Raw genomic sequence first — 229,475 nt, 5'->3', positions numbered from 1 at the left:
AGCAACCTGTTCGGTCGGCTGAGCGCCGACGCTGAGCCAGTACTGCGCCCGCTCGGACTTGACCTCGATGACCGAGGGCTCCTCCGTGGGGTGGTAGATGCCGATTTCTTCGATGACACGACCGTCGCGCTTGGTGCGCGCGTCGGCAACGACAATGCGGTAGTACGGAGCACGGATCTTGCCCATGCGCTTCAGACGAATTTTGACAGCCACAATTCTCCAGTGTTGATTCGGTGTTTGGCGAACCTTGGGCCGTGAGCGTGGGGGCACACTCGGCATAAGCTCTATAGGACCACGTTGCACCGAGATAGAGGGTCGGGCACAACGGATCGCGACTAACCATTCTGTCAGAGATTGCTCACTGAGTGATAATCGATCAAAACGGCTTTCACCAGCCGACCCAAGGAGCGCCCGTGCCACTCGAATTCGCCCGATCCGCCCGCTCCACCGTGGGCATCGAGTGGGAGGTCGCCCTTGTCGACCGCCACACCGGCGATCTGGTGTCGATCGCGGACCAGGTGCTTGACGCCCTACGCGGCCCCGACGGCTCGGCGCACGCCACCATCACCGGTGAATTGCTGCTCAATACGGTCGAGCTGGTTTCCGGGGTGCACGACTCGGTGGGCCACGCGGTCGAGGATGTCGCCGGTCAGCTCGGCGAGGTGCGTCGCGTTCTCGCCGGCCGCGACATTGATGTGATCTGTAGCGGATCGCATCCGTTCGCGCAATGGTTTGACCAGACCGTTACCGACCAGGCGCGGTACCACAAGCTCATCGACCGCACCCAGTGGTGGGGTCGCAACATGATGATCTGGGGTATCCACGTGCACGTGGGCATCGACGACAAGGCCAAGGTCATTCCGATCATGAACGGCCTGCTGACCTACGTTCCCCACCTGCAGGCGCTGAGCGCGTCGAGCCCGTTCTGGGCCGGCGTCGATACCGGCTATGCGAGTAACCGTTCGCTCATGTTCCAGCAGCTGCCCACCGCCGGCCTGCCGTGGGACCTGCCCGACTGGGAGGCATGGGAGCGCTACGTCGACGATATGGCGGTGACCGGCATCATCGAAGACGTCACCGAGGTGCGCTGGGATATTCGTCCGTCACCACGCTGGGGCACGATCGAGGTGCGCGTCTGCGACGGCGTCTCCACCACCGTGGAGCTCGGCGCGATCACCGCGTTCATCCAGTGCCTGGTCGAGTGGATGTCCACCCGCCTCGACGCGGGACAAGACGTGCCGCGCATGCAACCGTGGTTCGTGCGCGAAAACAAGTGGCGGGCAGCCCGCTACGGGCTGGACGCCGAAATCATCCTGGACGCGGGCGGCGCCGAATGCCTCGTGACCGATGACGTGCGTCGCCTGATCGAGGTCCTCTCCCCCGTCGCCGAGCGCCTCGGCTGCTTGCCGGAGCTGCTCGGCCTGCACCGCATCATCGACGACGGCGGCAGCTACCAACGACAGCTCGCCGTCGCCGCCTCCAGCGGCGGCAGCCTGCATGCCGTCGTCGCGGCGCTCAGCCACGAGCTGGCACAGGGTCTCGGGAGCTGACCGGGCTGCACACGGAAGTGGGCAGGGCGTCCGCTCGCGTGCGCGGATCAGGCGTTCTTGCTGTCGCGCCAGGCCAGCCAGTCGGTGGCGTTGCCGAGGTCGTAGTCAGGGCCGGAGATTCCCACCGTGAACAGGCTGGTGCCGAGGTCAAAGAGCGCGTCGGCGTCGGCGACGGTGCGACCGCGCAGCTCGGTGGAGATCTCGATCTCACTCAGGTCGCGACCGACCTCGTCACACCAGGCGCTGAGCACGCCGAGCTTGTGCTCGAGCACTTCGGGGTTCGAGAACGAGTGCCAGATGTCGGCGTGCTGGGCGACGATGCGCAGAGTTTTCTTCTCGCCGCCACCGCCGATGAGCACCGGGATATCGCGGGTGGGCGGCGGGTTGATCCGGGCCCAGCGGGCCTCGATGCGGTTCAGGCTGTCAGCAAGCGCGTTGAGTCGGGTGCCGGGCGTGCCGAACTCGTAACCGTACTCCTGATAGTCGCGCTCGAACCAGCCGGCGCCGGTGCCGAAGATGAAGCGACCACCGCTGATGTGATCGATTGTGCGGGCCATGTCGGCCTGCAGGTCGGCGTTGCGGTAGCTGTTGCAGTTCACGAGGGCGCCGAATTGGAGGGTCGTGGTCTGCTCGGCCCAAGCGGCGAGGATGGTCCACGACTCAAAGTGCAGGCCGTCGGGCTCACCGCTGAGCGGAAAGAAGTGGTCCCAGTTGAAAGCGATGTCAGCGCCGAGCGCCTCGACCTCGGCGAGCGTGTCACGAATTTTGGAATACTGGGCGTGCTGCGGGGCGATCTGCACACCGAGGCGCACTGTACGGTTCGTCGCTGAAGTCATGAACCCAGCCTAGGACCGCCCCCGGGCCGGGCCGCGACCCCCGTCGCCGGATTGGGCAGAGATTTAGCGCGCAGTAGGCGCGCATTGCCAGCGCGTAGCCCCCCGCACAGCGGATGCCAGGCGAATGCTACCGGCCGAGCATTTTCTGCAGCGCGGCCATTTCCTCGTCCGTCGGGCCGCCGGCTTTTCCCTTGCCGGGCTGGGCACTGGAGCCGAGACCGAAACCGGAGCCACCGACATCCGCTTTCGCGTTCTCCCCGGCGGGCTTGACGCCCGAGGCGAGCGCGGCGTTTTCGGCGGCGCGCTTGGCCGGGTTGCCCGACTTGGAGCCCTTCTTCTTGGCCACCTGCTTGGGCTTGCCGCCGTAGCCGGCGCCGGGGATCGGGCCCATCCCGGGAATGTTGGGCATGCCTCCCTTGGCGACGGTCTTCATCATCTTGGCGGCCTGCTCGAAGCGCTGCACCAGCTGGTTGACCTCGGTGACGGTCGACCCGGAGCCCTTGGCGATGCGCAGGCGGCGAGAGCCGTTCAGCAATTTCGGGGTCGTGCGCTCAAGCTTGGTCATGGACTGGATGATCGCCTCGGTGCGCACGATCTCGCGCTCGTCGAAGTTTTCGAGCTGTTGCTTCATCGCGCCCGCGCCGGGGAGCATGCTCATCATCTTCTTGATCGAGCCCATGTTGCGCAGCTGCTGCATCTGGCCGAGGAAGTCATCGAGGGTGAAGGTGTCGGTCGCGAATTTCTCGGCGACCTTGCGGGCTTCGTCTTCGTCGAACGCTCCCTGAGCCTGTTCGATCAGGGTGAGGATGTCACCGAGGTCGAGAATGCGGCCTGCCATTCGGTCGGGATGGAACGGCTCGAAGTCGTCGAGCCCCTCACCGGTCGAAGCGAACATGATCGGTCGGCCGGTGAGGCTCGCGACCGAGAGTGCGGCGCCACCGCGGGCATCGCCGTCGAGCTTAGTGAGCACGACGCCGGTGAAGTCGACGCCGTCCTGGAAGGCCTTCGCCGTTGCTACCGCGTCCTGGCCGATCATGGCGTCGATGACGAAGAGCACCTCGTCTGGGTCGATCGCCTTGCGAATGTTAGCGGCCTGCTTCATGAGCTCGGCGTCAACACCGAGGCGTCCGGCGGTGTCGACGATGACCACGTCGTGCACCTTCTGCAGGGCGTACTTCACGCCGTCCCGGGCGACCTTGACCGGGTCGCCGACGCCGTTGCCAGGCTCGGGGGCGTAAACGGAAACGCCGGCTTGCTTGGCGACGACCTCGAGCTGGGTGACGGCATTGGGGCGCTGTAGGTCGGCAGCGACGAGCAGCGGGGTGTGGCCGTCTTTGGCGAGCCACTTTGCGAGCTTGCCGGCGAGGGTGGTCTTACCGGCTCCCTGCAGGCCGGCGAGCATGATGATCGTCGGCGGCTTCTTGGCGAATTCCAGCCGACGCTGCTGGCCACCGAGAATCGTGACGAGCTCGTCGTTGACGATCTGCACAACCTGCTGGGCCGGGTTCAGCGCCTTGCTGACCTCGTCGCCGAGGGCACGTTCGCGCACCTTGCCGGTGAACTCCTTGACGACCTCGAGGGCGACGTCGGCGTCGAGCAGGGCGCGGCGAATCTCACGAACGGTGCCGTCGACATCCGCTGCGCTGAGTTTGCCCTTGGTACGGAGGTTTTTGAACGTCTCGGCAAGACGATCTGAGAGATTTCCAAAAGTAGCCATGATGGGTTTAGTTTATCCGGCAGCCAGCAGTGCCCCGTTGCACCACCCGGGCCCACCTTATGACCGCGGGCCCACGATAGAACATGGGCCCGGCCGGGGCCCGGTGGCTCCTCTGGGCTAACTGTCCAGGGCCACCAGGATGGTGTCGCCGTGCACGTCGATCGTGACGACGAGCAGGCCGTCGGAGTCGTCGGGGCTGATGGCGTACTCGAGTACCGCGAAGTGCGCCTCGCTGCCGCTGTGGTGCGGGTGAAAGCCGATGCGTTGCAGGCGCAGAGAGCGCAGAAAGTCGATCTGCTGGTCGCCGGAATCCCAGATGATGGCGTCTTCGATCGCCTCCTGGTCCATCTCGTCGAGTTGCTCGGCGATGTATCGGCTCGTCACCGAGACCTCGGCCGACAGATCGGCGACGAGGGATTCGCGCACCTGGGAGTCGAGGTCTTCGATCGAGCCGATCATGGCCGCGGCGATATCGAGCGCCTCGGCGGTGACCGAATCTTCATCGGGCGAGCTGAGGTCGATTTCGACGCTCTGGTCACCGAGTTCGGCCGATTCCGACCAGTAGACCTCGCCCTCGTCTTCGTCGCCGAGAATTCCGAAGAAATCGTGTTCGATGCTCATGCTGCCCTCACTGTCCCTTGAATGTAACGATGATCGATCAGCCGACGAGTTTTTGTGCGAACACGTGCGGGGTGAACCCGGTGAGGTCGTTGATACCCTCACCCTGCCCGACCAATTTGATCGGAATGCCGGTCTTCTCCTGCACGGCCAGCACGAAGCCACCGCGCGCTGAGCCGTCGAGCTTGGTCAGTACGAGCCCGGTCACCCCGGCGTGCTCGATGAATGCCTCGGCCTGGGCGAGCCCGTTCTGGCCGGTTGTGGCGTCGAGCACCAGTAGCACCTCGGCGATCGGCCCCTGCTTCTCGACGACCCGGCGAATCTTGGTGAGCTCGTCCATAAGACCGCCCTTGGTCTGCAGCCGCCCAGCGGTGTCGATGAGCACAATTTCGATGCCCTCGTTCTTCGCCTTTTCGACGGTTTGAAAGGCGACGGATGCCGGATCCTGGCCGGTCATCTGCGGCTTCACAATCTGCGCTCCGGCGCGTTCGGCCCAGGTTGCCAGCTGTTCGACGGCCCCGGCACGGAACGTGTCGGCGGCGCCGATCACGACGCTGCGGCCGTAGGTGTGCAGAAACTTGGCGAACTTGCCGATCGTCGTGGTCTTGCCGACGCCGTTGACGCCGACGACGAGCACGACGGCGGGCCGCTCGGAGAGCGTCAGGGTGGAGTCGAGAATGGACAGCCGCTCTTCGATGCCTTCTCGCAGCATCCGTTGCAGGTCGGTCGGGTCGGTCGTGTTGTATTTGGCGACCTTGGCGCGCAGGTCGGTGATGACCGCATCGGTGACGGTGGGGCCGAAGTCGGCCTGCAGCAGGGCATCCTCGAGGTCGTCCCAGGTATCGGCGTCGATGGTCTTCTTCGTGAACATTCCGCGCAGTGCGCCGGAGAGGGACCAGGGGGTGCGTTCAGCCATGTCCCTAGCCTACGGGGGCGGGGCCCAGTAACATCCCTCGTATCGTTCACGACAGGACCCCCTGTCAACTCATCAACGTCAGCCCGATTGCGCCCGGCTCAGTGCCGTTGGCCGCTGACCCGCACGGTTGCCCCGTGCCGTCCGGCGAGCCGGGCAGAGCAATCACCCGCGCTCCGCCCGGCGCTCAGCGCGATCCACGCAACCTGTGTGACGCCGCGTGACAGTCTGTGACAGCACGTGACCGGCTTTAGTTTCCCCATTCGTGCGGCGCGGTAGCGTCAGTGTCGTTGCTTCGGGTCACAAACACCGGGGCGGCGCCGCCAACCGAGGGAGCCGACGTGCCGAACGAAACCGAGACGGTGCACACCACTGCGACAGGGGCCGCGACCGCACCGGTAGCAGCGACCAAGCCGGCCACGGCCCGCCCGCCGCGGCCGTCAACGCGTCCGAACGGCCAGTGGAAGATCGACGGCACCGAACCGCTCAACGGCAACGAGGCCTGGAAGCAGGTCGACAACGGCCTCGCCGTGCGCGGTCGCATCGAGGAGATCTACTCCAGGCAGGGGTTCGACTCCATCGACAGCACCGACCTGCACGGCCGTTTTCGCTGGTGGGGCCTCTACACGCAGCGCAAGCCCGGCATCGACGGCGGCAAGACCGCCACCCTGGAGCCGGAAGAACTCGAAGACCGCTACTTCATGCTGCGCGTGCGCATCGACGGCGGCCAGCTCACGACCGAACAGGCCCGCGTGATCGGTGCGGTCTCCCGCGACTTCGGCCGCGATACTGCCGACATCACCGACCGCCAGAACATCCAGCTGCACTGGATCCAGATCGAGGATATGCCCGAAATCTGGCGACGTCTCGAAGCCGTCGGCCTCGAGACCACCCAGGCCTGCGGCGACGTGCCGCGCGTGTTCCTCGGCTCCCCCGTGGCCGGCATCGCCGCCGACGAACTTATCGACCCGACCGAGGCCATCCACGACCTCGCCCGCAAGTTTCTCGGCACCGACGAGTTCGCCAACCTGCCGCGCAAGTTCAAGACGGCCATCACCGGCCATCCCAGCCAGGACGTCGTGCACGAGATCAATGACATCGGCCTCGTCGCCGTCGAGCACCCGGAGTTGGGTATCGGCTACGACCTCTGGGTTGGCGGGGCGCTGAGCACCACCCCGCGCCTGGCCGAACGCCTCGGCGCTTTCGTGGTACCCGACCAGGTCAACGAGGTCTGGCGCGGCGTCGTTTCCATCTTTCGCGACTACGGCTACCGCCGCCTGCGCGGCAAGGCCCGCCTGAAATTTCTGCTCGCCGAATGGGGTACAGAAAAGTTTCGCCGCATTCTCGAAGACGAATACCTCGGCTACACCCTGCCCGACGGCCCCGCCGCACCCCGCCCGAAGACGCAGGGCGATCACGTGGGCGTGCACAAGCAGAAGGACGGCCGCTTCTATATCGGCGTCGCCCCCTTCGTCGGCCGCGTCTCCGGCCAGACCCTGATCAAGCTCGCCGACCTGCTCGAAGCCCACGGCTCGACCCGGCTTCGCACGACCCCGCACCAGAAGATCGTCGTGCTCGACGTGGCCGACGAGCACGTGGAACCCATCATCGCGGCCCTCGACGAGATCGGCCTGTCGGCCCGCCCGAGCCTGTTCCGCCGTTCCACCGTCGCCTGCACCGGCATCGAATTCTGCAAGCTCGCCATCGTCGAGACTAAACAGTCCGCAACGGATGCCATCCTCCAGCTCGAGAAGCGGCTCGCCGACATCGACGCCCCGCACCCCATCACGCTGCACGTGAACGGATGCCCCAACTCGTGCGCTCGCATTCAAACCGCCGACATCGGGCTCAAGGGCCAGCTGCTGCCGGATGGCAGCGGCGGCTCAACCCCCGGCTTTCAGGTGCACCTCGGCGGCGGCCTCGCCTCCGTCGATCGCGACGAGGCCGGCCTCGGCCGCACCGTGCGCGGACTCAAGGTGACCGCCGACGACCTGGCCGACTACGTCGAACGCCTCGTGCGCCGTTTTCTGGCCGCCCGCCTCAACGAAGAAACCTTCGCCCAGTGGGCGCACCGCGCCGACGAGGAAGACCTCAAATGAGCGCCATCAACCAAAGCGCCCGCGCCGCGGCATCCGCTGTCCCCGCTCGCCAGCGGTCGCCGCATCGGCCGGCCAGCGAGCTGCAGGCCCTCGCCGAACAGGGCTCGGCTGAACTCGTCGCGGCCCAGGAAGCCGCTGGCCGCGAGGCGACCGCCGCCGAGGTCGTCGCCTGGGTCGCCCGCAACTTCAGCGGCGATGCCGTGGCTGTCGCTTGCTCCATGGCCGACGCGGTTCTGCCCGCGATCGTATCGCAGCAGCTGCCCGGCGTCGACGTGCTCTTTCTCGACACTGGCTATCACTTCGCCGAAACCTATGCGACCCGCGACGCGGTCGCCGCCGCCCTGCCGATAACGGTCGTCGACGTGCTGCCGCTCACAACAGTGCCGGAGCAGGATACCCTGCACGGCGCCGAACTTTTTGCCCGGGACCCCAACGCCTGCTGCGCGATGCGCAAAGTCGAACCGTTGCAGCGTTCACTCGGCGGCTACGAACTGTGGTTCACCGGTGTGCGGCGGGACGAAGCGCCCACCCGCGCCAATACGCCCCTGATCACCTGGGATGAACGTAACGGCCTGGTCAAGGTGAACCCGGTCGCCGCGTGGAGCTACGACGAATTGATGGGCTACGCCAGCGAACATCACGTGCCGGTGAACGTGCTGCTCTCCCAGGGCTACCCCTCCATTGGCTGTGCCCCCTGCACCCAACCCGTCGCGGCGGGCGCTGATCCCCGGTCCGGCCGCTGGGCCACCCTCGAGAAGACAGAATGCGGGCTCCACCTGTGACCACTGCGCTGGTTTCAACACCGGCCACTACCCACCGCCTGTCTGAACTCGACGTGCTCGAGAGTGAAGCGATCCATATCATTCGCGAGGTCGTCGCCGAGTTCGAACGCCCCGTACTGTTGTTCAGTGGCGGCAAAGACTCCGTTGTGGTGCTGCACCTTGCCGCGAAGGCGTTCTGGCCGGGCAAGATTCCGTTCTCCCTGCTGCACGTCGACACCGGTCACAATTTTCCCGAGGTGCTCGAGTTTCGCGATAAAACCGTCGCCACGCACGGGGTGCGCCTGATCGTCGCCACGGTCGAGGATTACGTGGCCGACGGCCGCCTCGTTGAACGCGCAGACGGCACCCGCAACCCGTTGCAAACGCTGCCGCTGCTCGACGCGATCGCGGCTGGCCGGCACGACGCCGTCTTCGGCGGCGCCCGCCGCGACGAAGACAAGGCTCGCGCCAAGGAACGCATCCTCTCGCTGCGCGACGAATTCGGGCAGTGGGACCCACGCAACCAGCGTCCCGAGCTGTGGAACCTCTACAACGGCCGGCACACCGTCGGCCAGCACGTGCGCGCCTTTCCGATCAGTAACTGGACCGAACTCAACGTCTGGCGTTATATCGAACGCGAAAACATCGACCTGCCCCCGCTCTACTACGCGCACGAGCGTGAGGTATACCGCCGCGACAACATGTGGCGCGCGGTCAGCCCGGTCAGTCCGCCCCGCGTCGACGAAACCGTCGAGCTGCGCACGGTGCGCTACCGCACGGTCGGCGACATGAGCTGCACCGGCGCGGTCGACTCGAATGCGGCATCCGTCGCCGATGTCGTGCGCGAGGTCGGCGTGAGCACCATCACCGAACGAGGCGCCACCCGCGCCGACGACCGCATCTCCGAGGCAGCCATGGAAGACCGCAAGAAGGAAGGATATTTCTAATGAAGAATTCGCTGCGTTTAGGCGCCCTCATCTTCGGAACGACCCTTCTTTTAGGCGGATGCGTCGCCACGGTCAGCACCGAGCCCGCCACCGACCAGGGCCCCGCAGCGAAACTGCGCCTCGGCTATTTCGACAACGTCACCCACGCCGCTGCGCTCGTTGGGCTACAGAACGGCTTCTTCGAAGAGGCTCTGGGTGATACGACCCTGAGCACCCAGATCTTCACCGCCGGCCCGGCCGCCGTGGAGGCGCTGAGCGCCGGCGCCATCGACGCCGCCTACATCGGCCCGGGCCCGGCCGTCAACACGTTCGTGCAGAGCGGCGGCCAGTCGGCCACGATCGTGGCCGGTGGCTCGAGCGGCGGCGCGGCGCTCGTCGTGCGCGACGGCATTGACGGCCCGGCCGATCTCGCCGGCACCATCCTCGCTACCCCGCAGCTCGGCAACACCCAGGACGTCGCTCTGCGCTCCTGGCTCGGCGACGAAGGCTACGAGACCAGTACGACCGGTGGCGGCGCTGTCACCGTGTCACCGACCGATAATGCGCAGACCCTGGCCCTGTTTCAGAGCGGCAAAATCGACGGCGCCTGGCTGCCCGAACCGTGGGTCTCCCGGCTCGTGCTGCAGGCCGGCGGCCACGTTCTCGTGAACGAGGCCGACCTGTGGGACAACGGCGACTTTCCCACCACCGTGCTGCTCGTGCGCACGGACTTTCTCACAGAGCATCCCGACACCGTGAGCGCCCTGCTCGAGGGGCACGTCACCGCGGTCGACTGGCTCACCCAGAACCCGGCCGACGCCGCCACGGTCATCAATGCAAAGCTGACGGCCGACACCGGCAAGGCACTCGATGGAGCTGTTCTGACCCGGGCGCTGACCGACGTCACATTCACTGTCGACCCGCTGGCTGCGACCTTTCCGGTCTCGCTCGCCGAGGCGGTCAAGGCCGGCACCGGCAAGGACGGCGACCTGAACGGTCTGTTCAACGTGGCACTGCTCAACGCCGTCCTGGCAAAGCGCGGAGAAGCACCGGTCTCGGCCGGCGGATTGGGAACGGAATAAGCGCATGACACTCGCCATTGAGAGCCAGAACCTGGGCACGGAAGTCGCCGTCACAGGTACCCTGTTTCGCTTCGCGACGGCCGGATCAGTCGACGACGGCAAGTCCACCCTGGTGGGGCGGCTGCTGCACGACTCGAAGGCCATCCTCGCCGACCAGCTCGAAGCAGTCACCCGCACCTCCACCGAGCGCGGTTTCGGCGGTGAGAGCGGCGGCATCGACTTCGCACTGCTGACCGACGGCCTGCGCGCCGAACGCGAACAGGGCATCACCATCGACGTGGCCTACCGCTACTTCGCAACTCCGGCCCGTTCGTTCATTCTGGCTGACTGCCCCGGGCATGTGCAGTACACCCGCAACATGGTGACCGGCGCCACCACAGCGGATGCCGTCATCATGCTCATCGACGCCCGCAAGGGCGTGCTCGAGCAGACGCGCCGTCACCTCAGCGTCGTCGCCCTGCTGCGCGTGCCGCACGTGATCGTCGCGGTCAACAAGATCGACCTGCTCGGCTACGACGAGGCGGCCTACCGGAAGGTGGAGGCATCCGTTCGTCTTGTCACCGCCGAACTCGGTATCGGTTTGCTCGGAAACGGCGGCGTGCACGTCATTCCCGTGTCGGCCCTCGTTGGCGACAACGTCGTGGACCGCTCAGAGCGAACCCCCTGGTATGCCGGGCCGAGCCTGCTCGAACTGCTGGAAACGCTCACCGTGATCGACGATCGGGGCGAGTCCGGGCGCGCCGCCGAGGCGTTTCGCCTGCCCGTGCAGCTTGTACTGCGCCCGCAGGGCGCGGTTGTCGTCGCCCCCGAACTCGCCGACTCGTACCGCGACTACCGTGCCTATGCCGGGCAGGTTGCGAGCGGCAGCATCAGGATCGGCGACACCGTGAATGTCGAGCCCGGTGGCGGCACCAGCACCGTCACCGGCATCGACTTCGCCGGGGTCGACCTCGACGAGGCCTTCGCACCGCAGTCGATCGCCCTGCGCCTGGCCGACGACCTCGACATTGCCCGCGGCGCCGTGATCGCCGCCGCCGACACCCTGCCACCCGTCACCCGCACCCTCGAAGCCGACCTGTTCTGGCTCGACCCGCGCCCGCTCGCACCGGGAGCCCGTGTGCTCGTGAAGTTCGGCACGACCGTCGTGCAGGCCCTGATCAGCGCGGTCACCGGTCGACTCGACCTGACGACGCTCGCCGTCGAGCCGGCCACGGGCCTGGCCGTGAACGACACTGGGCAGGCCAGCATCCGCCTGTCGCGCGATCTGCCCGTAGAACGCTACGCGCAGAACCGCCGATCCGGCGCGTTTCTCGTGATCCACCCGCAGGACGGCGCGACCCTCGCCGCCGGCATCGTCACCGCCCCCGGCGAGCCCACCCACGCCGGTGATGGTTCGGGTGCCGGGTTGGAAGTCTCGCCGTGACCTCGCCCACGAACGTTGCTCTTGCTGCGGCCCGGAGTGAAGCGGTCGCCCCTTCGTCGCTCGAATCATCCGCGATCACCATTAGCGCGCTCGGCAAGCGCTACGGTACCGGACCGCTCGTGCTCGAGGACATCACCCTCTCGATCGACGCTGGCCAGTTCGTCTGCCTGCTCGGAGCGAGCGGATGCGGCAAGTCCACGCTGCTCAACATCATTGCCGGCCTGGAGAAGCCGACCGAGGGCGCCGTCACCGTGGCGAGCGGCAAGGCCGCCGTCATGTTTCAGGACGCCGCCCTGTTTCCCTGGCTGACCGCCGGCCGCAATGTCGAGCTCGCCCTTAAGCTGGGCGGCCTGGCCCGACCGAAGCGCAAAGCCGCCGCGCTCGAACTGCTCGACCTCGTCAACCTCGCCGATGCAGCCGACAGACGCCCGCACGAGCTCTCGGGCGGCATGCGCCAGCGCGTCGCCCTGGCCCGTTCGCTCGCGCAGGACCGCAAGGTGCTGCTCATGGACGAACCCTTCGCCGCGCTCGACGCCATCACTCGCGACCTGCTGCACGAGGAGCTGGAACGGGTCTGGCGCCAGACCGGTCGCACCATCGTGTTCGTCACGCACAACGTGCGGGAGGCCGCCCGGCTGGGCGAACGCATTCTGCTGATGTCGTCGCGCCCCGGGCGCATCGTCAATGAGTGGACCATCACCGACACAGGCTCACGCCGAATCGAATCCCCCGAAGTTGCCCGTCTGGGCGATGAGATCACCGACCAGCTGCGAGAGGAGATCCGCAGCAATGCCGCGTGACACTCATTCCGACACCGCGAAGAGGCACGACCCCCGCCACGACGAACTGCGCCGCTTGGAAGAGGGCCTGGATTCGTTGCAGGCCGTACCCGAAACACCCCGCGGCGCTTTTCGCCGGACGCTCGACGGTGTCGTACCGCCCATTCTGCTGCTCATCGCTCTCGTCACGGCCTGGCAGGTCTACATTCTGGTCGCCAAGCCCCGCCCCGATCTGATTCCCGGCCCGTTCGATGTGTTCGAAGCCCTGGTCAGCGCGTGGTCGAACGACCGACTGCAGCTCGCGGTTGTGACGAGCCTCGAGCGCGGCGGTCTCGGCTTTCTCATCGCCGTCGCCATCGGAACCCCGATCGGACTGCTGCTCGCCGAATGCCGTCCGATACGACGGGCCGTCGGTCCGCTCTTGTCCGGCCTGCAGGTGCTCCCCTCGGTCGCTTGGGTGCCCGCCGCGATCATCTGGTTCGGCCTCACCGACGCCACCGTATACTTCGTCGTACTGATGGGCGCGGTGCCGTCGATCGCCAACGGACTCGTCTCCGGCGTCGACCAGATTCCGCCGCAGCTACGCCGCGTCGGCACGGTGCTCGGCGCCTCCCGCGTCGAGATGGCCACCCTGGTCGTGCTGCCGGCCGCCCTGCCGGGCTATTTCTCCGGACTCAAGCAGGGCTGGGCCTTCGCCTGGCGCTCGCTCATGGCCGCCGAGATCATCGCCATGGGCGGTACGATCGGTTTTGGCCTCGGCTCGATGCTGCAGCAGAGCCGGGAACTCGCCGACCTCTCCGGCGTGCTGGCGACAATCCTGGTGATTTTATTCGTCGGTATTCTGGTAGAGCTCGTCGTTTTCGCTCCGACCGAACGTCGCCTGCTGCGCCGCCGCGGACTGATGGCTGCCGGACTGCGCTGAACCGTGCGCATCCACTTCTGTGAAATGCTCGTTGAAAGGCCTGTTATGACCCCCAATCCCTCTGCACTGCGTGTTGCCATCATCGGTGCCGGCCCGGCCGGCATCTACGCCGGCAACATTCTGAACCGGCTCGTGCTTGAGGGCGGCCACACCGTGGCCATCGACCTGTTCGACTCGCTGCCCGCCCCGTACGGGCTCATTCGGTACGGCGTCGCCCCCGACCACCCGCGCATCAAGGGAATCGTCACGTCGTTGCAGGAGATGCTCGACGCCGACACGATTCGCTTCATCGGAAACGTCACCTACGGCGCCGACGTGAACCTCGCCGACCTGCGCGAGCACTATCACGCGGTCATCTTCGCGACCGGTGCCATCCTGGATGCACCGCTTGTCATTCCCGGCATCGACCTGCCCGGCTCGTTCGGCGCCGCGAACTTCGTCTCCTGGTACGACGGCCATCCCGACGTGCCGCTAGAGTGGCCGCTCGACGCAACCGACGTGGCCGTGATCGGTAACGGCAATGTCGCCCTCGACGTCGCCCGCATTCTCGCCAAGCACGCCGACGATCTGCTCACCACCGACATTCCCGCCTCGGTCTATGCCGGGCTCGCCGGATCGCCGGTGACCGACGTGCACGTGTTCGGCCGTCGTGGACCGTCCCAGGTGAAATTCACGCCGATCGAGCTGCGAGAGCTCGCCGACATTCCCGACGTGGACGTTATTGTCTACGCCGACGATTTCACGCCCGATTCGCACAGCGAACAGCTCGCAGCGAGCAACAACCAGGTCAAGATCATGACCCGCACGTTGAACGACTGGCTGACCCGCGCTCCGAGCGCCGCCTCGCGCCGCGTACACCTGCACTTTCTGCACGCACCGCTCGAGGTGTACGGCGACGGGCGGGTTGAAGGCATCCGTTTTGAACGCACCGAACACACCGGAGACGGTCGCGTGCGGGCGACCGGGCAGGTCGTCGACTACCCGGTGCAGGCCGTGTATCGCGCGGTCGGCTACCGGGGCAGCGCCCTGACCGAGGTGCCGTTCGACGCCGTTCGCGGCGTCATTCCCAACGACGGCGGGCGGGTGCTCGACGCTGCCGGCGAGCCGATCACGGGCCTGTACGCCACCGGGTGGATCAAGCGCGGCCCGGTCGGCCTCATTGGCCACACCAAGGGTGATGCTCTGGAGACCGTGACGCGGCTCGTGTCCGACCTGCCCGCGCTCGTCGTCGGACAAACGGTCTTCGGCACGGCGGATACGATTCTGGCGCTGCTCGAGGAGCGCGGGGTGGAGTTCACCACCTGGGCTGGCTGGCGCACCCTGGACGCGCACGAGCAGCTACTCGGCGCCCAGGACCTGGTCACACCGGGCCGGGAGCGCGTCAAGGTCGTCTCACGGGCCGAACAGGTCGCGATCTCCCGTACGAATGCGTTGCTGAGCCTGTGACGTATGTGATCGCTCTTCCGTGCGTCGATGTGAAAGATCGTGCCTGCATCGACGAATGCCCGGTGGACTGCATTTATGAGGGCGAACGTTCCCTCTACATTCACCCCGACGAGTGCGTCGACTGTGGCGCCTGCGAACCGGTCTGCCCGGTCGAGGCCATCTACTACGAAGACGACCTGCCCGAACAGTGGGCCGACTACTACAAGGCCAACGTCGAATTCTTCGACGACCTCGGATCCCCGGGCGGCGCCGCCAAGATCGGCGTACTCGCCAAAGACCACCCCGTCATCTCCGTGCTGCCGCCGCCGGTGTGAGCAGACGCTCAGGCATTACGCCGTGGGTGAAGCCGGCCGCAGATCGCGAACGTCGCCCGTTGAGAACACGCGGGCGTAGGGCGCTTTGGCATTAGGACGCCGCAGCGGACTCCCGCTGGTCGGCTCGGGTGCCGACACGCTGACCGACGACGGCACTGACCCCGTCGTGCCGCATGCTGACGCCGTAGAGGGCATCCGCAATCTCCATGGTGCGTTTCTGGTGCGTGATCACGATGAGCTGGCTGGTCTCGCGCAGGTCTTCGAAGATGGTCAGCAGTCGGCCGAGGTTGGCGTCGTCGAGGGCCGCTTCCACCTCGTCCATGATGTAGAACGGGCTCGGGCGGGCCTTGAAGATGGCGATCAGCAGCGCGACGGCAGCGAGCGAGCGTTCGCCGCCGGAGAGCAGCGACAGGCGTTCGATCTTCTTGCCGGCCGGTTTGACCGACACCTCGATACCGGTTGTCAGCAGATCATCGGGGTCGGTGAGCCAGATGCTCCCGCTGCCGCCGGGAAACAACACCGGGAACACCTCGGCGAAGGCCGCTTGGGTGTCGTCGAACGCGACCGAGAAGATGGTCTGCATCTTCTCGTCGATGTCGGCGATGATGGTGAGCAGGTCGCTTCGGGTCTCGGTGAGGTCGGTCAGTTGCTCGGTGAGAAAGCGGTGCCGTTGCTCGAGCGCCGCGAATTCCTCCAGCGCGAGCGGATTGACCCGGCCGAGCTGGCCGAGTTTGCGTTCGGCGGCGGCGAACCGTTTCTGTTGCTCGGCCCGATCGAAGCGGATGCCGTCGGCCCCGCGGGTATCGGTCGCGTCGGTCCATTCGGTGTCGCTGACGCTTCTGATGTCTTCGGCCTCCCCTCCTCCTGCACCGGTGCCGTCGGGCGGAATGAGCTGGTCTGGTCCATATTCGCCGACGAGCACGTCTTCGGTCAGACCCAGTTCGCTGCCCGCGCGTTCGAGCAGGGCCGAGAGGTGCAGTTTCTTTTGGTAGATCTCGAGTTCAAGGCCGTGCACGTTCTCGGTGATTGAAGCGAGGCGCTCACGCAGGGTGTTTTCGTCCCGCCGCAACTGCTGCAGCTCCGTGTTCTGGCGCGCTCGTTCTGCTTCGGCGCCGGCGAGGCGAAGCCGCGCCTCCGCGCCGGAGCGGTCGGCGGCGGCGAGCACGGCCGGAAGTGCCTCGGCGACGCGGGAGGCGGCATCCACGTGACGGCGGCGAATGACGGCCAGGCGGGCTGCGGCGGCAGCGGCCGCGCGATCGGCCTCGACTTGACGGGTCAGAGTAGTCACGTGCACCTCGCCCGCGCGCACGCGTTCGCGGGCGGTTTCCACCTGCAGCCTGGTCTCAACCTCGGTCTCGCGGGCGGACTCACGTTCGGTGTCGAGCGCATCGCGCAGGGTCGCGTCGAGGATGGGGCGTGGCTGCGACCGAGCGGTCATCAGGGCGTCGGCGGCCCGTGCAGCGACGGCCTCTGCTTGGTCGACGGCGCTGCTCGCCAGTTGGAGCGCGGCGGCGACCCGGTCAACGTCGGCGGCGGTGGCGTCCGCCTGCACCACGAGTCGTCCGCGACGTTCGGTCTGGGTGGCGAGCTGGGTTTCGAAGGCGCGCAGGGCCGCGCGCGCGCTGACCGACTGCTCTTTGTGCGCCTGCAGCAGCGTGCGCTGTTCGGCGAAATCGAACCGCACCCGCTCGATCAGCGAGGTGACGGCCGCGAGCTTCTCGGCGGCGGTATCGCGTTCGGCGACGAGTTCGAGCTTGCTCTGCTTGGCGCCTGACCCACCACGCACGACCCAGGGGCTCAATACCTCGCCGGCGAGAGTGATGAGGGTGAGGCTGCCGGGCAGTTGTGCGGCGCGGGCCAGGACGAGATCGTCGGCGATGACGGTCTGTGCGAGCAGACCGCATACCCCGGCCGGGCCCTCGATGACCGACGTCGCCCACCGGATTCCCGCCCACGCACTGAGATCGCAGGTCGAAGCGACCGTGACGTCTCCGTCGCCGTCGGCCACGATCAGTTCCACCCGACCGAAGTCGTCATGCTCAGCCTGCGCGATCGCAGCGAGGGCGGCGACGCGGTTCTCGGCCAGCACGGCGTCGGCGAGTGAGCCGAGCGCGGCGGCGATCGCCGTCTCGAACCCCGGCTGTACGCGCACATGGTCGGCCACCAGGCCGCGAATACCAGCCAGTTGCGCACCGAGCAGCGCGGACGATCCGTCTTTCTGGTCGAGCGCGAGGGAAAACGCACCCCGCCGGGCCGCCTGGGCGTCGCGTTCCCGCTCGTGCTGGTGCAGCTCCTCGCGCAGGCGCTCCACCTCCGCCTCGACACGCTGCACCGCAGTCTGCGCAAGCTCGAACGCCAACTCGACGGCTTCGGACAGCTCGCCGGAGTCGATTTCACCGGCGGGCATTGCGGTTTGCAGTTCGTCGAGCTGCTCCTGCGCCTTCCGGCTGCGGCCGGTCGCCGCGTCGAGAGCGTTCTGATGCCGCAATTGCTCACCACGCATGGCCGACAGCCGCGAGAACGCCGTCTCGGATTGGCCGGTCAGATCGGAAATTTCAAGATCGTGCCTGGAAACGAGCACGGCCTGCGCCGCAATATCTTCGTCGACCGCGTCGAGCCGCACACGCGCGGCCGCGCTCTGCTCTCCGGCACTGCCCCACGCGATTTCGGCCACCCCGATGCTCGCACGCAACTGCTCGACCTCGGCCGCGGCCTCCGCCAGCATGGTGGGAGTGACACTCGAAACGAGGCCGGTCGACTCGGCCTGCGAGCCCAGCAACGCCAGTCGCTGGTTGGCGAGGGTGAACAGGCTGCGCAGGCGTTCCTGCACCGATTCGAGGCCGTAACTGGTGCGGCGGGCCAGGTCAACGGCGTCGCCGACCTGGGCGAGCTCGAGCCGCTGCACCCGCCCCTGTTTCTGCAGGAGCTGCTCCTCCAACACGACCCGTTCGGTGTGATGTTCGCTCGCGGTGCGGTTTTGGGCGTCGAGGTCGGTGCGCAGCGTGACGACGTCGTCGGCGAGCAGTCGGGCGCGGGCGTCCCGCACGATGGCAGCGATGGTCTGGGCTTCGCGGGCGATTTCGGCTTGGTGGCCCAGCGGTTTGAGCTGGCGGCGAATCTCCCCGGCGAGGTCGCTCAGCCGGGTGAGGTTGGTCTGCATGGCATCGAGTTTGCGCAGGGTTTTCTCTTTGCGGCGCCGGTGTTTAAGAATGCCGGCGGCCTCCTCGATGAAGCCGCGGCGTTCCTCCGGGCTGGCGCGCAGCACAGCGTCGAGCTGGCCCTGCCCGACGATGACGTGCATCTCGCGGCCGAGGCCGGAGTCGCTGAGCAGTTCTTGCACGTCGAGCAGCCGGCAGGTGCGCCCATTGATGGCGTACTCACTCGCACCGTTGCGAAACAGCGTGCGCGCGATGGTGACTTCGGAGTATTCAATCGGCAGCGCGCCGTCGGAGTTGTCGATGGTGAGGATCACCTCGGCCCGACCGAGCGGGCCGCGAGTCGACGTGCCGGCGAAGATGACGTCCTCCATCTTGCCACCGCGCAGGGTTTTCACTCCCTGCTCGCCCATTACCCAGGCGAGGGCATCGACGACGTTGGACTTGCCCGATCCGTTCGGACCGACGACACAGGTGACGCCGGGCTCGAATGCGAACGTCGTCGCCTGCGCGAACGATTTGAACCCCTTGAGGGTGAGGCTCTTCAGATACAACGGGCACCCTTTCGGTCGGCCGGCCGGGAGTACTGGTCGCGGACTGATTCAACGGTACCGCGCCCCACCGACAGTGGCCGGGACATCCGCTTGTCGCGGAGTGTGGCGGGCACGGCTGCAAAGACTCCCGCGATTACGACCACGCCCGACCGGCCCGACTTTGAGGCGGTGGCCGCACGGCGCAACGTCGTCGAGGCCGACGGGTTCGACGCCGCCGAACTCAACTTGGGCGTGTCTCCTAAAGTCTGGTGGGGGTTTTTGGCAGGCTCGATGCATGTCTCGTTCTGCCGTGTTGTCTGACAGTGAGTGGGCTCGGATCGAGCCGTTGGTACCGTCGTCGTCGGGTCGACCTGGTCGTCCGTTTTTCGGATCATAGGCGGGTGATGGAGGGCATCACCTACCGGTAGGCCCACGCCGGGTACGCACCCGCCCTATCCGGGTGCTGGCCGACACGGCCTACTCGTCTCAAGCGAACCGGGCCATGCTTTTTTATCGCGACATCCTGGTCGTGATCCCCGAGCGTTCAGATCAGGTCGCGAACCGAGAAACGCCGTGGACGAAATGGTGGCCGCCCGGTCGACCTCGACCAAGAGGCCCACAAGCGTCAAAACGTCATCGAACGTTCATTCAACACGCTCAAACAGTGGCGTGGCCTCGCCACCCACTACGACAGACTCGCCCTCACCTCCCGGGGCGGAGCCGTCCTGAGCGCCATCGTCGTCTGGCCACACGAATTAGGAGACACGCCCTAGACGGGTTCCCCCGCGGCCTCGGTCGCCGGGATGCTCTCGCCGGGGGCTGCCTCCTTGGGGCGCGGCTCCGCGTGCGGCGCGGTGCCGGACAGGCGCAGGGTGGCCAGGAAGCCGAGTACGAGGAACCCAGCGGCGGCGTACGCCGAGTAACGGGGTGCCGTCGCTGAATGCCTCGCGGGCGGCATCCGCCAGCTCGGGGCTCTGCTCCTCCAACGACGGGATGACCGAGCCGGCGCTGTCGACGACGGCGGCGACGACCTGGCTCTGGGTCTCGATGGACAGTCCGGGGACCTCGGCCAGTTTCGCGTCGAGCGACGCCCCAACCGAGGTGAACAGCACCGTGCCGAGCACCGCGATGCCGAGTGCCGAGCCGATCTGCCGGGCGGTACTGGAGGTTCCGGAACCCTGGCCGCTCTGTGACACGGGCACGTCTTTGAGCACGACGCCGGTCAGCTGGGCGGTCGCCAGGCCCACACCAATCCCGTAGACGAACAGGAACGGCACCACGACGAGCCAGGTCGACTCAACAGTGATGACCAGTCCGAGGCCGGCGACGCCGATGATCTCGGCAACGATTCCGTATCGCACGATGGTCTCGGGTGAGATCCTGTTGCCGAACGCGCCGGACACCCCGCTGGCCACGAAGGAGCCGAGCGCGAGGGCAAGCAGCACGAACCCGGTCTGCAGGGCGTCGTAGCCGAGCACATTCTGCAGCCAGAGCGGCAGGGACAGGATGATGCCGAACTCGCCCAGCGAGACGATCATGGCGGCGATGTTGCCGTTGCGGAACGACGGGATCGTGAAGAGCGTGAAGGCGAGCAGCGTGGTCCTGCCGCCGCGTTGGCGGTGGAGCCCCCAGGCGACGAAGGCCACGCCGGACACGACGGTGACCAGGAAGACGAACGGGATGATCGACAGCGAGTACGGCCAGGTCCAGTCACCGGCCGCGGGCGGGTTGTTGGTGATCCACCAGCCGTAGGTGCGGCCCTCGATCAGCCCGAAGACGAGCGAGGCGCTGGTAATCACCGAGAGCACGGCGCCGACGACGTCGATGCGACGCGGTTCGCCGGCATCCTTGGATTCGAGCACGAAGACGAGCACTCCGATGACGATGACGACACCCAATGGCACGTTGATGCCGAACGCCCAGCGCCAGGAGAAGTAGGTGGTGAGCCAGCCTCCGAGCAGCGGGCCCACGGCCACCATGCCGCCGATGGTCGAACCCCAGATCGCGAACGCGATCCCCCGGTCTCGGCCGCGGAAGGTGGCATTGATGATCGAGAGCGTGGTGGGCAGCACCATGGCGCCGCCGACGCCCTGGATCAGGCGCGCCAGGATCAAGAGCTCGCCCGTCTGCGACAGCGCGGCGAACACGGATGCCGTGACGAAGACGATCACGCCGAAAATCAAGATGCGCCGCCGCCCGAAGCGGTCCGCGAGGGTGCCGAACACCAGCAGCAGCGCCGCGAAGACGAGGGTATAGCTCTCCTGCACCCACTGCACCTGCGTGGATGTGATCGCCAGGTCGTCGACGATCGAGGGGATGGCCACGTTGATGATCGTGGAGTCGACGATGATCAGGGCCACCGCGACGCTGATGAAGACCAAACCGGCCCAGCGCCGCCGCGCCGATGCGGAGACGGCACCGGTGGCGGCCAGGATGACGGGGTTGCTCATGCGGAGACCAACCTGGTTACGGCGGACCTGGGCGTGCGCAAGCGCAGGCTGATGGTGACGATCACAATGGCGGCCACCGCGATGATGGCCGCGATCGCTGTGGGGGTGGAGAGCAGGTTGCCGGTCAGCCGAGCCACGGCCACCCAGGCCAGCCCCCACGACAGCGACACGGCAGGGGCGAGCCGACCCCGGCCGTAAACGGCGAGCAACACTCCGACCAGTCCGGCGACCGCGATCACCAGGACCGCCCACAGATCGGCGCTCAAGCCAAACCCCTCGAAGCCGGAGGCCACGAGCACGGCGGTCACGTTCGCGGCCGTCGCCACACTGACCCAGCCGAGGTAGAGGCCCACCGTGCCATCGGCGACGATCGTCTCAACCAGGTTCTTCGGTCGGGAACGCAGCGTGAGCTGGAACGCCCGGATGAGAACGATCAGCAGCAGCACGATCACGGGCACGCTCAGCACGAGCAGGTCGAACTGGATGCTCAGGATCCAGGCCGCGTTCAGCAGGAGCGAAGCGGCGATCGGGTAGCCGAGGGTGCGCTGGCGGGCATCCGTTTTCTGCGCCGGCAGGAACTGCCAGATGGCGTAGGCAATGAGGCCGAGGTAGATCGGGGTCCAGATGCCAAAGGCCGGCCCGTCCGGGGCGATCGGCGTGGCATCGGCCGCGAGCGCCCCGCCCGACGCGTTCTGGATCGGGGTTCCGCCGGCGGCGCCCGACCCGATGAATGATCCGGCGATGGCCAGGATCGAGCTCAGCAGAACCACCGTTTGACGCAGCAGATCGCGACTCTTATTCATCTCAGACTCCTAACAATCAGCTAGCTGATTAGTTGACGCTAGCACTAGATTGGGCATATGACCACACCTGATCCCGGGCTCCCGGTCGAGCGGGATGCGCTGGCCTCCTGGCCAACCGGACGCCTGCTCTCGACGGCCGCCCGGCTGGTTGAGCACGCGTGGGTCGAAGCCCTCGACCGGCTCGGACTCACCCATGCCGGCATGGTCGTGCTGCACCTGCTCGCAGACGGATCGCTCAATCAGACCGAGCTGGCGCAGCGCGCCCGGGTGCAGACCCAGACCATGTCCCGCACGCTCGAACGGCTGGAGCAGGGCGGCTACGTGGTGCGCACCCGCGACGAGCGCGACGCGCGCCGCCATGCGGTGGCCCGAACGGATGCCGGCACCCGGGCCTGGCAGCAGACCCGCACCCTGGAGGCCGACCTGTTTCCGCCGCTGGAGAATGCCGAGGCCCTGCGCGACGCCCTGCTGAGCATCATCGCCGCGTCCTCCGCCCCGCGCTGGTAAGCGCAACGGCGCCGTCCGGGTCTTCGGAGACGCTGCTAGGGCGTGTCTCCTAATTCGTGTGGCCAGACGACGATGGCGCTCAGGACGGCTCCGCCCCGGGAGGTGAGGGCGAGTCTGTCGTAGTGGGTGGCGAGGCCACGCCACTGTTTGAGCGTGTTGAATGAACGTTCGATGACGTTTTGACGCTTGTGGGCCTCTTGGTCGAGGTCGACCGGGCGGCCACCATTTCGTCCACGGCGTTTCTCGGTTCGCGACCTGATCTGAACGCTCGGGGATCACGACCAGGATGTCGCGATAAAAAAGCATGGCCCGGTTCGCTTGAGACGAGTAGGCCGTGTCGGCCAGCACCCGGATAGGGCGGGTGCGTACCCGGCGTGGGCCTACCGGTAGATGATGCCCTCCATCACCCGTCTATGATCCGAAAAACGGACGACCAGGTCGACCCGACGATGGAATGACCGTCATCGAACCGTTTAACGCGGGCGCTGGCAGCGCGGGCAGAAGTGCGAGCCGCGGTTCATGAACTGCTCGCGCACCAGCAGGGTGCCGCAGCGGGAGCAGGGTGTGCCCTGCCGACCGTAGGCCTCCAGACTGTGTGCGAAATAGCCGGACTGTCCGTTTACGTTCACGTACTGGGCGTCGAAGCTGGTGCCGCCCTCGGCGAGGGCGCGGTGCAAAATGGTGCGCACGGCCGCGAGCAACGCCGTCGCCTTTGCCCGCGACAGCGAGGCGGCCGGCTGCTCGTAATGAATGCGCGCGGCGAACAGCGCTTCGTCCGCGTAGATATTGCCGATGCCGCTGATCAGGTTCTGGTCGAGGAGCACCCGCTTGATGCCGGTCTTCTTGCGCGCGAGCGCTACGAAGAAGGCGTTCGAAGAAAACGACGGGTCGATCGGGTCGCGGGCAATGTGTGCGACCTGTGTGGGAATGCGGTGCTGCCAGTCGGCATCCACTTCGATCGTTCCCGAATAGCCACCCGGGAGTCCGTCGTCGGTGGGAATCATGGTGTCGATGGCCATACTGCCGAAGATACGCTGGTCGACGAAGTTGACCCACAGTTCGCCGTGGGTCGGGTGTTCCAGCGACAAACGGATGCGCAGCATGCGATCCAGCGCGGCGCCCGGTGTGCGCAACAACACCTGGCCGCTCATGCCGAGGTGGATGACCAGTGCCCGGCCGCTGTCGAGGGGCAGCCAGAGAAACTTGCCGCGGCGCACGGCGGCGAGAATTCGCCGCCCGCTGAGCTGGTCGGCGAAAGGCCCGGCTGCCGGCGCGTGGCGGCGCAGGGATCGTTCGTCGAAAATCTCAACCCCGGCGACGACGGCACCGGTCACAGCCGGCTGCAGGCCGGCGCGCACGACCTCGACTTCGGGGAGTTCGGGCATAGCGTGAGATTAGAGTGCTTTGAGCCGGTCGATGGCCTCGCGGGCTGCGGCCATCTCGGCGAACTTCTTACTCGGGCCAACACCCTGGGCGGTCACGATCGTGCCGATGACGACGGTCGCGACGAACTCCCGGGAGTGGTCGGGGCCGCTGCCCTCGAGGGTGTAAACGGGAACACCGACACCCGAGCTTGCGGCGAGCTCTTGCAGGCTCGTTTTCGGGTCCATGGACACGCCGAAGTGGCCCGGTTCGGCCACGAGCGGCTCAATCAGGCGCAGCACGAACGCGGTGGCGACGTCGCCACCGGCATCGAGAAACGTGGCGCCGATGAGCGCCTCGACGGTGTCGGCCAGAATGGACGCCTTATCGCGCCCGCCGGTGAGGATTTCACCGCGACCGAGCCGAATGTACTCGCCCAGACCCAGCCCGCGGGCGATCTGCGCGAGCGCGGCCGTGGACACCAGGCTGGCCCGACGCTTGGCCAGCTGGCCCTCGTCGAGGTCGGGGTAGGTGCGGTAGAGCATCACCGTGACAGCTTGGCCCAGAATTGAGTCGCCGAGAAATTCCAGGCGCTCATTGGTGGCAATGCCGCCATTTTCGTAGGCGAAGGACCGGTGGGTTAGAGCAAGCTCCAGAATCACCGGTTCAATCTGTACGCCGAGGGTCGCCAGCAGGGGCGACCGCTCGGTGTTCACGTTTGTCATCTACACAGCGCCATCGACCGAGTGTGCGGCCTGCTGAGAAGAGATGTCTTAGACGTCGGCGACTTTACGGCCCTTGTATTCCATGAACAACGCTGTGCCGGCGGAGTCGGTGACAACCTTGGCGCGGTGCGGCAGGCTGTAGACGACCTTGCCGCCCTCCATGGTCTTCACGAGAGTGGGAGGCGTGGCCTTCCACTGCGCGCGACGCGAGTGGGTGTTGGAACGCGACATCTTGCGCTTCGGTACTGCCATGACTACTTCTCTTCTCTGCTGTCGGAAACATAGGTGTCCACACCCATGTCTTTGTCTGTGGAAGCCGCAAACCCCGCAAGCGCTGACCACCGGGGATCGGGCGCATCGTCGGATACGAGTTCAGGTAGTTCGGCAAGCGGCTGCCCGGTCTCACTGTCAAGACCAGGGCAATCCCGCCGACATACTGGTTGGAACGGAAGTGATAACACTACCGCGTCCCGGATCAAAGATTCCAAATCGACATGGTCGTCCAGAATCTCAAACTCGAAGGCCTCCTTCTGAGGATAACCGAAAAGCTCGGCAAACTGAACTCGGACGGGCAGGTCGATGTCCTTGAGGCACCGGCCGCACTCGCCGAGCGCCCGCGCATACACCTCGATACTCACCAGGATTCCCTCGTGCATCGCCTCGAGGCGCAGCTCGGTCGACAGGGTCGACCCGGCTTTCACGGCCACGAGGCCAGCGCCGAGGTCGTCGGGCACCACAATATCGAGGTGGCGTTCGTGCATGGTGCCGGGGCGGTTGATGAGGTCACGCACGTCGACCGTGTACGGCGTCTTCTTGAACTTAGTCACGGTCGTATATTGTACGCGCTCTGCTTGTTCGCGCTGTTCAGGGGGCGAGCGTGCGGGCGCGACGTTCTCCGAGCAGTACCGCACCGAGCGCGGCGAACAGTGAGGTAGGAGCGAACGTGGCTCGCAGACGGATGCCGACGCTCGCGCTGGCGTGCAGCGCTCGCAGTACCAGGGTCAGATCGTCGGCGAGGGTGTCAGCCCGTTTCGGCGACCGGTCGAACCGGGAGCGTTCCAGGGACAGCAGTACCCGGTCGAGCGCTTCCGTCGACTCCGTGTCGAGCCTTCGAAGGCGCTCCAGGCGCATGGTGAATGCTCGCGGAGTTTCGGTGACCGGCACGGGTATGCCGTGGTCGAGACTGGTGTGCTGCAGTTCGATCCAGGCGAGGGCGGCGGCGCCGCCGGCGGAGTGGATGCGGCGCATCCGCGACAAGCGCAGCATCCGCCTGGTAATTCCTGGCAGGAGCAGCACAAGCAGTCCCAGCGCGCTGAATCCGATGATGCCGAGCAGGTTAGTGGACGCCGCGCTTGGGGCTGTGGCACCACGTTCGAGGGCGGAATCGTCGGCCAACCGGTCGACGCTGAGGCCGGGTGCGCTGTTAGCGGCGGCTCCGCCCGGCCCGCTTGTCGGCGTGCCGGCATCCACAGCCTGCTCGAAGTTGGGCACGCTGCCGCGGCCGGGCGTCGGTTCGAATTTCACCCAACCGATGCCGACGAAGTACAGTTCCGGCCAGGCGTGCAGGTCGTGCGAGTCAACGTCGTACTGTCCGAGACCCTGCTGGAAGTCTTGGGATTTGACGCCGGGCAGGTAACCGAGCGACACCCGGGAGGGAATACCGAGGGTGCGTGCCATCGCGGCCATGGTGGCGGCGAAGTGCACGCAGTAGCCGCGCTTTTGCTGGAGGAACACTCCAATCACGTCAACGCCGCCACCGTCGTAACCGTCTTCAACGGGAGCTTCCGTGTCGTACGTGAAGGCACTGCTGCGCAAGTAGTTCTGCACGGCGACCGCGGCGTCATAACCTGACGACGTTCCCTCGGTCACTTGCCGCGCCGTTTGCTCGATTATCGGTGGCGGATTGACGGGCAGTTGCAGGTTGCCGAGAACACTCGCCGGATAGTCCGTGCTCGATCGACGCAGTTGGTCGGCCGTCGGCTTGATCTCCAAGGATGACACGGTGTACGTCTGGCTGAGGGTGTTGCCGGTGGTGCTGGCGATTGCCCGGGTGCGGCTGTCCCAATACCACCGGCCGATCAGCCCCTCGACTTTCGTTGCACGGGCCGGTGCAGGCAGCCAGTGGCTGTTGACGCCGTCGATGACAACCGAGGTCGACGCTTTGAGCGTCTCCACACTGTTATCCAGCCCGAACGGCCTCGCAATATCGTCGACGGTGTTGCGCGTGTCCGCCCCGTCGATGCGTGCCGTCCAGGTCAGCCCAATGACCTGGTCGAGGGTCAACAGGGTGAAATACGGCTGCTCCGTGCCGGTCGAGGTGTAGTGGAAGGCCGGTCCGGCCTTGGGCCGGCGCAGGTCCTGACCAAGATTGATCAGGGGGCTCACTCCGCTGCCGAACAGCAACCCGGCCGGCCCGGCCGTGACCAGGCCGCTGGTCGTAAGTGCCGGAGTGAGTGTGCTCAGAATCAGGGCTCCCACGATTGTGAGGGTTCCGACCAGGACTGCGCCCCCGATCGACCCGGTGCCACGGGGCCGCTGCGTGCGGTAGACACGCGGCGCGCGTACTCCGGCCGGATCACGCGCGGACTCCTGCGCGGACTCCTGCGCGCGGCGCACGTACACGTCAACCCGCAACAGCAGCAGAAAAGCGATGGCAGCCGCCGTGAGCGCGGCAATATCGGCCCCGTCGTCGATGATGAAGCCGGGCGCCAGGAGCGGCACGAGTGCACCCACGGCAGCCAGGGCCGGCCACCGCAGGGTCACGGCGAGCAGGTCCATGGCAATAGCGATCAATCCCGTACCACCGGCCAGTAGAAAGAGAATACCGAGGGTCACTTCGGCCGGCGTGCTCTGTTGAGCGACGGAGGCTCTACCGGCGTCGATCAGGCCGGCGAACGTGTCGACGGTTTGCGGCGTCGGAATGAACCAGAACACTGCGGTTCCACCGCCGAACAGCAGCGTCAGCGTTGCTACCAGCAACGCAATGTTTGCCACCGGAACAAGCGGACGAGGCAGTCCCAAGCGACGAAACACCGCCGAGCCGAGCAGAACTGCGCTGGCAACGGCAGCGCAGACCCACCACCACGCGCTTCCCCGCAGCAGTGGACCGAGTGCAGCACAACAGATGAGCAGCAGGAGCAACAGGCTGACAACGAGTGGCCACACCGCGGCATCTCGTGTGCCACGCCGGCTGTGCGGCAGACGCGGAGGGCGTGCCCGTTGGGACGGGAGAGTGTCCATGCTCAGGGCCGGCTTGGTGGACAGGCTAGTCATGACTGGCGCCTCGCTCCCCACTCAGGTCGTTCCATGTCTCGTCCAGGTCGTCGATCGTCGTGAGCGCCAGAGTGCGCCAGCCGGCGTCCTGTAGGCGTTCTCGGGCGGCGGCAGCGACGGTGCGCTGCACGAACGCGACTGCAGGCTCGCAGTGACGCGCAAGGGCGACCAGATCGTCAACATCCGCGTCGGACACGCTGACGAGCATCGCGAATGTCGGCACCGATACCTGCGCACTGCGCAGCGCGGCACGCATCGGCACTCGGCGCGAGGCGACCAGGCGGGCACCGCGGCTCGGCCACGGCACCGGAACCACGCTCGCGAGGGCCTCCAGAAGTGCGCGGTCGCCGCCGGGTGCACGAAAGGTGGCGGGCACGTCGCCGTGCAGTCCGCCGATGGACTGTTGGCCGTTCGGCATCAGCTGGCTGGCGCCAAGTTCGATGACCTCGAGGCGGTATCCAGCTTCAAGCAGGTGAACACCAACGGATGCCGCCAGCTCAATCTCAAGTTCGAATGCGGCCACGAGGTGCGGGGGAACGTGCCCGGCACCCAGTCCGGCAGCGCCGGCCAGGGTTGTGTCCAGCACGATGCGGGCCTGCGGATTGCTGCGCTGTTCCTCCTGCCGCACCATGATTTCACCGTGCCTGGCCGTGGCCGGCCAGTTCACCCGGCGCAGGGCATCTCCCGGACGGTATTCGCGAGCGATGAGCTCGTCAGAGGTCGGGGTTGCCTGACGAACCAGTTCTCGGATCGCGCCGTCATCACTGGACTGGGCGAGGCCGCGACCGGCAAGGGGCGTCACTCGCGGCGTGACGATCAGGTCGTGGGGCGCTCCCGCAATTCTCTCGCTGCGAGCGAAGCCGAACGGATCCTGGCGCAGCACGCGCAGCGGGCCAACATCGTAGACGCCGCGTTGGCGCGGCACGATGGAGTACTCCAGGCGCACACTGTCGCCAGCGGCGCCGTTGCGGCCCAGGAGCGGCAGGACAGCCGCCGACGGAGCATCAATTCCGGGAGAGGGGGTGTCGGCCCACCAGGCGCCGCCGAGCGGTATCGCCGACAGGTTGCGCGCGTGCAGCGAGACCACAGTCTCACCGCCGACCGACACAATGGGCGGCCGAAAGACGCGCGTAACCTCGACCCGGGCCGGACGGAGCGACACGTACCCGGCCGCAACGAGCGGCGCCATGATCAGCACGCTGGCCACGAACAATACGTCGCGGCTGCTCACCAGCACCGCGTTGGCGAACAACACGACCCCGGCCGCTAGAAAGACCACGCCGCGCAGGGTGAGCCGCGTGGCGAATCGGGCGGCCAACCGCGTAAACCAGTCGGAATTGACCGGTGGCCCCGAACCTCTCACCCCGCGTGCGGCCATGGCTACGACTGTCCGGTGGAACCAACTGGCCGGCTGGGAATGATTCGCACGGGCGGCATCGATACGGGCAGAGCGGATGCCCCGAGGCCGACCGGCACGGGAGTATCGGCCAGAATGCGGCGCACGATGTCGTCGATCAGGGGGCCGCTGTTTTGGTGATGGTGGCCCAGCGCCCGGCTGGTGGGAACCAGCCGATGGCCGAGAACAGCCACGGCGAGCGAGTCGATGTCGTCGGGCAGCACATAGTCGCGACCGTCCAACGCGGCCCGCGCCTTCGCCGCACGAATCAGCTGCAGAGTCGCCCGCGGGCTGGCGCCGAGGCGCAGGTCGCGGTCGTCGCGGGTGGCCCGAACCAGAGTGACCGCGTATTCCTTGACCGCACTGGAGGCGAAGACAGCCCGGGCCGTGAGCATCATGTCACGCAGGGTATCCCCCGACACCACGGCGGAGATCAGTGCCAGCGGGCTGCCGGTGTCGCGCGAGTCGAGCATCGCGAGCTCCGATTTGGAATCGGGATAGCCCATGGAGATGCGGGCCATGAACCGGTCCCGTTGCGCTTCCGGAAGGGCGTAGGTGCCCTCCATCTCGATCGGGTTCTGGGTGGCAATCACGGTGAAGGGCAGGGCGAGCGGGTAGGTGACGCCGTCGACGGTGACCTGGCGTTCCTCCATCGATTCGAGCAGCGCCGACTGGGTTTTCGGGCTTGCCCGGTTGATCTCGTCCCCGATGACGATGTTTGCGAAGACCGGGCCCGGTTTGAACTCGAACCGGCGCTCAGCCTGGTTGAACACCGACACCCCGGTCACGTCGGAGGGCAGCAGGTCGGGGGTGAATTGGATTCGTCCGACGGTGCAGTCAACCGACCGGGCGAGCGCTTTGGCGAGCATGGTCTTGCCGACACCGGGAACATCCTCGATCAACAGGTGGCCCTCGGCCAGCAGAACGGTCAGTGCGATCTTCACGGCCTCACGTTTGCCGTCTATGACCGTCTCGACATTGTGCATGATCGCGCGCCCGGCTTCTTGCAGCTCGCTCAGATCAACGGCGGACTCATCGTCGGCCGACGGAACCGACGCCAGTTCCGCAGAGGAGCGAGTCGGTTTGAGGTTCATACCCGCGAACGCTCCAGGTATTGGGCGACGGCTCGCGGCACGTAGGGCGAAACGTCGCCGCCGAGGCTGGCAACCTGGCGCACCAGCGAGCTGGAGACGTGGGCGTTGGCTGGATCGGGCAGCAGAAAGACAGTCTCGACCGCGGCCAGATTGCGGTTGACGATCGCCATCGGCGTTTCATAGGCCACATCGACCTGCGAGCGGATACCCTTCACGAGCACGCTTGCGCCCACATCCATGCAGTAGTCCACGAGCAAACCCATGCTCCAGCTGGCGACCACGATGTTGGTCGGCAGCCCGGCTTCTTTGATCGCCTGTTCCAGAAGCGACACGCGCTTGCTGATCGGCAACAGGGCCGATTTGTCGGGATTGTGCACCACGAGCACATGGAGCTCGTCGAACAGGCCGGCGGCGCGATCGATCACGTCCAAGTGGCCCAGGGTGACGGGGTCAAATGATCCAGGGACAACGGCGATCCTGCGCATGATCACACCATACTGCCAGAGGCTGACCGGCGCTGCCCGGTGCATCTGCTTCGAATCGTCATAGTCAGCCTTTGTTGAGCCAGGTACGTTCGGATTCGGTCAACCGCCGCGCAATTGCCTCCCGTAGTGCCGGGTTGGTGCGGATGCCCGGATCGCCCGTCACGAGGTGGAAGGCGGCTTGCCGGGCCGCGGCGATAATATCGCCGTCGACCGCCACCCGCAGAAAGCGCAGTTTTGATCCGTCGCCGGATTGCACGTCGCCGAGCACGTTGCCCTCCCGCCGCAGGGCGAGGTCGAGTTCGGCGAGCACGAAACCATCGAGAGTCGCGGCGACGTCGCCGATGCGCTGGCGGGCCGGCGACCCGGCCCGGGAGTTGGTCACGAGCAGGCACAGCCCGGGCACGCCGCCACGCCCGACCCGGCCGCGCAACTGGTGCAGCTGGGAGACACCGAACCGGTCAGCATCGAGCACGACCATAGCCGAGGCATTGGGCACGTCAACACCGACCTCTATGACGGTCGTCGCGACGAGAACGTCGATCTCGCCGGCGGCGAAAGAGCGCATGATGCGATCTTTCTCGTCGCTCGTCATGCGCCCGTGCAGTGCCTCGATGCGGTATCCGGCCAACGGAGCAAATCCGCGCAGCCTCTCGTGCACGGTCTCCACATTGGCGAGCGGAGTCTTCTGATCGTCGGGCAATGGTGCCGTCTCGGCGTCTGACCCTTCTTCAACGTCGAGGGGGGAAATTGCCGGGCACACCACAAAACCCTGCCGTCCGAGAGCGAGTTCCTCGGCAAGCTTGGTCCAGATCCGTTGGAACCAGTTCGGGTGATCGGCCAGCGGCACAACGATGCTGGTGATGCCCTGGCGGCCGGCCGGCAACATGCGGATGATGCTCACGTCGAGGTCGCCAAACACGGTCATGGCGATGGTGCGCGGTATCGGTGTCGCCGTCATGACGAGAACGTGCGGTGGTTCGGCGCCCTTGAGCCGGAGGGTTTCGCGCTGCTCGACGCCGAACCGGTGCTGCTCGTCGATCACGATCAGACCGAGGTCGAAAAAGGCCACCGTGTCACTGAGCAGCGCGTGGGTACCGATCACGATACGCGACTGGCCCGACACGGTGCGCAACAGAGCCTTGCGTTTCTGCGCGACCGGCAGTTTGCCGGTCAGCAGGGTCGGCATGAGTTCGGCCGCGAGATCGGGGCCGAGCAGGGTTGTGATCGACCGCAGGTGTTGCCCGGCCAGCACCTCGGTCGGTGCGAGCAGCGCCGTTTGGCCGCCGCTGTCGGCCACAGCGAGCATGGCCCGCAGCGCGACCACGGTCTTGCCCGATCCGACCTCGCCCTGCAACAGCCGATTCATCGGGCCCGACTGGGACATGTCGGTGGCAATTTCGGCCGCGCAGATCTCCTGGTCGACCGTGAGCACGAACGGCAGCGCCGCGTCAAAGCGTTCGAGGTACCCGCCCGGGGCGGGTACGCGCGGCCGGGTACGGCGCTCGCGCGCACGATTGTGCCGCTGCATGAGGGCACACTGCAACACCCAGGCCTCGGTGAACCGCAGGGTGTCCTGGGCAGCCATCCACTGTTCTTGATCATCGGGGCTGTGAATCCAGCGGATGGCCTGGGTGTGGTCGAGCAGGCTGTGTTCGACCCGCAAATCGTCGGGAACGGGTTCGGGCAGAGTGCCCACGCGCCGGAGCACCTGGTCGATCATGGTCTGCAGGTTCCAGCTGGTCTCCGCGGCCGTTGCCACGTAGATCGGTATGAGCGGCTTCTGTCGGAGCCGCAGGGTCGGGTCTTCGAGTGCCTCCTCTTCTTCACTTTCAAAAGTCTTGTAGGCCGGGTTGGCCAATTGACTCTCGCCCCTGTACATGCGTACTTTGCCCGAGAAACTGCCGCGCAAGCCGGGCCGCAATTGCTTCAGCCGCCATTCTTGGCTGTTTTTGCCGAAAAACGTGAGGGTGAATTCGCCTCCACCGTCGGAGATCACCACCTCGACGATCGTGCCCGGCCGGGAGGACATGCGCTTTTCGTGTACCGAAATGATGTCGGCGATGACGGTGATGTTGGCGCCGGGCGTGATTTGATTCAGGGGCCGGAGTACCTCGCGGTCGGCGTAGTCCCGCGGGTAGTGACTCAGCAGGTCGCTGACGGTCTGCATGGCGAAGGCCTTGTGCAGCGCCGTTGCCTGGGGTGCACTCAGAGCTTTTTTCAAGGGAGTGTCGAGAGTGAGCGGTTCACGTTGGGCCGCTGGCAGAGCAACACCATCGAATTCGGGGCCACTGGCAGCGCTCGAACCGGTCATGATTCCATCGTAAACCGGCGCCGGACATTAGTACTTGCGCGAACAACCCTCGACTCACGGGCGCCGGCAGGGAGGCAGCTAGGCTCTGAAGAGTTATGACACGAATTATTTCTGGTTTTGCCGGCTCCTTGACCCTGGCTGTTCCGAAGTCGGGCACCCGGCCGACCAGTGATCGGGTTCGGGAGGCGATCTTCTCGGCTCTCGACTCTCGGGATGCGCTGCACGGTGTGCGCGTTTTGGACTTGTATGCGGGATCGGGCGCGTTGGGGCTCGAAGCGGCAAGCCGCGGAGCGCGGGTGGTGACGCTCGTCGAGAACAGTTACGGTGCTGCGGCCATGTGCCGCAAGAACGGTGAGGCGGTGCAGCGGTCAGCCCCGAGGGGCACCGAGCTAAAGATTGCCGTGTCATCGCAGGCAGTTCAGTCCTTCTTGGCGGCGACCAAAGACGGCTTCGACGTCGTGTTCATCGACCCGCCCTACGACCTCAGCGAGGTGGAGCTGGGGCACAATTTGAGTGCGCTCGCTCCGCTGCTGGCCGACGACGCACTCGTGGTGCTGGAGCGCAGCTCACGGTCGCCCGAGCCGGAATGGGGCGAGACGCTCGTGCTCGAACGCCGCAGGGATTACGGCGATACGACCGTCTGGTATGCCTCGCCCGCCGGGCAGCCCGAGTCGTAGCTCGGCCGGCCACCCGTGCCGCCCGCCCTGGTTGTGCGGCGGCCGGCCCGGGTGATCTAGCCGGCCGCGCCGTCCCAGCCACGGTAGGGGTCCCAGCCGCCCTGGTCGTGCGGCGCACCATCGACGGTGATCGTTCCGGCCACAACACAAGCGGATGCCGCCACAACCGTACCGAGACGGCGAAAGCCGGGCGGCAGCACGGTGTCGGGCGAAAAGGTGGCGAGCAGGCCGTGGTCTTCGCCTCCCCCGAGGGCAACCTCGATGCGCGCGCCCAGGCACGCGGAGTCGAAATCGATGGCGACACCGCTGGCTCTCGCGATGCGTCCGGCGTCGATGGCGAGCCCGTCGGAGACGTCGAGCATGGCGGTGGCGCCGGCGAGGGCGGCGATCGGGCCGCTCGCTATTGGCGGCACGGGAGTGAGCTGGGCGGCAACCTCGAGCGGGTGCGCGAGCTTGAGCGCGCTGGCCCGCTCAAGGTCGGGTACTCCGTGGCCATCGACGCCCAGGCGGAACAGCAGTTCAAGGCCGATTCCGGCGTCGCCGAGCCGACCGGAGAGCCCCACCGTGTCCCCGGGGCGCGCCCCCGAGCGCAGCACGGGCGCACGGCCTTCCAGGTCGCCGAAGGCCGTCACTGCGATCGTGAGGGCGTCTGAGGCCGACAGGTCGCCCCCTACGACCCCGCAGCCGGGGGCAAGGGCCTCGCAGCAGTCACGCAGCCCGTCGGCGATGCCCTCGAGCACCGACACGGGCGTCGACGGCGGTGCGGCGATCGCCACGACGAGGGCCGTGGGACGAGCGCCCATCGCGGCAACGTCGGAAAGATTGGTTGCCGCGGCCTTCCAGCCGAGGTCGTGCGGTGTCGACCAGGCGAGGCGAAAGTCCGGCCCCTGAATCATCATGTCGGTCGTTACCACGAAGCGTCCGTCGGGCGCTGAAATGACCGCGGCATCGTCGCCGGGGCCGAGGAGTTCGGCCGCAGCCGTGGGCAGTCGGGGAAAGATTCGCTCGAGAACGGCCCCTTCGCTCAGATCGGCGAGAGTTTCGGTAGCCGTGGATGGCGGCGTGGCGGCTGTGAGCGGGGCTGGGCGCGGGGAATCCGCAGCAGTGGTCATGTAATAAACGGTAGCCTGAATACGATGTCTCACCCATTCCTGCTCCTGCGTTCAGCTCCTCTTCGCTCCGTCGCCGTCGTCACCGTGCTCGCGAGTTCACTGGTGCTGGCCGGCTGCGCCGCCGCCGTGCCGCTGAGCCCGGCCGCCGATGCCACCAACGTGGCCTGCGCTGACGTCATCGTGCACCTGCCCTCCACCGTCGCCGACCAGGCGTCACGGGAGACGAACGCCCAGTCCACCGGCGCCTGGGGCGACCCGGCCGCCGTGTTATTGCACTGTGGCGTGACGGTGCCGACGCCCACGACACTGCCGTGCCTGAATATCAACGGGATCGACTGGATCGAAGACGACTCCGACGCCCCGATGTACCGGTACACGACCTACGGTCGAGACCCGGCCATCGAGATCGTCATCGACTCCGAAGCGGTGAGCGGCTCGACGGCGCTCATCGACGTTGCCAACGCGGTTGGCTACGTGCCGGCGACCGGTGCGTGTGTCGGAGCCGAAGACGTGCAACTACCCACCGACGGGCCCACAAACGCCCCGTAGGTATCCTGCCGGCGCTCTCTCAGCGGCGTTCAGCAAGCCGGGTCGCGTCATACGGTGGCGGTCTCGACCAGCGACACCAGCGAGTGGGGATGTTTCGAAAGACCGCCAGCGCGGGCGGGTCAGGAACCGTGCTCAGCGTGGGCGATGGCCACGGCGATGAGCTCGTCGATGAGCTCGGGATAGGTGTAGCCGCTTGCCAGCCAGCAGCTCGGGAACATCGAAATGCTCGTGAACCCGGGCATGGTGTTGATCTCGTTGATCACCCAGCCGGTCGCCGTCAGAAAGAAGTCGACGCGGGCCAGTCCGGCGCCGCCGATCGCCTCGAACGCGGCAATGGCCATTCGTTGCACCTCAGCCAGTTCTGCCGCTGACAGGGGCGCCGGGCAGACCAGGGCGACACCCGGCGCGTCCAGGTACTTCGCGGCAAAGTCGTAGAAGTCGCGTCCGGTCACGACGACCTCGCCGGCCACGGAGGCGCGGGTCGGCTCCCCCGGGCGTCCCTGCAGCACCGCGATCTCGAGCTCCCGGCCGACGAGCCCGGATTCGATCAGCACCTTGCTGTCTTCGGCGAGTCCGACTGCCATGGCCTCGGCCAGCTGATCCGGCGTCGAGACACGACTGACGCCGACGCTCGACCCGGCACGCGCCGGCTTCACAAATGCGGGCACGCCGAGCTGCTCGAGGGCCGCGTAGGCCATGCCGGGGGCCTGCGCCCAATCATCCGCTGTGAGGGTGCGCCACGGCGCAACCGGCAGCGCTGCCTGCTGAAAGACGGTCTTAGCGAAGTGCTTATCCATGCCCAGAGCGGATGCGAGAACCCCCGACCCGACATACGGCAGGCCGAGCAGGTCGAGCATGCCCTGGATGGTGCCGTCCTCGCCGAACGGACCGTGCAGAATTGGAAATATGAGGTCGACCGAGCCGAGTGAACGCTCACCGGACGCGTCGACGACGGTCAGTTCCCGGCTCGACGCGCCCTCCGGCCAGCGCACCCGGGTGCCGTTGTCGGCGACAACGGGCAACGCCGCGGCGTTCAGGGCGAACGTGGCCGGGTCGTTGTCTTCGAGCACGAACGCGCCGTCGCGGGTGATCCCAACCGGGATGACCGTGTACTGCTCAGGGTCGAGGGCTGCCAGGACTCCGCCCGCCGTTGCGCAGCTGATCGAGTGTTCGCTGGAACGCCCTCCAAAGAGAAGCACCACCGTGAGCTTGTCCAACATCGTCAAGTGTCCTTTCGCCCTGCGGTTCGCCGGAATCAGTTGTGAGGTGCGGCGCAATGTCGCGGGGGTTGAGCGTGCCGTCGAGTACCTGGCGAACCTGTTCGACGATCGGCATCTCAACGCCCTTGGCACGGGCCAGTTCGAGAACAGGCTTCACCGACGCGAGGCCTTCGGTGGTTTGCTGCATCTGCTTGACGACGTCGTTGATGCTGTAGCCCTGGCCGAGCAGCCGCCCGGCCGTGTTGTTGCGGGACAGCGGGGATTGACAGGTCGCGATGAGGTCACCGAGGCCGGCCAGGCCGGCCAGCGTCTCGGCGTGGGCGCCGTACGCGACCGCAAAGTCGGTCATTTCGACCAGACCACGGGTGATGATCGAGGCCTTGGTGTTCTCGCCGTAGCCGACCCCGTCGACGATGCCGATGGCGACCGCGATGAGGTTTTTCAGCACGCCGCCAAACTCGGTACCGATGACGTCGGTGTTGACGTACGAACGAAAGTAGCGGTTGGTAGCCAGTTTGGCCACAGCCTGCGCGGTTTCGAGGCTCGCCGAGGAGACGACGGCACCGGTGGGCTGCTCCTTGGCGATTTCGAGCGCGAGGTTCGGCCCGCTGATCACCGCGATGCGATCGGGCTCGATGCGCAGTACTTCTTCGATCACCGTACTCATGCGCATACCGGTGGAGCGTTCGACGCCCTTCATGAGCGAAATGATGATCGCGTTCTCGGCCAGATACGGCTCGACCTGCTTGAGGTTTTCGCGCAACGACTGGCTGGGCACCGAGACGAACACCATTTCGGCGCCGGCCAGGGCCAGATCGAGACGGCTCGTGGCGCGCAGGCCGACCGGCAGGTTCACGCCCGGCAGGTAGTCGCTGTTGCGGCGCGCCTCCGAGATTTCCCGCGCCAATTCGGGGCGGCGAGCCCACAGAACGGCGTCGGCGCCGCCATCCGTCAGAATTTTGGCGAACGTTGTTCCCCAACTCCCCGCCCCGAGAACGGCCACCCGTGTGCCTGGTTGAATCTTGGGCTGCGGGAGGGTTCTATGCTTCAAAACGGCCGGTCTCTTTCTGGTTGTGCTCCGACGGGTTCCAGCGCTGGGCCGGGGCTTTTTCACCGCGCAGTTCTTCGAGCAGCGCCGTAATGGCCACCATCACGACCGCGGTCGCCTCGTTGAGTGTGGCCGTGTCGAGGCTGCGGCCGCGAAACTGGGCGAGGTCGATCGGGTCGCCGATTTTCACGGTGATGGTCTTGCGCGGAAACAGCCTGATCTTCTTGGAATACCGTTCCATCAAATGCTGGGCGCCCCAGTGAGCGGCCGGCACAATCGGAATCCCCTGCTCGAGCGCGATGCGCACGGCGCCGGTCTTGCCGCGCATCGGCCATAGGTCAGGGTCGCGGGTGAGCGACCCCTCCGGGTAGACGACCACGATCTGGCCATTTTCGACGAGGCGCTGGGCGGCCTTGACCGGTTCGCTGCCGCGCACCGATCCGCCGCGCTGTACCGGAATCTGGCCGGACTTGGTCAACACCCAACCGACGACGGGAATCTTGAAAACGGATGCCTTCGCCAGGAACCGAGGCAGCCGCCCCAGCTTCCACGCCACAACGCCCATGACCACGGGGTCGATCTCGCTGTAGTGGTTCGGCGCAAAGACGAACGCACCGCTGCGCGGAAACTTGTGGGCGTCGATGATCTCGTACCGAGCCGCGAGGTTCATCACCGGCAGAATCAGCCCGGCGAGAATCCAGAACGCCGACGGCCGGCTCTTCTCCGAACGGATTCGGATCGGTGACTCGGCGGCGGCTGGCACGTCGTTATTTTCAGGCACGCGCCTATTATCCTTCGAGATCGAAGTCCGCCCCCAAAAGCCGCAACTTGCCGATGAAGTTCTCGTATCCGCGGCTGATGATTCCCACGTTACTGACCGTGGAGGTGCCCTCGGCCGAGAGTGCTGCGATCAGGTGGCTGAAGCCGCCGCGCAGGTCGGGAACGACGATGTCGGCCCCGTGCAGTTTGGTCGGCCCGGTGATGACGGCCGAGTGGTTGAAGTTGCGCTGGCCGAAGCGGCACGGGTGTCCGCCGAGGCATTCGCGGTGAATCTGAATGGTCGCGCCCATTTCAACGAGCGCGTCGACAAAGCCGAAACGCTGCTCGTAGACCGTCTCGTGCACGATCGACGTGCCGTGCGCCTTGGTGAGGGCGATGACAAGCGGCTGCTGCCAGTCCGTCATGAAGCCGGGGTGAACATCCGTTTCGATGATCACGGGCTTGAGGTGGCCGCCGGGGTGATAGAAGCGGATGCCGTCGTCGCAGATGTCGAAAGCGCCACCGACCTTGCGGAAAACGTTGAGGAAGGTGATCATTTCGGGCTGGCGGGCGCCGCCGACAAAGATATCGCCGTCGGTCGCGAGGGCAGCGGCTGCCCAGCTCGCTGCCTCGTTGCGGTCGAACAGCGCACGGTGGTTGTAACCCAGCAGGCGATCGACGCCCTCGATGCGAATCACCCGGTCGGTGTCGACCGTGATGATGGCGCCCATCTTCTGCAGAATATTGATGAGGTCCATGATCTCGGGCTCGATCGCCGCGCCCTTGAGCTCGGTGATGCCGTCAGCCCGCACCGCCGTGAGCAGCACCTGCTCGGTCGCTCCCACGCTCGGGTAGGGCAGCTCGAGCTTGGCGCCCTTGAGTCCGTTCGGCGCCGACATGCGGATGCCATTGGGCTGCTTCTCGACGACCGCGCCGAACTTGCGCAGCACCTCGAGGTGAAAATCGATCGGTCGGTCGCCGATTCGGCAGCCACCGAGGTCGGGAATGAAAGCCTCGCCGAGCCGGTGCAGCAGCGGTCCGCAAAACAGGATGGGGATGCGCGAGGATCCGGCATGGGCGTCAATGGCGGCGAAGTGCGCGCTCTCCACGTCGACCGGATCGAGAATGAGGTCGCCCCGTTCGACACCCTCGGTCACCTTGACGCCGTGCACCTCGAGCAGCCCACGAACGATCCGAACATCACTGATGTTCGGGACGTCCTTGAGCACGCTCGGAGTTTCACCGAGCAGGGCGGCGACCATGGCCTTGGTGACGAGGTTCTTCGCCCCCTTCACCTCGATGCGACCGACCAGCGGAATGCCGCCCCGAATGGTGATTTTATCGGCGGTGAGGCCAACGGATGCGCCGTGGTTCTGTGCGATCCCCCGCTCGATCTTGTCGTCGTGGTTTCGAGCGTCGTTTAAAATCTTCGCCTCTTGATCACGCAGTGCTTCGCTGAGAGTGCTCACAAATTACCTGTCCTGGTGCAAATTAGTGCAGTGCAAATTAATGCGAATTAACGCATGGAGAGTGATTCCGGTGACAGCGCGGGAAGGGTGCGGGGCAGCCACGACTCTCGCGTCGCTTCGAATTCATTGATTCGCGCTTCGTCACGCATCGTCAGCCCAATGTCATCGAGACCTTCGAGCAGCCGCCATCGAGTGTAATCGTCGATTTCAAAATTCACGCTCAGATCGCCGACCCGCACGGTTTTACTCACCAGATCCACGGTCAACTCAACGCCCGGGTCGGACTCGATGAGGTTCCACAGGGTCTCCGCATCCGATTCGCTGATCTGGCCGGCGAGCAACCCCTGCTTGCCGGAGTTGCCACGAAAGATGTCGCCGAACCGGGGGCTGAGCACCACGTCGAAGCCGTAGTCGCGCAGGGCCCAGACGGCGTGTTCACGCGAGGAGCCGATGCCGAAGTCGGCCCCGGCGATGAGCACGCGACCGCCCTGATATTCCTTCTTATTGATGACGAAGTCGGGATCGAGGCGCCAGGCCGCGAATAGGGCGTCTTCAAAACCGGTGCGCGTGACGCGTTTGAGGTGCACGGCGGGGATGATCTGGTCGGTGTCGACGTTGGAACGTCTCAGCGGCACCGCGATGCCGGTGACGGTCGTGAATTTCTGCATGCTAGCGATCTCCATCCTGAACGAGGTCCCACGGGCTGCTGAGCGTGCCGCGAATAGCCGTGGCGGCCGCGACGAGCGGCGACACCAGGTGGGTACGCCCACCCTTGCCCTGGCGTCCTTCAAAGTTGCGGTTGCTGGTTGACGCGCAGCGTTCGCCGGGTTCGAGCTGGTCGGGGTTCATTCCGAGGCACATCGAACAGCCGGCGAAACGCCATTCGGCTCCGAAATCAAGGAAGATCTTGTCGAGCCCCTCGGCTTCAGCCTCGATCCGCACCCGGGCAGAGCCGGGAACGACCATCATGCGCAGTCCCTCGGCCTTGGTCCTGCCTTTGATGATTTCAGCGGCAGCGCGCAGGTCTTCGACCCGGCTGTTGGTGCAGGAGCCGAGGAAGACGGTGTCAACCCGAATTTCCTTCATCGGGGTGCCGGCCATGAGGTCCATGTATTCCAGGGCTCGTTCGGCCGCCGAGCGCTCGTTCGCGTCGATGATGTCGGCGGGGTTCGGCACCGATCCGCTCAGGGACACGCCCTGGCTGGGGTTGGTGCCCCAGGTCACGAACGGTTCGAGCCCGTTCGCGTCGATGATGACTTCGGCGTCGTAGCTGGCGCCCTCATCGGTGGCCAGGGTCTGCCAGTACGCGACGGCGGCGTCCCAGTCGGCGCCGCGCGGCGCGTGCGCGCGACCCTTCAGGTAGTCGTAGGTGGTTTGGTCGGGGGCGACCATGCCGGCGCGGGCACCGGCCTCGATCGACATGTTGCAGACGGTCATGCGCCCCTCCATGGAGAGGGCGCGAATGGCCTCGCCACGGTATTCGAGCACGTAGCCGGCTCCCCCGCCGGTGCCGATCCTGGCGATCACGGCGAGAATGATGTCCTTCGCGGTGACCCCGGTGCGCAACGCGCCATTGACCGTGATGGCCATGGTCTTGAACGGGTTCAGCGGCAGGGTCTGGGTGGCCATGACGTGCTCGACCTCACTCGTGCCGATGCCGAGCGCCATGGCGCCGAATGCGCCGTGGGTCGACGTGTGCGAGTCGCCGCAGACCACGGTGATACCGGGCTGGGTCAGGCCGAGCTGCGGGCCGACGACGTGCACGATGCCCTGCTCGATGTCACCGAGCGAGTGCAGCCGTACACCGTATTCTGCGCAGTTACGACGCAGGGTTTCGATCTGGGTGCGGCTGGTCGGGTCGACGATGGGCTTGTCGATGGCGAGCGTTGGCGTGTTGTGGTCTTCGGTCGCGATGGTCAGATCGGGGCGACGCAGCATTCGGTTGGCCAGGCGCAGACCGTCGAAGGCCTGAGGGCTCGTGACCTCGTGCAGGAGGTGCAGGTCGATGTAGATAAGGTCCGGCGTGCCGTCCTCGCCCTTGGAGACGAGGTGCTTGTCCCAGACTTTCTCGGCCAGCGTGCGCAGGTGGGTGTCGGAGCTAACGTGCGAAGTGGATATTACGTTGGTCATTTTGAGCGTCTTCCTCACGAATCGATGGCAGCCACGCCGAACTCCGCGACGAGGGAGGCCTCAGGACAGGGGCTCGTCGCGGCACAGAAGGAGTCGGCTCAGTACCACGGGTTCAGGGTAACACCTCGCCCGCCCCCGCCTCGCGAACAGTCAGTCGAACGCGGACTCCACGTAGACGACGCTCACGTTGTCATGCCCACCGTGTTCAATGGCTTCATCGACGAGAACGTCCGCGACGCTGCGCCCGGCTGCATCCAAACGGATGTCAATGGCCAGTACCCGCGCGATCGCCGTGTCGTCGAGTTCCTTGGTCAGCCCGTCGGAGCAGATCAGGAACGACTGCTCCCCCAGGGCCGGAAGCAGCCAGACGTCGGCATCGACGAACTCGTCGGCGCCGATGGCCCGGGTGATGACGTTGCGCTCGGGGTGTTTCTCGGCATCCTCGACCGAAATCAGGCCGGCATCGACCATCTCCTGCACGGCGGAATGGTCGACCGACAACTGGGCCAGAACGCCGTCGGTCCAGGTGTAGACGCGGGAATCGCCGACGTTGAAGGCCATCCAGTGGTAGCCGCCGGAATCGCCGGCGTCGACGAAGGCGATGCCGGCGAGGGTCGTGCCCGACACGGCGGTGCCGTAATCGTCGGCAGCACTGAGATCGCGCACGGCGTCGTTCGAGGAGTGGATGGCGTCGAGGATGCGTTCCGGCGTCGACGGCAGGTCGCGAGCGATGTGTTCGTCAAACACGCGCAGCACGGTCTGACTGGCGACCTCACCCTGGGCGTGGCCGCCCATGCCGTCGGCGACGAGAAAGACCGGTGACTGAGCCAGCACACTGTCTTCATTGACCTTGCGCACACTGCCGACATCGGTGCGCGCACTGAAAACGAGGCGAGCGGTGGCGGTGGAAAGTTCGATGGTGCTCTGCTGGTTCAGAGTCATGAGGACACCCCGTTCGCCGACGCCCGGCCGTCAGTCATCATTCCTTAGCGTTAGCCGAAATCTCCTCGGCCAGCGTGTGGCCACGCTTCTCGGCATCGTGGCGCGCTTTGATCAGGCTCGCGATGGTGGCCACTGCCATGCTACCGATGATCACGCCGAGCGAAGTCCAGGTGCCGATTTCCGGGGCCCAGGCCACGCCGTTGCCGCCGTTGATGAAGGGGACCTCGTTCTCGTGCAGGGCGTGCAGCACGAGCTTGACACCGATGAAGCCGAGAATGACCGCGATGCCGTACTTGAGGTATTCGAGGCGTTCGAGCAGCCCGCCGAGCAGAAAGTACAGCTGGCGCAGGCCCATGAGGGCGAAAATGTTGGCCGTGAACACGATGAACGGGCTCGTCGTGATGCCGAAGATCGCCGGAATCGAGTCGAGCGCGAAGATCAGGTCGGTCGTGCCGATCGCAATGAACACGATCAGCATCGGGGTGAAGACCTTTTTTTCGTCGATCAGCGTGCGCACCTTGGAACCGTCGAATTCCGAGGAGATGCGAATGCGACGGCGCAGAAGACGAATGACGCCGTTTTCCTGATCTTCCGTTTCTTCCTCCGAGGAGAACGCCTGCTTGACAGCGGTGTAGAACAGGAACGCGCCGAAGATATAGAAGATCCAGCTATAGCTTTCGATGAGCTGGGCGCCGAGCAGAATAAAGATTCCGCGCAGCACGAGAGCGATGATGATGCCCACCATCAGAACTTCCTGCTGGTATTTTCGCGGCACCGAGAACCGGGCCATGATGATCACAAAGACGAACAGGTTGTCAATGCTCAGGCTGTACTCGGTGAGCCAGCCGGCAAGAAATTGACCGGCGTGTTCGGCGTCGCCGAGCAGCAGCATCAGCAGGGCGAAAATCAGGGCGAGCCCCACATAGAACGCCACCCACAGGCTGGCTTCGCGCATGCTCGGAACGTGCGGGCGCTTATAGACGATGAGCAGGTCGGCGATGAGGATGAGGGTCAAAACGACCAGGGATCCAATTTCGAACCAAAGAGGGAGGGCAACTTCCACGGGGGCCTTTCAAGAGATGACGGGAGTCGGGTGTGACAGAACCCAAAAGTCTTTCCCGCACCGATAGGACCCAACCGGAACCGATCGATACCAGCGCGGCCCGTATTGACGATCGCGATATAGAACCCGATCGGGTCCAGAGGGATACTCCCCTTCGCTTCGAAAATTCTAACAGTGCGCCAGCCCCACGCGAACCCGGCGTACTCCAGGCGGCTGCCCGTGGCGGTCGCCACGATGCCGCCGACCGCCGACACTCGGTCCGACCGCGGCCTATAGTTGGAGGTTATGACCATGGACCCGGTTCGATGACGGCCCCATACTCCCCACGCGAATACCTCGACTGGTCCCACGATGGTCAAGCGGTTACCGCGCTCTGGCAATCGGCCAATGGCGCACCGGTCCCGAAGCGGGTCGTGCCCGTTGATGACACCATCACAGCGGATGCCGCCTACCGGCTGGCGTCACAGGGCGTCGCGATGCTCTGGAACGGTGACTTTCAGAATGCCCGCCAGATTCTGACGGCCCTGGAGCACCGCACACGGCCTCGCCCGGATCCCGCCGAGCGCACCACCGCCGAGCTGTTCTACCGGTACCGGCAGAACCGCTCGCACCGTGCCCGGATTCTCGGACTGCTGCTCGTTCCGCTGGGTCCCGGCAACGTCATCGGGTTGCGCCGGGCGCCCGACGTGGCGGCGGCCACGGTCGACGCCTATGGCAGCATCGGTGAGGCATCCGTTGTGTCACTGCACGAGGTGCTGGGCGCGATCGGTGCCCACCAGTGGCGCACCAAGGGCATTCCCGTGACCGCTCTGAACGCCAGGGTCTATCCGCACTACGGCACGTTCTTTCCGGTGCGCAGCGAATACGTCGACCTCGTGGCGAGCGCTCCCCTGGCCGCGCCACAGGTTGCCTTCGACATCGGAACCGGAACCGGGGTGCTCGCGGCGGTGCTCGCGACCCGTGGCGTGCTGCGGGTGGTCGCGACGGATATTGAGCCGCGAGCCGTCGCATCCGCTCGAGAAACGATCTCGCGACTGGGGCTCGATGATCGGGTCGAGGTGCGGCTGGCCGATCTGTTTCCTGCCGGGCGTGCCGATCTCATCGTGTGTAACCCGCCGTGGATCCCGGCTACCGCGCACTCCCTGCTCGACGCGGCCGTCTATGACCCCGGCTCGCGCATGCTCAAGGGGTTTCTGGCCGGTGTGATCGACCATCTCCAACCCGGGGGTGAGGTCTGGCTCGTGCTCTCCGACTTCGCCGAACTGGTCGGGCTGCGCTCCCGCGACGACCTCATGAACGTGATCGATTCGGCCGGTCTGCGAGTGATCGGAGCGCTGAGCACGCCCGCCGTGCACTCCCGGACGACCGATACGAGCGACCCGCTGCACGCGGTGCGCGTGGCCGAGGTCACCTCCCTCTGGCGCCTCGCGGCTCTCTAGCCCACGAGTACCCGAGCTTGGTGCCCGCTCGATAGGGGTACCGAGAACAGCGGCGGGGCACAGCGGTCCGCGTTGTCGAGGTCGCCTCGTCGAGGTCGCCTCGCGGCGTCATCAGCGGTCGCCGGGCAGGGTACAGACGTGACCGTCCGCGTCGACGGGGGTGCCGCACCGGGGACAAATCGGTCGGCCGGCCCCCACGACCTCGCGGGTACGCGTTGCGAATGCCTGGGCCGTGCCCACCGGGATGCGCACCAGCAGCATCTCTGCCCGCTGCCTGCTGACCGGATCGGGCGCATCGGGGTCGTTCTCGTCTTCGCTGTCGGCCCCGTCGTCGATGAGCGGAAAGGCCTCGATCACGACCTGCGCCGTGCGCGGGTCCCAGCCCAGGGTCATCGTTCCGGTTCGAAACTGCTCATCGACCGGCTGCGCCAGTGGATCGTTGTCGACCAGTTCGATGGGCGTTGTGGCGGGCACGCTGAAGGGGTTGCCCTCCTGCGTCATGAGCTGCTTCAACATTTCGTCGATTTTTTCAGCGAGCAGCGCAGATTGTTGTTTCTCCAGGGCGATGCTGACGATTTGAGCGCCCGAGCGCACCTGTAGGTAGAACGTGCGTGATCCAGGCAGGCCGACCGTGCCGATGACAACACGATCGGGCCAGTCAAATTCGTGGACGATGGTGGGCATACGTATATTTTAGGAGCGCATTGTCTAAGGCGCTTCAGAACCCGCCCCACCGCCCACCGGCGCGTCGGCCGGGATCGTCTTGATGAGGTCACCGTGACTGACCGCCATCCCACGGCGTCAGGCCCATATTCCGATTCCCAGTGAGCGTCGTGGCGGCGAATGGCGCGACCGACCGGGCCGGCATTGTTGCCATCGCCTCGCCGCCGGGAAAAACGACGGCTGAAGGTTTCGTCTGCACGAGCCGGGCAGCACTAAAATTCACTCCACGGACTCCGCTAGCCTCGCACTAAGCCGATGTGCGGCGAAGGTGGGGGCGCATGAAACTCAAGCTGACTCTGGGGCTGCCAGACGGAGAAACCGATGTGATCCTCACTGTGGACGTTCTCGCCTCCATCGGGGAGATCTCACGAAACCTGGTGGTCGGAGTTCCCGGTTCGTCGCAACATCGGGAGGCGGCGAGGAACAACAGCGCAGCGCTGACCCTGCGGGTCCAGTACCCCAATACTTCCACCTATAAAATTCTCGATCCACTTGCCTCCGTCCTCACCTCGGGGCTGTGCTCCGGATGCTGGGTCGAGGTGATCCAGCCGAGCCAGGCCCGTCCGTCGGACGTGATGCTGTACCAGCGTTCTGCGATGGCCACCGTGCTGACGGGACCCCAGTGTGGCCTCGAGTTCGCGCTTGTCCCCGGATCAAACACTGTCGGCCGCGGCCGCGGCTGCCGGATACTGCTGGTGGACGGAGCCGTCTCGCGCCGGCACGCCGTGATCGAAGTCGGCACGAGCATCACAATCACCGACCAAAGCTCCGGAAACGGCGTCTATGTCGATGACCGCCTGGTTGCCGCTGCACAGCTCAGTCCCGACACCATCGTCGCCGTCGGTGACACCACCTTCTCCGTCAGGCCGGTACAGGTTCAAACACCCCCGTCGCCGGCCAGCTCACCGCTTGCAATCGTGGAATTCGCTCGATCGCCCCGCGTCGACCAACGCTACCTCGACCGAAAATTCTCCGCTCCGGTGCCACCCCGCCGTGGCGAACCGCAAAAGTTTCCCTTTCTCGCCGTGATCGCACCGCTCGTGATGGGAGGAGTGCTGTTCGCCGTCACCCGATCCCCATTGAGCCTCGTGTTTGTCGCTCTCTCCCCGCTTATCATGCTGGGCACGTACCTCGATAACATCTTCACGGAGCGCCGCAAGAAGAAGAGCTCAACTGCCGAGTTCGAATCTGCCCTGGACCTACTCCGCGACCGGCTGTCCACCGAACGGGAACGGGAGACCGCGGTGAGAAAGGGTGAATCGCCGAGCACAATGGACGTGTGCACGGCGATGCTGTCACGCACCGCCTTACTCTGGACCCGCAGACCCGAGCACCAGACATTCCTTGAGGTGCGCCTCGGCCTCGGCGGCCAACGGAGCCGCATCGAGATCGAACTCCCAAACCGGAACGAATCGGAGGAGCGATTCTGGACAACTCTCGAGAACCTCAAAGAGGAGAATACGAACGTTCTCGGGGTTCCCGTGCTCGAGAAGTTCGAGCGGGCGGGCAGCATCGGTGTCGCCGGAAGCTCGCTGTGGTCGGAGGGTGTGCTGCGCTCCATTATCGTGCAGCTGTGCGGGCTGCACTCTCCGTCCGACCTCGTTCTGGCGTGTTTCGCGGGCCCCGGCAGCCAGCACGAGTGGCAGTGGCTCAAGTGGCTACCCCACGTGGGGAGCGTCTACAGTCCGATCACGACCAGCCACCTCGCCGCCGATGAGACCACGAGTGGCCACTTACTCGCACAGCTGGAAGAGGTGCTCGCCCAGCGCAAGGCCGAGCACTCTGCCGCGGGCGGCAACATCCGCTCACACCTCGACGAGACTGCGAGTATCGACGAACTGCATGCCAGGCGGTGCGGGCGCTCCCGATGACGCCCGTTATTGTCGCCGTCGTGCTGAGCGACAGCCAGGCCGATCGCGGCAGGCTCGTCACGCTCGCGGAGGAGGGCCCCGACTACAGCGTGCATCTGCTGTGGCACGCTGCGAGCGTCGCCGACCTGCCGGCGGCGTGCCGCACCTACGTCGATGTTGCCGCTGACGGCACCGGCGTCGTTGGGTTCGTGCGCTCGGCCAGCACGGTCGTCGTGAGCCCGCTCGAGACTGTGGGAGGGGCGGATGCCGCGGTGGCCGCCCGCCTGCTGTCTCCCGTTCAGGACAGCGGAGCCAGGCAACTCGACGAGAGCGACCTGCCCGTCAGCGTGTCGTACCACGATTTGCAGCCGGAAAACGTGATCTCCTCCGCCGCGGCAGTCGCGGCTCTGTGGGAGCGCAGCCACAGTCTGACTGCACAGTGGCGCGAGAATCCCCCGCACGAGGCGGGCACCCTCAGTGGCATCGTCGGTCAGGGCGCGACCGGCGTGCTGCGACTCGACCTGCGCGAGCACGGCCCACACGCGCTCGTCGGGGGTACAACCGGTTCGGGCAAGAGCGAGTTCTTGCAGACCTGGATCATGAGCCTCGCAAGCGAGTACAGCCCCGACCGGCTGACCTTTCTCCTGATCGATTACAAGGGCGGCGCCGCGTTTGCGGAATGTACCCAGCTGCCACACACGGTCGGCCTCGTCACAGACCTCAACACCCACATGGTGCGGCGCGCCCTCACCTCTCTGCGTGCCGAGCTGCACTATCGGGAGACTTTGCTCAACGACAAGGGAGCCAAGGACCTGATCAGCCTGGAGAAGCGGGCCGACCCCGACGCGCCGCCCTCTCTCGTGATCGTCATCGACGAATTCGCAGCCCTCGTTGGAGACGTCCCCGAATTCGTCGACGGGATCGTAGACGTCGCTCAGCGCGGCCGGTCCCTGGGGCTGCACCTCGTGTTGGCGACACAGCGCCCTGCCGGTGTCATCAAGGACAACCTCCGCGCCAACACGAACCTTCGGATCGCACTCCGCGTCGCCGACGAGCACGACAGCCAGGACGTCATCGGTCGAAAGGATGCGGCCGCCTTCGATCCGGCGACCCCCGGCCGCGGTGTGGCTAAACTGGGTCCTGGCAAGCTCATCCACTTCCAGACCGGATACCTCGGCGGGCGCAGCCGCACCGCTGCGAAACTGCCCGACATCGACATTGCCGAGTTTCCCTTCGAGGTGAGGGACAGCTGGCCGCTCGATCTGCCGGCTCCGCCGGTGCGCAGGGACTCCCCCCGAGACATCGAACTGATGTTGCTCTCCATTCAGCACGCTGCGGCGGGGCTAAACCTCAATACTCCGCGCAAACCGTGGCTCTCCCCGCTTGCGGGTGTGCTCGATCTGCAGCCGGCGGAAGCAGACGGCGGGTCGTCGATTACGTTAGGGATCCAGGACGAGCCCCAGCGCCAACGGCAGAGCGCGTTCGGATTCGACCCTGATGCCCAAGGCAACCTGGCGATCCTCGGCACGAGCGGTTCGGGCAAGAGCGCCGCGCTTCGCACCCTCGCGATTTCTGCATCGTGCAGCGCAAAACGGTTGCCCGTCGAGATCTACGCGATCGACTTCGCCGGAGGAGCCCTCGGGCTCCTCGGCGCACTGCCCACAGTCGGTGCGGTGATCCCCGGTGACGACAGTGAGCGCGTCGAACGACTGATCCGCCACCTCGTCGACGTCGCAGCAGAGCGCGGGCTGCGCTACGCGAGGGAGCCCGCGTCGACACTGACCGACTACCGTCAGCTCAGCGGCAAGACCGCAGAGCCGCGCATCCTGATCCTCATCGACGGCATGGCAAACTTCCGCAATACTTACGAGTTCCGAGCAGGAGACGGCACGTTCCAGGCCCTCGCCCAGTTGCTCTCCGTGGGCCGTCAAATCGGCATCCACTTCGCCGTGAGCGCCGACCGCGCGGGGGTAATTCCAACGGTCCTGAGCGCAAACATCCAGCAGAACATAGTGCTGCGGATGGCGTCCGCCGCGGACTACGGGATTCTGGGCGTCCCGGTGGACATTCTTGAGGATGCGCCGCCCGGGCGCGGAGTTTGCGACGGCCAAGAGGTGCAGTTCGCTGTTTTCGGTGGGTCTGGCAGCCTGAGTGACCAGTCCCTCGCGGCCCAAACCCTCGGTGATGAGCTCCGCGCGGTAGCGGTTCACGCGGCCGCACCAATCCAGCGTCTTGCGGAAAGCATCCACCTGGACGAACTCCCGCCGCTCGCAGCCAATCGCCCGGTGATCGGCGTAGCCGACGCAAACCTACTGCCGATCGGGATCAGCCCCGAGGGCCTCGTTGTCGTGACCGGCCCACTCGGCAGCGGCAAAACGGCGGCGCTGAAGACGTTGGTGCGCGCGCTCACTCGTTCCCTTACCGATGTCGACGCGATCCTGATCAGCCCACGCCCGGGCAGCGAAGTCGCCGGCTTCGCGACGTGGGGTCGAAAGTCCCTGGGGCTCTCCGATGCGGAAACGCTGGCCAGGGACCTCATCGCGAGCCTTGCCAGCGGCGCTTGGCCGGTCGCGGGCAAGCCCGGTCTGATCGTCGTCGAAACGGCGGGCGATTTCGAGGGCTCAACCGCCGAGAGCGCCGTTGCGACGCTCATCAAAGCTGCCAGGAAGGCCAACATTCTCATCGTCGTCGAAACAGACCTCGCGACCGGCCCAGCAGCATGGCAGATCCACTCCGAACTCAAGACGGCTAGGGTCGGGCTCGTCTTACAGCCGGAGGAGAGCGACGGGATCGCGCTGTTCCGGGTCGCGTTCCCCCGTGGAAGCCGCGCGGACTTCCCGGCCGGCCGCGGCTACCTCGTCGAGTCTGGCAGGGCGACCAAGGTCCAGGTCGCACTCCCCGAATGAGGTTCGGGGCTGAACCATTGGTGGGAAGTCATTCTCGATAGGCTGTGATCAGCGTGAGGGGGAAATCGCATGGCGACGAGGGACCAAGCGGACAGTGGGCGCCGCGCGCCTCGGTTTCTGTTGACGGCCGATGAGCTGCATCTGGTGCAGGATCACGTGCCTACGCTGCTGCTGCCCGCGCGGTTCCAACAGCGGTGGAACGAAGACCTCGACGCCGGAAAGTTCGCGGAGCGCGCGAGTGCGGCACTCGACCAGCTCGTTCTGAAGGGACTCGTCGCAGCCGATGTCCCGCGCGACCCGATTCCCGACGACCTGAGTGGCTGGCTCCTCGAGTCACTCATGGTCTTCCTCTCCCTGCATATGGCTCCCGCGTGCGTCTTCACGGTGTCCGCGTGGACCCGCGAGTCAACACTCCTGATTGTCGCCTCGGCGCGGGGTGGCTTCGCTTCCGTGCTCGCACGGGCCCAAAGCGTCAGCATCACCGGTGGGCGCGGCACGGCCGCCGACCTGGCCGGTGTCGAATTCGCGGTCGTGCCATTCCTGACCCTCGCCGACGAATTGACGGGCGCGATCCCCTCCGGCGGAGTTGTGGGCGACAACGGGCCGCTCGTGACGATGAGCCTCGCGGACAGCCGGGGCGGCATCGAAGTCCTCCGGGTCAACAACCCCGACCTGCTCGACGAACTCTCTAGCCGTATCGGCGGCAACTCCGCCGTTCTCGCGCTCTCGGGACTCGCTGGCGACCTCGACGCAGGTTTCGAACTTCGTCTTTCGACGGACGACGGCATTCCCGTTCGGGTGATCAGCTACGTGCGCGGGGCATCCGGCTGGCGCAGTGTCGACGTCGGGCTACCGGCCGGCCATGACGACGAACTGCCAACCCCGGAACAGATCGTGGACGCCGGGACCATCACGATCGCCGCAGTGACGCGAGCTGCCATCCAGGCTGAGGTTGCCTCGTTATGTGCTGGTCTGACACTCACGGAGATGGCCCATGGGTGACTTCTCGGTCAGCGGCGGAACCAACGCGTCCCCCCTCGTCGCGACCTTCGAGGACATGCGCACGTTCTCGACGGAGCTCGGGCTCGTGCAGGAGGACCTTGCGATCGAGAGCATCCGTACCGCGTCCCTGGCGACGAGCAGCGACCTGCTAGCGTCAGCGATCCTCTCCCCCCTCACGGCGGCGGATGCCGAGGCGAAAATACTCCAGGCTGCGGGCGTCTACTTGGCCCAGACCGCACGGGTCACGGTATTGCACCTCTTCATCGACGGGGCGATCGTCACCTACGAGACGGCGGAGTCCGCTCTCGCCATCGCGGCGGACGGCCTGTACTTCGTCGGTGGATTCGCTGTCGGCATCGTCGCCGTCGCCGGGGCCACGGTCGCGGCCGGGGCGGCCGCGCTCTACGCCGCCGGGGTCGAAGTGGCCCACCAGATCAACGAGGTGGCCGACTCCACCGGCGCGGCCGTCGACGCGATCGGCGACCAGATCCGAAATAACCCGTGGCTCCTCGCCGCTCTGCTGGTCCCCGGCGGCGCGTCACCACTTAGCGCTGCCAGTCTCCTTGACACCGGCGCACGCGCATTTGCGTCGACATATTCGCCCAGTGCTGCCGCGACCGCCGCCAACGATAGGCTCACGCGAGAGTTCGCGAGCCTGCTCACCCTTACCCCTTCCGAGGACGTGCTCCAGGCCTGGGCCCGCGAACACACCGACCTCGTTCAGACGCTCATCCGGTTTGCACCCGGCCTTCTCGCCGGTGCAACCTTCCTCGGAGGCCCGCTTGTGAACGGCGGCCTGTCCGGCCTCACGGGAGCGCCCTGGCCTCCCCTCAACTATGACCAGCTCGTGGAAGGTATCATCGCGGGCGGCGGCCGCTTCGGTGCCTTCAACGATGCCACCGGGCAGCCAACCGTCATTTCCAAAACTTTCCTGAATGTCCAGGGAGGCGTGGTTGACCAGATCGTACCGATCGACCTGAACACCCTGTTCCGAGGCGCCGGCGAGATCGACGCAAACGGTGATCCCAATGAGGACGGCGTCGCCGACTTCTCGAACATCCGAGTCGTCGACCGGGTCGGCGCGGACGGGGTGCATCACTGGATCGTACAGATTCCGAGCACACAGTCCTGGTCGCACGTCCCCAGCGCGGTTTTGAACGACCTCACGAGCGACCTCGCAGCCGAAGCGCAGCACCAGACCGCCCTCATGCAGGCTGTCAAGGATGCCATGGCGCAGGCACACGTGGGCTCGAGTGACCCCGTCATGCTCGCCGGTTTCAGCCTCGGCGGTATCACGGCGGGACTGATGGGCTCCGATCCCTGGATGAACGACCACTACAACATCACCAGCGTCGTCACTGCAGGGGCGTCGATCGGGAACTTTGACGTCCCCTCCAACGTGAACGTCCTGTCGTTTGAGCACAGGGGGGACCTCGTCCCCGCAACAGACGGCACCGACAATCCGGCGACCACCAACCTGATGACGGTCCACGCCGCAGCCCCGGTGATTGGCCGCGATCCCGACCCGGGCGACCCGCACAAAGCCGTCACGTACGCGGTGACGGCCGACGAATTCCAGAAGTCAGAGGACCCCAACGCCGTCGCGTTCACCACATCCACGCAGGGATTCTTCACCGGTGGCACCGCGACCGTTCACGATTATGCAGCAACTCGATGAGGACCACGACATGAGTTTCCAACATCGCGCGATCGGTTTGCTGGCCGCGGCCGTGGCCGCGCTTGTCCTCCTCGGCGGCTGCTCCGCCCTGCCCACGGGTACATCATCCGTCGCACCAACACCATCCGTCGCACCAACACCGTCCGGTGCCACAGGGGGCCTGAGTCGCTCTGCAGCCGAAGCGCTCATCAACGCCGTGCCCGGGTTGAGCCTGGCCAGCGTGGGCACACACATTTCCGGGCTCGGACACGAGGGAGTCATCGAGGTTTACGTTGACGATGATGCGGCAATCACAGCACCCGGGGTCCTGGACTATGTCCTCAGAGTTGGCTGGGCAATGACCACCTACGACGAGCCGGAGGAGCTGAGCCTCACCGTGTACAGTCACGGCAGAAAACTCAACCTACAACCCCAGGCGAACGCCCTCGCTGGAGTCGACTACCCGGACCCAGGCGGCAGCCCCAGCGTCTCGCTGAGTGCCCCCTCTTTCATGGGCCCCTGGCCGGGCGCCGTTCCCGCGCCTCCGGCCGGGGTTTCCGCGCCTCCGGCCGATTAGTTCGGGTGATCCGTGCCACACCATTCCTGTCGGCACCCGACAGGTCTCGCCGGAACCGTCCACGCCTTCGCGGTGACCCGCTGAGGACCACGATATGAAGCGACTCGATGAGGACCGGACATAAATTTCCGCCCCCGATCGATCGTCACGCTGGGAGCGGCCGTGACGCTGCCAGCCCTTCTGACCGCCTGCTCACCAAACGCGGACAACGCCACTTCGACGCCCTCCGGACGGGCTGGGCAACTTCGGTCGCCTGGCAGCCCTCGCCGCTCAGCCTCACCGTCTGGAACGAGGGCACGCGGCTGCACCTGCAGGCGCGGGCGCAGCCGAACGTGATTCCGAGGTCGCCTGGGCGATATTCTCATTGCTCTACAGCGTCCACTTGGACGGTCCGGCATACCTGGGCCCCGGCCGGACGGACTGGCCTAGCGGCGCGCGCCGTTGAGGAAACGCTGCACGTCGAGCCAGTCCGGGGATTGGTCGGCTGGCCGGTTCGGAACCGCCCGCATGATGTCCTGCGCGCGGGCAACAGTCTCCGGGGCGATGTCCATGCCGAAGACCCGGAACACGGAGACTGTGACGTTGTTGATCTGGTCAGGGATGGTCGCGAGTACGGTCATGAAACCGGTGACGGCGTTCTCCGAAATATCGTGAACAACCTTGACTGCATTGGCGGCGATTGAGCGCGCCTCGTCCAGTCGGTCGCCCGCCCACTGCTGGGCCTGGTGGATCAGCGCCTTGACCTCGTCGACGGCCCGCGCGTGGTTCGCGAGGGCATCTGCTGCCGCATCGAGCGCGGCAGCAGAGCGGCCGAGGGCGTCAGCGGTGACGGTGATCTCGGCGCGGAACGCGGTCGCGGCGACTGAATTCCAGTTCATCGCCTCCGCGCGTGCCTTGATCGTCATCGCACGGGCGCGAACATCGTCGCCCTGGGCGCGGAGCCTGGCCGCGTCGGACCTGACGACGGACATGTCTCCGTACATACGTGCCTCCAAACAGAGGCGGCCGCTAAAAAACGGCGACCGCAGACGGCGAGAGGCTAGCGGGACAACCGCGCGGCGAGCTGGGCGTCGACCTCGGACAGCGTGGTCGCCGTGGTTCGTAGGTAGTTGGAGAGGCCGTCGAGACCATTGATCGTGGCACGGGCGCCGTTGGTGAATTGTTCGTAGGACGCGTTGAACGCGCCAGACGACTTGTCGGTGACGAAGCCGGAACTCACGAGAGACCCGATCAGGCTCTGCAACTGGGCAAGCTTGGCGTTGATGTCGTCACGGCCGGCCACGAGGCGATCGGCAGACGAGTTGAGCTCCTGGTACGAAACGTTGATGTTGGCCATGTTGACACTCCCCACATGTGGACTGCATCGTGCAGTCGACGTAACGCTAGCATTCGGAGGGCAGGACGCCATAAATTTTGTCAGAGAGCTCGGTCGAAAATCCCAGATGGACCAGACTTTTTTCTCAGGCTGGAAACGAGCAGCGCCCTCGCTCCGAGTTCAGCCGGCCGGAGTCGGGTGGTAATGACGTTTATAGCCCCGAATCGAGGAATAAAAATGGCCCGGCACCTTTACGAGAGAAGGGAACCGGGCAATTGTGACCCCAGCGGGATTCGAACCCGCGTTACCGCCGTGAGAGGGCGATGTCCTAGGCCGCTAAACGATGGGGCCGTTTGTGCAACTTTTCGAGTATGCCACACGGAGCAGCGCAGTTCCAAACTGAGCGCACGCGGCGCGTCGCATCGGGTGGGCGCAGCCCCGCCGGTGCAGGTAGACACATCGTTCAAGAACAGCGGATGCTGTTGCGCCACGACCCGAATCGGGGTTAGCTCGGGGCATGAAACTGACCAAGCTGGAGCATGCCGCCCTGATCATTGAGCTCTCGGGCAAGAAGCTCTTCATCGATCCGGGTTCGTTCACCACGGCCCTTACCGAAACGGCGGGCGCCGTGGCCGTGGTCATCACCCACGAACACGCCGATCACTGGACTCCCGAACAACTGGGCCGCATCGTCAAAATAAACTCCGACCTGCGCATCTTCGCGCCAGCCGGCGTTGCCCGGGCCATCGCCGCCGTTGACGCCGATCTCGAGGTCACGTCGGTGCAGGCCGGCGACACCGCCCTGGTCGCCCCGTTCACCCTGCGTTTCTTCGGTGCCACGCACGCGGTCATCCACGAATCGATCCCGGTCGTCGACAACGTCGGCGTGCTCGTCAACGACGAGCTGTACTACGCCGGCGACGCTTTCACGATTCCTGAGGGAGTCGATGTGGGCACGCTCGCCGTTCCCGCCGCGGCGCCCTGGATGAAAATCAGTGAGGCGATGGACTACGTTCTGGCCGTCAAGCCGAAACGCAGCTTTCCGACCCACGAGATGCTGCTCTCCCGGGCCGGAAAAGACCTGTCCAACGCTCGAATTCGAAACGTCACCGAACAAGGCGGCGGTGAGTTCTTTCCGCTCGAACCCGGAGACAGCCTCGATTTGTAGACCGGACCGCCCCAAGCATCCGCTCGGAAACGACCAACCCTCAGATAACTTGCAGTAACTGCACCTTAGAGTGCAGTTACTGCATATGTGGCCCGTGTGGGTTACACAGAACCGAGGGAAGCACGATGGACTCCGAGTGGGTAATTGATGCGCAAGGCCTGGAGAAATCCTACGGATCGGGTGCGAGTCGTTTCGACGCGCTGAAAGGCGTGTCCGTGCAGATCGCGCCCGGTGAGACCGTCGCGATCGTCGGCAAGAGCGGGTCGGGCAAGTCCACCCTCATGCATCTGCTCGCGCTGCTCGACGAGCCCGACACAGGAACACTGCACGTCGCCGGTAAAGACGCCAAGTCGCTGTCGAAACGCGCGGTCAACGAGCTGCGCAACAAGGAGTTCGGCTTTGTTTTTCAGCAGTTCTTTCTCACCCCCAACGTGAGCGTGCTCGACAACGTCATTCTGCCGCTGAAGATCGCCGGCATGGGCGGCAAGGAGCGCCGCCGTCGCGGCATGGCGGTTCTCGAACAGCTTGAGCTGGCCGACAAGGCGGGTAACAAGGCCACGACGCTCTCCGGCGGGCAGAAGCAGCGTGTCGTGATCGGTCGTGCCCTCGTCAACGCGCCGCGCGTGATCTTCGCCGACGAGCCCACCGGAAACCTCGACACCGCCACCGGAGCCGTGGTCGAAGACATTTTGTTTGAACTCAACCGCAGCCAGGGCATCACGCTGGTCATCGTCACCCACGACGAAGACCTCGCCGCGCGCTGTGACCGCCAGATATACATTCGCGACGGACTCGTCGTGTCGCAGACCGGTGCGAAACACAACACCGGCGCCCACGCGCTGACCACCGCTGGAGGCGCAGCATGAGAGCCAAAGACCTCATCACCTCAGCGATCAGCAATACCTTTCGCAGCAAGCTCCGCACGACCCTGACCGTTCTGGCCATCTTCGTCGGCGCGTTCACACTGACCCTCACCAACGCCGTCGGCGCGGGCGTCAGCCAGTATGTCGACGCCCAGGTGGGCACACTCGGTTCCCCCGACGTTTTCATTATGACCCAGGCCAACGACCAGACAACGGCCGGCGGCGGTCCGGTCAAGTATGACGCGGGTAGTTCGGCCTCGGTGTCGAGCCAGCAGGGACCTCCCGGCACCACCACCAAGGCACTCACAGAGAAAGACCTCACGACCATCGGCGACACGGCCGGCATTGTCTCGGTCGATCCGATCCGATCCGTGCAGCCTGACTACATCGAATCCGACTCCGGCACTCCCTACGAGTTCAGCATCAACGCCACGTCGGCAGTCACCACGGCCAACCTCACCGCGGGCGCGCAACTCGATGGCGGTGCCACCCAGACACAACTCGTGTTGCCGGACACCTTTGTGGCCCCGCTCGGGTTCGCGTCGGCGAACGACGCGGTGGGGGCATCCGTTTCGATCGGGATCACCGATATTCTCGGCGCGAAACACACCGTGAATGCCACCGTCGTCGGCGTCTCGCTGGAGAGCCTGCTCGCTGCGGGCGCCGGGGCCAACGACGCCCTGATTGCCGAGTTGGCCGACGCGCAGTCCGGCGGCATCGAGACCGCGGTCACCAGCTACGGGGTGGCCGTCGCCCATTTTGATACCGCGCTGTCAACGGATGCCGTCACCGCGCTCAAAGCAAACCTCGCGACCAAGGGCTACACCGCGAGTACTATCGCGGATCAGCTGGGCGCCGTGCAGACGGTGATCAATGGCATCGTCGGCGTACTCAACGCCTTCGCCGTGATTGCCCTGATCGCAGCGGCATTCGGCATCATCAACACCCTGTTGATGAGCGTACAGGAACGCACCCGTGAGATCGGTCTGATGAAGGCCATGGGCATGAGCGGCGGCAAGGTGTACACCCTGTTCAGCCTCGAGGCCATCGTCATCGGGTTTCTTGGCAGCGCCATTGGTGCCGGCGTGGCCATCGGGCTTGGCTCCGCGCTGAGTGCCGTGCTGTCTCAGGGCCTGCTCTCCGGGCTGCCCGGGTTGAATATCCTCTTGTTTGAGCCGGCGTCGGTGGCCTTCGTCATCGGCCTGGTCATGTTGATCGCGTTCCTGTCCGGCACCCTGCCGGCCCAGCGGGCGGCCAAGCAGAACCCGATCGAGTCCCTGCGGTACGAGTAGCGTCCGCACGTCATCGATAAGCGCAGTACGGATGAACCAGGACGAGGCATGATCGCCACTCCCCCGCCACACACGACGCTTCCCATGCGCCCGCAGTCTCGTGAAGACAAGCATCACGAGACGAGCTTGCGCGTGGAGCGGAGTGCTGTCAGCCTCGTTCTGGAACACGGTTTCGACAACGTCACCGTGGACATGATCTGCAGCCGGAGCGGCATCTCGCAGCGCACCTTCTTCAACTATTTCAAGACCAAGAAGGCCGCCATCATTGGCGTCGGCCCGCCAACGATCGATGAAAGCCGCGCCCGGGCCTTCATCACCGCCCCCGGCGACGACCTGCTGCCCGACGTGCTAACCCTGATGAGCGCGATCGGCCCCCGCGACGGCATCGACGAGCACCTGTTCACCGACCGCCTGCGAATGTTTGGGCTGCATCCCCAGCTCATGCAGGAGCAGATGGAGCGGATGACCAGGGTCGCCTCCGAAATCACCGAGCTGGTCTACCTGCGCCTCGGCCGCGGTGCACGCGTACACACCGACACCGGACACACCAACGCCGGGCACGCCGAGAACGACGCAGACCGTGCGTTCCGGCACGGGCAGGCAGAGCTGCTCACACACGCCATGCTTGGCGTCGTGCGCTTTATGGTCCTGCAGTGGATTCCCGCTCGAGCGTGTCCGACCGATGCCACGCCACATGCCGAACCGAACCAAACCGACCAGGTCTTGGCTCCGACCCTGGCCGCGTCGCTCGATCGAACGGTCGAGCTGCTGCGCCGCACGCTGAGCATTCCGGGCCTGTAGACGCTGGCCGGTTATTGGTCGGAGTCCACGGGCAACCATTTCAGCAGGGCTGCCCGCAACTTTGCCAGGTGCAGCGGGCGCATGAGGTATTCGTTCATGCCGACCATGCGGGTGCGGTCGGTATCGCCGGGCACGACGCTGGCGGTCATGGCCAGAATCGGCATGCGCGTTCCCGGCACCTCGGCCGCCCGAATAGCCGATGCCAGCTCATAGCCGTTCATCTCCGACATCTGCAGGTCGGTGATCACGAGATCGTAATCGCCCGTCTTCCACCTCGCGAACGCCAGCGCGCCGTTGTCCGTGAGGTCGGCCTCGTATCCCAACAGGTTCAGTTGCCACAGGATGAGTTTCTGGTTGGTCGGGTTGTCTTCGGCCACGAGAATGCGGGTCGCACCGGGGGCGCGAGGTGTCAACCGCGCCTGCTGCGCGGGTGAGACATCCGTTCCCGCCCGGAGACGCTCGGCCGCACTGCGGTGCGACGCGATCGGCTCCAGAATCCTGCGGGTCAGCGAAAGCGCCCCGTCAGACTCGACTTTCTCGTCGGCCCGCGGCATGAGCCAGTTGATCGTGTCCTGCAGCTCCTTGTAGTGCAGCGGTTTGGTGATGTAGGCATCGCAACCGGCCGCACGCGCCCGGTCCTGATCGCGCGACATGGCCATCGCGGTCAGGGCAATCACCGGGATATCGGCGGTGATGGGGTCATTCTTCAACTCCGAGGTAGCGGCAAATCCGTCGATCCCCGGCAGCTGGACATCCATAAGAATCACGTCGGGCAATTCGACCCGAGCGAGCAGCAGGCCACTTTCGGCGTCACCGGCCCCCAGCGTTGAGTGGCCGGCCCTCCGAACGAGCAGCGTGGCGAGCTTCATATTGATGGGGTTGTCTTCAATGATCAGAATTCTCGCCATGCCATCACCCGCCCAGCTCGTCGCCGGACTTCAGGGCGCGCTTGACCTCGGCCATGAAGGCCGTTCGATTGAAGCTCTTCCTGCCGAGCACTCGAACCGGTTGACTCGGGTCGCTGTCGACCGCCGCCAGTTCCTGGATGGTGAGCTGCTTACCGGTCACGACGAGCACGGGAATATGCTCGGTTCTCTCGTCGCTCTGCAACGCCAACACGACCTGATAGCCGCTGAACCCTTCCATCATGAGGTTCAGCAGTACGAGATCTGGACGCAATCGCTGCGCCAGCTCGATAGCCTCATTCTTAGTGAAGGCACGTTCTACCGCGTAGTCCGGTCGGGTCAAAAATCGTGCGATGACATCGACGGTTTCGCGATCATCGTCGGCCACCAGAATCCGTCGGGTGCGCAGGGCATCGGGGCTGAGGCCGAGTACGTTCAGCGACTGCTGCAATGCCGCCCGGGTGATTGGCTTCTCCAGCACGGCGGCCGCGCCGTGGGTCAGGGCCAGGCACACGTCGGTGTTTCCCGCAATGATAACGATCGGAACGGCGGCGAGATCCGAGAACTCGTGCAGGCGAATGAGAAAGCCCCAGCCGTCTATTCCGGGCAAGCGAATGTCGAGGGTAATGAGGCTGAGGTGGTGATGCGGGGCAATGGCGAGGCCTCGCTCTCCACTGGTCGCGATGATGACGCGAAAACCTTCAGCTTCGAGCAGCAGTCGAAGCACTTCAGCACCTTTGGCGTCGTCTTCAATGACCAGGGCAACGTGTTTCTCCGACCGCGCCTCGTAGTCCTGTTGCGGTCGAGACTTCGCAGCCACGGCGAGGGATTCTTCAACCCGCTGGCCGGTCGTGGTCGAGTACACCTTCACATCGCGTACCGCTTCCCCCGTTTCCGGTGCGGCCGATGGTGACGGCGTGGCGGCGGCCGCATGGGGTCGAAACGGATGCGGTTTCGGCCGGTCACCAGGAGGCGCCTGAGTGCTGGGTGAACCCACCGGCACAACCAGGTCTCGATCGGTCTGAGCCGAGTTCTCCGAGCCCGGCGCCGACCAGGCGGGAGCGATCTGGTCGGTGATTCCCAAGGGAAGCCAGACAGCAAAACTCGCGCCCTCGCCCTCGGCACTGGCGACAGCGACCGTGCCGCCCTGAATTCCCACCATCTGCTTGACCGTGGCCAGACCGAGGCCGGTGCCTTCGAATCGTCGAGCCAGGGTGCTGTCAATCTGACTGAACGCCAGAAAGAGTTTCGACATGTTCTCCGACGAAATTCCCGGTCCCGTGTCATCGACGCGAATCTCGAGAAAGTCCATGATGGTGCTCTTGGGCAATGGAAAATCGTGCACGGGCCAGGAGCCGGCAATCTTTCCGACGGCGCTGCGCGGTACACGTTTGGCCATGAGAATGACCCGGCCCTGGTCCGACGTGAATTTCACGGCGTTCGACAGTAGGTTGTACACGATCTGTTTGGTCTTGCGCATGTCGAGCAGCGGCACGCCCAGGTCATCGGCACCTTCAAAACGAAGTTGAATACCGTGTGCCGCGGCGCCATCGCGCACGATCGACAGGCTCTGCTCGAGCAATGAACGCACGTCAACGGCCTCCAGCTCGATGTCCATCATTCCTGCCTCGACCTTGGACAGGTCGAGGATGTCGTTGATGAGTGCGAGCAGGTGGTGTCCACTGGTGAAGATATCGCCGATGTACTCGCGCTGGGATTCGCTCATATCGCCCATGAGACCGTCTTTGAGGGCTTCGGAGAACCCGATGATCGCATTCAAGGGCGTGCGCAATTCGTGCGACATGGTGGCCAGAAACTCGGTCTTCATTCGGCTGGCGTGTTCCAGCTCGATGTTGGTCTCTTTGAGCGCCCGCTCGAACCGCTTGCGTTCGGTGACGTCACGGGCTGACGCGAACACGCCCTGCACGACCCGATCGCGGTCGTAAAAGGTTGCTGCGTTGTAGGAGACATCCGTTTCATCACCGTTGAGCGCTCGCACCGTGAGCTCGTAGTCGCTGACCTTGTTTTCGGTGAGAGCCCGTCGAATTGCGGTATCCGCTCGAACCGGGTCGGTGAAGAAGTTGCGGCATGGAGCGCCGATGAGCTCATCCCGGGATCGCCCCGTGAGCTCGATCATCTGTTGATTGACATCGGAGATGATCCCCGTGGTGTCGGTCGTCATGAGCGCGTCGATATTTGATTCGATCAAGGAGCGCGTGTAGAACTGTTGGTCGCGCAGCCGCTGGTCCAGCACCGATTGAGCGATCTCCACTTGCTTGCGCGAGGTGTTGTCGGTGCCGATCAGCAGGTAGCCGATAATCGCCGCATCGACGTCGCGCAGGGCGGTGACCGACACGATCGCCGCGAATCGGCTGCCATCCTTGCGCACCTTGGTAAGTTCATAGATGTCCTCGATGCCGCGACTGGCCTTGTAAACGAGGGCTTCGAAGCCGGGCTTGATGGTGGTGCCGAACTCCAGGCTGAGTTGGGCGGCGCGCAGAATGATCTCTTCCGGATCATGCATCTCAACCGGCGTGAGCTTGTTCACGACCTCGTCGGCGGAGTAGCCGAGCATCCGCTGCGCCCCGACGTTGAAAATCTGAATGACGCCATGAGCATCGGTGGCGATGCTCGAGAAATTAGCGCTATTGAAGATGGCATCCTGCAGGCTCACGGTCTGCTGCAGAAGGTTCTTCTCCAGTGCAGCGTTCTGCGCGAAGGCACTGTCGCCGCCCGCAAGGCTCGCGTTGACCAGAACCGTTCCATCGTCGGGGGCGGCTGGCTGTGAGCGATTCTTGCGCCTGTGGGGTGTCATGGTCATCACGCCTTCCGAGATCTTTCGATGAGCAGCGTGCGTCACGAGCACGAAACGCTTACGGGAAGGCAGAAGAGGCACGCGGTCGGCAACTTCGCCTCGTTTGAATGCCGCGAGTCGACCGGGGGAAATTTCCCTCACGTAAATCTACATCACGAAACATCCTCCAATGGCCCCCTCTTGGGGGTGGTCAAGATTCCCCAGCGGCCAGGTGGTAGACCTCGGTAAAAAAACCGTCGTTGACGTCGTACTCCACGTTCAGGACACCATACGTATCAGTGGAGACCGTCAAACCGCCGTCCTCGTCCGAGAGGTCGACGGTGAGCTCGAAGACGGCTTATGACGCGGCGGTATCGCATGCCTCGACGAACGCGGTGACGTCAGTGGCCGACACCTCGGTTCCGGAGTCGGCGACCTTTCGCATGCTGTCGATCAGGTCGGTGGCCAGCCCGGATTCCTCAGCCAGCGCGAGCAGATCGGTCAGCCGCGCCCGGTCTTCGGCGCTGATTGTTCCATCCGTCAGGGGTGCGCAGATACGTTTGGTCAGCTCAGCACTGGCGGTCGCTGCGGCGCTGTCAGCGACGCCCTGGGCACCATCCGACACCGCGGTCTGAATCTGAGAGCAGCCGACGAGAGCGACGATTATCGGTAGAATCAGCAACGCTCGCAGACGTCGTCGGGCGGATGAAGAAGTTTTCACCGTGCGCTCATTTCTTGAATTGTCAGCACTCTGTCGTTGCTTCAATCGCTTATCCGAAGAGCTCGCCGAGCCAGTTTTCTCGCTTCTTCGGGCGGTACCCATCGCGGTTGTCGCGGTCCCGGTTGTCGCGGTCGCGGTTGTCGCGGTCGCGGTCGCGGTTGTCACGGTCGCGGTCGTCGTATCCGCGATCACCGGGCTGGGAAGAGCGCGGTTGTTGAACCGGGTATGGCTGCTGGGGAATAGCGCCGACCACAGGGGCGGCCGGCGCTGCAGCTGCGAATTCTTTCTCCGCACGGTCAATGATCTTGTCCAGCTCACCGCGGTCGAGCCAGACACCGCGACACTCCGGGCAGTAATCGATCTCAACGCCACCGCGTTCGCTCATCACCAGGGTGGCAGAATCAGTTGGACACTTCATGGAGTTCTCCTGCAGGTCGTGGTCTTCCCCAGCATACGGGTACCCACTCAGGCACTTCCTGAGTGGGTCAAGCATCCGAATTGACTGTCGACTTCAATATCGATATTTCACTGAGAGGCGCTGCCAAGTGTCACTGATTCACAGCTACTGCCGCGTTTAGCAGCTCGTGGAGCCAACGATGTTCATCGAGTACACCCCGGTCTCGTCCAGCACGAGGTGTACTTCTCATGCCGCTGCGTGGTTGCCCGCTGGCTCCTCGGCGATCGAGCGCACCTGCCCACAGCCGGTCGCGAGGAGGAAGTTCAGGCCGTAGATCGTGCCTACTTCACGTCGAAGCGGTCGAGTTCCATCACCTTGACCCATGCCGCGACGAAATCCTCCACGAACTTATTCTTCGCGTCATCGCTTGCGTACACCTCCGCAACGGCCCGCAGCTCGGAGTTCGAGCCGAAGAGCAGGTCGACCCGGGTGCCGGTGAGGGTCGGTGCGCCCGTGGTGTAGTCGCTGCCTTGGTACGCATGCTTGCCGGGATCGAGGGCCGTCCACTTTGTGCTCATGTCGAGCAACTTCACGAAGAAGTCGTTGCTCAGCACGCCAGGGTTCTCGGTGAACACGCCATGCTGTGACCCGTCGTAGTTGGTACCGAGCACGCGTAGCCCCCCAATGAGTACCGTCATCTCGGGGGCGCTCAACACGAACAGGTTCGCCTTGTCGAGGAGATGATACTCGGCCGGGAGCGACGCGAGCGGACCGTAGTAATTGCGGAATCCGTCAGCGACTGGTTCAAGCCATCCGAACGATTCTGCATCGGTTTCCTCCTCGAGGGCGTCAACGCGCCCCGGCGTGAACGGAACCTCGATGGCGACGCCGGCGTCCTGCGCCGCTTTCTCGACCGCCGCCGAGCCCGCAAGCACGATAAGGTCGGCAAGAGAGATCGGATTGACCGCTGAGGCGTTGAAGATGGCCCGGATGCGTTCGAGGGCGTTCAGTACCAACGCCAGCTGGTCGGGGTTGTTAACCTCCCAACTCTTCTGGGGTTCGAAGCGGATGCGTGCCCCGTTCGCGCCGCCGCGCTTGTCGCTGCCGCGGAAGGTGGACGCTGCGGCCCATGCGGTCGATACCAACTGAGAGACGGTCAGGCCGGAGGTGAGGATCTGCGCCTTGAGCGCGGTGATCTGCTCGGCATTGACCGGCTCGCCGGACGCCTCGGGCAGCGGGTCCTGCCAGATCAGTGCTTCCATGGGCACATCGGGGCCGAGGTAGCGCGCTTTGGGACCCATATCACGGTGGGTCAGCTTGAACCAGGCCCGGGCGAACGCGTCCGCGAACGCGTCCTGGTCATCCTTGAAGCGGCGCGAGATCGGTCCGTAGATCGGGTCGACGCGCAGAGCAATATCAGAGGTGAGCATGCGCGGCTCACGTCGCTTCGAGGCGTGGTGGGCCAGCGGCACCATGTCGGCGCCGCCACCGTCTACCGGCCGCCACTGGTGGGCGCCCGAGGGGGACTCCATCAGCTCCCATTCGTAGGCGAACAGGATATGGAAGTACTCGTTATCCCAGCGGGTCGGATGATACGTCCACGTCACCTCGAGGCCCGAGGTGATCGTGTCATCGCCCTTACCAGTGCCGAAACTGTTCTCCCAACCCAGACCCAGTTCCGCGAGGTCTGCATCTTCGGGGCTCGGGCCGACGTGGCTGTCGGGGGCCGCGCCGTGGGTTTTGCCGAAGGTGTGGCCGCCGGCGATCAGGGCCACGGTCTCTTCGTCGTTCATCGCCATGCGCTTGAACGTCTCGCGGATATCGACTGCCGAGCCGAGCGGGTCGGGTTTGCCGTTCGGTCCTTCCGGGTTGACATAGATGAGGCCCATTTGTACGGCGGCCAACGACTTCTCCAGCTCATGGTCTCCGTGGTAGCGCTCGTCGCCGAGCCAGGTGGTTTCCGGACCCCAGTAGACATCGTCGTCAGGTTCCCACGCGTCGACCCGGCCGCCACCGAAGCCGAAGGTCTTGAACCCCATCGTCTCGAGGGCGACGTTGCCGGCGAGGACCATCAGGTCGCCCCAGGAGATGTTGCGGCCGTAGGTCTGCTTGACCGGCCACAGCAGCCGGCGAGCCTTGTCGAGGCTCACATTATCGGGCCAGCTGTTCAGCGGCGCGAAGCGCTGTTGGCCAGTGCCGGCGCCCCCGCGACCGTCATGGATACGGTATGTGCCCGCGGCGTGCCACGCCATCCGAACAATGAGAGGCCCATAATGGTTGAAGTCGGCCGGCCACCATTCCTGAGAGGTCGTGAGCACCTTCTCAATACTCTTCTTGACCGCAGTCAGATCCAGGGACTCGAAGGCTTGGGCGTAGTCGAAGTCCCCGCCGAACGGATTCGCCACGGTGGGGTTCTTGGCCAGGATCTTCAGGTTGAGACGGTCCGGCCACCATCCGCTATTCGCTGAACCTCTGGTCGGATGCGGCGAGTTCTGCCCGTGGGGGACGGGGCAGGCGTCTCCGATCGGCTGGGTTGTGTCGTCGTCAGTCGTGACGACCCCGTGTTCTTCGGTCATGGGATTCCTTTCAGGGTTGCTGATCGTTGTGATCAGCAACGTTGTGAGGTCGAGCAGGTGGGGCATAAACCCCAGAAGATGACATCCGCTGTTTCGATCACGAAGCCGTGATCGTCGGACGGAGTCAAGCAGGGTGCCTCGCCGACCACGCAGTCGACGTCGGCGATGAGACCACAGGAGCGGCACACGACATGGTGATGATTGTTCTCGACGCGGGTTTCGTAGCGCGCCCGAGATCCGGCCGGCTGGATGCGCCGCAACAAGCCCACGGCTGTCAGAGTGTGCAGGGAGTCGTACACGGCCTGGTGGGACAGTTCGGGGAGTACAGCGCGCGCGGCACCGATGATCGATTCGGTGTCCGCGTGCGGATGTGTGTGCACAGCGCTCAAAACTGCCATCCTCGGACGCGTCACCCGCAGACTCGCCTCCCGAAGCAACTGTTGAACCTCCGGCGACGTAAGCACCATTCAAGTCTGCCTCGTTTTCTGGAATCAGTCAAAATTGGGTAGCAGGGGGTCTCCATGCAGATGCCGTGGATTGGGCGAGTCGGGTTCTGCTCTTGCCAGGACAGCTGTGGTCATCCCACGTTTAAGCTGGGCGGGGATGGTTGTGCCCGACGCGAAGGTTGCGGTGCTGGTCGGGTCCGTCTGGCCCTCCGGAGGGACTTGTAAGTCACGGGTTGGCCGCCGACCGCTTGGCAGGGATACACCTTCGTCTATCAAGGAGACGTCATGACGCACTATCACGGGTTCGTCTCCCGATGCCGGGTACTGCGCCCAATCGAGGAGTGTCATACGCTCAGAGGCCGTCAAACCAGCCAGAGCCCGTCAAACCATCCGCTCCTGGAATCCACGATCGGCGATCACTGTGAACACGCTGTGACCACACAGTGACCACACAGTGGCGCGGTTCCCACATCGCGACGTGCTCGTCGAGGTCGCGACCGGCAGGCAGTGGAGCCATACCGGAGTGAATTCGGTCGTGGACCGGCTAGCCCTGGGGCTCCTCACCGTCGGTATCGATAGCGACGCCGCAAGCGACTTGTTCGCGGTCCTCGCGAACCGCGAACACCGCCTCCCCCCACTGACAAGACCCCCTGGGGGTAGACAGACGCAACCGGTGGTGCTGGCCTCACCCAACCCTGACACGCAGGGCCGCACCGAGCTTGGGAGGCGCCCCTGCAGTGGTCGCCCGGAACCAGCTCGGTATTCAATCGTCAGGACAACGTGATGGCCACGCCGAGCGCCTAAAATGAAGTACCGCGAGACAACGTTCTTCGGTTGCCACCCTCGGCTAACAGCCCGATCTTTTTGTCATGTTTCACCGCCTCAATCCCGTGATCGCCAAACTCTGAGCCGAAACGATCGTCACGGTGAAAGATGCACCCGTCAACCACCGGGCCAATTCGGTGCCACCCCAACCCAAGAGAAGACTTATGCGCCTCCGCTGGCTCGCTGTAGTTGTACTGCTTTTCGCTTCCTTCATGGACCTGCTCGACACGACGATCGTCAACGTGGCTCTCCCCTCGATCGAGAAAGATCTCGGCGCCACCCCAGCACAGCTCGAGTGGATCGTGTCGGGCTACGTGCTCACCTTCGCCGTCCTCCTCACCACGGGCGGTCGACTTGGGGACATCTTCGGCCGGAAGCGACTCTTCCTGATCGGAGTAGCAGGGTTTACCCTTGCGTCGGCGTCCTGCGCGGTTGCGACGAGCGGCGACATGCTCGTGGTTTCCCGCCTGGTGCAGGGTGCCTTCGGGGCGATCATGATTCCCCAAGTGCTCTCGATCATTCAAGTGCTGTTTGCGCCGAAGGAACGCGCCGGGGCATTCGGCGCCCTCGGCGCGATCTCCGGACTCGCGGCCGTCGCTGGACCCCTCATCGGTGGGCTCCTCATCTCACAGAACGCGTTCGAGCTCGGCTGGCGGAGCGTGTTCATGATCAACGTTCCGGTGGGTATCGTCTTGTTCATCACAGCCTCACTCTGCATTCCCGAGTCTCGTGCCACGAGGCGGGTACGACTCGACGTGCTGGGCGTCGTACTGATCTCGGCGGCACTGTTCTTGCTCGTGTATGGATTGATCGAAGGCCGCGCCCTCGAATGGCCGGTCGGCATCTGGATCATGATCGGTGCCAGCCCCCTGCTACTGGCAGTATTCATCTGGTATCAGAACTGGCTTGATAAGAAGTCCGGCTCCGCCCTTGTGCCACCCTCCCTCTTCCACAGCCGCGGCTACTCGGCCGGGGTGCTCACCTCGTTCTCGTTTAGCGCCTCCATCGGAGGTTTCTTTTTGATTCTGGTGCTTTACCTGCAGATCGGGCTCGGCTTCTCCGCGATCGAGGCCGGCCTGACAACTCTGCCCTTCAGCCTCGCCGCTCTCGTCGGTAGCGGCGTCGCCGTACGTCTCGGCCCACGTCTGGGAAAAGGGCTGATCTTTCTCGGGGCAATCGCCCAGATCGGCGGTTACCTCTGGATCCAGAACATTATCGGAGCCCAGGCCAACGCCCTCGTCGGCACCGATCTGATACCGGCGATGGCCCTCGCCGGTCTCGGGCTGACCCTTCTGGTCGTGCCCCTGACAGACGTTGCCCTCGCCCAAACATCGATCGCCAACGCCGGAGCAGCGTCAGGGGTACTCGGCACCTTCCAGCAGGTTGGCGGAGCGATCGGCATAGCTGTAATCGGTGTGGTCTTCTTTGGCATCGTTGGCGTTACCTTTACGCCGACTGTTCTTCGGGATGCTTTCCTCGCGAGCATCTGGGTGCCCATCTTTGCCCTGGCACTGGCTGCACTCTCCAGCACCCTGCTCCCGAGCGTCACCCAGGTCGCAAGCCACAAAGCCGACGCAGAACGCTCCTTGGAAACGCAAGGTATACACCTGAAACAAGACTTATCGACTTCCTGACCGGCGCCCTGGAGCAGCGCCCAAGCGACCGGTCTCACGTACGCCCGCTACGCGCCCTGGAAGAACCCGGAAAACCGCACCGAGAAACAGCAGGCCACGGCCAGTGCTCCCCGGCCGTCTTTGACCCACGGTCACGTCAGGAGAGCCCGTTTCTGCATTCATTTAGTCCCGAGCGCTGCGGGACAGACGGCCTACCGGCGCGCAGCACGCACATGCACAGGACGTCACCGAGAGCCCGAGAAGCCCGGGCGAGAATGAAGCCCGCGCGGGCTTCGACGAGCGTGGTCGCGGTCCGGCGAAAGATGTGCCTGATGAACTCCCCCACCTCGATCCGAGCGTCTCTCAGCGGGTGCTCGTTGTCGTCAACGAACGTGCGGAGCAACCGAACAATATTGCTGACGCTGCCCGGTCTGCCCGTCTTTGTCGCGAAGGGATACGACGGGGCGTCGTGCCCTGTTTGGGCGAATTGACGGCGGATCGCGGCCGCCGTGAAGCTCGGCAGCGCGATGCGCCGCTTCGGGCGCTGGTCGGGGGCACCGGCCCCACGGTACTCTAGAGACCCTTGCCGTTGCCCAACACGAGGACGACGCCCCACCCGAGGAGAACCAGATGTCGGTCGGTTTACTCGCCGTAGTCGATGACATACTTACCGCCGCCCTCAAGGCGAGTGCGAAAACCGCCGGCGTCGTCATCGACGACGCGGCCGTCACCCCGCAGTATGTTCAGGGGCTCTCGCCGGCGCGCGAGCTCCACGTCGTCTGGCGCATCGCGCAGGGCAGCCTGTTCAACAAGTTCGTCATCATCATCCCGCTCGCACTACTCCTGTCCGCGTTCGCGCCGTGGGTGTTGCCGTGGTTGCTCATCCTCGGCGGCACCTATCTGTGCTTCGAAGGTGCGGAGAAAGTCACCGAATGGTTTGGCGCGCATCACAGCAGCGACGAGTCCGAAGCGCGCGATGAGGGCAAGCTCATCTTCGGCGCTATTCGCACCGACCTCATTCTCAGCACCGAGATCATGCTGATCGCGCTGGCCAGCCTCGACCCCGATTTTGGCCTCTGGAACACGCTCGGCGCGTTGGTGGTCATCGGCCTCGGCATGACAGTGCTTGTCTACGGCGCCGTCGCTCTGCTGGTCAAGATCGACGACATCGGACTGTCACTAATGAAGAACTCGGAACGACGGGTACGACGCACCGGCGCACGCATCGTGCGTTCGATGCCCACCGTGTTCCGGGTGATCGGCGTCATCGGCACGGTCGCCATGTTGTGGGTTGGCGGCCACCTCGTGATCGCGAACCTGGCCGAGACTTTCTGGCACGGCCCCTACGATGTGCTGCACGCCGTGACGCAGGCTGTCGAATCTGCCGGACCTGTCGTCGTCTGGGTCACCGACACGGCGATGTCGGCCGTGTTCGGCCTCATTCTTGGTCTGATCATCGTCGGTATCGTTTTCGGAATCTCTCGCCTTCTCGGGAGCAGATCCGAGCGAAGCGTCACGCAGGTCACCGGGTCAAACAACGTTCCATAATGGTCGGTCGCACGGTTTCCGAACGGCCGTGGGATTCTGCCGACGTGACTCGGTGACGTGACCCGCGTTTGCCGAACTCCGCATTTAGAAGGCGACCGTGCGGAAGCGTTGCGCGACCGTGCCCTCCCATACGGATAGTCGGAAACGGCAGGAGAGCTCAGGGCTCCCAGCCGCGTCGCGCCGGTGGGATCGGTGTCGCGTTGGTACTTGCCCGATAACCATCCGCCGCCCAGCGGCGACCAGGGCAAAAGCCCCAGACCCCCATCGAGGGCCGCCGGCACGATCTCGGATTCGATCTTGCGAACGAGCAGGCTGTACTGCGGCTGGAGTGTGACCGGCGCCGTGAAGCCCAAAGCCTTCGCCACGTGCACGGCTTTCGTCAGCTGCCATCCGAGAAAGTTGGAGAAGTGTAGTAGCCGATCTTGCCGCTTCGGATGGCATCGTCGAGAAAGCACAGCGTCTCCTCCAACGGCGTCACCGGTTCCCAGGCGTGCATGTGATACAGGTCGATGTGCTCCGTTCTGAGCCGCCGCAGTGAATCGTCGAGGGCCCGGTGCAGGTGCCGACGACTGGTACCCCGATCGTTGGGGCCGTCGCCCATGGCGAACCGGCCCTTGGTGGCGAGACCGATCTGCTCCCTCTCGGTCGGGTGAGAAGCCAACCACGACCCGGTCATCTCCTCCGAGGTTCCGGAACTGTAGACATCCACTGTGTCGATGAGGGTGCCGCCGGCGCCCACATACGTGTCCAGGAGCGCGTTGGCCATCTCCTCATCGGCTTCCGCCCCAAAGGTCATGGTGCCCAGTGCGTAGGTCGAAACGACTGCGCCGCTGTTGCCGAGTGTGCGATATCGCATCTGCCGGTCCTGTTCTTCTCCGAGGTGGGAGACCCGCAGGGGGACGTTCTGACAGGCACGAACATTGTCCCGCAGTCCATTATCCGCCGGCGACATGACCGCGTTGGGTGCGTGTTGTCCACGCAGAGGATTACATTTGCGGATTATGCATTCTGGCGACGTGGTTTCACGCTCAACGGCCGAGGAAATCGTCTAGCCCTGGGAGGTTAAAGTCGGATCCGAATTCGTTCACCTGCTCGCCAAGGCCCGAAACGGTTTCGCCCGCGCTGGCCGCGAACTCGTCCACTCCCCCGGTTACGCCTTCGAGGTCGATACCGCTAGCCAAGGCGTCGAAATCAACTCCGAAGTTCGCCGCCTGCTCGAGGAGGGGGCCTGCGACAGAGGTGACGACGGCTCCGCCGGCGACGGCGGCGAGAACACCACCTGCTGCGAGGCCGGCTCCCGCGGCGGCGCCGCCCAGCAGCGCTCCACGGCCGATACCCCCGCCCGAGCGTGACTCCTGGCCGTCGGCGCGGGCGAGGAGGCCTCGGAGAAATCCGGGGCGGCTGGACTCCGTTCGGGTGGCCGCCCGGGCGAGGTCATCGGCACCTGAGGTGCGGGGCACTACGTGGGCGGGGAGCTCTGCGCGCATCCGCTGTTGGATCTGATCGCGCTGGGCCGGAGTGAGTCTCTCGAATGCCTCGCGGTGCACCTGCTCGATCTGGTGCGGGTCGGCGGTTTGTAGGAGGTAGTCGTAGCGCGCGATCGCCGCCCGATCGGTGTTGTCGATCGCCCCGGATGAAGCGGATGACACGGCTGAAGCGGATCGAAGAGACTCGGTAGCGGGTCCGCCGTCGGCGCGGCCGGATTCAGCAGTGCGGCCCTCTCCGGTCAACGCATCTGCTGCATTACGAACGATCGCGCGCCAGTCGCTCTGGCCAGCGTTCGCACTCTGGTTCGACGAACCTGACTTGTCGAGAGCCTTCTGAGCGAGGCCGGTGAGTTTGGAGATTATGCTCATTTCGCGTGTTCCTTCCGGGTTGAGGGATCGATCGGCGTGGATGTTTCGATTGTTGAATGGTTTCCGCGGGTCTTGACCAGGCTCAGCACGGTGGCCACGGCGATCGTGGCGCCGATGAAGAGCAGGGAGAACGAGATCGGGATCTCGGGGACCCACAAAAGCGGCTGACCGCCGTTAATGAACGGCAGCTCGTTCACATGCAGGGCGTGGAAGACGAGCTTCACACCAATAAAGGCAAGGATGACGGCGAGGCCCTGCGCGAGGTAGACCAAGCGCTCGAGCAAACCCCCGATGAGAAAGTAGAGCTGCCGCAGCCCCATCAGCGCAAAGACGTTCGCCGTGAACACGATGTACGCCTCGCTGGTGAGCCCGTAGATGGCGGGGATGGAGTCGACCGCGAACACCAGGTCGATGAAGCCGATGGCGACGATGGTGAGGAGCATTGGGGTTACGAACCGCTTGCCGTTTATCTTCACGGTGAGCTTGTCTCCGTGATATTCGTCGGTCACCGCGAGGTGGCGGCGCACGAAGCGCATAAGCCGGTTATTGGCTGGGTCGGTTTCGTGGTTCGAGAATGCCTGCCGGTATGCCAACACGAGGAGCAGGGCGCCGAAGAGGTAGAAGATCCAAGAGAAGTTCTCGATCAGGGTCGCGCCGACGGCGATGAAGACGCCACGCAGGATGAGTGCGATGATGATGCCCACCATCAGTACCTTCTGCTGGTACGCCTTCGGCACGGCGAACGCCCCCATGACCAGCAGGAAAACGAAGAGGTTGTCGATCGAGAGCGCCTTCTCGGTGAGGTAGCCGGCGAAGTACTCGCCGCCATACGTCCAGCCCGAGACCATGCCGATGCCGACGCCAAACAGGAGCGCGAGACTGATGTAGAACGCCGACCAACGAGCCGACTCACCGATGGTGGGCTCGTGCGGCTTGCGCACGTGGGCGAAGAACTCGTAGACGAAGAAAGCGATCGTGACAGCGATCGTGATGATCCAGATCAAGAGCGTGACCTGCATGAGGGATCTCCAAAGGGGTTGGCGTGGATATGGCACCAAGGTCTCCTCCGCTCTGATCAAACAGAACCGGCGGCCCGGAATGCAACAATGCATTCGTATTGACGGGCCGACCGCAGACGGGAGTACTCCCCTTGTTATGCGCGAGCTTACAAGACATCCGCCCGATTGCTAATTCCGAACCCGGCAATTTCGGGATTCAGCCCTCATTCTCTCGTTACGTCCCGGTGAGTGGACTTTCTCTCGTTGCTCGGTAGGAACTCCCGCAGGTATGCCCGAAGTGCAGGATCGCAGGCATAGACATACGTGCCTTGGATGCCGCGGGTCAGCAGAACCGCGTAGATATTGCTGACGAAACGGAGAAGGTCGTCGTCGCTGTAGATCTTGCCCAGGCGGGAATTGTTCTCCTTGCCCTTCTTGTCGAAGTACGATCCCCGGTCAACGACTAGCCGGCCCTTGACTGCGTCGTATCGCAGGTCCTCACCGATGATGACTCCGGCATAGTTGAGGTCGTAGCCCTGCACAGTGTGGATTGACCCGACTTCCTCGAGAGACTTCGGCGAGGCAATCCAGTCGGTCGCGACGCTGTTCCACCGAAGCTGACAGCCGTCGATCTCGATGTCATACGCGGTCTTGTCGTTCTTGGTCTTCCACTCCCACGCGTAGCCGGCGACCAAACGTGAGAGCCCACTTTCGGCATCCTTGCGCCGGATCTCATCACGCATCTCGGCGACGCTATCGAACATGCGTAGATCGTAGCTATCGAACCATTCGCGAGTCAGTGGTTGCGGCACCCCGGAGGTGGATGCGGTCCCCAGGACACGTCGGACGTAATCGACGTAGTCCGAACCAGCCTTCACCCGCATTTGCGACAGCAGCGGATAGTGGCGTTTTGCGCGTCGCGCATCGCTTACGAGTGCGGCGAGCAGTTCGGGAGGTACGTCGGCGGGCCGGATGCTCTGCGCCGCGTCGAGCAGAAAGATCTGGTGATCACTCTTCGCGCGGACCCAATCGAGCTGGGTCTTGCCCCCATCGTCCCAGCCGAAGAGTTTCTCGGTGATGTCACGGAATTTCTTGTTCTGCATGCCTGAGGGCTGGTTGGCACGTTGGTTGAGACGGTGGGCTTCGTCAACGATCAGCAGGTCGAAGTGCTCGTCCGAGAGCCCCACCTCGAACGGAGTCAGGACCATCTCGGGGCTCAACCCGGGGGTCTTCCGGAACACCTTTTTGATGGACTCTCGCAACGACTGCTGGGGGATGACGAACCCGATGCGCTTACCAGCGAGCAGTTTCCGATAGCCATCGACGAAGAACTCGGAGAACAGGGAGTCGCTGTCGAGATCCTCTGCGGGTGTCGTCTTCGCGATATCCATCAGCAGCTTGAGCAGGTAGATCGCGACGACGGTCTTGCCCGTTCCCGGGTCACCCTGGATGACGATGGTGCTGCTGGCGCCGGCCTCAAAATCCTGAAAGAGTCCCTCGAGGATGTCCTCAACGGCGACAGCTTGATCCTGGCTCAGCGCCTTGAACGGAGAGAGCTTGAAGAGGTCGCTGTTCTCGATCTCGGGAATGCTTCGTGTGAAGACTCCGTCAAGCCTGAGCTGGTCGAACACCTCACGGAAAGTCTCCTGGTAGAGATCGCGGTCGTAGTAGTCGGCCTCTGTGATTCCGTCGTTCCGATTCAGGACCCGGTACGTGCCGTCACCGGCAAGCATCCGGATGAGGTAGGACTCGAGGTCGAGGCAGACGGATTTATTGAATCTCTCGTCGACAATGACCCGGATTGTGCGGAGGTGTTTCTTCTCGGGGGAATCGAAATGCTGCCGCATTCGTGCTGCTGCGTTCAGCGACTCCCCGACGTAGACGTCGTCGAGACTGACACCACGCGCCGCTTGGCGCCCGGCCTTCGCATTGTCCAAGACGTACACAACCGGCCAGTTCGTGTTGCGATGGTCGCGAGGCGCCCAGGTCGTGACGGCTTCCCTGGTGAAGTCGACCCGTTTGATTTCAGAGGGAGTCATACTTCGTACTTCGCCCCCGCGCTTTGTCGACCGGATACTTCTCCCCCGTTACCGCGAGCTTGTCGCGCACGATCTGGTCGGGGTCCACGCCGATGCGATCAGCCAGCAAGAAGCAGTAGGTGAGCACATCGGCCAGTTCTCCCCGCACTCGATCGGTGTCGGCATCCGCTCCCCACTGGAAACACTCCAGCAACTCCCCCGCTTCAATGGCGATGCTCTTCGAGAGATTCTCGGGGGTATGAAACTGCGCCCAGTCCCGCTCTGCCATGAAAGCCGCAATCTCATCGCGGACAGAAGTATCGCTCATACCGTCAACGTATCAGCGGAGCGTTCCGTGCCCGACACACGAACGAGCGATGAGGGCGCGATGTGCATTTTTTCCCGCCTTGATCTTGCCCATCCCGCGGATGTTCCGGGTACCGTCCATCCTGCTTCGAACTTGCGACCAGCTCGTCAACGGGTGCGGCTGCGGGCGTCCTGGCCGGCGGCCGTTCCGTCAGAGAGTGTTCTCCGAGAGGCCATCTGAGGGTGTTTCTGCCGCCAACCGGGCTGCGAACTCATCCATACCCCTGGCGATGTTTTCTTGGCGCGAATCGTCATCTTCGGGGTCTTGTGGGGCGTCGTACGGCCAGGACAGATACACGTTGGGGTCGATGATGAGGAACGCGGAAAGTGAACTGCGCGGGATCGCTTCATAGTCGCGCACCTGATCTTCGGAGTCGTCCATGCTCATCCACGCGATGCCCGTGTTTTTCGGCAGGACAACCCAGCCTTGACCGCGGAACACATCGGCAAGGTCTGGTGGCACGCTGGCATGCACTTGAGCGAAACCGCGGTTGGTGAGGGCCGGCGTGAGAGTGTTGAGAAGCGCCTTGCACACCTCCTCGGAGCCGCTGGCGATCAGTAGCTCGATGACTGCGGTGCCGTGGTCGCTGACTATCGCATCGTCAATATCGTCGTCGGTGGAGTCTTCGTTGAGCTGATTCTCGTCAACGTAGCTGTCCGGTTCGGTGACGATAGCGCCCAGAAGCGGGCCGTCTTCGGTTTCGGCGACCAAAGCGAAGGCCTCAGACTCGACTTGCATTTCAATGGTGTCATCGAAATAGACCTCAGGCGCGTCATCGACTGCGGCCTGCGGGAACTCCGTGAGTAACGCGACGAAGGCCGCCCGATGCTTTTTGTTGAGGCGTCGGACTCGGAAGCTCGGTTGCTCGCTCATGCGTGAGCCTCTCGACGATGTACTCCGTGATGTAACGCTCCGAAACCGGAGCACTCGAAACCATTATCCCCGTATGACGCTGGCCCACCGCTCCACGTCACTGCGCTCATCGTCAACGTGGCCGCTACGACTGCGCCGCTGTTGAATCGCACTGGGCAGCCTGGTCAACAAGTTCGTCATCATCATTCCGATCACTCTGCTCCTGACCGCATTCGCGCCCTGGGTTGACAGTGCTCGTGTACGGCGCGGTCGCATTGCTGGTCAAGATCGACGATGTCGGACTGGCGTTGATGAAGAACCCGCACGACGGATGCGACGCACAGGTGCGCGCATTGTGCGCTCAATGCCGGCCGTGTTCCGGGTAATCGGCATTATCGGAACAGTCGCCATGTTGTGGGTCGGTGGCCACTTGGTGATCATCAACCTGGCCGACACGTTCTGGCACGGCCTTTGCGATGTGCTGAACGCCGTGATGAAGGCGATCGAATCTGCCGGTCCCGTGGTCGTCTGGGTCAGTGACACCGCGCTGTCGGCCGTGTTCGGGCTCATTCTGGGTCTGATCGTTGTCGCGATCATTTCCGGAATCTCCCGCCTTCTCCGGAGCGAATCCGAGCGTAGCGTCAGGGCAGTCCCCGGGCCATACAACCTTCCGTAGCGGTCGGTGCGCGCAGCCAATTTTGGTCCCTAGTCGGTGTCACTCGAGAGCGCTTCACTGAGCGCACAACGTAAGCAGCAACGCCTAGAGGAGGCGCACGATGGACACTCCGACGTACCTCGGAACCGATATCGCAGGGCTGATGCACGCCAGCCGCGCGGAGGCCAGGCGCATCATGGATGCGAACAAGGGCGATGTGGTCAGCAACCACAAAGCGATCCCGAACCGGTTGGAAACGGGCGGCCTGATCACCGATGAAGAACCGCAAACGCTTTTGGAGTTGTACAAAATCGGTTACGAGGCAGGCGAGCCAAAAGCCGATGCCCAGCGGGCGTACTTCCAGTCGCGGGACATATACAGCAAACTGGCCGCAAGCGGCAAAGCCAGCCCTGTCGCGCTGGTCGTGGCGTCCGCAGCAGTCGGATCGTTCGAGATCTCGGAGAATCCCGAAGGATCGACGACGGTCACGATCGCTCGAGTGAACTACGGTTCCAGCCTCGCGGGCATCGGAGCCGGTATCGGATCGCTTCTGGGCATGCCCGCTGGCGGCGTCCTCGGTGGAGCGATTGGCGGCCTCCTCGGCGGAATAGTGGACGACAAGAAAGACAAAAAGTAGCGGGCACCGATTCGTCGCGACGTCGTGACACTCGACGCCTCGCGGATGTCAGCCAATAGTTCTCTGCCATGTGCGCCAGCAGAGCGGTCCTCGTCTTAATCGGAGGCGCCCACTCGCAAGCGATAGCGATTTTTCCGGCGTTGCCCTCGTTTGGTGCGGTTCGGGCCAGCATTAGAACAACTTTGTACCGTTTGATGAAACTACCAGGTTGCTGCCTGCGACAGCGTCAGCCGCGGCCTTCTGAGCGGCCGCGGCTTCGCGTGCCACTGCGGCCGGCTCGAGAGACGTGAAGGATTGTTAGGGCCTGCGCGGTGATCCGCCGATCATCAGGTGTCGCAGCCAATGCCATCCCCATCGCGGTCAAACTTGGTCTGGAAGCCCGGCGATCCCGCGGAGAGCGGTGCCGCTCCCACAGCGCGCACAGCGTCGCAGTTCTCGTAGTAGACCTCGACTGGTGCAGGTGCCGGGGCAGGTGCTGGTGCTGGTGCCGGAGCTGGTTCAGGGGTTACGACGACAGGGGCCGGAGCTGGCGCCGGAGGGGCAACAACAACCGGAGCCGGTGCAGGCGTGAACGAGGACGTCAGCGCCATTTCACCCGCGCAGGCACCGAGGATGCGGGTCATAACGTCGTGCTCAGCCTGAGTGACCCACAGACCATAAGTTGCTTTGACGGACACCTGACGAGCAACATAGCCGCAGCGGATCGCCTTATTCGACGGCAACCAGGTTGCGGTGTCGCCGTCGCCCTTTTGAGCGTTGGACCGACCATCGACGGCGAGGAGGTTGAGGGGATCGTTTGCCAGAGAAATACGTTGAGCTTGAGTGAGCTGCTGAGCACCCGTCTGCCACGCATTCGACAGAGCCACCACGTGGTCGATCTGCACGAGAGCTGACGTAACCTGACCTCGCACGAAGGCGATCGACGTGGCCGTGTACGGCGAGACGAGGTAACCGGTCATCACCCGGCAGGTTCCCGACTTCGTGATAGGGCTCAGGTCCCGGGCAAGGATGTCGTTGCGGGTGTCGCATCCGTTTCGGTCCACGTCGATCCAGGCGGAGCCGAACATGCCGGTGCGCTCGTAGCCGGTCTTGGCCGCCTTGCCCTTCACGGGGATGGTCGCGAGGAGCGAGAGCGCTGTCGTGTCGGTGGAGCTGGAGTCAGCGGTTACGACTGATGCGGCTTCATTCGGAGCGGAGACTGTCGAGGGGTCAACCGGTGCTTCTTCAGAGAATTCCGTTCCAGGTGTTGTTGTCGGGATGGGGGTTGGGCTTGGGGTTGCACTCGGTGTCGCGCCTGCCGTGGGTTGCTCGGCGACAGCAGTTTTAACTGCACCTGGCGCCGCAGCAGCGACCCCACCGGAGATGAAGAGGGCAAGGCTGGCAGTCAGCGCGATCGCAGTTGTCTTGCGGGCTGATACAGATGCCCACGGTCGGCGACCAGAGATCGCGTACACGCCCGTCACCAGGGCAGCCATTCCGAGAATGACGAGAACTGCGGGGAATCCACCGACGATTGCGTACATCAGAGCGAAGAAGGCGACCATGCCGCCGAGGATCCAGATGCTGAAGGTCGGCTTGGACCACTTCGTTTTGGCGGTGAATGGCGTGCCGATAGGAGCCTTCGTCGGCTCCGGTTTTTGCCTGCCAAATTTCATCATCTGATCCCCCAGTTTCAACGCGCTCAACGAGAGTGCAGACATGCCTATTAGAAACTTACCGGAGGCAAAGATTGGTCGGACACCGGGCGCACACCCCAGAACGGGGAGTCCAGACCAGCTACACAGCGATCGGTATGAAGCCCCGCAGATAGGCCGAAATGCTGGATCGCACACGTATACGTAGGTCCCCCGGAGGCCATGAGTCAGCAGAACCACGTAGATGTTCGTGATACGGCATTGGAGCTCGTCGTCTGTGTATTTCTTGCCGGCGTAATTGACGTCATACCCCTGAACGGTGTGGATCGAGCCCACTTCGTCCACGGATTTCGTTGAGGCAGTCCAGTCGGTCTGCGTGCTTTTCCACCGGAGCCGACAGCCTTCCAGCTCAATGTCAAAGGCGGTCTTGTCGGTCTTGGTTTTCCAGGACCACGAGTATCCGGCGAGCAAGCGGGATAGGCCGACATCGGCATCCCTGCGAGAGCGATCTCCCCCAGCCTCTGGTGCGCGAGCGCCCGCAGCACCAGGATCTCGATGACGCTAGCCGTCCTCTTTCCTTCTTCCGCGGCCAGCAGGAGTCGCTCTAAAAGTCGGCTAGCCGCAGGCAGGGAGCGCTCCGCACTCTCGCCCCGGTGCCGCGCCAAGAGCGCCTTGGCCAGGGTGTCGTGCTCGAACTCCCGCAGGTAGCTGAGCTCGTCACCAACGAACAGGCCCTGCTCATGCGCCCAGGCGAAAGCGTCATCCACCTTCCCCTGCTTGATCCTCGCCCGCGCCCTCAGCGCTGGAACCGGCCGCACATTCGGGAAAGAGTCTCCGACATACGCCCGCTCCGCCTCGTCGAGCAGGCCGAGCGCACCACCCAGATCTCCTTCGGCCTCCTGGATGCGAGACATCGCCACCCGCCAGCGATATCGGTTCTGCGGCAACCCGTGATGTTCGCCCAGCTCCTCGCTTCGCAGCAAGAGCTGCCTGGCGATGGGCAGGTCGTTCCGCTCGCGGTGGATCGCACTCATCCCCACGTACATGTCCGCTGTTCCCCGCGGAACCAGCCCGCCCTGCTCAGGGGCAAGCTGCAGGGCCTGCTCATAGATGCGGATCGCGTCGCCGAGACGTCCCTGAACAATCCGGATGTCCGCCAACGCGACCGCGCAACCAAGGACGTCGGAGATGTGCCCGGCCTTCTGCAGACGTGCCGTGCAATCGGCATACGCCTCATACGCAGCCTCGAGATCCCCGCTCGCCCAGGACGCGAGTCGCATCAGCGCAGCAGCCGCTCCATGCCCGAAAAGATCGTCCTCATCGAGGAGGTTGAGAGCCCGCTGGGCGTAGGTCACTGTCGTGGAGGCATCGCCGAGCGCCATGGCCTGTCCCGCCCGGTAGACGGCGACCCACCCCGGAAGACGGCGAAACTCCTCTTCGTCCACCACGACCGCCTGGGCCGAGCGCACTTCCGGGCCCGCGCGGCTGTCCGCGGCCGCATCCACCCACCGCTCTGCGTCCCGCAGGCGCGCCTCGACACCTTCGATCTCATTGGTGGCCAGAAGCGCCCCAACATAGCTGATGCTGAGCACGGCGCGGTCGTGAAAGAGATCTTCGGGAAGCATCTCGAGCCAGCCACGCAGTGTGGCCTCCCGTCGGTCCCGGCGCATAGTCGGCACCGCCCGCTCGACGAGGCCCGCCGCACGCTCGAAATCCCCTCCGGCCAAAGCGTGATCGATGGCCACAGCCGGTTCGCCGTTGTGCTGATACCACGCGCTGGCCCGTCGGTGCAGGTCCGGCACCTGGTCGGGCTCCTCGTCCAGAAGACGCGCGCGCAGCACGTCGGCAAAGAGATGGTGATAGCGATACCACCGGCGGCGGTCGTCGAGCGGGACCAGGAACAGGTTCCCTCGATCCAGCGCCTCCAGCATGGCCTTGCCTCCACCCTGCCCGGTGACGGCGTCGCACACCGGACCGCTCAACCGGCCCAGGATAGAGGTCTGCAGCAGGAAGGTCCGGACACGGTCAGACTGACGCTGCAGCACCTCCTCGACCAAGTAGTCAACAACGTAACGATCATCCCCCGCGAAGCCGGCAATGAAGCCTTCGATGTCGTCTCGCCCCTGCATCGAGAGCGCCGCCAACTGGAGCGCCGCGATCCAACCCTCGGTGCGCGCCTCGAGCGCGGCCACGTCCCGCGCCGTCAGCTGCAGGCCCATCATCTCGTTGAGGTAGGCCGCGGCCTCATCAGCGGTGAAGCGCAGCTCGGCCGCGCGAGTCTCGACCAACTCGCCGCGCACTCGCAACCGGGCCAGCGGCAACGCGGGATCGGCCCGGCTGGCGATCACGATGTGCAGCCCCGGAGGCAGATGGTCGAGCAGAAACGCCATCCCGTCCTGCACGTCGCGCGCGTCGATGACGTGGGAGTCATCAAGCACCAGCACGATGTCCCTCGAGACAGCGCCCAAGTCCTGGAGCAGCGTGGTGAGCATTGTTTCGATAGGAGGCGCTCGGCGCGACTGGAGGAGTGCCAGCGCGCTCCCGCCGACCCCGCCTGCCATCTTCTGCAGCGCGGCGATCACATAGATCCAGAAAGTTGCGGGATCGTTGTCGGCCCGGGCGAGCGACAGCCACGCGACCAACCGCTCGTCGGCCGGCGCTGCTGATCCTGCCGCAAGCCATTCGGCCAGCAGCGTCGTCTTGCCGAAGCCAGCCGGTGCCGAGACGAGCATCAGCTTCGACGCGGTTCCGCGGTCCATCCGCTCGATCAGTCGGGGACGGGGCACCAGGCCAAGTCTCGACCTCGGGACGTCGAGCTTCGTCTCCAGCAGGGCGGTTGGCACGAGACCACCTCCAAGTGCGAAAGCATCAGGCGAGGATTCCACCGCATGGCCGCGTCGATCAATACAGGCCCCGTAGCGCCTCGCTGATGCTCCGGAAAACTCGGAACGTATACCCGGCAGAACGGACTCGCGCGGGCACTCCGGGAACTCGGCCGCCTCCAACGCACCAGGTTTGGCTCCAGAGCCCGGATCTGCGCCGTCGCACCACCGCGGGCCTGAACAAAGGCGAAGTCCGCAACGCCCTCGCCCGCGCCGTCTTCTTCAACCGGCTCGGCGAGATCCGCGACCGCTCCTTCGAGCAGGAGCGCTACCGCACCTCTCCCCCGCTCGGCTGGGAACACATCAACGTCACCGGTAACCACAAGAGCACTCTGCACAGCCACCCCGGACACATCTTCGGCAAGCTCGACGTCTACAGCATGCGGCAGCCGCGCGGCGGGCCGAGTCACCTGGCCTGATCTAGAAGCCAGGCCTGGCACAATCACCACATTTATCACCACACAGGGTGATGCCGAGTCACCACCTGCCTCCGTAGATTCGGGTCATCGTCAGGCTTCCGCCTGGGGAACCCAGAAAATCAGGAGCGCAACCATGAGCATCACGACGACCACTCTTACCCGCGCGGCCGGCATCGCCGCCGCACTATCCGGGCTGATCTACATCGGCATCCAGTTCATCCATCCCGCCGACCAGGTCGCCTCCCTCACCACCCAAAACTGGGTGACCGTGCACAGCCTCAGCCTCGGCATGGCCGTGCTCGGCCTGATCGGCCTGACCGGCATCTACCTTCGCCAAGTGAGACAAGTCGGCCTCCTCGGTCTGATCGCCTACGCGATGTTCGGGCTCTTCTTCATCCTCCAATCGGCTTTCGTCTTCGCCGAAGCGTTCATCGCGCCCCTGGTCGCGGCAGACGCACCGAAGTTCGCCGTGTCCTTCGTCGGCCTATTCGGCCGAAGCGCGGCCGTGACCGATCTCGGCCCCCTCGCCGCGCTGCCCCTGGTCGGCGGCCTGCTCTACATCGGCGGCGCCCTGCTGTTCGGTATTGCCATCGTCCGCGCCCGCGTTCTATCGCGCGGAGCCGGCATCCTGCTGATCGTCGCGGCCGCGGTGACGCCGGTTGCGGGAGCGCTCCTTCCGCACACGCTCGAACGGATGGCCGCCATCCCCATGGGCCTCGCCCTGATCTGGCTCGGCTACTCCCTCTGGTCAGACCAGCGCACAGTGGGAGCACAGACACTGTCAGACGGGCACGGCTCTCGCCTCGACCGCACGACGGCGGTCTGAGCCAACGAGTCCCGTGCAACAAGAAAGGAAGAACGATGAGTGAACTCAAGCGGTACGAGATCCGCCTCCTGGGGCAGCTGGACGAAAGGTGGAGCGACTGGTTCGAGGGCTTCACCCTGACCTGCGAGCGGGATGGAACGACCACCCTTACCGGCCAGATCATCGATCAGGCGGCGCTGCACGGGCTGTTGAGACGTGTCGGCAACCTGGGCGTGACGCTGATCGCGGTCAACGTGCTCACCGGCAGCCTGAGTCCCACGCTTCCAGGCAAACCCGAACTTTGAAAAGAACGCCACCATGCAAACAGGCACTAAAGGACCACTCGGCACGCGAACGAGCGGCAGTCGAGGGAGGGGCCCAGGGGCGAGGGTCCCAGGGGCGCAGTGGCTCGCGCCCACCGGGCTCATCCTCCTCAGTCTCATTCCGGCACTAGCGGGGGCGGCGCGACTCACCGAGCTGACCGGCGGAGCCATCGCCACCCCGGAGAACTCCCGGTTCCTCGACTCCCCCGTGCCGGTCGTGACGCACATCCTGACCGTGACCCTGTTCAGCCTGCTCGGGGCGTTCCAGTTCGTTCCCGCGCTACGTCGCCGCACGGGCGGCTGGCATCGCATCGTCGGACAGATACTCATTCCCGCGGGCCTGGTCGCCGCCCTGTCCGGAATGTGGATGGCGGTCTTCTACCCGCACCCGCCCGGGGACGGTCCGATCCTCGTGGTGCTCCGGCTGGTCTTCGGGACCGCCATGGTGGTGAGTATCCTTCTCGGTGTCCGCGAAATTGTGCGACGGGACTTCGCCCGACACGGCGAGTGGATGACCCGCGCCTACGCGATCGGAGTCGGCGCCGGCACCCAGGCCATCGTTCTCATCCCCGGTTCGATCATCTTCGGCTCCACCAGCGAGCTCTCCCGAGCCGTGTTCATGGGCGCCGCCTGGGTGATCAACCTCGCGGTTGCCGAATACGTCATCCGTCGTCGGCGCGCCAGGCCTGCCAGCCGGCGACCCCGCTTGTCGGTTAGCGCAAACGTGCTCCGAGTCACGGAGCCGGAATGACACTCCTCACGGAGGCCCACACGCACGCGCAAGACCTCCAATGCGAGCCGCGGGTGGCCCTGATAACTCCACACCCCCAAAAAAAGGAACGAAATGACAACGACGACAGCACATCCCACCGCTCCCGTTCGTCTGAGCGGCGAGCTCGATCCAGAACTCTCACGCTGGCTCTGGCTGGTGAAGATGTTCCTGGCCATTCCGCACTTCGTGGTGCTGGCCTTCCTCGGGTTGGCATTCCTACTCACCACAGTGGTCGCCGGCCTTGCCATCCTGTTTACCGGCCGTTACCCGCGGCCCCTCTTCGATTTCAACGTTGGCGTGCTGCGCTGGAATTGGCGCGTCGGCTTCTACGTCTATGCCGCCATGGGCACCGACCGCTACCCACCGTTCACCCTGGCTCGCACCGACTATCCGGCCGATTTCGATGTCGACTATCCAGAACGCCTCTCCCGCAGTCTGGTGCTGATCAAGTGGGCGTTGGCCGCCCCCCACCTGGTCATCGTCGCGCTCGTAATGGCCAACATCCTGTACTACCCGTGGACCGCCGGCAGCGGCCAGGGGGCCGGTCTTCAGCCCGCCGGCGGATACTCGGTGCTCAACCTGCTTGCCGTGGTCGCCGGCATTTTCCTGTTGGTAACGGCGCAGTACCCCCGGGTTCTCTTTGACCTGCTCATGGGCATCAACCGCTGGATCTACCGCGTGCTTGCCTACGTCGCGCTTCTGCGCGACGAATACCCGCCCTTCCGGCTCGATCCGGGTGCGCAAACGTCGGAGGAAGCTTCCACTCAGAAACGGATGAACCCCCTCGCCTTCCCGTGAGAACAGGGAATCGGGAGGGTCACTCGTGGCGGAACCGGGGAGGAGGTCTGAGCCTTGCGGCCACGTCCGAGGTCGACATAATGCGCGGTCCGACGCGATCTGTTTTCGCCCTTCCGTCGGTCGGGGCGTCTCGCGACCGCTTGTGGCCCTGGACCCGGCTAGTTCGCATCCGTGAGGCCTGCTGCTGCCTCCCGGCCGACTAGCCAGGCACGCACGGAGTCGTTGAACAGCTCGACATTCTCGATGTTCCACTGGTGATGCAGCGCCGGGGCCGTCTTGACGATACTGCCCCGGATACCCGCGGCCACTCGGTCGAGCGAGGCGCGCACGATCGCGGCGGAGTCGGCGCCTCCTGCCACTGAGATCGTTGGGGCGGTCACGCTTTCGAGGAGGACGGAGGGAATACCGAGCGCGACTTCGTCCAGAATTGCGCGAGCCGTTTCCCGCTTTATCCCGAGACCGGTCGTGACGAACAGTTCCGCGTCGTCGCCGGTCAAACCATAGCCTCGAGCCTGGGTCGTCCAGAAGCCGCGCTGATTCCAGAGCAGAAGCATCAGGCGCCCAATCATGACGTCGCGTCTGGCGGGCGGTGCGACCTGGGCGCTGGCGAGGAAGAGGCTCGCGACTTTTCGAGGGTGTCTGGCCGCAAGGTGCAGGGCAATGCTCGCGCCCAGTGAGAGCCCCACGATGTGCGCTTCGTCAGGCAGCAGAGTGGCGATCTCATCGGCTGTCGCCTCGATCGATCTCCACTCCACATGGTTGCTCGCACCGAAACCGGGTAGGTCGGGCACGAGGATGCGGTATTCGGGGAATGCTGGGACTTGTTGTCCCCACATCCAGCCGGCCACGTTCCCGCCGTGGAGGAAGACGATGGTTTCGGTGGAGCCGGTTTCCCCGGCTGTGCGGGGAGCGAACGTGAGCATTTTCATAATGCGAGGATCCTGATTCCGTTTAAAATGATGCCTGCCGAGTTGGCTGACGTTTGAAACCTACGGAGCATGATGATGATCGAGCAATCCCCACGTGTGGTGATCTCTTAGCTGAGAGCCTTGGGGCTGGCCAACGTCACCCCGACGTCACTGTCCGTGCAGACGCGTCGGACACAGGCACGGAGCCATCGATGCGCCGGGTCGACCTCCAGCCTCGGGTGCCAGAGCATCGAGACTGTGATCTCCGGTGTCGGGAACGGGAGGGGGAACGTGTGCATATCGGCGCGCAGATTACTGGTGTGCCGTTCGGGAACAGTCGCGATCAGATCTGACGTCCGAGCCAGTGCCAGTGCAGCTGCAAAACCGCCGACAATCACGGCGATCTGTCGTTCCATTCCATACGGCCTGAGCGCGTCGTCGATGGCCCCTCTCTCGACACCGCGCCGCGAGACGCGGATGTGACTGCCCGACGCATACCGCACGGGGGTGATCCTGGCACGGGTCAGGGGATGCCCCATCCGAATGACGCCGACAAAATGGTCCGTGAACAGCGGCTCAGTGCGCACCTCATTCGTCTTGTCGACGACGCCGATTTCGAGGTCAGTCGTGCCGTCGCGGAGGGAAGCAACATCCGTGTTCACCTTCTGCATGAAGCGCAGCCGAACACCGGGGGCTTTCTCACAGACCCGGCTGACGAGGTCGGGTCCAAAGCTCTCGACGAACCCATCGCTGGTGCGCAGGGTGAACGTTTTGACTAGTCCGGCGAGGTCGACCGTTTCGGGCGGCCCCAGTGCGGCCTCAGCCTCCTGCACAAGCTGACCGACGCGCTCGCGCAGCTCGAGCGCGTGCGGCGTAGGAACAAGCCCACGGCCGGCCCTGACCAACAGCGGATCGCCCGTCGTCATGCGCAAACGGGCAAGCGCCCTGCTCATCGCAGAGGGGCTGAGGTTCAACCGTTCCCCCGCCCGAGTGACATTGCCTTCCTGGAGCAGGACGTCCAGTGTAACCAGCAGGTTCAGGTCGGGTCTTGTCATGAAATCACCAATCGCACATTAGTCCGGACTATGGCGTGAGCCGCAACAATAGATTGTAAATGTTGCGTCTTTCGCCAGCTTCGGTGCAACCATACGCTGAAAAAAACAATCAAGAAAATCGCACGGAAGCAGGATCCAAAATGAGAACGACCACCGTGGAACATGGCACTGAGAACGGGGCGAAGACGTACCGATGGGCGCTGCTCACCCTCTCGCTGACCATGTTGCTGCCCTCCCTCAGCACCAGCATCGTCAATGTCGCCCTACCCACGATGGCGGAGGTATTCTCGGCCTCCTTCCAGGAAGTCCAGTGGATTGTCCTCGCCTACCTCCTCGCCATCTCCACCCTGATCGTCGGCATCGGACACCTCGGCGACATCACAGGGCGCCGACGGCTGTTGCTGGCCGGAATCGCCCTCTTCACCGCGGCTACGTTCCTCAGCGGCGTTGCGCCGACACTCGGGCTGCTCATAGCCGCCCGAGCGGCCCAGGGCCTCGGCGCTGCCAGCATGATGGCGCTCAGTATGGCATTCGTCGCAGAGACAGTTCCGTCAACACGGACCGGCACCGCCATGGGCCTGCTGGGGACGATGTCCGCGATCGGCACCGCCCTCGGGCCATCGCTGGGCGGCGTCCTGATCACCGGGTTCGGATGGAGGGCGATCTTCCTCGTCACCGCACCCCTGGGCATCCTGACCCTCGTTCTCGCTTATCGTCACCTGCCCGCCGCCAGTCCGACACCTAAGGCCGGACGAGTCGGTTTCGACTACCTGGGGACGCTGCTGCTCGCCCTGACGCTGGGGGCCTACGCACTCGCCATGACCATCCAACACAGTGGTTTCGGTGTGCTCAGCCTGGCCCTGCTCCTGGCCGCCGTCGTCGGCTTGGGACTGTTCGTGCTCGCCGAGAGGAGAGCGACATCACCTCTGATCCACCTGAAGAACTTACGAGACCCAGTGCTCAGCTCTGGTCTTCTGATGAGCGCGCTCGTCTCAACGGTGATGATGGCGACACTGGTGGTCGGTCCGTTCCACCTGTCCCTCGCGCTCGGAATCCAACCGGCCCTCATCGGGCTCGTCATGTCGGTTGGTCCCGTCGTTGCCGCACTTACCGGCGTGCCCGCCGGACGCATCGCCGACCGCCTGGGCACCCAACGCATGGTTATCGTCGGGCTCATCGGCATGGCCATCGGGTCCATCGCCCTCTCTCTGGTCCCGGTATCTCTCGGCATTTCGGGCTACATCGTCACCCTCGTCATCATCACCGCCAGCTACGCCTTGTTTCAGACGGCCAACAACACCATGGTCATGACCGACGTCCGCGCAGACCAGCGCGGTGTAATCTCCGGCATGCTCAACCTGTCGCGCAACCTCGGGCTCCTCACCGGCGCATCGGTCATGGGCGCTATCTTCGCGTTCGCCTCCGGGGCGAGCGACATCACCACCGCGGGGCCCGGTGACGTCGCCACCGGTACAAGGTGGACATTCGCGGTCGCCGCAGCACTCATCACCGTCGCGCTCGCGATCGCCGTCGGAAGCAGAATTCGCGCAACGCCCAGCTCGTCGCCCACGGCAATACCACTTTTGAGGGCCCGAACACTTCTTCACGGTTGGTGAACTCGGTGACCCGGGAGCCGATCACGACGGCACTACCAGAGTCATTGCCATCGCCGCAGTTCCGATGGGAGGGGATAGAAGCGATGGAGCGTGCTGTTCCGAGCATCGAGCTAGCCAACCTCGGCGCATCGATCGATCACCTCACTGCGGCGAGCAATACTGCAGCGCTAATCGAAACAGTGGCCGGCTCACCTGGCGCACGGATACTGAACAGTGCTGACCCGGACACACCCACGGCCGGGCAGATCGTGAGGGCAATTGTTGATCGCATCGACTGGCGCGGCCGGATCGAACTCGTCGACGTCGCGCAGGACCCGGACCGTAAACACCACCCTGGCGAACAGCGCACCCAATCATCCTCGACACGACCGCTGGGCGGCAGCTCGGCTACGCACCAGTCGGCACCAGCCTTGAGCTTCTTGCCGAGGAAATCGACTGGCTCCGCACTCGACTATGAGAGGCGTCGGCGGCAGGTAATTCCATTCCTCCACGACCCCAACTGCGCCTACCCGGTCAAATTCCCAGCCGTCATTGACTCATATCCCTAACGATCTGCGGTTGCGCCGTTCGCTGCCGTGCTTGTCCACGTGCGACTCCCGCACTCTGACTGCATGACCGAAACACCAGATCCGCTCACACCACAATTATGTGAACATTCATCATGATTTTTACTGACGACACGCCATATATTCTGTCTACAGAATTACGGCCAAACGACCCCGCAACCGGCGCCACGGCAACGAACCGGCCTCAAACCCCGTCGTAACTTCGGGTTAATAGAACCTTTGCCTGAGACGGTGGAAGCAAACCAGCGATGGCCCGTCTTGGAAGACGGGCCATCGCTGTTTGTGCCCGGGAAAAGACTCCTGGGTGTGCTTCTTATTTCAAGACGCCGCAGGCGGCCGGGTCCGTCGCTTCTGACGGCAGGGTCGGGTCGAGTTCACTCTTACCCTGGCTGAAGTCGTACTCGCCGTTGCCGTTGAAGTCGACCCCGTGGATCACGACGACGCCTTCGCCCTTGCGGATGGCATGCGCGATTTCCTTGGCCGTTCCGGTTCCCGCTACCTTGGTTATGCGGATGTTGTCGCGACTGTAGTCATAACTGCCGTCCTCAGAAACGGGGAAACGGGTGACGGCCACGACACTGGCCGGACTCGTGTCGCCTGTCGTGGTTAACGATACGACGACCGGTCCGTATGCCGGAATGCCTTCCACGGTGTTCAGGCGGCCATTACCGCTTGTGTCCTGTGCCAGGGTGGGGCACTCGTGCAGCGCTTTCTTGCCGAAGTGGATGTGTTGGGCGTGCGGAGCGTCTGGTGTGAGCCCGGAAGCATGCACTTCTACGTGCTTGATCTTCTGGTTGCGCACTACCACGGTAGCGGTTCCGAATGCCTTGGAGCCGTTGAGCTCCGTAAGATCTGCGTGCAGCGAAACCGTCTTGTTGGCGCCTCTAGTTTCAGGACTCTGCGCTTGAGCCGCGGTGGATCCGAGTGCAGCCGCGGCGAGTAACGCAACGGTCGAGGCTCCGAGGATCCCCATGCGATATCGTTTCACGATCTTCTCCTTGATCATCAGCCAACGAGGAGGTCCCGTTGGTCATACGTGGTCAAAACGGACACTACCCCGGTTCGATCAAGGATGTAATTTTTTCTCTGTTACCGTGTCTGAGCATTGCTCGTTGACGTCTCCGTCCTGTGCGCCGATCGCCGAGCTGTTCTCTGTGATGTCAACGGCCAGACGGTCTGGTGAAAGAGTTCTGGCGTTTCCTGCTGGATTCCTCAGAACGCGAGGTTGAGCTTGCCGACTCCGCCGTGCCGGCATCCGTCCGGTGAACGGATGCCGGCGGGCGCAACACGTCGAGGTGAACTTTGTAATAACTACTTGACATTGTTTGGGCACGTGGACAGGCTCCAAAACGGGGGTTGAGCACTGCCTGACCTCGCCTCGCACAGACGAAGGAGACACTTATGTTTTTCAAAGCCGCGACTTCGGCCCTCATCGCCGTTCTTGCCGTCGCAACCGTCACGGGCGCCGCAGCCGCTTCCGATGCTTCCGGCCCGCCGCGCGGGAACCCGGGTGGGCACGGCACTACCATGGTGCTCGGCGGACCGCTCGAGGGCACTCACGCCCACAACGACTACGAGCACGAGCGCCCGCTCTTCGACGCTCTCGAACATGGTTTCACAAGCGTCGAAGTCGACGTCTGGCTCGTCGATGGCGAACTTCTCGTCGCCCACAGCCTCGCCGACGTGCGGCCAGGGGTCACCCTCGAAAGCCTCTACCTCGACCCGCTGACCGATCTCGTGCACGGCAAGAGTGTCTACCCCGGGTGGGACGGCAGCCTCCAGCTGTTGATCGACATCAAGAGCGAGGCCGAGACCACCTACGCAGCGATCGAAACGGAATTGGCCGCCCACCGGGGCATCATGAGTCGCTTCGACAACGGCACGACGAAGACGGGAGCGGTCACTGCGGTCGTCAGCGGCAACCGTCCGCTTGCAACCATGCAGGCGCAGCAGGAGCGCTTCAGTTTCTACGACGGCCGCTCCGGCGACCTTTCGATGGGTATACCGGCCAGTCTCATGCCGCTCGTGAGCGACAACTGGACCAAGCTCTACACCTGGAACGGCGAAGGTGAGATGCCGGATGCCGAGCGGGCCAAGTTGACCGCGTACGTTGAGGCGGCGCATACCCAGGGGTACCGAGTGCGGTTCTGGGCCACTCCCGACGCGGCTGGCCCAGCCAGGGACGCACTGTGGACCGAGCTCCACGCGGCCGGCGTCGACAACATCAACACGGATGACCTCGCCGGGCTTCAAGAGTTCCTCACGAACATAAATTTGAGCGCAACTTCAACAGACTGATCGAGCCGCGCGACCCAGGCGTCTAACGAACACACGTCTGGGTCGTCGGCAGCGGGGCAGCAACGAGACGATGACGCAATTTCGTGGCCCTCAACTGCCTCAGCCTGTTTCGATCTATCGACGTGAAGTCACTCGTGCGACGGTGTTGCCCTGTACTCGGGCGACGATTCCCTTCCAATGGGCCAGGTGCCGGGTCACAGCCGCGTTTTCTCCCGTTCGCACTTCGCCTCAACGAACTGAGCGGCGGGTCCGTGTGGGTGGTCCTCGAACCTTTGCGGTGTCTCCCCTGTTCAGACCACTGCGCCCGATCGATCTGCGTCAGCGTACGGTTTATTCCGTTCTCTGAGGTGACCCCCGTCTGAACCACCGCCTCATGCAACGCACCGAACGCCGTCTCAAATGCCACGTCACCCGTTCGCTGGGATCGCAACCATCGGTCATGTTTGCCCGTGCAAGCGGCGCCGTCGGAATACACGAAACCGTGGCGTAGCAACGGCATCGACATACGATGCCGGGCACTCATCACATCCTGCCGGGTATCTTCTCGGGACCGCACCAAGTGCCGCGCGGCCTCTTCCTCGGTGCTGCTCGTGCGCTCTACCGAGTCCGGCTAAAACGGGCCTAATTTAGGGATGCGGGCCGAGTTTCTAGACTGAGCCCACGTCCTTAGTCCGGGCCTGACTCAACCCGGTCCGACCTCGGGTAGCGGTGGTACCGGCCAGCGGATGGGCCAGTTTTGGCGGAATCGGCCAGGATCATGGCCATAACCGCTGAATCGGATGCTTTGACGCGCCCACGCTCATTATCTGGCCTGCCGGAAACCAGACTTCTACCCACCGGCAATGCGCCGGTCTATCGACCAAGCCGCAGGGACGAACCGTGACCGACCAGATTACCGAGCTATCAGCATCCGCCCTCGCGCTGGCCATTCGCAAGCGCGAGGTGTCGGCGAACGAAGCCCTTGACGCGCACTTCGCCCAGATCGACCGGGTGAACCCCCACATCAACGCCATCGTCACCCTGGACCGCGATGTGGCCCGGCACCTCGCCGTTGCTGCCGACATCCTCACCGCCAGCGGCGCGGACCTGCCATCCCTGCATGGTGTGCCCATGACCCACAAGGACACCCACTCGACCGCGGGTATGCGCACCACCTTCGGCTCGCCGCTGTTCGCCGATCATGTACCCAGGCACGATGACCTGATCATCGAACGGTTCAAAGCAGCCGGCGTGGTCACCACCGGCAAATCCAACGTGCCGGAATTCGCCGCCGGGTCGCACACCTTCAACGAGGTGTTCGGAACCACAACCAATCCATACGACCCGCGCCTCAGCGCTGGCGGCAGCAGCGGCGGGGCCGCCGCGGCGCTGGCCGCGCGCATCCAGTCCATCAGCGACGGGAGCGACATGGGTGGCTCGCTGCGCATTCCGGCATCATTCTGCAACGTGGTGGGGTTCCGCCCATCCCTCGGCGTGATTCCCCTGCAGCCGAGCCGCGACGCGTGGAGCTGGCTGGCCCGCAGCGGGCCGATGGCGCGGGAAGTGACCGATATTGCGCTGGTTATGTCGGTGCTTGCCGGGCCAGACGTGGCAGCTCCGTACCCCTGCCCGGTGCCGGCCAGCCGGTTCCGCGAACCGCTGCAGCGCGACCTCACCGGGCTCGTCATCGGCTGGTCCGACGACTTCGGGCTGGACATCCCGGTGCAAAAAGACGTGCTACGGGTGCTGCATCAGCAGTTGCGCGTATTCGAGGACCTCGGCGCGACCGTGGAGCAGGCCGCCCCCGATCTACAGGACGCCGACGAGGTGTTCAGCACCGTGCGCGCATTCGATTTCGCCCTGGCATATAGCGAGCTCGTCGCTCAGCACGGCGACCGGATCAAGCCCGAGGTGCGCTGGAATGTGGAGCAAGGCCTCGCCCTGACCGGCGCCGACGTCGTCTCCTTGGCGCTGGCCCGCACCCGCCTGGCCGAGAAAACCCGTACCTTTTTCTCTCGCTACGACGTGTTTGCGAGTCCGGCCACCCAGCTGCTGCCCTTCGACGCGGCCTTGCGCTACCCGACCGAGATCGACGGAATGGCATTCGAAACCTACCTCGAGTGGATGCGCTCGGCCTGCGTCGTCTCGGCGACCGGGCTCCCCGCGCTCTGCGTACCGGCCGGCTTCAGCGAGTCCGGGTTGCCGGTCGGCATGCAACTGGTCATGAACCACGGGCAGGACTTCGAGCTGCTGCAGGTCGGCTACGGCCTTGAACAGGCCAGCCGGCATGCCTGGCGGGCGCCGGAACTCCACCGCCTGGACACCCGCCCCGACATCCGCTCCGACATCCCGGCCGGGCAGCTGAAATGAACCGTCACCGGTTAAGTTCGCGGGAGCTGCAGCATCCGTCCGCCGCGTTTGAAGGCTTCGAGCAGCATGCTGACGTCGATGGATTTGGTGTGTGCGACCCAGGGCGCCGCCGTGACACAGCCGTAGAGGGCCGCCTGATCCCTCGCGGTGACGTTCGCCACGATCTGGTAGTCGCCCGCGACCGCAACCGCGTAGCGCACCAGCGGCGAGGCGGCGAGCTCGCGACCGACCGCTTCGACGTTCTTCGGGTCGCAGCGGATCCAGAGGAAGGCCTCGACCGGCAGGCCGACGCTCGCCGGCTCGACGACTGCCCGAATGTAGACGTGATCGTTCTGCAGCAACCAGTCGGTCCGGCGACGGGCGGTTGCGTTGGACACCCCGGTCAGTCGGGCCAGTCGTTCACAGGACACCCGCCCGTCTTGGCACAGGGCCTCCACGATCTCGTTGTCGACCCGGCTCAGCCGTTGTGGTACCTGCAGGCTCCAGGTATCCATCGTGACACCGACGCGCAGAGCGTCCGCCTCGACCTCAGTCAGCAGGTCGGGCTGCCAGCCACGGATGGTACGGAAGTAACGCAAGATCGGGTAGCTGACGGCGCGAACCAGACCCACCGTGCCCGGGATTTCGTCCGTGAGCAGCGCCGGCATGCGCTCAGCCTCGGTCAGCACCTCGACGACACAGTCCACGCCGCCGGTCATTGTGTACGCGAAGGTCGAGTCCCGGCGCTGGGCCAGCGCGTTCGCGGTCGCGCGGGTGGTTCCCGGTGTGGTTTGCACCCGGATGATTACCGACGTCGACTGCGGCCGGAGTGCAGCCACCTGCACCAGCTTCGCCTCGAGCAGTTCGCTCCCCCGACGGGCGACGGTACGCTCCGGCTCGCCCAGCACATCGGCGATCCGACTCCAGGGGCTACGTCCATCGAATTGCAGGGCGGCCGCGATCCGCCGTTCCAGCGGGTCCAATAGTCGCATTGTCCACCCCTGCCTGATCCCGATCCTGTGGGACCACGAGGATTCACGTACCGCCGAACTTATCATCACGCCCTGCCCCACCCGCATTCCAGCACTGGAGCACCCATGATCACCTCTCTTCCCGGCGACCCCGGCTCAACCGAGATCCTCACGATTGCGAACCTGCCCGTTCTATGGATCTTCGCCGTCGGCGTGTTCGCCGCCATCATCCTGCAAACGATCATCTACGTGCGCGCGGCTCGGATCGCCGCGCCAGCAGCGGGCATCAGCCCGACCGAACTGAAGACCTCGTTCCGCGCGGGGGCCGTGGCCGCAATCGGCCCCTCGCTGGCCGTCGTCCTGGTCAGCGTGGCCCTACTCAGCCTGTTTGGCACCCCCGCGGTACTGGTGCGGGTCGGCTTGGTCGGGTCCGCTGCGACGGAGACAGCCTCGGCCAGCATCGCCGCTACGACCATGGGGGCAGCCCTCGGCGACGCGAGCTACACCCAGAGCGTGTTCGCGGTCGCGTTCATGGCCATGAGTCTTTCCGGAGCGATGTGGATGATTGCCACCCTCGTGCTCACCCCGCTGCTGAAACGCGGTGACTCACGGCTGCGCAGCGTGAACCCGGCACTGATGGCCATCATTCCCGCTGCGGCGCTGCTCGGGGCGTTCGCCAGTCTCGGCATTGGCGAGTTCGGCAAGACGCCCGTGCACATCCTCACCGTCCTCGCCTCGGCGGCAGTGATGGGGGCCTGCCTGCTGGTGGCGCGACGCTTTGACCAGGGCTGGCTGCGGGAGTGGGGACTCGGCTTCTCTATCGTGATCGGCCTGATCGTCGCCTACTCGGCCCACACCACCGGCCTTGCGCCGGTCGCCTGACCACCGCCACAAGACTCTGAGAGAGGCCAGCATGTCTTCCACCACAGTGATCACCACCTCGTCCGCCGACCTGGCAGCATTCGACCGCACCACGTCCCGCTGGGGTCGGATCACCATGATCGCCGCACTGGTCCTGTCCCTCGCCGCGCCGCTCTACTTGGTGCTGTTCGCCGACCTTGGCATTACGCAGACGCAGGTCTGGATCGCGTTTTTGGCTGTCGCCGCCGTGTTCTCCGTGCTGTGGGTGGTCGAACCGATCACCTACTATCCGATCCTCGGCCCCGCGGCGATGTACCAGGCCTTCATGATCGGCAACATCGCGAACAAGCTCCTCCCCTCCGCACTGGTCGCCCAGGCCGCCATTGGCGCCAAAGCGGGCACCAAACGCGGAGAGTTCTCGGCCCTGATGGCCATCTGCGGCGCCGCCATGGTGCACGTCTTCTTCATGCTGGTGTTCGTGGGCCTGCTCGGCTCCATGCTGGTGAGCATCGTGCCGACCGAGGTTATTGACGTGGCGCGCCTATACATCTTCCCCAGCATCATCGGCGCGGTGATCGTGCAGCTCATCGTGTCGCTGAAGCAACCACGGGTTACCATGATCGCCGTCGGCACAGCAGTAGTCGTCTTCTTCGTTCTCGTACCCGCCGTCCCCGCCATCGCAAACCTCGCAACCGGCATCACGGTTGTGACCACCGCTGTGCTGTCCTGGTTTTTGCGAAGCAAGCGCCGTTCCGACTCGACGAAAGAGAACTCATGACCGTGACCCTGCCCTCGACCCACGCCAGCACTACCCGCTCGATGCAGAAGCTGTACCGACATCTGCACGCCCATCCGGAGCTGTCGATGCAGGAATCTGAGACCTGCAAGTTCCTCACCCGGCGACTCGACGAGCTCGGGCTTGAGACATTCACCTGCGGAGGTACCGGGGTCGTCGGCATCCTGCGTAACGGCGAGGGTCCCACCGTGGCCTATCGGGCGGACACCGACGGTCTACCGATCGAGGAAGAAACTGGACTCGACTATGCGAGCGTGGCCCGCGGTACTCTGGCCGACGGAACTGACGTTCCGACCATGCACGGCTGTGGACACGACACTCACATGACGGTCGCCCTCACGGTGGCCGAGTACCTGGTCACTAACCGTTCTGCCTGGGCGGGAACCGTGGTCTTCATCTTCCAGCCCGGCGAAGAAACCGGGGCCGGGGCCCTCGCCATGCTCGCAGACGGCCTGTGGGACCGGGCGCCGCGACCCGAGATCGTATACGGCCAACACGTGTGGCCCGGTCTGGCCGGCACCATCGATATCAGCAGCGGAGTCGCTATGGCGATGGCCGACTCCTGGAGGGTGACCGTTCACGGTCGCCAGGCCCACGGATCGCAGCCCGACCAGTCGATCGACCCGATCGTGCTCGGCGCGCACATCGTGGTGCGCCTTCAGACGGTCGTGTCCCGGGAGGTACACCCGATGAAGGCCGCCGTGGTCACAGTCGGCACCTTCCATGGCGGTCTGAAAGAGAACATCATCCCCGCTACCGCCGAGTTCACCGTGAATGTGCGTACCTTCGACCTGGAGGTGCGCACCCGCGTGCTGGACTCGGTGCGCCGCATGATCACGGCCGAGGCACAGGCATCCGGTGCCCCCGAACCCGTGATCGAGGTGCTCTCCACCTTCCCCCGCTGCTACAACGACCCGGCGGCGACCAGGCAGTTGATCACCGAGCTCGGCGGCACGCTCGGTGCAGACGCCGTGATCGAGGTGCCGCCGGTGATGGGCAGTGAGGATTTCGGGCTGCTGGCCGAGGCCATCGGAGTGCCCTCGGTGTACTGGATGTTCGGTGGTTACTCACAGCAGACCATCGATGCCAGCGAGACGGTTGCTGGCAATCATTCCCCGCATTTCGCCCCGGACTCCGAGCCTGCCCTCGCGGCCGGGCTCACCGCCGCCCTCACCGCCATCCTGTCCCAGGTCGGGACGCTGGCGGGTACGTCGGGCAGCCCCCTGGGTGGCACCAAATGACCGGTGCGCCGGCCCGGATATCGGTGAACGCCCCCCGGCTGATCGCAGACTTGGAGGCCCTCGGACGGATCGGGCGAGGGCCGGGCGGTGGACTGGACCGCACCTCATTCTCCGCTGCGGATAGCGAGGCCAGAGCCTGGTTGCTCGGGCTCTGCAACGAGGCTGGACTCACTGTCCACACGGACGGCATCGGTAATTTCGTCATGTCGCCCGACTACGACGACCAGACCGCGGGCCAGCCCGCGGTCTGGTCGGGATCGCACATAGACACCGTGCCCAATGGTGGTGCCTTCGACGGAGCGCTCGGCGTTCTCGCCGCGGTCGAGTGTTTGCGCCGCATACAGGAGGAACATCCGGCGCTGGACCGCCCGGTGCGAGCGGTCATGTTTACGGACGAGGAGGGCAACTACGCCCACCTGTTCGGGTCGAGCGCCTTGGCACGGGGCTTCTCGCACGCCGAACTTGAGGCGCTCACCGGCCGGGATGGCGACCGTTTTGCCGACACTTTCGAAGCGGCCGGCGGTGACCTCGATGCCGCCGCGGCATCGAAGCTGGACCCGGCTGCGCTGCACGCGACGGTGGAGCTGCACATCGAGCAGGGACCCACGTTGGAGCAGCTTGGGCACGACATCGGTGTGGTCACCAGCATCGTGGCGCTCGGCGGCGGCGTAGTCTCCTTCCTGGGCCGGGCCGACCACGCCGGGACAACTCCGATGGACCGGCGCCAGAATGCGCTCACCGCCGCCGGCGCACTCTTGGTGGCCCTACCCGAGGTGGCCGCCGGTGTCAGCGGACGTGCAGTCGTTACCTCGGGAATCGTCACGGTCGAGCCGGGAAGCGCCAACGTGATTCCGGGGACGGCGCGGGTTACGGTGGACTTTCGGGAGGCCGAAGCGGAGCTGGTAGATGCCCTTCAGTCGGGCATCGTGGAGGCGACCAGGGAGATCGCGTTGCGGTACGGGGTGGAGGCGGAATTCGATTTCGAGACCACTATTCCGCCGGTGCTTCTGGACGCCGGGATCCAAGCGACGATCACCGCTGCGGCTACGGCCCGGGGACTCTCGCACAGCGCACTGCCCTCCGGCGCGGGGCATGACTCGCAGAACATGGTCCGGCTGGCGCCGACGGGCATGATCTTCGTGCCGAGCATCAATGGACGCAGCCACTGCCCTGAGGAGGAAACGGCGTGGGCAGACGTCGAGAACGGCGCCAACGTGCTGCTCGACACCCTGCTGAGTCTGGCGCGCGACTGAGGTGAAACCGGGCAGGCTTGCGGCGCAGGCATAATCCCGTTCGGGATTCGATAATATCGCTTCGCGCAAAGGGAGTACTCCCCGCGTTCACGTTTACAAGAGTTGTAGTGCGGCCCTTCGTTCACGGCAAGAGCCGACAGGTCAGGGCGCATCGACGGCAGACCGGTGCGCCGGCCCACGCCTTTCTGCTGGCGATCTTCGCCGTGCGGGTTTCTGGGTACTTCGTTGCTTGCGATCTGATGCGGCCTAAACACTGGCCTTGACCAAATTTCGTGGACACCTTCTAAGAGAAAATGTTCACTATGGCAAAGACCCGTCGGCAGTTCACTCCTGAGTACAAAGACGAGGCCGTGAAGCTGGTTATCAATACTGGCCGGGCGGTCGCGAATGTGGCCCGTGAGCTCGGCATCAATGAGGCCTCGCTTGGCCGTTGGGCGACCGCGTTCAAGGCTCGCAACGACACTGGCGAGACGGCGGTGACCGAATCTGAGCGGGCCGAGTTGCTGCGGTTACACAAAGAAAACGCTGACCTGAAACTTGATCGGGCGTTCCTAAAAAAAGCGGCCATCTTCTTCGCCCAGGAATCATCGGATACGAACGGAAAGCGTTCGAACTGATTGGAGCAAGAAGGACAACTTCATCATCGTTCGCACCGCCCGATTACTGGAAGTATCCCGTTCGGGCTATTACGCCTAGGCCGGGCGTGAGGCCTCGTCGGCCGAGCTCCGGCGGGTGCATATCGAACAGAAAGTCACGTTCCTGAACGGTGATTCCGATGAGGTAGAAGAGAAGCCCGGCTATTGCCGTCCAGCCATCGCCCGTGCTCAGATCCTGACCGACGTTTGCCCGAACATAAAATATCGCCATTCCGATGATTGACAACCCAAAGGCTGAAAAATAAACGCCAACAGGCGTCGGGACCAACGTGTACGATGCCAAACGAGCGGCCCCAATTTCAGCTGCCGCGGTGACCATTGGACGCACGGCCGATCCATCTGGCACTCCGGTTAGTATCGCTACATCGTCTTTCAGTAGCGCCCGCAGTCGATTCGCACGAAGGAAGACGGAACCTCCGCCGAGGATGAACGGCAGTGCGGCCGCAACGATACTTTCCCAGTGCATCGCTTAGCTCCCGGATATTTGAGGATGTGCTCAACATATCGGATCGCGGCGTTTCCACAACCATGCGGCGCACCCAGAGGAGCCGCAGTGGTACCTCAGAACTGCCGAGGTCGCGCGCCGCGGCGCGCAGGATCGCCTCGAGACTGGACCAGCCCGAAGGCGGGTTGACGAAGGTCCCAAGCCCGCGCCGAACGTATACAATTTTCTGCGCTTGAAGGCTCTTGATGGCTTCCCGAGCGGTCAGACGGCTGACGCCGGCCTCCTCGGCGAGGACAGCCTCCGGCGGCAGCGGCTCGTGGGCCGCAAACACTCCCCGAAGGATTCGGTCGAGGAGGCTTTCAACCAAGTCATCGATTAGGGACGTTCTATTCATGAGACCGATTCCTTTGCCCGGGCGCGGCGTCGGACTCGATTTAGTGTATCGGCGTCACACCCTCAACTCCGGCTCTCCCGACCACGTTCCGCAATTGGGGCCCGCGATTCTCCATCGGATCTACCCAGGACCGTCAGTCGAGAGAGCACTAACGGGCAGTCGTCGATCCCGCTCGGCGCCACGGTCGCAGCTAATAGGAGCGGTTCTTTCAGAATTTCCGGATTCCGCGGGTCCTGCTGCCACCCTCTTCTGGGGCTGTCCACGCTTTTGCGTGTCGCGTAGCTTCGATGGCGGGGGGGGGGTCATCATCGATAATCATTCTGACGTGGCCGTTCAACCGACGCTGCGCTCGCGCGGTCCCGCCTACTCCGTGATGCAAGAGTGCCTGCGGATTCAGGCGACCGCCCCGCCCTAAAGCGCGGCCGCAAGACTCTTCGGCCAAAATCCGCTAAACCCTGAAGCCCGCAGCTGGTACGGCGGTGCCCTTGGTGAAATCGAAGTTGCAGAGGTGCTCTCGAAGCTCGGCCCCGAATGGACCGTGCTCCACGCCGTACCCGTCGGCTCTGGCTCCTCCGACATCGACCACGTCGTGATCGGGCCAGCGGGGGTCTTCACGATCAACACGAAAAACCACACGGGAAAGATCTCTGAACTGTCTTGATCCGATCCGTGTCTCCGCGACGTTGCCCACATCTGCGGAGGCTCACAACGTGTCTCTGCGTTACTACGAAGACATCGTGGGTCGCTACTACGGGCGCCCCGCCACCCGACCGGAGGTCCTCGATGCGCAGGCCGGTTACCCCAGCGATGACCTGGCCCCACCCACCGGGCTGTTTCTGCTTGCTGAACAGGGATCGACCGTTCTCGGCTGCGCGGGAATGCGGATTCGGCCGGGCAATATCGGCGAGGTGACGAGAGTGTTTGTGGTTCCCATGAAGCGAGGGCACGGCGTGGGCAGGCTCCTCATGGAGGACATGGAGCGCAGGGCACGCGGGGTCAGACTCACTACCCTGCGGTTGGACACGCGCTCCGATCTCCTTGAAGCGCGAGGCCTGTACGCGTCGCTTGGCTTCATCGAGGGGGAAGCACACAATGCGGACCCCTACGCGAACCACTGGTTTCGAAAAGAGCTTGTGCAGGCAACGTCTTCGTGATCGCCGCTGTGAACGACGTTTTGTCACCCCTTTTCAGACCGCAGGTCATCACTGAAAGTGTCGGCACGAAGATCGCGCCAGGTCAGGCCGGAGGGTCTCGTTCGGTGCGAGAGTGGTTTGATGACTGAAACCTTTGAACCGGCGCTCGTCCCCGAGCTCCTGGTCAGCGACATCGATCGCAGCCTTGCCTTCTGGTGCGATCTGTGCGGTTTCGAGATTCGTCACTCGCGACCCAAGGAGCGCTTCGCGTATATATCGCTCGGCTCCGCCCATCTCATGCTGGAGCAAATCGGAATCGGTCGGAACTGGATCACTGGCCCACTCGAGACCCCCTTCGGTCGAGGAATCAACTTTCAGATCAATGTACCCAGCATCACGCCACTGGTCTCCGCTCTCGCAGATGCCGGTATCGACCTCCTCATGCAACCCGAAACGAAGTGGTACCGCATCGGAGACGATGAAGCCGGGGTGGAGCAGTCCCTCGTTACGGACCCCGATGGCTACCTCATCCGCTTCCAAACTTCTCGCGGCCGCCGACCTGTGCCCCGGTCGACCATCTAACTCGAAAGCACCCCTGCAGCGCTCAGGTACGCGGCAGAGATACCTCGCCGCTTTGCCCTCAACTGTGGCCGGACGGAGGACCCCTCGATCTTCTTCAACTATTAGTGGAATTGCCACAGCGAAAGTGCCTGCAGGGTACGCCGAGCACACCCGATCGCTCGCCCGTTGGCCCTTCGTTCACAGAATATGGTTTACCCGAACTGCTTACGTCGAACTAGTCAATGGAGTCAAGACGTCAGAATCGCCTTCGATGTGTCTCTTCACGACAGGCGCAGCACGCGGCAGATCTCAATCCAGAACCGCTGCCACCGCTTCAATTTCTACAAGCTGATCGGTGTAGCCGAGTACGGTAACGCCCATCAGTGTGCTGGGCACATCATGCGAACCGAACGCGGATCGAACGACGTCCCACGCTTGGATCAGGTCATTCTGATTAGTCGTGGCAACGAGAACTCGCGTGGTAATCACATCGGTCAAAGACGCGCCAGCTGCTTCCAGCACGACAATGAGGTTCTCGACACACTTTGATGCCTGCAATTCATAGGAAATCCTTCCCACCGTGTTCTCGTGCTGATCCAGCGGGCAAGCGCCCGCGAGAAAAATGAGCCGCGCCCCCACGGGGGCGGTGGCGGCGTACGCGTACTCGGCCAAACTCGAAAGGCGTGCAGATCGGATTAGCTCCACTGAGGTTGGCATGGCTTCAGACTACGAGAGCCAGCATCACTTGGCACATAGAAACCAAACTCGGGGAGATTTGTCGCCGGAGCGGAGGTATCTTGGATACACGGAGTAACGACATTGCATCATCGCACGTCTACTTCTGGAGGATGAGATGTCCCGCGCCACTGATCGCCCCGGCACCGTCCTTCTGGTCATCGACGCCCAGAACGGTGTCCTGGCCAATGCCGACCAACGCGACCATGTCGTGGCCAACATCGCGACTCTCGTTGAACGCGCCCGCGGCGAAGCAGTGCCGGTCGTCTGGGTGCAGCATTCCTCGGACGCCCTGCCCATGGACACCGCCGTCTGGCAGATCGTTCCCGAACTCGAACCAGCGAGCAGTGAAGCTGTGATCTGCAAAGAATACGGGGACTCATTCGAGGCAACCGACCTGGAACAGGTGCTCGAGGAAGCCGGTATCGGCCACCTCGTGGTGGTCGGTGCACAAACGGACGCCTGCGTGCGCTCCACCCTGCACGGTGGATTCACCCGCGGATACGATGCAACGTTAGTCTCCGATGCACACACCACCGAAGATCTCACCGAGTGGGGAGCGCCGCCTCCCGCAGAAGTGATTGCACACACCAATCTCTACTGGAGCTTCCAGACCGCACCCGGCCGCACTGGCAAGGTCGTGACGACGGCCGACGTCGAGTTCACGCGAAAGCCCTCCTCGCCAGCGAGCTAGAACCTCCACGCGCGAACGCCTGAAGGCGACAATCCCACACCACGTACCGGCACCAAATACCCGTCAGTACAAAATCACCCTAACCGCCGCCCAGGTCAGGCTCCTCCCCTCGGCCAATTTTGAGGCCGTACTCGTCGAGCTTATTCAATTCAGGCTCGCGATCTGGATGAGGTTGCCCCGAAGGAATCGTCGAGGACCGCAGTGGTGCTCGGCCCGACATCCGTGGGTGGTTGGGTGAAGGTGACGCCCGGTGCCGTGAGGCGTTTGTGTTGGGCACCGTCCTTGTCGCCCAAGCTGGCACTGGAAGTATCCCTGCCGCCGTAGTTCTACTCGTGGCCATCGTGAAAATTACCGGCCAAGTCAACGCGGCGGTCGCGGCGGTCGCGGCGGTCGCGGCGGTCGCGGCGGTCGCGGCGGTCGCGGCGGTCGGTACGGACCCACAGCGGCAGAATAGAGGGATGAGCGACGCCGGTGATTTTGTAGATCTCACGCTACAGAACGAAGCTACCTGGGAGCGCGCAGCGCAGGCGAACGCCCGGTGGGGATACGAACTGGACTTCTACGGTGCATCCGTCGGAGCCGTGCGAGGAACCATTCGTGACCTGACCCGCCGATATAAGAACATGACGCACGACGAGGTGACCGCGCTGAGCACTGAACTGTGGAACGTGCCGGTGTTCGAACGCCGTCTTGCGGCAATCGTGCTGCTGCAGGCGAATCTATCCCGGCTCTACAACACCGACCTCACCAGAATCGAGGGATTTCTGCGCGGCGCAATGCTGCCAGAGATCAGCGATCCGCTCACTTTCGACGTGGTGGTTCCCTTGATCGAGGCCCTGAGCGGGTCCAACCGCACACGGGCGGAGACAGCCCTCGAACGATGGGCCCACGATGGCAACCCTTGGTTGCGCCGGGCTGCACACGGTATAGCGGCCAAACTCGCGAGCCCAGAGATATCTGACCCACCGGGAAAGTCACCTTCGCAACGCTCCTGAGCGCTTCGCGGCCAGTTCACGTTGTTTATGCCAGTCGACCGCTGGGACATCATGCACTCCTGGCCTCGCGTGGCAGGGTGGGCGCGTTCACGTCCTGCGGCACCATTTGATCGGCTAGCGACTTCGATGGGCGCCGCGACCCGACAGCACACCCCCCACGTCGTGTCATCCGCAAAAGCAGTGTGATCTGTGGCGATTGTTTTCGGCCCCATTGTTCCCACCGGTGCGACCTGGGATACCACCAAAGGCTGGTTCTCCAATTGGGTCGCGTTCGGCCTCGCCCTAATCCTCTGCGCAGAATCGTCGACTGGTGGCCCTCGAAGAGAGATTGAAGCAGATGATCACCGAGCAGCGTTTTGCAGCCCAAAAGCGCCATGCCCCCGGTGCCCTGGCCTTTGTTCTAGTCCGGCGCTACAGGCCCCAGCTGCGGCCGAACATCCCCTCGAAATCGCCAGTACCGGGACTTGCCGGCCCCCGTCGAGAGCCGAGATAGGACCCGACCACCGCGGCGCCGAGATCGTCGAGCTCCGGTGCCACGACGGTACCGCCCACGCGCCTGGCCATCGAGTCGATGAACCTCGCGAGCCCGGCATCTTCTCCGAGGCGGAAGAACGTGGTCTGGGCCCCGAGCCGCATCGACCTGTCGAGCTCGCGCACCGAGTGGGCAATGGTGAGCGGATCGGGCGGGTAGCGGAAGTAGACCTCGCCGCCAGGCTCGAGGTGGGAGGTTGGCTCGCCGTCGGTGACGATGAGAAGCACCGGCTGCGCGGTCGGATGCCTGCGGAAGTGGCGGTTGGCGAGCATCAGCGCATGATGCAGATTGGTACCCTTGTCGTAGGTGGCATCGAGAGCGGTGAGGTGCTCGATGTCGAGCTCCTCCGCGTAGCGGCCGAACCCGATGAGCTTGAGGTCGTCCCCCCGGAACCGCGTGCTGATGAGGGTGTGCAGCGCGAGCGCCGTTCGCTTCATCGGCACCCATCTGTCCTCCATGGCCATCGAGAAGGAGGTGTCGACAAGCAGGGCGACACAGGCCTGGGTGCGGGCCTCGGTCTCCTGCACCTCGACGTCGCCGATTTCGATCTTGACGCCCGATCCGGTCGAGCCGCCCTGCCCGGCCATGCGGGTGATCGCGTTGGTGATGGTGCGCGTCACATCCCACGGCTCGGTGTCGCCGAAGTTCCATTCGCGGGTGGAGCCGGAGCGCTCCCCCGCAGTTCCCGCCCGAAGCAGGTCCCTGCGGCCTTGGCGACCGGACATACGCTCGGCAACGTCGCGCAGCAAAACTTTGCCTAGCTGGCGCATCGCTTTCGGCGTAAGCCGGAGCAAGCCGTCGGTCGCGCGTTTCAGAGTGCCCGAATCACGCAGCGCCTTCTCGAGCTGTTGGAGTGCGCGGGCGTCGGTTCTCGCCTCGTCGCCGAGTTGACGGGCAAGTTTGTCGAGGTCGAGATCTTCCATGCCTGAACCGGCATACGATTGGGAAAGTTGCTCGGAGAGGTCGTCGAGGTCGGCGATGTCCTGAAAGACCCCGGTACCGTCTCCGAGGCCGAGGCCCTCGGCGCCATCCATCTGCTCTCCTCCTCCCCAGTCCTCACCCGGGCGCAGCGCCTGGAGCGCCGCGTCGAGTCGGGAGAGCGATTGCATCAGCTGGGGAGAGCCGAAAGCCTGTTGCGAGAGCGCGTCGAGTTCGTTGAGCTGCTCCTCGGTCATCGAATTGCGCATACGCTGGGCGGCGGCAGCCCGCTGGGCGAGCGAGTCAATGAGCTCGCCGACGTTGGCCGGATTCTCGGGAAAGTTCTGCCCGTGCTTGGCCATGAACCGCTCGAACTGGGCGGCGGTGTCTTCTCCGCGCCGATGGGCCTCGAGCAGGTCGTTGAGGTCGTCGAGCAATTCGGTGATGGCTGCGCGGTCGTCATCGGTCGCGTTTTCGAGCGCCGTTTTCATGCCGGCGAAGCGCTGGTCGAGCATTTCTCGCCCGAGCAGGTCCTTAATCTTCTCGAAGTCGGCGCGGGCTTCCGCACTCTGCCAGTCGTAACTCCCAAGCTCGCTTACGGCCGCCGCGGGCGAGGCCGGGAGATTGTCCAGTTGCATTTCGGCGAGCGCACGGTCGGCGTCGTCGAGATCGACGTCGCGGGCGAGCTGTGCGCGTTCGGCACTGACCGCCTTGTCGAGCAGTTCGCGAATTTCCTGCAGGGTGCCGTTGAGGTTATGTTTGCTCGTCAGCTCGCGGCGGCGGGCGGCGACTAGACGGGCGAGGTCGTCGAGCCCGGTGCGGTCCGTGCCTCCGCGGCGCAAAAACTCGCGCATGGCTAGTTCCGGGGAGTATCCGGCCATCACATCCTCCCCGATGGCGTCGAGGGCTTCGGCGATGTCGACGGGTGGGGCGAGCGGATCGGGTCCGCCCGCGTACCGCCCGTAGCGGGAGGAGCCGGCGAGTCGGCGATTTGCCCTAGCCATAGATTACCTCGCCACTGCCGCTCTCCTTGCTGATGCGGCGCGTCAGATACAGACCCTCAAGAGAGAGTTCGATAGCGCTGGCCCGCTGCCCGTCGTTGGTGGCGCCGAGGCGGGCGCAGATCTCGTCGTACAGTTCGGATTCGCCGAGAGACGGCAGCCCGGCGAGAAAGTCGCGGGCGGTGACCTGCTCTCCCGTGATGACCATCACCCCGTTCTCGATCGCCTCTACGAGTGGATCGAAGTCGAGCCCGCGCAGGTGAGCTTTCACCGTCTCCGCCGTGGCCGAGCGCAGCAGGTGGTCGAGAATCTCGTCTTCCCGTCCGTCCTCGCCCGACTCGAATTCGATCTTGCCGCCGAGCACATCGACCGCCGTTTCGAGATCGACTGGGCGCGCGACGGCATCCACTTCTCCCTGACGCGTGGCCCGGTGGATCGCCGCCGCCGCGATGGTTTCGGCGCCCGCGATGGCGAATCGTGCGCTGACACCGCTGCGCTGGTCGACCGCGGAAGACTCGCGCAATCCCCGGGTGAAGCGGGCGAGGATTTCGACGAGGTAGCCGGGTACCTCGGCCATGAGCTCCGACTCCTGGCGAATGATCGCCACTTCGTCGAGAAGGTCAGTCGGATAGTGGGTACGAATCTCGGCTCCGAACCGGTCCTTCAGCGGAGTGATGATGCGGCCGCGGTTCGTGTAGTCCTCGGGATTCGCGCTCGCGACGACGAGCACATCGAGCGGGAGGCGCATCACGTAGCCGCGAATCTGGATGTCTCGCTCCTCCATAACATTGAGCATGGCGACCTGGAGCCGCTCGGCGAGGTCGGGGAGCTCGTTGATCGCCACGATGCCGCGGTGGCTGCGAGGGATCAGCCCGAAGTGGATGGTTTCGGGGTCGCCGAGGCTGCGACCCTCGGCGACCTTCATTGGATCGACGTCGCCGATGAGGTCGGCGACGCTCGTGTCGGGGGTCGCGAGCTTCTCGGCGTACCGCTCGTCGCGGCCGCGCCAGGCTACGGGCAGGTCGTCGCCGAGATCCGCGGCACGGCGCATGCTCGCCGTGGTGATCGGATCGTACGGATGCTCGCCGAGGTCGGATCCCTCGATTATCGGCGACCACTCGTCGAGCAGACCCACGATCGTTCGCAACAGGCGGGTCTTGCCCTGGCCTCGCTCACCGAGAAGCACGATGTCGTGGCCGGCGATTAGTGCCCGCTCGAGCTGCGGGATCACGGTGGCATCGAACCCGTGCAGTCCCGGCCAGGGGTTGCGGTGCTCGCGCAGGGCACCGAGTAGGTTATCGCGCAGCTCGGCGCGGAGGGTCTTGTGGATGTGTCCCGACGCTCGCAGGCCACCCACCGTTGTCGCGATTGGACGATTCACTCCTGTCATGTTACTCCCGCACGCCGACAATTCCGGTTGTGAGGATCCGGATGGTCAGGCGACTGTCAGCGCCGCCAAAAACTCATCGGCCTCGGTACGTATGGTGTACTCCACCCGCACGTCGGCGAGGGTCACGCTGCAGTCCGCAACGACGACGAAAATCGTCAAGGACGGGACGGCACACGTCGCATCCGCAGTGCTTTCGCTGCTCACCGAGAAATCGCGGGCCTTCCCGCCAACCTTGACGCGGCGAACAGCGCAACCAAGAGTGGCGCGCCCGGACAGATAAGTCTCAGCAAAGATTCCTCATACGCAAAATATCACGCCGGATCAGCGGGCCAATCGCTCCGATGAATGTCTAGAATTCCACACCACTACCTGGGACGTGACCCCACAAGGTCATCATTAACTCATTAAATTCATCTCTATTTGGCCCAAAACGACAACGTACAATTTGAGGCAGTCAACCGTCGAGACGCTCGGGGCGGGGCACCGAGCTCAGCGACTAGGTCCGGCTCAGCGTTTCCTCATCGGCCGCAACATTCTTCTGCACGGCGAACTGGGTCCGGTGCAATTCCTCGTACCGCCCACCCACAGCCAGCAGTTCCTCGTGCGTACCGCGCTCCACGATCGAGCCGTCCTCAACAACGAGGATCAGGTCCGCGCTGCGGATGGTGGAGAGGCGGTGTGCGATCACCATCGCCGTCCGTCCCTTGAGCGCCTCGCTGAGCGCCGCCTGCACGGCGGCCTCAGACGTCGAGTCCAGCGCCGCCGTCGCCTCGTCGAGGATGACGACGCGCGGCTGGGCGAGCAGGAGCCTCGCGATGGTCATCCGCTGGCGCTCACCCCCGGACAGCCGGTAGCCACGCTCTCCCACCATTGTGTCCAGCTGGTCCGGCAGGGACCGGATGAGCGGCTCGAGCCGCGCACGGCGGACGGCGTCCCACACCTCGTCGTCGGACGCCTCCGGCCTCGCGAGGCGCAGATTGGAGAGGATGGTCTCGTGGAACAGGTGGCCGTCCTGCGTCACCATGCCCAGGGTGTGCCGCATGGAGACGAAAGTGACTTCGCGGACATCCATCCCCGCGAGGCGCACGGCGCCGCTGTCGACGTCATACAGGCGCGCGAGGAGCTGGGCAATTGTGGACTTGCCGGCACCGGACGTACCAACGAGGGCAACGGTCTGCCCCGGCTCGATCCTGAAGGACACGCCGTGCAGCACCTCCTCGCCGCCGCGGGTGTCTAGCGTGGAAACTTCCTCGAGAGAGGCGAGGGACACTTTGTCCGCGGACGGGTAGGCGAAGCGGACGTTGTCGAACTCGACGGCCACCTGGCCTTCGGGGACGGCGACGGCGTCGGGCTTCTCCTTGATGAGCGGGTCGAGGTCCAGCACCTCGAAGACGCGCTCGAAGCTAACCACCGCGCTCATGATCTCCACCCGTGCGTTTGCGAGGCTGGTTAGCGGCGCGTAGAGGCGGGTGAGGAGGAGCGCCAGGGTGACCACGTCACCGGTGTTCAGCTGGCCGGCGAGTGCGAGGAAACCGCCGAGCCCATACACGAGCGCGAGGGCAAGAGCGGATACGAGCATCAGGGCGGTGAAGAAGACGAACTGCAGCATCGCGGTCCGGACCCCGATGTCGCGGACGCGGGCGGCGCGGACGCGGAACTCCTCGGCCTCCTCGTCAGGCCGGCCGAACAGCTTGACAAGGGTGGCGCCGGGCGCCGAGAAGCGCTCGGTCATCTGCGTGCTCATGGCGGAATTGTGATCGGCGGCCTCGCGGCGCAGTGCGGCGAGGCGGCTGCCCATGCGGCGCGCGGGTACCAGGAAGATGGGGAGCATGATCACGGCGAGAACCGTCACGAGCCAGGACGTGCTGAGCATGACGATCAGGGTGAGGATCAGCGCCACGAGGTTCGTGACCACGCCGGACAGCGTGCCGCTGAATGCCTGCTGAGCGCCGATCACATCGTTGTTGAGGCGGCTCACGAGGGCGCCCGTCCGCGTGCGGGTGAAGAACGCGATCGGCATCTTCTGCACGTGGTTGAAGACGGCGGTGCGGAGGTCCAGGATCACGCCTTCGCCGATCCGCGCCGAGTACCAGCGCGTCACGAGTGACACGGCGGCGTCGGCCACGGCTACGAGGGCGATGACGACGGCGAGCCAAACGATTGTGGTGACCTCGCCCTGGGCGACGATGACGTCGACCACCTGGCCGGCGAGTACCGGCGTCGCGACCGCGAGGAATGCTCCCACGGTGGAGAGGGCGATGAAGATCAGCAGCTTGGACCGGTACGGCACCGCGAACGTCATGATCCGCCGAACGGACTCACGGGAGAAGCCGTGCTTGCCGTCCTTGGCGGTAGAGATCTTGTACAGCGAGCTCCAGGCCGCGCCTTCCATGCTCATTGAGGTTCCTTCCGTGGGCAGAAGGCCCAGCTTAGTTGGCGACTTGCCCGAGCTCGGGGTTCTCCCCAGTGGCGGCGAGCCGGGGGTGTTTCAGGAAACGGGTCGGCCGGCAACGAACGTGTGGGCGGTATTTGCGACGCGGCTGCCGAGGTGACGTGCGGTGCGCCGATCGGCGTCATGGACGGCGTCGAGTCCGTGGTCCACGACTTCGCGCCGGCTCCGAGGTGGGAGCCAAGACGGTTGTCGTCGTGGTCGGTAGACGTGGTGGTGTTCCAGCCGGGGAGCAGCCCGAGGCTGACCCAATGGATGCCGTGCTGTTCGGCGAGGAGGGGGGAGGTGCTGCAGCGTGTGCAGCGTGTCGCCGCTCGTGGAGCCGGAGAAGGTGAATCGGCGAACTTGTCCTGCCACGTGCGTTGCATCCAGGGCTTGGAGGGGGCCTGAACGAAAGCATGGAATGCGCCTGACGCACTTCCCACGTAGGTCGGGGTTCTGAAGATGATGGCGTCAGCGTCGGCAACAACATGCGCCCGCCAAAAGCGGTTCAAATGGTCATCATTTAGTCATCAGAGATAATTGCAGCCGACCCAAATCGACCGAGTACAATCGGAGGCAGCGAACCGCCCGGTTCCCTGTAAAAACAAGGGAACCCACGAGTTTTCGGAGATGTTCGGCAAAACCCGAGTTAAGGCTAGAACCTTACAAGGGGTCGCAGGTTCGAATCTCCTTTTGGAGTGGGACCGGGGTGAGAGTTAGCTGCCGAGGACCGCGTCAAGGATCTCGGCCGTCACCGGGTCGACCATGTCGGCCGTGACCACGTAGCTGTTCCGGGTGGTCTGCTCGTTGGCGTGGCCGAGAAGTCGCGAGGCCAGTGTGATCCCGACCGCCCGCTCGATCAGCGTGGCGGCCGTGCGCCGATAGATGTGCGTCGTGTACTCGTCCACATCGATGCCCACCTTAACCAGCTGTGTGCGCTCATCCTCCACGAATGCGCGCAGCAGTCGCTCATAGTTGCTGACGTTCAGCGAGCGGCCTGTCTTGGTGGGAAACAGGAACGCCTCCGGATGCGGTTCGGCAAGCGCCAGCCGCCGTCGCACTGCCGCCGCGGCCATAGACGGCAGCGCAATACTGCGCCGTTGCCGCGACCGCTTGGGAGAGTTCTTGCGGTGCGTACCTTGGGCCTTGGTGCTGACGATCGTGCCGCTCACGATGAGGGTTGGCGGCAGAGTCGTCATGTCCACGTCGCAGCGGCGCAGACCAATGCACTCGCCGACGCGCAGCGATGTGCCGACCATAATGTCCATGCCGTCGATCAGGGCACGGTAGTTGGGTCGCGGGCCGTCATCGCGTGTAAGGCGCCATACCTGCATGCGCCCGCGGATGCCGGTGATCTGCGCCGGGGTGAGTGCAGATTCCTTGCGCGCTGACATCGGCAAGCGCTGTACGTCACGCACGGGATTCTGCACCAGAGCGTCGTCTCGCACGGCATAGCCACACACGAGACTAAGCACCGCACGCGCCCGCCGGGCTTTTGAGATGGTCTCTTCCTCCAAGATTCGCTGCAGGATGCGGTCGCAGCGACCGACGGTCAAGTGGTCGAGCCTCACTCCCCCGCACCGCGGAACGATGATTACGCGGGCTGTCGTCTCGTACGACTCGTAGGTCGAGTACGACAGGCTGCCCGCTTTGGCGCGGGTGAATACCTGTTGCAGCCAGAGGTCTAACGCGTCGGCGATCGTGTTCGACGGCGAGAGCGCACCGACACCACCGGTCGCCATCGCTCGAGCCTGTCGATGGACTTCGGCGCGTGCCTGGTCTTCCGTTTCGGCCGTGACCCCGATGCGATGAAGGCGACCGCTGTCGTCTCGAGTGGATGCACGAGCTCGGTATTTCCCGCTCGGCAGCACGTCGATGACGATGCTTCCCAGCTCCCCGGCGAGTATCTGCGGTCTAACCATGTCGATGCTCACGCACCCAGGTGAGCACGTCCTGCACGTCGTACCGCACGAGCCGGCCGAGCTTGATATAGGGCGGCCCGGTCTGCATTAGGCGCCAGTCCTCGAGCGTGCGCTCGGGCATTCTGAGCAGCTCGGAGAGTTCACGTTGAGTAAGAAACGTGGGAGTGATTTGCGTCGTGGCGTCCATGCACAGGAGGTGCGCCGCTGAAGCCGTGTGCGGTCCGACTGTGCCGTGACGGGACCGTATGGGCCTGGGCATGAGAACGTGTAACCCACCGCGCAGGGGGTTATTGGTTCGTTTCTGGTCACAGAGCCCGTTTCGGGCCGTGTCGACACGGTGGGCGATAGGTGATTTCGCCGCGGAATCTTGCGCCTGTTAGTGCTGGGGTACCTGGACTCGAACCAAGAACAAATGAACCAGAATCATCCGTGTTGCCAATTACACCATACCCCAATGCCTGATCCGAAGGTCGGGCCGAGTAGTAGCCTAGCTCACGGAAGCCGAGGGGGCCAAACCGAGCCGGCCCCCGGCGCGTCGCTGTGGAGCGGGCCGAGCAGGTCGCGGGTGATCGCCGCTGCGGCGGCCGCACCGGTGCCGGCCGCGACCATGAGCTGGGAGGAGCTGAGCCGGGTGGTGTCGCCCGAGGCGTAGAGGCCGGGCACATTCGTACGGCTCCAGTCATCAATCGACACGAAACCGGCGCCATCCAGTGCAACGGGTAGCTCGGCCAAAAAGTCGATCGCCGGGCGGCTCAGGGGCCGAACGAAACCGCCCGAGCGCGCCACGACCTCGCCGTCGACCAGTTGCACGCCGGTCATCGCGCCCCGCTCCCCCACGACGTCCTGAATGGCGCGCCGATCGACCCGCACACCCCGGCTCAGCAGGGCCGCCTCATCGCGCGCGGTGACGGTACCAACACCATTGGTGAACACGATCAGGTCGCTGCTCCACTGGGTCAACACCAATGCGTGGTGGGCGAGGTCGTCGGTCTCGCCGATCAGGGCGAGCGCCGCCCCGGTATTCTCGTAGCCGTCGCAGTCGATGCAACTGTGCAGGTTGGTGCCGTACCAGGCCCTGACACTCGGAAAAGCGGGCAGCGTTTCGATCTGCCCGGTCACCACAAGAACGGCACGAGAACGGATGACGCGGCTCGGTTCACCGCGCAGCCCGCGGGTGGACACCAGCAGGCGCGCGACACCTTCAGCGTCGTCCAGCGCAGTGACCGCGAGCACGAGTCCGGAATGAAACTCCCCGCCCGGGTAGCCCTGAAATTCCTCCCGCCCGAGGCGACGCAGCTCAAGCGGTGGGACGCCGTCGCGGGTGATGAACCCGTGCGAGTGCAGGGTCGGCGCATTGCGCGGCCGGTTGCTGTCGATCATGAGCGTGCGTCGGCGCGCGCGAACCAGGCTCAGCCCGGCGGCAAGGCCGGCCGGGCCGGCACCGATGATGACCACGTCGTAGGGTTCGTCGACGCGGGTGTCCTGCCCGGATCGCGCGGCCGTGTCGGTCACGCTGAGACCGACACCGCCGCCGCACGGTCGAGCCGGGCGAGAGTCTCGGCCTGGCCGAGAATCTCCATGGACTCGAACAGCGGAGGTGAGATCTTACGGCCCGAGACGGCGACGCGCAGGGGTCCGAACGCCACTCGGGGTTTCAGCCCGAGCCCTTCGATGAGCGTGTCGGCCAACGCCGTGTGCACCCGCTCGGTGTTCCATTCTGATTCGGGAATATTCGCGAGCGTCAGGCGACTGGCCTGCAGGATCTCGCTGGCATTCTGCGGAAGCGAGGCGAGAGCATCCGCTTGGTGCACGAGCTCATCGCTCGTGACGAAGAGAAACCCGAGCATGTTGGGTGCTTCGCCGAGCAGGGCGATGCGCTCCTGGACGAGCGGAGCGGCCTGAGCCAGCGTGGCCAGGTCTGCGGCGCTGGCCGGCTCGCTGAGCACGCCGGCAGTTACGAGGTAGGGAACAAGCCGAGCGGCGAAGTCGCCGGCTTCGAGCAGCCGAATCTGGTCGCCGTTTATCGATTCGGCCTTCTTCAGGTCGAATCGGGCCGGGTTCGGGTTGACATCTTTCACGTCGAACGCGGCGATGAGCTCTTCAATCGAGAACACGTCACGATCGTGGGAGAGCGACCAGCCGAGCAGCGCGAGGTAGTTGAGCAGCCCTTCGGGAATGAAGCCGCGATCGCGGTGCAGAAACAGGTTCGACTCGGGGTCACGTTTCGAAAGCTTCTTGTTCTTGTCGCCCATGACATAGGGCAGGTGCCCGAAGCGGGGCACGAACGTGGTCACGCCGATGTCGATGAGGGCGTGGTAGAGCGCGATCTGGCGCGGCGTCGAGCTGAGCAGGTCTTCGCCCCGCAGCACGTGGGTGACGCCCATGAGGGCATCGTCGACCGGGTTGACGAAGGGGTAGAGCGGATGCCCGTTCGGGCGCACCACGACGAAGTCGCTGAACGATCCAACCGGAAAGGTGATCTCGCCGCGTACGATGTCGTCGAAGCTGAGCTCGGTGCCTGGCACGCGCAGGCGGAGGGCCGGACTGCGGCCCTCCGCCCGATAGGCGGCCTTCTGCTCGTCGCTCAGGTCGCGCTCGAAGTTGTCGTAGCCCATTTTCGGGTCGCGACCCAGCGACACGTTGCGGGCCTCGATCTCTTCGCCGGTGACGAAGCTTTCGTAGATGTGGCCGGATGCCTTGAGCTGCTCGATGACGCCCTGGTAGATGTCATAGCGCTGCGACTGCCGGTACGGTTCGTTCGGGCCGCCCGCCTCGACGCCTTCGTCCCAGTCCAGTCGCAGCCAGCGCATCGCCTCGACCAGCTGCACGAAGCTCTCTTCGCTGTCGCGGGCAGCATCGGTGTCTTCGATGCGAAAGATCATCTTGCCGCCGGTGTGCCGGGCGTAGGCCCAGTTGAACATGGCGGTGCGGATCAGGCCGACGTGCGGCGTTCCCGTTGGTGACGGGCAGAATCGCACGCGAACGTCGGTTCCGGTGGCGGTTGAAAACGGGTGCGCAGTGGTGTCAGACATTACTCATGATTCTAGTTGCCCACGCAGTGCACGCAGTGGAGGCCCCTGATCATCGCAGCGAGAACCGGAACCCGCGCGGTTGTTGCATGGTTTCAAAAGGGGCAGTCTGGACTAATGAATATCGCAACACTGACCGTGCCCTACGCCCAGACCCAGTTTGTCGGCGGACGCGGCTACCTCGCCGCCTGCACGCTCGGCCTGCCGACGACCGAAACGATCGCCGCCATGCGCGCCGACGCAGAAGACTGGCAGCGCGGCCAGGCCGGTGCCGTGCACTACGGTCACGTGGTCGAACGGGTGCGGTCCGGCTACGCGCAGCTCGTGCAGGTGGACGTCGACCGGGTCGCGATCGGCTCCCAGACGTCCGTTATGGCGGGCGTCGTGGCGTCGAGCGTTCCCGATGGCGCCGAAGTGCTCTGTGCCGAGGGTGACTTCAGCTCGATGGTGTTTCCGTTTCTCAGTCAGGCCCACCGCGGCGTGACCGTGCGCCAGGTCGCTCTGGCCGAACTCGCAGCGAGTGTCACCGCAAATACCTGGCTCGTAGCGTGGTCGCTCGTGCAGTCCGCGACCGGAACCCGCTGCGACTCCAACGTGATTGTCACCGCAGCGGCGCGTCACGGCGCGTTCACGCTGTGCGACACGACCCAGGCGACCGGGTGGATGCCTGTTACTGCCGGCCTGTTCGACGCGACGATCTGCCATAGCTACAAGTGGCTGTGCGCACCACGCGGGGTCGCGTTCTTCACCGTTGGCGAGCGTCTGGCCACACAGCTGGCCCCGATCAACGCCGGCTGGTACGCCGGGCAGGACGTGTGGGCATCCTGTTATGGCCCGGCAATGCGGCTCGCCGACGATGCCCGCCGCTTTGACGTATCCCCGGCCTGGCCGAGCTGGGTCGGCGCCGAACCGGCCATCGACCTGTTCAATCGGCTCGACCTGGTCGAGGTCGAGCGCCACGCCACGAGCCTCGGCGATGCGCTCTGCGATGGCCTGGGCATCAAACGGCTCGGGCAGGCCATTGTCAGCTGGCCGGATGCCGCTGGCCACGATCTCGCCCGACTCACCAAAGCGGGTCTCACCGCGTCGGGCCGAGCCGGCCGAGCCCGGGTCGCCTTTCACCTCTGGAACGACGAGGACGACGTCGCGGACACCCTCCGCGCGCTCGACCGCTGACCGATGTTCGCCGACTGGCAGCGCTGGATTCAGTCCTGGCGCGCCACGCTCACGCGCACTCCGAGTGCGGAAATCTGAACCGGCACACCGCCTACTGCGCGTCGGTGACTGCGCTGATGATCGCCTCAGCGACGGCAGCAGAGGATGCCGGATTCTGGCCGGTGTAGAGAGTGCGGTCGATCTCCACGTGCGAGGCGAACGATTCGCCGGCAATGAAATCGGCGCCCAGGTCGACCAGTCGACTCTGCACGAGCCACGGGGCCTTCGGGGCCAGCCCGACGAGAACCTCTTCGGCGTCGGTGAAGCCCGTCATCCGGTAGCCGACGAATGGCCAGCTGCCGTCGGCGCGCGTGGCTGCGAGCAGAGCAGCGGGAGCGTGGCAGAGCACACCGACGATGCGCCCGCTGTCGAGGGCTTCGGTCAGGACGCGCCCGGAGACGGCGTCGACGGCGAGGTCTTCCATCGGGCCGTGTCCGCCCGGGTAGAAGACCACGTCGTAGTCGGTAACGGTGATGTCATCGAGACTGAGCGGCCCGTCGAGCTGACCAGAAATGGTTCGGATGTAGTCGATGATCTGCCCCGCGCGGTCTTCTCCGCCGGCCGCATCGGCACGCAGGCTGCCGGCGTCAATGGTCGGAGCTACACCGCCGGGCGTGGCGATGCTGATCTGCCATCCCGCGGCGGTAAACAGGCGGTGCGGTTCGGCGAGTTCCTCAGCCCAGTACCCGGTGGGGTGCAGGCTGCCATCATTGAGGGTCCAGTGGTCAGCGGCGCTGACGACGAAGAGTACGTGGGTCATGGTTCCTCCGGTGCGGTCGTGCTTCGAATCGTGCGTGGAATTGTGCTTGGAATGGTGCGTGGAATCGCGCGCCACAGTGATGGTCGGATCAGACCGTTGTAACAGGCCCGCGCGTGCGCACGACCATCTTGCCGATGTTCTCACCGCGCATGAGACCGAGGAACGCATCGACGGCGTTGTCGATGCCGTCGACGATCGTCTCGTCGAAGACGACCGCGCCAGAGGCAAGCCAGCCGGCCATCTCGGCGGAGAACGCCGGGAGGTGATCCCAGAAGTTGCCGACCGTGAAGCCGGTGAGGGTCAGACCCCGGGTGACGATGTTGGACAAGTTGTTCGGGCCGGCCGGGGCGTCTGTGCTGTTGTACAGGGAGATTGCGCCGCACATGGCCGCCCGACCGCCGTCCCGAAAAGCGGCCAGGGCCGCCTGAAGGTGCTCGCCGCCAACGTTGTCGAAGTACACATCGATGCCATCCGGAGCCGCAGCAGCGAGCTGTTCACTGACCGCCCCGTCCTTGTAGTTGAAGGCGGCATCGAAACCGTATTTGCCGGTGAGTAGGGCAACCTTCTGGGCCGATCCGGCGGAGCCGATTACGCGTTTTGCGCCCTTGAGCCGGGCGATCTGGCCGACCATGCTGCCGACGGCGCCTGCTGCTCCGGACACGAACACGGTGTCGCCCTTCTTCAGCCGGGCGACTTCGAGCAGACCAACGTACGCGGTGAGTGCGGTCATACCGAGTACGCCGAGATAGGCGGACAGCGGTATACCGGGGAGTTCGGGAACGACGCGGAATCCGGCGGCATCTTGCTGCACCAGATCGCGCCAGCCGTATTGGTGGGTGACGACGTCGCCGACGGCGAACGCCTCACTGGCCGAGGCGACGACACGACCGACGGCCCCGCCGGTCATCGTCTCGCCGATGGCGAACGGGGGCACATAGCTTTTGACGTCGTTCATCCGTCCGCGCATGTACGGGTCGACGGAGACGAATTCATTCGCGACACGAACCTGCCCAGCCGAAAGTTCCGGCAGATCGACGGTCACGGTGCGAAAGTCTGCGTGTGTGGGCCAGCCAACAGGACGGTTCACGAGCTGGATCTGCGTACTGAGGGTGGATGACACCACGAGGCTCCTCTGTTAATTTTGGAACAATGGTAAGTGTGGAACGGTTATTTTGCCAGCCTGAGCGCTGAATCAGGCCAGGCGAACCACCGGGTTGACGAGCGTTCCGATACCGGCAATCGACATCGTGATCGTGTCACCGGCGACGATGGCCGCCGCCGTGTCCATCGGGCCGGCCAGAATCACGTCACCGGGCAGCAGGGTGAACACGCTCGAAGCGAACGCGACAAGCGCCGCAACGGTCTCTTCGGTGGGCGTCGCGTTGTCGCTGCCGAGCTCCACTGCCTGAAATTCTTCGTCGTTGATCAGCCCGCTCAGCGGCGTGGCCGCTTCATCGAAGTCGGTCTCGATAATCGGGCCGAGCGGGCAGAAGGTGTCGTAGGCGCCGGCGCGGGTGGGGTCACCGTCGGCAAGGTCCGCCGCGGTGACGACCGTTGCGATGGTGTAGCCAAAGACACGGCTGGGGGCGTCCGTTGCCGAGACGTTTTTGGCGACCTTGCCGATGATGATCGCGAGTTGGCCATCGACCTCGACCCGATCTGACGCGCTGGGCAGCACAATGGCATCGCCCGGACCGACGACCGTGGTGTTGGGTTTCAGCACGAATACCGGCTCGGCAGAAGAACTCATGACGGCGACGATCTTTGAACGAGGAATGACCGGTGCGAGCAGTTTCACATCGGCCAGCGCGACCCGGTCGCCGGTGGTGTCGAATCCGGCAAACATCGGGTCGTTGGTCAGCACGACCAGCTCGTCGTCGTCGACAATGCCGAACGCGATGGCGCCCTCGTGGCTGAATCGCGCAATCTTCATGGTTCTCCGCTCATTCCTGCACAGCTCACTCGTGCACAGCTCACTCGTGCACAAGCTCACTCGTGCACAAGCTCAATCGTGAAAAGGGATCAGTCTACGCGTCGAGCCGCACCATCCAGCCATGACGGTCGGGCAGGCGGCCGTACTGAATATCGGTGAGCTCCTGGCGCAGCGACATGGTGATCTCGCCGGCCGGGGCATCGGGGTCGCCAATCGAGACGTTCTTGCCGACGAGCTGACTGATCGGGGTGACCACGGCGGCTGTACCGCAGGCGAACACCTCGGTGATTTCACCGGATGCCACCCCGTCGCTCCATTCGCCAAGGGTCACCGTGCGCTCCTCCACGGTCATGCCACGGTCGCGGGCCAGCTGCATGATGCTGTCGCGGGTGACACCTTCAAGAATCGAACCGGTCAGGCGTGGGGTCACCAGGGTGTCTGTGCCGTGCACGAAGAACACGTTCATGCCGCCGAGCTCGTCGACGTTGCTACCGGTTTCGCCGTCCATAAATAGCACCTGCGCGCATCCGTTCTCGTTGGCCTCCATCTGGGGCAGCAGCGATGCTGCATAGTTGCCGCCACACTTGGCCGCCCCGGTGCCACCACGGCCGGCGCGCGAGTACTCGGTCGATAGCCAGATCTTCACCGGGGCAACGCCGTTGGCGAAGTAGGCTCCGGCCGGGCTCGCGATGACGTAGAAGCCGACGCGATGCGCCGCGCGCACGCCCAGGAAGCTCTCGTTGGCGATCATGAACGGGCGCAGGTACAGGCTCGTCTCGGGGGCCGACGGCACCCAGTCGCCGTCGATCGCAAGCATCTGCTTGATCGACTCGACGAAATCTTCGACCGACAGTTCGGGCAGGGCAAGCCGGCGCGCTGAACGCTGCATGCGCTGGGCGTTCTTCTCTGGCCGAAAGGTCCAGATCGATTTGTCAAAGTGGCGGTAGGCCTTGAGCCCCTCGAAGATCTCCTGGCCGTAGTGCAGCACCGACGCGGCCGGGTCAAGCTGCAGCGGGCCGTAGGGAATGACTCGGGCGTCGTGCCATCCCTGGTCGAGGGTCCAGTCGATCGTGACCATGTGGTCGGTGAAGTGCTTACCGAAACCCGGGTCCGAGAGAATCTCGTTGCGTTCGGCCTCTGCTCGCGCGCTCGTTGACGGCGTCAGGGCAAAGTTCAGCGGATAGGTAACGGCAGTGCTCATTTCAATACCCTGTCTTTCAAAAGGTTCACGATCGCGTCGCCGATGTCGGCGGTGCTTCTCTGCACCGAGGCCGCCGAGCGCGAGGCCAGGTCGACGGAGACGGCCTCGGTGACCCGCCCCGCCGCATCCGCTAGACCGAGGTGGTCAAGCATGAGAGCGACCGAGAGGATGGCCGCGGTCGGGTCGGCGAGCTGCCGGCCGGCGATGTCGGGAGCCGAACCGTGAACGGGCTCGAACATGCTGGGGAATTCACCGGTCGGGTTGATATTCCCGGAGGACCCCAGACCGATGCCGCCGCTGATTGCCGCCGCGAGGTCGGTGAGAATGTCGCCGAAGAGGTTGTCCGTGACCAAGACATCGAACCTACTCGGATTCGTGACGAAGAATATCGTCGCGGCGTCGATGTGCAGGTAATCAACCGTGACCTGGGGGTATTCGAGCGCCACCTCGTTCACCAGACGCTGCCAGAGGCTGCCGGCGAAGACGAGCACGTTGGTCTTGTGCACGAGGGTGAGGCGCTTGCGGGGGCGACCCTGCGCCGTTTCGAAGGCATAGCGCACAACCCGCTCGACCCCGTAAGCGGTGTTGACCGAGACCTCGTTGGCGACCTCCTGCGGGGTACCGCGGCGAATGGCACCGCCGTTGCCGACGTATGGTCCTTCTGTCCCCTCGCGAACGACGATGAAGTCGACGGCGCCGGGGGCGCTGAGGGGGCTCGTGACACCCGGGTAGATCACGCAGGGACGCAGGTTCACGTAGTGGTCGAGCGAGAAACGCAAGCCGAGCAACAGACCGCGTTCGATGTTCGCGTCTTTCAGGCGAGGATCGCCTGGTACTCCGCCGACAGCGCCGAGCAGAATCGCATCGTGAGTCTTGATCGCCGCAAGGTTGTGGTCGGTGAGCACATCACCGGTCGCCAGAAACCGGGCAGCACCGAGCTCGAAGAAGGTCTGGTCAAAGGTCACATCATCGTGCGCGGTGACGGCATCGAGTACCTTCACTGCTTCGGCAATGACTTCTGGACCGATTCCGTCTCCGGGAATGACGGCGAGCTTGACTGTGCGAGACATGCGACTCCGAGCGCCTAAGAGAAAAAACTTCTAGTCAAACCCTACTGCCGTCGTAGATGTGTCTAGTCTGGGTGCTACCTATCCCCAACCGAAAGTGGGCAATCATGAGTATCGGACTCGGAATCTTCCTGTTCGTCGTCGGTGCCATTCTGGTCTGGGCCCTCAACATCACGGTCGATTGGATCAACCTCGACCTGGTCGGCTACATCTTCATGGGGGCCGGTGCGGTCATCTTTGTTCTCGGCATCGTCCTGATGACGCGTCGGCGCAGCAGCGTCAGCACGACACGCACGATTGCCGACCCGGCGAACGGCGAGCAGGTCACGCGTCGCGAGAACTCCGTCGACGACATTTAGGAGCGGTAACCGGTAAGCGCGGCGCTCAGATACTGCACGCAGCGTCCAGCTCACTGTGATAGGCACAGGTATGGAAATTGAGTACACCGCAAATGCCCACGCGTCCGGCGGTTTCGGTCTCGCCGTTGGGCTGGTCATCCAGGCACCCAACGTGCCCGCCGACCGCTATGCCGAACTGACCCAGGCCACCGACCAGAACTGCGCCTATTCGAACGCAACGAGCGGCAACATCGTCGTCACCCGCACCCGCACCGTCGCCCGAGTCGAGTAGAAAATGGTACCGGAAGCGGTTTCCCCGACCGACGGCGTGACGGCGCCCGTGGACAACCAGCAGGTGAACGACCAGCAGGTGAACGACCAGCAAGCGGTTGGCCGGCAAGCGCTGGAACAGACGCGCGAAGCATTGTGGGCAGTGTGCGAGCCCGTCAGTCCGCCGAAGTTGGCACGCGATTACGTGAACTACTTCAGTTCCCGCATTCGCACCAATGTCGACGCGGTTGCGAAAAACCAGCCGCGGAGGCTGAAATTCTATGACGCCATCGACACGTATTTGCGCGTCTATTCAGCCATGCAGAACGAACTCGAACAAGCCGGATACATCCCGCGGGAGGTGGCAAGCATCCAGAAAGAAGTCCGTTTCTTTGAGGACGTGGTCCGCGAGGTGAAGCAGGCCGCCGGAGAGTCCACCGACTAACGAGTCGACGAGCGGGCCAGGGAACGTCCCCGAATGGGGTCGCCGATCGTTCCGCACACTCCCTATTCGAGCAACGCCTCGCCGCGCAGCTCGGGTAGCGCGAACGCCGCAACGGCAGCGAGCACGAAGACAATGCCGAACACGACGAAGAGCAATATCGGCCCACCGAGAACGAGCAGCGGCGGCACGACGAGCGGCGCCGCAATCGACGCGATGCGGCCGAATCCGGCTGCGGATCCCGAACCGGATCCACGCAAGCGGGTCGGGTAGAGCTCGGGCGTAATCGCGTAGAGGGCGCCCCAGGCTCCGAGATTGAAGAACGACAGCAGCATACCGAACCCGATGATCTGGACGTCGCTAACGTTGACGGCGCCGAAACCGAACGCCACTGCCGAAACCGCTGAGCCGATCAAGAACGTGGATAAGGTGATGCGGCGTCCCCATTTTTCCACCAGATACGCTGACGCGACGTAACCGGGCAGCTGGGCAACGGTAATGATGAGCGTGAATTCGAAGGACTTCACGAGCGGGAACCCGGCCGCAACGAGCAGGGTCGGCAGCCAGATGAAGGCGCCGTAGTACGAGAAGTTGACCAGAAACCAGACCAGCCAGATCAGGATACTGCGGCGGCGTAATTCTGCCGAGAACAGATCGGCCAAGCGCAGGGCCGTCCGTGCGTTCGGTGCGTGCCCGACACTCGGCTCACGGTCGACGACGTCACGAGTACTGTCGGACGGTGGCGAGGCGAGGCCAGCCGACGCTTCGAATTGCACCACGATGCGTTCTGCCTCGCGATGTCGCCCCTGGGATTGCAGGAATCTAACGGATTCGGGCAGCCGCAGGCGAACGAACACGGCCCACACCGCTGGCAGCATTCCGATCAGCAGTGCCCAGCGCCAACCGTCGGCGCTGGTAGGAATGACCAGATATCCCACGACGGCGGAGCCCAGCCATCCGATGGCCCAAAATCCTTCGAGCAGCACGACAATTCGTCCGCGGATGCGACGCGGTGCGAACTCGCTCACCAGCGTCGACGCCACCGGAAGTTCTGCGCCGAGGCCCAACCCGACGATGAACCGCAAGACCAACAGGATTCCCACGGACCACGCCAGAGCGGATGCGCCGGTGGCGGCTCCGTAGAGCAGCAGAGTCAGCGCGAACACCTGTTTGCGCCCGAGCTTATCGGCGAGGAGACCGCCGAGGGCAGCTCCAACGGCCATTCCGGCGAACCCCGCCGACGCAACCCACGACAAGGCCGACGCATCGGCTGCCCACGTGACGGACAGCTGTGCAATCACAAACGAGATCAGCCCCACATCAAAGGCATCAAGGGCCCAGCCAATCCCGGAACCGGCCAGGAGCGAGCCGTGGCGACGAGTGAACGGCAACGCGTCCAATCGCTCGGTGAGCGATTTGCCAGTCGGAATGCGGTCTACATCAGCTGTTAACACAACATGAGCGTGAACTAATTCTCGGCCGTAGTCCAGTGAGGGTTGCCTTACCCGTGTCGATGCCCGGTGTGCCCGATAGGGACAATTTTTTACGACGACGACGTACCCGAAAAGTGGGCGGACGAGTACACCGCCAACGTAAAATTCTTCCACAATATCGATTCCCCCGGCGGTGCGACCGAGGCGGACGACCATGCCCTGGGGCCACCCCGTTGTCAGCCCACTTTTGCCGCAGACGACCGTCGGACGTCTCGGAACTCAGCTCTGCCGACTTAGTGTCCATTGGCCAGTGCCGCGAAATGGGCGCCGAGTAGCTCCCTGGTGAACGGATGCTGCGGCTTGCTAAACAGGGCCTCGGTGGCACCCTGCTCGACGACCTGCCCGTCTTTCATCACGAGAACTTGATCGCAAAGGCCGCGAACGACCGCGAGATCGTGCGAGATGAACACCATCGCCAGCCCCAGCTGCTGCCGCAGCGACACCAGCAGGTCGAGCACGTGCACCTGAATCAGCACATCGAGCGCCGACACCGGCTCGTCGAGCACGAGAATGCTCGGCCGGCGTGCCAGTGCCCGGGCAATCGCCACCCGCTGACGTTGCCCACCGGAGAGTTGGTGGGCGCGCCGCCCCAGCAGGGTCTCCGGCAGCTCGACCTGGGCGAGCAGCTCCAGGATTCGCCCAGGCCGCGCCGTACGCGACACTGATCGGTCCAGCGCGACGGCCTCGGCCAGGACGCGCCGCATCGAGTGCCGTGGGTCGAACGTACCGAGTGAATCCTGATGGATCAGCTGGATCTGCGCACGCCGAACCCGGCGTTTCGACTCGGGCACATCGCTCCACTGTTCGCCGTGCAACCGCACAGTGCCCGTGTCGGGCCGTTCGATACCGAGCAGCAGGCGCGCGACGGTGGTTTTCCCCGAGCCGGACTCGCCCACGATGCCGACCGTGCCTCCGGCGGCAAGATCGAACGACACGTCGCCGACGGCGCGCACCACGCGCCCTGTGCTGCGGTACGACTTGACCAAAGAATGCGCGGACAATACCGGCGCCGCGGCCTGACTCGGCTCAGTGACCACGGCTGCACGGTGCTGCGCTGCCGCAGCGAGCAGCTCACGGGTGTACGGATGCTGGGGCGCAGTGAGTAACGTCGCAGCCGGGGCGACCTCGACAAAACGACCATGCTGCATGACCGCGATGCGGTCGGCGAGGCTGTGGACGACAGCGAGATCATGACTGATCAGCAACACGGCGATCCCGGATTCCTTCAGCTCAGCCAGCAGGCGCAGGATCCTCGCCTGCACTGTCACGTCGAGGGCCGTCGTCGGCTCGTCAGCGATGAGCAGCGCGGGGCCCGCGGCCAGGGCTGCGGCGATCAGGGCACGCTGACGGAGGCCGCCGGAGAGTTCGTGCGGGTACTGCCGCGCCCGCAGTAGCGGCTCGGGCAATGCCACCCGCGCCAGCAGGAGCTGAACGCGGCGCTCGCGCGCTGCGCGGGGCATCCGTTTCTCGTGTACCTCGATCGGTTCGGCGATTTCACGGCCAATGCGGCGGAGCGGATCGAGGGCGACGAGAGCATCCTGGCTGACCAGGCTCACGACCCCACCGCGGAGGGCTTGCCAGTCTGATTCGCCATAGGCCCGCACGTCGAGGCCGCCGATGGTCAGGCGGTCGGCGGCGACCACGGCGCCGGCCGGGGTCAGGCCGATCAGCGCCCGCGCGAGCATCGACTTGCCGGCCCCTGACTCGCCGACAATGGCCAGGCACTCCCCCGGTGAAATCGAAAATGACACACCGTCGACGGCGGTGCCTGCAGCGCCCGGCAGCTCAACGCGCAGGCTTCGCACCTCGATCATGCGCGCCTGCGCTTCTGCGGCGCGTGCAGGGAACGCCCGACAACGCTCGTCGCGATCACGGTCGCGGTGATCACGAGGCCGGGAAAGACGGCGATCCACCAGGCCGTTGCCAGAAAGTTTCGCCCATCCGACAGGATCAGCCCCCACTCCGGCGTCGGTGGTTTCGGCCCCAGGCCGAGAAAGCTGAGCCCAGCTGCCGCTGCGATGGCCGTACCAACGCCCATGGTTGCCATCGACAGCAGCGGGCCGAGCGTGTTGGGAACGACGTGCCGCAGCAGCGTTGCAGTGCGAGGCACGCCGAGGGTACGGGCTGCCTCGACGTATCCGGCGCGCGTGACGACCAGGGTCTGTACTCGGGCGACCCGGGCGTAGGCAGGCATGACGGCAATGGCTACGGCGACAAGCAGGCTCGCCTCCCCCGGCCCGATGATCGCGATAACGATGAGCGCGAGCAGAAACTCCGGGAAGGCCATCACGATTTCGATGGCACGCGAGAGCACACCGTCGCCGAGCCGGTGCATCGACGCGGCGAGCGCACCGATGGCGAGGCCGACGACGAGCGCGATCGCCGTCGCGCCGAAACCGATGGCGAGCGAGTAGCGCGATCCGTAGAGCACGCGGGCGAAAACATCCCGGCCGGCCTGGTCTGTACCAAACGGATGCGCGAGGCTCGGCGCCTCGAGGGCGGCCGCGAGGTCGGTTTGCAGCGGGTCGGCCGAGGTGAGGAGCGACGGCGCGAGCGTGCACACGACGAGCAGCAGCAGAAATGATGCGGCGATCAGCGCCGATGCCCGCCTCACGAGTACACCGCCGCGGTCATCAGGCGCGGGTCGACGCGGTCGTAGAGCAGGTCTACCAGCAGGTTGATCACCGAAAAGACCACCGCAGCGAGCACGACAATGCCGAGCACGATCGGAATGTCGCGGTTGATGATGGCGTTGAGCGCGACCCGCCCGAGGCCGGGCCTTGCGAAGACGGTCTCGACCAGCACCGAGCCGCCGAGCAGGGAGCCGACGATGTACCCGGTCAGCGTGATGCTGTTGGCAGCGGCATGCCGAAGCGTGTGCCGCAGCACCAGCCGGCTGTGGCTGGCCCCGCGCGCACGAACAGTTTCAACAAACGGAAGAGCGGATGCGGCCTCCAGCCCCTGCCGAAACACCTGGCTGATGATTCCCGCAACGGGGAGCGCGAGGGTCACGGCCGGGAGAATCAGCGCGGCGAGCCCCTCGGTCGACACCACCGGAAACCAGCCCAGCCCGAACCCGAAGACGGTGATCAGCACGAGCCCGGTCCAAAACGTTGGCGAAGACACTGCGAACAGCTCCACCAGCGACAGGAGCGCCTTGCTGCGGGGACCGCGGGCGAGCAGGGCCGACCCGAGGGCGAGCAGGAGGGCGAAGACCATCGCGAGCGCCATCAGCTGCACGGTCGGGGCGAGCTGGCCCCCGATGACCTCGCCGACCGGGCTCTGCAGGCGGTATGAGGTGCCGAGGTCACCGCGAAGCAGACGCCCGAGGTAGGCCAGATATTGCACGAACGGTGGCTCGGCGAGGCCCCAGTCGGCGCGCACCTCAGCGCGCACCCGCTCGCTGACCTCGGCGTGGACGCCGAGCATAACGTCGACCGGGTCGCCCGGTACCAGGCGCAGGGCCAGAAACCCGACGGTCGCGGCGCCCCAGACGACGAGAACCATGCCGCCGAGGCGCCCGAACAGGCGCAGTCCCGAGTTCTTCACCGGCCCAACGCAGCGCTTAGCCGGCCGAGGTCAGCGACGCACCATAGAACAGCGGCTGCCCATACAGGTCGAAGGTCAGCCCGGTGATCGCGCTGCTGTGGGCCGTGATCGCCGACGACACCGAGATCGGTACGATCGCGACCTGCTCGGCGTTCCACTGCTGCAGTTGGGCATAGAGACCGGCGCGAACGGCCGGGTCACTCGAGGCGACCGCGCCATCGAGCAGGGCATCAACGGCGGGGTCGCTCACCGACGACCCGTTCTTGTAACCGCCGGAGTGCAGGTGCGCACGCAAGACGTCGGCATCGACGCTTGGAAAGCTCCAGTCCGAGAGGTCGTAACTGCGCTTCTCGAACTCCTTGTAGTACGAGGCGACCTCGAGGTTGTCGCGCACGATTTCGAAGCCGACCTCCTTGAGGTTGGACTGCACGACATCGCCGAGGCTCGCGTTGGCATCCGAGACGGGAGTCCAGGCGAGCCAGCGGGCGCTCAGCCGGGCGCCGTCCTTCACGCGGTAACCGTCTGGGTCCCGCTCGGTCCAGCCCGCCGCGTCGAGCAGAGCGTTGGCCTGGTCGGGGTCGAACGACCAGCTGTTTTCGAGGGTTGCGTCGTAGGCATCCGGTGTCGTCGGTGTCAGGATGCTCCAGGCGCGTTCGACTTGACCCTGGTAGATGGTCTTGACGGCCGGGTCGATGTCGATGGCGAGCGCAAACGCCCGGCGCACGTTGAGGTCGGCAAAGACGCCACCGCCCGGAGCCTGGGTATTGTTCTGGTTGAGGAACAAGGAGTACGGCAGACCGGGCATCGCGATCTTCTCGACCGTGAAGTCATCACCGATCTGGCTGACCGTGTTGGGAGCGATATCACTGGCGATCTGCGCGTCACCGCTCGTGAGCGCGCCGGTGCGCACCGACGACTCGGGCAGAATCCTGAACCTGAGCGTCTCGATCTCGGGCGGGCCCTGGTGGGTGCTGCCCTCTGGTGCCCAGTTATAGTCGGGGTTCGCGGTGAAGACGATCTCCTGATCGGGGGTGTACGACGTGAGCGTGTAAGGGCCGGTTCCGACGGAAATATCGGGACCGCCGGCACCGAGCTGAGCCGCCTTGGTCTTCAAGACTCCGGGCGCGTAGAAGCCCAGCTTGGCCGTACTGACCGCCTGGAGGAACGGAGCGTATGGCTGCGTGAAATCTACGCGCACGGTGTACTCATTGACGGCCTCTGTGCCGGCGTAGTACCCGCCGGTTTCGGCAAAGCCGATCAGGCTGGCCGCGTCGGCTGACGCGGTCTCGGGAGCCACGACGTGCTCGAAGTTCGCTACGACCGCGGCGGCGTTGAACTTTTCGCCGTTTTGAAACGTCACGTCGTCGCGCAGGGTGAACGTATAGTGCAGGCCGTCGTCGGAGACGACCCATGACTTCGCCAGCCACGGTACGAAGGTGCCGTCGGTCTCCTGGTAGACGAGCGAGTCGAAGGAGTTACGCATGACGAGCGCGGTCACCTGGAAGGCGGAGGAGTGAATGTCCATCTTGCCGGAGCTGAGCGTTCCGCCGGAGATCGCGTAGGTGAGCGTCGACGCGTCGCTGGCCGACGGCGCCGGTGAAGTGGAGCATCCGGCGAGCAGTGCGGCCGTGGCGAGAGCCGCAATCGCGGTGAAGACTCGCCCGCGGCGACGAGAGCTGGTGTGCAGGGGGGAACGGTTGCGGGCGCGAATGCGCATGAAAATGATCTCTCTGTGGTCAATACTGTCGTGGTGATTCGTGGTGATTCGTGGTGATTCGTGGTGATTCGTGGTGGACGGCAGCTCCGCACGACCCGGCCTCGGGCGTCTGGACGCGGTCGCCACTGACGCTGGGCCGCGGGCGGGTTAGAACATTCCGAGCTGGAGGCGGGCGGCCTCCGACATGCGGTCCTGACCCCACGGTGGCTCCCACACCAGCTCAACATCGACGTCACTCACTCCGGGGACCCGCTTGACCTCGGCCTGCGCGTCATTCTTGAGCACGTCCCCCATGCCGCAGCCCGGTGCCGTCATTGACATCTTGATGTCTATTCGGTAGGTACCATCTTCGAGGGGCTGCGCTTCACACCCGTAGATCAGCCCCAGATCCACGACATTGATGGGGATCTCGGGATCGAAAACGTTCTTGAGTTGCCCCATGACCTGCTCCATGTCAAAGGGCGCCCCGTCCACAAGCACGGTTTCGGCGACCGGATCCGTCAGTCCGAGCGCTGCAGAATCCTCGGCGCTGATTCGCACAAGGTACCCCATCGAGGTTTGCACTGTCGCGCTTCCCCCCAGAGTCTGCGTGACGACGACCTGCTCCCCCTCTTGGAGGAGCATCGGCTGCCCACCGGGAATGACCGTGGCCTGGCAGCTCTGCGGAAGGTCAAAGATTCTATATCTGCCTGAGTCCATGCGGCTCACTCCGTTCCGTTCTGGAGGTCACCCGTCATGGGTGCGCCCCCTCTTACGGCACCCTCGTGAGGGGCGCCTTCTTTCAGAGCGCTGTGCAAGGCCTGCCAGGACAAAGTTGCACATTTGACCCGTGCCGGGTATTCCCACACGCCCGACAGTACGGCGAGTTTGCCCACACCGTCCGGGGGGCCAGCCCCCTCAGGCTTCGTGGTGAGCATGGTGTGCACACGACGGAAGAGGGCGAAAGCCTCGTCGGTCTGCAGACCCTTCACCGCACTCGTCATGAGCGAAGCGGATGCCTTCGAAATGGCGCATCCGTCGCCCTCGAATGCGATATCGGCGATGCGGTCACCGTCGCGCTGCACATACAGGGTCAGATGATCACCGCACAGGGGATTCAACGCCTCAATGGTCTGGTGCGCTCCCTCCAGCTGGCGAAGATTCCGCGGGCTGTGGGCGTGTTCGATGATCATCTCCTGGTAGAGCCCCGCCATGCTGGTGCCCGTTGCCACGTTGGTACTCATTGCTGAACTCGATGGGCACCGCTTCCGAACCGAGTGGACACGAGCGCCTCCAGCGACGCGCGGAGCGGCTCCAACTCGATTCGATCCACCATCTCCTGCACGAAGGCATACACCAGCAGGCCCCGAGCGCTCTCCAACGGCAGACCGCGCGTGCGCAGGTAGAGCAGCGCCTCATCATCCATTTGGCCGACCGCTGCACCGTGCGTGCACTTCACGTCATCGGTGTAAATTTCCAGTCTCGGCCGGGTGTCCACCTGGGCGCGATCATTGAGCAGAAGGTTCTTGTTCTTCTGGTTGGCATCGGTCCCATCGGCCCCGTGCCGAACCATGATGTGTCCGTTGAAAACGCCGTGCCCACGATCGTCCAGCACACCCTTGTAGAGCTGATGGCTGGTGCAGTTGGTCGCGACGTGATCGACGAAGATCGTGTTGTCGTGAACCTGCTCGCCCTGGGGCAGGTAAATGCCGTCCAAACTTACCTCGGCCTCAACGCCCTCCAGACGCACCCGTATTTCGTGGCGAGCGACACTGGACCCCAGCATCACCGAGCGGGAGGCGAACTGGCTGCCACGAGCCTGGCGCACGTCGAGCAAAGCCAAATGGAAGGCGGTGGTGGGCTCGTTCTGCACCTTGTAGTGATCGATCCGGGCATTCTCAGCCAGAACAACCTCGGTGACGACGTTCGTGCAGTACACATCGCCGTCGAGACCGGCATAGGTCTCAACGATCGTCGCACGACTCCCGGAGTCGGCGATGATGACGGACCGCGGGCTCGTCATCAAGGGAACACCCTCGGTATCGGAGAAGAAGACCAACTGGATCGGTTCATCAACGACCGTGTCGTTCGTGAAGTGAATGAACGCGCCGTCCTCGGCGAAGACGTCGTTGAAGGCAGCGAAGGCGTGGTGCTCTCCCGGCGTATGCCCGAGGAACGGTTTGAGCCGGTCCGGGCTCGTCTCCAGTACGGCTGCCAGAGTCGTGACGACGGCACCGGATGGCAACCCGGTCAGTCGCGAGAACTCAGGCGAGAAGTGACCATTGACGAAGACCAGGCGGGGGCCGCCGAGATCGATCGCGGCCTTGTTGATGAGGTCTAATGTGACCCTGGGGCCAGGCCCCGCCCCGGCAGCCACAAACGGCACGGCCAGGATCCCGTCGAGCGCGGTGTACTTCCAGTCCTCGTCTTTCCGAGACGGAAAGCCATTCTTACCGACCCATTCGAGGGCTTTCAGGCGTGCCTCGGCGAGCCAGCCCAGATCGCGGCCATCACGCCCCGGCGACAGCTCTGAGAGAACACCCCCTGCTGCTCGCACTGGAACTTTCACCGCGGTCATGCTGTCGCCCCGACCCGCGCGGAGCCGGGCGTCAGGCCCGCATACCCATTGGCTTCAAGTTCGAGGGCGAGGTCCTTGTCGCCGGAATGCACGATTTGACCTGCGGCCATGACGTGCACGAAGTCCGGCACGATGTAGTCGAGAAGTCGCTGATGGTGGGTGATGACCAGCATGGTCCTGCCCTCACTGCGCAGGGCATTCACGCCGCTGGCCACGACGCGCAGCGCGTCGATGTCGAGGCCCGAGTCGGTCTCGTCGAGAATGGCGAGTTTGGGCTCCAGAATCGCCATTTGCAAAATCTCATTGCGCTTCTTCTCGCCGCCAGAGAATCCTTCATTCACCGATCGGCTCATGAAGGTCTGGTCCATCTCGACCAGTTTCATGCGCTCCTGGGCCAGGGCGAGAAAGTCCACCGCGTCGAGCTCTTCCTGGCCACGCTGGCGTCGCAGGGAGTTCAGGGCAGTGCGCATGAAGTACATGTTGCCGACACCGGGAATTTCCACCGGATGCTGGAAGGCCAGAAATACGCCGGCCGCAGCTCGTTCCTCGGGTGAGAGCGCGAGTAGGTCCTGTCCTTCGTAGGTAACGCTGCCGGAGACGTCATAGCCGTCGCGGCCGATCAGCACACTGGCCAGCGTGGACTTGCCCGACCCGTTGGGCCCCATGATTGCGTGCACCTCCCCCGGCTTCAGGTCAAGATTCACCCCACGGAGAATTTCTTTGCTGTCGATACTGGCGTGCAATTCCTTGATGTGGAGCATTAGCCAACACTTCCTTCTAGACTCACGGTCAATAATTTTTGGGCTTCGACGGCGAATTCCATCGGCAGCATCTTGAATACTTCACGGCAGAACCCGTTCACAATCATCGAGACGGCTTCTTCCTCGGGAATGCCGCGCTGACGGCAATACAAGAGTTGTTCCTCGCCGATCTTCGACGTTGAGGCTTCGTGTTCGACCTGCCCGGTCTGGTTCTTCACGTCGATATAGGGCAGGGTGTGCGCGCCGCTGTCCTTACCGATCAGCAGCGAGTCGCACTGGGTGAAGTTGCGAGCCCCGACAGCCGAGTGGCGAATGTCTACCAGGCCCCGGTAGGTGTTCTGGCCGTGACCGGCCGAGATCGCCTTCGAGATAATGGTGCTTTTCGTGTTCTTGCCGATGTGCACCATCTTGCTGCCGGTATCGGCCTGCTGGCGCCTGGCGGTCAAGGCCACCGAGTAGAACTCACCGACCGAGTTATCGCCCTTCAGAACCACGCCGGGATACTTCCAGGTGATCGCTGAACCGGTCTCGACCTGGGTCCAGGAGATCTTCGCGTTCTTCCCGGAGGCCATACCCCGCTTGGTGACGAAATTGTAGACACCACCATTGCCATCCGCGTCGCCGGGGTACCAGTTCTGAACGGTCGAATACTTGATCTGCGCATCATCGAGAGCGACGAGTTCGACGACGGCGGCGTGCAGCTGGTTCTTGTCCCGCACCGGAGCCGTACAGCCCTCGAGATAGCTGACATACGCAGCGTCCTCGGCGATGATCAGGGTGCGCTCGAATTGCCCGGTGTCTACGGCGTTGATCCGAAAGTAGGTGGAGAGCTCCATCGGGCAGTGCACGCCCTTGGGAATGTAGCAAAACGACCCGTCGGTGAACACCGCAGAGTTCAGGCAGGCGAAGAAGTTGTCGTTATACGGAACGACCGTGCCGAGGTAGCGTCGCACCAGCTCCGGGTGCTCCTGCACAGCTTCGGAGAAGGAGCAGAAGATCACGCCGACCGCTGCCAGTTTGTCTTTGAAGGTCGTGGCGACCGACACCGAATCAACGATCGCGTCCACCGCGACGCCGCTCAGCCGCTCCTGCTCGCCGAGCGAGATGCCGAGTTTGTCAAACATCTCCCGCAGTTCAGGGTCGACCTCGTCCATACTCGCTACCGTCTTCTTCGGCCGCGGATCGGCGTAGTAGATGATGTCCTGATAATCAACGGGCCCATAGGAGACGTGCTGCCAGGTGGGAGGCGTCAGTGTTGTCCAGTGCCGATACGCCTTCAGCCGCCAGTCGAGGAGCCACTCCGGCTCGTTCTTCTTGGCTGAGATCAGCCGGATGATGTCTTCGCTCAAGCCCCGGGGGGCAACTTCGGTTTCGAGATCCGTGCTGAATCCGTACTGGTACTCCTGGTTGGCGAGCTCACGAACCTCATCGGAAATACCTACCGTGGTCGTAGGTGCACTCATCTTTGTCTCCTTGTCACGTGTTGAAAAAAACCTGGGACTGCGCTTCGCCGACTTCGCCGGCGCATGCCGGAAGATCACCCGGCGCCCGGTGCGCGGGTGTTGAATTGGGAGAACGCCTAGGGGGCGGGCCCATCCAGTGGCACAACGGTGCGGCACAGGTGTTCCCCGTTGGCCATGGTTGTCACGCGTTCGACGGGTACTCCGAGGAGCCGCGAGAAGGCCTCGGTCTCGGCATCGCAAATCGCCGGGAACTCGGTGGCGACGTGCCGAACCGGGCAGTGTCCCTGGCACAGTTGCATGCCGAGCGTGGGCACAGCCGTTGCCGGCAGGCCCGTTGCCGGCAGGCCCGTTGCCGGCAGGCTACGGGCAGACTGGCTGGGTACCGGCAGTCCGTCGTCGGCGGGTCGAATAGAAGCGGCGAAGCCGTCGGCGGTCAGCGCCGCAGCGAGAGCTTCTGCGCGCGCTGCGGCGTTATCGTCAGCCGAAGCCACGCGGGCGGAATAACGGGCAACGAGCCCGTTAGCGCGTTCGCGGGCGAAGGCGGCGACGGCATCCGCGCCGGCGTGCTGAGCGAGAAAGCGCAGGGCCGAGGCGGCCATCTCGTCGTAGTGGTGTTCCAGGCCGGCATGCCCGGCTTCGGTGAGAACGTAGGCGCGGGCGGGGCGACCACGGCCACGGTTACTGGCTTCGCCGAGGGCCGGGTCGTATTCCTCGATCGCGTTCTGCTCGGTGAGCGCGTCGAGGTGGCGGCGCACCGCGGCCGGCGTCAGCCCGAGGCCGGCGGCGAGGTCGGCGGCGGTGACCGGGCCGTCCTGGGCGAGGGTCAGACGCACCCGGTCGCGGGTGGCGGTCGCAGAGGTGGCGTCACTCTCATTTATTAACACAACACGAGTGTGACCTAATTCACGAGCACTGTCCAGTCAGGGTCACCTAACCTCTGCATCCGGCCGGGCAGCGCCGCCCGTCGATCTAGCGCACAAACCTGTAGTACTCGATGCCGAGGTCGTAGAATCCGGGGCCATCCGCCGTGCCGACCCGATCGATGACGAATTCGTCGTGCGGTACGAGCGGCGGCAGGTCGCTGGGCCGCCCCTCGTGCAGGGCGAGGTAGTGCTCCTGGGTGAGGTCAACAGGGCTGTACAGTGACGCCTCGAAATTGATCTTGGCGGCAGCCTGCTCCCATCCGGCGGCGACACGCATCGGGATCGCCTCGGCGGCATCTCCGCTGCCATACCCGAGGGCGAGCCATTCCTGACCGGCCAGGTCGATGCCGCCCTGCTGGGCTTGGGTGAGCCCGGCGGCCAGCCAGGCCGGCAGCGCGCCGGTGTACAAATTGCCGAGGTCCTTCATCGCCTCGGCACCCAGCGACAACTTGCTCTCAATGAGGCGATCCCAGACCTCGGTGTGCAGAAGGTGCCCACGCAGCTTTCGCGCCCATGGGTAGGCATCGCCGTCCCCGGCCGCTTGCGCCTCGAACGGGTTGTCGGCCCGCAGCTCGGCGAGCACCGCTTCGTCGTCGAGGCCGGCATCCGCGGCGTACTCGCGCAGCTGTGCCTGACCGACCGCACCGTCAGCCGCGAGCTCGAACAGGTACGACATGACCCACCCCGTCGCTGGCATGCGGTGATACGGGCGGTGTATGAACACTGCGTCCACCTCGTCGAAGTAGTCAAGACTCCGGCCCGGGCGTTTCCTCAGCATCGCGGCCATCGCATGATGGGTGGCGTCAATGTAACAGGTCGTGGAGTAGCGACCGTTGAAAACGGGGAGGTCCTGCATCTGACCATCGTCGCGTGGCGGCTGCCGAAAACGGGCAAAGGGTTTTCTGAAGTCGGCTATGCGGTACTGCGAATCGCTGCCGACCGCCGCGAGGTCTACCTCCAGCAGGTCCCCGTCGCCGTTCACGAGCAGGGCTACCGCGCCTGCACCCTGCGTCGGCTCACCGGTGGAACCAATCGCATACTCGGCCACATCGGCGCACACGACAATGGCCTGCCGGCCGACTCCATCCGTCGCCAAATAGCGCAGCGCAGCCTTCACCCCGTACACGCCGCCGAGGCAGGCCTGCTTGAACTCGGGAACCTCGCAGTCCCGAGCCAGCTCGTTCTGGCCGTTGGCGAGCAGGGCGTCATTGATCATGCCCTTGATGATCACAGCACCGGCAGAGTTGTCGGTGGATGATTCCGTGCCGAGAGCCAGAAATCCCACTTGGGCCGGATCGATGTCGTAGTCGGTCATCAACCGCCAGACCGCATTGGCGGCGAGCGTGTAGATGCTGTGCTGCGGGCCGCGCATGCGGAAGGAACGCCCCACCACGGCACGAACTTTGCTCCACGGCTCGTCATTCCACCGACACCAGTCCTCCAACTGCACGCGATACGGCGGCAGATACAGGGACATTCCGCTAATTCCAGGTGCCAACAGTGCCCGTTTCGAGTTGTCTAGATAATCGGTTGAAAGAAAAATATACGCTAAATCAATTTAGCAAGCCGCAGGTTCGAAGGCGAGCAGCGGGAGCCGCTCCTCGCGCCGGGTAGAATCTGATGGACCCGATCGGAGCACAACTGTGGATACACCCGTTGGCGGTCCTACCGGCGCCGCAGCTCGCGCCCACAGCAATATCGCCCTCATCAAGTATTGGGGCAAGCGTGACGAGGCGCTGAACGTTCCTGCCGTTGGGTCGATCTCGATCACACTCGATGCGCTCTCGACCGATACCCGGGTGACGTTTGTTCCCGGCCTCCGTCACGACGAGTTTTGGCTCAATGACCAGCTGACCCAGTCGAAGCGTGTACTCGGGGTGCTCAATCTCGTGCGGGAACGGGCTGGCCTGTCGTTTCGTGCCCGGGTGACTTCGACCAATAACTTTCCAACAGGCGCCGGCCTGGCCTCGTCGGCATCAGGATTCGCAGCCCTCGCGGTGGCAGCGAGCGCGGCTGCAGGGTTGACGCCGAGCACGCGTGAGCTGTCAATACTTGCTCGCCGCGGGTCGGGGTCAGCCGCGCGATCCATCTACGGCGGCTACGTCGAAATGCACACCGGCACTCGTCCCGACGGTATGGATGCTTTCGCCGAGCCCGTTCTGGATACGGACCCCTGGCCGTTGAGCGTGGTCGTGGCCATTACCTCCCACACGGCCAAGACGGTGTCGTCCACGCTCGGTATGGCCGGAAGCCGGGCAACGTCACCGTTCTACCCGGCCTGGGTCGACACAGCGAAGAACGACCTCGCCGACATGCGAGCCGCCATCGCCACACTCGATTTTCCCCGACTGGGCGAGCTGGCCGAATATAGTTGTCTAAAACTGCATGCGCTGATGCTCACCAGCCGCCCACCCCTGATCTACTGGAATGCCGGCACGGTCGCGGCGATGCACACGGTGCACGAGTTGCGTCAGCAGGGCATCGCGGTGTACTTCACGATCGATGCCGGTCCCCAGGTGAAAGCCCTGTGCGCACCCGCGGATGCAGCATTGGTGGCGCGAGCGTTGGCCGAGACACCCGGTGTGCAGGAGACCCGCACAAGTGCCCTCGGGCCGGGCGCGTACCTCATGGGGGCGCAAGAATGATCCACACGTCCGCTCCCGGAAAGCTCTTCCTGCTCGGCGAATATGCGGTGCTGGAGGGTGCACCGGCACTGCTCACAGCGGTTGACCGTCGCGTTCGAGTCCGAATTGAAGAATCAGACTCCGACCGCTGGCTTCTCGACGCACCCGGCCTCGGAATCCATAACCTCAGCCTGCAGCCCGATGGGGCCCTGCCCCCTGCCCTCGATCGGTCCACCCGCGAGAAATTGCGACTCTTCGACGCGGTGCGCCGAGCGGTCGCCGAGTCGGGCGCCGCCGTGTCAACCGCTGCTCCTCGTGCACTCTCGATCAGCATCGACAGCAGCGAACTCTCGCTGGGCGGCTACAAGCTGGGTCTGGGCTCCAGCGCGGCTGTCGCGGTGGCGCTGACCGCCGGTCTGGCTCACGTTCGATCGCTGAACTTCGACAAAGGAGCCCTGTTCGAGGTGGCCGTTGCGGCCCACCGCCAGGCGCAGGATGGTGTCGGCAGCGGTGCCGACGTGGCCGCCGCGGTGAACGGCGGCCTCATTAGCTATTCGCGGGGAGCCACGGTGACCCAGGCCGCCTCACTGGCCGCCCTCGCGTGGCCGGAGGATCTCACCATGATGGTGGTGGTCACGGGAACCGGCAGCAGCACGCCCGAGCTGGTCGGTCGCGTATCCGAGTACGCGAAGCGCAACGATGCCGGCTACCGCGCCGATCTGGCCCGGCTGACCGCTTTGGCCCAACGGGCCACAGCAGCGCTGGGTTCGGCCGATACGTTTCTGACCCTGACCTCGGAGTATTTCGAGGCGTTGGAGACTCTCGATGCACACGCCGGAGCCGGCATCATCAGTGACCGGCACCGCGAGTTGCATGCCCTGGCGGCACAGAGCGGAGGCGTGTTCAAATCGTCCGGGGCCGGCGGCGGGGACGTCGGGCTCGCCTTCGCGCGCCGTGGTGCTCCCGCGCGTGACCTGGCGGCAGCGCTCCTGGCCGCCCAGGCACACATCGTGCCACTCGCTTTCTGCGCCGCCGGGATAAACACGGACGCCGACTTTGACTCGGTGCGCGGCACAGCCGACATTGACTCGATGCGCGGCACAATGGACTTCTTGTGAAAAACACCCACCTGTCCAAGTTCTACCAGCTCACCGTGACGGAACGGCTGCAGCTTCTCCACGACCGCGGAATCATCGGAGACGGTGACTTTGCCGCCCTGACCACGGACAGCTACCGCCTCGATGTGGAAACAGCCGACCGACTCACCGAGAACGTCATCGGGGTGTTTTCAATGCCGATGGGTCTTGGTCTGAATTTTCACATCAACCAACGGGATTATCTGGTTCCCATGGTGGTCGAGGAGCCCTCGGTCATTGCCGCCGTCAGTTCGGCCGCCGCCCTGATTTCGCGCTCCGGCGGGTTCATCAGCGTCGCCGAGACCCCCTTGCTGCTGGGGCAGGTGCAGGTGCTCGACGTTATCGACCCCGAGGCGGCCAAGGACCGCCTGCTGCAGGATAAAAGTGCGATTCTCAATCTGGCCAACGATCAGCATCCGAATATGGTCGGCCGCGGCGGCGGCGCCACGGATCTCGAAGTGTTTCTGCGCGGCGCCACAGCGGAGCACGGCGAGTTACTCGTGGTACATCTCATCGTCGACAGCCGTGATGCCATGGGCGCCAACCTGGTCAACACGATGTGCGAAGCGGTCGCGCCACTCATAGAAAAAATCACGGGCGGGCATGTGTTTCTGCGCATCCTCTCAAATTTCACCGACCGGGCAATGGTGCGCGCACGCGCCGTGATTCCCCTCGCACGGCTCGGTTCAGGCAGGTTCTCGGCCGAGCGGGTTCGAGATGGCATCATTCTGGCCAGCGAATTTGCCGCAATGGATGTCTACCGGGCCACTACTCACAACAAGGGCATCATGAATGGAATCGACGCTGTCGCCATCGCCACCGGCAATGATTGGCGGGCGATCGAGGCTGCCGCGCACGCTTATGCGGCGCGTAGCGGACACTATGCTCCCCTGACGTCCTGGTCAAAGCATGAGCGGGGCGACCTCGTGGGCGAACTGGAAATCCCCCTCAAAGTCGGCATTGTCGGTGGCCAGGTGGAATCCAACGACCTGGTCCGCATTGCACACACAATTCTCGGGGTCGACTCGGCGGCGGAGTTGGCGCAGGTGATGGCTGCTGTCGGCCTGGCCCAAAACCTGGCTGCGCTCAAGGCGTTGTCGACCGACGGTATTCAGTCCGGGCACATGCGCCTACATGCCCGCAGCGTGGCGGTCGCCGCCGGTGCCCAGGGTGTGAGGTTCAACGACGTCGTCGACGCGCTGGTCGCCAGTGGCGAAGTCAAGGTGTGGAATGCGAGGCACATTCTCGAATCGCTCGGCGGTGAATCGCTCGGCCGTGAATCGCTCGGCCGTGAATCGCTCGGCCGTGAATCGCTCGGCCGTGAGTCGCTCGGCGGCGCGGCGAGCCCGGCGCCGGTTGCGAGTGCACCGCCCATCGTGCCTCCCATCGCGCAGCCCATCGCGCAGCCCAGCGCACCCCTGACACTGCCGGTTGCCAGAGCCACGTCTCGCCCCGCCGCCACCCAAGCAGCTTCGGGTTCCGGGGCGGCCGGATTCGGCAAGATCATTTTGTTTGGTGAACACTCCGTGGTGTACGGCTACCACGCCATCGCCGCACCGATCGGGCTGTCGATCAGCGCCCAGGTGACCCGCGCGGCATCGGGAGTTGAACTGATCATTCCCGGCTCAGATTCTCCCGAATCGGCCGATTCCGCCCTTCCTGTTCGCATTGTTGCCCTGATCACCGAGCGACTGGGCATTACCGACACCGGTATGCGCGTCGAGGTGTTCCCCAACCTTCCCCGAGCCAGTGGGCTGGGGGCATCCGCCGCCCTCGCCGTCAGTATCATTCGCGCCATGACCCGCTGCTTCAATATTGCCCTGACCGAGGCCGAGGTAAGTGCGCTCGCGTTCGAATGCGAACAGATCGTGCACGGCACTCCCTCGGGCATCGACAACACCGTCGCGACCTTTGGCCAACCGATTCTGTTCCGCAAGGCCAACGGGGCTCGAGCGGCGGAGTTCTCGGTGGTCTCACCGCCGCATCCGATTCCTGTCATCATAGGGCTGACCGGAGTGCGATCGTTGACCGCGGGTACCGTCAGCATTGTGCGCAGCGCCTGGGCGAAGAACCCCGCGCGGTACGACGCGATTTTCGAGCAGATCGACAGTTTGGCGCTGGCTGGCGTTGGCGCCCTGCAGCGTGGTGATATTGCCGAGCTCGGCGACCTCATGAACATCAATCAAGGCTTGCTGAACGCATTGCAGGTGTCGAGCCCATCCCTTGAAGCGCTGGTCGACATTGCCCGGCGGTCCGGTGCTCTCGGAGCAAAACTCACTGGCGGAGGAGGTGGCGGCGCGATGATCGCCATTGCCGACCCCGACCGCACCACGGCCGTTGCCGCGTCAATGCGCGGGGCCGGGTACACCACGTACCTGACCGAGATTCGCGCGCCGGTCCAACCGCCCGCGACGCGCCTTCAGGCGGGGTAGTCAGCGGATTGTGTTGCTTTCTTGAGAAATATTTTCCGCGAAGACGTGGTAGACATCCCAGAACCAGCCCGTGACGTCTTTGTCCTCGAGCCAGGGTGCGAGCTCCTCCGGACTCGCCGCATGAATATCGGAAACTTCCTCCGGGTTCCACGTCGCGGTTCTCGAGTAGTAGCCAACGATCACATGGTTGAACTCGTGCTCAACAAGGCCGGTCTTGTAGTCTTCGAAACGATAGCTCACCAGCCCCAGCTGTTTGGCTGACCGAACACGAATGCGCAGCTCCTCATAGACGCGGGCAACGGCCTCGTCGATGACCGTTTCAGCGCTCTGCGGATGCCCGCAGCAGGAGTTTGACCACGCGCCGGGCCAGTGGTATTTACTCGCTGCCCGCTTCTGGAGAAGTACCCGACCGGAGTCATCAACCAAGAATACGGAGAAGGCACGGTGTAGTCGGCCCGGGGCTGTGTGGGCGGCTATTTTTTCCAGGCTGCCCTGGTGTTGGCCGTGCTCATCAACGAGTTCGACTAGCTGCAACGTGCACCACCATTTCGTCTGGCCCCTATTTCGTCTCGAGAACTCGCATCCGCAGGTACTCCCGCAAATCGACCAGCGTGGTGCTGTCGGCAAGGATATCATCGCCACGTTCGTGGACGAATTTATGAACGCAACAGTATGCTGAGGCACACGTCCGCCGGCAAAGCGGAACGCAAGAGAGGTGCCTGATGATGAAATCGTCGCTGACTGCCCTGGTGCGTCATGAGTTGGATCATGCTCGGCAAGGGAGCAGTGGTCGTAGCGCGAAGACCGTGTACGGGGGGAATGAGCGTACCCTTCGCCAGACTGTGATCGCGCTCCGTGCCGGTGCCAAGATGGAAGAGCACGAGTGCCCCGGTGAGGCGACCCTGTTTGTTCTCCACGGCCGCGTGATTCTGACCTCCGGTGAGAAGTCCTGGACCGGATCAACGGGCGATCTGCTGATCGTTCCGGAGGATCGTCACGCGCTTGAAGCGGTAGAGGATTCGGCGATTCTGTTCACGGTGGCCAAGATCCGATAACGAGGTCCCGGCTCAAACGAAGCCTGCGGTACTCAATTCTGTGGCGGAAGCGCGACGATCAGGGCGTGATCCTGCGCAAATACTCCCACTTTGGCGGCCCCTCCCGGGGATCCGATGTCTTCGAAGAATTCCACGTTGGCCCGGTAATAATCAGCCCAACGCTCCGGCAGATCGTCTTCGTAATAAATCGCTTCAACCGGGCACACGGGTTCACAGGCACCGCAATCGATGCACTCATCGGGGTGGATGTACAGCATCCGTTCGCCCTCGTAAATACAGTCAACCGGACATTCTTCAATGCAGGCCCGATCCTTCACATCAACGCAGGGAAGAGCAATGACGTACGTCATGGTGGCTGGGCTCCATTCACGCGAGGGGTGGTTTTTCAACCTACAACATCGTACTGATTACAATAACCCCACCACGGGAGCGCGCGCGTTTACTTTGCCTGGCGCTGGCGGTTCCGCACGTGCTGTCCTAGATTTGATACTGCTGCGAACCACTTCGCAGGAAGGCCACTATCGAGAACTTCTCGACGGTGTTCGAGCAAGGAGGCTCCAGTGTCACACAATGTCGCCCAGAAATTAATTGCTTCACATTTGCTCAGCGGCCAGATGACACCTGGTGCCGAAATCGGCTTGCGCATCGATCAGACTCTCACCCAGGACGCCACCGGAACTCTCGTCATGCTGGAGCTCGAGGCGCTCGGCCTGGATCGTGCCCGCACCGAAGTCTCAGTGCAGTACGTTGACCACAACTTGCTGCAGTCCGACAGTAAGAACGCCGAAGACCACGATTTTCTGCGCTCGGCCTGCCAACGCTTCGGCCTGTGGTTTTCCAAGGCCGGTAACGGCGTCTCACACCCGACTCACATGCAGCGCTTCGGCATTCCGGGCAAGACCATGGTCGGCTCCGACAGCCACACCCCGGCGGCCGGGTCACTCGGCATGCTGGCCATTGGCGTAGGTGGTATCGAAGTCGCACTCGCCATCGCCGGAGAACCGCTCTACATTCGGATGCCCGAAATCTGGGGTGTGCGCCTCACCGGCCAGCTCCCACCGTGGACGAGTGCCAAAGATATCATTCTGGAGATGCTGCGCCGTCATGGCGTCAAAGGCGGCGTGAACCGCATCGTCGAATACTACGGTCCGGGCCTGGCGAACCTCACCGCGATGGACCGGCACGTCATCGCCAATATGGGCGCTGAACTCGGTGCGACGACCACGGTCTTTCCCGCAGATGAGCAGGTGCGCGCGTTCCTGACCGCCGAGGCGCGCGCTGGCGACTTCGTCGAACTCCTGGCCGACTCGGACGCCACCTACGACGTCAATGAAGAAATCGACCTGTCCACGATCGTGCCGCTGATCGCGCTGCCCAGTTCGCCCGGCAACGTCGTGCCGGTGAGCGAAGTCGCCGGTCGACCGGTGGCCCAGGTTGTCATCGGCTCCTCGGCGAACCCGGGGCTGCGCGACTTCGCGATCGTCGGCGCCATCGTCAAGGGGCGCCAATCGCACGCGGGGGTCTCGTTCGACGTCAACCCCAGCTCGCGGCAGATTCTGCAGGATTTGACCCTGATGGGATCCACCCTGGACTTGATCGGGGCTGGCGCGCGACTGCACCAGTCGGGTTGCATGGGCTGTATCGGAATGGGTCAGGCGCCCGCGAATGGGAGCATCAGCCTGCGCACAATGCCACGCAACTTTCCCGGCCGCTCCGGCACCAAGGAAGATTCGGTCTACCTGTGTTCACCGGAGACGGCCGCGGCCGCCGCGCTCACGGGTACGATCACTGACCCCCGAGATCTCGAAGAATTGTACGGTCTGACCTACCCAGCGCTCGAATTTCCGGCGACGTCCAGTGTCAACCTGGGCATGTTGGAAGCGCCGTTGCCGCTCGCAGAGGCGATGCAGGTACAGCTGGTCAAGGGCGAGAACATCTCATCACTGCCCATGTTCACGCCCCTGGCCGATACCATCGCGGCCCCCGTCATCCTCAAGGTGGGCGATGACATTTCAACGGATGAGATTCTGCCGGCCGGCGCGCGCGTTCTGCCCTATCGCAGCAACATTCCCCAGCTCGCCCGATTCACGTTCGACCAGGTTGACCCGACCTACCCGACTCGGGCGGAGGAAACCCGGGATGCCACCGGCCACGTCATTGTCGCGGGCGCCAATTATGGGCAGGGCTCCTCACGCGAACACGCCGCCATCACGCCACGATTCTTGGGCTTGCGTGCTGTGCTGGCCGTCTCATTCGCCCGGATTCACTGGCAGAACCTCGCTAACTTCGGCGTGCTCGCCCTTGAATTTGTAGACCCTGCCGACCGAGAGCGCATTCAGCAGGGCGACGTGCTCGTGATCACCGGCATTCGGGAGTCCCTTCTGGCCGGCACCGAGATGTCTGTGCACAATCAGACCCGGAACGAAGAATACTCAGCACGGCAGCGGCTCTCCACACGGCAGATCGAAATGCTGTTGGCCGGCGGCCTCATTCCCTGGTTGCAGCAGCGCCGGGTGGCTGAAGCTGGCACCGGCGCCTGACACCCGCCACCGGGGATACGCCGACTACCGGGCGCGGCGCAGGGAGATGACGGCGACGAGTGCAGCGCTCAACACGAGGGCGACCCCGATCCAGGCTGCCAGGCCGACACCGCTGTCAAAGGCGTGCCGCGCCGACTGGAGCAGCGCCTGGGCGGCACCGGCCGACAGCTGCTCGGCGACGGCCACTGCGCCGCCCAGTGTCTCCCCCGCCGCGTGCTCCTGGGCGCGGGTCAGCGTGTCGGGCAGGGCGACGGCGCTGCGGTACGAGGCGGTGAGGATGGTGCCGAGTACCGCGGTACCGAGCACAGCCCCGAGTTCGTAGGCCGTCTCTGACACAGCGGATGCCGCGCCCGCCTTGTCAGCGGGAGCGTTGGCGATGATCAGCTCGTTCGAGATAGTCTCTGCCGCGCCGATTCCGATGCCCAGCAGCACGAATGCGATCGCGATACCAGCCGCGTCGATCCGACCACCGGTGATGGCAATGAACCCGAAGCCGGCGGCCGAAATGAACAGCCCCACCGGCACCACCCGCGAGGGCCGCACCCGCCGAGCGATCGGCACGATCACGAGCCCCGCGACGATCATCGCGGCGAGCCCGGGCACGAGCACGAGTCCTGCCGCCAGGGGCGACAGGCCGAGCACGAGCTGCAGGTGCTGCGAGACGAAGAACAGGCATCCGACCAGGGCGGTGACGCTGAGCAGGTTGATCACCACGGCGCCACTGAAGGCGCCGAGGCGAAACAGGCTCATGTCCAGCATCGGGTTAGGAAGGCGCAGTTGGCGGCGCACGAACCAGACACCGAGGGCGAGACCGACAACGATCGGGGCGAGGGCCAGGGCAGTCGGCCCGTACTGGGCGACCGATTTGATGCCATAGACGATCGGAAGCATGGTCGCGAGCGAGAGCACAATGCTCACGATGTCGATGCGGCCGGGGTGCGGGTCACGCGATTCAGTCACGAACAGCGGCGCGAGCACGAGCAGCGGCAGCAGCAGGGGCACCGCAAGCAGAAACACCGAACCCCAGGCGAAGTGCTCAAGCAGGATTCCGCCGACGACCGGGCCGAGGGCGCTTCCGGCGGCGAAACCGGTCGCCCAGATGGCGACCGCCAACCGACGCTGGTCGCGATTGGTGAAGGTGGAACGCAGCAGCGACAGGGTCGAGGGCATCAGCATGGCGCCGAAGAAACCGAGCACGGCGCGGGCGACGATGAGCCATTCGATGGTCGGCGAGAATGCCGCCGCAACCGAGACCGCACCAAACCCGGCCGATCCGATGAGCAGCAGGCGACGGCGGCCGATGCGGTCGCCAAAGCTGCCCATGGCCACGAGCAGACCGGCCAGGACGAGCGGGTAGATGTCGACCATCCAGAGCAGCTGCACGCCGGTCGGTTTCGTCGCGGTCGAAATCGCCGGCAACGCGAAGTTCAGCACGGTGTTATCTATCGATACGAGCAGCACCGGCAGCATGAGCACGGCCAGCGCCCACCAGCGGCGGCGGTCGTGCCGCGCCTCTGCAGCGGATGCGCCTGGCGTCGCTCCGGCGCGGACGATACGGGTGCCACTGGGCAATGAAATGGGGGCAGACACGATCTCAGTCGCTTTCTTTGAGTTCCCGGACACCCGGCTGGGCACCAAAAGTGGGAACGTCCCAACTATACCGTCTAGACGGTATAGTTGTCGAATGCCTCCGACTGTTGTTCGTTACCATGACTGCATGCCCGCGACCCTGCCCGCCCGGCCCGCTTCAACCCGGGATCGTCTCCTCGACGCGTTCGAGGAGCTCCTGATCGAGGGCGGCGAGCGGTCAGCGACACTCGATGCCGTCGCTGCCGCCGCCTCGGTCTCCAAGGGCGGTCTGCTCTACCATTTCGGATCGAAAGACGCCCTGGTCGACGGCCAGCTTGAGCGTCTCGACGCTTTCGCGGCAACGGATGCCGAGAATATTCGCTCGGCTCCAGCCGGCCCGGTGGACTATCTCATACGCACCTCAGTGCACGGTGGCAGCCCTCTCGACCGCGCCTACGTGGCGAGCAGCCGGCTCGCCCAGGGGCGGCATCCGCGGGCCATTCAGATTCTCGGCGACATCCGCAGGCGCTGGCTCTCGGTCATCGAAGACACCGTGCACGACCGGGATGTCGCCCAGACGATCATGCTCATCAGCGATGGTCTCTACGTGAACTCGTCCTTGGCCGGGCCGGAGTCACTCACGCCCGAGGCCGCCGACATGGACCGCCTCATCGCCGTGATCTCCCGTCTGCTGCCCTAGCACCCGTCGGTCGAGCCTGCACCCGTCGGTCGAGCCAGCACCCGTCGGTCGAGCCTGTCGAGACCACAAACCCGTCGCGAAATGGTCGGGCCAGCTCGACCAACAAAACTACGGCCCACGCACCTACTCGGTGAGGTCGATCTCCACCATGATCTCGGCGGAGATTGCGGTGCGCACCGCTGCGAGCAACCCGGCCGGAACCTCGGTGTCGACCGTCAGCACGCTCAGCGCCTTGCCGCCGGCCACGTGGCGGGCGATCTGCATGCCCGCGATGTTGATGTTGGCCTCGCCGAACTCGCGACCGTAGACCGCGACGATGCCGGGGCGGTCGGTGTACAGCATGACGATGAGGTTCTTAGCGAACGGAACCTCGACGTCGTAGCCATTGATCTCGACGATCTTCTCGATCTGCTTGGTGCCCGTGAGCGTGCCAGAGACCGATACCTGCGAACCGTCAGCAAGAGCGCCGCGCAGGGTGATCACGTTGCGGTACTCGGGCGACTCGGCATCCGTGATCATGCGCACGTTGATGCCGCGTTGCTCGGCGAGCAAAGGAGCATTGACGTATGACACGGTCTCGCTGACCACGTTGGTGAAGATGCCCTTGAGGGCAGCCAGCTTGAGCACGCTGACGTCGTATTCGACGAGCTCGCCGCGAACCTCGATATCGACGCTCGTGAGCGGGCTGTGGGCGGCCAGGCCAGAGAAGACCTGGCCGAGCTTCTCGACCAGCGGGATGCCCGGGCGCACGTAGGGGTCGATGACTCCGCCGGCGACGTTGACCGCGTCCGGGACGAGCTCGCCGGAGAGCGCGAGGCGCACCGACTTCGCAACCGAGACGCCCGCCTTCTCCTGGGCTTCATCGGTCGATGCGCCGAGGTGGGGCGTCGTGAGGATGTTGTCGAGGCCGAGCAGCGGTGAGCCGGTCGGCGGTTCGCTCACGAAGACGTCGAGCCCGGCACCGGCGATCGTGCCGGCCGTGAGAGCCGCGTGGAGGGCATCCTCGTCAATGAGCCCACCCCGGGCGACGTTGACGACGAACGCGGTCGGCTTCATGAGCTTGAGCTGGGCTTCACCGATCATGCCGGTGGTCTCGGGCGTCTTCGGCATGTGGATGGTGACGAAGTCTGACTGGGCGAGCACCTCGTCGAGGGTCACCGGGGTGACACCGAGCTGCTGGGCGCGAGCGGAAGTGATGTACGGGTCGTAGGCGATGACGTTGGTGCCGAAGGCCTGCATGCGGGCGGTGATGAGCGCGCCGATGCGGCCGAGGCCGATGATGCCGATGGTCTTTTCGTAGAGTTCAACGCCGGTGTACTTGGAGCGCTTCCATTGGCCGTCGGCCAGTGCGCCGGAGGCGGCCGGGATGTGACGGGCCAGGCTCAGAATGTGGCCGACGGTCAGCTCGGCTGCCGAGATGATGTTCGAGGTGGGTGCGTTGACGACCATGACGCCGGCCGCGGTGGCGGCTTTGATGTCGACGTTGTCGAGCCCAACGCCGGCGCGGGCGATGACCTTGAGGTGCGGCGCAGCCGCGATGGCTTCGGCATCCATCTTGGTGGCGGAACGCACCAAAACGGCCTGTGCGGTGGCAAGTTCGGCGAACAACGCGAAGCGATCCGTGCCATCTACATGATGAATGTCAAAGTCGGGCCCAAGGGCGTCGACGGTGGCAGGTGAAAGTTCTTCGGCAATCAGGACAACAGGCTTCGACACTAAATTAAATCCTTAGATGGCGTGTTTGGTGCCGCGACCGAGGGCGCCACTCACAGCCAGACTACTGGCTGCAGAATAGACGCATGAGCAGTGACGTAATCAACGGACTTCAACTTGCGCTGCGCTTTGTGCTCGCGCTTGTCTTCATCGGTGCCGGAATCATCCATTTCGTGCCCTCGGTGCAGCGCACAATGTCAGCAATGATTCCGCCACGGATGCGCACGGCGGGCCTGGCCAACCCGATTAACCTCGTTCTCTTCACCGGTGTGTGTGAAGTAGCCGGCGGGCTCGGACTGGTCTATCCTCCGACAACGGTCGCCGCCGGCGTCGCCCTCATCATCTTTCTGGCCGCGGTGTTTCCCGCGAACGCCTACGCGGCCGGTCACCGCGAACGCTTCGGACGTGTCGCGATCCCACTAGTTCCCCGGCTAATCGCCCAGCTCGCCCTGATGGCTTTGATCCTCCTCGCCATCCTCTGAGCGGCACATCACCCCGCTGGAATTGATCCGGCGGGTCCGCGGTGTCAGACGATCAGGCGACCAAGGCCGAAGAACTCGATGATGTCGAGGGAGAGCACGGCAACCAGGCAGAGGCCGACGAGCAGGGTGAGCGCCTGCACACCGAATGCGCGGCTGCGGCCGAGCCAATACGCGAGCACGTAGACGACCACCGGAATCAGGATTGCGCCAATGAGCACGATCCAGCCGAGCGCGCTCAGCTGAGTGCCGAGCCTCTGCGCCTGCCCGTTGAGCCCGACCAGGTTGCCGATGGCCTCCCACACGTCGTAGGCGTAGAAGAGGGCGAAAAAACCGGCGATTGTCAGCAGCAGCCAGCGCGGCGGCGTGCGCCGATGGGTGTCGGTTGCGCCGTTGGTTCCGTGGGAGGGCTCGGTGGTTTCACTCATACGCCGACTCCTGCTCCAAAGATTAACGGCAGCGGGACCAGCAGCACGACTCCGGCGAGCAGCCAGAGCAAGCGCGCTCGTTGCCGGCTCGTGGTGAGCCAGAAGGTCACGCCGAACCAGACCAGTGGCGCAGCGACGGCGAGCCAGGCCCCGAGTGAAAACATGAATTCGTTCACCGGATCGGAGACGGGGGTGCCGATGCGGGCCACCCCGATGAACCAACCAATCGTATAGAGCAAGTACATTCCCCCGAGGATGCCCATGCCCACCAGGGCCACTGAGCTCTGCGCGGGCCTTTCGTCGGCTGGGTCATCCACTGCCGCCGAAATCGCGGCGTCAGCCGAACCGGCAGAGCCGGCGATACGAGCAGTATCAGCGGAACGAGCCGAGTCCCGCGTGTACGAGGGCCCCGGCGTCGTCCACCCCTCGGGCAGTTCGACCGGCGCGAGCGTTGGATCATCGTCGCCCGCCCAGCTCACCGCGTCATCATCCCGTTTGCCAACCATGTACTTAGATTACGGCGAGGGAGCACTTTTGGCAGTGCCCGCGCGTGATAACCGCCACGAGTGTCCACGTTTGTGCACCATAACGGCCTCCACAGACGCACCTGAGAATCAGGAGAAAGCTTTGGCGATACTAATCACGGCCGGCGTGAGCAGCACAATGAACAAGACCGGCAGAATACAGAACACCAGCGGAAAAATGACCTTGACCGGCACCTTCATGGCTTGTTCCTCGGCCCGCTGGCGACGCCGCAGCCGCATCTCGCCGGCCTGCACGTGGAGCACGTTGGCGATCGCGATGCCGTAGGTATCAGCCTGAATGACCGACCCGGTGAACCGGCGCAGATCCGTCGATGATGTGCGACCGGCGAGCAACTGGGAGGCGGCCTTGCGTGTGCGACCGATACTCATATCCTGCAGGGTGCGAATGAACTCCTCGACCAACGGACCTTTGCCGTTCGTGGCAGCCTTGGCCATGGCCGCCTCAAAACCGAGGCCGGCCTCAACGGCGATGGTCATCTGATCCAGCGTGTCCGCCAGCGCGTTCTGCATCAGCTGCTGCCGCTCCTGCCCGCGGCTGAGCAGGAGCAGGTCGGGCGTGAAAAAGCACAGGAGGACGAGAAGAGCGCCGAGCGCGACGCGCAGCGGTGCCGGGTCCGCGCTGATCCACAGCCCCGCCAGCAGCCCCCCGGCCACTCCCATCAGGAGTTTGACGATCAGGATCCGGTCAATCTCCCAATCCGTCGGGTGGCCGGCCAGCACACGGCGGCGTTCAAGCCAGCCGAAGTATCCCTGGGGAATCAGGTCCCGGCTTCGAGCGACAACCGACCTGCCCGCCGCGACTTCGCGGAGCGCTGGCGCGCCCGCAAGCTCGGTGACGACCTGTAGCCTGCGCCCGGTCACCAGAATGCCGACGAGCGCTCCGAATCCTCCGGCGATGGCCAGGGCGGCAAGAATAGCGATGAGTGAGACCATGAGGCCGTACTCCACCGCGGTGGCGCCCTCCTCGTCGGTGCGCATGCTGTTGATGAGAGCTTGGATCTGGGTGTAGAACTTCATTTCGCGTTTTCCGTTCTATCTGGAGCCGGTCTGAATTGACCGTGCTTGTGCGGTGACGCGGGTGATCGCAAAACCTATGAACCGTCCCAGGGCGAGCGTGACAAATCTGGGCGTCGACTGTGGGGTGTCCTGTGCTCCACAAACGGGTACAGCGATGAGGCAGCGCTCAAGCGAGCGTGAAACGACGCACCGAGAGTCCTGGGAAACGCGCAGGGCAACGGACGTGTGGTCAATGGCCCACGCGACGGGTGTGCGTGTTACGGGGTGGTGAGCGAGGTCTGAACCAAACCGAACTTGGTGTTCAGGGCGACACCGATTGCGCTGACGGTTCCGATGACGACGACGGCGATGAGAGAAACCATGAGACCGTACTCCACCGCCGTGGCACCCTCTTCGTCGGTGCGAATGTTATTAATGAAAGCCCGGATTCGGGTCACGGTTTTCACGATTATTCCAATCTGTCACTGGCCGGTTCGGGTAGCCAAGCGAGTGAGCACAAACTAGCCGCGACTGAATATTGCTCACGAGCGCCACAACAGGTGCCCCCATTCCGGGGCACCCTCTTGTGGGGTGTACCTTCTGGCACACCACACAGGAGCGCCCAGCTACGCAAAAAGCCCTTTTCGCGCAGCCAGTAGCCGTAGGCAGCCAGGATCATGGTGCCGCATCCGCTCCCGGATAGTCGGGGCTGATTGGGCCGGGGATCCGGTCGGCACCCCACCGTACGTCCCGGCCTCGCCCGCGCGGTCTATGATTCCCGCATGGTGGATCGTGAGCCCGAAACCAATCCCTTCGCCCTGCCCGGGGGTGAACAACCGAGCGCGAACCGGCACGCCGTCAACGGATGCCAGCTGTACGCGGAGTTGCGCGGCACTGGACCGGCGATCCTGATCATCGGCGCGTGCAGCGACGACGCCGAGATGTTCCGGTCCATCGCCGAGCGACTGACCGGGTTCACCGTCGTCACCTACGATGCGCGCGGCACCCTTCGCAGCAGCCGGGACGGCTGGCCCTGCGGCTCGGCGCAGCACGCCGACGACGCCGCCGAACTCCTCCGCACGCTCGGACTCGTTCGCCCGCGGCAAGGTACCGACGTCTTCGGCGCCAGCGCCGGCGGAATCGTGGCGCTGCAGCTGGCCCTGCGACACCCGGAGCTGGTGCGCCGGGTCATCGCGTACGAGCCCGGCTACTTGGAACAGTCGGAGTCCGGACGCGCCCTCTCGGCTCGCTCCGTGGAGTCACTCGACCGGCACCTCGCCTCCCACCCCGGCGATTGGACCGGCGCCATGGCCGCCGTGTTCGCCGGCCTGCTCGATGCCCCTGCGGGGATGGAGTGGTACTCGCGGCGCGGCGCGGCGCTCGCCGAAAACTTCGTGCGCGGGGACATGCCGCTCACGGTCGAAACCGTTGATACCGCACAGCTCGCACGCTCGGACGCCGACATCCGCTTTGCCTGCGGCAGCACGTCGCACCGCGCCTTCCAGGAGATCGTCGAGGAGCTGACCCGGATCCGGAGACGGCCAGGGTCGACCGATCCCGAACGGCACGACGTGATCGACGGCGCGGGCCACGTCTGCTATTTCACGCCGGAACCGGTCGCCAGCTTCATTCGCTTGCAGTTCGCTTAGCAGGGCGGGAATGTTGTGGTTGAGTCGGAAGACGTTGTCCGGCCCCGCCTGCGTTGCTGGGGCGTTATTGCGGGCTATCGCGCAGACTGCGTCAGCGTGCCGGTGGCCGCAATCGTGCGGCAGACGCCGAAGACCCAACCGAGAATGCCGATCAGGCACACCCGCTCGGCGAGCCCCAACAGCCCGGGAAGCACAGTGACGCTCAGGCCGAGAACAAGAATTCCGGCCACGCCAAGGGCGGTGAAACCGGATGCCGCGACGCGCGACCGCGGCAACACCCGGCTTCTCGACAACCACGCGGTAAGCACGCAGATGCCGGCGAGTGCTGCCAGAAACCCGATCGTGGCCACGGTGAGGTGAATCCTACCGGCAACGGATTCCGCCGTCAGGCCCGGTTCGCCCGCCTCGTGAATATCGGTGGGGAAGAAGGCAAGGACCCCGGAGCAAAGTCCTCCGATAAAAAACAGCCCCAGACCGATCCGACGCAGAACCCCGGTGCCCCCGAGAGTCGACAGGGCAACAACCGCAGCGATGCACGTGATCATGCGACCAACGAAATTGAGGTTCATGATCCAGCCGAAGGGACCAACGGCAAGGTTGCTCTCCGCCTCGCTGATCGGGCTGTAGTGCGGCGGGAGAAACTGCAGCACGATATCGACGAGCACATAGACGACGACACCGACCATGGCGACCTGCGCCGCGGTTCGCCCCGTCGACGGGGCGCAGCGCGGGGCGGTCGTGCCGCGCGGGGACGGCTGTGTGACCGTCATGTCGCTCCTGTGTCTCGCCGTAAAAGTGGAATCGGTCAAAGTTCAACCGGTCCCACTCTGTCACGCCCGGACGACAAGAACTACGGGCGAGCGTTTCTGTCGGCGAAGGCTACGGTGCGCGCCGTCCCGTCGTAGCCGCCAGCGGGGGCGGTGAGCCCGAACAATGCCCCCACCGTGGGCGCGACATCAAGTGTGCGGGCGAATTGGGAGGAGACCCCCGTGACCACCCGCGGACTGCCGCCGGCCACGAAGAACGGAATAGGTTCGGTCGCCGGGTGGCCGTGGTTGCCCGGAATGGGATTGGATGCGACGTACGGATCGGAGAAACGCCAGCCGGCCCGGCAGTACGCCACCAGATCACCCGCTTCGACACCCAGCCGGAGGTCGGCCGGGATCGCGATCGACAACACTCCCGGGTGCGCCGCAACGAGTGCGCGAACCTCGGCCACGCCGGCGTCACGGGCCGCTGGCGGCCCGGTCCAGTAGAGCAGGTCGGCCCCGCCGTTCTGGGCGATGGCGACCTGCGCGCGCAGGTCCTTACGTGCGGAGAGGATCTGATCCACGGAGATGACGTTCGCGGGGATGGACCAGTCCATCGAATGATCGGCGAGGATGATGAGCACGCTGCTCTCCCACGCACCGGCAGCGACGAGATGGTCCACGAATCGGCCGACCTGGTTGTCGGTGTCCTTCAGCGCGGCGGTCCGGGCGGCCTGCACCGTCGTGCCGGTGACATCGGCGTGTCCCACCCTGTCGACATCGCCGAGGTTCGTGAACACGAAATCGGGGTCCACTTTGTCGACCATGGCGATCAGCGCGTCCATCGTGGCACTGTCGGGCGCGTGTTGCGTGACGGGGAGAAGTGGGGAGGGCTCCCAGTGATAGGTTGCGCGCTCACCGAAAATACCGAAGAGGTATCTCTTGCTCAGCACCGAGCCCGTCGTGAAGCCCTTCTCCCGGAGCCGGTCCAGCAGTGTCGAGAAGCGCAGGTCGTTCGGTCGGTCCAGGTCCCGCACGACGCCGGCCGCCCGGTCGTAGATCGCATTGGCCGGCACCCCGGAGCGATCGGGTCTGACCCCGGTCATCATCATCACGTGGTTGGGAATGGTCTCCATGACCGGCAGGGAACGGGCACCGGGGAAGTTGGTTCCGCCGGCGCGCAGGGCCGCCAGCCTCGGGGTCAGTCCCGCAGTGATCTCATCGGGTCGGCAGCCGTCCACGACGAGTACGTACACCCGCGTGCGCGCAGTCTGGCTTGGCGTGACGGTCGTCTGCGCAGACGCCGGAACGGCGTCTCCCGCAGCGACGGAGAGCACGACGGAAGCACCGCCGGCCGCGAACAGGGTCAGGAACTGGCGTCGGTCAGAGACCGGGGATCCGGCGCTCACAGCACGCGGCTCACGGACTGGGTTCCCGCGGCAACCTGCCACGACGTGGACAGTGTGCTGGTCGCTGCACGGCTGGTGCGTTCAGAGAGCACGTACCAGTCCATTCGTAGGGCACCCGGCGTGACCTCGAGGACCGAGAATCCGTGCGAGTCGAAGTCCAGGTACTTCACGTGCGGGTTCGCCCCCTTGAAGGCTTCCTCGACGGCAACGGACGCCGTGCGGGGCTGCGTCCCCAGGATGTCGTCCAGATTATCGCTGGTGACAGACGTGCAGACCAGTTCCGCGGCCACGGATGCACCATTCGTCGGGTAGGTCAGCGGGTCGGCGGGAACATCGCACGCCCAGCCGGAGTGGATGTCCCCGGTGAGGAAGACAGCATCCGTGATCGCGTTGTCCCGTAGGTGGCTGATCACCCGGCTCCGGTCGGCCGTGTAGCCGTCCCACTGGTCGACGTTGTAGGGAACGCCGTCGATCGTGGTCGATCCGAGCAGCTGCTGCACCGCGCCGACTTCCTGCGCGCTGAGCGTGGAGGGGAATCGTACCGGCGCGATCATGACGGGATTGCCGATCAGTTTCCACTGCGTCTGCTGCGAGGAGAAGCCGTCGAGCAGCCACGTCATCTGCGCATCACCGGTCAGGGTACGCGCCGGGCTGCCGATCGCCGGGTCCACGATGCTCGACGCCTGCTGACTGCGGTAGGTGCGCAGGTCCAGCATGGAGATGCTGGCCAGGGCGCCGAACTCCAAGCGTCGGTAGATGTGCCCGCCCGGTTCGAATCGCACCGGCATCCACTCCGAATACGCCCGCTGGGACGAGGCCTTGCGGTCCGTCCAGACGCCCTCGGGGCCTTCCGTGTGGTTCTCCGCTCCACCCGACCAGGCGTCGTTGGCGAATTCATGATCGTCCCAGGTCACCACGAACGGCACCACCGCGTGCAGCGCCTGCAGGTCAAGGTCAGTCTTGTACTGGGCGTGGCGGCGCCGGTAGTGCGAGAGCGTGGTCATCTCGACCGCCGGATCGTGCGGTCGCACGACGACGTCCCTGGCCTGATACTCGCCGGGGCCGTACTCGTACAGGTAGTCGCCGAGGTGCAGAACGACATCGAGATCGCCGCGGTCCGCGAGATAGCGGTACGCCGAAAAATACCCGGCCTGCCAGTTGGCGCACGACACCACACCCATGCGCAGTCGATCGACCGCTGTTCCTGCGGCCGGTGCGGTGCGCGTGCGGCCCGTTGAAGACGTCGCGCCGGCCACGATGAAGCGGTACCAGTACGTGGTGCCGGGCCGTAGCCCACCTGGCACGACCTTGACCGTGTGGTCCCTTGCCGGGCCCGTTCGGACGGATCCACGGTCCGCCATCCGGAGGAAGCCCGAATCTTCTGCCACCTCCCAGTTCACGGTGACGTCGGGACCGAACCCGGACCCGGGCACGGCGCCCGGTGTTGGGGTGATTCGCGTCCACAGCAGCACGCTGCTCGGCAGGGGGTCCCCCGATGCGACGCCGTGCAGGAAGCCTGGGACGGCTGCACCCGGTGGTGTGGCGGCCTCGGCCGGCTGGCTGCGCGCGGTCGTGGTGGTGACCCCGGCGAATGCGAGCACGCCGGCGGTGCGTATCAGATCACGTCGATTGAAAAGACTCATGCCTTCCAGTCTGAGGGCACCCATTCGGGGGGCTCAGCACCTTCGGGGCCTGTTCACTCGATGTTCCCCGAGGGTTCGTTGCCCGTCCATTGCGCCGGCAGACGCAACAACAGGGCCGGCCGAGAACGGCTGACCCTGTTGCGGACACGCTCGGTATGACTGCCAGAGGCGTCGGTTAGCGCGAGACCGAGCCGTCGGTGTAGTCGTCGTCGTTTGACGCGTTCCACGCGAAGAGCTTGCGCAGGCTCTGGCCGGTGGCCTCGATCGGGTGCTCCTCGCCCTTCTTGCGCAGGGCAAGAAACTCCACGCCGCCGTTGTCCTGGTCAGCGATGAAACGCGCAGCGAAAGCGCCACTCTGAATGTCAGCGAGAACGGCCTTCATGTTCTCCTTGACACTCGGGTCGATGACCCGCGGGCCGGAGACGTAGTCGCCGTACTCGGCGGTGTCAGAGACGCTCCAGCGCTGCTTTGCGATGCCACCCTCCCACATGAGGTCGACGATGAGCTTGAGCTCGTGCAGCACCTCGAAGTACGCAACCTGCGGCTGGTAGCCCGCCTCGGTGAGAACCTCGAAACCGTACTGAATCAGCTGCGACGTGCCACCACAGAGAACGGCCTGCTCACCGAACAGGTCGGTCTCGGTCTCTTCGGTGAAGGTGGTCTTGATGCCGGCGGCACGCAGGCCACCGATTGCCTTGGCGTAGCTGAGGGTGAGCGGCCAGGCGTTGCCCGACGCGTCCTTCTCCACGGCGACGATCACGGGAACGCCGCGACCGGCTTCGAATTCGCGGCGCACGGTGTGGCCCGGTCCCTTGGGGGCGACCATGACGACGTCGACGCCGTCCGGAGCGGTAATGTAACCGAAACGGATGTTGAATCCGTGACCGAAGACGAGAGCCTTGCCGGCAGCAAGGTTCGGAAGCACGTCGTCCTTGTACAGGTGACGCTGCACCTGGTCGGGCGCGAGGATGACGATGACGTCGGCCCAGGCCGCGGCATCCGCTGTGGTCAATACGGTGAAGCCGGCTTCTTCAGCCTTGGCCTTGCTCGTGGAGCCGTCCTTCAGGCCGATCTTGACCTCCACGCCGGAGTCGCGTAGGTTCTGCGCGTGGGCGTGACCCTGCGAGCCGTAGCCGATGACGGCCACCTTCTTGCCCTGAATGATCGACAGGTCGGCGTCTTTGTCGTAGAAAATCTCAGACACTGTGATGTGCTCCTTGTTGTTGTTTTATTGACGTGGTCTCGACAGGCTCGACCAACGATTTGGGGTGGTGGTCGCGAGAGTGCACGGTGGTCGAGCGTATCGAGACCACTGGCACGGTGGTCGAGCGTGTCGAGACCATTGGTTAGTTTTTGAAGACGCGCTCGGTAATCGACTTCGACCCCCGGCCGATGGCGAGCAGACCCGACTGGGCGAGCTCGCGAATGCCGAACGGTTCGAGCACGCGCAGCAGCGCCTGGGTCTTGCCGCTGTCACCGGTTACCTCGATGACGACCGCATCCGTGGCCACGTCGACGACGCGAGCACGGAACAGGTTGACCGCTTCGAGCACCTGTGAGCGGGTCGTGTTGTCAACCTTGACCTTGATCAGCAGGTGTTCGCGCTGCACCGACTGGGCGACGTCGAGCTCGACGATCTTGATGACGTTGATCAGCTTGTTGAGCTGTTTGGTCACCTGTTCGAGCGGCACGTCCTCGACGTCGACGAGGATCGTGATGCGGGACAGGCCGGGAATCTCACTGTGGCCCACGGCGAGGCTTTCAATATTGAAACCTCGGCGCGCGAACAAGCCGGCGACGCGCGTGAGCAGGCCGGACTTGTCCTCGACGAGCAAACTCAGGACGTGGCTCGTCACGGTTACTCTTCTCCCCAGGTCGGCGCGTGGTCCTTGGCGTACTGGACGAAGCTGTTGCTGACGCCCTGCGGAACCATCGGCCAGACCATGGCGCCGGGGCTCACGATGAAGTCGATGACAACCGGGCGGTCGTTGGTGGCGAGGGCCAGTTTGATGGCGTCATCAACCTGGTCCTTGCTGGTGACCCGAATTCCGAGCGCGCCATAGGCATCCGCCATCTTCACGAAGTCGGGCACCATGGCGGTGCCATGACCGGTGTTCAGGTCGGTGAAGGAATGACGTCCGTCGTAGAACAGCGACTGCCACTGGCGCACCATGCCGAGCGACGAGTTGTTGATGATGGCCACCTTGATCGGAATCTGGTTGATCGTGCAGGTGGCGAGTTCCTGGTTCGTCATCTGGAAGCAGCCGTCTCCGTCGATCGACCAGACCACCCGGTCGGGCTCGGCGACCTTGGCGCCCATCGCGGCGGGGATGGAGTAGCCCATGGTGCCGGCGCCGCCGGAGTTGAGCCAGGAGTTGGGGCGTTCGTACTTGATGTACTGCGCCGCCCACATCTGGTGCTGGCCGACACCGGCCGCGTAGACCGCCTCGGGTCCGGTGAGTTCGCCGATGCGCTGGATCACGTATTGCGGGGCCAGCAGTCCGTCGGTGGGCTCGGTGAAGCCGAGTGGAAACTCCTCCTTCAGGCCGTGCAGGTAGGTCCACCACTCAGCGGTGTCGGGCGCGGCGCCCTGGGCGGCATCTACCCAGGCCAGGGTCAGGTCGGCAATGACATCCTTGGCATCACCGACGATGGGTACATCGGCAAAGCGGATCTTGGAGATCTCCGCCGGGTCGACGTCAACGTGCACGATCTTCGCGTTGGGTGCGAACTCGCTGATCTTTCCAGTCACCCGGTCGTCGAAGCGCGCTCCGAACGAAATGATGAGGTCGCTCTCTTGCAGAGACAGCACGGCCGAAACTGTGCCGTGCATGCCCGGCATGCCGAGGTGCTGCGGGTGCGAGTCGGGAAAAGCGCCGCGGGCCATGAGGGTGGTCACGACCGGTGCGCCGGTCGCCTCGGCGAGCACGAGAAGCTCGGCCGCGGCGTGGGCGCGGATGACGCCACCACCGACATAGAGCACGGGCTTCTTCGCGGCCAGTAGCAGCTGGGCTGCCGCCTGCACCTGCTTGCCGTGGGCCTTGACGATCGGCCGGTAGCCGGGCAGGTCGAGCTTGGGCGGCCAGATGAACGGCGCCAGGTTCTGCTGCGCATCCTTGGTGATGTCGACGAGCACCGGGCCGGGTCGGCCGGTGGAGGCGATGTGATAGGCCGAGGCGATCGCCGCCGGAATTTCTTCTGCGCGGCGGGCGAGGAAGGAATGTTTGGTGATCGGCATGGTGATGCCGATGATGTCGGCTTCCTGGAAGGCGTCTGTTCCCATCGAGGTCGAGAACACCTGGCCGGTGATCGCGAGCAGCGGAACCGAGTCCATGTAGGCATCCGCTATGGCGGTGACGAGGTTCGTCGCGCCCGGGCCGCTGGTAGCGATGGCGACGCCGACGCGACCGGTGGCAGAGGCGTACCCCTCGGCCGCGTGGCCGGCACCCTGTTCATGGCGAACCAGAATGTGGCGAATTTTGGTTTGCGTCATGAGCTCGTCGTAGAGCGGAATAACGGCGCCGCCGGGGATGCCGAAGACGTCGGTGACGCCGAGCAGCTCCAGGGTGCGAATGATCGCACCGGAGCCGGTGAGCATCTCCGGTTCCGCAGACGCGGGAGCGGAGGGCACGGGAGTGGTTTCCGTGGTCATTGTCGTTGAATCCCTACTTCGAAATCGGTCGTTTCGACATCTAACCGTGTGCCCACCGGGCACACGGGCTAGCCGGTGATCGCGCCTTCAGCGGCGGAATGCACGAGCTTGGCGTACTTTGCGAGTACGCCACGGGTATAGCGCGGGGGAAGAGGCGCCCAGCCATCTCGGCGAGCGGCCAGCTCTGCTGGTGCGACCAGTAGGTCAAGCGAGCGAGCTGCGATATCGACCCGTATCAGATCCCCATCGCGCACGAAGGCGATTGGACCTGCGTCCACCGCTTCGGGTGCTATATGGCCGATACACAGTCCGGTTGTGCCGCCTGAGAATCGACCATCCGTTAACAGTAGTACATCGGAGCCGAGGCCTGCGCCCTTGATGGCGGCCGTGATGGAGAGCATCTCGCGCATGCCCGGCCCACCCTTGGGGCCTTCATAGCGGATGATGACCACATCACCCTTGTAGATTTTACCCTCGGTGAGCGCGTCCATCGCGGCGCGTTCCCGTTCGAACACTCGGGCCGGTCCTTCGAACACGGCGGCGTCGAATCCGGCGGTCTTCACCACGGCGCCCTCGGGGGCAAACGTGCCCTTGAGAATGGTGATACCACCGCTCGTGTGAATGGGGTTGTCGAGGGTGCGCAGTACTTCACCGTCGGGGGCAGGCGGATCGATTTCGGCCAGGTTCTCGGCGAGGGTCTTGCCGGTCACGGTGAGCACGTCGCCGTGGATCAGGCCGGCCTCGAGCAGCGCGCGCATGACGACGGGCACTCCACCCTGGCGGTCGACGTCGTTCATGACGTACTTGCCGAAGGGCTTGAGGTCGCCGATGTGCGGAACCTTGTCGCCGATGCGGTTGAAATCGTCGAGGGTGAGCTCGACCTCTGCCTCACTCGCGATGGCGAGCAGGTGCAGCACGACGTTGGTCGAACCGCCGAAGGCCATGGCCACGGCGATGGCGTTCTCGAACGCCTTGCGGGTGAGAATGTCGCGGGCGGTAATGCCGAGCCGCAGCATGTTGACGACGGCTTCACCGGAGCGGTGTGCGAAATAGTCGCGGCGACGGTCAGCGGATGCCGGGCTCGCCGAACCGGGCAGGCTCATTCCCAGGGCTTCCGCGACGCTCGCCATGGTGTTCGCGGTGTACATGCCACCGCAGGCACCCTCACCCGGAGCGAACGCGCACTCGATGCGCTTGGCATCCGCCGCACTCATGCGGCCGGCCTTCACAGCGCCGACGGCTTCAAAGGAGTCGATGATGGTGATGTCTTTTTCGGTGCCGTCACTGAGTTTGACCCAGCCCGGCGCGATTGATCCGGCGTACAAGAACACGCTCGCGAGGTCGAGGCGGGCAGCGGCCATGAGCATGCCGGGCAGCGACTTGTCACAGCCGGCCAGCAACACCGAGCCGTCGAGGCGCTCGGCCTGCATGACGACCTCGACCGAGTCGGCGATGACCTCACGGGAGACGAGCGAAAAATGCATGCCTTCATGGCCCATCGAGATGCCGTCAGAAACGGAGATAGTGCCGAACTGCAGCGGGTATCCACCGCCGGAATGCACGCCCTCTTTGGCTGCCTGGGCCAGGCGGTCGAGCGACAGGTTGCACGGTGTGATCTCGTTCCACGAGCTCGCAATTCCGATCTGGGGCTTGTCCCAGTCGGCGTCGCCCATCCCAACGGCACGGAGCATTCCACGAGATGTGGTGGCTTCGATCCCATCGGTGACATCGCGGCTACGGGGTTTCACATCGATCTCAGACATGCCCTTTAGTCTAGAACCTCGGCGGGCAACTCAGCTCCAGGATCAGAGCGACTGGCCCGCTCGCAGTGCGGCAATGCGCACCAGGACCTGGGTGACCTCGTGCGGGCTGCGCACCCGGTAACCGGCGAGGGTGGCGCCCTGGCCGATTTTGAGTCCGACGTCGTCGTCACGCAAGGCCGCGAAGGCATCCTCGTCGGTCACGTCGTCGCCGGCGTAGAACACGCGATCGGCGCCGGTGTAATCGCGCAGCGTGGCGAGGGCGTCGCCCTTGGTGCTCGAGCGCACCGAGAACTCGAGCACGTTCTTGCCTTCTCGAACGGTCAGCCCGGGCAGCTGATCATCGAGTTGCTCGCGCGCCTGGCGTCGTGCGGTCTGGCCGTCTTTCTCGGTCGCGAGGCGAGTGTGCAGGGCCAGACCGGCGGGCTTGCGCTCAATCGTGGCGCCGGCAATCGTTCCGGAGATGCTCTCGAGCACGCGGGCGAGGGTATCGAGTTGCTCGAGCTCGGTGGAGAGCAGGTTCAGCTCAATCTCGGGGGTGTCCAGCTGCACCTCGATGCCGTGCGAGCCGGAGAGCAGCACCGAACTCTGCGGCTGCGCGACGTGTTGCAGGCTCACCAGGGCGCGGCCGGAGACGAAGGCGACGCGCACGCCCGGCAGGTCGAGCAGGACCTGCACGGCTTCCCGGGTGCCGGCGATGGCACGGGCATCTTCTGGATGGTCGACGTGCGGGGCCAGGGTGCCGTCGAAGTCGAGGGCGATGAGCAGGTTCTCGGCGCCGGCAATGCTCTGCAGGGCCAGGTCGAGGTCGTCGGGGATTCCGGCGGGCACGGCGGCGCCGCCGGTGAGGGCGCGCAAAAACGAGGCCGACCAGGCGGCGACATCGTTTTCGGCCACCTTGCGGCGCAAGGACCGCATACGCCGGGTGCGCTCCCGCTTGGGCATCTCCACCGCACGCACGATGGCGTCCTTGGTGCCGTCGATGTCGTGCGGGTTGATCAGAATCGCCTGCTTGAGTTCGTCGGCGGCGCCGGCGAACTCGCTCAACACCAGCACACCGTCGACGTCGAAGCGCACGGCCACGTATTCCTTGGCAACGAGGTTCATGCCGTCGCGCAGGGCCGTGACCAGCATGACGTCGGCGGCGAGATACATCGCGACCATTTCTTCGCGCGGATAACTGTGGTGGTGATAGCTGATGGCGGTGTGACTGATCGTGGAGAAGTCGCCGTTGAGCCGGCCGACAGCGAGTTCGATCTCGTCGCGCAGGGCCATATAGGTACCCACGCGTTCGCGGGACGGGCTGGCAACCTGCACCAGGGTGACGTCTTCGATGCTCAGGCGACCTTCGGCGAGCAGTTCGCCGAAGGCCTTGATGCGATGGCCGATGCCCTTGGTGTAATCAAGCCGGTCGACGCCGAGCATGAGGGTTTTGGGGCTGCCGAGGTCTTCGCGAATCTGGCGTGCGCGGGCCTGAATGTCGGGACGCCGGGCGAGTCCTTCGAAGGCGGCGGCGTCGATCGAGATGGGAAAATGTTTGGCGATGACGCGACGCGTGTCGGCGTTCTCGCCGGTCGGCACGTCGATGACGACGCCGCGGGTCGTGTAGCCGCAGAGACGACGCACCGCCTGGGAGAAGTTGCCGGCATCCGCCAGCCGTTGAAAGCCGATGACGTCGGCACCGAGCAGCCCGTGCAGAATCTGTTTGCGCCAGGGCAACTGCGCGAAGATTCCATAGGGCGGAAATGGAATGTGATTGAAGAAGCCGATGACGAGGTCGGGGCGGGCCCCGCGCAGCATGCGCGGAACCAGCTGCAGCTGGTAATCGTGCACCCAGACCGTGGCACCCGGGGCAGCGACCGCGGCGGCGGCCGCCGCGAATCGACGGTTGACGGCGACGTAGGCGTCCCAGGTCTCGCGATGAAAGCTCGGCGGCGCAATAACGTCGTGGTAGAGCGGCCACAGTGTGTCGTTGGAGAAGCCCTCGTAGTAGTCCTCGATGTCGGCTTCATTCAGCCGTACCGGAACGAGCGAGATCCCGTCATTCTGAAAGGGCTCGAAATCACGATCGGCGACACCCGGCCAGCCGACCCAGGCACCGTGCGAAGAACGCATCAGGGGTTCCAGCGCGGTGACCAGCCCGCCGGGCGAGGTGCGCCAGGCGGCGGTACCGTCTTCGGCTTCTTCATAGTCGACCGGCAGTCGGTTCGAGACGACCACCAGCGTAAACGTGCCGGCCGGGGCATCGGCGGGCACGACGGGGGCCGTCTTGGACCGTGTGGATTCGGCTAAAGAGGTAATGGATCATCCGTTCCGGGCACACCCGAGGTGCACACCTGCGTTGCCCTCTTAGGGTACCAGTCGGGCCCACACCCGTTCGGGGTCCGTTTCGCGCCCCACTGGCGCACGTGTTCGTTCACGGGTTTCTCCCAGCAAATGCCGGTTGAGAGCATCGCCGTGCTCGCGCCTGTGCCGGGTAACCTGATGCCGGAGGTTCACATGCGAAAGTTCGTGTTCAGCAGTGCAATGATCGGCGTTATCGCCGGAGGATGGAACACCGTGCAGGCCACGCGGCACGGTCCGCGCGACTGGCGCCTCGTGATGCTGTGGCTCGGCTGGGCGCTGAGCGCCGCCGTCGCCATCGGCACGGTCATTGAAGACGCCAATAAACGTCAAGTCGAGAGCTGAATTCGGCTCCCAATCGGTGTGTCCGGCGGCGTGTCCCCCGGCGACTCGGCGACTTATCACCGAGACTGAACAGGGCGGCCGATTGTGGTCGTCCGCTTCGCATCTGAAAAGGGGCTAGTCATGTTTGGTCGTCGACGTCGACGTTTGGCCGCGAGTGCGGCGTTGACCGTCGCCCCAGCTCCGGTGCTGAGCGACGAGCAGATTTTTGAGCTTCTGCACGACAAGCTCAGAGCTCTGGTCGGCGAGCACGGCGCCTGGACTCTGGTGGCCCGCAGCACGCACGACACCGAGGTCATCTTTCACGGGTTGAAGGCGCGCGAGATCGCGACCGAACTGACCTCGGCGCTCACGACCGAGCAAGCCGCCCTGCGCGGCGAGACCAGCGGTGAGCCCACCGCACTGTCCTGGACGCCCGCGCCGATCACGACCTGGAACGAACCGGCCGCGACCGAGGCCCCATTTGCTGACGCCACGCTACTGGAGACCACGCGGGTCGAGACTGCGGACACGAGCGATGACGATCTGGCCGCGGCATCCGCTGCCTGGATCGAGAAAGCGTCGGCGACGCTCGCATCTGCTCGTCTCGTCGCCTGATCGCATTCGCTGAGTCGGCTGCCGCCGATAGAGAGCAAATTCTCACCCTGCTGCTGACAGGATGGCCGGATGGCACTCCCTATCGAGGACTACGCACTGATCAGCGACTGCCACTCGGCTGCGCTCGTGGGGCGAAACGGCAGCATTGACTGGCTGTGCCTGCCGCGATACGACTCCGCCTCAATGTTCGGCGCCCTGCTCGGCGATGAAAACCACGGCCGTTGGCTGCTCGCCCCGGCGGATGCTTCAGCCACCGCCACCCGCAGTTATCGGGGCGACACCTTTGTGCTGTCGACCATCTGGTCAACGCCCACCGGTCAGGTTGAGGTTCTCGACTTCATGCCGCACGGCGACGGCAGAGCCGACCTGATGCGGCGCGTGCGCGGCATCAGCGGCACCGTGCATATGATCCAGGACCTGCGCTTTCGCTTCGGTTATGCCACGACAATGCCGTGGGTGCGCCAGCTGACGGGCGAGCCCGTTCGCGGCCTCGTTGCGATCGCCGGTCCCGACGCCATAGTGGTGCGCGGCCCGGCGCTGCGCGCCGCCGACCACCGCCACGTGTCGCACTTCGATGTGGCAGCCGGCGACGCGGTCGATGCGCAGATGACGTGGTACCCCTCGCACCGCGCAATTCCGCCAGCCGTCGACATTGATGCCGCGTATGCCACGACCTGCACCTGGTGGCAGAATTGGGCGTCGAGTTGCAGCCATGAAGGAGCCCTGCGCGCCGAGGTTGTGCGTTCCCTGCTCGTGCTGCGAGCGCTGACCCATGAGCGCACCGGCGGCATCGTGGCCGCGGCGACAACCTCACTGCCCGAGCAGTTCGGCGGATCCCGCAATTGGGACTACCGCTACGTCTGGCTGCGCGACGCTTCGCTCACCCTCGAGGTGCTGCTCAGCCACGGCTACGAGCTGGAGGCCGAGGATTGGCGCGCCTGGCTGCTGCGCGCGATTGCCGGCGACCCCAACGACGTGCAAATCATGTACGGACTCTCCGGCGAACGCTACCTGCCCGAACGCGAGCTCACCAGCTTGCCCGGCTACAACGGCGCCTCACCGGTGCGTGTGGGCAACGGCGCTGTTGACCAGTTTCAGTCCGACGTCATCGGTGAGGTCATGGTGGCCCTGCACGCCGCCCGCACCGCCGGCGTGCAGGAGAACGAGTTCTCCTGGCCGCTGCAGCGTGCCCTCATGAGCTTTCTCGAAAAGAATTGGCGCCGGCAAGACCGGGGCATCTGGGAGGTTCGCGGGCAGGCCCGCGAATTCACCCACTCGCGCGTGATGGTTTGGGCGGCCTTCGACCGCGCCGTGCGCGGCATCGAGGAGTGCGGGCTCGACGGTCCGCTCAAGCGCTGGAAGACCCTGCGCGACGAGGTGCGCTCCGACATCGAGACTCGCGGGTTCGACGCGGAGCGAAACAGCTACGTGCAGTATTACGGCAGCACCGAAGTGGATGCCTCCCTCCTCGTACTCCCGCAGGTCGGCTTCTGCGCGCCCACCGATCCACGCATGCTCGGCACCGTGGCCGCGATCGAGTCCGATCTCATGCGGAATGGGCTGTTGCTGCGTTACCGCACGATCAGCGCGGTGGACGGACTGCCGCCGGGTGAGCATCCGTTTCTAGCCTGTTCTTTCTGGCTGGTCGAGCAGTACGCGGCCTCGGGTCGCACGCGCGACGCCGATGCGCTCATGAATCGTCTGGTCGGTTTCGTGAACGATGTCGGGCTGCTCTCGGAGGAGTACGACGTGGCCAACGGGCATCAGGCGGGCAACTTTCCCCAGGCGCTCTCGCACCTGGCGCTGGTGCGAGCAGCGGATGCCATCGTGACGCACATGGTCTCAACAAGCTCGACCAATGAAAAAACGTAGGTCGAACCCGTCGAGACCACCGCACCGTTCGTCGAGCCCGTCGAGACCACCGCCAACCAAAAAACGCGATCCTCTACAATTCACCCCGATTCGTTGTAGGTATTCTTCAGCGGCGGGTGAGTCTCGAATTCTAGATTTGGAATCATGACCGACACCGTTCGTGCCAGCGCCCCGACGCGGCGTATTCTGCCCGCCCGCGATCTTGCCCAGATCGCCATTTTCGCCGCCCTCATCGCGGCACTCGGCCTGCCCGGACCGCTCAACATCGGGCCGGTGCCCATCACGCTGCAAAGCCTCGGCGTCATGTTCGCCGGAGCCATTCTCGGCCCGCGCAAAGGAACCCTCGCCGTGCTGTTGTTTCTCGTTCTGACGGCGGTGGGTCTGCCCCTGCTCGCCGGAGCGCGCGGCGGCATTGGTGTGTTCACCGTCAGCCCGGCTGCCGGATACCTCTACGGCTGGCTGCTCGGCGCCTTCGTCACCGGGTACCTCACGGCCCGCCTGCTGCCGAAATACCCGTTCTGGCCGGCTCTCGGTGCCACGATTCTCGGCGGCATTGGTGCGGTCTACCTGATCGGCATCCCGGTCATGGCCCTCAACCTCGGCCTACCACTCTGGACCGCGATCGGCCTCAACGTCGCGTTCCTACCCGGAGACCTGATCAAGGTCATCGTGACCGTGCTCGTTGCTCGCCAGGTGCACAAGGCCTACCCCGGCCTGATCAAGCTGCCCAAGCGCCGCGCGATCGACAACTAGCGGTGCGAAAACTGGCTGCGCGAAATCTGGCTGCGCGAAATCTGGCTGCGCGAGATCACGCCGCGTGAGCATCATCCGCTTCGAGGAGGTCGGGCATTCTTTCGGTGACCGTACGGTGCTGCGCGAGGTGAACCTCAGCCTCACCGAGCACCGCATCGGCATCGTCGGCGCGAACGGATCGGGCAAGTCCACCCTCGTGCGCATGATCAATGGTCTCGTCACGCCGACCAGCGGCACCGTGACGGTGGATGCACTCAACGTGGCCCGCCATGCCCGTGACGTGCGCCGCAAGGTGGGTTTCATTTTCACCAATCCCGACAACCAGATCGTGATGCCCACCGTGCAGGAAGACGTGGCGTTCACTCTGCGCCGTCGCGGCCTCTCCCCTGCCGAAATCTCCACGCGCACCGCGGCCGCTCTCGAACAGTTCGGGCTGAGCGGGCACGCTGAGCATCCGGCGCACCGCCTCTCCGGCGGGCAGAAACAGTTGCTCGCGCTCGCCGCCGTGCTCGTGGCGCAGCCGGCCACGATCGTCGCCGATGAACCGACCACCCTGCTCGACGCCCGCAATGCCCGCCGTATTGGTGAACTGCTGCAGACGCTCCCCCAGCAGGTCATTGTTGTCACCCACCACCTGCACCTGGTTGAAGAATTCGACCGGGTAATCGTGATCGAAGAGGGCGAGGTCGTCGCCGACGGCGCGCCCGCGCAGTCTCTGGCGACCTACCGCGCTCTGCTGCAGTGAGCAGCGTCGCATGATCGGCCTCTACAGCCCCGGCACCTCGTTCATTCACCGCGCCCCCACGCTGCTCAAGTTATTCCTGCTCTCGCTCTGCGTCGTCATGATTGGCACCTCGCCCGACCTGCGCATCGTCGGCGCTGCCGCATCCGGCGTCGTGCTGTTGTTTCTCATCGCGCGGGTTCCGGTGCGGGCGGCCGCAGCCCAGATCGCACCCATCTTGCTGATTCTGCTGGTCGCCGTGCCCATTCAGGGGTTGCTCTCCGGCTGGACGGTAGCCGCCCTGATGGCGGGCCGCCTACTCGTGGCGGTGGCCCTCGCCGCCCTGTTCACGATGACGACCACGGTCACCGCAGTGCTCGAAGCGTTCCAGACCCTGCTGCGCCCGTTCCGCAGATTCATCGACGCCGACCGGGTGGGGCTGCTCGTCGCCCTCACCATCCGGTGCATACCGCTCGTCGCCGACATCGTGCGCGAGGTGCTCGAGGCCCGCACAGCGCGTGGCACGCAGGGCTCCCTCGTATCGATCGCCGTTCCGGTCGTGGTGCGATCACTCTACGCAGCAGATGCCCTGGGCGAGGCCCTGATCGCGCGCGGGCTCGACGACTGAAACGGAGCGGCGACTCGCCCCGCGCCATCCGCTCATTCAGCCGGTTCATAGGCGATGCGTGGCAGAGTAGGCACTTGGCCGTTCGCGCCAGCAGACATCCCCAGATCATCGTCTGCACCCCAGGTACATTCTCGAAAGAGGCTCCGTGTCGAAAATTCCCGCGTTCCTGACCATTGTGGGCTTGACGCTCGCACTCACGGCCTGCGGCGGCAGCGGCACGCCAACCGCAACGGATGCCGCTCCCGCTGCCGATACTGCCTATGCCAAATGCACCTCACCGGGAAAAGTGTCGGATTCCGTCGGTGTGACCGGCGACTTCGGCGGCGTGCCGACCGTCGACTTTGCCAAGCCGCTGAAGCCAACGGCCACCCAGCGCACAGTGGCCATCAAGGGTTCCGGCACGACCAAAGCGAGCGGCGGATCGCTGGTTGCCGCCTCGTTGTCGGTGTACAACGGGACCACCGGAGCTGTCGTGCAGGAAACGAAATACCCGACCGATGGGTCGAGCCAGACCATCACCGTCGGCGAAACGTTCCTGCCGGGACTGGTGCGCGCAGCTAATTGCTCCGTTGAAGGCGATCGCATCGTCGCCGTCAGCACAACGGAGGATGCCTTCGGTACGAAGGGCGCATCCAAGATCGGCATCGCGGCGGGTGACTCGGTGGTGTTTGTCATCGACGTCATCTCTGTCACCAACCTCGCCGACCGCGCCAACGGCGTGGATCAGCCCCCTGTCGACGGCCTCCCAACCGTTAAACTCGCGGACAACGGCGCCCCGACCATCACCGTCCCCGACGCCGCGGCACCAACTGAACTGAAAATAGCCCCCCTGAAGCTGGGTGATGGTGCCGTTGTCGCCGACGGCGACACGGTATCGGTCGAGTACACCGGGGTCATCTGGGGTAGCGGCAAAACGTTTGACTCGTCGTGGAAAACCGTAGGACCGGTCACCTTCGTCACCAGCCAGGTTGTTCCCGGCTTCGGCGCGGCGCTCGTTGGTCAAACCGTCGGATCCCAGGTGCTTGCTGTTCTGCCGCCGGCCGAAGGTTACGGCGAAGCTGGCAATGACTCCGCAGGCATCAAAGGCACGGACACTCTCGTGTTCGTCGTCGACATTGTGGGCACGGCAGCGACACCCGCCGCCTGACCCACTCACTGCGGGCGCCGTTCGTCGACCCTCGGGCCGACGGACGGCGCCTTTTTGTGCCTGGTTCATGTGCGGCCGCGATACGCGGTTTCTGAGTGTGTGCCCAGCCGCGAATGAAAATACCGTGAGAGTGTAGATGTCAGGCACAATCTGCCCGGCACCGCGTCGGGCATGAACGTTCTACTTGAAAGAGGCTATTCACCTGACATCCACACTCGCCCCCACGTCTACCCCGACCGCATTCCACGTTGCCGCTCCGACTGCTGCCGTTGTCTCGACGACCGTGAAGCCGGCGAACATTGACGAATACGTCGCTGCTCCAGCCGAGCCCCTCGCGAGCGTCGTCGGCCTGCTTCGCGACAAGTTCGACCTGGGCCTGCCGGAGACGTCGACGGAACTGTGGCACGGGCATCCGGTCTGGCTCGACGACGAGCTGCCGGTAGCCGGATTCAAGGCGTACCCGACCTTTGTCACCGTGTTGTTCTGGCGCGGCCAGGCCATCACCGATGATTCAGGCAAGCTCAATGCGAGCGGGTCGGCCGAGATGAGCGAGTTCAAGCTGCGCAGCGTTGAAGACTTCGACGACACGCTGTTCGACGGCTGGCTGCAGCAGGTGCGTGAGCTCCAAGCCGCCTGATTCAACAGCGCTAACACGAACGGCCCGCGTCCGAGGACGCGGGCCGTTCGTCATGCGAGGCGCAATCAGCTGGTGAGGCCGTCGACATAGTCTTGGTTGTCTTCGATCCACTTCGCGACGATCGGTGCGAAGTCCTGACCGTCATAGTCGATAAACATGGCCTGCTCGAGCGAGTACAGCGTGTCGAGGTCCATTTCAAAATCGCCGATCCACTCGGCGGCCTGGGGGAAGTCCGCCTTGAAGTCCGTCTTGGCGTAGGAGTGAATGCTCTCCCTGCCGCCGAGGGCGCCCTTTGGGTCTTCCAGGTTCTTGAGCGGGAACTTGTTGTACGCCCAGTGCGGCTCCCAGAGAGTCACGACGATGTTCTCGCCCTTGTCGATCGCCGTCTGCAGCTCAACGAGCATCGCGGCGGTCGACGACGTCAGGTATTCCATGTCCTCGAGGCCATATTCCGGAATGGCATTATTGGTCGTCGCGAGGGTCAAACCGGCGCCGGGCTCAATGCCCACGATGCGGTTGCCGAAGAGATCGGCGTTGGCCGCGAGTTCCTCGAGGGAGTCGATCGGCGCGTCCGCGTTGACCGCGATGGCGTTTTGGGACTCCTCATTCCAGGCACCGAGGTCGACGATCTTGTCGCCGTACTCCTCCAAGTAGGAGGCGTGGGTGACGGGCAGCCAGATGTCCATGCTCAGGTCATAGTCACCGGTCGACAGGCCGGAGTACACCGGCGCGACGTCAGCGTACTCAAGTTCAACGTTGTAGCCCTTCTCATCGAGAATGGCTTTCCACAGCTCGGAGGCCGCAACGCCTTCATCCCAGCCATTGAAGACAGCGAGTGACATGTCCTTGTTGTCGTCGTTGCCGTTACCGACGGTGTCGGTCTCGCCGGAGGCGGCGCAACCGGTGAGGGCCAGCACTCCGACCGTTCCGAGCGCGAAAATTGATGTGGAACGATTCTTTTTCATGTGTCTTTCTTTCGTGCCACCCGCTGTGGGTGACTGGGGTTGACGTGTGGTGCATACGGCCAGGGCCGTATCGGTGAAACGGATGCGGATGCACCCGTCAATCGGGCAATGCCCGGTCAGACCCGGGCGGGTTCGGTTGGTGCGGCGGCGGATGCGGCGGCGGGCACGGCATCTGTTTTTTTACGGCCGCGCAGCGCACGACGGATGTTGCCGAAGAAACCGATGGATTTCGTGTCCCCGAGTGACGCGGTGATGCGGTCGAGGAAGATGGCCAGAATCACCACGGACAGGCCGGCTTCGAAACCGAGCGCGATATCGATGCGGTTCAGGCTTGCGACGACCTGCGCACCGAGCCCGCCCGCTCCGACCATGCCGGAGATGACGACCATCGACAGCGACAGCATGATGACCTGGTTGACCCCGGCCATGATGGTGGGAGTGGCCAACGGCAGTTGGATCTGCCGGAGGATGCGCCACGGGGACGCCCCGAAGGCCTGCCCGGCTTCAACAACTTCTTTGTCCACGCTGCGAATGCCCAGTTCGGTCAGGCGCACGCCGGGCGCCATGGCGAAGATGATCGTCGCGACAATGCCCGGTACCACTCCGACACGAAACAGAATGAGCGCTGGAATGAGGTAGACGAAGGCGGGCATGGTCTGCATGAAGTCGAGCACCGGGCGAATGATGTTCGAGGCCAGTGTGGACTTGGCCGCGAGAACGCCGAGGGGCACACTGATCACGATCGCGAGCACACTCGCAACGAGCACGAGCGCGAGCGTATCCATGGCGTTCTGCCACTGGTCGACGCCGAGGATGACGGCCAGGCCGATCAGGGTTCCCAGCGCGAACTTCCAGCCGCGAATGCCGAATGCGAGAACGCCGAGCACGAGCATGATCGCCCAGAACGGCGGCTCGCCGAGCAGAAACTCGACGGACTCGTAGGCGCCGTCGAACACGGCGCGAATGAAGCCAAAGAGAAAGCCGAAGGTGTCGGTGATGTAGTCGACAAAGGACTCAACGATGGAGCCCAGGGGAAGGCGAAAGTCGGTCATGCGCGGGCTCCTTCGGTGTTGCGAAGGTTTTCTTCGGCGGTTTCGCCCAGAATGTCGGTGATCTGACTGATCGAGATGGTGGCCGGCGGCATCACGACGGGTAATTCTCCGGTGTTGGTATTGACGTTGCCGATGGCGGCGAGCAGGGTCACTCGCGGAATGACCCCGAGCAGGCGATTCTTTTCGTCAACGACGGCGATGGGCAATTCGCTCTCGACCGAGGGCTCGACCAGGTCGACCAGCGCGGTGTCGGACCGTACCGAGGTGGCATCGTCACGAATAATCGTGCGCAGGTCGGTTTCGCCCGACTTGACCAACTTGAGCACATCGCGATCGCGCACAATTCCGGCGAAACTGCGGTCGCGATTGAGTATAAAAGTGACGGATGTCTGCAGGTCGCGCATGGTACGCAGCGCGGCGCGGGGCCCCGCCGTCTTCGTGATAACCGAACGCGCCGGTTCCATGACACTTGCTGCGGTCAGTACGCGGGCCCTGTCGACGTCCTGCACGAACTGGGCGACGTAGTCGTTGGCCGGGTCGGTGAGAATGTCTTCGGGCGTGCCGATCTGCACGATGCGACCATCGCGCATGACCGCGATGCGGTCACCGAGAAACATGGCTTCGTTCAGGTCGTGGGTGATGAAGATAATGGTTTTGCCGAGCGCGGCCTGCAACTCAATGAGCTGTTCCTGCATCTCGCGTCGAATCAATGGGTCGAGGGCCGAAAAGGCTTCATCCATGAGAAGAACATCGGTGTCGGCGGCGAGGGCGCGCCCGAGGCCGACACGCTGCTGCATGCCGCCGGAGAGCTCGGAGGGCAGGTTGTCGGCCCAGCCGGCGAGGCCGACCAGGTCGATGATCGTCTGGGCCTTCGCGAGACGCGCTTCACGACCCATGCCCTGAATCTCGAGGCCGTATGCGACATTGTCGATAACCGTGCGGTGCGGTAGCAGGGCGAAGTGCTGGAACACCATGGAGATGCTCCTGCGACGCACACCGCGAAGTTCTGACGCCGAGATGTCAGTTATGTCGGTGCCGCCCACGGTCACCGTTCCCGAGGTGGTCTCCCACAGTCCGTTGAGCATACGGATGAGCGTTGACTTGCCCGAGCCCGACAGGCCCATGACGACGAAGATCTCGCCCTTCTTGACCTCGAAGGAGGCGTCGATGACGGCGGCGACCCCGAGGTGGGAGATTTCGGTGCGGCTTGTGCCCGCTTTGAGCTTTTTGACGATCTCGTGCGGGCGACGTCCGAACGCTTTGTATAAGTGGTCTGCCTTGACGGCAATGGAATCTGTGCTGCTATCGGACACGCGTTCTCCGGTGCACGCCGAACGTCGTCGATTTTACGGCTGACGCAGCGACATGCTGTCTTCTCGGACGGGTAAGCATCAACCGGCCCGATCGCGAAACACAGCGCGGGCTGGAGCGACCATGGGATCGCGTCCTTCGATGCCGGACCATACGATCGCGGCCGTTCCATCTCAAATGGTGGCTACGCGTGCGCGTCCTGGTGAAGGGTTGTAAGACCGTCAACAATCCTAACACATCAACTTTTAGGCACACCGAAATATTGCGTGGACCGTTGGTCAAGCGGGTCGAGACAACTGCACAGCGATGGTCTCGATGCTCGACCACCAAAACTCGTCCACCGCAACTCGACCAACACAAAAGGGTGCCGCCCGGGAGGACTACTCCGGACGGCACCCTCAGCGCGAGTCTAATGCTCGTTATATTGCGGCGGAGCGTTCCAACACGTCAACCTGCGCGGCCTTCTCGGCGGTGCGCTGAGTGTCGGCGGGGCTGACGTGACCGTGCGTGAGCATGGTGCGCTCGTCGAACGGTTCGAGCTTGTCGAGTACGCGGTCAACCTGCACCCGGTCGATCTCCTTGGTCCAGGAGCCGATCATGACGGTCGCCACGGCGTTGCCGGTGAAGTTGGTCAGCGCGCGCGCTTCGGACATGAAGCGATCGATTCCAACGATGAAGCCGACGCCGCCGACGAGCTGCGGGGCATGGGCCTGCAGGCCGGCGGCCAGGGTGGCGAGGCCGGCGCCGGAGACTCCGGCGGCGCCCTTGCTCGCGATGATCATAAAGACGAGCAGTCCGATCTGCTCACCGAGGGCGAGCGGCTGGCCGAGCGCGTTGGCGATGAACAGCGACGCCATGGTCAGGTAGATCGCGGTGCCGTCGAGGTTGAAGGAGTAGCCGGTGGGCACGGTGACACCCACGACCGGCTTGGAGACGCCGAGGTGTTCCATCTTCGCTATCAGTCGCGGCAGGGCCGCTTCGGAAGACGAGGTCGAGAAGATCAGCAGGTATTCGCGGCCGAGGTAGCGCATCAGCTTGAAAATGTTCACGCCGGTGACGAGCTTGAGCAACCCTCCGAGAATGACCACGATGAAGATGATGCAGGTGATGTAGAAAGCGGCCATGAGGGTGAACAGGCTGACCACGGCCTGGATGCCGGTGGCACCGACGACCGCGGCGATCGCACCGAAGGCACCGATCGGGGCGAGCCACATGACCATGATGAGAATGCGAAAGACCAGGGCCTGCACGTGGGCAATGCCCTCAAGAATCGGCTTTCCGGCCGGGCCCATCTTCTGCAGGGCGAAGCCGGCGATGAGCGCGACGAGCAGGGTCTGCAAAATATTGCCGCTGGTCAACGATGAGAACAGGGTGGCGGGCACGATCCCCAGCAGGAACGACTGGGTGTCGGCGGATTCGGTGGCCTTGAAGGTGGCATCCGTCAGGTTGATGCCCTCACCCGGGTGGATCATATTGCCCACGACGAGGCCGATACCGAGCGCAAAGGTCGACATGATCAGAAAGTAGCCGAGTGCCAGTCCGCCGATCTTGCCGACGGTGGCAGCTTTGGCGATCGAGCCGATGCCGAGAATGATCGTGCAGAAGATGATCGGCGCGATCATCATTTTGATCAGGGCGATGAACAGGTCACCGAGCGGCTTGAGCGAAACGGCAAAGCCCTCAGGACCGCCCCAGACCAGGCCGACGACGATACCCAGAATGACCGCGACAATGACGGCCATGTAGAGGTAGTGCGACGAGTCAATTCTCTTCTTGGGTTTGGAAGATTTGTTCAGTTTGCTTTGGGTTGATGGCGTCGATGCCATGTCAGACTCCTATGTCTAGGCTTAACCTGGCCCACCACGGGCTCCGGCGTGCTGCAATGCCTACCAGACTGACTGAGACAGCCCGTGGGGTCACGGTTGCGGTCATATTGTTCACGAGCCGCCAGACGAATACACGAGAGGGGCAGGCAGTGCGCAGGGAGTGGAGTATCGCGAGACGGCTCTTTCTCGCGCACGCGATGTTCATCGCCGTGCTCGCGACCTTCGTTGGAACAGCTTTTTTCGTCGATGCCCGCGATCGAGCCTACGAGGAGACCAGCGACCGCATGCTCGCTGTCGCCACCGCCATCGCCGACAGTCCGCTGGTGCTCAAGGCGAGCGAATCGGCTAACCCGAGCGCGTCGTTGCAGCCCTACGCCCTCGAGCTGACCAAGGATGCCGGCCTCGACTTCATCACGATCATGGCCCCGGACCGCACCCGCTGGACCCACCCCACCGCGACCGAAATCGGCAAGGACTACATCGGCGCGATCGAACCAGCACTCTCGGGCACTGCCTTCACGGAAATCAGCACGGGAACGCTCGGGCCATCCGTTCGTGCCGTGGTGCCGGTGTTGGATGCCGGCGGTACCGTGCGCGCGCTCGTCGCGGCGGGCACCACAACGAGCAACATCACGATCGCCCTGAACTCCCGGTTGCCCGCCATACTGGGGCTGGCACTTGCCCTACTGTTGTCGGGTTCGGTCGTGACCTGGCTGATTGGTCGGTATCTGCGCCGGGTGACTCTCGGCTGGGGCCCGGAGCATCTCGCACAGCTGTTCGTCTACTACGACTCGGTGCTGCACTCGGTGCGGGAAGGGCTCGTGCTCGTTGATCGGCACGGAAACCTCGTACTCTACAACGACCAAGCGGCGCGGCTGCTCGGAATTGCCGCTCCCCCGGGCGCGGGCAGCACCGAGCCACCGCCAACCCTCACCGACCTGAGCTTGCCGCCCAGCCTCGGCGCGTTGCTGCGCAGCGGCCGCACCGCCCACGACGAGATTCACCTGACCGACTCGCGCGTGCTCGTGGTCAGCCAGCAACCGGCCGTGGCCTCATCGACCTCGTCGAGTCGCTCCAAGGCCACCCCGATGGGATTCGTGGCGACCATTCGCGACCACACCGACCTACAGACCCTGGGAAGCGAACTGCAATCGATGCAGACCCTCTCCGACGCACTGCGGGCGCAGACCCACGAGCATTCCAACCGCTTGCACACGATCGTGTCGCTCATGGAGCTCGGCCGCACCGATCAGGCCCTCGAATTCGCCACGAAAGATCTCGAATTGAGCCAACAGCTCGCCGACGAGATGGTCGGTTCGGTCGACGAACCCGTGATCAGCGCCCTGATCATGGGCAAATCGGCGCAGGCCAATGAGCTCGGCATCACGCTCACCGTTACCGCGTCGGGCACGCTCGCGCAGTCGGGGCTGTCGATTCAAGACCTCGTGACCGTGCTCGGCAATCTCGTCGACAATGCCCTTGACGCGGCGGCCGCCGGCGCAGACCCGCGTTGGGTGTCGGTTGGGGTGTCGTCGACCGAGCATGCCGTGCAGATCGAGGTCGCAGACAGTGGTGCCGGAGTGGCACCCGATGTGATCGACGACGTGCTGCGGCTCGGCTTCAGTACCAAGAGCGCCGGCGCGACGGGAACGGACCTCACGAGCACGGCCGACGGGGGCGTGGGCGTCACGGACACAGACCTCACGAGCACGGATTTCACGAGCACGGCAGACGCGGGCATTGGCGCGGGCGTCACGGCGCCGGGCCCCGCAATCGGCGGCCGCGGACTCGGTCTGGCCCTGGTGCGGCAGGCGGTGACCCGCCTTGGCGGCACTCTCACGATCGGGCGACGCGAGGGCGCCGTCTTCACCGCGACGATTCCGGCCGCGACAATTTCGGCCGCGACGATTCCGGCCGTAACGATTCCGGGCGTCGCTCAGGTGGCCGAAACCATCGCAGCGAGCGATGATGCCTGAGTCTGTGTTGCCGCCCATTCGCGTGCTCGTCGTCGAAGATGAACCGCTGGCGGCCGAAGCGCACGCCGTCTACGTTGGTCGGCTGGCCGGTTTCGAACTCGTCGGCACGGCCGGCACCGGGCAGGACGCGTTTCGCCGGGTCGCGGCTGCAGCCTCGGCCGGCGTTCCCATCGACCTGGTGCTCATGGACATGAACCTGCCCGACAGCCATGGGCTCGACGTGAGCCGGCGCATCCGTGCGGCCGGCCTGGCCACCGACATCATCGCTATCACCGCGGTACGCGACCTCGAAAATGTGCGAGGGGCAATAGCGGCCGGGGTCGTGCAATATCTGATCAAGCCGTTCACCTATTCGACCTTCGCCGCCAAATTGACCAGCTACCGGCACTTTCGTCGGGAATTGAACGAGCAGGCATCCGTTGTGACACAGTCGGCGGTTGATCACGCGTTCGCGAGTTTGCGAGCTCCGGCTGACATTTCGCGACCGAAGGGCCTGGCCGATTCGACACTGAACGCGGTGGTTGCCTACCTGCAGGCCCAGGCCGCGCCAGTGTCGGCGAGTGAGCTGATGAAGCCGCTCGGATTGTCGCGTGTTACCGCGCGGCGCTACCTGGAGTACCTCGCCGACCTGGGTCTCGTGCTGCGCGCACCGCGCTACGGCACGCCGGGGCGCCCCGAGAACGAGTACAGCTGGACGAACGCACGCTAGCGGTTGGTGAACACCGGCGGCCGCTTGTCGATGAAGGCGGCCATACCCTCACTCTGGTCATCGGTGGCGAACACGGAGTGAAAGAGGCGACGTTCCAAATGGATGCCACCACTCAGCATCGACTCGTACGCCGCGTTAACGACCTCCTTGGCGAGCATGGCGATCGGCGCCGATTTGGCGGCGATGTCGGTCGCGGTCCTGAGGGCGTCGGCACGCAGGTCTGCGGCGGGCACGACGCGGGCGACGAGGCCGGCGCGTTCGGCTTCGACGGCTCCGATGGTGCGGCCGGTGAGGATCATCTCCATCGCCTTGGCCTTGCCGACGGCGCGCGTGAGGCGTTGGGATCCACCCATTCCGGGAATGACACCGAGCTTGATCTCGGGCTGCCCGAAGGTGGCCGTGTCGGAGGCGATAATGAAATCACAGATCAGGGCCAACTCGCAGCCGCCGCCGAGGGCGTGGCCGGAGACGGCGGCGATGACCGGGGTGCGCACGGCGGCGAGGCGGTCCCAGCCGGCGAACCAGTCGTCGAGGTACATGTCCATGTAGCTCATCGTGGACATCTCCTTGATGTCGGCGCCGGCCGCGAAGGCCCGCTCCGAGCCGGTGATGATGATCGCGCCGATCTCGGGGTCGAGGTCAAGCCGGGTGGCGGCACCGACCACATCGTGCATCGTGGCGAAGTTGAGGGCGTTCAGGGACTTGGGCCGGTTGAGCGTGATCACGCCGACCCGGCCGTGGCGTTCGAGCAGAATGTTCTCGTAGGTATCGGCGTTGGTCGGGGTTGCGTTGGTCGGGGTTGCGTTGGTCGGGGCGTCGGTCTGGGAGTCGCTCACGCTGTGGCCTCTCGTTCGGTGAATGTGTTCTTGATCGGTTTGTGGTCGTGTGTAGCCGGGCGCGGCAATTGCAGCTCGCGCTCTCCCAGCGGCGCGAAGTGCGCCTGCACGTCGGCGTCGGGCACGGCGTCAATGGTGTTGGGCTGCCAGACCGGAGCGCGGTCTTTGTCGATGACCTGGGCGCGAATGCCCTCGACCATGTCGGGGCCGGCCACCATGCGCAGCGACACCCGGTACTCCTGCTCGAGGACGTCTTCGAGGGTGCCGAGGTCGCGGGCGCGGCGCAGGGATTCGAGGGTGACCGAGACGGCGGTCGGCGACTTGGCCAGAATCGCGCTGGCGGCCTCGCGCGCGGCGGCAACGGGCGAGGTCTGCAACCGGTGCATGATGGCGGGCAGCTCGTTGCCGGCGTAGCACTGGTCGATCCAGGCGCGCTCGGCCATGAGTGGCGCCTGCGGCACGGTCGACGAGTCGTGCTGGGCGATGGCTGCGGCAGCGGGCATCCGTTGGAGAGAGTCGACCAGAGAATCGAGCCGAGTTGAATCGACGAAAATGTCGGCGAGGCCGAGCGCGATGGCATCGCCGCCGGTCATGGTCCCGGCGGTGAGGGCGAGGTGGGTGCCGAGCTCACCGGGGGTGCGCGAGTAGAGGTATGTTCCGCCGACGTCGGGCACGAAGCCGATGGTGGTCTCGGGCATGCCGAGTTTCGTGCGTTCGGTCACGATTCGGTGCGAGGCGTGGCCGCTGAGGCCGACTCCCCCGCCGAGCACGATGCGGTCCATCAGGGCCACGAACGGCTTGCGGTACCGCTTGATCTGGGCGTTCAGCGTGTACTCGTCGGCCCAGAAGCGCGCGTTCTCGTCGCTTTCGGTGCGGGCATCGCGGTAGATCGACACGATGTCGCCGCCGGCGCAGAGGGCACGGTCGCCGCTACCGGTGAGCAGCACGGTGTGCACAGCGGTGTCGTCGGCCCACTCCGTGAGGGCTGCAGCGATGGAGCAGATCATGGCGTGGGTCAGCGCGTTGAGCGCCTTCGGCCGGTTCAAAATGATGCGGGCCAGCGGTCCGTCACGCTGCAGCAGCACCTCAGGCTCCGTCACAGTGGATACGGCCCCGCCGGCACCCGCCACCGTACTGTCGCCAGCGGGGTGGGTGCCCGAGGGGCTATCGATCGCGTCAGTGCTGGGCATAGAAGACCTTTCCGCGGCGATGCGGTTGTGAATGCGAGTATCAAGCTACGTGGCGTGCCCCAGTCTATCGACGGGAATTTTGGCTCTTGTGGCCTAACCCTGCCTCTTTTGGAGCGCCCTAACGGCCGCACGCCGCTTTCCGTCCAGGTTTCTGACTGTCAAAGGAGCAGATACTTCAGGGCAGAAAACGGCAGGCCAACCATGTGGCGAACTCTGCTTGGTGTCGCGAAAACGGTCGTGGAAGTCGTTGGTCTTGACCGTGAATCGGGGGTTCAGGTCGCCCGGGTCAGGCCGGGGACGCCCCGTTGCCGATGCGCCGCTGCCGCATCGCCGCGTTCGTAAAACGCCACCGGCCGCATCGTCAAACACCGGCCTGCGATCCTCGCAGCCATCGAGCACGGACTCTTCACCGGCCGCATCGAAGCCATGAACACCAAGATCCGACTCATCACCCGCATCGCGTTTGGCTTCAAATGCACCGAGGCCCTCCTCGCCTTCATCGCCTTCATCGCCCTCATCGCCCTCGCCATACTCAGCCTCGTCGAGCATCGACCCGTGCTCCCCGGCCGACTTCAACCCACGGTTACGTCAGGAGAGCCGGAATTCCCAGCCGTTGCAACAACTTTCGTGACCCTGACTTCGATGCGACGATTTTCTGTACCGACTGAATCGTCTCCCAGCCGTCCCAGCGGCTGGTTTGACAGCCCCTCGTGCCGCCTCTACCGTTTAACCGGTTCCGGGCATGTGCCCGTAACCCTACTTACACGCTCAATGAAGAGGTCCTGGTCCATGAGCACCACCTTGCCGACAGAAGAAGTCGTTCCAGAAAAGGGACTGGCCAAAGTGGCCCAGACCATGGCGAAATGGACCGAGAAGTGGTTTCCGGATGCCTACATCTTCGCCCTCGGCGGAGTGATCATCGTGGCGCTGGCGGCCCTTTCTTCCGGCGCATCCCCGACCGCCATCGTGGTCGCCTTCGGCGACGGATTCTGGGATCTCACCGCCTTCACACTGCAAATGGCAATGGTCGTGATGACCGGCTATGTTGTCGCCACCTCCGCCCCCGTCGCCCGAATCATCGATTGGATGGCGGCGGTGCCGAAAACGGCAGCATCGGCCGTGGGCTTCGTTGCTTTCCTGGCGATGTCGGTGTCCTTTCTCAACTGGGGTCTCAGCCTTGTCTTCGCCGGTCTGCTGGCCAGGGCTATCGCCCGCCGCACTGATCTGCGGGCGGATTATCGCGCCCTGGGGGCCGCAGCATTCATGGGGCTCGGCGCGGTCTGGGCACTGGGGCTGTCCTCATCCGCTGCACAGCTGCAGGCCACGGAGGCGTCGATCCCGCCGGCTCTGTTGAAGATCACCGGAGTCCTGGATTTCGGCAAGACGATTTTCACCTGGCAGTCCCTGGTTATGCTCGTGCTCTTGATGATTCTTACAACGGTCATCGCGTTTTTCTCGGCGCCGCGGGGTGCGGCCATCAGAACAGCCGCCGACCTGGACATTGACCTCGACGATCAGCCGGAACCGGCCACGAGCCGCACCCGGCCGGGCGAGTGGCTGGAGTTCAGCTGGATCCTGCCGGCCCTGATCGGGCTCCTGACCCTCGGCTGGCTCATCGCGCAGTTCCTGTCCAAGCCATTCCTCAGCGTGATCAGCAGCCTCAACGGCTACCTGCTGGTCTTCCTCGTACTCGGTCTGGTGCTGCACAAGACACCGCGGAACTTTTTGCAGGCCGTCACCAAGGCCGTGCCGGCGACCGCCGGAATCCTCGTGCAGTTCCCCCTGTATGCTGCGATGGCCGCCGTTCTGACCCGGGCCGTCGGCAACGGCGGGCTGACTGTCTCCCAGCACCTGTCCGAGTTCTTCACGAGCATCAGCGATGGCGGAGGCTTCGCCGTGATCATCGCCATCTACACGGCCATTCTCGGAATTTTCGTGCCATCCGGTGGGGGCAAGTGGTTGGTGGAAGCTCCGTATGTCATGCAATCGGCGACGGATGTGGGGATGAACCTGGGTTGGACCGTGCAGATCTACAACGTGGCTGAAGCGCTGCCCAACCTGATCAACCCGTTCTTCATGCTTCCGCTGCTGGCAGTACTCAAGCTACGGGCCCGGGACCTGGTGGGGTTCACGTCGCTGCAGTTCCTGTTCCACTTGCCGGTGGTGCTGCTGTCGGTATGGCTGCTGGGCATGACGTTCACCTTCGTGGCTCCGGTCATGCCGTAGCGTCAGCCCAGCACCGTGGAACGCTCGGCTGCCCGTGATGGCGTGACCGACGACGAGGGTGCTGATCTCGTCGCTGCCCTCGTAGCCGGCCTCGTCGCTTCCCTCGTCGCTGCCCCATCATCGGCGTAACGAAACGGCTTCACGCGGATGCCATGGGCCCCGCACGCACAGCCACCAGATCACGAGCACGGGAGAGTCGGCCTACTTTCCGCCCACTCCGGTTTCATGGTCGACCAAGCTGCGCTGACTCTGTCGCGTCACAGTTTTGCGATCACTGTGCAGCATTGTTCCCTCGTAATTATTCAGGTTATCCCCCGTGGATCAGTCACAATATCAACCGTAGAAGCCGCGTGCTCGTCCGTCACGCCACCGAGGTCGCCCAGCAACTCCGACAACACTGACTCCTCCTCGACTCGCAGGCGCAGGTCCTCCATGGCGACGGCCAGGTCTGGGTCCCAGGCTGTTTCGCCGACGGCACCGCTGAAGGCTGCCGTCGACTGGCTCGACTCGCACGCGGTGCGATAGTCCGCCGCGCCAAACCGCCACGGCAGCCACGGGGCGCTCCAGGCCAGGGTGCGGGCGATCGCAAGCCCACCCGCATCGAAATCGCCGTGATACCGAAGCACTGCACCGCCATCCACCAACCGCGTCAGCAAGCGGATGACGGCGGCTCCCGGTTGCCCATTCACGCACACGAGCGAGGGAACGTCGGCACCGAACCGGTCCGCGGCGGCAGCCACGACCGCGGGATTCTCGCAGACGAACACGAGCGAAGGAACCGTGCCGACATCGTCCGCCGCCAGCTGCCGCTAGGTGAGCACCGCCGGCTGGCCCGCAGTGGTGAGCGCGGCGAGAGCCCGCGCGGTCGGCGAACCGGCGCCTCCCGGCAGCCCCACGGCCAGCACCGTCGACGAGAGTTCGTCGACGACGACACCACAGGCCAGCCAGGCCGAGCGGCGCCAGCCAGCGCCTTTTCCGGCCGGTAGGGAGGCGAGCACCGCAGCGAGTCCGGCTGCGATCGACCCCAGCGGCGCCTTCGCGTCGAGCGCGTGGGCATCACCGAATAGGCGCGCAGCCAGCACCCCGAGCACCTCACCCTCAGCTGACAGCTCGCGCACCAGCCGAGCGAGACGAAACGCCAGGTCATTCACCGCCTCCGCTGTCGCAGTCGCTCGTCGCAACCCACCGTTGCTGAGCATGCCGTCCACCCCCGGCGACAGCCACGGCCGCTCGATGGCCATACCGCGCAGGGTGTCGGCGCCCTGCTGCCAGCTCTCCCGGGCGGCAAGTCGGGCGGCCCGCCCGACGACCGGGCCGGTCAGGGCCACCACCGCCGCCGCCAGGCCCTCAGGCCAGGCATCGCGTCGCAGCGCGTCGTCGAGCTGGTCGAGCGAGACCGACGCCGACGACCCGGGGCGCACGGCGCGCCCGGTCAGCCGGGCCGACGCCATCCGCTCAGCCGTGCTCGCGTTCTGCTTGGTGACCGTGCCGTCGAGCAGTCCCTTCTGGTCGAGCCTCGCGCGCATGCGGGCGAGAAACCAGGCCGTGTCGGGCGTGCCGAGCAGACGGCGAATGCGCTCGAGGTCACCGCTCACCACAGGCTGCCCGCTGGGTCGGCCGAGACCAGCGGCTCGGCGACCGCGGCGCGTCGTCGACCGTCCCACTGCCAGCGCTGCACGTGCACGGCGTCGGAGCCGTCGAATCGAGTCAATTGGGCGATCGATAGCCCCGGAACTTCGGCGTAGCAGCCCCATCGCGTTCGCTCGTCATCACCACGTCCAGGTCGAACTCGGCCAGCAGCCCCAGGCAGCTGGCCCGGGAGTTATCGTCGACATCGGCGATGGCGCGCTCGGTGTCGGCTTCGGCGAGGCGCGTTTCGGTCTCCGCTTCGCGACGGTCAACCTCAGTCACGGCGCCCTCAGCTGCCTCGAGCGCTGTGATCAGCTCGGTGACCCGGGCGAGTGCTTCGCGGGTTCGGGCGGTGCGCAGCGTCGTCGCCGCGCGGTCACGGGCGAGCGCCTCGGGATCCCGACCTACAGCGAGCGCCGCATGGTCGTGCTCGATGCGTGCCTCGGCGGCGGCTGCAACGACCACGGCGACAGCCGCGTGCACCTGGGTATCGGCGACGGCACAGGCCGCCCGGTCGTCCCCGGCGTCTGTCTCGCTGCGCTGGAGTGTCGCGGTCGCGTTGTTCAATCCCTGCTCGGCGGCTATGGCGCGTTCTTCCGCGGTGACGGCGGCCGCATCCGCGAGCTCGAGCATCCGCTCACTCTCGGCGTGGGCGCTGTCGCGCAGAGCCTCGCGCTCAGCGTCGAGTTGAGTGCGTTCGCCCTGCAGCAGGGCGGTTTCAGCCGCGAAGATGCTCAATGACTGCTGCAATTGCTCCAGCTCGGCGGTGGTCTCGATCACGGCACGACCAAACCGATCGAGCTCGGCCTGCTCCCGGCGCGGCCCCTCGGCGTGGCGTTTGAGCATCACCCGGGAGTAGCCGCGATAATGTTCGAGAAATCGGTGTACCGCTTTCTGCGCGGCGGCCAGCTGTTGTACCTCTTCGCGTTCCTCGTCGAGTGAGCGCAAGCCGTCGGCGAGCGATTTGATCACCGCGTCGCCGATCGGCGTGAGCGCCCGGGTCAACGCCTCCGACAGCGCTGCTTCGCTCGGCTTCTTCGAGAGCTGCGGCGCGCGGATCTGCAGCAGCAGTTCCATCAATTCGGCATAGCGGCGTTCGCCGAGTCCGAACAGGGCCTCATCGACAGCCCGTCGATACTCCGTCTTCGTGTCGTAGACGTGGCCGTGATCGGCCAGAGCGGCAGCGAGCCGGTCACGCCCGAGCGCGAGCCTGTTGCTGTCGACCAGTTCAAGCGTGTCGCGCACCCGTTATGGCGTGACGAAGAACCAGTGCTTCGTCACCCCGCGGCCCCGCGCAGCCTTCAGCCCGGCACCGATGGTGACGAACAGTGCCGCGCCGTTCTCGTCGATGCGACCGAATTCGAGCCAGCTGTAGCCGAGGCGTTCGTTGTTGGGGTGCTCGTTGCCGAGCAGCAGGTTCCACTCCATGTGTTTCTGCCGGTCGCCGTCGGGCTCGACCCGTTGCGGCGAAAGGTCGCCGTCGAGCAAAAAGGGCAGCGTCAGCGCGAGAACCTTCGACTTGCCGGCGCCGTTATTGCCGCGCAGCAGCAGGCGTCCGTCAACGAAGGGAAACTCCTCATTCTCGTAGTAGAACAGAGCGCATCACGCTGGATTATGGTCTGCTGTCCCACCGCACGGCGCGGGAGTTCTTCGAGTCGCTGGAGCGGGAGCACGAGCTCAGCCGCTGACGTCACGCGATGGTCGAACGCGTCGTGTGCGCACCGTTCGGGCGATCGCATCGACCGTGTCGAGCAGGGGGAACAGCACAACCACGGCCAGGGCGATGAGACCGACAACCTCCACTCCGTTCGGCCACCCGATCGTCGCGAAATAGTCGGCATTCAGTAGTCGGTCGCCAGCGACGATCCAGACCGCGGGAACCACGAAGAGCACATCGAGCAAGATCGTGGCCACGGCGTTGGCGACCGACCATCCCGTGTAATGCGCGAATACGTGGAAGCTGATACTCACCGCTGCGTAGAAGAGGGCCACCGAGAACGCGCCCGACTCCCACAACGTCGCGTCGAGGGGCCCAATCGGTGTGCCGCCCGGACCGTCGACGGCACCCACGGACTGCAGCACGATGACGACGCTCGCAATCACCACCAGGAAGAGAACCCCGCCGACGAGCTCGCTCACATAGCCCCGCTGGTCGGGCACGGCCGGGAGTGAGTGCGGGTCCCACTCCGCCGTGCGGCGCGCGTGCAGTGCCGGGGTACGTTCAATGATCGCGAACACCAGTGTCACGATGAAGGCGAGTGACATTGCTGTCTCCAGCGAACCCCACAGGGCGCTCCACAGTGAGTCGATGGGCGACGCACCGGCCACGAAGGTGACGACGCCGCTGAAGACGAACCAGAGCGGAACGGCTGTCGAGAGCAGCACCGCGAGCACGCGCAGGTAGTCGCTGAACAAATCCGGCCCGATCAGGTGGGTGGGTTTGACCGAGTAACTCGCTGCGAGGCTCCTCGGCGGACCGAGCTCCGTGAGCACTTCGCGTTCCGCAGCGGCAGCATCCGTCCCCGCTCCCAGGCGATCCTCGATGGCATCGGCGATCGAGGTGCGCAACTCCGCTTCGATGTCCTGTCGCTGGCCACGGGTCAGGCCGCGAACGGCCGCCGCCACATAGCGATCGGTGAGCGTGGATGCTGTCGTCATGATTTCTCCGTCAATGCCGTGAATGCAGCAGCGAGTTCGACCCAGTCACCCCGAAGGGTGGCGGCAAGCCGCCTGCCTTCGAGGCTCGTGGCATAGAACTTACGGGGCCGGGACTCGTCGGTATTCCACTCACTCTGGACCAGCCCCTGTTTTTCAAGGCGTCGCAGCAGCGGGTAGAGGGTGTTCGCGTCGACCGCGAACCCGGAGGAGTCAAGCGCCGTGAGCAGGGCGTAACCGTAGTTCGACGTCTCCAGGAGCATGAGGCAGGCGAGCACGACGGTGCCACGGCGCAATTCCTGCCGGTGGGTAGCCAGTTCCTCATTTTTCAACACGGTCTCACGCTACTGGTTCACGCCGCCGCCAGCGCCTTGTCGGGCACGCTCGCCGGTGCAGTGCGGCGCCAGGCTGCCGCAAGGGCCAGGATCACGACGAGAACGATGATCTCGGTTGCGGAAAAGAGGTAGTACACCGGGGTCGGAGGAGTGCCGAAGAACAGCGTTGCCACCTGGGTGAGCGCCATGAACGCTGCCGCGAGAACGTTGAACACCCGGTTCGGGGTCTGGCGAAGCACGCGTGACAGCAAGACCATCGCGATGGGCACCTGCATCAGGAGACCCGCGGCAACAAGCTTGTCGGGAGAGAACGGCAGTCCGCCGATCGTGCCCGCCTCGAGGGCAATGAGGTGTGCCGGATCGTTCAGCCCGAGCACATCGGCGTAGATGTAGTTGAACATCACGACGATCCAGAGGGTCGAGAGCAGTGTGGGGCGGTGCAGAGGGGTGATTATGATGCGGGTCATGATGGTGGGTCCTTTCGATCTCATGGATGATCTGCTACTGTGTCTCACACACTATAGTGTTACTCGGGAAGGGGCAATGGTGAAAGCGATCATCCAACGTCAGTACGGTGGACCGGAAACCTACGAACTGGCCGATATACCGAGGCCCGTACCGGGTGCCGGCGACGTGCTTATCCGGGTGCGTGGAGCGTCACTGAACGCCGCTGACATGCTACTGATGCGCGGCGAGCCCTATTTGCTGCGCCTCGCCTTCGGCTTGCGCAAGCCGCGGGTTCTGATCCGCGGTAGGGATGCCGCGGGCGTGGTCGAAGCGGTGGGATCTGCCGTGCACGGTTTCACGGTCGGCGACGAGGTGTTCGCGGAGGTGAGCGCGGGGAGTTTCGCGGAGTACACCGTCGCGCCGGAGCGCCTGGTCTCCCGCAAGCCCACCACGGTCTCCTTCGAGGCCGCCGCGACGGTGCCCGTCGCCGGCACCACGGCGCTTCAGGGTCTGCGGGATGCCGCACGAGTGCGGCCAGGAGACTCCGTGCTCATCAACGGGGCAGCCGGTGGCGTCGGGTCGTTCGCGGTGCAGCTCGCGCGAGTGCTCGGAGCCGAGGTCACCGCGGTCTGCAGCACCCGCAACATCGACCTCGTGCGTTCCCTCGGCGCCCATCACGTCATCGATTACGCGACGCAGGATTTCGCCTCGAGCGACACGACCTATGACGCGGTATTCGATCTTGTCGGCAACCGCACCATTGACGAGTGCCGAAGAGCTCTCAAGCGGCGCGGAACCCTCGTGCTCTCCTCCGGAGCAGGCGGCCGAGTACTCGGGCCCATCGGTCGCATCATCGGGGCCTCAGTGCGTTCGATGTTCGTCGAGCAGACCCTCCGCCCGCTGGTGGCAAAAGCGAGCGCCGCAGATCTCGACGTGTTGCGGGAGCACATCGAGGCCGGCCGAATCGCCCCCACGATCGAGCGCACCTACCCGCTCGCCGAGACCGCGGCCGCGGTGAGTCACCTCATCGAGCACCACGCGCGGGGCAAGGTCGCCATCTCGGTGTGACACACCGCCGCCGCTCTGCGCCACAGGAACGACGACCACAGCGACAACAAGCTACGGTCTACCTAGCGACTGAGCAGCGCCGCCAGGGCCGGATTGTCAATGTCGGGGCCGAGCAACCGGGCGGCCCGGCCCGCGCTGTCGTCTCCGAGCGCCTCAGCATGCAGCAGCGAACGCACCACAAATTCCCTCATGCCGGTTCGGGAGGCGAGGGCACCGAGCGATCCCACCCAGGCGGCGGTGTTGGGGTGGCCGTAGCGGCGTCCGAGATCGCATTGGGCGTCAAGAATGTACGCCTCCAACCAGACATACGGGTCGGTGAGTCGATTACTGCGGATTCGGGCATCCGCGAGAATCTCAAATGCGCGCTCCGACTCTCCCTCAGCTTCGGCGACTAGCGCACGCCCTCGAGCCGACATTCCTTCCCAACAGGGATCGCCCAGTTGGCACGCCCGCGCAAAGGCCTGATCAAGCGAATGAGAGGCTTCGGCCAGCAGAGAGCGCCCCAGATCGACCTCGCCGCTCAGGCTCTGGGGCCAGGGCGCAAACGCGAGCCAATGACTCTGTTCACACAGCTCTTGGGAAAGATTTAGGCACCGCTCCGCCACAGAGAAATCAGTGCGGAGAAGGTGAATCCGGCCGAGCATCGATAGGGCATAGGCCTCCATCCGCGTTTCGCCCGCTGCACGGGCAGCGTCCACTGCCGTGGTGAGGTGTTCCAGCGCCTGGGGATAGTTTCCGCGATCGCTCGCTGTCGCCCCGAGGTACATTTCCGCTTTCGCCACGATCGCCAACGAACCGTTGCCGAGCCTGCGAGCATCCGTTAGCCGCAGCTCGGCTCGGTCATACCGTGCACGGAGAAAATCGACGTAACCGATCTCGGCGCGAGCTTCGGCCGCCAACTCCGGTTCGGCAATCGCCATCGCCACCTCATCGGCCGCATGCAACGTGGCCACACCCTCCTCGTCCTGGCCGCGCAAGGAGTGAATCAGCGCCCCAGCGAGCGCGAGCCTGGATGTGACTCGGAGCCGGTGCGCAGACGAGACATCGGCGAGCGCCACGCCGCTGCGAAGCGACTGCACCCCGACGTCGATTGCCCCGGCGCCCACCGCCGCGAGGCCAGACTCGATGATCGCTTCGATGGAGGCAGCATCCGTTGCGCCGTCAACCTGAAGCTTGGCAACGCGCAGGGCAGCCTCGACCGCCGGGCCCGGCTCCACCCCCAGCTCGGCCAGGAGCAGTTGTCTGCACGCGGCGAATTGCCGGTCGACAGCAAGGTCGTCACCAGCGAGTCGGTAGAGCCTGATGAGCAGGGCCTGGTGATTCTCGTCGAGCGCATTCATGCCGATCAATCTCACGGCGTACGAGATGGCGCGCTCGAGGTTGCCCTGCGACATCATTCCCAGCGCTGCTTCATGCACAATGGCTTCGGTTGCCGCGGAAAGATGGCGCCGCTCCGACAACAGCCAACATTCGAACGTCGCCGCGTCGCGAAACGTGGCTCCCTCCAACAGTTCCGATCCGAGCCCGGGCAGCAGCATGGCTTCGCCCCACGCCCCTTTCGTCAGAGTGGTGACATCAACGGAGGCCCCTATTGGGAGTTGGAGAACGACGGGGTCACCCTCGATGCAACCGTGATCACCGAGAGCGTGCCGGATCTCACCGATGCTCCACCGCAATGCTCGGAGCGGGTCAGCGGCAGTGCCGAACAACATCGCTGCGAGGTGCCTCCGGGAGGGGGGTCGATCATTCAATAGTAGGAAGGCGAGCAGCGCCCAACTCTTCCTACTGCGGAATCGGTAGGGCTCAACTTGGTCGCAATCAATCACCGGGCGACCAAGAAGGTTGATAACAAACTTCATGCGGATCACTTCCGAAAACTGTCAAACGCTTCGTCAAACACCGATAGGGCGAAATGGTATTCAGCATCTCGAAACGTCGGGATGGACCGAGAGGAATCTACGATGCCACTGTACATGGACGTCCATAACATCGAGGGCGGCGTAACGGCCGACGCCGTCGCCGAAGCCCATGCCGCGGATCTCGCGACGCAAGACGCCCACGGCGTGCACTATCTCAAGTACTGGGTTGATGAGCAGGCGGGAAAGATCTTCTGCCTGGTCGACGCACCCGACGCCGAAGCGGCCAATACGGTTCACCGGGAGGCCCACGGCCTCGTGGCCGATGAGGTCTATCCCGTGAGTGAACACGGCTAGCCGCTTCCCATGCGTGAGGCAAGCGGCCTGCAGGATGCCAACCGGGCGGCGGAGTCGAACTGGCTTGACCGGTGGACCGAAGGTCCCACGGACGCAGCGCCGGCGTTGCTGCTCCCTGGCACGCCGGCGCCGGACCTGACGTTGCCCGACGAGACGGGGACCCCGCGCCGGCTGGCCGACTTCTGGGCCGACGGGCCGGCTCTGGTCATGTTCTGGCGGCACTTCGGCTGTACGTGCGGCGTGGCCCGCTCCGCACGGCTGATCGCTGAAGTCCATTCTTACCGGGAGGCCAACCTCACTCCGGTCATCATCGCGCAGGGGGAACCTGAACGGACGGCGGAGTACAAGGCCGCCCGCGGCATCCCGTGTGCCATCTTGTGCGATCCCGACCTGGATGCCTACCGCGCTTTCGGCGTCGGGCACTGGGCGGTGGAGCAGGTGCTGTTCGACGCTCCGCCGGAGTACTGGGCCCATCCCCGGGAGCTCGGTATTGAGTTCCAAGACGGTAGGCGCCGTGAGGGACGACCGCCAGTCGACGATCCATGGCGGGCAGCCGCCGAGTTCGTCGTCGGCACAAGCGGGCGCATCCGGCTGGCCTATGCCTACCAGTACTGCGAGGATTACCCGGATGCGCGGGTGCTCACGACCGCCGCCAGGCTCGACCGAGGGACCGAGTAGCTAGTAGAGCTGACGCTGTTTCAGCCGGGTTCACATATGGGGCCTCTTCTGCGTTCATGCCATCTCTACGTTGGAGGTCGAGGTCGTCAGAACGACCTCAATATCACTCTTGCTGCTCGACGATGAGCACGTCCGAATGCCGCCTCGCCAGCTCGCTCGCAATCCACCATGCTGAGTGACCTGCAGCCGCTGCGACAGCTCAGGCTTGCTGCGCCAGGACGTCCGATAGCGTCGTTCCGAGCAGCCGCGCCGACTCCTCATACCTGGCCGTCAGCCGCTCGCGCGCTTCATCCGACAGCCCCTCCTGCCGCTTCGGGTCGGCGTTGTGCGAGATATCGGCCTGCTTCACGATCAGCGCCAGCGGGTTTGCGAGCACGCGCGCCATCGACTCAGCCAGCGGTTCCTGTGGGCGCTTCGTGATGGCATCCACTGCCTGAACGATGTGCGGCCCAAAGCCGCGAAGGGCGAGATCATCGAGCGTCACCGGGGTGTCCTCCACCACGTCGTGCAGCATGGCCACGATCTTTGCGTCGTCGCCATGCACCCGCTTCATCACCGCGAGCGGGTGGTGGATATAGGCAACGCCGAGCTTGTCAACCTGCCCGGCATGCGCTGAGCGGGCCAAGTCGATTGCGATATGCAGCGGCGAGGGCTCGGCACCGGCGATCAGGTAGTCGGTGACGGATGCCCAGCTTGGGAACGCGGCATCCGGCCCGAACTGCAGCCACTCCCCTCCAAAGCCGACAGCACCGTTGGCCGCCCGGTCATCGACGAGAAAGTCGCCGCGGTTGAGGTTCTTGTGGTGCGAGAGGATCAACCGTTTGTAGGCGGCGGACTCGCTGGTGAGCGCCAGGTGTTTCCGCACCCAGAGCACCTTGTCTTTCCAGGCGGAATCGTTGTGCCACGGCGCTGTCGAGAGGATGTAGGTGTCGAAGTGCGCGTCGAGCTCGCAGTAGGCCTCCAGCGCTCCGGGCACGGGGTCCATCAGCGCAAAGATCCCCGGGGCATCGTCGTAGTGGCCGTCGTACGTGGCGCGGTCCTCCGCGGAGAGCCGGTCAATGCCGCTCTGGAAATCCACGAGCGTGTTGTCGAGGTCGATGTAGAGGATCTTCTTCGGTTCAGTGTTGGTCGGTTCGGTGGTGTTCGGTTCAGTGGTGGTCGGTTCAGTGAAAGTCATGGATGCTCCTCAGGGCAGGTACGGGCCGAGAACCCGGGCCGTGGTGATGGTCAGATTGCCGTTGATCTGTTCGTAGAGCGGCATCAGCGGCATGGCGCCCATGACCGTGTGGGCGACCCCGGCGATGTCGAAGATCGCGATCGGCTTGAGGTCGCGCAGCACCGCCCAGAACGGTTGGAAGAAGTAGACCTCGCGACCCGTTTCGAGTTGTTTGTCCGCGGCATCCTCGTACGCCGTGCGTGCCTCCACGGCGGTGGGGAACTCGTCGAAGTAGTCGCAGGAGTCGCCGACCAGCATCGGCGCGGGCACCGCGTACCACTCGTGCCGGTCGTCGACCGCGGAGGCCAGAGCACTGGCGATCACCCGGTAGGCGAGCGCCCGCGGCGTTGTGGCCGAGGTCGCCTTCGGCACACCGAGCCCGGTCGCCACCTCGATGCGCTTGAGAGTCTCGTGAGGGCTGAGCGCGGCCATCATCTCGATCCAGTTGATGCTGTTCACGACACCGTTCACAAGGTATTTACAGCCGCCAACAAGGTCCCATTGGATACTCAGGCCGTCTTGCTCGTCGTGCACGAGCAGCAGCCGACTGCCCTCGTTTACCTCCACGCCGGAGATGCGCAGGTGCGGATGCCGGCGCACCAGTTCGCTGGCGATCCACCACATCTGGGCGGTCAGGAATCGATCCGCGGGCGGGTTGTACTCCTCGTAGCCGTCACCCCCGCCGTCGCCCTCATCGACACCATTCACAAAGTTGTCGCCTGAATTATTCGACGCTGCATTACTCATCGTTCGGTCCCCCCGGTTGACTCAAGACAATCCACTCACACTCGGCCGCTGCATCGCGTCGCAAAACGCCCGATTCGGGTTCGCACGTGGCAGCGCGCCCATAACATCCCGCAGCGCGCGGTCGATCGGAACCCCCCGGTGCCTGGCCGCGTAGAGCGCCGCAATCGTGGGTGTGCGGCTCATCGCCTGCACGCAGTGCACCAGCACGGTTCGCCTCTCGGCACGCAGGGCTGCGATCGCGTCAACAGTGTCGGCGAACACGAAGTCGAGGTTCGGATTTTCGCCCGCGCCCGCTTGGTCGATCAGCCAGACCGCCACCCGGTTCTCCGCATGGATCCTGTCCGGGATCTGCGCCGTACCGACCCGGCACAGCGAGACCACCGCGTCGATCTCTGCGGGCAGTGCGTCGAGGCTGCCGACCGCGCCCAGCCAGACGCCGTCGTCATGCGGATGCCGCACCAGCGCAGACACATCCCCCCACGACGAATAATCAACCCGCGCCTCCCCCCTGTGGTTGAGCCCCCGGTGGTCGAGCCTGTCGAGACCCCCGCCCCGGTGGTCGAGCCTGTCGAGACCCCGCGCCCGCACCGCCTCCCCCGCCAGCCGCACCAGATCTCCCCCGCGCAACTCCGGCCAGCCGTGAATCACTCGCCGCCACTCCGCCGGCACCGCAGACACACCCCATCGCGCCCCGAGTAACCCGCCGGCGATGGCGGCAACGGTGTCGGTGTCACGGCCTCCGCGCACGGCGGCTTCGAGGGCGAGGCGCAGGTGGGAGGCATCCGTCTGATCGGTTCGGGAAATCGCCGACCAGGCGCCCTGCACAGCCTGCACGACCCAGCCGTTCTTCGGGAACGCGCTCGGCGGCAGGGTCTCGGCCTCGGCGATGAGGCCGGCCCAACGATCGCGGCGTGCGGCCGGCAGTGCGTCCAGCCCAACACGAATGTCGATCTCGCCGTGCAGCACCGCGTGCCGCATGGTCAGGCACCAGAGCACGCAGGCGTCGCCGGCATCCGTTTCGAAGTGGGTGAGGTCGCTGACCAGCCGGGCGGCCTCGGCGAGCCCGGTCGGGTCGTCGAGGTAGCCGAGCACGACCGGGGCCGTGCGCATGAGCGAGCCGTTGCCGGCGCTGCGCCCGGTGCGGTCGTGGTGCGCCTTCGCCACGACCCGAATCGCGGATGCCGTGGGCTCGGTCCGGCGCAGAATCGCCCCGAGCTGGATCCCCACGTCGGGCGCCTTCTTCGCCCAGTCGACCCACTGCGCGACGATCTCGTCGAGCACGGCCTCCTCGCGGAGGTCCCGTCCGGCGGCCACCATTCGCAGGATCGGCACGGCCATCGACGTGTCGTCGGTCCACTCCCCCGGCGCCCAGCCGAAGCCGCCTCCGCCCTTCATCGTCACATCGGTGTCGTCGGAGAGCGGCGGTCCGAACTCGTAGCCGGCACCGAGGGCGTCCCCCGCGGCGGTGCCGAGGATGAGGCCGGCCGCCCGGTCATTCTGTGCTGACGTGAGCTTCATGTGCTCCCCCTAGTTACTGAACGAAAAGGTCCTGCGACAGTCACTGCCCAGGCAAGTCTTCATTCCGGGCCTTAGCGCAAAACTCCGCTATCCCCCGATAGTTGAAGGTTAGAGCCAATGTGCGACAATTGTCAAGTGACCAACAATCTGGGCAGCCACGGGAAGCGCCTCACCGACTATCCGCGCCCATCGGTCGCCGTCGACACCGCCGTGCTCACCGTGCACGATGACCAGTTGTGCGTGGCCCTGGTACCAGCCCAAACCGCGCGTCGACTCGCGACCGGCCCCGCGCTGCGACGCCTGCCGGGCACCTTTGTGCACGAGGGTGAAACCCTGGCCGACGCGGTGCGCCGCTCCCTCGCCGACAAGGCGGGAATCCGCGGCCTGTCCCCCGTGCAGCTGCAGGTGTTCGATGCGCCCGGCCGGGACGACCGCGGCTGGGTGATGTCGGTCGCACACATCGTTGTCGTGCCGCACCAGGCGCTCGCCGACGTCGCCGTGGTTCCCGTCAGCGCCGCGCAGGGCCTCGCGTTCGACCACGACCAGATCGTCGAACTCGCCCTGGCACGGCTGCGCCTCGACTACACCGAGACGCCCGACCCCGCGCGGCTGCTCGGCGACGAGTTCACCCTCCTGGCCCTGCAGCGCCTGCATGAGTCGGTCTCCGGCGAACGACTCATGCGCGACACGTTCCGTAGGGGCATGGAGCGCAAGCTCGAGCCCACCGGTCAACTCCAGACCGGAACCGTGGGCAAGCCCGCGCGGCTGTTCCGTCGGCTCCTTTAGGTGGGGGCCGCGCCTTCTCTGGTAGCGGAAGCCACCGTGCAGGTTGCTGGGACCCGCTCACCCTCGCGCCTAGTCGCGTCCCGGGAGCAATATCAGTCGCATCCCATATAGACGCGTCGTTCGCTCATCGGCATCGTGAGCATTTGCGGGCTCGGGGGCCGTTGAATATTGCCGTCGGGGGCCACTGTTATGGCCTTTCGGTGCCGGGCTGTCGCGCGGTCGGGGGCCACTGGCGCCCGACCGCGCGAGCCTTTATGCCTCGACCTGGCCGGCGGTGTGTTCTCGCATGTTGTGGCCGCCGGACTGGCGCTACCATCAAGCGCTACTCGCCACCCTGGCCATGATCGAAGCCGGCGCCACCCGCCTCGGTGTCTCCGGCAGCGCCGCGCTGCTCTCCGGCGCTAACACGGCCGAAGCGGCCGGCAGCTACTGACCGCCGACTGGGCTCGCACATTCCGCTCGCCCAGAGCCAGAGTCGCCTGTCGGTCGGAGTAAATCCGCCGGACAGGTGAGGCAGCTGCTGGTTTCGCCCTTGAGATCGGAGAGTGTGGCGGCTCCCCAGCCGCCGCGCAAGTTCTACCGGCCAGCCGAAACGTCGATCAGCACCTTTCCCATGACTCCGCTCTCGACCAGCGCATGGGCTTCCGCCGTGTGCGCGAGGGCGGTCCGGTGCAGCGGCAACCCCGCCTCCTCCCCGACGGCAAGGGCGCCGTCGACGAGGGCGGCGTTGATGTCCTCGGCCGCCGCCCGGATCACGTCGGCGCCCACCGTGTAGAGCAGCACGAACTGGTAGCGCGCGTTGAGGCTGAAGTGCTGGCGCACGTCGAGCGTCATCTGGTCGCCGCCGTTGTTGGCATAGACCGCGATCGACCCCCGATTACGGATCACGGCCAGGTCGAGCCGCGCATTCTGGGCCGGTGCGACCTCCACGATCAGGTCCACCCCCTCCGGTGCGATCGCCCGGATCTGGTCGACGACGTTCGCGTCGGTGTAGGTGAGCACGTGCTGCGCGCCGGCGGCCGTGGCGAGCGCCGCTTTCGCCGGACCGCTCACGGTCGTGATGACGGATGCCCCTGCCCACCGGGCCAGTTGGATCGCCGCGTGCCCGACCGCACCTGCACCGCCGGCCACGAGCACGACCTTCCCGGTCAGGGCTCCCGGGTGCAGCCTGCGCGGCCCGTCTTCGGCCACGGTCAGCGCGCGGTACGCCGTGATCGCCGGCACCCCGAGGCTCGCGCCCTGGTCGAAACTCGCATTCGCCGGCAGCAGGAAGACCCGCTCGGCGGGAAGCACCGCATACTCCTGAGCCGAGCCGCTGTTCGCGCGCTGATACGCAGCGAGCGCCAACCACACCCGGTCGCCCACACTGACGTGCTCGACGCCGGCGCCGACCGCCTCCACAATCCCGGCGCCGTCCTGCCCGGGCACCACATCGTCGAATGCCAGCGCCTGGCCCGGTGCCGATCCGCGGCGCGACTTCCAGTCGGTGGGGTTCACGCCGCTGACCACGATCCGCACCCGCACCTCGCCGGCTCCGGGTTCGGTCACCGGCCGATCGACGAGCTGAAGCACGGACGGGTCACCGGTCTGGCTGTACACAATGGACTTCATGTCAGGGGTAACACGGGCGGGGGTGGAATGGTTCCCGCTCTGACGTCTTGCTCCTGGAAACCGGCGCCTAAACCACTGGCATCGAAGCCGCAAAGTACTCGTAGAGGCTCGACTCGATTGGGCTGGCCAGACCAAGGGTCATGGAGACAACGTCATGCCCACTCTCTCCGGTCATTTTCGTTTGACGAGCATCCTGCGATTTCGCTTTCCCGAGATAGTAGAAATCAGTGCCCTCTGCATCGTCTTTCTTTGCCAACACGTGCAACGGGAGCTGATTCTCAACAATGGCTTTTACCTCGCCACTCGCGAGTGTTCGCCTGCTGCGGGTGAACCAGGTCAGGGTTGACGGATTGAGAAATTCATCCTCATACTTCGTACTCTCGGACACCTCTGACCCCTTGTGGTAGGTCACGAAAATGGGGCAACTGTTCGAGAAGTAGTCGACCTTGTACCCGTAGATTGTGCTCTGCTGATTCGACTGCCAATTGAGCAGGCGGCAGACATCTTTGCGAGAGTAGCGTTGACCCACTTCAAGCTGTCCGCTCCACTTGTAGCGATGGCGTGCGAGATACAAGCCCGCATCCACGACATCGCGAACGTGCTTTTGGAAGAGCGGCTCTGCACCCCATGCCGCCGCGAATTTCTCGCTGAGGAGGTACACCCCATCCTGAATCGAAACGAGCGGCTCGGCACCGTACTTCGCGGCTTCCGCTTCGGTGAAGAAGGTCAAACTCAGTACGGCCAGAACGGAATTGAGGGTCGCCTGATCGTTGGCCAGCCCGCTCCCCTCGAGCGCAGTTTGATAGCCCTCAACCGTGAGTCCACCAGAATGCGACAGCAGCCTGTCGAGCAGTAGCAGCTCGTGTGGCCGCTTCCCGTTGAGAAGCTCTCCGGAGAGGAACGTCAGGACAGCATCTTCGAAGTCACCGGCCGTTGCATCCATTGCCCCGACCTTTTTGAGAAATCTCCAGTAGTTCTTCTGCTTGGTCGCAATGACCGTCGGGTCGACGGTGTCGAATCGAGCGAAGTCCATGAGTAGCGGTGATCGGCCAAGGCGGTTCTTGAGTTCGACGAAGGATTTCTTGAGGTTTGACATGCTGTCAAGAGTTGTAGTCGCGAGGGAAGCAAAGATCTTCTCCCTCGAAATCGCGTCAAAATTGACGCTCGAGAGGCCAGCTATCGCGCCAGCTTCTTGCGCATCGATGATCTTCTTGCGGATCGAATCCTTGTTGAGGGTGCTGTCACCGAAGAGAGCGATGGGGATCAGATAGTTGTTGTCATAGTTGCCAATGAAGTCGATCACCACGAGGTGGTCTTTGCCTGCAACCTTGCGCAGCCCTCGCCCTAACTGCTGCGTGAAAACGATGCTCGACAGCGTCTGTCGGAGCATAACCACCTGATTGACCGAAGGGATGTCGATGCCTTCGTTGAAGATATCGACGGTCGCGATGTAGTCGAGCTCACCGCGCTCCAGCATCTGCACGGCCGCCTCGCGCTCCTCGACCGAGTTCTTCCCGCTCAGGGCGCGTGTTCGAAGTCGCTGCCCGTGGACATCCCGCTGGTTGAGAATTTCAGAGAGCTCAGCGGCTTCGGCATTCTTGCTGCAGAAGATCAACCCTTTGACCGGCACACCTGCATGGCCGTATTTTTCGATGGTGGACACAAGATGATCCACGCGCTCAGATGCGACCAACCGACTGAGATCCGCGACCTGATCTATTACTTCGCCGTTTGATTTCACGTAGTCAGTGACGCCGTAGTAGTGGAACGGCGCCAACATGTCTGCTTCGAGCGCCTTCTGCAAACGGATTTCGTAAGGCACGTTGAAGTTGAACAGCTCAAACACGTTAAGCTCATCCGTGCGCTCTGGAGTTGCTGTCATCCCGAGCAAGAAATCCGGCTCAAGGTGATCGATCAGCGCGCGGTAGCTCGCTGCGCCAGCCCGGTGGACTTCGTCGATCAGTACGTAATCAAAGGCGTCAGGCTCAATCGCGAGAAGATTCTCAGGCCGAGAAAGCGACTGAATCGATGCGAACACATAGCGACGATCGAGCTCTTTCTTCGATCCGACGAATTTGCCGAAGTCGCTGTCAGGGGCATTGAGGACGCGCTTGAACTCATCAATTGCCCGGTCCAGAATCTGCTCGCGATGAACGACGAACAACATCCGTTCTGGCGCGTATGCCCGGACGTCGAGCGCGGAAAGGATTGTCTTTCCCGTCCCTGTCGCCGAAATGACGACGGCACGGCTCTCCCCTGCGTCCCGCAGAGCCTGGATCTCGGCGAGTGCTTCTACCTGCATTGAATTGGGGAGGATCACTCCCTCCGGCAGCGCATCACCGAGCGGTTCAACCCCTGTTGCGGACCGGAGCGGGTTGTGAGGCTGCAGAACCCACGTCAGTGCGTACTCATCGATCCACGCCCGCGTCAAGGCGGTCGAAGCATCCCTATGCACCTGCGCTGCGCGCGCGAGCTGCTGCACGATGTCACCATCGGGCAGCGCGGAGAAGCGCAGATTCCATTCCTGGTTCCTCAGCAATGCCGAGGCCGTCAAGTTGGAGCTGCCGACGATCGCCGTGGTGCTCGACTCCTGCTCGAATATGTACCCTTTCGCGTGGAACCCAGCAGCGGAGTCTGGATACACGTAGACATCGACGCCATCGAGGTTGAGGAGTTCACGGAACGCGGCCGGCGAGTTGAATCCGAGATAGGTGGACGTGATGATCGTGCCCGTTCCTCGATAGTCGAGGAGTGCCTGTTTGAGCAGGGCGATCGCGCTTGGCGTGATGAACGCGACGGAGAAAACAAAGTTGCGCGATCGCTTGAGCTCATCAAGGATCGCTTTGAGCATCGTCTGGCCATTGGAATTCGAAACGAGAGTGGGGTGGAAGACCTGGTCAGCCGTGATGTGTGAATCTAAGAACCCGAAAGCATTGTCGAGCGTTAGTTGACTGCGAGTCTCATTCAAACCAGGAAGTCCTTCATCACGCGCGCGACTGCGGGGATGTCGGCGGGTGCCCAGTCGAGCTGATCCAGCTCGGCAGCTTGCACCCAACGAATCTCCGAGTGCTCAGTCAGGCGAGGTTCATTGCCGATCAGCGAGCAGTAGTAGGTGGTCAGAATGACGACGCCAAAGTCGTACTCGTGCTCGGTTGTTTCGATATGTTCGCCAATTTCTGCGGAGCAGAGGAGCTCTTCCTCGAGTTCGCGCAGCAACGCCTGTTGCGGTGACTCGTTTGACTCAATCTTGCCTCCGGGGAATTCCCACATGCCGGGCAGCGACATTGTCGCGCTCCGTTGTGCCGCCAGGATTGTTTCACCTCTGATGAGGACTGCGCCGACGACTTCGATTCTTTTCTTCAAGTGCTTACTCCATTGCTTGGCCGTCGCTGCGTCTTGCCAGCTTATCCAGCAGCGGTGAGCGACGCGCATCAGGCAAGACCGCCGTTTCGGCTCCTACACGTGCCCCGCACAGCAACTGATGTGGGGCTGGCGCAGAACGGACAGGCAAAGAAGATCTCCGCCTGGGCGGCGACCTGCTCGCGCCGACGCTGGTGGGCACGCTCTAGGAGATGAACTTCGACAACATGCAGGCGCTGAACTGGGCGTTCGAGCACCAGGTGATGGTGGCCGCGATGGGATCAACAGGGGGTGCTATAGAGGAATCTAGGCGGCGTGAGAGGCTTACCCCTCGCCTCCCCTGCAGCCCAACGCGAGCGTGCTCTTGCACCGCGGATACCGCCTGCAGCCCAGGAACGCACCGCGCTTGCCGGCGCGCTCGACCATGAACGCACGACCGCACCGAGGGCAGACGACCGAATCGAGGGCCTCGCCGATGGCGTTGGTGCGCACGATCCCGTGGTCCCGGATCAGTTCCATCAAGAAAGAAGACTCCCGGTTCTTGACAGTGAACAGCAGCACACCCCGCCGAGCACGAGTCATCGCCACATAGAACAGCCGCCGTTCCTCAGCCCGCTTGAAGTCCTCGGCGGCGGGCATCGCCATCCGCAGCACCGGGTCGTTCGGGATAGTGCTCGGAAAACCCCACTTGCCCGACACCATTCCCGGGATCACGATGTAGTCCGCTTCGGCACCCTTGGAAGCGTGGATGGTCATGAACTTCACGTCCAGGAGGTCGTCGAGTTCCCTGGAGTCCGGTACGCAGTCGATCTGGTGCTTGTAGCGCCCCAGCACGAAAACGGTGACCTTGATGCCCACCGGCTGAGGGATTCTGCCCCGAGCGATCTGGGTGTGCAGTGCTTTCAACTGGTGATGGATGGCCGCCTTCACGGCCGTGTCGGTGTCAACCGAGACGGCGCTGATCGTCGGCGGGTGTTCCGCGGTCGAGGACACGACCCGCTTGACCAGCTGGCTGGGGTTCTGCAGCACGAACTTGCTGGAGACATCCGCTATCGACTGCGGAAACCGGAACGTGCGCTCCAGCCGCAGCACCTCGCTCGGCCCGAACAGGTGCTCAAAATCGGTCATCACCGACAGGTCGGCGCCGGCGAACCGGTTGATGCTCTGCCAGTCGTCACCGACGGCGAAGAGGTGGCGGCCGGGCTGGGCAACGAGGGCTCGGGCGAGCCGGGCCCGGGCGTGGCTGGCGTCCTGGAACTCGTCGACCATGACCAGCTCGTAGGGGCTCTCCCAGTTTCCGGCTTCCAGATGCTCGGCCGAGAGGTTGAGCATGTCCTCGAAGTCGATCGACCCCTCCTCGGCCAGGGCTTTGTCCCACTCGCGCCTAATTGGGGCGAACAGGCGCAGGAACGCGGCGTCGCGGAAGCGCACCTCACCGTGCGATTGCTCCTCGAGGCGATCGCGCAACTGGTCGTCGCTGAGGCGATTGCTCTTGGCGTGGGTGAGAAACGACCGGAACGTCTGCAGCAGGCGCCCATAATCTGTGGACTGATGGCCGGCGAGCAGCCGCTCGGGGTTTGCCTGCAAACGAATGCCGCGGTCGGTCAGTTCCTTCTCCAGATGACGGAGGCCTTCGCCGCTCCACAGCTGTGCCTTCGTCGTCTCCAGCAGCGTGGTTCCGTGCTGGCGGTGGGTCTTGCGCTTCCACTGCATGCCGTCGAGGTAGCCGACGAACTCCTCCGGGGCCTGCCCGTTCTCGTCAACTGCCCAGTGTTCGTGGTACGCGTCGATCTGCGGGTAGTAGAAGTCCGGGTGGTATTGCCGGTGCTCGGAGTCGGCCGTGTCCACCTCGTAGGAGCGTTCGTAGACGTACTCCACGCTGTTGAAGTAGAGCCAGTCGGCGATCATCCGCTCGCCCGTGCTCCTGACCTGCTCGCCCTGTGCCGTGCGGAAGGCCGGCGGCTTGTCGGTTTCGCTGGCCTCTGCATCGGGGTCGGGATAGTCGCGCGCGAGCACCGCCCGGAAGAAGTCCCAGTGCAGACGGAACGGCGGGTTGGTCGCGCGGAGAACGTCGACGATCCGGCCCAGCTGGGCGATGTCTCCACCGCCCTCGAGCCACGGCGCCAGCGACGGCTTGCGGCCGGTGGCCTTGCCAATGATCTCAAGGCCGAACGCGTGGAACGTCTTCGCGACCACATTGTCGGCATCCAGACCCAGAGGCGCCAGACGTTCTTGGGTGCGCGCGCCCAGCTCCTTCGCCGCGGCACTGTTGAACGCCAGCATCAGGATCTTGTCGGCCGGAATCAGGTTGCGGTGCAGCGCGTAGCCGGCTTTGGCGACCATCGTCGAGGTCTTGCCCGAGCCGGCTGCGGCGACAACCAGCATCCGGTTGTCGAAGCAGACGACCGCTCGCGCCTGCTCAGGCGTGAGCGGCGACTTCTCGACCGTGTCGAAGAAGGCGTGGCAGTCATCGAGCTCGGCAGCGAGGTGCCGCTCGTTCTGGGCGGCGATGAAAGCGGGCAGGTCTTCGCGCCAGATCTTGACCGTCTCTGTGGCGACCGCCGAGAGGGCCGCGATGTGCGGCTGCAGATCGGGGTCGTCGAGCAACTGGCCGAAGCCGACGGCAGCTTTGCGCGCAGCCCAGTAGGCGGCGAACTCGCTGGTGAGCCAGCCCCTCGCCGTGAGCTGCACGGCGATGGCGGTAGCGAGCGCTTCGGTGAAGAGCCGCACCTGGTTGGCGGCCTGATCGAATTCGTCGACCAGTTGCAGCAGCCGGAGCACATGCTCGGCCTCGGCTTGGGCCGTGGCGAAGGCGGTCGCGAAGGATGCCGCCCGCCGGTTCGGGATGCCGCGGAACCGGAAGCGCCGATCCGGGTGCTCCAGCTCGAGGTGTGACCAGACGCGGCCTGCGGTCACCGTCAGTCCGCCGAACGAGCCGATGGTGCGCGCGACTGGATCACCGTCGACAGTGATCGTGAGTTCGGGGCCGGTTAGTGTCAGCCGCCAGTCCCGGGATTTCGTGAAGCGCTTGCCGAGGGCCGACGGGCGCCAGGTCTGCGCTGCGGCCGGGACGGTCACGGGCGGCTGTGCTGGTCAGAACAGACCATCACGCTGCCGCTCGCCGAGTCTTCCAGAGGAGTCGCAGCGTGCGACTCACGAACGCAGCCAGGGCCAGAGCAGACGAAAATGTCAGCAGCATCTTCGCGAGTGTCCCCATGCTCTCCAAGGTCGAAGGCGGTAGAGGCGGGTTGTTGATCCCATATTGCCAGAGCAGGTATCCGCCGAGCGCTAGGAGCACGGTCATACCCACTGCGGCAAGGAAGACCTTCAATCCGTTGCTCCGCAGCACCTGAACAACGCCGTCCAGAATGAAGGAGGCCACGAACGGCAGACACACGGTCAACACCATGATTCCGCCGTAGGCCGCTAACAAAGCTCCAAATGAATCCGGGCTCATGCTTCAGTCCCCCAACTGTTTGACAATCACTTCCAAACTCAGCCTAGGCGCGCTGACCCGGATAAAGACGCCCGTGATCTGCTTATTTGTACCCAATTAGGGGCGCCGCAACTCGACGACGGGACTCACGCACTTAGGCTTAAAACATTACCCGACGGATGGCCGGCCCAGCCGTTCGTCTCCCCGGGCGGCTGTGACACGACGTCAGTCGATTTGCGACCCCTCACGGCTTGGCGCGATCCCGCATCCGTCGTCGGGATGGCTCATGCCCTGATCCGAGAGATGTCGCGCGTCACTGGATGATCTTCCAGAAGGAATCCTTGCGGGTGATCTTGCCCTGCTGGTCGAACTCGAGCAAGTCGATCCCCCGCACTTCGAGCTGCTGACCCGCGGTCGAGGTGCCGGTCAACGTCCACTCGGAGACGCCGCCGTCATGGACACCGTCGTTGCACACCCAGTGCCGGTCATCGCCGTAGTGCAGGGCGCGTGTCACCGTCTCGCCCATGTGAATCAGCCTCCTTGTGCGTGCCGTAGGTCTGCCGGGCTCCTCGTCGTCGCGCCGGTGCTGCTCGTCAGGTCGACTGCTGCGACAGTAACCAGCGGCGGTCCCCGCTTCAAGGAGCGTGCCCATGCAGTGCCTTCCCATGATGCGCCCGTGTTGACGGCAAACGGCGTGGGATTCCGTGCGTGAGGGGTCGCAAATCGACCTTCAGCACCCTCTGGATGGTCGATTTGCGACCCCTCACAGAGGACGGAGAACCCTGAGCCTTCCGGCAGGCGAGTGGTACAATATCCAGTACCATATTGCGAGCGAAGGGCTGAGAACATGGCATTCACCGCTTCCCAGGCGCGTGCCCAACTCTTCCCCTTGATCGAGAAGGTCAATGAGGATCATCTGCCGATCGAGATCGTCTCGAAGAAGGGCAGTGCGGTTTTGATGTCGCTGGCCGATTATCAGGCACTCGAAGAAACCGCCTACCTTCTGCGCTCCCCCGCGAACGCGACGCGGCTACTCGAGAGCATTGCGCAGCATCGAACCGGCACGACGGCCGAGCGCCCGCTCGCCGAGTGAACATCGTCTTCACCGACGTGGTCTGGGACGATTACCAGCACTGGGTCACAACAGACAAGGCCATGGTCAAGCGCATCAACAAGCTCATCGCCGAGGTGCGGAGAACGCCGTTCACCGGCATCGGCAAGCCCGAAGCGCTCAAGCACCAGCTTTCGGGGTATTGGTCCCGCCGAATCACGGAGGAGCACCGCCTGGTCTACGCCGTGGAAGAGAACCAGATCGTCGTGATCGCCGCGAGGCACCACTACTAGGGGCGGTCGGGCATCCGTTCTGGTCAGGTCGCAGCCGGTCAGGACGTAGCCGGTCAGAACGGGGCTTCGTCGGGCAGCGGCGGCCGGGCGGGTCTCGACGTTCGGGGAGCATCCAACGGCGCACCCGGAGTGGCGATCGGGGTGGCCGGTTGCGTCACGAAGGGGCGCCCGGTCGGTGAATGCCAGGTGAGGATGCCGCCCGGCTCCTGCTCCACCGTCCACCCGGTCTCGGTCTTCAGCGCATGGCAGCCCGGGCAGAGGTGGGCCAGGTTGTCATGGGCGGTGTGGCCGAGATCTTGCCACTCATGGGTATGGTCGAGGTCGGCGGTGCGGGCGGGCTGGTTGCAGCCGGCGAAGCGGCAGGTTTCATCGCGCAGGCGGAGGAACCGCCGGAGCGCCTTGGGCACCTTGTAGCGTTCGCGGCCGACCGAGAGCACAACCCCGGTCTCGGGATGCACCAGGATGCGCGTGAAACTCGGCGCTCGCGAGGCCAAGTCGCGGGCCGTGTCGGGGTCGATCGGCCCGTAGCCTTCGAGGTAGCCGGGTTCCTCGCTTGGGCCGAGGAGGGTCATCACCGGGACCGTGATCTGAACCGTGGCCCGGATACCCTTTCCGATTCCCGACGGCGTCACACCGTCGACCAGCAGGTCACTCATCACGTCGGTGCGCACCTGGGTCAGGGTGCGGGGCTCCCCCGGGCCCAGCAGGCTGAGGGCGGCGTCGTTCGCCCGGGCGAAGATGGCGTGCACGACGTCGGCGCTGGTTGTCACGGTCAGAGTGGCCATTCCATCGGGTTCCGCCTGTATGTAGGACGTGCGTTCGCTGAAGGATTTCACCCGCCGGGCCGTGATCGACTCCGGGTGCAGACGCTCGCGGAGCACGCGGGCCTTGTGCTTGAGCTTGGCCGCCGTCAGGGTGCGCGCGGCCGGCAGCAGTGCCTGCTCGAAGGCGGCCAGGGCCTCGGCAGGCACCGAGCAGGCCTGCCCGATCAGCACCTGGGCGTGGCGGTAGCTGATCTCGCCGGCCTCGAGCGCCGCCCTGGTGCCGGGGAGGTCTTCGGCCAGGGCCTGGGACTCGGCGATCAGGCCCATGGCGGTGGGTTCGGGGATGCGCAGGGTGCAGGCCAGCTCGCTGGAGAACTCTCGCCGGGCGATCTCGTCGGCATCCCACCGTGAACCCGCTCGGCGGGGAGTGTTCGCAGCAATCTTCTCACTGAACCGGCGGGCCTCATCGATCATCTCGGCTCGCTGCGCGAAGCTCCGCGCGAGACCTCGGTCGAGGGCGGCGATCGCGTCGAAACGCGAGCCGAGCTGCGACTGGGAGGCGCTCACCGAGGTGGTCATAACAATCACGTTCCGGGGTGCCACTGACATTCCACGGGGGTTCCGCAACGGCGTGAATAAGCTGGTCAAAGTCGTTTTGTGGAGGAGAAGATGGTGCTGCGACGAGGGCCGACGGGCCCGGTCTGGTCCGGATCCCGCATGGGGGTTTGCATGCCCGCTCGACTTTCCGCGATGCTGGAGTCGGGGGACCTGCATGGCGCTGGTCTGGGAGATCAACCATGGAGGAGCATCCGCATGTCTGAGCAGTCTCAGGCACGAGTCGGCGTCTATCTCGACTTCGACAACATCGTCATCTCGCGCTACAACCAGCTGCACGGCGACGGCGCCTTCGCCCGGGACAAGGTGCGCAGCCGGGTGTCGTTCACTCCCGGGACCGAGGTCACCGCGCGCATCCAGCAGGCCATGGTCGACGTCGGGGCGATCCTCGACTACGCGGCGACCCTCGGGCCGATCGCGGTCAGCCGTGCCTTCGCCGATTGGTCGGCGCCGGTCAATGCGCGCTACCGGAGGCAGCTGGTCGATCGGGCCGTCAACCTCACCCAACTGTTCCCGACCGTGTCGACGCTGAAGAACGGCGCGGACATCGCTCTGACCATCGATGTGATGGAACATCTGTTCCGCCTGGATGATCTCACCCACATCGTGATCGTCGCCGGCGACTCCGACTACATCCCGCTCGTTCAGCGCTGCAAGCAGCTGGGCCGCGTCGTGGTCGGCATCGGGGTGTCCGGCTCAACGAGCAGCGCTCTCGCCGCGGCCTGCGACGTGTTTGTGGACTATGACTCGCTCCCCGGGGTTACGCGGGTGACGAACGTTGCTCCTGTGGCTGCAGTCGTGACGAAGGTGGCCACGATGAAAACGGCATCCGTCGCCCAGCCTGCGGCTTCGACGAAGCCCGCGGCGGGTGTCAAGGCATCCGTTGCCAAACCCGCGGCGAAAAAGGCGACGCCGAAGAAACCCCCGGTCGCCAATCCCGCCGGAACCGCTGCGGCGGCGCTCGATGTCGCGCTCAGCCCGAAGGCAAAGAAAACGGCGACGGCACTGCTCCTGCGTGCGATGGAACACCTCGGCGCGAACGACTTGGAGTGGCAACATGCCGCCACACTGAAAAGCACGATGAGGCAGCTGGACCCAACATTCCAGGAGCGTGCGTTGGGTTTCAATCAGTTCTCGGACTTCCTCAAGTCCCGGCACCAGACTGTCGAGCTGCAGCAGGCGAGCCCGGCCGCCCCGATCCTGCTCAAGGTTCGGTAGCGGCGGGCCCAGCCCGCAGCATCCGTCGCTATCCGACGACGAGGGCAGCCTCCAGCTCGGCCGGGGCAGCGAGTCGCACGATGACGGGCGTTGCGTTGCCCAGGTTGTCCGAGACCGGGCAGCGAAGCCCGGCCAGGCGGAGCACTTCGTCGAGTTGCGCTGTGCTGGAGTCCGAATCGAATTCGGCGATCAGCTCGATGCCCTCGAATCCCGCTCGGTTCTCGGTAGGCAGCGCCATCAGACGCGAGGGGTCCAACTCGCCCTTGACCGTGAGCCGCAACGACCGCAGATCAACGCCCTGCTCAGCGGCGACGAGATGGATGACGACATTCATGCAGCCGGCGAGGGAGGCCAAGGCGTATTCGACCGGGTTGGGGCCAGCATCCTCACCTCCGAACATGGCGGGCTCGTCAATGATGAACGAGAAATCCCGCACAGAAACGGCGAGCTTGGTCGGCGATTCCGAGGTTCCGGTGACGGTGACCTTGAGTGGCTTGACAGACATTTTTCTCTCCTCTGAGAAGTGCACTGCCGCCCTCAGCGAGACCGCCAGCGCCCTTTCAGGCTACTCCCATGAAGCACGGAGAAACGCGCCCCGCGCTGGGGCGACCCCTACGGGTGAAGACTGGCCGCCGCGACCCGGCCCACGGCATCCGTCACCTGATCCAGCAGCCGGGAGGCGATGTTCCAGCGCTGCCAGTAGAGCACCACGTCGATTGGATGCCCCGGCGCCAGTTCCATAAGCCGGCCGTCGTCGAGCTCGGTGAGGCACTGCTGCTCGGGCAGCAGCCCCCAGCCCAGGCCGAGCACCACGGCGCGGGCAAAGTCGGCCGAGGTCGGGATGTGGTGACGCGGGACATCCGTGGCCCGGCCGCCGATGCCGCGCAGGAATCGGTGCTGCAGGTCGTCGCGACGGTCGAAGTTGACCATCGGGGCGGTGTCGAGCCCCTCGAGGTTCGGCCCCGCGGGGCCGGCGACGCCGCCCAGCCAGGCATCGACGAACCGGGGGCTGGCCACAGCCCGATAGCGCATCGAGCCCAGCCGCGCCGAGCTGCAGCCCTGCACCGCCTCGGCCGTGGAGGTGACCGCAGCCATCACGGCACCCGAGCGCAGCAGCGAGGTGGTGTGCTCCTGGTCTTCGCGGTAGATGTCGAAGACCGCGCCGCTGTCGGCAGGCACGGCGGCGAGCGCATCCAGGAACCAGGTGCCCAGGGAATCGGCGTTGACCGCCAGCGCCAGCGAGGTACGGCCGCCCGTCTGAAGGCCCGCGCCGAGCTCGATGGCAACGTCGCCTTCGAGCAACTGCACCTGACGCGCATGCCGCAGCACCACGTCGCCGGCAATGGTGGGAACCACCGGGTTGACCCGCTGGATCAGCACCTGGCCGGCCGCCTGTTCCATGGCCTTGACCCGTTGAGAGACGGCGGATGCTGTGAGCCGCAGCCGCTGAGCCGCCGCCTCGAACGTGCCCTCCTCAACGAGCGCAACCAGGGTGTGCAGGTGGTCCAACTGAAACGCCATCATTAGCCTCGCTTAGGTATGCTTTGAAACCTTAGCTGTACTGCATCGGTTCTGTCTCCTAAATTGGCAATCATGAACCTCGCCGAGACCCTGCTGCCCTCGCTTCTCGGGTTCGGCACCGGGCTCGCCCTGATCGTGGCCATCGGCGCACAAAACGCCTATGTGTTGAGGCTCGGCATCGAGGGACGCACCCGCACCATCCTGCCGGCGGTGCTGATCTGCGCCGTCTCGGATGCCGTGCTCATCTTCGCCGGCATCCTCGGCATCGGCCTGATGGTCGAACGAACGCCCGTGGCGTTGATCGTGATTCGCGTCGTCGGGGCCGCGTTCCTGCTCTGCTACGGCGTCTTTGCCGCGGTGAGGGTCTTCAGGCCGCGCGCCCTCGAGCCCGGCACCTCACCGATCCCCATCAGCACGAAGGTCGCGGTATCGACGATCGTCGCCCTCACCTGGCTGAACCCGCACGTCTACCTCGACACCCTGATCTTCCTCGGTTCAGTGGCCAATCAGCAGGGCGGCGACGCGCGCTGGTGGTGGGGCGGCGGCGCGATCACGGCCAGCTTCGCCTGGTTCTTCGCGCTCGGTTTCGGTGCGCGCCACCTGCGGCCGTTCTTCGCACGGCCGGGCTCGTGGCGCATCCTCGATGCGTTCATCGCGGTCGTGATGCTGAGCCTCGGGGTGCGAATGGCGCTCGGGTAGCAGCGAGCGCCGTGTGGTGGCAGGGTAGGGCCACGCTAACTGTTCGCGCAGCGCGTTTGCCGCCGTAGGACTGCCGCGATGAGCGTACGGTGAAAGGAGAACGCATAGCTTTCCCGGCAATAAATGTAGGAGTTGAAACGATGGCGCGTACAGAAAATGGCAAAGTGGCACTCATCACCGGTGGCGGGCAGGGCATCGGGCAAGCTGTTGCCGAGCGGCTTCACGCTGATGGCTTCAAGGTGGCCATCGCTGACTTGAACTTCGAGACTGCGAGCAAGGTTGCCGAGAAGCTCGGTGGCAAAAACGGCGGTGCAATCGCGTTGCACGTCAATGTCTCCGACCGGGACAGCGTCTTTGGCGCAGTAGATCAAGCTGTTGCTGAACTGGGTGGCTTCGATGTGATCATCAACAACGCCGGGATTGCCCCGCAGTCTCCTCTTGATGAGATCACCGTGGAGAGCATCGAGAAGGTTCTTCTCCATCAACTTTAACGGCGTTGTGTGGGGTATTCAGGCCGCCACGAAGGCATTCAAGGCGCTCGGGCATGGTGGAAAGATCATCAGTGCGGCGTCTCAGGCGGGCCACGAGGGAAACCCGGGAATCGCGTTGTACTCGGCCACGAAGTTTGCAATCCGCGGGCTCTCCCAGTCAGCGGCCAGAGACCTGGCGAAGTACGGCATCACCGTCAACACCTTCGCGCCCGGCATCGTCAAAACCCCGCTCGTGGAGGAGTTGGCGCTGAAGACGGCGGCTCTGGCTGGCAAGCCGGATGAGTGGGGGTGGGAGCAGTTCACCCAGGGCATCGCCTTGGAGCGTCTGGCCGAAGCTTCTGAAGTGGCGGGCGTTGTGTCGTTCCTGTCAGGTCCCGACTCGAACTACATCACGGGGCAGTCGATCCTGGTCGACGGCGGAATGGTCTTCAACTAGTAACAGAAATCGATTCGGGTTTCACTGTGGACGGAGCGCATAGCTCCGTCCACAACCGGTCGTGCTGGGCAAGCGAGTCATAAGAAACCATCCGTTGCATGATGCTCGACGATGAGAAGGTGCTGATGCCGCCTCGCCAATCGCTCGCAATCCACAACGATTGAGCGACCGGCAGTCGCGAGCACTTCTCAGACATGCTGCGCCAGAACACCGGCCAGCGGTTCCTGTGGGCGCTTCGTGATGGCATCCACTGCCTGCACGATGTGCGGCGCGAAACCGCGATCCACGAGGTCGTCAAGTGTCACCGGTGTGTCTTCCACCACGTCGTGCAGCATGGCCACGGGGACCGGTCACCGACGAGATTTCTGCGAGCGCCAGGGCGTCGGCGCGCCGAAAAGCTGTAGACGCTCGCGTCGACCATTTCGCAGGGGGTCTCGTCGATGCGAGCGTGCTCATCAACGGGGCACTTTTTTGGTCTTCTTTTCGAAGATCTCTGACACCATGCTTCGAAATTGCACGCGCGTATCGCCGATTTGGGGCAAACGTTATAGCTCCGCTCTATCGCGTGCTCTCCGATGAGTCGCTCAATCAGGAACCGGATTGCTCCCAGTCAGCCGTTCCAGCGCCACCTCGCCCACAATCGGGATGCCGTAGTCACGGGCCTTCCGCGCCTTGCCGGAGAGCGAATCGGGGTCAGCGGCAACGACTAGTTTAACCTTCTTCGTCACGGCCCGCCACGGGGTGAAGCCGCGCGCTAGGAGTTCGCCTTCCCAGGCCTCGCGCGGGCGGGTCATGTCTCCGGTCAGCACGACCAAGTCGCCGGGCAGCAGCACGAACGCCTGGGCCGGGTCTACCACGGCCAGCGATTCCGACGCCAACAGCGTCGGCGCCTCGAGTGCGGCGGAGATCACCTCGAGGGGCAGTTCGAGCAGGTTGCCGACGTCGACAAGGTCGGCCATCTCATCCGTCGTCAGGATGCCGTCCTCCCACGCAATGCGGGTCAGCCCGGCGAAGTACTCGAGGTGCAGCGCCTCACAGCTCTGCCGGCTGATGCCGAGCTCGTCGGCCAGCTGCACCAGGGCCTCGACCTCGTGCGCGGAGAGGTGCCGGTCGAGCAGGCAGCGGTCGAGCAACGCCAGGTAGTCGATGTACTCGGCCGGTCCGGCCACGTCGGGCAGGTGATGCGTCATACGGGCCAGGAATGACGCCGCCGTCATCGGGTGCGCGGAATCCGGCCGCGGGTACCAGGCAATCTCCTGAGCCGGCATTCCCGGCCACTGGTAGTCGACGGCCGCGCCAATGTGCTTGGACCAGAACGCCGGGTTGTTCGCCGACTCGACGTAGGCGCCGAGCAACCGCGCGGTGGCGGTCGCGTCGACGGATGCCCGGTGTGCGCCGTCGAGTTCGATGTCGTAGGCCGCGCAGCAGTCCGCGAGCGACCGGCCCGTGCCGGGGAGGAAGTCGCGGGCCAGCTGCATGGTGCAGAGCGTGACCAGGTTCGCGTTGGTCCAGTGCCCGGCCCGCTGCAGTTCGGCGATCAGGAAGCGGCTGTCGAAGCTCGCGTTGTGCGCCACCACCACGCGCCCGGCCAACAGGTCGACCAGCCTCGGGGCGATCTGGTCGAAGGTGGGGGCGTTCATCACATCCGCGGCACGGATGCGGTGAATGTCCTGGCGGCCGAGGTCCCGGCCCGGGTTCACCAGGGTGTCCCAGTGCCCTTCGATCCGGCCGAGCGTGTCCACATGCACGATGGCCACCTCGATGACCCGGTCGTTGCCGGTCGGGAAGAGGCCCGTGGTCTCGAAGTCGATCACGGCGAAACCGGGTCCGGACATGGGGTGCTCCTCAGAGGTGGATTGGAAATTCAACTGTCAGCGGTTGCGGGTTGCGCTGGCTCACTGGGCGCCGGAAAAGAGCAAGCCGATGATCGCGGTTACCAGGGGCGGTCCCACCACGACGAAACCGCCGAGGATCCCGACGAAGGAGGCCATCTTCCACGCTGTTCGCCTGACGTGCGCCGCCCGCACTTGCCGGTCAAGGGCCGCGAATCGCACCATCAGGTTCTCGGTTGGCGGCGCGGTTGGAGGCGACCAGGTGCCGGGATTGTCGATGATCGCGACCAGCTCCAGCAGGTCGGTTGGCGTCAGAATGATGGGGAGTTTAATCAACCAGCGTCGAAGATTTGTGGCGTCGAGCACCTTCACGCACCCGGGCCGCTTCTTGAACGTTAGTGATTTGGGGTTGACGAGTGCGATCGCCGGGTGCGCTTCGGGGAGCTGCGGCATCCGCTCCCGGAGCAGTTTGGTGACCCGAATGGCCTCAAAAACGGCGTTGCGGATATACGGCTGCTTCTGACCGGAGACCATCAAGGTTTGCCCGGCCACCCAGATGGGCTTGCCCGCGTGGTTCTTGGTATTGATCGTGACGATGCCGCCGGGGCCGACTACGAGGTGATCGATGTCGGCGCCCTTTGTGCCGATTGGGAGAGCATGGAGACGGTCCACTCGGGCGGCAGCGCAGCGAGAATTCGGCCGACCTCCATCTCGCCCTTCGCCCCGAGGTACCAGCTCACGCTGTCGGCACCGAGCGGTGAATAGCCGAAGATCCGGGCGAAAGCCGTACGATCGGGCCTGCCGACATGCTGCCGCAGTAGTTCCTCGATGACCGATTGGGCAGCGATCCGCTCCCCCATGGTTGGTGCCTGCGCTGTCATTGATCTCGTGTCCCCCGGGTTCAATCTAGCGGGTTAGCGGACCCTCGACCGTGCGTAGGATGCTGGCAGCGCAGGGCCTGCCGATCTCCCCGTGCCGTGAGAAAGAAACACCGTGACCTATTTCGAAGTGTGCGCCATCGTGATCCACGACCGGCGGGTTCTGGTGATGTTGAGAAGGGTCTCTGCTGACGCATGGCAGCGGGGGCTACGATAGCGCGCGTGCTTCCGCCGTGACCCGCAGAAAGTGCGGTACGGCGTGGGCGCTCGCGCTGGGGTGGCTCGCGGTCTTTGTGAGTTGACAAGCCTAGGGAGCGAGCGTGCCACCTCTCCTCACCTACCTCACCGCGTGGCATCTCGACCCCGTAGCCCTGATTGTTCTTGTGGTCGTAGCCGCGCTCTACGCGCGGGGGCTGCACGCGGCGGGGCGCCGCGTGCAGCCGCTGGCCATCCTGGCGCATCATGGCGTTCTACGCGCTCGGACTCGGCTCCTACGCCTATATCTCCTTCGGCTTTCTCGGCGTGTACAGCACCGAGCTGCGCTGGGCGTTCACGACTCGCATCGCCCTGCTGCTGCTGGCCGTTCCGGCATTCATCAGCATGGGCAAACCGGTGGCTCTGGCCCGATTGGCGATGTGCGAAACGGATGCCTCCCGGCTCGACCGCTTTCTCGACTCGCGACTCATTCGTCTCACCGGAAACGCTGTCTTCGAACCGATCTTCTCCTTCGCCCTGTTCATGATGTTTCTCACGACAATCAGCGGGGTGGTGCGTGGCAGCCTCGCCGGGCAGTGGGGCGTGAGCATTCTGATTCCACTGATCGGCGTGCTCACGGTGATTCCCCTTATCGAGAACACCACCCTGCATACGAGCCTCTTCATCTCGGTCGAATTCGTGCTCGCGTTCGCGGCCTTCGTGTTCGACGCCATTCCAGGCATTCTGCTGCGCATCAACGAGACCGTGCTCGACGGTATCGGGGCCGCACCGGGCGTGGTTCCCGGCTGGTTCCCCAACCCACTGCGCGACCAGCAGCTCTCCGGTGACATTCTCTGGTTGCTGGCCGAAGTCTTCGACGCGCCGATGCTGATCATTCTGCTGATGCGCTGGCACAAGGTGGACCGGCGCGAGTCGAAGTTGATCGACGACCTGAGCGACGACGAGGTGGCGGCGTTGACGCGCGCACATCTGCAGGGTCGCGGCGGGCAGGCCTGATTCGCTGGCGCCTTCCACTGTCGAGTGTGCGACAGCGATAGCTCTCGATTGTTCCACCCATGCCGTGCGAGGGTGGGCGTCAGCTTCCGGTTGCCAGCGCCGCGCGGGCCAACAATCACCAGCCCGCCAGCTCCGGTTGGGGTTCGACACCCAAGGACGATTGCTCGAAATAGTTGTGCTCGTCTTCGACAGTGGGACCGAACTCATTATCCACGCGATGGAGACGTGACCTCAGATGCTCGACGTTCTGCCTCAGTCCTTGATCGGCGCCCGTCACCTGGCGACATATTCACGCGAGTCGATTGACGATGTGATCGAGCTTGACTTGGTCGCCCCGCGGCCGAAAGCCCGCCATCCACCGCTTCACGAACGATCGAATTCGACACACGACCGTTGTTGCGTATGACACCCGGGAGCAGGCTTAATCTCGGGCGGGACCTACAGGCGGCACACGCTTACGCACACGGCGCAACCCGACCGGTGCACCGGAGTGTCCGCAAGGCCTCCGGCCTACGGGCAGCGTCGCCTGACCACCCCAAGGGCATCACCCTGCCGGGTCGTGCGAGCGCTGGCGCGTGCCTGGGGAAGGTCGTCTGGGAAATGCTCCAGCTCCAGCTTCACTGATCGACTTCGCCTCTATCCGCCGGCCGATTCCGGCGTCGGAGCTTGCGAATCACCTTCTGCCAACCCGTCAACGTCCTCATCCCAGGGTCAAATTCTTTCCGCCAATCGAAGTGCTCACGCTCGGTCTGTGCTTCCTCAGCTCCGAGAGGGAGCCACTCGAATTGGCCCTCGCTTTCCAACTCCACCAGATAGTCGGCGTCATCGATGTAAAGATCGCCCGGCGCATCCCTACGGAAACTTGGATCTACTACGAGCGTCCACCAGCCGTCGACGGTCTCCGGGTATGCGAAAAGGAACCGGCCCGCCCACGGCCCCGAGTGAATTTTCGCTACGCGGCCTCGGTCGCCCCAGAACTCCCCGGTTTTCCACTCCACGATTGTGACCATAGACCCAACAACCTGCCGATAGCGAGAGAGACCGCAAACGGACTCGACACCACACATTCCACGATGAGGCACAGTGCCCGTAGGACGACCGGCGTGCGGGCACGTAACGGGCCGTCATGCGGGCGGTGAGGAACCGGTTGACGAGCGTATGGCGAAGAACTCGTGCCCGTCAGCCTTCATCGACCAAGGTCCACCACGCCACATCGATCACGCAGAGGACATCTTCGGTCTCGCGGAAGAAGACGTCGCCGGGATGCTCGTCTCCTGGAGTCGCGCCACTCGGCAGGCCTTCCAGGTTGATGCTCCACTGCGGATCGAGCGGAACTTGAGCTTCCCAGAACTCTGCAACGAACCGCCCCGGTTCGCCCGCGGATAGGCCGACCCAATCGTTCGGCGTGCCGAGATCTACTTCGGCATCTGCACAGACGAGATCTGTTGCTCCGTCCTTGGCAATGTCCTGGATCAGGTTCTCGGTTGTCCCGATCACGCGAGCGCCGTCGGCTCCCCATATCAGAGTGTCGACGGAGCACCCCGACAAAGTCATCGAGCACGCGACCGCAAATCCGGCAAGAGCAAACGAGCGGAGCGTTTTCATCTGATGACAGTACAAGGGCACGCACCCAATTCAATTAGGGGAGCGGATCTCGCAGGATTCGTTTTGTCAACGACGCGGCCGGCGAAGGATCGTTCATCGTAACTTTCCAGTCATACCCGGTTATACTGATGCTATGAAGACCGCAATCTCTCTTCCAGACGAAACTTTCGACCGCGCGTCTCGCCGTGCGCTTGAGCTTGGTATGAGTCGTTCGGAATTCTTTGCCCGAGCGGCCGACCGCTATCTTAACGAGTTGGACGCTGTTTCCGTGACGAAACAGATCGACGAAGCCCTGGCAGGGATCGACAATGACGAGTCCAGTGTCGCTGCCATTGAGGCCGGACGCCGAGTTTTGGCAGGCGGCACCGAGGAGTGGTGATTGAACGCGGCGGAGTCTGCTGGGCGGACCTTGGCGATCCAGTCGGTAGCCGTCCCGCGAACCGACGGCCCGTTCTGGTCATTCAGTCCAACTCCTACAACGAGAGTCGATTGTCGACGGTCTTGGTCGCAGTGATCACTTCGAACACTGCCTTAGCGACAATGCCCGGCAACGTGTTCCTGCCCTCGTCAGTGACCGGCCTGCCGCGCGACTCCGTCGCAAACGTCACCGCGCTGGTCACGCTCAACAAGTCCGACCTGGGCGACCACGCTGCACGAATCCCCGACAGTCTCCTTGATGAGGTCGATCGAGGGCTGCGTCGCGTGCTGGGTCTGTAAGTCGACCCGCAAGCGGATCCCATGCGGGCAAGTGAAGCTGGTCAAAAGCGGGGTTCGATCGCGCTAGTTCCGGAGGGTGCAACGCAGCCCGGTGACGGACCGGATTGCGGACGCTTTGACGACGCGTTGTGGAAGAGTTAGGCGTGATGTGGCCAGCACCCGAGCAGGTGGAAACGGAACGGTTCTTGTTGGAACCGCTCTCAGTCGACCACGCTCCGGAGATGGTCAGGGTGCTGGCTGATCCGTCGCTCTATGAGTTCATCGGTGGCGAGCCACCCACTCCCGAAGGGTTGGTGCGGCGCTACGTCGCCCACTCGGTGGGGCAGTCGAACGACGGCTCGGAGTGGTGGCTCAACTGGGTTATCCGCCACAAAGTTTCCGAAGTCGTGGTCGGTTTTGTTCAGGCCACCGTTGAAGGCGAAACAGGGAAACTGAGCGCCGATATTGCGTGGGTCGTGGCACCTAAAGCGCAGGGGAATGGCGTTGCTACCGAAGCGACGCGAGCAATGATCCAATGGCTGCGGGAACGCGGCGTTGGCTCTTTCGGCGCCTTCGTACATCCTCAGCATCATGCCTCTATGGCGGTGGCAAAGAATCAGGGTCTTGCACCCACGTGCACGATGGAAGATGGCGAGACTCGATGGGAGCTGAACATCGGCGGCGACCGATAGTCGTTCCGCTTGTGACACGGCTCGCCCATCGGACTAACTGCTGCCGGTCCCTCGGTTCGGCTGTCCCGTTGCTGAGTTGCTTGGCCCGACAACGAGAGCCGGCGAGTGTGTGCCTCAGCGGTCCACAGATTGTCGTTGAACGGTTCGGTACACGGTGGAGCGGGCGACATTGAACAGCTCAGCGAGCTCGGCGGTCGAATGCGTCCCCGCATGGTGCACTTCCATGAGGTGACGTTGCTGGGTTGTCGGCAGCTTCGGCTGTTTGCCGCGCAGGTGGCCTTTCGCTTTGGCCACTTGCATTCCTTCTCGCGTTCTGGCGCGGATGAGGTCGGATTCGAACTCTGCCACCATCGCCAGGACGTTGAACAGCAGACGCCCCACCGGATCGGTCGGATCGTGCACGGATCCGCCAATGCTGAGTTTGACGCCCTTGACGGTCAGTTCATCGATGATGTCTTTCGCATCCCGCAGGGAGCGGGCCAGTCGGTCGCGTTTGGCAACCACAAGAGTGTCGCCGTTCCGGCAGTCGGCCAAGGCTTCGCGGAGTCCTGGTCGTGCCCGGTTGGTGCCGGTGAGTCCGTGGTCGGTGTAGATCAGGTTCGATCGAACGCCGAGGGCTTCCAGGGCGTTTTGTTGGGCGGTGAGATCTTGCTCGTTCGTGGATACGCGTGCATATCCGATCAGGAATTCATTCATAGCCGGAACGCTGCCTGTCGGCCGAGCCAGAGGTCAAGAATAATCCCGTAAGCGGCCCCTATGCGGGCACCCGTCCCGGACTGCGAATCCCATCAATTAGCCACTTTCGAAGGATCGAATTTCGCGTCCGGTCACCGTCCTGCTTATGAAGACGTTCTTCTGTGCCGCTTCGTGCGTTACCTCTCGCAGAAAATCGATGGAAGAATCCTCGGACGCGGTGTCGTATCGGCGCGGAGCCGTTCGTAGCATAGACAAGGTGGCCAGAGGGGCTGCCACGAGCGGAGTAGTGACCATGACGCAATACCTGATGTCGGTCTTCGGCCCGGCGGAGCGCAGCGAGTTCGGCAGCTACCTGGACAGAGAGACGATGGTGAAGGCGATGGCGGACACGGGTGTCTTCAATGAGCGGCTGCAAGCCGCGGGCCACTTCGTCTACGCAAACGGCCTTGCCTCGGCGATGACTGCGACCGTCGTCGATGGCCAGGGCGACACCCCGGTCTTCAGTGATGGCCCGTATTTGGAGTCCAAGGAATACATCGGTGGATTCTGGATCATCGAGGCTGTCGACCTCGACCATGCGCTTGCGCTGGCCGCCGAGGGCTCGAAGGCATGCCAGGGCAAAGTTGAGGTCCGTCCGTTCCAGTAACCCTGGTCGAGCAGGCGATCACCCGGGTCTACCACGAGGAGTGGGGCCGGGTGGTGGCTGGGCTGGCGAGACGTTTCGGTGACCTCGACGTCGCGGAAGAGGCGGCGGCCGAGGCGTTCGCGATCGCCGTCGAGCGAATGACGGCCGATGGCATACCCGCCAACCCCGGCGCCTGGCTGACCACCACCGCCAAACGCAAGGCCATCGATCGCATCCGGCGCGAGAACACACGCGACGACAAGCAGAGGCAGGCCCAGATGTTGACCGACAACAGCCCATCCGACCCGGTCGGCGCCATCGACGACGACCAGCTTCGGCTGATGTTCACCTGCTGTCACCCTGCCCTCGCGACGGAAAGCCGGGTGGCCCTGACGCTGCGCATGGTCGGAGGTCTGACCGTGACCGAGATCGCCCGAGCCTTCCTGGTGCAGGAGACCACGATGGGGCAACGGATCACCCGCGCGAAGGCCAAGATCAAGGCGGCTCACATCCCGTATCGGGTGCCGTCGGCGGAGGATCTCCCGGCGCGCGTCTCCGGCGTACTCGCGGTCCTCTTCCTGATCTTCAACGAGGGCTACCTGGCGACCGGCCACGACACCGATCCGGTACGTCGCAACCTGACCGCCGAAACGATCCGGCTCACTCGCCTGATACGTGGGCTCCTGCCGGAGTACGGTGAGGTGACCGGGCTGCTGGCGCTAATGCTCCTGACCGAAGCCCGCAGTGCTGCCCGAGTCTCAGCACGCGGCGAATTGGTCACCCTGGACCAGCAGGACCGGGTGGCTTGGAATGATGCGCTCATGACCGAGGGTCATCGGCTGGTGGGCAAGCGTCTCACTGCTTTGGTTGCACCGGGTCGCTACCAGATCCTCGTTGCGATCAACGCGGTTCACACATCCGCTCCCGATATTCGCGACACCGACTGGTCGCAGGTCGTCGCCCTCTATGACCGTCTCGTTCTCCTCGACCCCTCGCCGATCGTCGCGCTGAATCGGGCCATCGCGGTCGCCGAGCTGGACGGACCCGAGGTGGCCCTGGCGACCGTCGACCGACTTGAGGACATGCTGGCCGGCTATCACGCCTACCATGCGACTCGCGCCGATCTGCTGCGACGGATGGGCCAAGACCAGAAGTCGCGCGCAGCATACGACACGGCCATCGAACTGGCAGGCAACACTGCCGAGACGGCCTATCTCACCCGCCGTCGTGACCAACTGAGCAAATGATGCGACCGGATCCTTCGCCGAAACCACCCTCAAAACGCCACCCGCGCGTGCAGACAAAGCAACTGGCCCTCCTGCCAGACTTCGCATGGCGACGCATGGCAGATCGGAGAGTTGACCCACACCTGTCGCAATAAAGGTTCGTTGAGCGGAACGGATTTCGCCCCGGACACCACCGAAGCCACAAGCCTTCCCGAAGGGCCCGCGAACCTGCCAGAACATCCGCTACGGCGTCGGAATGTCCGGTACGAGAACGACGACGGTTCTGGCGAGCCTACACGCCGCCGCCGGTGAGGCGGCCACGTTCGATACGAGGTGGCATCATGAGCGGATGGATGCTTCCACGATGATGAGGCGTCTGGCCGACGTCATCGATTCACGCGACTGGGACGGACTGCCGGAGCTGCTGCACAACGACTTCGCCTGCCGCTACGTTCACACGGGGGAGGTTTTCGATCACGCCTCGTGGGTGCGCCTTAACGCTGAATATCCTGGCTTTGACCACCTCGTGCTCCAGGACTATGTCGGAAACGGTGATCGGGCCGCGGGACGGTCGCACGTCACAGGCTTCGTAGACGAGAAGCTTCAGCACTTCGAGGTGGCGACCTTCATCACCCTGCAGGATGGGCTCATCGTGGAGATGACCGAGGTCTGGGCAGACGTCGACGCGAAGGCTCCAGAAGGCACGCGACCCCCCTAATACATGCCCTCCCCGCGGACAGCAGTGACCAAGTTCATAGGTGACCGCAACACGTTCCCCTTGCGGACAACTTCGGCACCGAAAATCTATCTAAGGCGGGCGTCCACGGTGTGTTTAGAGAGCCCCGTCGAGCATGTTCGTCACGAGTTGGGTGATGGTCTCTTTTTCATCCGGTCTGCTCATCGCGGTCATCAGCGTGATAGCGGCAAGGGCATTGCTAGACACCATGTCCTCACCGTTGCCGTTTTGCAACGCGCCGTTCAGGCTGAGGTAATACGTGAATAGTGCGGCGGCGCTGCGCTTGATTCCATCCGAGAATGGGTGATCTTTGACTACGAAGTACAACAGGTGGGCCGCTTTCTCCTGCACTGTCGGATACAAGTCCTGGTCGGCATATGCTTGCTCAGCTGCTCCGAGAATTCCATGGAACGAACCGTCGCGCTCAGAGCCGAACATCTCGTCTTTCGGAAATTGTTGCGCGAGCTCGTCGACTATGGCCCGCGCCGTCACGTAAACAAGCTGTTCCGAGGGTTCTGTGCCGCGCGGTTTCTTCAACGTGCCGTGGTCATACTCGTCCAGTAGATTGAGTGCCGGCGAGTAGCGGCTCAGAATCTCGGCGATGCCTGCCAGCTCCGGATTTTTGGAGCGCTCAAGCATGCGGGCCATCGCGCTGATCTGTTCGAGCCGTGAATCATTGGTCGCAACACCTGCGATGACGTACCGCATGAGTACATCGCTCGCCCAGCGACGAAATCGGATACCTTCCGATGACTTCACGCGGTAGCCGACCGAGAGCACGACGTCCAAGTTGTAGTGATCGACTTGACGCTCGACCGTTCGGTCTCCCTCTTGTTGAACTATTGCGAATTTTGCAACAGTTGGGAGGCCGGAAAGCTCCTCGCGCCTGGCATTCGCGACGTGCCTGCTGATAGTCGAGAGGTCTCGGCCAAAGAGCGTCGTCATCTACAGCTGGGACAACCAGACCGCGTCGCCGTCGGTGCGAACGTCCAAGTTCACCGAACCGTCTGCGGACACATATAGCTCAATCTCGCCCACCGGACCTCCATTCACCGCACATCGCGATTTTCTACTCACCCTGGTGCATGACCGCGGCCAGTTAGGAGCAACTCTTGCAGATTTTGCAAGAGTTGCTCCGGCGTCAGTTTGATTGTCTCCTCAAGCGGGCCGGGTGAGCATTTCGCGGCTGCCCCATTTCAGCCCCGCAAACCGGTGTTATCAGGCTGGGGTGGCGACGCAATTTGGCGGTTCAGTACCGCGCTTTGCGTCCAGTGCCAGTTGTCGTTGCACAGTCCGATAGACGGTCGAGCGGGCGACACTGAACAGCTCGGCAAGTTCAGCAGTGGAATGAGTGCCGGCCTCGTGCACTTCCATCAGATGACGTTACTGCGCGGTGGACAGCTTGGGTTGCTTGCCACGCAGATGACCTTTGGCCTTGGCCACTTGCATCCCCTCGCGCGTTCGAGCGCGGATGAGATCGGATTCGAACTCTGCCACCATCGCCAGAACATTGAAGAGAAGCCGCCCAATTGGGTCGGTCGGGTCATGGACGGATCCGCCGATGCTGAGCTTGACGCCTTTGATGGTGAGTTCGTCCACGATGTCTTTCGCGTCCCGAAGTGAGCGGGCCAACCGGTCAAGTTTGGCAACGACTAACGTGTCACCGTTCCTGCAGGCGGCCAAGGCTTCTCGCAGGCCGGGTCGTGCCCGGTTAGTGCCGGTGAGTCCGTGGTCTGTAGAGATCAGAGTCGATCTGACGTCGAGGGCTTCCAAGGCGTTTCGTTGGGCGGTGAGATCTTGCTCGTTCGTGGATACGCGAGCGTATCCGATCAGATATTCATTCATACCGGAACGGTGCGCTTCGCCTGATCCAGCGGTCAACAACAATCCCGAAAGCGGCCCCCAGCCGGGCACGCCTCGCGCACCGGAAAAACCGTCGACTGGCCCCGCCTCAAGGACCGAAATTATCGCCCCGATGAGGGTCCCGCGTGCGGGCTCACTTCGACTCCTTGTCGTGACATGGATGCAAGCGGAATGGTCCGCGGCCGGTGGGTGTTCTGGTGCGGTGAGTCCGAGGCTTAGTGCTGCCAGCTTGGGCCTGAGGGGTACTTAGGCTTGCGTCGGCTACATAGATACTGTTACTATCCGACAGTAATACTATCTGCTGCTACTCCCCATTCGATTGAAGACTCCGATGCCCAATCCCTCGCTTCTGTCCGCTCCCCTGCTTCTGCCCGCTGGCAGTCGCCAGTCCTTCGTGGCGGAGGCGAAATGGCACCGACCGCTTTTGTGGCTTGCGATTGCCATGGGCATTCTCACTATTGTGTGCATCTTCGGTCTGGTCGTTGACCCGCGAACCATGACTGGTGCGCCGATTTGGGCGAAGCCGCTGAAGTTCTCGCTTTCGATTGGTCTGTATACCCTGACGCTGGCATGGCTCATCGGGATGCTTCAGCGCTTCAAGCGAATGGCGTGGTGGGCTGGGACTGTTGCTGCCGCGTTCCTTTTGGTGGAGATCGTGATCATCGTCGGTGCGGTCATCGCGGGGACGACCAGTCATTTCAATGTCTCCACACCGTTCCATGCGGCATTGTGGGGCGTGATGGCCGTCTCGATCATGATTGTGTGGACGGCCGCCCTGCCAGTGATGGTCGTCCTGTTCCGAACCGATCTCGGCGATGCCACCCGCACCGTTGCGATCCGCGCCGGTTTCGTTGTTGCGCTGATCGGCATGGCGCTGGCCTTCCTGATGACGCTTCCAACGCCGGACCAGACGATGAACTATCAGGGAATCATCGGTGCCCATACGGTCGGGATTCCCGACGGTGAACCAGGGCTGCCTCTGCTCGGTTGGAGCACTGTTGCCGGCGACCTCAGAATCCCGCACTTCGTTGGAATGCACGCCCTGCAGGTCCTACCGCTTGCAGCGATCATCCTCGAACTTCTCGCGGCCCGTGTCCCTGCCCTTCGCAAAGCACGGACGCGCCGCAACGTGATCTGGGTCATCATCGCCCTTTTCGTCGGAATCCTCACCGTACTGACCGTCCAAGCACTCGGTGGTGAATCTATCGTCCGCCCCAACGGATTGGTCCTCACCGTTTCAGCACTCCTTTATCTCGGCGCAGCAACAGCAATCGCGATCATCATCGGCCGCAACAAGCGAACGCGGGGTATCTGCGCCGCAACCGCTGAGGTGGACGCGTGACCGGCGACCGCAAAATCCTGGCAGTTGTGTACCTCGTGGTCAGCGCAGTCGGGCTGGTGGGCACCTAGACCTGGAACCTGATCTCCATTACTGAAAACCGGAACCTCGTCGGCGACTGGCTATCAAGCGGGCCAGCGGTCTCCTCCCTCAGCCTCGACATTCTCATCGGCGCCATCGTTGCATCGATCTTCATGATCATCGAAGGGCGCCGGCTGCAGATGCGTTTCGTCTGGGCCTACGTGGTGCTCATCCCGATCGTTACCTTCGCGTTCGCTTTCCCGCTCTTTCTCGCCATGCGCGAACGAGCACTTACCAGCATGAATAACAAAACAGATAAGGACACATCAAAATGAGCAAATACCTCATTGCTGGCGCCGGAACCGTCGGTAAGACGCTCGCCGCTCGCCTCAACGCGCGAGGAGATAGCGCGCACATCGCAAGCCGCTCCGGCACGGCGGTGGATGGCGCCCAGACTCTCACACTCGACGTCACCGACACGGCGTCCTTGACTGCCGCCGCCCGTGGCTGTGAGACCATCTTTTTGGCGACCAGCCCGATCGAATACCACCGTTGGGCAGAACTGTGGCCTCCGATGTTCCAGGCGGCACTCGACGCAGCCCATCAAAGCGGGGCGAAATTGGTGATCGCTGGCAACCTCTACGCCTACGGCGAAGATGCTGCGATGCCGATGACAGAACAGAGCCCACTGTTGACCACGGAGGCCAAAGGCCTGGTCCGCAAGAACGGCTGGGAACTCGCTCTTGCCGCGCACCGACGCGGCGACATTCAGGCCGTCGAAGTCCGCGCCAGTGACTACTTCGGCCCAGGCGCCGGGAAAACGGCCCAACTGGGCGGCGACTTCTTCAAACCGGTGATGGCCGGGAAAAAGCTGAAGATCTTCGGCAGCGCCACGCAGAAACACTGCTGGACCTTCCTCGACGACTTCGCGACAACCCTGATCGCAGCCTCGGACTATCAGGGCGAATGGGGACGCGCCTGGCTGGTTCCCACCGATACACCACTCAGCCGCACAGAAATCACAGCGAGAGTCAACATGCTCACCGGTCAGCACGCACAAGTCACCCCATACGGGTCGGCACTTCTGCGGATGCTGGGCCTCTTGTCGCCGACGATCCGTGCCGCGAACGACTCTGCCTACCAATTCAACCGACCCTTCGTGGTCGACGCCACGGAGACCACCAATCTGCTTGGCGTGACCGCAACACAGTGGCAAGACGCGATCCCTACGTGTCAAGGTCGAGTGAGGCCAGTACCTAACAGCAAGTTCGCCATTTGACGTAGGGCGAGAATCAGGAATCATCACCATGTCCAGCCAGTCCTTGATCGCCGTGCGCGACGATAGTCCTATGAGTAGTTCCGGACCCCGAGCTGGTGGTCCGACCAGAAGGTCCTTCACGCCAGCGCAGAAACTTCAGTACCTAGCCGCGTATGACGAGGCCATCAAAAGCGGCGACGGGGGTGCCTACCTGCGGACCGAGGGCCTGTATTCGTCCCAGGTCACGGAGTGGCGCAAGCTACGTGACGCGGGTGTCCTGGCGGGGAAGAAGCCCGGGGAAAAGATTGGCCGGTTAACGCCGGAGCAAACGGAAATTGCCCGGCTGCGCCGCCAACTCGACCAGACCCAGCAGCGTTTGGAAACGACGGGGGTGGCCTTAGAAATCATGTCAAAAATGCACGAGCTCTTGGAAAATCTTTCGAAGAGCTCGCGGGACGAAACACCGCACACGAAACCATGATGACCACTTACCGCGAC

Annotated in this window: 213 protein-coding genes, 2 tRNA genes and 13 pseudogenes (1 of these 228 running past the window's edge); 96 read left to right on the top strand and 132 right to left on the bottom strand. The window is 64.4% G+C overall.

Translation table 11 applies throughout. The annotated features are described in order from the left end of the window. Positions 1–213: the 5' portion of a 30S ribosomal protein S16 gene (rpsP, locus tag IWX77_RS01115; RefSeq protein ID WP_196842661.1), read on the bottom strand. Its footprint begins 192 nt before the window's first position; 213 of the gene's 405 nt are visible here — the first part of the coding sequence; its start codon is at positions 211–213; its stop codon lies off the left edge, out of view. Positions 214–413: 200 nt separating this feature from the next. Here rpsP and IWX77_RS01110 point away from each other — a divergent pair, with 200 nt between their 5' ends. Next, positions 414–1,550, top strand: a complete 1,137-nt coding sequence (locus IWX77_RS01110; protein ID WP_196842660.1) for a glutamate--cysteine ligase — start codon at positions 414–416, stop codon at positions 1,548–1,550. 47 nt (positions 1,551–1,597) lie between these two features. Here IWX77_RS01110 and IWX77_RS01105 read toward each other — a convergent pair whose 3' ends face one another. The 4 genes from IWX77_RS01105 to ftsY form a co-directional block, all read right to left on the bottom strand. Then, entirely contained in the window at positions 1,598–2,386 is a 789-nt protein-coding gene (locus tag IWX77_RS01105; protein ID WP_196842659.1) for an LLM class F420-dependent oxidoreductase, read from the bottom strand. 127 nt (positions 2,387–2,513) lie between these two features. Further along, entirely contained in the window at positions 2,514–4,103 is a 1,590-nt protein-coding gene (gene ffh / locus IWX77_RS01100) for a signal recognition particle protein (protein ID WP_196842658.1), read from the bottom strand. A gap of 117 nt (positions 4,104–4,220) precedes the next feature. Continuing rightward, positions 4,221–4,724, bottom strand: coding sequence for a DUF2004 domain-containing protein (locus tag IWX77_RS01095; protein ID WP_196842657.1), 504 nt, complete (start codon positions 4,722–4,724; stop codon positions 4,221–4,223). A 37-nt stretch (positions 4,725–4,761) separates the two neighbouring features. Then, a complete protein-coding gene (gene ftsY / locus IWX77_RS01090; RefSeq protein WP_196842656.1) occupies positions 4,762–5,637 on the bottom strand; it encodes a signal recognition particle-docking protein FtsY in 876 nt (291 codons plus the stop codon). A gap of 359 nt (positions 5,638–5,996) precedes the next feature. On the opposite strand from ftsY, the gene IWX77_RS01085 reads away from it, so the two are divergent. From IWX77_RS01085 to fdxA (IWX77_RS01045), 9 genes are all read left to right on the top strand, one after another. Further along, a complete protein-coding gene (locus IWX77_RS01085) occupies positions 5,997–7,733 on the top strand; it encodes a nitrite/sulfite reductase (protein WP_196842765.1) in 1,737 nt (578 codons plus the stop codon). Next, positions 7,730–8,515 carry a phosphoadenylyl-sulfate reductase gene (locus IWX77_RS01080; RefSeq protein WP_196842655.1) on the top strand — a complete coding sequence of 262 codons (786 nt, stop codon included), beginning with the start codon at positions 7,730–7,732 and terminating at the stop codon, positions 8,513–8,515. Before IWX77_RS01085 ends, IWX77_RS01080 begins: the two co-directional genes overlap by 4 nt. After that, positions 8,497–9,441, top strand: coding sequence for a sulfate adenylyltransferase subunit CysD (gene cysD / locus IWX77_RS01075; RefSeq protein WP_196842654.1), 945 nt, complete (start codon positions 8,497–8,499; stop codon positions 9,439–9,441). The genes IWX77_RS01080 and cysD overlap by 19 nt, the downstream gene beginning before the upstream one ends. Then, positions 9,441–10,502: an ABC transporter substrate-binding protein gene (locus IWX77_RS01070; protein ID WP_196842653.1), complete on the top strand. Its 1,062-nt coding sequence runs from the start codon at positions 9,441–9,443 to the stop codon at positions 10,500–10,502. The genes cysD and IWX77_RS01070 overlap by 1 nt, the downstream gene beginning before the upstream one ends. 4 nt (positions 10,503–10,506) lie before the next feature. After that, entirely contained in the window at positions 10,507–11,925 is a 1,419-nt protein-coding gene (locus IWX77_RS01065; RefSeq protein WP_196842652.1) for a sulfate adenylyltransferase subunit 1, read from the top strand. Between the two features lie 74 nt (positions 11,926–11,999). Further along, positions 12,000–12,725: an ABC transporter ATP-binding protein gene (locus IWX77_RS01060; protein ID WP_297414249.1), complete on the top strand. Its 726-nt coding sequence runs from the start codon at positions 12,000–12,002 to the stop codon at positions 12,723–12,725. Continuing rightward, positions 12,715–13,626, top strand: a complete 912-nt coding sequence (locus tag IWX77_RS01055) for an ABC transporter permease (RefSeq protein ID WP_297414246.1) — start codon at positions 12,715–12,717, stop codon at positions 13,624–13,626. Before IWX77_RS01060 ends, IWX77_RS01055 begins: the two co-directional genes overlap by 11 nt. A 45-nt stretch (positions 13,627–13,671) precedes the next feature. After that, entirely contained in the window at positions 13,672–15,072 is a 1,401-nt protein-coding gene (locus tag IWX77_RS01050) for an FAD-dependent oxidoreductase (protein ID WP_196842649.1), read from the top strand. Next, positions 15,069–15,386: a ferredoxin gene (gene fdxA / locus IWX77_RS01045; protein ID WP_196842648.1), complete on the top strand. Its 318-nt coding sequence runs from the start codon at positions 15,069–15,071 to the stop codon at positions 15,384–15,386. Before IWX77_RS01050 ends, fdxA (IWX77_RS01045) begins: the two co-directional genes overlap by 4 nt. A 91-nt stretch (positions 15,387–15,477) precedes the next feature. Here the strand turns inward: fdxA (IWX77_RS01045) and smc are convergent, their stop codons facing one another. Then, the gene (gene smc / locus IWX77_RS01040; protein WP_196842647.1) at positions 15,478–19,095 is read right to left on the bottom strand and encodes a chromosome segregation protein SMC; all 3,618 of its coding nucleotides are present in this window, start codon (positions 19,093–19,095) and stop codon (positions 15,478–15,480) included. A gap of 102 nt (positions 19,096–19,197) precedes the next feature. Here smc and IWX77_RS01035 point away from each other — a divergent pair, with 102 nt between their 5' ends. The 3 genes and pseudogenes from IWX77_RS01035 (at position 19,198) to IWX77_RS17375 (ending at position 19,847) form a co-directional block, all read left to right on the top strand. Continuing rightward, the gene (locus IWX77_RS01035; RefSeq protein WP_327012042.1) at positions 19,198–19,395 is read left to right on the top strand and encodes a hypothetical protein; all 198 of its coding nucleotides are present in this window, start codon (positions 19,198–19,200) and stop codon (positions 19,393–19,395) included. Continuing rightward, positions 19,370–19,499: pseudogene (locus tag IWX77_RS17380) on the top strand (transposase); the annotation flags it as partial. The gene IWX77_RS01035 and the pseudogene IWX77_RS17380, both read left to right, overlap by 26 nt. Before the next feature lie 123 nt (positions 19,500–19,622). Next, positions 19,623–19,847 (top strand): transposase, encoded by a 225-nt coding sequence (locus IWX77_RS17375; RefSeq protein WP_196842764.1) that lies wholly within the window; start codon positions 19,623–19,625, stop codon positions 19,845–19,847. Here IWX77_RS17375 and IWX77_RS01025 read toward each other — a convergent pair. Together IWX77_RS01025 and IWX77_RS01020 are read right to left on the bottom strand one after the other, a co-directional pair. Beyond that, on the bottom strand, positions 19,830–21,524 hold the full coding sequence (locus IWX77_RS01025; protein ID WP_442784414.1) for an MFS transporter: 1,695 nt from the start codon (positions 21,522–21,524) through the stop codon (positions 19,830–19,832). The two genes, IWX77_RS17375 and IWX77_RS01025, sit on opposite strands and share 18 nt — an antisense overlap. Further along, positions 21,521–22,327 carry a tryptophan-rich sensory protein gene (locus IWX77_RS01020; RefSeq protein WP_196842645.1) on the bottom strand — a complete coding sequence of 269 codons (807 nt, stop codon included), beginning with the start codon at positions 22,325–22,327 and terminating at the stop codon, positions 21,521–21,523. The genes IWX77_RS01025 and IWX77_RS01020 overlap by 4 nt, the downstream gene beginning before the upstream one ends. Before the next feature lie 57 nt (positions 22,328–22,384). Between IWX77_RS01020 and IWX77_RS01015 the strand changes: the two genes are divergently transcribed. After that, positions 22,385–22,834: a MarR family winged helix-turn-helix transcriptional regulator gene (locus IWX77_RS01015; protein ID WP_196842644.1), complete on the top strand. Its 450-nt coding sequence runs from the start codon at positions 22,385–22,387 to the stop codon at positions 22,832–22,834. Positions 22,835–22,869: 35 nt separating this feature from the next. On the opposite strand, the gene IWX77_RS17370 is transcribed toward IWX77_RS01015, so the two are convergent. The 10 genes from IWX77_RS17370 to IWX77_RS00965 all read right to left on the bottom strand — a co-directional run bounded on the left by IWX77_RS17370 (position 22,870) and on the right by IWX77_RS00965 (position 33,480). Beyond that, the gene (locus IWX77_RS17370; protein WP_196842764.1) at positions 22,870–23,094 is read right to left on the bottom strand and encodes a transposase; all 225 of its coding nucleotides are present in this window, start codon (positions 23,092–23,094) and stop codon (positions 22,870–22,872) included. 213 nt (positions 23,095–23,307) lie between these two features. Continuing rightward, positions 23,308–24,219 (bottom strand): bifunctional DNA-formamidopyrimidine glycosylase/DNA-(apurinic or apyrimidinic site) lyase, encoded by a 912-nt coding sequence (mutM, locus tag IWX77_RS01005; RefSeq protein ID WP_196842643.1) that lies wholly within the window; start codon positions 24,217–24,219, stop codon positions 23,308–23,310. Between the two features lie 9 nt (positions 24,220–24,228). Next, a complete protein-coding gene (gene rnc, locus IWX77_RS01000; RefSeq protein WP_196842642.1) occupies positions 24,229–24,921 on the bottom strand; it encodes a ribonuclease III in 693 nt (230 codons plus the stop codon). A gap of 48 nt (positions 24,922–24,969) precedes the next feature. After that, a complete protein-coding gene (rpmF, locus tag IWX77_RS00995) occupies positions 24,970–25,173 on the bottom strand; it encodes a 50S ribosomal protein L32 (RefSeq protein ID WP_196842641.1) in 204 nt (67 codons plus the stop codon). 2 nt (positions 25,174–25,175) lie between these two features. After that, entirely contained in the window at positions 25,176–25,748 is a 573-nt protein-coding gene (locus IWX77_RS00990) for a YceD family protein (protein WP_297412574.1), read from the bottom strand. Between the two features lie 37 nt (positions 25,749–25,785). Further along, the gene (locus IWX77_RS00985; RefSeq protein ID WP_196842640.1) at positions 25,786–28,194 is read right to left on the bottom strand and encodes a transglutaminase family protein; all 2,409 of its coding nucleotides are present in this window, start codon (positions 28,192–28,194) and stop codon (positions 25,786–25,788) included. Beyond that, positions 28,187–29,572, bottom strand: coding sequence for a DUF58 domain-containing protein (locus IWX77_RS00980; protein WP_196842639.1), 1,386 nt, complete (start codon positions 29,570–29,572; stop codon positions 28,187–28,189). The genes IWX77_RS00985 and IWX77_RS00980 overlap by 8 nt, the downstream gene beginning before the upstream one ends. A 2-nt stretch (positions 29,573–29,574) precedes the next feature. Continuing rightward, positions 29,575–30,684 (bottom strand): AAA family ATPase, encoded by a 1,110-nt coding sequence (locus tag IWX77_RS00975; RefSeq protein WP_196842638.1) that lies wholly within the window; start codon positions 30,682–30,684, stop codon positions 29,575–29,577. Continuing rightward, positions 30,681–31,169 carry a pantetheine-phosphate adenylyltransferase gene (gene coaD / locus IWX77_RS00970; RefSeq protein WP_196842637.1) on the bottom strand — a complete coding sequence of 163 codons (489 nt, stop codon included), beginning with the start codon at positions 31,167–31,169 and terminating at the stop codon, positions 30,681–30,683. Before coaD ends, IWX77_RS00975 begins: the two co-directional genes overlap by 4 nt. A gap of 64 nt (positions 31,170–31,233) precedes the next feature. Continuing rightward, positions 31,234–33,480, bottom strand: coding sequence for an ATP-dependent DNA helicase RecG (locus IWX77_RS00965; protein ID WP_196842636.1), 2,247 nt, complete (start codon positions 33,478–33,480; stop codon positions 31,234–31,236). Positions 33,481–33,575: 95 nt separating this feature from the next. On the opposite strand from IWX77_RS00965, the gene rsmD reads away from it, so the two are divergent. After that, positions 33,576–34,157: a 16S rRNA (guanine(966)-N(2))-methyltransferase RsmD gene (gene rsmD / locus IWX77_RS00960; RefSeq protein WP_196842635.1), complete on the top strand. Its 582-nt coding sequence runs from the start codon at positions 33,576–33,578 to the stop codon at positions 34,155–34,157. Between the two features lie 56 nt (positions 34,158–34,213). Here the strand turns inward: rsmD and thiL are convergent, their stop codons facing one another. Beyond that, complete coding sequence (gene thiL / locus IWX77_RS00955) at positions 34,214–35,269, bottom strand: thiamine-phosphate kinase (RefSeq protein WP_196842634.1); 1,056 nt, start codon at positions 35,267–35,269, stop codon at positions 34,214–34,216. 24 nt (positions 35,270–35,293) lie between these two features. On the opposite strand from thiL, the gene IWX77_RS00950 reads away from it, so the two are divergent. Next, entirely contained in the window at positions 35,294–35,818 is a 525-nt protein-coding gene (locus tag IWX77_RS00950; RefSeq protein WP_196842633.1) for a DUF3515 family protein, read from the top strand. Between the two features lie 119 nt (positions 35,819–35,937). Here IWX77_RS00950 and IWX77_RS00945 read toward each other — a convergent pair whose 3' ends face one another. The 8 genes from IWX77_RS00945 to IWX77_RS00910 form a co-directional block, all read right to left on the bottom strand. Next, positions 35,938–37,038, bottom strand: coding sequence for a D-alanine--D-alanine ligase family protein (locus IWX77_RS00945; protein WP_196842632.1), 1,101 nt, complete (start codon positions 37,036–37,038; stop codon positions 35,938–35,940). Next, positions 36,935–38,089 (bottom strand): NAD(P)H-dependent glycerol-3-phosphate dehydrogenase, encoded by a 1,155-nt coding sequence (locus IWX77_RS00940; protein ID WP_297412570.1) that lies wholly within the window; start codon positions 38,087–38,089, stop codon positions 36,935–36,937. Before IWX77_RS00940 ends, IWX77_RS00945 begins: the two co-directional genes overlap by 104 nt. Then, positions 38,079–38,819, bottom strand: a complete 741-nt coding sequence (locus IWX77_RS00935) for a lysophospholipid acyltransferase family protein (protein ID WP_297412577.1) — start codon at positions 38,817–38,819, stop codon at positions 38,079–38,081. Before IWX77_RS00935 ends, IWX77_RS00940 begins: the two co-directional genes overlap by 11 nt. Before the next feature lie 55 nt (positions 38,820–38,874). Beyond that, on the bottom strand, positions 38,875–40,227 hold the full coding sequence (gene murA, locus IWX77_RS00930; protein ID WP_297412576.1) for a UDP-N-acetylglucosamine 1-carboxyvinyltransferase: 1,353 nt from the start codon (positions 40,225–40,227) through the stop codon (positions 38,875–38,877). A 134-nt stretch (positions 40,228–40,361) separates the two neighbouring features. After that, positions 40,362–40,982: a 3-isopropylmalate dehydratase small subunit gene (gene leuD, locus IWX77_RS00925; RefSeq protein WP_196842631.1), complete on the bottom strand. Its 621-nt coding sequence runs from the start codon at positions 40,980–40,982 to the stop codon at positions 40,362–40,364. 1 nt (position 40,983) lies between these two features. After that, positions 40,984–42,444: a 3-isopropylmalate dehydratase large subunit gene (gene leuC / locus IWX77_RS00920; RefSeq protein WP_196842630.1), complete on the bottom strand. Its 1,461-nt coding sequence runs from the start codon at positions 42,442–42,444 to the stop codon at positions 40,984–40,986. A gap of 150 nt (positions 42,445–42,594) precedes the next feature. Then, positions 42,595–43,386 carry a PP2C family protein-serine/threonine phosphatase gene (locus IWX77_RS00915; RefSeq protein WP_196842629.1) on the bottom strand — a complete coding sequence of 264 codons (792 nt, stop codon included), beginning with the start codon at positions 43,384–43,386 and terminating at the stop codon, positions 42,595–42,597. Between the two features lie 37 nt (positions 43,387–43,423). Next, positions 43,424–44,449: a TerC/Alx family metal homeostasis membrane protein gene (locus IWX77_RS00910; protein ID WP_196842628.1), complete on the bottom strand. Its 1,026-nt coding sequence runs from the start codon at positions 44,447–44,449 to the stop codon at positions 43,424–43,426. Between the two features lie 305 nt (positions 44,450–44,754). Between IWX77_RS00910 and IWX77_RS00905 the strand changes: the two genes are divergently transcribed. Continuing rightward, the gene (locus IWX77_RS00905) at positions 44,755–45,888 is read left to right on the top strand and encodes a methyltransferase (protein WP_196842627.1); all 1,134 of its coding nucleotides are present in this window, start codon (positions 44,755–44,757) and stop codon (positions 45,886–45,888) included. Between the two features lie 111 nt (positions 45,889–45,999). On the opposite strand, the gene IWX77_RS00900 is transcribed toward IWX77_RS00905, so the two are convergent. After that, on the bottom strand, positions 46,000–46,572 hold the full coding sequence (locus IWX77_RS00900) for a DUF3090 domain-containing protein (RefSeq protein WP_196842626.1): 573 nt from the start codon (positions 46,570–46,572) through the stop codon (positions 46,000–46,002). A 60-nt stretch (positions 46,573–46,632) separates the two neighbouring features. Further along, positions 46,633–46,810 (bottom strand): annotated as a pseudogene (locus tag IWX77_RS16885) (histidine phosphatase); the annotation flags it as partial. Between the two features lie 79 nt (positions 46,811–46,889). On the opposite strand from IWX77_RS16885, the gene IWX77_RS00895 reads away from it, so the two are divergent. The 5 genes from IWX77_RS00895 to IWX77_RS00875 all read left to right on the top strand — a co-directional run bounded on the left by IWX77_RS00895 (position 46,890) and on the right by IWX77_RS00875 (position 54,603). Beyond that, the gene (locus tag IWX77_RS00895; protein ID WP_196842625.1) at positions 46,890–48,482 is read left to right on the top strand and encodes an FHA domain-containing protein; all 1,593 of its coding nucleotides are present in this window, start codon (positions 46,890–46,892) and stop codon (positions 48,480–48,482) included. Further along, a complete protein-coding gene (locus IWX77_RS00890; protein ID WP_196842624.1) occupies positions 48,479–51,367 on the top strand; it encodes an FtsK/SpoIIIE domain-containing protein in 2,889 nt (962 codons plus the stop codon). The genes IWX77_RS00895 and IWX77_RS00890 overlap by 4 nt, the downstream gene beginning before the upstream one ends. Positions 51,368–51,436: 69 nt before the next feature. Next, entirely contained in the window at positions 51,437–52,369 is a 933-nt protein-coding gene (locus IWX77_RS00885) for a hypothetical protein (protein WP_196842623.1), read from the top strand. After that, on the top strand, positions 52,362–54,047 hold the full coding sequence (locus IWX77_RS00880; protein ID WP_196842622.1) for a hypothetical protein: 1,686 nt from the start codon (positions 52,362–52,364) through the stop codon (positions 54,045–54,047). Before IWX77_RS00885 ends, IWX77_RS00880 begins: the two co-directional genes overlap by 8 nt. A gap of 10 nt (positions 54,048–54,057) precedes the next feature. Further along, the gene (locus IWX77_RS00875) at positions 54,058–54,603 is read left to right on the top strand and encodes a hypothetical protein (RefSeq protein ID WP_196842621.1); all 546 of its coding nucleotides are present in this window, start codon (positions 54,058–54,060) and stop codon (positions 54,601–54,603) included. Between the two features lie 425 nt (positions 54,604–55,028). On the opposite strand, the gene IWX77_RS00870 is transcribed toward IWX77_RS00875, so the two are convergent. The 3 genes from IWX77_RS00870 to IWX77_RS00860 all read right to left on the bottom strand — a co-directional run bounded on the left by IWX77_RS00870 (position 55,029) and on the right by IWX77_RS00860 (position 56,269). Beyond that, on the bottom strand, positions 55,029–55,574 hold the full coding sequence (locus tag IWX77_RS00870) for a hypothetical protein (RefSeq protein WP_196842620.1): 546 nt from the start codon (positions 55,572–55,574) through the stop codon (positions 55,029–55,031). 68 nt (positions 55,575–55,642) lie between these two features. Beyond that, positions 55,643–55,939, bottom strand: a complete 297-nt coding sequence (locus tag IWX77_RS00865; protein ID WP_196842619.1) for a WXG100 family type VII secretion target — start codon at positions 55,937–55,939, stop codon at positions 55,643–55,645. Between the two features lie 257 nt (positions 55,940–56,196). Next, a tRNA-Glu gene (locus IWX77_RS00860) sits at positions 56,197–56,269 on the bottom strand. Positions 56,270–56,435: 166 nt separating this feature from the next. Between IWX77_RS00860 and IWX77_RS00855 the strand changes: the two genes are divergently transcribed. The 4 genes from IWX77_RS00855 to IWX77_RS00840 all read left to right on the top strand — a co-directional run bounded on the left by IWX77_RS00855 (position 56,436) and on the right by IWX77_RS00840 (position 60,042). Then, positions 56,436–57,086, top strand: coding sequence for an MBL fold metallo-hydrolase (locus tag IWX77_RS00855; protein WP_196842618.1), 651 nt, complete (start codon positions 56,436–56,438; stop codon positions 57,084–57,086). 125 nt (positions 57,087–57,211) lie between these two features. Further along, a complete protein-coding gene (locus IWX77_RS00850; protein ID WP_196842617.1) occupies positions 57,212–57,952 on the top strand; it encodes an ABC transporter ATP-binding protein in 741 nt (246 codons plus the stop codon). Beyond that, entirely contained in the window at positions 57,949–59,241 is a 1,293-nt protein-coding gene (locus IWX77_RS00845; protein ID WP_196842616.1) for an ABC transporter permease, read from the top strand. Before IWX77_RS00850 ends, IWX77_RS00845 begins: the two co-directional genes overlap by 4 nt. A 48-nt stretch (positions 59,242–59,289) precedes the next feature. Next, positions 59,290–60,042: a TetR/AcrR family transcriptional regulator gene (locus IWX77_RS00840; RefSeq protein ID WP_327012040.1), complete on the top strand. Its 753-nt coding sequence runs from the start codon at positions 59,290–59,292 to the stop codon at positions 60,040–60,042. An 11-nt stretch (positions 60,043–60,053) separates the two neighbouring features. Here the strand turns inward: IWX77_RS00840 and IWX77_RS00835 are convergent, their stop codons facing one another. The 6 genes from IWX77_RS00835 to IWX77_RS00810 form a co-directional block, all read right to left on the bottom strand. Then, complete coding sequence (locus tag IWX77_RS00835; protein ID WP_196842615.1) at positions 60,054–60,950, bottom strand: response regulator; 897 nt, start codon at positions 60,948–60,950, stop codon at positions 60,054–60,056. Between the two features lie 4 nt (positions 60,951–60,954). Next, complete coding sequence (locus IWX77_RS00830; protein ID WP_196842614.1) at positions 60,955–63,762, bottom strand: response regulator; 2,808 nt, start codon at positions 63,760–63,762, stop codon at positions 60,955–60,957. 337 nt (positions 63,763–64,099) lie between these two features. Beyond that, positions 64,100–64,462: a hypothetical protein gene (locus tag IWX77_RS00825; RefSeq protein WP_196842613.1), complete on the bottom strand. Its 363-nt coding sequence runs from the start codon at positions 64,460–64,462 to the stop codon at positions 64,100–64,102. Between the two features lie 49 nt (positions 64,463–64,511). Next, on the bottom strand, positions 64,512–64,880 hold the full coding sequence (locus IWX77_RS00820) for a TFIIB-type zinc ribbon-containing protein (RefSeq protein ID WP_196842612.1): 369 nt from the start codon (positions 64,878–64,880) through the stop codon (positions 64,512–64,514). 320 nt (positions 64,881–65,200) lie between these two features. Continuing rightward, entirely contained in the window at positions 65,201–67,435 is a 2,235-nt protein-coding gene (gene katG / locus IWX77_RS00815) for a catalase/peroxidase HPI (protein WP_196842611.1), read from the bottom strand. Between the two features lie 32 nt (positions 67,436–67,467). Next, a complete protein-coding gene (locus IWX77_RS00810) occupies positions 67,468–67,902 on the bottom strand; it encodes a Fur family transcriptional regulator (protein ID WP_196842610.1) in 435 nt (144 codons plus the stop codon). Between the two features lie 968 nt (positions 67,903–68,870). On the opposite strand from IWX77_RS00810, the gene IWX77_RS00805 reads away from it, so the two are divergent. Then, a complete protein-coding gene (locus tag IWX77_RS00805) occupies positions 68,871–70,340 on the top strand; it encodes an MFS transporter (protein ID WP_196842609.1) in 1,470 nt (489 codons plus the stop codon). A gap of 609 nt (positions 70,341–70,949) precedes the next feature. Continuing rightward, on the top strand, positions 70,950–71,867 hold the full coding sequence (locus IWX77_RS00800) for a DUF808 domain-containing protein (RefSeq protein WP_196842608.1): 918 nt from the start codon (positions 70,950–70,952) through the stop codon (positions 71,865–71,867). A gap of 164 nt (positions 71,868–72,031) precedes the next feature. Here IWX77_RS00800 and IWX77_RS00795 read toward each other — a convergent pair. The 6 genes and pseudogenes from IWX77_RS00795 to IWX77_RS00770 form a co-directional block, all read right to left on the bottom strand. After that, positions 72,032–72,723, bottom strand: a pseudogene (locus IWX77_RS00795) (aldo/keto reductase); the annotation flags it as partial. 172 nt (positions 72,724–72,895) lie between these two features. Further along, positions 72,896–73,723 (bottom strand): hypothetical protein, encoded by an 828-nt coding sequence (locus tag IWX77_RS00790; protein ID WP_196842607.1) that lies wholly within the window; start codon positions 73,721–73,723, stop codon positions 72,896–72,898. Continuing rightward, positions 73,720–74,742 (bottom strand): TerC family protein, encoded by a 1,023-nt coding sequence (locus IWX77_RS00785; RefSeq protein ID WP_196842606.1) that lies wholly within the window; start codon positions 74,740–74,742, stop codon positions 73,720–73,722. Before IWX77_RS00785 ends, IWX77_RS00790 begins: the two co-directional genes overlap by 4 nt. Before the next feature lie 203 nt (positions 74,743–74,945). Beyond that, positions 74,946–76,760, bottom strand: coding sequence for a DNA/RNA helicase domain-containing protein (locus tag IWX77_RS00780; protein ID WP_196842605.1), 1,815 nt, complete (start codon positions 76,758–76,760; stop codon positions 74,946–74,948). After that, positions 76,747–77,067: a nucleotide pyrophosphohydrolase gene (locus IWX77_RS00775; RefSeq protein ID WP_196842604.1), complete on the bottom strand. Its 321-nt coding sequence runs from the start codon at positions 77,065–77,067 to the stop codon at positions 76,747–76,749. The genes IWX77_RS00780 and IWX77_RS00775 overlap by 14 nt, the downstream gene beginning before the upstream one ends. 189 nt (positions 77,068–77,256) lie before the next feature. Further along, a complete protein-coding gene (locus tag IWX77_RS00770; protein ID WP_196842603.1) occupies positions 77,257–77,979 on the bottom strand; it encodes a hypothetical protein in 723 nt (240 codons plus the stop codon). Between the two features lie 230 nt (positions 77,980–78,209). Here IWX77_RS00770 and IWX77_RS00765 point away from each other — a divergent pair. Together IWX77_RS00765 and IWX77_RS00760 are read left to right on the top strand one after the other, a co-directional pair. After that, positions 78,210–78,634, top strand: a pseudogene (locus tag IWX77_RS00765) (DUF808 family protein). 100 nt (positions 78,635–78,734) lie between these two features. Continuing rightward, positions 78,735–79,250: a hypothetical protein gene (locus IWX77_RS00760; protein WP_196842602.1), complete on the top strand. Its 516-nt coding sequence runs from the start codon at positions 78,735–78,737 to the stop codon at positions 79,248–79,250. Positions 79,251–79,576: 326 nt separating this feature from the next. Here IWX77_RS00760 and IWX77_RS00755 read toward each other — a convergent pair whose 3' ends face one another. The 3 genes and pseudogenes from IWX77_RS00755 to IWX77_RS17360 form a co-directional block, all read right to left on the bottom strand. Then, complete coding sequence (locus tag IWX77_RS00755; RefSeq protein WP_327012039.1) at positions 79,577–81,229, bottom strand: GmrSD restriction endonuclease domain-containing protein; 1,653 nt, start codon at positions 81,227–81,229, stop codon at positions 79,577–79,579. A gap of 3 nt (positions 81,230–81,232) precedes the next feature. Next, positions 81,233–81,355: pseudogene (locus IWX77_RS17365) on the bottom strand (hypothetical protein); the annotation flags it as partial. Positions 81,356–81,399: 44 nt separating this feature from the next. Then, positions 81,400–82,509: pseudogene (locus tag IWX77_RS17360) on the bottom strand (helix-turn-helix transcriptional regulator); the annotation flags it as partial. Between the two features lie 1,260 nt (positions 82,510–83,769). Here IWX77_RS17360 and IWX77_RS00745 point away from each other — a divergent pair. From IWX77_RS00745 to IWX77_RS00725, 5 genes and pseudogenes are all read left to right on the top strand, one after another. Then, positions 83,770–84,089, top strand: a pseudogene (locus IWX77_RS00745) (Tn3 family transposase); the annotation flags it as partial. A 229-nt stretch (positions 84,090–84,318) separates the two neighbouring features. Further along, positions 84,319–85,011 carry a hypothetical protein gene (locus IWX77_RS00740; RefSeq protein WP_196842600.1) on the top strand — a complete coding sequence of 231 codons (693 nt, stop codon included), beginning with the start codon at positions 84,319–84,321 and terminating at the stop codon, positions 85,009–85,011. Between the two features lie 35 nt (positions 85,012–85,046). Continuing rightward, on the top strand, positions 85,047–85,295 hold the full coding sequence (locus IWX77_RS00735; RefSeq protein ID WP_196842599.1) for a hypothetical protein: 249 nt from the start codon (positions 85,047–85,049) through the stop codon (positions 85,293–85,295). A 13-nt stretch (positions 85,296–85,308) separates the two neighbouring features. Continuing rightward, a complete protein-coding gene (locus tag IWX77_RS00730; protein ID WP_196842598.1) occupies positions 85,309–86,064 on the top strand; it encodes a DUF2306 domain-containing protein in 756 nt (251 codons plus the stop codon). 123 nt (positions 86,065–86,187) lie between these two features. After that, positions 86,188–86,883: pseudogene (locus tag IWX77_RS00725) on the top strand (DUF4389 domain-containing protein); the annotation flags it as partial. Between the two features lie 158 nt (positions 86,884–87,041). Here IWX77_RS00725 and IWX77_RS00720 read toward each other — a convergent pair. Both IWX77_RS00720 and IWX77_RS00715 read right to left on the bottom strand, forming a co-directional pair. Then, positions 87,042–87,812, bottom strand: a complete 771-nt coding sequence (locus tag IWX77_RS00720) for an alpha/beta fold hydrolase (protein WP_196842596.1) — start codon at positions 87,810–87,812, stop codon at positions 87,042–87,044. A gap of 107 nt (positions 87,813–87,919) precedes the next feature. Continuing rightward, entirely contained in the window at positions 87,920–88,846 is a 927-nt protein-coding gene (locus IWX77_RS00715) for a LysR family transcriptional regulator (protein ID WP_196842595.1), read from the bottom strand. Positions 88,847–88,986: 140 nt separating this feature from the next. On the opposite strand from IWX77_RS00715, the gene IWX77_RS00710 reads away from it, so the two are divergent. Together IWX77_RS00710 and IWX77_RS00705 are read left to right on the top strand one after the other, a co-directional pair. Continuing rightward, entirely contained in the window at positions 88,987–90,462 is a 1,476-nt protein-coding gene (locus IWX77_RS00710) for an MFS transporter (RefSeq protein ID WP_196842594.1), read from the top strand. Positions 90,463–90,467: 5 nt separating this feature from the next. After that, entirely contained in the window at positions 90,468–91,010 is a 543-nt protein-coding gene (locus tag IWX77_RS00705) for a hypothetical protein (protein ID WP_196842593.1), read from the top strand. A gap of 331 nt (positions 91,011–91,341) precedes the next feature. On the opposite strand, the gene IWX77_RS00700 is transcribed toward IWX77_RS00705, so the two are convergent. Beyond that, positions 91,342–92,016 carry a CHRD domain-containing protein gene (locus IWX77_RS00700; protein WP_196842592.1) on the bottom strand — a complete coding sequence of 225 codons (675 nt, stop codon included), beginning with the start codon at positions 92,014–92,016 and terminating at the stop codon, positions 91,342–91,344. A gap of 413 nt (positions 92,017–92,429) precedes the next feature. Between IWX77_RS00700 and IWX77_RS00695 the strand changes: the two genes are divergently transcribed. Both IWX77_RS00695 and IWX77_RS00690 read left to right on the top strand, forming a co-directional pair. Next, positions 92,430–93,326: a phosphatidylinositol-specific phospholipase C/glycerophosphodiester phosphodiesterase family protein gene (locus tag IWX77_RS00695; RefSeq protein ID WP_196842591.1), complete on the top strand. Its 897-nt coding sequence runs from the start codon at positions 92,430–92,432 to the stop codon at positions 93,324–93,326. Between the two features lie 879 nt (positions 93,327–94,205). Then, positions 94,206–95,675 carry an amidase gene (locus IWX77_RS00690; RefSeq protein ID WP_196842590.1) on the top strand — a complete coding sequence of 490 codons (1,470 nt, stop codon included), beginning with the start codon at positions 94,206–94,208 and terminating at the stop codon, positions 95,673–95,675. Positions 95,676–95,686: 11 nt separating this feature from the next. On the opposite strand, the gene IWX77_RS00685 is transcribed toward IWX77_RS00690, so the two are convergent. Beyond that, a complete protein-coding gene (locus IWX77_RS00685; protein ID WP_196842589.1) occupies positions 95,687–96,646 on the bottom strand; it encodes an Lrp/AsnC family transcriptional regulator in 960 nt (319 codons plus the stop codon). A 105-nt stretch (positions 96,647–96,751) separates the two neighbouring features. Here IWX77_RS00685 and IWX77_RS00680 point away from each other — a divergent pair, with 105 nt between their 5' ends. The 5 genes from IWX77_RS00680 (at position 96,752) to IWX77_RS00660 (ending at position 101,393) form a co-directional block, all read left to right on the top strand. Beyond that, a complete protein-coding gene (locus IWX77_RS00680; protein ID WP_196842588.1) occupies positions 96,752–97,507 on the top strand; it encodes a DUF5058 family protein in 756 nt (251 codons plus the stop codon). A 31-nt stretch (positions 97,508–97,538) separates the two neighbouring features. Next, complete coding sequence (locus tag IWX77_RS00675) at positions 97,539–98,264, top strand: hypothetical protein (RefSeq protein ID WP_196842587.1); 726 nt, start codon at positions 97,539–97,541, stop codon at positions 98,262–98,264. Then, complete coding sequence (locus IWX77_RS00670; RefSeq protein ID WP_196842586.1) at positions 98,261–99,523, top strand: amidohydrolase; 1,263 nt, start codon at positions 98,261–98,263, stop codon at positions 99,521–99,523. The genes IWX77_RS00675 and IWX77_RS00670 overlap by 4 nt, the downstream gene beginning before the upstream one ends. Then, complete coding sequence (locus IWX77_RS00665) at positions 99,520–100,776, top strand: Zn-dependent hydrolase (protein WP_196842585.1); 1,257 nt, start codon at positions 99,520–99,522, stop codon at positions 100,774–100,776. The genes IWX77_RS00670 and IWX77_RS00665 overlap by 4 nt, the downstream gene beginning before the upstream one ends. 302 nt (positions 100,777–101,078) lie before the next feature. After that, the gene (locus IWX77_RS00660) at positions 101,079–101,393 is read left to right on the top strand and encodes a transposase (RefSeq protein ID WP_196842584.1); all 315 of its coding nucleotides are present in this window, start codon (positions 101,079–101,081) and stop codon (positions 101,391–101,393) included. Positions 101,394–101,436: 43 nt separating this feature from the next. Here IWX77_RS00660 and IWX77_RS00655 read toward each other — a convergent pair whose 3' ends face one another. Next, positions 101,437–101,643, bottom strand: coding sequence for a hypothetical protein (locus IWX77_RS00655; protein ID WP_196842583.1), 207 nt, complete (start codon positions 101,641–101,643; stop codon positions 101,437–101,439). Between the two features lie 88 nt (positions 101,644–101,731). Then, positions 101,732–102,271, bottom strand: coding sequence for a FadR/GntR family transcriptional regulator (locus IWX77_RS00650; protein ID WP_196842582.1), 540 nt, complete (start codon positions 102,269–102,271; stop codon positions 101,732–101,734). A 490-nt stretch (positions 102,272–102,761) separates the two neighbouring features. Here IWX77_RS00650 and IWX77_RS00645 point away from each other — a divergent pair. The 3 genes and pseudogenes from IWX77_RS00645 to IWX77_RS00635 form a co-directional block, all read left to right on the top strand. Then, a pseudogene (locus IWX77_RS00645) lies at positions 102,762–102,932 on the top strand (nuclease-related domain-containing protein); the annotation flags it as partial. 49 nt (positions 102,933–102,981) lie between these two features. Continuing rightward, positions 102,982–103,425 carry a GNAT family N-acetyltransferase gene (locus IWX77_RS00640; protein WP_196842581.1) on the top strand — a complete coding sequence of 148 codons (444 nt, stop codon included), beginning with the start codon at positions 102,982–102,984 and terminating at the stop codon, positions 103,423–103,425. A gap of 120 nt (positions 103,426–103,545) precedes the next feature. Then, on the top strand, positions 103,546–103,986 hold the full coding sequence (locus IWX77_RS00635) for a bleomycin resistance protein (protein ID WP_196842580.1): 441 nt from the start codon (positions 103,546–103,548) through the stop codon (positions 103,984–103,986). A gap of 288 nt (positions 103,987–104,274) precedes the next feature. Here IWX77_RS00635 and IWX77_RS00630 read toward each other — a convergent pair whose 3' ends face one another. Continuing rightward, the gene (locus IWX77_RS00630; RefSeq protein ID WP_196842579.1) at positions 104,275–104,682 is read right to left on the bottom strand and encodes a RidA family protein; all 408 of its coding nucleotides are present in this window, start codon (positions 104,680–104,682) and stop codon (positions 104,275–104,277) included. Positions 104,683–104,818: 136 nt separating this feature from the next. Here IWX77_RS00630 and IWX77_RS00625 point away from each other — a divergent pair, with 136 nt between their 5' ends. Continuing rightward, positions 104,819–105,394 (top strand): isochorismatase family protein, encoded by a 576-nt coding sequence (locus tag IWX77_RS00625; protein ID WP_196842578.1) that lies wholly within the window; start codon positions 104,819–104,821, stop codon positions 105,392–105,394. A gap of 269 nt (positions 105,395–105,663) precedes the next feature. Continuing rightward, on the top strand, positions 105,664–106,389 hold the full coding sequence (locus IWX77_RS00620; protein WP_327012038.1) for a DNA alkylation repair protein: 726 nt from the start codon (positions 105,664–105,666) through the stop codon (positions 106,387–106,389). A 411-nt stretch (positions 106,390–106,800) separates the two neighbouring features. On the opposite strand, the gene IWX77_RS00615 is transcribed toward IWX77_RS00620, so the two are convergent. From IWX77_RS00615 to gltX, 10 genes are all read right to left on the bottom strand, one after another. Beyond that, positions 106,801–108,843, bottom strand: a complete 2,043-nt coding sequence (locus IWX77_RS00615; protein ID WP_196842577.1) for a vWA domain-containing protein — start codon at positions 108,841–108,843, stop codon at positions 106,801–106,803. Next, the gene (locus tag IWX77_RS00610) at positions 108,836–110,221 is read right to left on the bottom strand and encodes a sigma 54-interacting transcriptional regulator (RefSeq protein WP_442784413.1); all 1,386 of its coding nucleotides are present in this window, start codon (positions 110,219–110,221) and stop codon (positions 108,836–108,838) included. The genes IWX77_RS00615 and IWX77_RS00610 overlap by 8 nt, the downstream gene beginning before the upstream one ends. A 54-nt stretch (positions 110,222–110,275) precedes the next feature. Next, positions 110,276–110,434: a hypothetical protein gene (locus IWX77_RS00605; protein ID WP_196842575.1), complete on the bottom strand. Its 159-nt coding sequence runs from the start codon at positions 110,432–110,434 to the stop codon at positions 110,276–110,278. A gap of 292 nt (positions 110,435–110,726) precedes the next feature. Continuing rightward, positions 110,727–112,628, bottom strand: a complete 1,902-nt coding sequence (locus tag IWX77_RS00600; protein ID WP_196842574.1) for an ABC transporter ATP-binding protein — start codon at positions 112,626–112,628, stop codon at positions 110,727–110,729. Continuing rightward, on the bottom strand, positions 112,625–113,173 hold the full coding sequence (locus IWX77_RS17355; RefSeq protein WP_196842573.1) for an NAD(P)H-dependent oxidoreductase: 549 nt from the start codon (positions 113,171–113,173) through the stop codon (positions 112,625–112,627). The genes IWX77_RS00600 and IWX77_RS17355 overlap by 4 nt, the downstream gene beginning before the upstream one ends. 204 nt (positions 113,174–113,377) lie before the next feature. Then, positions 113,378–114,595, bottom strand: coding sequence for a tyrosine-type recombinase/integrase (locus tag IWX77_RS00590; protein WP_327012037.1), 1,218 nt, complete (start codon positions 114,593–114,595; stop codon positions 113,378–113,380). Continuing rightward, a complete protein-coding gene (locus IWX77_RS00585) occupies positions 114,576–114,770 on the bottom strand; it encodes a helix-turn-helix transcriptional regulator (RefSeq protein WP_134554200.1) in 195 nt (64 codons plus the stop codon). The genes IWX77_RS00590 and IWX77_RS00585 overlap by 20 nt, the downstream gene beginning before the upstream one ends. A 195-nt stretch (positions 114,771–114,965) precedes the next feature. Continuing rightward, positions 114,966–115,037: transfer RNA gene (locus IWX77_RS00580), tRNA-Gln, on the bottom strand. Positions 115,038–115,075: 38 nt separating this feature from the next. Continuing rightward, entirely contained in the window at positions 115,076–116,095 is a 1,020-nt protein-coding gene (locus IWX77_RS00575; protein WP_196842572.1) for an FAD-dependent oxidoreductase, read from the bottom strand. Further along, positions 116,092–117,615, bottom strand: a complete 1,524-nt coding sequence (gltX, locus tag IWX77_RS00570; RefSeq protein WP_196842571.1) for a glutamate--tRNA ligase — start codon at positions 117,613–117,615, stop codon at positions 116,092–116,094. Before gltX ends, IWX77_RS00575 begins: the two co-directional genes overlap by 4 nt. Before the next feature lie 114 nt (positions 117,616–117,729). Here gltX and IWX77_RS00565 point away from each other — a divergent pair, with 114 nt between their 5' ends. After that, positions 117,730–118,788: an aminotransferase class V-fold PLP-dependent enzyme gene (locus IWX77_RS00565; protein WP_196842570.1), complete on the top strand. Its 1,059-nt coding sequence runs from the start codon at positions 117,730–117,732 to the stop codon at positions 118,786–118,788. A 91-nt stretch (positions 118,789–118,879) separates the two neighbouring features. On the opposite strand, the gene IWX77_RS00560 is transcribed toward IWX77_RS00565, so the two are convergent. The 5 genes from IWX77_RS00560 to IWX77_RS00540 form a co-directional block, all read right to left on the bottom strand. Then, a complete protein-coding gene (locus IWX77_RS00560) occupies positions 118,880–119,587 on the bottom strand; it encodes a type 1 glutamine amidotransferase domain-containing protein (protein ID WP_196842569.1) in 708 nt (235 codons plus the stop codon). A gap of 88 nt (positions 119,588–119,675) precedes the next feature. Beyond that, entirely contained in the window at positions 119,676–120,707 is a 1,032-nt protein-coding gene (locus IWX77_RS00555) for an NADP-dependent oxidoreductase (protein ID WP_196842568.1), read from the bottom strand. 72 nt (positions 120,708–120,779) lie between these two features. After that, positions 120,780–121,520, bottom strand: a complete 741-nt coding sequence (locus IWX77_RS00550; protein ID WP_196842567.1) for a fumarylacetoacetate hydrolase family protein — start codon at positions 121,518–121,520, stop codon at positions 120,780–120,782. Positions 121,521–121,614: 94 nt separating this feature from the next. Continuing rightward, entirely contained in the window at positions 121,615–122,721 is a 1,107-nt protein-coding gene (locus IWX77_RS00545) for a branched-chain amino acid aminotransferase (protein ID WP_196842566.1), read from the bottom strand. Next, positions 122,718–123,791, bottom strand: a complete 1,074-nt coding sequence (locus IWX77_RS00540) for a 3-isopropylmalate dehydrogenase (RefSeq protein WP_196842565.1) — start codon at positions 123,789–123,791, stop codon at positions 122,718–122,720. Before IWX77_RS00540 ends, IWX77_RS00545 begins: the two co-directional genes overlap by 4 nt. Before the next feature lie 104 nt (positions 123,792–123,895). Here IWX77_RS00540 and IWX77_RS00535 point away from each other — a divergent pair, with 104 nt between their 5' ends. From IWX77_RS00535 to IWX77_RS00525, 3 genes are all read left to right on the top strand, one after another. After that, complete coding sequence (locus IWX77_RS00535; RefSeq protein WP_196842564.1) at positions 123,896–124,147, top strand: DUF6458 family protein; 252 nt, start codon at positions 123,896–123,898, stop codon at positions 124,145–124,147. A 70-nt stretch (positions 124,148–124,217) separates the two neighbouring features. Next, positions 124,218–124,418, top strand: a complete 201-nt coding sequence (locus IWX77_RS00530) for a hypothetical protein (RefSeq protein WP_196842563.1) — start codon at positions 124,218–124,220, stop codon at positions 124,416–124,418. Positions 124,419–124,421: 3 nt separating this feature from the next. Next, positions 124,422–124,841: a hypothetical protein gene (locus tag IWX77_RS00525; RefSeq protein ID WP_196842562.1), complete on the top strand. Its 420-nt coding sequence runs from the start codon at positions 124,422–124,424 to the stop codon at positions 124,839–124,841. Between the two features lie 62 nt (positions 124,842–124,903). Here IWX77_RS00525 and IWX77_RS00520 read toward each other — a convergent pair whose 3' ends face one another. The 12 genes from IWX77_RS00520 to IWX77_RS00465 all read right to left on the bottom strand — a co-directional run bounded on the left by IWX77_RS00520 (position 124,904) and on the right by IWX77_RS00465 (position 138,778). Next, entirely contained in the window at positions 124,904–126,292 is a 1,389-nt protein-coding gene (locus IWX77_RS00520; protein ID WP_327012036.1) for an MFS transporter, read from the bottom strand. A 272-nt stretch (positions 126,293–126,564) separates the two neighbouring features. Beyond that, positions 126,565–128,145 (bottom strand): dipeptide ABC transporter ATP-binding protein, encoded by a 1,581-nt coding sequence (locus IWX77_RS00515; protein ID WP_196842561.1) that lies wholly within the window; start codon positions 128,143–128,145, stop codon positions 126,565–126,567. Further along, positions 128,142–128,945 (bottom strand): ABC transporter permease, encoded by an 804-nt coding sequence (locus IWX77_RS00510; protein ID WP_297412764.1) that lies wholly within the window; start codon positions 128,943–128,945, stop codon positions 128,142–128,144. Before IWX77_RS00510 ends, IWX77_RS00515 begins: the two co-directional genes overlap by 4 nt. After that, complete coding sequence (locus tag IWX77_RS00505) at positions 128,942–129,880, bottom strand: ABC transporter permease (protein ID WP_297412765.1); 939 nt, start codon at positions 129,878–129,880, stop codon at positions 128,942–128,944. The genes IWX77_RS00510 and IWX77_RS00505 overlap by 4 nt, the downstream gene beginning before the upstream one ends. A gap of 16 nt (positions 129,881–129,896) precedes the next feature. Beyond that, the gene (locus IWX77_RS00500) at positions 129,897–131,597 is read right to left on the bottom strand and encodes an ABC transporter substrate-binding protein (RefSeq protein ID WP_196842560.1); all 1,701 of its coding nucleotides are present in this window, start codon (positions 131,595–131,597) and stop codon (positions 129,897–129,899) included. Positions 131,598–131,744: 147 nt separating this feature from the next. Next, positions 131,745–132,296 carry an iron-sulfur cluster assembly protein gene (locus IWX77_RS00495; RefSeq protein ID WP_196842559.1) on the bottom strand — a complete coding sequence of 184 codons (552 nt, stop codon included), beginning with the start codon at positions 132,294–132,296 and terminating at the stop codon, positions 131,745–131,747. Positions 132,297–132,301: 5 nt separating this feature from the next. Then, positions 132,302–132,820: a Fe-S cluster assembly sulfur transfer protein SufU gene (sufU, locus tag IWX77_RS00490; protein WP_196842558.1), complete on the bottom strand. Its 519-nt coding sequence runs from the start codon at positions 132,818–132,820 to the stop codon at positions 132,302–132,304. Then, complete coding sequence (gene sufD / locus IWX77_RS00485) at positions 132,817–134,154, bottom strand: Fe-S cluster assembly protein SufD (RefSeq protein ID WP_196842557.1); 1,338 nt, start codon at positions 134,152–134,154, stop codon at positions 132,817–132,819. Before sufD ends, sufU begins: the two co-directional genes overlap by 4 nt. Beyond that, positions 134,151–134,915, bottom strand: a complete 765-nt coding sequence (gene sufC, locus IWX77_RS00480) for a Fe-S cluster assembly ATPase SufC (RefSeq protein WP_196842556.1) — start codon at positions 134,913–134,915, stop codon at positions 134,151–134,153. The genes sufD and sufC overlap by 4 nt, the downstream gene beginning before the upstream one ends. After that, a complete protein-coding gene (gene sufB / locus IWX77_RS00475) occupies positions 134,915–136,378 on the bottom strand; it encodes a Fe-S cluster assembly protein SufB (protein ID WP_196842555.1) in 1,464 nt (487 codons plus the stop codon). The genes sufC and sufB overlap by 1 nt, the downstream gene beginning before the upstream one ends. A gap of 116 nt (positions 136,379–136,494) precedes the next feature. Next, complete coding sequence (locus tag IWX77_RS00470) at positions 136,495–137,262, bottom strand: helix-turn-helix transcriptional regulator (protein ID WP_297412768.1); 768 nt, start codon at positions 137,260–137,262, stop codon at positions 136,495–136,497. 85 nt (positions 137,263–137,347) lie between these two features. Further along, a complete protein-coding gene (locus IWX77_RS00465; RefSeq protein WP_196842554.1) occupies positions 137,348–138,778 on the bottom strand; it encodes a hydroxymethylglutaryl-CoA synthase family protein in 1,431 nt (476 codons plus the stop codon). 166 nt (positions 138,779–138,944) lie between these two features. On the opposite strand from IWX77_RS00465, the gene mvaD reads away from it, so the two are divergent. Genes mvaD through IWX77_RS00450 form a run of 3 tightly spaced genes read left to right on the top strand, consistent with a single transcriptional unit; the run spans position 138,945 to position 143,493 of the window. Further along, on the top strand, positions 138,945–139,946 hold the full coding sequence (gene mvaD / locus IWX77_RS00460; RefSeq protein ID WP_196842553.1) for a diphosphomevalonate decarboxylase: 1,002 nt from the start codon (positions 138,945–138,947) through the stop codon (positions 139,944–139,946). Beyond that, positions 139,943–141,043 carry a mevalonate kinase family protein gene (locus IWX77_RS00455; protein WP_196842552.1) on the top strand — a complete coding sequence of 367 codons (1,101 nt, stop codon included), beginning with the start codon at positions 139,943–139,945 and terminating at the stop codon, positions 141,041–141,043. Before mvaD ends, IWX77_RS00455 begins: the two co-directional genes overlap by 4 nt. After that, complete coding sequence (locus tag IWX77_RS00450; RefSeq protein ID WP_196842551.1) at positions 141,040–143,493, top strand: hydroxymethylglutaryl-CoA reductase, degradative; 2,454 nt, start codon at positions 141,040–141,042, stop codon at positions 143,491–143,493. Before IWX77_RS00455 ends, IWX77_RS00450 begins: the two co-directional genes overlap by 4 nt. On the opposite strand, the gene idi is transcribed toward IWX77_RS00450, so the two are convergent. Beyond that, positions 143,494–144,027 (bottom strand): isopentenyl-diphosphate Delta-isomerase, encoded by a 534-nt coding sequence (gene idi, locus IWX77_RS00445; protein ID WP_196842550.1) that lies wholly within the window; start codon positions 144,025–144,027, stop codon positions 143,494–143,496. It lies immediately after the preceding gene. A 188-nt stretch (positions 144,028–144,215) separates the two neighbouring features. Here idi and IWX77_RS00440 point away from each other — a divergent pair, with 188 nt between their 5' ends. Continuing rightward, a complete protein-coding gene (locus IWX77_RS00440) occupies positions 144,216–144,548 on the top strand; it encodes a cupin domain-containing protein (protein WP_196842549.1) in 333 nt (110 codons plus the stop codon). A gap of 32 nt (positions 144,549–144,580) precedes the next feature. Here IWX77_RS00440 and fdxA (IWX77_RS00435) read toward each other — a convergent pair whose 3' ends face one another. Next, complete coding sequence (gene fdxA, locus IWX77_RS00435; protein WP_196842548.1) at positions 144,581–144,898, bottom strand: ferredoxin; 318 nt, start codon at positions 144,896–144,898, stop codon at positions 144,581–144,583. A gap of 210 nt (positions 144,899–145,108) precedes the next feature. Here fdxA (IWX77_RS00435) and IWX77_RS00430 point away from each other — a divergent pair, with 210 nt between their 5' ends. Beyond that, on the top strand, positions 145,109–147,088 hold the full coding sequence (locus tag IWX77_RS00430) for an aconitate hydratase (RefSeq protein WP_196842547.1): 1,980 nt from the start codon (positions 145,109–145,111) through the stop codon (positions 147,086–147,088). Positions 147,089–147,112: 24 nt separating this feature from the next. On the opposite strand, the gene IWX77_RS00425 is transcribed toward IWX77_RS00430, so the two are convergent. Next, complete coding sequence (locus tag IWX77_RS00425; protein WP_297412783.1) at positions 147,113–148,642, bottom strand: MFS transporter; 1,530 nt, start codon at positions 148,640–148,642, stop codon at positions 147,113–147,115. A 163-nt stretch (positions 148,643–148,805) separates the two neighbouring features. On the opposite strand from IWX77_RS00425, the gene IWX77_RS00420 reads away from it, so the two are divergent. Further along, positions 148,806–149,357: a TetR/AcrR family transcriptional regulator gene (locus IWX77_RS00420; protein WP_196842546.1), complete on the top strand. Its 552-nt coding sequence runs from the start codon at positions 148,806–148,808 to the stop codon at positions 149,355–149,357. A gap of 123 nt (positions 149,358–149,480) precedes the next feature. Here IWX77_RS00420 and serA read toward each other — a convergent pair whose 3' ends face one another. Then, positions 149,481–151,073 carry a phosphoglycerate dehydrogenase gene (gene serA, locus IWX77_RS00415; RefSeq protein ID WP_196842545.1) on the bottom strand — a complete coding sequence of 531 codons (1,593 nt, stop codon included), beginning with the start codon at positions 151,071–151,073 and terminating at the stop codon, positions 149,481–149,483. Between the two features lie 83 nt (positions 151,074–151,156). Between serA and IWX77_RS00410 the strand changes: the two genes are divergently transcribed. Continuing rightward, entirely contained in the window at positions 151,157–151,552 is a 396-nt protein-coding gene (locus IWX77_RS00410; RefSeq protein WP_196842544.1) for a DoxX family protein, read from the top strand. 44 nt (positions 151,553–151,596) lie between these two features. On the opposite strand, the gene IWX77_RS00405 is transcribed toward IWX77_RS00410, so the two are convergent. From IWX77_RS00405 to IWX77_RS00390, 4 genes are all read right to left on the bottom strand, one after another. Next, positions 151,597–151,977 (bottom strand): hypothetical protein, encoded by a 381-nt coding sequence (locus IWX77_RS00405; RefSeq protein ID WP_196842543.1) that lies wholly within the window; start codon positions 151,975–151,977, stop codon positions 151,597–151,599. After that, complete coding sequence (locus tag IWX77_RS00400; protein WP_196842542.1) at positions 151,974–152,483, bottom strand: hypothetical protein; 510 nt, start codon at positions 152,481–152,483, stop codon at positions 151,974–151,976. The genes IWX77_RS00405 and IWX77_RS00400 overlap by 4 nt, the downstream gene beginning before the upstream one ends. Positions 152,484–152,591: 108 nt before the next feature. Beyond that, complete coding sequence (locus IWX77_RS00395) at positions 152,592–153,539, bottom strand: type II secretion system F family protein (RefSeq protein WP_297412774.1); 948 nt, start codon at positions 153,537–153,539, stop codon at positions 152,592–152,594. A gap of 257 nt (positions 153,540–153,796) precedes the next feature. After that, the gene (locus IWX77_RS00390) at positions 153,797–153,985 is read right to left on the bottom strand and encodes a Flp family type IVb pilin (protein WP_297412775.1); all 189 of its coding nucleotides are present in this window, start codon (positions 153,983–153,985) and stop codon (positions 153,797–153,799) included. 315 nt (positions 153,986–154,300) lie between these two features. Here IWX77_RS00390 and IWX77_RS00385 point away from each other — a divergent pair, with 315 nt between their 5' ends. Then, positions 154,301–155,167, top strand: coding sequence for an alpha/beta fold hydrolase (locus IWX77_RS00385; protein WP_196842540.1), 867 nt, complete (start codon positions 154,301–154,303; stop codon positions 155,165–155,167). Positions 155,168–155,241: 74 nt separating this feature from the next. Here IWX77_RS00385 and IWX77_RS00380 read toward each other — a convergent pair whose 3' ends face one another. From IWX77_RS00380 to IWX77_RS00345, 8 genes are all read right to left on the bottom strand, one after another. After that, the gene (locus tag IWX77_RS00380; protein ID WP_196842539.1) at positions 155,242–155,937 is read right to left on the bottom strand and encodes a DUF998 domain-containing protein; all 696 of its coding nucleotides are present in this window, start codon (positions 155,935–155,937) and stop codon (positions 155,242–155,244) included. 80 nt (positions 155,938–156,017) lie between these two features. Continuing rightward, positions 156,018–157,325: an alkaline phosphatase family protein gene (locus tag IWX77_RS00375; RefSeq protein WP_196842538.1), complete on the bottom strand. Its 1,308-nt coding sequence runs from the start codon at positions 157,323–157,325 to the stop codon at positions 156,018–156,020. Then, positions 157,322–158,968, bottom strand: coding sequence for an alkaline phosphatase D family protein (locus IWX77_RS00370; protein ID WP_196842537.1), 1,647 nt, complete (start codon positions 158,966–158,968; stop codon positions 157,322–157,324). Before IWX77_RS00370 ends, IWX77_RS00375 begins: the two co-directional genes overlap by 4 nt. 175 nt (positions 158,969–159,143) lie before the next feature. Beyond that, positions 159,144–160,172, bottom strand: coding sequence for a ketol-acid reductoisomerase (gene ilvC, locus IWX77_RS00365; RefSeq protein ID WP_196842536.1), 1,029 nt, complete (start codon positions 160,170–160,172; stop codon positions 159,144–159,146). 142 nt (positions 160,173–160,314) lie between these two features. After that, a complete protein-coding gene (ilvN, locus tag IWX77_RS00360; protein ID WP_196842535.1) occupies positions 160,315–160,824 on the bottom strand; it encodes an acetolactate synthase small subunit in 510 nt (169 codons plus the stop codon). Positions 160,825–160,826: 2 nt separating this feature from the next. Then, the gene (locus tag IWX77_RS00355) at positions 160,827–162,620 is read right to left on the bottom strand and encodes an acetolactate synthase large subunit (RefSeq protein ID WP_196842534.1); all 1,794 of its coding nucleotides are present in this window, start codon (positions 162,618–162,620) and stop codon (positions 160,827–160,829) included. Positions 162,621–162,688: 68 nt separating this feature from the next. Then, positions 162,689–164,383, bottom strand: coding sequence for a dihydroxy-acid dehydratase (gene ilvD / locus IWX77_RS00350; protein ID WP_196842533.1), 1,695 nt, complete (start codon positions 164,381–164,383; stop codon positions 162,689–162,691). 42 nt (positions 164,384–164,425) lie between these two features. Beyond that, positions 164,426–166,636 carry a bifunctional alpha,alpha-trehalose-phosphate synthase (UDP-forming)/trehalose-phosphatase gene (locus IWX77_RS00345; protein WP_327012035.1) on the bottom strand — a complete coding sequence of 737 codons (2,211 nt, stop codon included), beginning with the start codon at positions 166,634–166,636 and terminating at the stop codon, positions 164,426–164,428. A gap of 243 nt (positions 166,637–166,879) precedes the next feature. On the opposite strand from IWX77_RS00345, the gene IWX77_RS00340 reads away from it, so the two are divergent. From IWX77_RS00340 to IWX77_RS00305, 8 genes are all read left to right on the top strand, one after another. Then, the gene (locus tag IWX77_RS00340) at positions 166,880–167,068 is read left to right on the top strand and encodes a hypothetical protein (protein ID WP_196842532.1); all 189 of its coding nucleotides are present in this window, start codon (positions 166,880–166,882) and stop codon (positions 167,066–167,068) included. Between the two features lie 120 nt (positions 167,069–167,188). Beyond that, positions 167,189–167,662 carry a hypothetical protein gene (locus IWX77_RS00335; protein ID WP_196842531.1) on the top strand — a complete coding sequence of 158 codons (474 nt, stop codon included), beginning with the start codon at positions 167,189–167,191 and terminating at the stop codon, positions 167,660–167,662. 69 nt (positions 167,663–167,731) lie between these two features. Then, a complete protein-coding gene (locus IWX77_RS00330; protein WP_196842530.1) occupies positions 167,732–169,534 on the top strand; it encodes a glycoside hydrolase family 15 protein in 1,803 nt (600 codons plus the stop codon). A gap of 144 nt (positions 169,535–169,678) precedes the next feature. Then, on the top strand, positions 169,679–170,287 hold the full coding sequence (locus tag IWX77_RS00325; RefSeq protein WP_327012034.1) for a biotin transporter BioY: 609 nt from the start codon (positions 169,679–169,681) through the stop codon (positions 170,285–170,287). A 64-nt stretch (positions 170,288–170,351) separates the two neighbouring features. After that, positions 170,352–171,032 (top strand): energy-coupling factor ABC transporter ATP-binding protein, encoded by a 681-nt coding sequence (locus IWX77_RS00320; RefSeq protein ID WP_297412781.1) that lies wholly within the window; start codon positions 170,352–170,354, stop codon positions 171,030–171,032. A 10-nt stretch (positions 171,033–171,042) separates the two neighbouring features. Continuing rightward, positions 171,043–171,636: an energy-coupling factor transporter transmembrane component T family protein gene (locus IWX77_RS00315; protein WP_196842529.1), complete on the top strand. Its 594-nt coding sequence runs from the start codon at positions 171,043–171,045 to the stop codon at positions 171,634–171,636. A 145-nt stretch (positions 171,637–171,781) separates the two neighbouring features. Continuing rightward, entirely contained in the window at positions 171,782–172,783 is a 1,002-nt protein-coding gene (locus tag IWX77_RS00310) for an FKBP-type peptidyl-prolyl cis-trans isomerase (RefSeq protein ID WP_297412782.1), read from the top strand. A 184-nt stretch (positions 172,784–172,967) separates the two neighbouring features. Then, positions 172,968–173,420 (top strand): DUF1801 domain-containing protein, encoded by a 453-nt coding sequence (locus tag IWX77_RS00305; protein ID WP_196842528.1) that lies wholly within the window; start codon positions 172,968–172,970, stop codon positions 173,418–173,420. A gap of 65 nt (positions 173,421–173,485) precedes the next feature. Here the strand turns inward: IWX77_RS00305 and IWX77_RS00300 are convergent, their stop codons facing one another. The 4 genes from IWX77_RS00300 to IWX77_RS00285 all read right to left on the bottom strand — a co-directional run bounded on the left by IWX77_RS00300 (position 173,486) and on the right by IWX77_RS00285 (position 178,574). Then, positions 173,486–174,385 (bottom strand): glycine betaine ABC transporter substrate-binding protein, encoded by a 900-nt coding sequence (locus IWX77_RS00300; RefSeq protein ID WP_196842527.1) that lies wholly within the window; start codon positions 174,383–174,385, stop codon positions 173,486–173,488. 116 nt (positions 174,386–174,501) lie between these two features. After that, positions 174,502–175,437 (bottom strand): ABC transporter permease, encoded by a 936-nt coding sequence (locus IWX77_RS00295; protein ID WP_196842526.1) that lies wholly within the window; start codon positions 175,435–175,437, stop codon positions 174,502–174,504. Further along, the gene (locus IWX77_RS00290) at positions 175,434–176,750 is read right to left on the bottom strand and encodes a quaternary amine ABC transporter ATP-binding protein (RefSeq protein WP_196842525.1); all 1,317 of its coding nucleotides are present in this window, start codon (positions 176,748–176,750) and stop codon (positions 175,434–175,436) included. Before IWX77_RS00290 ends, IWX77_RS00295 begins: the two co-directional genes overlap by 4 nt. A 417-nt stretch (positions 176,751–177,167) precedes the next feature. Beyond that, on the bottom strand, positions 177,168–178,574 hold the full coding sequence (locus tag IWX77_RS00285) for a cation:dicarboxylate symporter family transporter (RefSeq protein WP_196842524.1): 1,407 nt from the start codon (positions 178,572–178,574) through the stop codon (positions 177,168–177,170). Between the two features lie 149 nt (positions 178,575–178,723). On the opposite strand from IWX77_RS00285, the gene IWX77_RS00280 reads away from it, so the two are divergent. Next, positions 178,724–180,550 carry a sensor histidine kinase gene (locus tag IWX77_RS00280; RefSeq protein WP_196842523.1) on the top strand — a complete coding sequence of 609 codons (1,827 nt, stop codon included), beginning with the start codon at positions 178,724–178,726 and terminating at the stop codon, positions 180,548–180,550. 7 nt (positions 180,551–180,557) lie between these two features. Beyond that, positions 180,558–181,259: a response regulator gene (locus IWX77_RS00275; protein WP_196842745.1), complete on the top strand. Its 702-nt coding sequence runs from the start codon at positions 180,558–180,560 to the stop codon at positions 181,257–181,259. On the opposite strand, the gene IWX77_RS00270 is transcribed toward IWX77_RS00275, so the two are convergent. Beyond that, a complete protein-coding gene (locus tag IWX77_RS00270; RefSeq protein WP_297413949.1) occupies positions 181,256–182,014 on the bottom strand; it encodes an enoyl-CoA hydratase in 759 nt (252 codons plus the stop codon). The two genes, IWX77_RS00275 and IWX77_RS00270, sit on opposite strands and share 4 nt — an antisense overlap. Before the next feature lie 77 nt (positions 182,015–182,091). Beyond that, positions 182,092–183,285, bottom strand: a complete 1,194-nt coding sequence (locus tag IWX77_RS00265; RefSeq protein WP_196842521.1) for an enoyl-CoA hydratase/isomerase family protein — start codon at positions 183,283–183,285, stop codon at positions 182,092–182,094. 314 nt (positions 183,286–183,599) lie between these two features. Between IWX77_RS00265 and IWX77_RS00260 the strand changes: the two are divergent. Together IWX77_RS00260 and IWX77_RS00255 are read left to right on the top strand one after the other, a co-directional pair. Continuing rightward, a pseudogene (locus IWX77_RS00260) lies at positions 183,600–183,855 on the top strand (transposase); the annotation flags it as partial. A gap of 219 nt (positions 183,856–184,074) precedes the next feature. Next, positions 184,075–185,511, top strand: a complete 1,437-nt coding sequence (locus tag IWX77_RS00255) for a short-chain fatty acid transporter (protein WP_196842520.1) — start codon at positions 184,075–184,077, stop codon at positions 185,509–185,511. A gap of 302 nt (positions 185,512–185,813) precedes the next feature. Here the strand turns inward: IWX77_RS00255 and IWX77_RS00250 are convergent, their stop codons facing one another. The 7 genes from IWX77_RS00250 to IWX77_RS00220 form a co-directional block, all read right to left on the bottom strand. Further along, complete coding sequence (locus IWX77_RS00250) at positions 185,814–186,278, bottom strand: DUF2399 domain-containing protein (RefSeq protein ID WP_327012033.1); 465 nt, start codon at positions 186,276–186,278, stop codon at positions 185,814–185,816. A 42-nt stretch (positions 186,279–186,320) separates the two neighbouring features. After that, positions 186,321–187,106: a TIGR02679 domain-containing protein gene (locus IWX77_RS00245; RefSeq protein WP_196842518.1), complete on the bottom strand. Its 786-nt coding sequence runs from the start codon at positions 187,104–187,106 to the stop codon at positions 186,321–186,323. A 112-nt stretch (positions 187,107–187,218) separates the two neighbouring features. Further along, positions 187,219–188,385 carry a hypothetical protein gene (locus IWX77_RS00240; protein WP_196842517.1) on the bottom strand — a complete coding sequence of 389 codons (1,167 nt, stop codon included), beginning with the start codon at positions 188,383–188,385 and terminating at the stop codon, positions 187,219–187,221. A 3-nt stretch (positions 188,386–188,388) separates the two neighbouring features. After that, positions 188,389–188,628, bottom strand: coding sequence for a hypothetical protein (locus IWX77_RS00235; protein ID WP_196842516.1), 240 nt, complete (start codon positions 188,626–188,628; stop codon positions 188,389–188,391). A 189-nt stretch (positions 188,629–188,817) separates the two neighbouring features. Beyond that, entirely contained in the window at positions 188,818–189,798 is a 981-nt protein-coding gene (locus IWX77_RS00230) for a permease prefix domain 1-containing protein (protein WP_196842515.1), read from the bottom strand. Continuing rightward, positions 189,795–190,130: a PadR family transcriptional regulator gene (locus IWX77_RS00225; protein ID WP_297413921.1), complete on the bottom strand. Its 336-nt coding sequence runs from the start codon at positions 190,128–190,130 to the stop codon at positions 189,795–189,797. Before IWX77_RS00225 ends, IWX77_RS00230 begins: the two co-directional genes overlap by 4 nt. A gap of 17 nt (positions 190,131–190,147) precedes the next feature. After that, the gene (locus IWX77_RS00220; protein WP_196842514.1) at positions 190,148–190,597 is read right to left on the bottom strand and encodes a DUF6326 family protein; all 450 of its coding nucleotides are present in this window, start codon (positions 190,595–190,597) and stop codon (positions 190,148–190,150) included. A gap of 76 nt (positions 190,598–190,673) precedes the next feature. Between IWX77_RS00220 and IWX77_RS00215 the strand changes: the two genes are divergently transcribed. Further along, positions 190,674–191,645 carry an NAD(P)-dependent alcohol dehydrogenase gene (locus IWX77_RS00215; RefSeq protein WP_327012032.1) on the top strand — a complete coding sequence of 324 codons (972 nt, stop codon included), beginning with the start codon at positions 190,674–190,676 and terminating at the stop codon, positions 191,643–191,645. A 62-nt stretch (positions 191,646–191,707) separates the two neighbouring features. Here IWX77_RS00215 and IWX77_RS00210 read toward each other — a convergent pair whose 3' ends face one another. Next, positions 191,708–193,504 (bottom strand): BTAD domain-containing putative transcriptional regulator, encoded by a 1,797-nt coding sequence (locus IWX77_RS00210; RefSeq protein ID WP_196842513.1) that lies wholly within the window; start codon positions 193,502–193,504, stop codon positions 191,708–191,710. A 114-nt stretch (positions 193,505–193,618) separates the two neighbouring features. On the opposite strand from IWX77_RS00210, the gene IWX77_RS00205 reads away from it, so the two are divergent. Both IWX77_RS00205 and IWX77_RS00200 read left to right on the top strand, forming a co-directional pair. Next, positions 193,619–193,858 (top strand): DUF4242 domain-containing protein, encoded by a 240-nt coding sequence (locus IWX77_RS00205; RefSeq protein WP_327012031.1) that lies wholly within the window; start codon positions 193,619–193,621, stop codon positions 193,856–193,858. 9 nt (positions 193,859–193,867) lie between these two features. Beyond that, entirely contained in the window at positions 193,868–194,536 is a 669-nt protein-coding gene (locus tag IWX77_RS00200) for a redoxin domain-containing protein (RefSeq protein WP_196842511.1), read from the top strand. Positions 194,537–194,735: 199 nt separating this feature from the next. Here the strand turns inward: IWX77_RS00200 and IWX77_RS00195 are convergent, their stop codons facing one another. Genes IWX77_RS00195 through IWX77_RS00185 form a run of 3 tightly spaced genes read right to left on the bottom strand, consistent with a single transcriptional unit; the run spans position 194,736 to position 198,017 of the window. Further along, entirely contained in the window at positions 194,736–195,713 is a 978-nt protein-coding gene (locus IWX77_RS00195) for a 5' nucleotidase, NT5C type (RefSeq protein WP_196842510.1), read from the bottom strand. A 9-nt stretch (positions 195,714–195,722) separates the two neighbouring features. Beyond that, positions 195,723–196,499, bottom strand: coding sequence for a TY-Chap2 family putative peptide chaperone (locus tag IWX77_RS00190; protein ID WP_196842509.1), 777 nt, complete (start codon positions 196,497–196,499; stop codon positions 195,723–195,725). A gap of 21 nt (positions 196,500–196,520) precedes the next feature. After that, positions 196,521–198,017, bottom strand: a complete 1,497-nt coding sequence (locus IWX77_RS00185) for an ADP-ribosylglycohydrolase family protein (RefSeq protein ID WP_196842508.1) — start codon at positions 198,015–198,017, stop codon at positions 196,521–196,523. A 135-nt stretch (positions 198,018–198,152) separates the two neighbouring features. Here IWX77_RS00185 and IWX77_RS00180 point away from each other — a divergent pair, with 135 nt between their 5' ends. Further along, on the top strand, positions 198,153–198,803 hold the full coding sequence (locus tag IWX77_RS00180; protein WP_327012030.1) for an NUDIX hydrolase: 651 nt from the start codon (positions 198,153–198,155) through the stop codon (positions 198,801–198,803). Positions 198,804–199,089: 286 nt separating this feature from the next. Next, the gene (locus IWX77_RS00175) at positions 199,090–199,236 is read left to right on the top strand and encodes a hypothetical protein (RefSeq protein WP_196842506.1); all 147 of its coding nucleotides are present in this window, start codon (positions 199,090–199,092) and stop codon (positions 199,234–199,236) included. 143 nt (positions 199,237–199,379) lie between these two features. On the opposite strand, the gene IWX77_RS00170 is transcribed toward IWX77_RS00175, so the two are convergent. The 6 genes from IWX77_RS00170 to IWX77_RS00145 form a co-directional block, all read right to left on the bottom strand. Continuing rightward, positions 199,380–200,414 (bottom strand): NADPH:quinone reductase, encoded by a 1,035-nt coding sequence (locus tag IWX77_RS00170; protein WP_196842505.1) that lies wholly within the window; start codon positions 200,412–200,414, stop codon positions 199,380–199,382. 67 nt (positions 200,415–200,481) lie between these two features. Then, a complete protein-coding gene (locus IWX77_RS00165) occupies positions 200,482–203,265 on the bottom strand; it encodes a DUF3427 domain-containing protein (protein ID WP_196842504.1) in 2,784 nt (927 codons plus the stop codon). Positions 203,266–203,378: 113 nt separating this feature from the next. Then, positions 203,379–203,777 carry a (deoxy)nucleoside triphosphate pyrophosphohydrolase gene (locus IWX77_RS00160; RefSeq protein ID WP_327012029.1) on the bottom strand — a complete coding sequence of 133 codons (399 nt, stop codon included), beginning with the start codon at positions 203,775–203,777 and terminating at the stop codon, positions 203,379–203,381. A gap of 321 nt (positions 203,778–204,098) precedes the next feature. Continuing rightward, on the bottom strand, positions 204,099–206,852 hold the full coding sequence (locus IWX77_RS00155; protein ID WP_196842502.1) for a UvrD-helicase domain-containing protein: 2,754 nt from the start codon (positions 206,850–206,852) through the stop codon (positions 204,099–204,101). A 28-nt stretch (positions 206,853–206,880) separates the two neighbouring features. Next, on the bottom strand, positions 206,881–207,231 hold the full coding sequence (locus IWX77_RS00150; RefSeq protein WP_196842501.1) for a hypothetical protein: 351 nt from the start codon (positions 207,229–207,231) through the stop codon (positions 206,881–206,883). A 292-nt stretch (positions 207,232–207,523) separates the two neighbouring features. After that, complete coding sequence (locus tag IWX77_RS00145; RefSeq protein WP_196842500.1) at positions 207,524–207,736, bottom strand: hypothetical protein; 213 nt, start codon at positions 207,734–207,736, stop codon at positions 207,524–207,526. A gap of 321 nt (positions 207,737–208,057) precedes the next feature. On the opposite strand from IWX77_RS00145, the gene IWX77_RS00140 reads away from it, so the two are divergent. Beyond that, positions 208,058–208,303, top strand: coding sequence for a type II toxin-antitoxin system Phd/YefM family antitoxin (locus IWX77_RS00140; RefSeq protein WP_196842499.1), 246 nt, complete (start codon positions 208,058–208,060; stop codon positions 208,301–208,303). After that, complete coding sequence (locus tag IWX77_RS00135; protein ID WP_196842498.1) at positions 208,300–208,554, top strand: Txe/YoeB family addiction module toxin; 255 nt, start codon at positions 208,300–208,302, stop codon at positions 208,552–208,554. The genes IWX77_RS00140 and IWX77_RS00135 overlap by 4 nt, the downstream gene beginning before the upstream one ends. A 53-nt stretch (positions 208,555–208,607) precedes the next feature. Here IWX77_RS00135 and IWX77_RS00130 read toward each other — a convergent pair whose 3' ends face one another. Further along, a complete protein-coding gene (locus IWX77_RS00130; RefSeq protein WP_196842497.1) occupies positions 208,608–209,897 on the bottom strand; it encodes an HNH endonuclease in 1,290 nt (429 codons plus the stop codon). A 234-nt stretch (positions 209,898–210,131) separates the two neighbouring features. Here IWX77_RS00130 and IWX77_RS00125 point away from each other — a divergent pair, with 234 nt between their 5' ends. Beyond that, positions 210,132–211,151, top strand: coding sequence for an NYN domain-containing protein (locus tag IWX77_RS00125; RefSeq protein ID WP_196842496.1), 1,020 nt, complete (start codon positions 210,132–210,134; stop codon positions 211,149–211,151). Between the two features lie 28 nt (positions 211,152–211,179). Here the strand turns inward: IWX77_RS00125 and IWX77_RS00120 are convergent, their stop codons facing one another. Both IWX77_RS00120 and IWX77_RS00115 read right to left on the bottom strand, forming a co-directional pair. Beyond that, positions 211,180–211,656: an OsmC family protein gene (locus tag IWX77_RS00120; RefSeq protein WP_196842495.1), complete on the bottom strand. Its 477-nt coding sequence runs from the start codon at positions 211,654–211,656 to the stop codon at positions 211,180–211,182. A 107-nt stretch (positions 211,657–211,763) separates the two neighbouring features. Further along, a complete protein-coding gene (locus IWX77_RS00115; protein WP_327012028.1) occupies positions 211,764–212,672 on the bottom strand; it encodes a LysR family transcriptional regulator ArgP in 909 nt (302 codons plus the stop codon). Between the two features lie 72 nt (positions 212,673–212,744). Here IWX77_RS00115 and IWX77_RS00110 point away from each other — a divergent pair, with 72 nt between their 5' ends. The 3 genes from IWX77_RS00110 to IWX77_RS16870 all read left to right on the top strand — a co-directional run bounded on the left by IWX77_RS00110 (position 212,745) and on the right by IWX77_RS16870 (position 214,298). Then, on the top strand, positions 212,745–213,371 hold the full coding sequence (locus tag IWX77_RS00110) for a LysE/ArgO family amino acid transporter (RefSeq protein ID WP_196842493.1): 627 nt from the start codon (positions 212,745–212,747) through the stop codon (positions 213,369–213,371). Between the two features lie 164 nt (positions 213,372–213,535). Beyond that, positions 213,536–213,862 carry an SDR family NAD(P)-dependent oxidoreductase gene (locus IWX77_RS16875; RefSeq protein WP_334353548.1) on the top strand — a complete coding sequence of 109 codons (327 nt, stop codon included), beginning with the start codon at positions 213,536–213,538 and terminating at the stop codon, positions 213,860–213,862. A 7-nt stretch (positions 213,863–213,869) separates the two neighbouring features. Further along, positions 213,870–214,298, top strand: a complete 429-nt coding sequence (locus tag IWX77_RS16870) for an SDR family oxidoreductase (RefSeq protein WP_327012026.1) — start codon at positions 213,870–213,872, stop codon at positions 214,296–214,298. Between the two features lie 188 nt (positions 214,299–214,486). Here IWX77_RS16870 and IWX77_RS00100 read toward each other — a convergent pair whose 3' ends face one another. The 4 genes from IWX77_RS00100 to IWX77_RS00085 all read right to left on the bottom strand — a co-directional run bounded on the left by IWX77_RS00100 (position 214,487) and on the right by IWX77_RS00085 (position 217,011). Continuing rightward, on the bottom strand, positions 214,487–214,639 hold the full coding sequence (locus IWX77_RS00100; RefSeq protein WP_196842492.1) for a hypothetical protein: 153 nt from the start codon (positions 214,637–214,639) through the stop codon (positions 214,487–214,489). Between the two features lie 243 nt (positions 214,640–214,882). Continuing rightward, positions 214,883–216,133, bottom strand: coding sequence for an exonuclease domain-containing protein (locus tag IWX77_RS00095; protein ID WP_196842491.1), 1,251 nt, complete (start codon positions 216,131–216,133; stop codon positions 214,883–214,885). Positions 216,134–216,193: 60 nt separating this feature from the next. Beyond that, positions 216,194–216,802 (bottom strand): nuclease-related domain-containing protein, encoded by a 609-nt coding sequence (locus IWX77_RS00090; RefSeq protein WP_196842490.1) that lies wholly within the window; start codon positions 216,800–216,802, stop codon positions 216,194–216,196. Next, positions 216,742–217,011, bottom strand: a complete 270-nt coding sequence (locus IWX77_RS00085; protein ID WP_196842489.1) for a hypothetical protein — start codon at positions 217,009–217,011, stop codon at positions 216,742–216,744. Before IWX77_RS00085 ends, IWX77_RS00090 begins: the two co-directional genes overlap by 61 nt. Before the next feature lie 429 nt (positions 217,012–217,440). Here IWX77_RS00085 and IWX77_RS00080 point away from each other — a divergent pair. Both IWX77_RS00080 and IWX77_RS16865 read left to right on the top strand, forming a co-directional pair. Continuing rightward, a pseudogene (locus IWX77_RS00080) lies at positions 217,441–218,220 on the top strand (cytochrome c oxidase assembly protein); the annotation flags it as partial. Between the two features lie 118 nt (positions 218,221–218,338). Continuing rightward, positions 218,339–218,449, top strand: a pseudogene (locus IWX77_RS16865) (toxin); the annotation flags it as partial. A gap of 388 nt (positions 218,450–218,837) precedes the next feature. Here the strand turns inward: IWX77_RS16865 and IWX77_RS00075 are convergent. Continuing rightward, positions 218,838–219,230, bottom strand: coding sequence for a hypothetical protein (locus IWX77_RS00075; RefSeq protein ID WP_196842487.1), 393 nt, complete (start codon positions 219,228–219,230; stop codon positions 218,838–218,840). A gap of 169 nt (positions 219,231–219,399) precedes the next feature. Continuing rightward, the gene (locus IWX77_RS00070) at positions 219,400–219,825 is read right to left on the bottom strand and encodes a hypothetical protein (protein ID WP_196842486.1); all 426 of its coding nucleotides are present in this window, start codon (positions 219,823–219,825) and stop codon (positions 219,400–219,402) included. Between the two features lie 133 nt (positions 219,826–219,958). Here IWX77_RS00070 and IWX77_RS00065 point away from each other — a divergent pair, with 133 nt between their 5' ends. The 3 genes from IWX77_RS00065 to IWX77_RS00055 all read left to right on the top strand — a co-directional run bounded on the left by IWX77_RS00065 (position 219,959) and on the right by IWX77_RS00055 (position 221,213). Next, positions 219,959–220,204 (top strand): ribbon-helix-helix protein, CopG family, encoded by a 246-nt coding sequence (locus IWX77_RS00065; protein WP_196842485.1) that lies wholly within the window; start codon positions 219,959–219,961, stop codon positions 220,202–220,204. Then, the gene (locus IWX77_RS00060; protein ID WP_196842484.1) at positions 220,198–220,542 is read left to right on the top strand and encodes a type II toxin-antitoxin system PemK/MazF family toxin; all 345 of its coding nucleotides are present in this window, start codon (positions 220,198–220,200) and stop codon (positions 220,540–220,542) included. The genes IWX77_RS00065 and IWX77_RS00060 overlap by 7 nt, the downstream gene beginning before the upstream one ends. 146 nt (positions 220,543–220,688) lie before the next feature. Beyond that, positions 220,689–221,213 carry a GNAT family N-acetyltransferase gene (locus IWX77_RS00055; RefSeq protein ID WP_196842742.1) on the top strand — a complete coding sequence of 175 codons (525 nt, stop codon included), beginning with the start codon at positions 220,689–220,691 and terminating at the stop codon, positions 221,211–221,213. A 114-nt stretch (positions 221,214–221,327) separates the two neighbouring features. On the opposite strand, the gene IWX77_RS00050 is transcribed toward IWX77_RS00055, so the two are convergent. Next, entirely contained in the window at positions 221,328–221,909 is a 582-nt protein-coding gene (locus IWX77_RS00050; RefSeq protein WP_196842483.1) for a recombinase family protein, read from the bottom strand. 292 nt (positions 221,910–222,201) lie between these two features. Between IWX77_RS00050 and IWX77_RS00045 the strand changes: the two genes are divergently transcribed. The 3 genes from IWX77_RS00045 to IWX77_RS00035 all read left to right on the top strand — a co-directional run bounded on the left by IWX77_RS00045 (position 222,202) and on the right by IWX77_RS00035 (position 224,478). Continuing rightward, complete coding sequence (locus tag IWX77_RS00045; RefSeq protein WP_327012025.1) at positions 222,202–222,555, top strand: YciI family protein; 354 nt, start codon at positions 222,202–222,204, stop codon at positions 222,553–222,555. A gap of 2 nt (positions 222,556–222,557) precedes the next feature. After that, positions 222,558–223,781, top strand: coding sequence for a sigma-70 family RNA polymerase sigma factor (locus IWX77_RS00040; RefSeq protein WP_196842740.1), 1,224 nt, complete (start codon positions 222,558–222,560; stop codon positions 223,779–223,781). A 235-nt stretch (positions 223,782–224,016) separates the two neighbouring features. Beyond that, on the top strand, positions 224,017–224,478 hold the full coding sequence (locus tag IWX77_RS00035) for a nuclear transport factor 2 family protein (protein WP_196842482.1): 462 nt from the start codon (positions 224,017–224,019) through the stop codon (positions 224,476–224,478). Positions 224,479–224,592: 114 nt separating this feature from the next. Here IWX77_RS00035 and rhuM read toward each other — a convergent pair whose 3' ends face one another. Both rhuM and IWX77_RS00025 read right to left on the bottom strand, forming a co-directional pair. Further along, on the bottom strand, positions 224,593–225,441 hold the full coding sequence (rhuM, locus tag IWX77_RS00030) for a RhuM family protein (RefSeq protein ID WP_196842481.1): 849 nt from the start codon (positions 225,439–225,441) through the stop codon (positions 224,593–224,595). Between the two features lie 273 nt (positions 225,442–225,714). After that, positions 225,715–226,341, bottom strand: a pseudogene (locus IWX77_RS00025) (recombinase family protein). Between the two features lie 349 nt (positions 226,342–226,690). Here IWX77_RS00025 and IWX77_RS00020 point away from each other — a divergent pair. The 4 genes from IWX77_RS00020 (at position 226,691) to IWX77_RS17350 (ending at position 229,458) form a co-directional block, all read left to right on the top strand. Continuing rightward, positions 226,691–227,701: a hypothetical protein gene (locus tag IWX77_RS00020; RefSeq protein WP_334353547.1), complete on the top strand. Its 1,011-nt coding sequence runs from the start codon at positions 226,691–226,693 to the stop codon at positions 227,699–227,701. 77 nt (positions 227,702–227,778) lie between these two features. Continuing rightward, positions 227,779–228,054 (top strand): DUF2834 domain-containing protein, encoded by a 276-nt coding sequence (locus IWX77_RS00015; RefSeq protein ID WP_327012045.1) that lies wholly within the window; start codon positions 227,779–227,781, stop codon positions 228,052–228,054. Beyond that, positions 228,051–228,998, top strand: coding sequence for an NAD-dependent epimerase/dehydratase family protein (locus IWX77_RS00010; protein ID WP_196842480.1), 948 nt, complete (start codon positions 228,051–228,053; stop codon positions 228,996–228,998). Before IWX77_RS00015 ends, IWX77_RS00010 begins: the two co-directional genes overlap by 4 nt. Before the next feature lie 28 nt (positions 228,999–229,026). Continuing rightward, a complete protein-coding gene (locus tag IWX77_RS17350) occupies positions 229,027–229,458 on the top strand; it encodes a hypothetical protein (RefSeq protein WP_196842479.1) in 432 nt (143 codons plus the stop codon). Positions 229,459–229,475 lie beyond the last annotated feature (17 nt).

The sequence above is a fragment of the Cryobacterium sp. CAN_C2 genome, assembly GCF_015751745.1.
Taxonomy (GTDB): Bacteria; Actinomycetota; Actinomycetes; order Actinomycetales; family Microbacteriaceae; genus Cryobacterium.
The sequence above is the reverse complement of the archived record's forward strand: the minus strand, read 5'-3'. Positions and strand labels throughout refer to the sequence as shown.

Coding starts and splice junctions, on each gene's coding strand:
- IWX77_RS00735 (WP_196842599.1), top strand. CDS start 85,047: ATGAGTGAACTCAAGCGGTACGAGATCCGCCTCCTGGGGCAGCTGGAC.
- IWX77_RS00315 (WP_196842529.1), top strand. CDS start 171,043: ATGATCGGCCTCTACAGCCCCGGCACCTCGTTCATTCACCGCGCCCCC.
- IWX77_RS00530 (WP_196842563.1), top strand. CDS start 124,218: ATGGAAATTGAGTACACCGCAAATGCCCACGCGTCCGGCGGTTTCGGT.
- IWX77_RS00785 (WP_196842606.1), bottom strand. CDS start 74,742: ATGCAGGTCACGCTCTTGATCTGGATCATCACGATCGCTGTCACGATC.
- IWX77_RS00370 (WP_196842537.1), bottom strand. CDS start 158,968: ATGAGTCTTTTCAATCGACGTGATCTGATACGCACCGCCGGCGTGCTC.
- IWX77_RS00695 (WP_196842591.1), top strand. CDS start 92,430: ATGTTTTTCAAAGCCGCGACTTCGGCCCTCATCGCCGTTCTTGCCGTC.
- IWX77_RS00400 (WP_196842542.1), bottom strand. CDS start 152,483: ATGGTTGGCAAACGGGATGATGACGCGGTGAGCTGGGCGGGCGACGAT.
- IWX77_RS01025 (WP_442784414.1), bottom strand. CDS start 21,524: ATGAGCAACCCCGTCATCCTGGCCGCCACCGGTGCCGTCTCCGCATCG.
- IWX77_RS01095 (WP_196842657.1), bottom strand. CDS start 4,724: ATGAGCATCGAACACGATTTCTTCGGAATTCTCGGCGACGAAGACGAG.
- IWX77_RS00300 (WP_196842527.1), bottom strand. CDS start 174,385: ATGAAAAAGAATCGTTCCACATCAATTTTCGCGCTCGGAACGGTCGGA.
- IWX77_RS00330 (WP_196842530.1), top strand. CDS start 167,732: ATGGCACTCCCTATCGAGGACTACGCACTGATCAGCGACTGCCACTCG.
- IWX77_RS00900 (WP_196842626.1), bottom strand. CDS start 46,572: ATGCCCACCATCGTCCACGAATTTGACTGGCCCGATCGTGTTGTCATC.
- cysD (WP_196842654.1), top strand. CDS start 8,497: ATGCGGGCTCCACCTGTGACCACTGCGCTGGTTTCAACACCGGCCACT.
- IWX77_RS00600 (WP_196842574.1), bottom strand. CDS start 112,628: ATGAGCATGGAAGGCGCGGCCTGGAGCTCGCTGTACAAGATCTCTACC.
- IWX77_RS00050 (WP_196842483.1), bottom strand. CDS start 221,909: ATGAATGAATTCCTGATCGGATATGCACGCGTATCCACGAACGAGCAA.
- IWX77_RS00895 (WP_196842625.1), top strand. CDS start 46,890: ATGAAACTCAAGCTGACTCTGGGGCTGCCAGACGGAGAAACCGATGTG.
- leuC (WP_196842630.1), bottom strand. CDS start 42,444: ATGACCAACGTAATATCCACTTCGCACGTTAGCTCCGACACCCACCTG.
- IWX77_RS00915 (WP_196842629.1), bottom strand. CDS start 43,386: ATGACTCTGAACCAGCAGAGCACCATCGAACTTTCCACCGCCACCGCT.
- IWX77_RS00635 (WP_196842580.1), top strand. CDS start 103,546: ATGACTGAAACCTTTGAACCGGCGCTCGTCCCCGAGCTCCTGGTCAGC.
- IWX77_RS00265 (WP_196842521.1), bottom strand. CDS start 183,285: ATGCCCAGCACTGACGCGATCGATAGCCCCTCGGGCACCCACCCCGCT.
- IWX77_RS00215 (WP_327012032.1), top strand. CDS start 190,674: ATGGTGAAAGCGATCATCCAACGTCAGTACGGTGGACCGGAAACCTAC.
- IWX77_RS00875 (WP_196842621.1), top strand. CDS start 54,058: ATGAGTTTCCAACATCGCGCGATCGGTTTGCTGGCCGCGGCCGTGGCC.
- IWX77_RS00975 (WP_196842638.1), bottom strand. CDS start 30,684: ATGAACCTCAAACCGACTCGCTCCTCTGCGGAACTGGCGTCGGTTCCG.
- IWX77_RS00165 (WP_196842504.1), bottom strand. CDS start 203,265: ATGCTCAAAGCGATCCTTGATGAGCTCAAGCGATCGCGCAACTTTGTT.
- IWX77_RS00630 (WP_196842579.1), bottom strand. CDS start 104,682: ATGCCAACCTCAGTGGAGCTAATCCGATCTGCACGCCTTTCGAGTTTG.
- IWX77_RS00035 (WP_196842482.1), top strand. CDS start 224,017: ATGTCCGGTACGAGAACGACGACGGTTCTGGCGAGCCTACACGCCGCC.
- IWX77_RS00665 (WP_196842585.1), top strand. CDS start 99,520: ATGACCGGTGCGCCGGCCCGGATATCGGTGAACGCCCCCCGGCTGATC.
- IWX77_RS00175 (WP_196842506.1), top strand. CDS start 199,090: ATGTTGTGGCCGCCGGACTGGCGCTACCATCAAGCGCTACTCGCCACC.
- IWX77_RS00650 (WP_196842582.1), bottom strand. CDS start 102,271: ATGAATAGAACGTCCCTAATCGATGACTTGGTTGAAAGCCTCCTCGAC.
- IWX77_RS00840 (WP_327012040.1), top strand. CDS start 59,290: ATGATCGCCACTCCCCCGCCACACACGACGCTTCCCATGCGCCCGCAG.
- IWX77_RS00120 (WP_196842495.1), bottom strand. CDS start 211,656: ATGTCTGTCAAGCCACTCAAGGTCACCGTCACCGGAACCTCGGAATCG.
- IWX77_RS00465 (WP_196842554.1), bottom strand. CDS start 138,778: ATGTCCCTGTATCTGCCGCCGTATCGCGTGCAGTTGGAGGACTGGTGT.
- IWX77_RS01055 (WP_297414246.1), top strand. CDS start 12,715: ATGCCGCGTGACACTCATTCCGACACCGCGAAGAGGCACGACCCCCGC.
- IWX77_RS00730 (WP_196842598.1), top strand. CDS start 85,309: ATGCAAACAGGCACTAAAGGACCACTCGGCACGCGAACGAGCGGCAGT.
- IWX77_RS00865 (WP_196842619.1), bottom strand. CDS start 55,939: ATGGCCAACATCAACGTTTCGTACCAGGAGCTCAACTCGTCTGCCGAT.
- IWX77_RS00820 (WP_196842612.1), bottom strand. CDS start 64,880: ATGAAGTGTCCAACTGATTCTGCCACCCTGGTGATGAGCGAACGCGGT.
- IWX77_RS01070 (WP_196842653.1), top strand. CDS start 9,441: ATGAAGAATTCGCTGCGTTTAGGCGCCCTCATCTTCGGAACGACCCTT.
- IWX77_RS00200 (WP_196842511.1), top strand. CDS start 193,868: ATGCGTGAGGCAAGCGGCCTGCAGGATGCCAACCGGGCGGCGGAGTCG.
- IWX77_RS01105 (WP_196842659.1), bottom strand. CDS start 2,386: ATGACTTCAGCGACGAACCGTACAGTGCGCCTCGGTGTGCAGATCGCC.
- IWX77_RS00950 (WP_196842633.1), top strand. CDS start 35,294: ATGTCTCACCCATTCCTGCTCCTGCGTTCAGCTCCTCTTCGCTCCGTC.
- IWX77_RS00945 (WP_196842632.1), bottom strand. CDS start 37,038: ATGTTGGACAAGCTCACGGTGGTGCTTCTCTTTGGAGGGCGTTCCAGC.
- IWX77_RS00980 (WP_196842639.1), bottom strand. CDS start 29,572: ATGGCCGCACGCGGGGTGAGAGGTTCGGGGCCACCGGTCAATTCCGAC.
- IWX77_RS00110 (WP_196842493.1), top strand. CDS start 212,745: ATGAACCTCGCCGAGACCCTGCTGCCCTCGCTTCTCGGGTTCGGCACC.
- IWX77_RS00140 (WP_196842499.1), top strand. CDS start 208,058: ATGGCATTCACCGCTTCCCAGGCGCGTGCCCAACTCTTCCCCTTGATC.
- sufC (WP_196842556.1), bottom strand. CDS start 134,915: ATGCTCCACATCAAGGAATTGCACGCCAGTATCGACAGCAAAGAAATT.
- IWX77_RS00295 (WP_196842526.1), bottom strand. CDS start 175,437: ATGACCGACTTTCGCCTTCCCCTGGGCTCCATCGTTGAGTCCTTTGTC.
- IWX77_RS00185 (WP_196842508.1), bottom strand. CDS start 198,017: ATGAAGCTCACGTCAGCACAGAATGACCGGGCGGCCGGCCTCATCCTC.
- IWX77_RS00905 (WP_196842627.1), top strand. CDS start 44,755: ATGACGGCCCCATACTCCCCACGCGAATACCTCGACTGGTCCCACGAT.
- IWX77_RS00675 (WP_196842587.1), top strand. CDS start 97,539: ATGTCTTCCACCACAGTGATCACCACCTCGTCCGCCGACCTGGCAGCA.
- IWX77_RS00055 (WP_196842742.1), top strand. CDS start 220,689: ATGTGGCCAGCACCCGAGCAGGTGGAAACGGAACGGTTCTTGTTGGAA.
- IWX77_RS00845 (WP_196842616.1), top strand. CDS start 57,949: ATGAGAGCCAAAGACCTCATCACCTCAGCGATCAGCAATACCTTTCGC.
- rnc (WP_196842642.1), bottom strand. CDS start 24,921: ATGACAAACGTGAACACCGAGCGGTCGCCCCTGCTGGCGACCCTCGGC.
- leuD (WP_196842631.1), bottom strand. CDS start 40,982: ATGCAGAAATTCACGACCGTCACCGGCATCGCGGTGCCGCTGAGACGT.
- IWX77_RS00625 (WP_196842578.1), top strand. CDS start 104,819: ATGTCCCGCGCCACTGATCGCCCCGGCACCGTCCTTCTGGTCATCGAC.
- IWX77_RS00800 (WP_196842608.1), top strand. CDS start 70,950: ATGTCGGTCGGTTTACTCGCCGTAGTCGATGACATACTTACCGCCGCC.
- IWX77_RS00340 (WP_196842532.1), top strand. CDS start 166,880: ATGCGAAAGTTCGTGTTCAGCAGTGCAATGATCGGCGTTATCGCCGGA.
- IWX77_RS00085 (WP_196842489.1), bottom strand. CDS start 217,011: ATGACAGCGCAGGCACCAACCATGGGGGAGCGGATCGCTGCCCAATCG.
- IWX77_RS00335 (WP_196842531.1), top strand. CDS start 167,189: ATGTTTGGTCGTCGACGTCGACGTTTGGCCGCGAGTGCGGCGTTGACC.
- IWX77_RS00410 (WP_196842544.1), top strand. CDS start 151,157: ATGAGCAGTGACGTAATCAACGGACTTCAACTTGCGCTGCGCTTTGTG.
- IWX77_RS00535 (WP_196842564.1), top strand. CDS start 123,896: ATGAGTATCGGACTCGGAATCTTCCTGTTCGTCGTCGGTGCCATTCTG.
- IWX77_RS00680 (WP_196842588.1), top strand. CDS start 96,752: ATGATCACCTCTCTTCCCGGCGACCCCGGCTCAACCGAGATCCTCACG.
- IWX77_RS01050 (WP_196842649.1), top strand. CDS start 13,672: ATGACCCCCAATCCCTCTGCACTGCGTGTTGCCATCATCGGTGCCGGC.
- IWX77_RS00205 (WP_327012031.1), top strand. CDS start 193,619: ATGGACGTCCATAACATCGAGGGCGGCGTAACGGCCGACGCCGTCGCC.
- sufU (WP_196842558.1), bottom strand. CDS start 132,820: ATGAGTACCAACGTGGCAACGGGCACCAGCATGGCGGGGCTCTACCAG.
- IWX77_RS00870 (WP_196842620.1), bottom strand. CDS start 55,574: ATGTCCGTCGTCAGGTCCGACGCGGCCAGGCTCCGCGCCCAGGGCGAC.
- IWX77_RS00170 (WP_196842505.1), bottom strand. CDS start 200,414: ATGAAGTCCATTGTGTACAGCCAGACCGGTGACCCGTCCGTGCTTCAG.
- ilvD (WP_196842533.1), bottom strand. CDS start 164,383: ATGTCTGAGATCGATGTGAAACCCCGTAGCCGCGATGTCACCGATGGG.
- IWX77_RS00545 (WP_196842566.1), bottom strand. CDS start 122,721: ATGAGCACTGCCGTTACCTATCCGCTGAACTTTGCCCTGACGCCGTCA.
- ftsY (WP_196842656.1), bottom strand. CDS start 5,637: ATGGCTGAACGCACCCCCTGGTCCCTCTCCGGCGCACTGCGCGGAATG.
- IWX77_RS00805 (WP_196842609.1), top strand. CDS start 68,871: ATGCGCCTCCGCTGGCTCGCTGTAGTTGTACTGCTTTTCGCTTCCTTC.
- mutM (WP_196842643.1), bottom strand. CDS start 24,219: ATGCCCGAACTCCCCGAAGTCGAGGTCGTGCGCGCCGGCCTGCAGCCG.
- IWX77_RS01020 (WP_196842645.1), bottom strand. CDS start 22,327: ATGAATAAGAGTCGCGATCTGCTGCGTCAAACGGTGGTTCTGCTGAGC.
- IWX77_RS00760 (WP_196842602.1), top strand. CDS start 78,735: ATGGACACTCCGACGTACCTCGGAACCGATATCGCAGGGCTGATGCAC.
- IWX77_RS00395 (WP_297412774.1), bottom strand. CDS start 153,539: ATGAAGTTCTACACCCAGATCCAAGCTCTCATCAACAGCATGCGCACC.
- IWX77_RS00770 (WP_196842603.1), bottom strand. CDS start 77,979: ATGAGCGAGCAACCGAGCTTCCGAGTCCGACGCCTCAACAAAAAGCAT.
- IWX77_RS00020 (WP_334353547.1), top strand. CDS start 226,691: ATGCCCAATCCCTCGCTTCTGTCCGCTCCCCTGCTTCTGCCCGCTGGC.
- IWX77_RS00255 (WP_196842520.1), top strand. CDS start 184,075: ATGAGCACCACCTTGCCGACAGAAGAAGTCGTTCCAGAAAAGGGACTG.
- IWX77_RS00115 (WP_327012028.1), bottom strand. CDS start 212,672: ATGGCGTTTCAGTTGGACCACCTGCACACCCTGGTTGCGCTCGTTGAG.
- IWX77_RS00715 (WP_196842595.1), bottom strand. CDS start 88,846: ATGACAAGACCCGACCTGAACCTGCTGGTTACACTGGACGTCCTGCTC.
- IWX77_RS00455 (WP_196842552.1), top strand. CDS start 139,943: ATGATCCACACGTCCGCTCCCGGAAAGCTCTTCCTGCTCGGCGAATAT.
- IWX77_RS00670 (WP_196842586.1), top strand. CDS start 98,261: ATGACCGTGACCCTGCCCTCGACCCACGCCAGCACTACCCGCTCGATG.
- IWX77_RS17350 (WP_196842479.1), top strand. CDS start 229,027: ATGTCCAGCCAGTCCTTGATCGCCGTGCGCGACGATAGTCCTATGAGT.
- sufD (WP_196842557.1), bottom strand. CDS start 134,154: ATGACCGCGGTGAAAGTTCCAGTGCGAGCAGCAGGGGGTGTTCTCTCA.
- IWX77_RS00525 (WP_196842562.1), top strand. CDS start 124,422: ATGGTACCGGAAGCGGTTTCCCCGACCGACGGCGTGACGGCGCCCGTG.
- IWX77_RS00810 (WP_196842610.1), bottom strand. CDS start 67,902: ATGGTGCTTACGTCGCCGGAGGTTCAACAGTTGCTTCGGGAGGCGAGT.
- IWX77_RS01080 (WP_196842655.1), top strand. CDS start 7,730: ATGAGCGCCATCAACCAAAGCGCCCGCGCCGCGGCATCCGCTGTCCCC.
- IWX77_RS00615 (WP_196842577.1), bottom strand. CDS start 108,843: ATGGCTAGGGCAAATCGCCGACTCGCCGGCTCCTCCCGCTACGGGCGG.
- IWX77_RS00565 (WP_196842570.1), top strand. CDS start 117,730: ATGAATATCGCAACACTGACCGTGCCCTACGCCCAGACCCAGTTTGTC.
- IWX77_RS00385 (WP_196842540.1), top strand. CDS start 154,301: ATGGTGGATCGTGAGCCCGAAACCAATCCCTTCGCCCTGCCCGGGGGT.
- IWX77_RS00560 (WP_196842569.1), bottom strand. CDS start 119,587: ATGACCCACGTACTCTTCGTCGTCAGCGCCGCTGACCACTGGACCCTC.
- IWX77_RS00585 (WP_134554200.1), bottom strand. CDS start 114,770: ATGGACGCCACGACGCAAATCACTCCCACGTTTCTTACTCAACGTGAA.
- IWX77_RS00145 (WP_196842500.1), bottom strand. CDS start 207,736: ATGGGCGAGACGGTGACACGCGCCCTGCACTACGGCGATGACCGGCAC.
- thiL (WP_196842634.1), bottom strand. CDS start 35,269: ATGACCACTGCTGCGGATTCCCCGCGCCCAGCCCCGCTCACAGCCGCC.
- IWX77_RS00045 (WP_327012025.1), top strand. CDS start 222,202: ATGACGCAATACCTGATGTCGGTCTTCGGCCCGGCGGAGCGCAGCGAG.
- IWX77_RS00355 (WP_196842534.1), bottom strand. CDS start 162,620: ATGACCACGGAAACCACTCCCGTGCCCTCCGCTCCCGCGTCTGCGGAA.
- rsmD (WP_196842635.1), top strand. CDS start 33,576: ATGACACGAATTATTTCTGGTTTTGCCGGCTCCTTGACCCTGGCTGTT.
- katG (WP_196842611.1), bottom strand. CDS start 67,435: ATGACCGAAGAACACGGGGTCGTCACGACTGACGACGACACAACCCAG.
- IWX77_RS00790 (WP_196842607.1), bottom strand. CDS start 73,723: ATGAGCATAATCTCCAAACTCACCGGCCTCGCTCAGAAGGCTCTCGAC.
- IWX77_RS00095 (WP_196842491.1), bottom strand. CDS start 216,133: ATGTCCGGACCCGGTTTCGCCGTGATCGACTTCGAGACCACGGGCCTC.
- IWX77_RS00440 (WP_196842549.1), top strand. CDS start 144,216: ATGATGAAATCGTCGCTGACTGCCCTGGTGCGTCATGAGTTGGATCAT.
- IWX77_RS00885 (WP_196842623.1), top strand. CDS start 51,437: ATGGCGACGAGGGACCAAGCGGACAGTGGGCGCCGCGCGCCTCGGTTT.
- coaD (WP_196842637.1), bottom strand. CDS start 31,169: ATGCGCAGGATCGCCGTTGTCCCTGGATCATTTGACCCCGTCACCCTG.
- IWX77_RS00655 (WP_196842583.1), bottom strand. CDS start 101,643: ATGGCGATATTTTATGTTCGGGCAAACGTCGGTCAGGATCTGAGCACG.
- IWX77_RS00775 (WP_196842604.1), bottom strand. CDS start 77,067: ATGAGCGATACTTCTGTCCGCGATGAGATTGCGGCTTTCATGGCAGAG.
- IWX77_RS00550 (WP_196842567.1), bottom strand. CDS start 121,520: ATGAAGATTGCGCGATTCAGCCACGAGGGCGCCATCGCGTTCGGCATT.
- IWX77_RS00380 (WP_196842539.1), bottom strand. CDS start 155,937: ATGACGGTCACACAGCCGTCCCCGCGCGGCACGACCGCCCCGCGCTGC.
- IWX77_RS00230 (WP_196842515.1), bottom strand. CDS start 189,798: ATGACGACAGCATCCACGCTCACCGATCGCTATGTGGCGGCGGCCGTT.
- IWX77_RS00500 (WP_196842560.1), bottom strand. CDS start 131,597: ATGCGCATTCGCGCCCGCAACCGTTCCCCCCTGCACACCAGCTCTCGT.
- IWX77_RS00125 (WP_196842496.1), top strand. CDS start 210,132: ATGTCTGAGCAGTCTCAGGCACGAGTCGGCGTCTATCTCGACTTCGAC.
- IWX77_RS00985 (WP_196842640.1), bottom strand. CDS start 28,194: ATGACTAGCCTGTCCACCAAGCCGGCCCTGAGCATGGACACTCTCCCG.
- IWX77_RS00210 (WP_196842513.1), bottom strand. CDS start 193,504: ATGAAGTTTGTTATCAACCTTCTTGGTCGCCCGGTGATTGATTGCGAC.
- IWX77_RS00405 (WP_196842543.1), bottom strand. CDS start 151,977: ATGAGTGAAACCACCGAGCCCTCCCACGGAACCAACGGCGCAACCGAC.
- IWX77_RS00830 (WP_196842614.1), bottom strand. CDS start 63,762: ATGACACCCCACAGGCGCAAGAATCGCTCACAGCCAGCCGCCCCCGAC.
- IWX77_RS00780 (WP_196842605.1), bottom strand. CDS start 76,760: ATGACTCCCTCTGAAATCAAACGGGTCGACTTCACCAGGGAAGCCGTC.
- IWX77_RS00540 (WP_196842565.1), bottom strand. CDS start 123,791: ATGTCTCGCACAGTCAAGCTCGCCGTCATTCCCGGAGACGGAATCGGT.
- IWX77_RS00495 (WP_196842559.1), bottom strand. CDS start 132,296: ATGGACTCAGGCAGATATAGAATCTTTGACCTTCCGCAGAGCTGCCAG.
- IWX77_RS00190 (WP_196842509.1), bottom strand. CDS start 196,499: ATGAGTAATGCAGCGTCGAATAATTCAGGCGACAACTTTGTGAATGGT.
- IWX77_RS00965 (WP_196842636.1), bottom strand. CDS start 33,480: ATGACCGGTTCGAGCGCTGCCAGTGGCCCCGAATTCGATGGTGTTGCT.
- IWX77_RS00195 (WP_196842510.1), bottom strand. CDS start 195,713: ATGACTTTCACTGAACCGACCACCACTGAACCGAACACCACCGAACCG.
- IWX77_RS00835 (WP_196842615.1), bottom strand. CDS start 60,950: ATGGCGAGAATTCTGATCATTGAAGACAACCCCATCAATATGAAGCTC.
- IWX77_RS00880 (WP_196842622.1), top strand. CDS start 52,362: ATGGGTGACTTCTCGGTCAGCGGCGGAACCAACGCGTCCCCCCTCGTC.
- IWX77_RS00890 (WP_196842624.1), top strand. CDS start 48,479: ATGACGCCCGTTATTGTCGCCGTCGTGCTGAGCGACAGCCAGGCCGAT.
- IWX77_RS00130 (WP_196842497.1), bottom strand. CDS start 209,897: ATGACCACCTCGGTGAGCGCCTCCCAGTCGCAGCTCGGCTCGCGTTTC.
- rpmF (WP_196842641.1), bottom strand. CDS start 25,173: ATGGCAGTACCGAAGCGCAAGATGTCGCGTTCCAACACCCACTCGCGT.
- IWX77_RS00010 (WP_196842480.1), top strand. CDS start 228,051: ATGAGCAAATACCTCATTGCTGGCGCCGGAACCGTCGGTAAGACGCTC.
- IWX77_RS00065 (WP_196842485.1), top strand. CDS start 219,959: ATGAAGACCGCAATCTCTCTTCCAGACGAAACTTTCGACCGCGCGTCT.
- IWX77_RS00070 (WP_196842486.1), bottom strand. CDS start 219,825: ATGAAAACGCTCCGCTCGTTTGCTCTTGCCGGATTTGCGGTCGCGTGC.
- IWX77_RS00720 (WP_196842596.1), bottom strand. CDS start 87,812: ATGAAAATGCTCACGTTCGCTCCCCGCACAGCCGGGGAAACCGGCTCC.
- IWX77_RS00710 (WP_196842594.1), top strand. CDS start 88,987: ATGAGAACGACCACCGTGGAACATGGCACTGAGAACGGGGCGAAGACG.
- sufB (WP_196842555.1), bottom strand. CDS start 136,378: ATGAGTGCACCTACGACCACGGTAGGTATTTCCGATGAGGTTCGTGAG.
- IWX77_RS00420 (WP_196842546.1), top strand. CDS start 148,806: ATGCCCGCGACCCTGCCCGCCCGGCCCGCTTCAACCCGGGATCGTCTC.
- IWX77_RS00075 (WP_196842487.1), bottom strand. CDS start 219,230: ATGGTCACAATCGTGGAGTGGAAAACCGGGGAGTTCTGGGGCGACCGA.
- IWX77_RS00325 (WP_327012034.1), top strand. CDS start 169,679: ATGACCGACACCGTTCGTGCCAGCGCCCCGACGCGGCGTATTCTGCCC.
- IWX77_RS00150 (WP_196842501.1), bottom strand. CDS start 207,231: ATGAGCCCGGATTCATTTGGAGCTTTGTTAGCGGCCTACGGCGGAATC.
- IWX77_RS01065 (WP_196842652.1), top strand. CDS start 10,507: ATGACACTCGCCATTGAGAGCCAGAACCTGGGCACGGAAGTCGCCGTC.
- IWX77_RS00740 (WP_196842600.1), top strand. CDS start 84,319: ATGAGCATCACGACGACCACTCTTACCCGCGCGGCCGGCATCGCCGCC.
- rhuM (WP_196842481.1), bottom strand. CDS start 225,441: ATGACGACGCTCTTTGGCCGAGACCTCTCGACTATCAGCAGGCACGTC.
- IWX77_RS00285 (WP_196842524.1), bottom strand. CDS start 178,574: ATGGCATCGACGCCATCAACCCAAAGCAAACTGAACAAATCTTCCAAA.
- IWX77_RS01015 (WP_196842644.1), top strand. CDS start 22,385: ATGACCACACCTGATCCCGGGCTCCCGGTCGAGCGGGATGCGCTGGCC.
- ffh (WP_196842658.1), bottom strand. CDS start 4,103: ATGGCTACTTTTGGAAATCTCTCAGATCGTCTTGCCGAGACGTTCAAA.
- fdxA (WP_196842548.1), bottom strand. CDS start 144,898: ATGACGTACGTCATTGCTCTTCCCTGCGTTGATGTGAAGGATCGGGCC.
- IWX77_RS00850 (WP_196842617.1), top strand. CDS start 57,212: ATGGACTCCGAGTGGGTAATTGATGCGCAAGGCCTGGAGAAATCCTAC.
- IWX77_RS00660 (WP_196842584.1), top strand. CDS start 101,079: ATGGCAAAGACCCGTCGGCAGTTCACTCCTGAGTACAAAGACGAGGCC.
- IWX77_RS00515 (WP_196842561.1), bottom strand. CDS start 128,145: ATGATCGAGGTGCGAAGCCTGCGCGTTGAGCTGCCGGGCGCTGCAGGC.
- IWX77_RS00855 (WP_196842618.1), top strand. CDS start 56,436: ATGAAACTGACCAAGCTGGAGCATGCCGCCCTGATCATTGAGCTCTCG.
- IWX77_RS00220 (WP_196842514.1), bottom strand. CDS start 190,597: ATGACCCGCATCATAATCACCCCTCTGCACCGCCCCACACTGCTCTCG.
- gltX (WP_196842571.1), bottom strand. CDS start 117,615: ATGTCTGACACCACTGCGCACCCGTTTTCAACCGCCACCGGAACCGAC.
- IWX77_RS00685 (WP_196842589.1), bottom strand. CDS start 96,646: ATGCGACTATTGGACCCGCTGGAACGGCGGATCGCGGCCGCCCTGCAA.